Here is a 230,686-nt window from a genome sequence, read left to right as displayed (position 1 = left end):
CGTAGTAGTGCTTGCTGTATCAGCATTCATTATCTTCTTAACGGAGTTTGCTTCTAATACCGCTTCTGCAGCGCTTTTAGTGCCGGTATTCGCGGCTATTGCCGAGCAAATGGGTCTACCGCCTGCCGTATTGGTCATGATTATCGGTATTGGTGCATCGTGTGCCTTTATGCTACCGGTTGCCACTCCGCCAAATGCGATTGTCTTTGGTACAGGCCTTATTAAGCAGTCAGAAATGATACGTGTTGGGGTCATATTAAATATCATCGCTACGTTTATCGTGGGATTATGGGCATATTTTTTCTTACTTTAACTACTGATTAATTTAGTATTGTAGCCATGTATATAAAAACCCGATGTCTGAGCAGTAGCTGGACTGAACTGACCCCCATAAGTTGGACACAACTTACGGGGGTTATTTTATGAAAAAATGAGAGTCAATAAAACAGCTTAAATCAAAAACTATTCAGCATAATCAATCCAAATCCAGCCATTTTCTAACCATTCCATTACCTCGTCAGGGTCAATACCTTCCATGTCATCAAGAGTCAAATGCGCACCATTCGATAAGCGCACCAATAACGCGGTTGCAGTCTCATCGAGGCCATCCAGCCGTTGACCATTCGCGTATAAAGTTATGCCTTCATTCGTTTGGTTGTAGAGTAAGCGGTTGCTATAATCTGCTTGTAGCGTGGCGCCATCGGCCAACGCTGTTATCATCTCATCGGTATTCATCGTCTCTTCAGGCACCAGCACATCGTATTGACGCTTGCTGACCACTTCGCACACCGCTTGGCGAATGATGTCGGCACCGCGTTCTGACTGTAGTAACGCTGATAATTGCGTAGTGATCGCGTCAATACTATCTGCTTGTAATTCACCTGAGGACTGTGATGCCTGTGGTAATAACATCGGCACAAACAGCGCGCTATCATTGGTCGCCACATCAGCAAGACTGTCGATAACTTGCATTAAATTGGGGCGACGGCAGCCAAATGAAAATGTCAGACAATCATCTTGCGCCAGTCCAAAATGAGACAGTTTAGGTGGTACATAGAGCACATCACCGGGCTCCAATATCTCATCAAAAATAATCTCGCCCATATCATCAAACAGTCGAATGGGCTCATCTGCAACAAATTCAGTCTGCTCATCACAGAGCTTACCGAGCTGCCAACGGCGCTGTCCATAACCTTGCGCTAAAAATACATCATAATCATCATAATGTTTGCCAACTGAGCCGCCTTTTGGCGCGTACGAGACCATAATATCATCACGCTGCCACTGCGGTATAAAATCCAACGCTTGCCATAATTGTGCTAGCTCCGGCGACCACTGCTCAAGATTTTGTACCAATACGGTCCATTGATCTGGCAAGTTGTCAAAATCAGCTTCAGCTAATGGACTTTTTCTAAGCTGCCATTGAGGCTCGTCAGCTTGCTTGGTTGCTGATTGAGTAAGCAGTCTGGCGGTGGCATCTTCATCTAATGCTAAACCTAAAATATCATCCGGCTCAAACATACCGATAAGCTGTGGCAGACCTTGCTTGATGAGTAATGGCTTTTTTTGCCAGTAGTCGCTTAAAAACTGTTCTGGGGTGATGGAATCGGGTAAACAAAGTTTTAAAGCACTCATTGGTAAATCCATGTGATTAATTGGGTTAAAATCTTAATTTTTTAATATAAAAGCTAGGTTTGCTTTAGAAAAATAATGTAATAGTTTATGATTGCCAGTAATCTAGTGGCTTATATAAGCTATTTAATATACTTTAGGATATTCATGAAAAAATTACAAATTATCGCGATATTTGCCAGCATATTCTTACTACAAGCTTGTGTGCACAAACTGGTTACCGTACCGGTCAAAGTCGCCTACAAAACCACCAAAGGTGTGGTTAAAGGTACGGTTGCCGTGACTAAAGCCATCATACCCGGCGGCGATGAAGATGATAATGATGGAAAGAACAGAAAGAATAAAAAATAAAACCTTACCCGTCGACTATGGCAGTTAACATCATAGTAGTCAGAGTAAGGTTATAGATTGGATATAGTGAGTGAGTAACAACCACTCATTTATACCTCTTATTTATTAAGTCTATTACTTATCAAGCTTGGCAATCCATTCTTTAATCGTACGCGCTTGCTCATCTGCATTACCAATGTAAGTTGCAGGCGTCATCTCACGTAGGCGTGTTTTATCCGCATCACTAACGGCTGATAGTTCATCACTTTCAACAAACGTCAACATCGCTTCGCGGGTCATGGCATTGCCACGAGTTAGGGCTTTAAGTTTCTCGTAAGGGTTTTCAACACGGTAGCGACGCATCACGGTTTGAATGGGTTCTGCCAATACTTCTTGCGCATTATCTAAGTCGTCATTCAAGCGCTGTGCATTTAATTCAAGTTTGCTGACGCCTTTTAAACACGCATCATAAGCAATCATGCTTTGAGCCAGACCAACACCGATATTACGTAGTACCGTTGAGTCTGATAAATCACGCTGCATACGTGAAATTGGTAGCTTTTCACCCAAATGGGCAAGCATCGCATTTGCCACACCCAAGTTACCTTCTGAGTTTTCAAAGTCAATCGGATTTACTTTATGCGGCATGGTAGAAGAACCCACTTCACCCTCTTTTAGGCGCTGTTTAAAATAGCCCAAACTAATATATTGCCAAATATCACGGTTGAAATCGATTAGTATCGTATTAAAACGTTTTACCACATCAAACAGCTCAGCGATATAATCATGCGGCTCAATTTGCGTGGTATAAGGGTTAAAAGTCAGCTCGAGGCTTTCACCAATAAAACGCTCAGCATGTGCTTGCCAATCAACATCGGGATATGAGGCATAGTGAGCGTTATAGTTACCGACCGCCCCATTCATTTTACCCAACAGTTCAACTTGACCGATTTGTTTGATTTGACGGGCTAAGCGGTAAGCGACGTTGGCCATTTCTTTACCAAGGGTCGTTGGACTTGCCGTTTGACCGTGGGTGCGTGACAACATTGGCTGGTCAGCATGAGTGATTGCTAAGTCAACAATGCTATCGGTCACTTGCTGCATTTTAGCTACTACAATCTCGCGGCTGTCTTTGAGCATTAGTGCATACGATAGGTTGTTAATATCTTCACTGGTACAGGCAAAGTGAATGAACTCTAATGAATCCTCAAGTGCTGCTTGACCACGGAATTTATCTTTGATGAAGTATTCAACCGCTTTCACATCATGGTTGGTCGTCGCTTCGATATCTTTAATCGCTTGTGCATCTGCTTCACTAAAGTCATCAACAATGCTATTTAAGAAAGCATTGGTCTCATCATTAAACGCTGCTAACTCACCAATCGCATTATTATCAGCCAATGATTGTAACCAGCGGATTTCAACAGTAACGCGGGCTTTGATTAGACCAAATTCAGATAGATAAGGGCGTAAGCTATCCGCTTTAGAAGCGTAACGGCCGTCGATTGGAGAGAGTGCGGTCAAGGCAGATAAAGTGGTCATAGATATCCTTTAATGAAGTCAGTCAGGTTAGTAAAAAAATGATTATAATTAGAGTGCAAAATCAGTTAAATATTTTAATTAAGAACTGCTTGTTTTTATGCTTAAATTAATACTTAGCCTATTAATATTGTGGCTTTAAAAAGACGCAGCAGCATCAAGCGCTGCGGATATAAATAGTATGATAAAAGCCACTGAGCAAAGAATTTGAATGGTTAAAGCTATCAGTAAAATATTACGTTTCTTTGGTGAATATCTAGGGCTGTTTTTACTGGAAAGTCTGAAAATACTGATAATTAGGTATAATAAAATGACAATCCAAAGGGTGTAGAAAATGATAAACATCTTTTTTGCTCTTTATTTTTAGCCTAAAACCCACACGGCGCATCAATAGACGCAATCACGCCACCGCCTAAACAGACTTCATCGATATAAAATACGGCGGACTGACCCGGAGTAACCGCACGTTGTGGTGCATCAAATATCACGCGTACTTCACTACCGTCATCTTTTATTGCAAATACGCGGCAAGTTTGATCAGGCTGACGATAACGAGACTTTGCCATACAGCGTAAGCCTTCAGAGCTAAATATTTCCGCAGGCGGTAGACCGTCTATCCAATCAAGCTTATAAGCTTGTAGCTCATTACTTAGCATCATTGGATGTTCATGACCTTGGCCGACGATTAAACGGTTGTTATCCAAGTCTTTTGCCAGTACAAACCATGGTTCTTCGGGACGGTCTTTAACGCCACCGATACCAATACCACCGCGCTGACCTAAAGTGTAATACATCAGACCATCATGAGTGCCGATAGTGATGCCGTCATCAGTGATAATATCGCCTTTTTGGGCAGGCAAATACTGCTGTAAAAAGTCTTTAAAGCGACGCTCACCGATAAAACAAATGCCGGTTGAGTCTTTTTTATTGGCGGTAATCAAATCATGCTCTTCAGCGATTTGACGAACCACTGGCTTTTCAAGTTCACCTACTGGGAATAGGGTTTTGGCAAGTTTGTCACCGCCAACGGCATGCAAGAAATAGCTTTGGTCTTTATTGTTGTCTAAACCACGCAATAGCTGTGCCACAGTTTCGCCATTAGCGTTTATATAATTAACACTGCGGCGGGTGTAGTGTCCAGTAGCGATATAGTCAGCACCAAGCGTTAACGCATAATCTAAAAAGGCTTTAAACTTAATTTCTTTATTACATAAGATATCAGGATTGGGTGTACGTCCTGCTTTATATTCGGCTAAAAAATGCTCAAAAACGCGATCCCAATATTCCATTGCAAAGTTAGCGGTATGGAGTTTAATACCAATTTTGTCACAGACTGACTGCGCATCGGCTAAATCATCCATCGCCGTACAATATTCTGTCCCGTCATCTTCTTCCCAATTCTTCATAAACAGACCTTCGACAATAAAGCCTGCCTGCTGAAGTAAAACAGCAGAAACAGAAGAGTCGACGCCACCTGACATACCGACAATCACCCGCGTGGTTGCAGGATTCTCAATATCGGTAAGGGTCAAGGCGCAATGGGCGCTAAAAGAGTTTGGGGCTTGGGTGGCTGACGTATCGGGCATGGTTGACATAGCTAACATAACAAAGCACTCAACAACTTATGGTAAAATAAGCGTCATATTATACCAGCTAATTGAAACAGGTGGCGTCTTGCCAGCCTATTCGGCTATAAAATTTCAAATAATAAGTATTGATAGCATTTAGAATAACCGTTTTATAAATTTTAAATAACCTCTACACTTTTCTCCTTACTTTCTTTTTAATAGACTTTGGGATAATCATGATAAAAATTGGTCAAGGTATAGACGTTCATGCGTTTCATAATACTGGCGAACAGCAACAATATGTGGTACTAGCGGGCGTGGCTATTGAACATACACACAGCTTGCTGGCGCATTCTGATGGTGATGTGGTATTGCATGCACTTGCTGATGCTTTACTCGGTGCATTAGCTCTTGGTGATATCGGGCAGCATTTTCCTGATACCGATGCGGCTCATGCAGGACTTGATTCGCGGATTTTGCTGCGTTATGTCTATGGTAAGGTTCAAGCCGCAGGTTATAAATTGGGCAATGCTGATATTACTATTATGTGTGAACGCCCGAAAATTGCCCCTTATAACCAAGCCATGCGTGACAGTATCGCCAGCGACTTACAAACTGCAGTCAGTAATATCAGCATTAAAGCCACCACCACTGAAAAATTAGGCTTTACAGGTCGCCAAGAGGGCATTATGGCCAATGCCGTGGTATTATTGGTGCCGATGCTTTAATCTATCACTAATGATATCCGTCAGCGATATCAGCCATGCTTGTAATGTCGTCACGCTTGCCCCATCTATGAGCAACACGACACCTTTATATTCAAAATATTCAAAAAGACCTCATAGTTAACAATAACTGGTTTTAACCTTCTTTACTCAATAGGAGTTTTTATGACTGAGCAAACCCCCAATACTGCTGCAAACGATGTTGAACAGCTGATTCGTGATCAAATTAAAGACAATAAAGTTATTTTATATATGAAAGGTACACCGCAGTTTCCGCAGTGTGGTTTTTCTGCAAAATCGATTGAAGTTCTTACCCAAATTGGTCGTCCATTTGCCTTTGTAAATATCTTAGAAAATCCAGAAATTCGTGCTACTTTACCAAAAATTGCCAACTGGCCAACCTTTCCACAACTGTGGATTGATGGTGAATTGATGGGCGGCTCAGACATTATTTTGCAAATGTATCAATCAGGCGAGCTTAAGCCGCTGGTTGAAGCTAATAGCCCAGCTGCATAATTGATAAAGATATTTAATTAAGCTTTTTTATTATTAAGCTCATAAGTTTCATCCCTAAAAGCTCGAGTAAACCCTTAATTGGTTGCTCGGGCTTTTATTGTTTTTATCAGTTTTAACCCCATATATGCTTCAAGATTAAGTATTATTAAAATATTAATGAGAAGAGGTTATGATGACTAATCAACCAGTAGAATCGAAAGTGCCTGAACCACAAATAATTGAGGCAGAAGCAGCCGAGCAAGCTGCTATCGAAAAACGCCGTGAGTATCTAAAAAACGAATCAACACGTTTAATAGATATTGCAGGCAGTGAGCCATATTCAGCGCTAAAATGTATCCATCAGCTCAGTGTAGCAGGCGGTGCGACTGAAGGGACATATGTGGCTATTGAGCAGCGTATTGTCGCTGATCAAGATGCGGCTGGTGCTTATCATTTAGCGCTGTTGGCACAAAACACGCCAGACTTACCGATTGATGTGCGTCAGCTTATCGAGATGGTCGTCAATAAAGGCGATAACGATCAGCGTTTAGCTTTGTTAAAAAACCTGCTACTGCCGCCAGTTGCATTGATTAAAGAGCAAATTTTGGCGAGTAATGACGGTGATGCGATTGGACAAATGAATGCTTATTTGCAAATCAATCCCGAAGGCTATGGCAGCCATCATATGCTGAGCAGCGGCCATTCAGATCATATTGTGCCTCTTAGTTAAGTCAAAGTGGCTAAGTATTTAAGTCACAGAAACTAAGTCAAAGTAGTTTAATTCAATTATAACAATAAAGTAATAGCAGTGCAGTTAAGCCCAGTGAAAGACTCATTATCAAACACAGGTTTCATTATTTCTAATGCAATTATTTTAAAAGCATCTGAAAAAAGCGCTCAAAAATTGCTATAATTACCGGCTATTAATTTTCTAAACACGACCGATGCTGATTTATCCTATTGCAAGTTATTGCTAATAAATCAATTACTTGTAGTGGCACAGTCACAATCCGTCAAGCGAGGCATACATGCAATACCCAAAAATTTACGACGTGGTGGTCATCGGTGGCGGTCATGCCGGTACAGAAGCGGCGCTGGCTGCTGCACGTATGGGCGCACAAACCTTGTTATTGACGCATAATATTGAGACACTTGGGCAGATGAGTTGTAATCCGGCGATTGGCGGTATCGGTAAGTCGCATCTGGTACGTGAGATTGATGCGCTTGGCGGTGCAATGGCATTGGCTACGGACAAATCAGGTATTCAGTTTCGGGTATTGAATAGTCGTAAAGGTGCTGCCGTTCGTGCGACGCGTGCACAAGCAGATCGTATTCTTTATAAAGCAGCCATTCGCCATACCTTAGAGAATCAGCCTAACCTTGATATATTCCAACAAGCGGCTGATGATATTTTGGTTGGAAATGGTCGTGCGACTGGTGTTGTCACTGCGACAGGTATTGTCTTTAAAACTGAAACGGTTATTTTAACCTCAGGTACGTTTTTAGGCGGCGTTATCCATATTGGGTTAGAGAATTCAAAAGGCGGACGCGCAGGGGATCCACCTTCTATTAAACTTGCGGATCGCTTACGTGAATTAAAACTTCCCGTCGGTCGCTTGAAAACAGGCACGCCAGCGCGTATCGATGCACGCAGTGTGGACTTTAGTGTGATGACGGTACAGCCGGGTGATACTCCATTACCAGTGATGAGTTATATGGGTAATGTTGAGATGCACCCTGAACAGGTCAACTGTTATATTACCCATACTAATGCACGTACCCATGACATTATCCGTGAAAATTTAGACCGTTCACCGATGTTCTCTGGCAAAATCGAAGGCGTTGGTCCACGTTATTGTCCGTCTATTGAAGATAAGATTCACCGCTTTGCTGATAAAGACAGCCATCAAATTTTTATCGAGCCGGAAGGTCTGACCACCCATGAGCTATATCCCAATGGTATTTCAACCAGTCTACCGTTCGATGTGCAATTAGAATTCATTCATAGTATGAAAGGCTTAGAGAATGCTCATATCACCCGCCCCGGTTATGCGATTGAATATGATTATTTTGATCCGCAAAGCTTGAAACCAACCCTTGAAACTAAGTCGATTGAGCGTCTGTATTTTGCTGGTCAAATTAATGGTACGACGGGCTATGAAGAAGCGGGCGTTCAAGGCTTACTTGCCGGTACCAATGCCGCATTGGTCACCACTAATAATAGTGACTTTGATATTTGGACACCACGCCGCGATCAGGCATATTTGGGTGTACTCGTTGATGACTTGATAACTCATGGAACGACTGAGCCATATCGGATGTTTACCAGCCGTGCTGAATACCGCCTGCTACTACGTGAAGATAATGCCGATCAAAGATTGACAGAAATCGGGCGTAAATTAGGTTTGGTGGACGATGTGCGCTGGCAGGCTTATGAAGAAAAAATGAACGCTATCAGTACAGAAACGGCGCGTCTAAAAGATATGTGGGCAACCCCTATTAATGCCTTAGGTGCTCAAGTAACCGCGCAGACAGGTGAGGCGTTATCAAAAGAATCTAATGCTTATGATTTGCTGAAACGTCCACAGATACATTTTGCTGATATTGCTGCGATTACCGATTCACAAGTTGATACTTTGGTCGGTGAGCAGATTGAGATATCAGTCAAATATGCGGGTTATATTGATCGTCAACAAGAAGATATTGATCAGATGAAGCGTTTAGAGAATACGACCTTGCCGACAGATTTTGATTACAGTATGGTGTCAGGCTTGTCTAATGAGGTGGTACAAAAACTGGCGCAAGTACGTCCTGCAACGCTTGCACAAGCGGGTCGGGTGAGCGGCGTGACGCCTGCAGCGATTCAAATACTAGCGATGACGGTTAAAAAGCAGAAAAAAATAAAAGCAGCTTTAGGGTCATAAATCATCTTAAATTAGCGTGATGCTGCTTTCATTTTATTCGGAATTATGCTGACCTGAGTCTATACATGATTGAAGCCATTGTTTTTGCGATTACCATTGTTATGCCCAACCTTATGTTAATGGGGTTGGGTTTTTTTATGCAAAAAAACGGACAGGCAAGCAAAGCCTTTGTCGATCAAGCTTCCAGTTTTGTCTTTAATTACTGTCTGCCTGCCTTGTTGTTCTTCAGCGTAGTTGATAGTGATGTTAATTATGCTAAGCAAATAATACTCATAGCTGCTGGTATTGTTGTCACCTTTATCTTGTTTATTGGTTCTGAGCTGTATGCTAATCGCTTCATTAGTAAGCCTGCCGATCAGGGCGTATTCGTTCAAGGCATATTCCGCAGTAATATGGCGATTATTGGCTTGGCAACCGTCGCCAATGCTTATGGTGAAGAAGGCTTAAGTATTGGCGCGGTATACATGGGGGTGGTGACGATATTGTTTAATATCCTTGCGGTCATTACCCTAAGCCGAGTATCCAAAAGTGTGGATGATACGTGGATGAGTCGCAGTATAATGGTTATTAAAAAGCTGGCGACCAATCCGCTTATGATTGCGCTAGTGGCGGCTTTTGCCTACAAAGCGCTGTCGCTACCACCTATTACCGGGGTTATTCATACGACAGGAGATCTATTAGCGTCAGTAGCATTGCCCCTAGCATTGATTTGCGCGGGGGCTAGCATTGATTTGAAGTCGATGCTGAGCCTTTCAGGCATATCCATGCAGGCAAGTATAGGTCGTATCGTGATTGCCCCGCTGATAGCAGTTGCAGTCGGTCTTAGTTTTGGATTAACAGGTATGCACATGGGTGTACTGTTTTTAATGGCTGCTGCACCGACCGCTGCCGCCAGTTACGTGATGGCAAAGGCGATGGGTGGTAATGATGTTCTCGCTGCCAATATTTTAGCTTTTACCACAGTGGTGGGTCTTTTCGGTATGGCAATTGGGGCGGGGATATTGCGGGGATTAGGATTGATGTAAGGAGTATGGTCTTTTGTCATTGTCATCGTCAATATCACTTCTATTACCACTGCCATTAACACTTTTAAAACAGCCAGACACTCAGCTGTTCTAGTTTGAAAGTTGGCACTATGTAAAAATATAACTCCTAATAAACATTCTTCTATTCATCTAACCTAGTCATTTATAACCATCTATTACCTAATCTGTAGCAATCATATCTACATTATTGTGGGTATCCTGCTGACTTGAGCCATTTATGACCGAATCTATCATCTTTGCCCTTACGATTGTTGTGCCCAATTTAGCTTTGATTGCGTTGGGTTATTTTATGCAAAGAAAAGGCCAAGCCAGCCAAACCTTTATTGACCAAGCATCAAAATTTGTTTTTACCTATTGCCTGCCAGCTTTGCTATTTTTTAGTGTGGTCGATAGTGATGTAGATTATGCCAAGCAAGCTACGTTGATTGCCGCTGGCGTGCTGATCACCTTTATTTTATTTATTGGGGCAGAAGTTTATGCCAAGTTTTTTATTACTGACTCTGAAAACAAAGGGGTATTTGTACAAGGCGTCTTTCGTAGCAATCTAGCGATTATTGGTTTATCGACTGTATCGAATGCTTATGGGTCGGCAGGTTTAAGTATAGGAGCTGTGTACATTGGAGTCGTATCAATATTATATAACACCTTGTCAGTGCTCACTTTAAGCCGTACCTCACAAGATGCAGAGGAGTCTTGGGCTAGCCGTGGCATAGGTATCATCAAAAACCTAGCAACTAATCCGCTTATTTTGGCATTGTTGGCCGCTTTTATTTACAAGGCCCTACCACTACCGCCGCTCACTGGCGTCATTCACGATACAGGTGATTTACTCTCATCCGTGGCGCTACCATTAGCATTAATTTGCGCAGGTGCCAGTCTCGATCTGAAATCTATGCTGCGCCCTTCGGGATTGTGTATGCAGGCCAGTGCTGCGCGTATTATTATTGCGCCCATGCTGGCAGTCGTTATTGGCTTGAGCTTTAACTTAACCGGTATACACATGGGTGTGCTATTTTTGATGGTATCAGCGCCTGCAGCGGCCGCCGGTTATGTCATGGCAAAATCCATGGGTGGTAATGAAGTGTTGGCCGCCAATATTTTGGCCTTTACTACAGTGATAGGCATGTTTGGTATGGCGCTTGGAGCAGGGTTGTTACATGGTTTTGGGTTGATATAAAATCTGTATGCTAGTAGAAATCATTTGTTAATTAAAAATAATATATTACTTTATTAAAATAGCCTAAGTAATAAACACCAAAAACTAATTCTTAAACACTAAAATTTAAGTATCAGATTCTAGACAGTAAAAATCCCACTTGATATCCTAAGTGGGATTTTTTATATTAATAATACTTAATTGATAATGCTCGTCGAAAAAGTCTTCGGCTTGAATAGCGAATCTATTCCTTTAATGTTAACTCTTTAAAGTAATACCAACTGTTTTGTACCTGATACAAAGGCACGATAGATAATCTATAATAATAATTAACCCAATAAAAATTTATCGAACTAACAGACAAGGAGCGCTTTAAATGCAATTTTTAAACCGAGCTGAAGTGACTGAACATCTTAGTATGCAAGCTGCTATCGATACGATTGAGCAGCTACTACACCAACAAGCTAATCATCCCAGCTGGATTAAATCACCTGAGCGTTTAGTGATAGAAACCTTTAGCGAAGACCTCTATGGTGATCAAATTGATAGCGACCAGTCTTCTACTAATAAAACCAAACACAGCTCAGGCTCGCATTTATCTATGCCTGCCACCATCTATGACGGTGAGCAGGAATATACGGCGGTCAAACTAGTCACTATCTGTCCTGATAATCCCAGTCGTGACCTACCAACGACGACTGCTATTATTACCGTATCCAATAATGCCACTGGTGAAATATTAGCGGTGATGGATGGTGTTTATATTACTCAAGTGCGAACCGCAGCACTATCGGGTATCGCGACTAAATATATGGCAGCCGATAACTGTCAAAGGATAGCAGTCATAGGTTGCGGCGGTATGGCATATGAGCAACTACACGCTGTACTAACGGTACGCCCTGGAATTAAAATAGTTTATCTCTGGAATAGAAGCATGCAGGGGGCAGAGGAGTTTAAGACGCAATTTGCTCGTGACTATCCGCAATGGAAAATTGAATTAAGGGTTTGCGAACAGCTTGAAGAGGCTCTTAAAGATGCAGATATTATTAATCTTGCAACGCGTTCCGATACTGGTTTGTTTAGTACCCAGCAAATCAAGCCTAACGTCCACATCAATGCCGTAGGAGCATATCTACCATCGATGAAAGAAGTCAGCAATGATGTCATAGAAAATAGCAGTATGGTGGTCGTTGATGATTTAGCTGGATGTCGCCATGAAGCCGGTGACTTAATTCAAGCGCACAAGGCCGCTAATTGTGCGTGGACATGGGATGATCTTAGCGGGGACTTACAAGCACTCGTGACTGGGAAATTAACAAACAAGTTCAATAAGTCCGAGCCGAGCATTACATTATTTAAATCGGTAGGCGCAGCCAGTTTTGATGCCGCAGTAGCATTATATGTCGCACAACTTGCTGAGCAACAAAACCTTGGGACTTCACTCTCTTAAAGGTTTAGATTTCCTAAATATTTAACACGTGCTAATAATAAGTAGTCATTGTAACCATTATAATGGTCAGAAATTAAAAAACCTCCTACTTTTAAAAAAGTAGGAGGTTTTTTCTGATACAGGGATAATGTACTAACTATTTGTGACGATTATTACGTCTCTCTTCACGGCGCTTTTTACCTTTAGGGCTAATACTATATGTTAAATAGGCAAATATCGCCATAACAGCAATAAAAGCTAAGATGTATAAAAATATCGAAGAACCTATTAAAGGAGAAGCATCCATGTCAAGTATCCTGTTAGAGTTTTTCTTTTATTATGCAAGCGCTGCTGTCGATTGTAAAGTAAACAAATTCAACTGAGGTACAAGTGACAAAGAATGTAGACGAGCGGTTTGATCATGGACATTAGCGGTGACGATTAATTCATCCGGTTGATATTTTGTAATAAACTCAGCAATTTTTGGCTGTATGGTTTCTACTGAACCAATAAAGGAAACTGCCAGCGCCTTATCGACTGCCATTTTTTCTGCAGGACTCCATATTGCATTCATATTTTCTATAGGTTTTGGCATTTGCCCCCGCTCATTACGCAGCAGATGCACAAAGCTTTGCTGCGCTGAAGTGAAATGATAGTTAGCAGTTGCGTCATCATCAGCTAAAAATAGATTTGCAGCAAGCATTACATAAGGTTTATCGAGATAAGCGGAAGGTTGGAACTGCTCGCGATAAGTAGTGATCGCATGTTCTAACATTTGCGGCGCAAAGTGGGATGCAAACACATAGGGTAGTCCTAAGTGTGCTGCCAAAGTAGCGCCAAATAGCGAGGAACCCAAGATCCAAATTGGCACGTTTGATTTTGCTCCAGGAAATGCTTGCACTGGACTGTTATCAGTACCATCACCTAACAGATACAACAATTCTTGCACGTCTTGTGGAAAACGCTCGGCATCTTGCATCTGTCGACGTAGAGCCTGGAAAGTCGCGCCATCAGTACCCGGCGCACGGCCTAAGCCTAAGTCGATACGATCACCATATAAAGCTTGAAGCGTGCCAAATTGCTCAGCAACCACTAATGGTGCGTGATTGGGCAGCATAATACCACCAGAGCCAATACGAATATGCTCGGTTTGGCTGCCAATATGTGATAGCAGTACTGACGTTGCGGCACTGGCGATACCCGCCATATTATGATGCTCTGCCATCCAGTAACGATTGAGGCCAACTTCTTCCGCTTTTTGAGCGATCTCAACGGTTTGGGTGATTCCATCAGCAATAGTTTTGCCGGTTGGAACGGGTGCCAAGTCTAGGAAGGATAAAGGAATTTTATTAGTATTAATATCAGTCATAAATCACCTATTATTATAAATTTAAAAGTATTCACAGGCTTATTTTGGCAGCCTTTTATATGCTGCTCACAGTAGGCCTTGAATGCTTAACACTTAATATAATGGGGCAGTTATTTTGAATATAAAGGCAAGTGTTAATAATGATAACAAATCTCAACGCTTAGGATGTAGGTCTTATAAACAGAAGGGAGAAGTCAATTTATAAGCCAATGGCATGGATTTTTGATATAGCGTGCTGACTGAGCGTATAGTTAAGACGTTTGAATAAATTTATGTAGCTCATATTAAATAAATTTAATCACTCAATATTCAAATATCATGGTTTTAAACTTTAAAAATATAATGGTTAAAAATAATAAGGGATATATATGAATATTTCAGCTAGAAATCAGCTTAAAGGCAAAGTCAAAGAACTCAAAAAAGGCCCAGTTTCTACAGAGGTAGTGATCGACGTTAATGGTTCAGAAGTTGTTTCTAGTATTACGACAGCGTCTGCAGAAAGCCTAAATCTCAGCGTTGGAGATGACGTTGTGGCCATTGTAAAAGCCAGTAATGTAATGGTTGGAAAAGAATAGGTTATTAGTAAGATAGATACTTAAGCATAAAAAACGCCATTAAGATTATTCTTAATGGCGTTTTTTATGCTTAGCCTTATTAATTAAGTTACTAACCAAACTGCTTTTGGCAAAGCTCCATAAAGGCACGCCCATACTGACGGATTTCAGCATCATCACGCACCGCCATCCAACTGGTAAAGCGGCCAAAATGATCCACTGGAATGGCGGTTAGATTATGATAATGGCTTGGCTCAAATGCCATTTCAGCGATAATACCAATCCCTAATCCCAGTCCCACATAAGTGCTAATCACGTCAGCATCTAACGCAGATAATACAATATCAGGCTCAAGCCCCGCATCACTAAATGCTTTGTCAATCGCTCCGCGTCCAGTAAAGCCTCCGTGATAAGTCACAATCGGATAGCTGGCAAGAGTAGGTAAATCTATACTTTTCTCACCTGCAAGTTCATGGTCACTTGGTACGATAACGCGGTGCGTCCAATCATAGTAGCGATAGCAGCGCAGATAATTATTATGGAGTAAGGACTCAGTGGCAATACCAATATCAGCTTGTCCGCGAATCACCATTTGAGCAATAGTTTCAGGATCGGACTGCTGAAGAATCAAGTTTACTTTAGGAAAGAGCGCTTTAAACTCTTTCACCACTTGTGGCAATACATAACGGGCCTGCGTATGCGTCGTTGCAATCGTTAATGTGCCGATATTAGGATTATTAAAATCTAAGCTTAAATTTTCAATAGTGCGAATTTCAGCAAAGATCGACTCAATATGCGGCATCAATGCGGTGCCCATCGTGGTCAATCCTGTTAGACGTTTCCCTTGACGAACAAACACTTCTGTTTTTAGTTGGTTCTCAAGCGCAGCGATATGTTTCGACAAGCTTGATTGGCTGGTATGCAGCACTATGGCTGCTTGGCTTAAATTATAGCCGTTAACTACGGTATGCCATACGGTTTCTAACTGCTTAAGCTGAATCTGTAGATGCCGCTGATTGACGACCACATCGATTGCCATAAACTAATCCTATCTAATAAAAACACGGTCTGCGTGTCAGAAAATCAAAACGCTCAAATATGCAGCAAGCCGCTAGTGTAGAACAAAGCTATTATTCTTGTATATAATAAATAGGTATCTATTAATATTATTTTGGAATATAGAATTAAATTGGCCCTTAGCAGAATGAAGTAAAAAAAGAGCCACCTTATATAAATAAATTGGCTCTTTGCTTAAGGCTGATTATAGTTTTAGTGCTAATAATAACTAAGGTTGAATAGGCGTTATAAATGAATGCTAAAAACGATCCGCATTCATCACTTTGTTCCAAGCCTTAATAAAGTCATGAACGAACTTCTCTAGGTTATCATCCTGCGCATATAGCTCAGAATAAGCACGTAAGATAGAGTTTGAGCCAAATACTAAGTCAACACGAGTGGCTTGCCATTTCACAGCACCGGTCGCACGCTCCCGTACTTCATAAAGGTTCGAGGTGTGCTTTGCATCATCATTGTCATTGATTGGATGCCAAGTCAGATTCATATCGGTTAGATTGACAAAGAAGTCATTACTAAGCACGCCAGCGCGGTCGGTAAAGACACCGTGTTGCTGATGACCATAGTTGGTATCCAGCACGCGCATACCACCGATTAGTACGACCATCTCAGGCGCAGTTAGTCCCATCAATTGAGTGCGGTCGAGTAGCATCTCTTCAGGGGATACCGCATAATTTTCTTTTACCCAGTTGCGATAGCCGTCATGGCGAGGCTCAAGGTCAGAGAAGGATTCCGCATCAGTCATCGCGTCCGTTGCATCGCCGCGCCCTGCATTAAAGGGTACAGTTATCTCAACGCCTGCATCAGCAGCCGCTTGTTCAATAGCCGTATTACCAGCAAGGACGATTAAGTCAGCAATGCTTACAGGCTTAGCAAACTCAGTTTGAATGCGGGTTAATGTCTCAAGCACTTTTTGTAACTGCTCAGGCTCATTTCCCATCCAATCCTTTTGCGGCGCTAGACGAATACGGGCGCCATTGGCACCGCCGCGATAGTCGGAGGCACGGAAAGTGCGAGCACTGTCCCATGCGGTAATAATGAGCTCACGGCGGCTGAGACCACTGTCCTTAATTTGAGCTTTTAGCGTAGTAATATCATCCGCAGTTAAGTCAGCGTTGCCTGCTGGAATAGGATCTTGCCAGACAAAATCTTCTGCTGGCACATCAGCACCTAAATAACGTGATTTTGGCCCTAAGTCACGATGCGTCAATTTAAACCATACTTTGGCAAATACGTCATCGAAGTATTCTGGATTTTTATGGAAATTCTCTGAAATCACGCGATACGCTGGATCTTTAATCATTGCCATATCGGCATCAGTCATCATAGGGTTGCGGCGTATGCTTGGATCATGTGCATCTACAGGCTTGTCTTCCTCAGCAATATCGGTAGGCTCCCACTGCCATGCACCCGCTGGGCTTTTGGTGAGTTCCCAGTTTTGACCTAACAGCAGCTCAAAATACTCATAATCCCATTGGGTTGGGTGGGTAGTCCATGCGCCTTCAATGCCACTAGATACCGTATCGCCAGCATTACCGCTACCATTAGGGTTGCGCCAGCCTAAACCTTGCTCTTCAATGCCAGCACCTTCTGGCTCGTCTTCTAATACCGTTGCATCGCCATTACCGTGGCACTTACCTACGGTATGTCCACCGGCGGTTAAGGCAACGGTTTCTTCATCATTCATCGACATGCGGCCAAAGGTAGTTCGTATATCTTGTGCGGTTTTTATCGGGTCAGGATTGCCATCAACGCCTTCAGGATTGACATAAATCAAGCCCATCTGTACCGCGCCTAATGGATTTTCTAACGATTCACGATCATCATCATCGTTATAGCGGTTTTTAGTAGCGGCAAGCCATTCGCGCTCAGAACCCCAATAGATGTCTTTTTCTGGATGCCAGATATCGGCGCGACCACCAGCGAAACCCAAGGTTTTAAAGCCCATAGACTCATAAGCCATGTTACCGGCTAAAATCATCAAATCTGCCCAAGACAGCTTATTGCCGTATTTTTTCTTGATTGGCCATAATAGACGACGGGCTTTATCTAAGTTGACGTTGTCCGGCCAGCTGTTCAATGGTGCAAAACGCTGATTACCTGTATTCGAGCCACCGCGTCCATCAGAGCGACGATAAGTACCCGCTGAATGCCAAGCCATACGAATCATCAGACCGCCATAATGACCCCAATCTGCTGGCCACCAGTCTTGCGAGTCCGTCATCAAATCTTTTAAATCTTGTTTAACGGCTTCTAAGTCTAATTGCTTAAAGGCTTCAGCGTAATCAAAGTCCGCACCCATCGGATTGGTTTTGTTATCTTGCTGATGCAAAATGTCTAGATTTAAAGCATTTGGCCACCAATCGGCTACCGCTGAGCTAGTAGTCGTATGCGCTTGATGCATCACCGGACAGCCACCCATGCTCGGACGCTGCGGGGCGTGCGACGCATCGACGTTTTCGCTATGAATGGTTGGGCCTTGACCATCCCCTTTGTCATAAGTAGTATTACTTGCGGCAATATTTCCATCTTGGCTGTTTTGATTGTCATGGTCGACAGGGCAGCCATTAGACTCTTGTTTTGAATTGAGCAGTTTTGAATCGTTGGGGGTCGAGTTGCTCATCGGATAACTCCTTGGCTATGATAAAAAAGGGGGATAGTAGCGAATGCTATCGTCCATAACTGTTTATATGTCTAGCATATAGAGTTATTATTGTTTTAGAAAACTAATTTATAATAATAAGGTGTTTTAGAATACTTATCGTTAGACGACTGATACCCCATTATTTATTTCAACTCAATATAGTTTTACTGATTATAAAATATTGAAAATTTTGACCGTAGAATAAAAGAATCCAGCAATTATTGTACGATCACCTTTGTAAGTACTCTACAAAGAATAATAAAAATGGATGTTATATCGAGATAAGTGCATTAATAACAACCTTTTATAATAATGAACCATAAAGTCTCAAGAGTTGAAAGCGGCCATCAAAAGAGACGCGGTTAACCTTCTTGGTTGGCTCTCATACTACATAGTCATATTACTGGCATGATCTAAATGCAGTTATTAATAAGTAACGTAGGCGGAGGAAAGCGAAAATATCGTTATAATGTCTAGTCAATTTAGACGTTCTCAAGTACCATAATTCAATTTTGCAGCAACTCTTGTTGTCTTTATATAGTATCAGGCAATTTTTCAGCTAAATTATATTAATACCTCTGTGATATGAGATATCAATAACGGATGAAAAATAGTTTGTTCTGATGTTTTTTGTCATTCGTTTCTGGTAAATCTTATGTCTGCTGTCAAATCTACTTCACCTAGTACCCCAGTTGCTAAAAAGCCATGGGGCGAGGCGGCCAAAGCTTACCTTGACCGCCGGGCAATTATCATCTTGTTTTTAGGGTTTTTCGCCGGCATTCCCATTATGCTGATTTTCTCCAGTCTGTCGTTGTGGCTGCGTGAAGCAGGGATTGACCGCGGCGTTGTGACCATGTTTAGTTGGGCCGCACTTGGCTACTCGTTTAAATTTATTTGGGCGCCTTTAGTCGATGCTGTGCCCTTGCCAATATTGACCAAACTACTGGGTCGTCGGCGTGCTTGGATATTGGTCGCCCAACTATTGATTATTTTGGCGATTTGTATCATGGCGAGTGTCAACCCGATTACTGAGGATAGCCTAACGCTGATGGCCATCGGTGCAGTATTGCTGGGGTTCTCATCTGCTACCCAAGATATCGTGGTTGATGCGTACCGTATTGAGCTGGCACCGCCCAGCCTACAGGCAGTGCTGTCTGCTATGTATGTCGCAGGCTACCGTATCGGCATGATTGTCGCGGGTGCGGGCGCGTTATATTTGGCGGATTATTTTGGCTCCACTGAAGCCTTATATAGCTATGAGGCTTGGCGTAACACCTATTGGGTCATGGCAGGGATCATGGGTGCGGGTGTTATAACTACCTTGATTATTCGCGAGCCTGTCATCAGTCAGGTGCTTACAACCAACACAGACGGCGGTCAGCCTCACGAAACGTCAGACTACGCGCGTTTATTTTTAGTATTTCTGTTATCTGTTTCTGGTTTTATATGGGCATTCATTACTGTAGGGTCGCTACTGCCAGAAACTGACAGTGCGCTGTTGGGATTCTTGTTAGAGATAGTGCATCTCGCTTTGAGTTTAGCGGCGGCTTTGATTATTGGTTATGGCTTAGTAAAAGCAAATGTAGTAAAAAAACAAATGGCTGTGCAGATGTGGGTTGAGCCCATTGCTGATTTCTTCCGGCGTTATGGTAAAAAGGCACTGCTATTATTGGCGTTAGTCGGACTTTACCGTATCTCTGACATTGTCGCTGGGGTCATCTCCAACGTTTTCTACTTAGATATGGGCTTTACTAAGATTGAAATTGCCAATGCGGTGAAGTTGTTTGGGGTCATTATGGCCATTGCCGGTGGTTTTTTGGGCGGGTTATTAGCACAAAGAATGCGTATTATGCGCGCCATGATGATTGGCGCAATCCTCGCCTGCGTGACTAACCTACTATTTGTCCTATTGACCTATAATCCGGGTAGTCTGCCTTATATGTATTTGGCAGTCAGTCTCGATAATTTGGCCGCAGGGCTTGCCAGTGCTGTATTTATTGCCTTTTTATCTGCACTGACTTCCATTCGTTTTACTGCCGTACAGTATGCGATATTTTCTTCCTTGATGACTTTATTGCCCAAAGTGCTCGGTGGCTATTCTGGTACTATCGTTGACAATACCAACTATCAATTTTTCTTTATCTTTACTTTTGCGATAGGCATTCCTATTTTAGTGCTGATTTATTATGTTGATAAGCATATTGTTATTGGTGATAACGATGATATTTATGATGATGGCAGTGATGATGATAATAATGGTAACAGTGTCAGTAATAAATTAACCAAAGCCAATCCTAATTTGACTGATACTAATGAGCCGCCACGCGCTTCAGAGTAGCACGGTTATTTTTATGATTAATAAACGCGCAATAAGTAAGAGTTATCTATGACAACGGCAACCGTTCAGCAAATAAAAAAGCAAGTCGCAAGCATTGCTACTGATGCTGGCATTCCACATTTTTGGCTGACGGATTGGTTGCTTTATGTGTTAGATAAGCCCTCCGCGTTTCTTATTACGGAAGAAAGTTATCAGCTAACGGATAGTGAGTTTGACCAATTTAATGCTGGCGTGACTAAGATGCAGCAGGGCACACCTTTGGCTTACTTAACCGGTCAGCAGGCGTTTTGGTCGCTTGATTTTAAGGTCAATGAGCATACTTTAATACCCAGACCAGATACGGAAGTATTGGTTGAACAAGTGCTTGAATGGATAAAGGCTCAGGACGGTTTCGGCACTAAAAACGAGTATCCTAAACGTTTGCTTGATTTAGGCACTGGCTCAGGTTGTATTGCGATTAGTTTAGCGCATGAATTGGCTAATAATAGTCATAATAAAAAAGACAACTGGCAAGTGGTCGCTGTTGATTTTTCAGTAGCAGCTCTTGAAGTTGCAAGACATAATGGTACTGCCAATAAAATTGCTAATATTGAATTTGTGCAAAGCAGTTGGTATAGCGAATTATCCACTGATACGGCGCAATTATTTGACATTATTGTCTCCAATCCGCCTTATATTGACGAAGCTGATGCGCATTTAGCAGGTCTACTAGCCGAACCTATCAGTGCTTTAAGTGCACCCAATCATGGCTTGGCTGATATTGAACATATTATTGAGCAGGCGCCACAATATTTACGTACGGGTGGGCTGTTGGCGATTGAACATGGTTTTGACCAAGGCACTGCCGTCCGCCAGTTATTCATTGATAATGGTTTTGAGGCTGTGCAAACCGTGCAAGATTTTGGTGGTAATGAGCGTGTAACGCTTGGGCAGCTGCTTAATAAATAAGCTTGGGATAATAAATATGACGCATGCAACAGATAGAACGGTGCTGACAGACGATGAACTCTTACGTTATGCTCGGCAAGTCTTGTTAGAAGGCTGGGATATTGACGCTCAACTTCGGCTAAAGTCAGCGCGGGTAGTGATGATAGGGGCAGGTGGTCTTGGCTGTCCTGCTTCTGAAACTTTAGTGCGCGCCGGTCTTGGACAAGTGCACCTGATAGACGATGATGTCATTGAGATGAGTAATTTACAGCGGCAAACGCTATTCCTACCCGCTGATATTGGTAAGCCCAAAGCGTTGACTGCCGCCCAGATGTTGCAACAGATTAATCCGCTCATTAAGGCGCAGGGTACTGTTGCGCGTCTGAGTCTAGACAATGCGTATGAGCTGCTAGATATGGCAGCAGGTAAGCCTGATTTGCTATTAGATTGTACTGATAATTTTGCCACCCGCGATATTATTAATCGTATCAGTGTTCGCTATCAAATTCCACTATTAAGCGCTTCAGCGATTGCGATGGAAGGGCAGTTGGCGTTGTTTGAGCCGCATCTACATTCGGGCTGCTATCATTGCGTATTCGGCGCGCCTAGTATCGATACGGAATTGAATACTGTGCTTGATGAGCGCACTTGCGCCAATTCTGGCGTACTTGCCAGTACTACCGCCATTATGGGCAGTTTGCAAGCCAATGCTGCCTTGCAATATCTGGGATTAACCAAAAATCCACTGACAGGTAAGCTGTTATTGTGGGACGGTAGCCGTATGCAACAGCGCTTGATGGGCTATCGGCAAGATAAAGATTGCCCTATTTGTACCGTTTAGTTACTCATATATTTTCCAATTATTATTTACTTATTACTCATTTTGTTTACTACTACTATAGTTGTCCTTTATGAAAATTCATCGTCCGCATTTATTAAAGCATTCGTTTAATGTAGTGAACCGTGTACGCCAAACCGCCAGCATTGCAGGTCTCTCTGCATTAAGAGTTGCTAAAGGCGAAAAGCCCGATGCTTATCTGCTAAAAGATACTTTTGAGCAGCTTGGTACCACTTATATTAAAATCGGTCAGTTTATTGCCAGTACGCCCTCGTTATTCCCACGTGAATATGTAGAAGCCTTCCAAAGTTGTTTAGACCAAACTACGCCGTTATCGTATGATTATATCGAGCAAGTATTGACCGCTGAGCTGACGGTTAATGGACAAACGCTGGCTGATAAATTTGCTCACATCGACAAGAAGCCACTCGCTTCCGCCTCCATCGCCCAAGTCCACGCCGCACGTTTGCACAATGGCGATGAAGTAGTATTAAAAGTGCAAAAGCCTGGGGTCGAAACCATCATGCAGACTGATTTAGGCGTACTGCACGCAGTTACTAAGATAGTTGAGCTGTTGATGCCGTCTATGAAGTTTGCCAGTATTGCGCCTATTATCGATGAGATACGCTTGCGCATGCTTGATGAGACTGATTTTATCTCTGAGGCGCAAAATATCCGCGATTTTCAGCAATTTTTATCAGTATCGGGAAATACGCGAGTGATAGCGCCACAAGTTTATGATGAGCTGACCACCAAGCGTGTATTAACTATGAGCCGTTTACGCGGGGTGTCGATGGTTGATGAGGCAGCAATGCGTCAATATTGTGATGATCCGGCACAAGTCATGGCGGATACGTTGAATACTTGGTTTGCCAGTCTGATGCTATGTAATAGCTTCCATGCTGATTTGCATGCGGGTAATTTGATGTTGCTAACCGATGGTCGCATTGGCTTTATAGATTTTGGTATTGTCGGAAAGCTGAAAGCTGAAAGCTGGCGCGCGTGTATGGGTATGATGCAAGCCTTGCAAGAAAATGACTATCAGGCTATGGCGCAACATATGGTTGATATGGAGATGACCCATGGGCATGAGGTAGATATAGCAGCTTTAGGGGAGGACTTGCAACGCATGATGACATCGATTATGGCAGAAGATAGAGCGTTTACCAGTGGTATTCCTTTTAATACCAAAGAGCAGGCTGATGAGCTGAATCAAATGATGTTGGAGATTGTGGCAGTTGGCAAACGCCATGGCATTCACTTTCCGCGTGATTTTGCACTGTTAACCAAACAGCTGTTATATTTTGATCGGTTTATGCGCACGCTAGCCCCTGATATGGATATGTTTAGTGATAAGCGTGTGCAAATTTTGGGACAGGCGGATAACAGTGGTAGTAATAAAAACCACAATAATAATGACGCTACGCCAAAACTGGTATCCTAACTTGAAAATGACCATCACTAATGAGACCGCTATTGCCTTGATAGGGTTGTATTGTATGGCGGTAGTGATGGGTTTTGGGCGCTTCTTATTTACTGCCACCTTACCTGATATTATGAATCAGCTGACTCTGTCAACTGCCACTGCTGGCTGGTTAGCGTCGATTAATTATATTGGTTATTTCTTTGGGGCACTAATTGCGATATTCGTGCCGCAGCGTCTGACTTGGCAAAATCTCATGCTGTGGGCCAGCATTAGTATTGTCACCACGATGCTGTTATTCGTGCCAAATATGTCGCTAAATTTATGGTATGTTATTCGGCTGTTGGCAGGTATTGCTAGCGGGGTGGCGATGATTTTGAGCTCATCTTTGGTGATTCAATATTTTAGTGATGCTCGGCGCTCAGTGCTATCAACCATCCATTATGCAGGTATCGGCGCGGGTATTAGTACTTCTGCCATTCTTACTTGGGTGTTGTTGACATTGGGTTATCATTTTAATGTGATTTGGCTGATGGCGGGTATCAGTAGTTTGCCACTTTTGGGATTGCTGTATGCTATCCGACCAGCTCAAACAGCAGCTCGCGCTCAGCCACGTTCTATACACCAAACCTATATTAATTTTAAACGCTCATTGTATGAGGCTATTGCAGGTAATACCAAAGCTGTCATTTTATTGTCAGCAAGTTACGCTTTAGCCGGTTTTGGGTATATTACCTCGGCTACCTTTTTACCGGTTATTGCAACTCAGCGTTTGACTGAGCAGAGCAACTCAGGACTATTGATTTGGCTGGTTGTCGGACTGTTTGCCATGTTATCCAATCCATTATGGGGAGCACTTGCTAAACGTACGGGTGAAATTAAAACTCTACTTGGTCTAACATTACTACAAGCAGTCGGGATGTGTATGCCCATGTGGTTTAATGGAGCGCTGGGCTTGTATGGCAATGCGGTTATTGTAGGGTTAACCTTTGCCGGTATTGTCTCTATGACATTGATTATTATCAAAAATATCAATCCAGCCTATTCTAATTTATTGATGGGACTTGCGACCTTAGCTTATAGTGTCGGGCAGTTTATTGGCCCTTTAGTGACGGTTGCATTAGCAGGGGCGGGTGATAACTTTAATGCTGGCTTGTTGGTTGCGGGTATTGGATTATTAGTAAGTTTTATTTTGCTATTGTGGTTTCGTCGGCAATCCCCTACAAATCCATTAAGTTAGCCTTTATCAAACAATACTGCGGCTAAACACTTCGCGCAGCTCAAAACTGGTATGCACCTGTGCCACGCCCTCAATACGGTTTAATCGGTGTAATAAAAACTCTTCATAGTGTGCCATGTCGCGTACGCGTACTTTAATTAAATAATCTTCACTACGGCCAGTTACGATGCTACAGCTAATCACTTCATCGAAGCTTTGAATTTTACGTTCAAACTGAAGAAAGCGTTCTGCAGTATGACGATCCATACTAATAGCGATAAATATAGCCAGTGGATAGCCTAATTTTTGTGCATCGATTTGGGTATGATAACCACTGATGATACCGCTATCTTCTAGGCGCTTGATACGCCGTGCGCAGGGAGTAGCAGACAGATTGACACGCTCAGCAAGCTCAGTAATACTCATCCGTGCCTCTAGTTGTAACAAGCGCAATAAACGCTTATCGGTCTCGTCGATATCAATTGATAAAGAGTTTTTAGAATGGCTATTTGACATAACTTATTAGTTTGTTAGTGATTTAAGCTGATTATATCAATAATAGTGGTTTTTATCACTAATATAGTTCTAAAAAATACAGGATAAAGCTGTTTTTCACCTAATAAATTTTGTTATTATAATGGCATAAACTTTAGTTATCTCATATCATAAGACCGATTGTCTAAATTGAACGCTCTATCTTATCCAAGGATTGATTATGTCTGACCAAGCCACACACACTGCGAAAGTTACCCCAAAACATGCTGCTTTTGATTATAAAAAGTATCGTCCTTTTGCATTTGCACCCATGCTACCAGACCGTACATGGCCGAGCAAAACGCTTGAAAAATCGCCAATGTGGGCCAGTGTAGATTTGCGTGATGGTAACCAAGCCCTAATTGATCCGATGACTATCGAGCAAAAAATGCGCTTTTTTAAGACCTTAGTAGGAGTCGGTTTTAAAGAGATTGAAATTGGTTTTCCATCAGCGGCGCAAGTTGAGTTTGATTTTGCGCGGAAGCTTATCGAAGAAAACCATGTGCCTGAAGATGTCACCTTGCAAGTGTTGGTACAAGCCCGTGAGCATTTAATTGCGCGTACTTTTGAATCATTAAAAGGTGCTAAGCGTGCCATTGTTCACGTCTATAACTCAACTTGCCGTATCCAACGTGAAAAAGTATATGGCAAAGATAAGACCGAGATTAAAGAAATTGCTATCACCGGTGCGAAGTTATTGGTTGAGTACGCTGCCAAATATCCAGAGACTGAATGGGTATTCCAGTATTCACCAGAGAGTTTTAGCCAAACTGAGACTGAATATGCCGTAGAAGTCTGTGATGCGGTTTGTGATATTTGGCAGCCTGAAACGGGACAAGAGGTTATTTTAAACTTGCCTGCGACTGTTGAAGCGTCTACGCCTAACGTGTTTGCCGATCAGGTTGAATATTTCTGCCGTCATTTAGCAAAGCGTGAGCATGTAACGGTCAGTTTACATACGCATAATGACCGTGGCTGTGCAGTTGCAGCAGCTGAGCTTGGCGTACTTGCTGGGGCGGATCGGATCGAGGGAACTTTACTTGGTAACGGCGAGCGTACCGGTAATATGGACATCATGGTGATGGCGATGAACTTGTTTAGCCAAGGTATCGACCCTGAGCTTGATTTTAGTAATATGAGCGAGATTGTACAGGTAGTGAGCGAGTGCAATAACTTACCAGTGCATCCACGGCATCCTTATGTCGGTGAATTGGTCTTTACCGCATTTAGCGGCTCGCACCAAGACGCTATCAAAAAGTGTCTCGATTATAATGAAAAACATGTTGAGCAGACCGAAAACGTTTGGGACGTGGCTTATTTACCTATCGACCCGGCACACATTGGTCGCAGTTACCAAGACGTGGTACGTATCAATAGTCAGTCTGGTAAAGGCGGCGTTGCTTATATCTTACAGCGTAACTATGGCTTTAACTTACCACGTTGGATGCAAATTGACTTTAGCCGCGTGGTTCAGCAGCAAGCTGAAACTGCTGCACGTGAACTACAGAATGATGAAATCTTAAAAACGTTTGAAAGTACTTATTTGCAGCAAGGTAACTTTGAGCTATTAGATTACAGTGTGAACAATAAAGGCGGTGAGGTTTACTTCAAAGGTCAAGTACAGATGAACGGCGATACTATCGATATTGATGGTACTGGTAATGGTCCTTTATCTTCGTTCATTGATGGCTTAGCCCAGCATACTGGAAAATCTTTACATGTGATTAACTATGCTGAACATGCTATTAATCCACAGCATAACACTAATAATGGCATTGACGATGATACCAATAGTGACAATAAGACCAATGCCCATGCAGCGGCTTATATCCAGCTGAATGTCGATGGTAGCGTTTACTCTGGTATCGGCACGTGCAGCAGCACGGTATCAGCGATGTTAAAAGGGGCATTGTCTGCCTTTGCTCAAGCACCTAGTAACATAGCAGCTTAAGTTAAGACAATACTTTTTTAATAGCTATAAATCGAATAACTGTAACGCCCCCTATCATTATGCTAAGCATGTTGATAGGGGGCGTTATTTTCTTGCGTCTTTTATTGGCTCTGAAGAATAAGTATTGAAGTCTCTGCATTGTTACGAAGGCTAACTTTAATAGGAAGTAGAATAGAGGTTTAGGGGTAATGAGTGGCAAATCGTACTAGCGTCTAACTGCCAATAGCATAATGTTACTTGTGTTTTTAGTGCCCAAGACTTACGCTAATGTACACATAACGTATTGATATAAATAAAAGGTTAATCATGGCATTGCTCTCAGTGGCTTCTTTTACATTAGCATCTATTCTATCATCGCTACCTACTAGTGGCGAGCAGGTGAGTCAGTCGCAAATTACGACTCATATTAGTCCAGCAATCGCTGGGCAATGGGAGATTGACTTAGATAGCGTAGACACCATGAGTAAGCCAGCATCACGCGCTACCAGCGCGTCGACAGTAACTGCTGAGCCTAGAGTATCTATGGATTTATCAGGTGGCGTGCTGGATCAAAGTCAGCAGCGCATTATAAGTATCGTTCCAAAAAATACACCAAATTCTAGTTCCAATACCATCCAATTATCCGCGACTCCAAAAAAACCTGCTCAGTGTCGCGAGCTATACAACTTTGCGGCTGATAATGAGATGTGGGCGGTTAGTGGTAAAGAATGGACGTATGGACGTTATCTTGTGACCCATCGTGAAGAAGGCTTGCCAATTATCGCTATAAAAACTGTCTATGATAACAACGAAGTCGATTGCTCCGGTAACCAGATTGACCAAACCGATGAAGCACTAATTGCTTTTTTACATCACGATGGCAATAAGATGCAGTGGTGTGCTGATTCTGAGGGTAAAGAATGTTTTATGAGTTTCCATCGTATTTTGCCATAATGGATATTCTTATAACAGAGAAGTAATTATCTAGTTAGTTAATTACTTAACAAGTTAATAAATTGAGCAGCTAATAAGTCTAAACATGAGATCTAAACATAAAAAAACCGCTACCTAATAAGATAGCGGTTTTTTTATAGGGATATTTAAACGAACACACTATTTTTAGCAAAAAAGATAGAATCTATAACGCTGCTTCTTTATTAGCCACCAATAACTCTCTTTCAAGGTAATGGATATTTTGTGCTTCATTGACAAAATTCTCGTCCGCCAAAATAACATCACGATGCAAGGGGATATTGGTATTAATCCCTTCAATAATGAGTTCATCTAGTGCATGTAATGTTTTAGCAATGGCTTGCTGGCGAGTCTGTCCATGACAGATAAGTTTACCAACCAACGAGTCATAGTAGCTCGGCACTTCATAGCCCGGATACAGATGCGAGTCAAAGCGAACGCCAGTACCACTTGGAGCAAATAGTTGCGTGACTTTGCCTGGTGAAGGGACAAAAGTGACTGCATCTTCAGCGTTGATGCGACATTCAATAGCATGGCCTTGAATTTCAATCTCGTCTTGACGATAGGACAGACCGTAACCCGCAGCGATTTTTAATTGCTCAACCACCACGTCAATACCAGTAATCATCTCAGTAACCGGATGCTCAACCTGAACTCGAGTATTCATCTCGATAAAGAAGAATTCATTATTTTCAAATAAGAACTCAAAAGTCCCAGCACCGCGATATTTAACCAGCTGACAAGCTTTAACGCAAGCGTCCAAGATAGGTTGACGCACATCATCAGGGATATCAGGAGCAGGGGCTTCTTCTAACACTTTTTGATGGCGGCGTTGCAATGAGCAGTCACGGTCATACAGATGAATAGCATTACCATTACCGTCACCTAGTACCTGAATCTCAACATGGCGCGGGTTTTGCAAGTAGCGTTCCATATAGACGGTGTCATCACCGAACCAAAGCTCAGCTTCTTGTTTTGCTGATTGTACTTGACCGATAATCTCTTCGAAGCGCTCAACCACGCGCATACCGCGTCCACCGCCACCAGAGGCTGCTTTTATCAATAGTGGAAAGCCGATATTGCGCGCTTGTTCTTCAGCATTGTGCAAGTTAACCGCACCAACAGAGCCGGGTACGGTAGGAACACCTGCCTTTTTCATAGCGTTAATGGCGGAGACTTTATTACCCATTAAGCGAATATGATCAGCATTAGGACCAACGAAAGTTAATCCTGCTTCTTCGACACGCTCAGCAAATTCAGCATTTTCAGCCAAAAAACCATAACCGGGGTGAATGGCATCAGCACCAGAGATTTCGGCAGCGGTTAAGATAGTATTAATATCTAAATAACTCTGATTAGCGTTAGGCTTGCCAATACAGATGGCTTCATCAACAAAGCGCAAGTGCATCAGGTTTGCATCAGCGGTTGAATAGACGCCAACGGTCTCGATACCAAGAGCTTTACAGGCACGTACGATACGTAAGGCAATCTCACCCCGATTGGCGATGAGCAGTTTCTTTATCATGGAATCATCCTTGTCAAAGCGGCAGTGATCAATCTTCTCGCTATGAGCTGTTCAACGTGCAGTCGCATTTGATACGATAGCAATTGATAACGTAACCCTTATAGCGATATATCAATCATAACTAAGTAATAAAGTGGGGCGTAGACCATTAGGCTTTATAGCGTATAACAGGTTGACCGAACTGTACTACTTCAGAGTTATCCACTAGGATCTCATCAATGACACCACTTTGAGTAGCTTCAAGCGGATTCATGATTTTCATAGCTTCAATAATACCAAGCGTGTCGCCGGCTTGTACTTTCTGACCAACTTTGACAAACGGTGGATCATTAGGAGTAGGGGCAGAATAAAACACACCAACCATCGGTGAGGTTTCAACACTACCGGCTTTTACTTGGGCTTTCGCTTCCGTAGCTGCAGGGGCAATGCCAGCAGTAGGCGCGGCCATCATCGTTGGGGCAGGAGCGTCGTAATGGCGTGTCAGGCTGATGTGCTCATCGTCTGAACTGATTTCTAGATTGACCAGCTCGTTTTCTTCCATGAGGGCGACTAGGGTGCGTATTTTTTCAATATCCATAGTTTTTATGAGGCCTTTTACTAAAATTTAAGAAGAAATAGTGTAACAAAACATTGTTTTGTCGATTGCTAATGATACCTATATTAGACGCAATGAGCAATCGATGTACAGTTGTTAACTGAGAATTTTTACATATTTTTAATATTAGTATGTTCTTGGGTAAGAAAGATTCAGCTATTTATCATAGTCTATGTAAGCAGGCAGCGCTAGTATTGATTACTAGATACTACGATAGAGACTCACTTTAGAAGAGGAAAGCATACTATTTTCAGCAGACTGCGCGCTATCTAGCCATTATGAAAAGAAAAAAGTCGTTGCATATATATATATAGGCAACGACTTAAATCGTTTATTATTATCTTAATCTCTAATTAGAATAAAACGGCGAGCTAACCGTCTACGCCCATTGCGCTCCCAAACGTTTTTGTTGATAAATCAGACGTAACGTGAGGAGGATGGAAGATAAGACTAGTCCAGCGATTAACGCCATCCAAAACCCTTGAGCGCCTATATCAGTATAGCGTACCATATAGATACCAAGCGGCAAGGCAACTATCCAATAACAGAATAGCGTGACCCACATCGGCACCGTGGTGTCCTGCATACCGCGTAAAATGCCTGCGATATTGACCTGCCAGCCGTCAAATAATTGATAGGCAAGGGCGAAGATTAACAGATGCATCGCCTGCGCTCTGACCTCTAGATTGTCAGTAAAAGCGGCGGCCAGTTGTGGTCTGAATATCCAAATCCCCAGCATACAAACGAGTGCAATAACTACCGTCCAGATGAGACCTGTTGCTTGCACTTGGCGCACAGCAAGAAGGTTCTTCTCACCAAAACGATTAGATACCATAATAGTCAATGCCATTGCCACCGAGATTGGTATCATGAATAGTTGTGAGGTCACTGACAATGCTACCTGATGTGACGCGGTCGCCAACTCCCCAAGTGGACTGATGACCAAGGCGCCTAAGCTAAAAAGACTGGCCTCAAAAAATATAGAGATACCAATCGGTATACCAAGCTTTAACAACTTAGTAATTTGCTCACGATTAGGCGCGGTAAAGCTATAAAAGAAGCGCGTACTGGCAAATTGCTGGCGCTTGGTAAAGGTAGTATACGCGGCCAGTAGGAGCACGTTGATCCATAATACGATCGCAGTGGCTACCCCGCAGCCCGCACCGCCCATCTCAGGCATCCCGAATAAACCATGAATAAAAATATAATTCAGTGGAATATCTGCTAATAAACCAATAATACTAATAATGGTCACTGGCTCAGGTCGTCCGAGTGCTTCACAGTAACTGCGTAGCACTGCATAGGCAGCAAGCGCAGGGAAACCAAAAGACACGCCATGTAAGTATTCCGCTGCTATCGGTTGAATATTTGCCGGAACGCCCATTATGCCAAGGACATTTGGCATCAGATTGACAATAATAAAACCCAGAATACCTAACACTCCAGCGGTCCATAGCGACTGTTGAGTAATATGGGGAACTTGGTCGTGTTTGTTTTGCCCGACTGCCTCACCAATCAATGGCGTAGTGGCAATCAAAATACCAGTGACTAACAAAAATAGCGGCAGCCAAATACCAGAACCAACCGCCACAGCCGCCAAATCAAGTGCGGAGACTTGGCCTGCCATAATGGCATCAACCACACCTAACGCGGCTTGGCAAAATTGAGTAATCAAAATAGGTAATGCGAGTATGCCTAAACGCATGCTATAGCTTTTAAAGTCTTTAAAGGATAATACGGAAACCATGGTTAGCAACTTGTTAATTATTCACGGTGGTTACTGTCAATGTCAGATATAGCCATCAACAAATTAATAGCAGAACAGTGAAGGAGGGATAAATATTTGAAATGAGGCACTAAAAACAAAAATAACCCGCCAACTCAAGGAATGAATTGACAGGTCAAAAGTAGATAGGATGGTAAACAAGCCTTATGGTGATGTCAATGTTTTCAAAGTATTTAGGACGCATGAGTCACGAACTAATGATGGTTGTTTATCTAATACAGTGAGATTTAAATGGTTGTATGTCGACTATGTTTGTTGGTTAACTCTAAAGATTCTTACATCCTAAAATACCGATATAAAGTGCCTTCTATTCATGCTAGAAAGAATGTAAGTTGATATAATTACAAATTTTAGGAAATGATGAGTGCGATATATAAATTATAGTTTGTTAGTTATGGGCCTGCTTTGTATTTTTTTGCTTATCAAAAGTAGTGGTGAAGTAGTCGAGATTAGTGGGATTAGATACATATTCCAAGGCTTTAATTTCGGTAATACTATGATATTTACCTTGTCATCAGGGATGCTAGTAAGTATATGGTTCTATTTTTTAGTTGTCTACTTACCTCAAAACCAAAAGAAAAAGAGAGTAAAAGCAAATTTTCTGTCTCAATATATAGAGTTCAGGAGACAGCTAATTCTGCATATCTTAAATACTTACAATAAAGGTAATATTTCTGAGTCATATGTTGACACAGACTTACTTATAGATTCTGATAAATTTAAAGCATACTTTAAAGAGTATGTAACAGAAAGCCAAAATAGATGGCATGTTTTTTTAAATAATCTTGACGAGGAGGCACTTGCAGAAATATTGATAGAATTTGAGGCATTTAAAGAAGCTGTTTCTTACTTGCTAAATAATGTTGAAATTGAAAATAATAATATTTTTTCCTTTTTGCATAACTTTAATGCAATATCTATCAGCCTAAAAAATACAAAGCTATATGATGATAGAGACAAACAATTTGCCCGCTTGCTTTGGGAAATATTAGCAAGTTTTAGCTTTATGGGTGGCTACCAAGAGAATAATCATTTCGAAAAGATGTTTAAAAAAATATGAAGTGTTTATAAGCCGGTTTTATAGCTAGTAATAAAAAATATTAGCTGTATGTATTCAGATATTACTTTCAGCATCAGGCAACAACCCAAGGGTCTCTGCCATATCCATAATCGCTAGCCAGTGCTTGGGCTCAAGTGGAATAACCGTTAATTGCTGGCAGCCTTTTCTTAGTAACAATGAATCCTCAAGCGCTGGGATGAATTTAAGCTGAGATAAGGGCAAGGTCTCAGTAAAAGCCTGCTCAAAGGCGACATCGACCATATACCAGCGTGGTTCCTCGATGGTCGCGATAGGATCAAAGTGCCGATGCTCAGGATGAAACTGAGTAGGGTCAGCATAACCGGCTTTGCTAATGGTCATGATGCCAGCGACGCCAGAAGGCTTGGCACTTGAGTGATAAAAAAATACTTGATCACCGACCTTCATATCATCACGCATAAAATTACGGGCGCGGTAGTTACGTACCCCATCCCACATCTCCGTTTCCAAACGCTGCAAATCATTAATGCCAAAGTATTTTGGATTAGATTTCATCAACCAATAGGCCATGTTTTTTATCCTTTTAATTATTCTTAGTAACTATTTTCAGGCATTGTTAGTTTTTAGTTGTGAGCTATTTTGCCTGTAATAGCGTGCTGTTAACATGAGCATTTGTTATTGGTTTTGTTATTGAAGATATTTTATTTAAGTTAGCCTTTTTTTTAAGAGACTTAGCCGTTATCCTAGCATTACTTTTTGCTGTTAATGACAGCGTCTCATTGTTGAATAAGTCCGTTTATGCCCAAATCTAAATCTCAAGCTAACAGCTTGTCGAGTGCTTCTAATTTGAATACTTTCAATATTAATAATATAGACGTATCAAATATCCCGCTGGCGCTCTATATTCACATTCCGTGGTGTGTAAAAAAATGTCCCTACTGTGATTTTAATTCACATGAGCTAGAGTCTGATATACCGCTGTCGATGTATGATGGTTATGTGGACGTGCTGTTATTAGATGCGCGGATGCAGCAGCCACTGACCCAAGAGCGAGAGATTAGCTCGATATTTATTGGAGGTGGCACACCGTCATTACTACCAATTGTCCAATATCGGCGCTTATTTGCAGAGTTACGCACGATTTTCAGTTTCGCTGACGATATTGAAATCACTATGGAGGCCAATCCTGGCACTTTAGAGCATGCGCCTTTTGCTGAGTATTTAGAGGTGGGCATCAATCGTTTATCGATTGGCGTACAGAGCTTCGCGGCCGAAAAGTTACAAACGCTGGGTCGTATTCACGACCCTGATCAAGCAGTGTCTGCGATTAAGGCGGCGCGTGAAGCTGGATTTACACGAGTAAACGTAGATTTGATGCACGGTCTACCGCAACAAACGCTCGTCGAGGCGCTGCATGACATTCAAACCGCTCATGATGCGGGCGCGACCCATATCTCATGGTATCAGCTAACCATTGAGCCTAATACGGTGTTTTATCGTAGCCAGCCAATTCTGCCTGATGAAGACCGCTTAGCGGATATTGAGCAAGCAGGGCAGGCATTATTACAGAGTTTGCGTTATAACAATTATGAAGTGTCAGCTTGGGCTGGCAGGTTGGATGCCCCCTGTCGCCATAATGTGAACTACTGGCAGTTTGGTGATTATCTGGCCATTGGAGCGGGCGCGCATGGCAAAGTAAGCATAGCTAATAGTGAAAGAAATCTATTAATAAATAATGAATTACTAGTAGAAACAGGCATTCATCGTTTTAGTAAATCACGGCTGCCAAAAGACTATGTTGCTTGTTCTACTACTGCCACTCATTCTACTGTTAGTAACACAGTGTCTACAAATAAAGCGATAGAGAGCTCCACTATTTTAAATGCGCCAAAAATGATTGGCTGGCAAAAAATTGCTAGTGATGACTTGGTGAGCGAATTTATGCTCAATGCACTGCGTCTGCACGACGGAGTAACTTGGGAATTGTTTGAAACGCGAACGGGGCTTAGTTATGATTGTATAGCGGCGCAAGTGAATAAGCTGATCAGTAAAGGCCTATTGCTAGACAGCTCAGAGAGACTACAGGCTACGGTACTAGGCCAGCGTTATTTAAATCAGATATTACGAGAGTTTTTATAAAGTATGAAAAACGATAATAAATACTAATAAAAAAGGCCTGCCGTTGGGTCAGCCTTTTCAAGAAAATATCTAATAAGAACTCAAATATTTCCTTGAACTTCTTGAGCAGTACTACTTATAGCATTACCTGCGATTGATAAGTCTTGGCCTAGACCTGCGAACGTGTTGCAGCCAGTTAGTACAAACATAGCGGTCAAAGCTGCGATAATTACTTTTTTCATAGTAGTGTCCTCAAAAGAGATAAAATTACGATAATTTATACAAAGTATAAAAAAAGGCTTACCGTTGGGTAAGCCTCTTAAATATGAAATATAATTAAAACTTAGATTTTTCTTTGAACTTCTTGAGCAGTACCAGTTACAGCACTACCGGCACTTGATACGTCTTGGCCAAGACCTTTAAAAGTGTTACAGCCAGTTAGTACAAACATAGCAGCCAAAGATGCGATAATTACTTTTTTCATAATAGTGTCCTCAAAAATGAATGTATTTTTACAAAATTTGTTTTTACGATTAGAGACAGCAATAATAAGCGATTTTCTAAACATCACTGTCGGTATACAGGATAAAATTGCAAGAACACGATACTAAAAAAACAGCTACAAAATTGCTGTTCCAGTAGGTATATTATTGCCTATTCATCCTTTGAAGCTATCATAATGAAAGTTAAAATCTATGCCCAGTACTAAAATGTAATTATTGACAGTAAACTGTAACTTTTGATTACGGTTGACTACAAGTGGTTTTACATTTCTGTTGTTTAGCCATTATCCTTAAAACTTAGATTTAAGTCAATAATAGTATTAAATAGTCCTAAAAAACCCAAATTCTAATATGCATCACTTTTTACGGATATTATATGACCATTCATATCGTGCTAGTAGCGCCAAAAATGCCTAGCAATACCGGCAATATCATTCGCCTATGTGCCAATAGTGGGGCAGAGCTACATTTAGTAAAACCATTAGGTTTTGAGCTTGATGATAAAAAGCTGCGCCGGGCAGGGCTAGATTATCACGAATACGCACATCTACAAGTGCATGACGACTGGGCTGCGGCTAAACAGGCGTTAATAAACGCAGGTTGTGAAACTATTACTGCGCTGACCACTAAGCTCAGCAAACCTTTCTATGATTATGATTTTGGGGCTCAAGTAAATGCTAATAGTGACAACCATAACGTCGCTTTAGTTTTTGGCTCTGAGACTGCAGGATTGGCGGATGTTATCCGTGAGGATATCGGAGTCGATAACTGGCTCAGACTGCCGATGCTAACAAATTCACGTAGTTTAAATTTATCTAATAGCGTGGCGATATGTCTCTATGAAGTATGGCGGCAGCAGGGCTTTGGCGGTGATACAGGTCGTAGTATTGGTTACGAGACGCTGACGGTATATGATGCGAAATAGTTTTATCATTTATAGATGTTTAACTCAGCCAAAGGTCTTATAAACAATTAGGTGGTTTTGGTAGTCCAGCCAAGCGATTGACATGACGCGCAACCAAGCCAGTATTAAATAACTGTTGCAGTTTTTGATTACTAATATCCTGCTGCGGTAAAGTTTGTTGCAGCCATTTAATAAGCGGACGGGTAGCTGGCGCGTGATTGAACTTATCAAAAAAAGACCGAACTTGTTGTAGGATCTCTAAATGTTCAGCACTTAGCTTAACCTCAAGGGTATCCGCAAGTTGCTGGGCAATATTTGGTGTCCAAAGGCTATGGTCACAGAGATGACCGTCTTGATCTAATACAAGGCTGGTATCTGTAGTAGCAGGCTTAGTGGAAGTTGTAGGGGAAACAATCATAAGGCAATAGTGACCACTTTATCAAAGCGAGTATCTTGCGTGAGGGTAACCCATTCACTATCTGTTAAAACAGCCGTTACTTTATTATTGATTTTTAGTTGTGCCGTTGTCTCGTGACTTAACTTGGCAACGTCTTCGGCAAGTACATAAATCCCAGCGATATCTTTGATAACAGTGCCATTCTCCATATCAACATCGTTTATATAAGCATTTAGCCAATCAATAAAAGCGGCGGTCGATCCTAATAGTAGAATACTGTCGCCTGCGCGCCAAGTTAGTGCCATCTCATGGGTGCTACGTCTGAGCGTATCCATAGTGCTATGTATTTGATATAAGGTTGCCATAAAGGAATCCTGTATTTAGTTGTTATTGTGCTGTAAATATGAAAGTAACTGCTAAAAAGTTAAAATTTGCTCAAAGTCTTGTGAATTAACCACCTCTGGAATAAAGGTTAATTGCTTTGCCAAATCATTTGGCACCATCCCTGTTAGCCAACCACTAAATACATCATCGGGTAACCAAGCAGCCGGCATATCGTATAGTTCAAGCGACTGAATCATGCCATGCAAACGTGACTTCGGTTGCATTAATAGCCCAAACACGGGCGCATCTAAATACAGCTGCACATCATGACCAAAAGTCGCTAGGGTTAAGGCTAGCGCACAGCCTTCATAACTAACCATTTCGCTATCAGTACGTAGCTGAATCAGTAATTTCATTGTGAATCCTTTGCTTATTCTCAAGGTGATGCATTATTAATATATTTTTTATTAGCACTTTTTATTAACATTACAACTGCGCTTAGCTTATTAAAACTGTATCAAACGGCAATGACCTTGCATCATTATTGCCAGCTCACTCAAACCGACCAACTGAAATCCTATGGCAACATTATTGCCATCTAGCTGATGACGCGTACTGTTGTCGGTATCGCTAATACCGCGGCTGAGTGCGGTGCTGACGCAAACGGGTAACGGCAGCTGGTATTGCTCAGCAAGTGCTTGCCATTCTTGGGTCAAATTAGTTTGATCCGCAGACTGCCAGCGCAATCGATTGGCAGTATGGGCCGCATCGGCATAGAAGAACAGGTTTAAAGGCGCTTTAACACTTTCGCAAATGTTCTCGCAAAAACTCTCGGAGCTTTTGGCCATATTGTTTTCAACATTGGCACTTTTAGAAACGCCATTGTCAGTAACTTCATTATCAACCGCACTGGTTTGCGCAAGTAAAGCACGGGTATAACGCAGCGCTAAATCAGCAAGGGGATGGCTAGGGTCTTTGGTAATCAATAGTAGCGGAGTCGTGGTCATAATTGTGGTATCGCAGGTTATAGGGGATATGAAGTTATTATCCTATTATGGCAAAGATTAACGCTAACGCAAAGGCCAGTTTATTTCTTGTTACTTTCTACCTCGCCAACTTTAACTATTTGCTTACCGATATTATCTCCTTCGAATAAGCCTATAAAAGCAGAAGGAATATTTTCAAACCCTTCAATAAGATTTTCTTTATAAATCATTTCACCGTCGTTATACCAAGCACTAATCTGCTTTTTGGCCGCATCAAACTCATCTTTAAAGTCATAAACGACGAAGCCTTCCATACGCGCACTTTTTTTAATTAGAGTATGCATAGGCCGAGTGCCTTGTGGTGCATCCCCTGTATTGTAATCCGCAATTTGACCACAAATAGCGATGCGGGCGTGTTCATTAATATTAGCAAAAACCGCGTCAAACAGCTCACCGCCGACATTATCAAAGAATACATCAACGCCGTCTGGACAAGCCTCTTTTATAGCGGCTTGCATATCATCGGTTTCTTTATAATTAATACCTTTATCGAGACCTAAGTCATTTTCTAAATAGTCAATTTTCTCAGCAGAGCCTGCAATACCAACGACCTTGCAACCCATGATGCGGGCAACTTGCGAGGCAATACTACCGACTGAACCTGCGGCACCTGATACCACAACGGTTTCCCCTTTTTTAGCTTGACCAATCTTTAACATACCAAAATAAGCCGCTAAGCCTGGTATACCAAGCATGCTGACAGCGGTAGAAATTGGCGCAAGGTCAGGGTCTACTTTTTCTAGCTCGTCAGCGCTTACGCTTTGATACTTCTGCCATGCAAAACGTCCATGCACAATATCGCCTGTTTTAAAGTCAGCATTATTACTATCCATGACCTGAGCAACCGTTCTACTGGTAATAGGTTCGTTAAGCTTAAACTTCGTACCAGCGTTATCACTATCACCTTTATCCATAAAGCCGCGCATGCCGGGGTCGACTGAGACATAAATGCTTTTGATTAATATTTCGCCATCTTTACACTTAGGCATATCAATATCGTTGAACTTAAAAGTATCTTCTTTGACCGCGCCTTCAGGGTGTTTCGCGAGTACGATTTCTTGATTTTGTGGTTTTGAATGATTCATTTGAACTTTCCTTTTTTATATTTAATAGCTATTCTGAGACAGTTAGTTTTTTTTGAGCAACTGACTTTATTGGACAGTTTTTTCTAGAAACATTCTTTATCAGTAAATTGAGTTGCCTTTATAGTAGACTGCCTCACGTTTTGGTAAGCGTGCCACAGCCTCAGCCGAACAAGATGCTTTGACCAGTATAAAATCAGCGTCATCGCCGACCAATGGCCATACTTGTTTGCCTTGATCATCCAAAGGTAGCGGTTGATCCGTTATCATTTTTAAGGCGCGGTTTAAGCGATATTCATCAGTCCAGCCGTACAGTTGCGCGCATACATTGGCTTTTTGTAGCATGTCACCGCTACCAAAGGGTGAGAAGTTATCCATAATATTATCCGTACCCGCTCTGACGTTGACCTGATGCTTTGTTAAGGTTGGAATAGGTAAGGCGTTTGATCCGATTGGAATGCTGGAAATAATGCCAATGCCATATTCTGCAAACTGCACTGCAATATCTTCCAACTCAATCTCTGGTAGCATGGCGAGCGCATAGGCGTGAGTGATAAAGGTTTTTCCTTGCAAGCTTGGGCTTTCTTTGACCCGCTGTATCATGTGTTTCATCACCGCTTTGCCAGAAGGCAGGCCTTCGTGCAGGTGAATGTCGACGCCTTTATCATAATCTAAAGCAATATCAAACATAACATCTAAAGACTTTTTCATATCGTCATCTACAATAGTGGGGTCAAGACCACCGATAAAGCCGATATCCATTTGCGCAGCTTCCCTTAACAAGCCCTCGGACTGTGAATAAAGAATACCGTGTTGCGGAAAAGCGGCAATCTCCCACGTAAAGCTGTCTTTGTATTTATCCAATGCCAATTGCAAATGCTCTAAGCTTCTTAGGCCGCTTACGGGGTCGATATTACAATGACAACGTGCAAAGGTAGAGCCGTAGCTTTGCAGCAGCTGGATACACGCTTCAGCTCGCCTTTGAGAGTCAGGAAGGAGTTTTGGAATCAAATCCTCCTCCAGGCGAATCATATGCTTGATATCGCCTGTCCAAGGAGCGGCCTGCCAATCACCACCATAATAGGTCTTATCGATATGGACATGCATATCCTGAAAGGTCGGCAACATTAATAAACCATTTGCATCAATTGTTTTTACTTTTTGAGTGTCATTCTCATTATTGTGTTGAGTGGTATTTTTGAGCTGTCCTTTGGCGTTGATAGTTTTAATTTTGCCATTAGTAATATGCATATCAAAGAGTGCGGTTTTAGTGGCAATGACCTGATTGTTTTTATCACGTACAAAACCGGTCTCTAATCTAACGTTACGGAGTAACAATTCTTGTTTGCTCATTGAGTGGCTCAGTATATTGGTTTGGGTTATATTTATAGCATGTTTTTAATTTGTTGGTAAATGCTAAGATAAGCTGTTGGATTAAAGGTTCTGAATTAAAAATTTTGAATTAAAGACTCTGAGCTAAATTGTATCGGTAATATAAGCGGTTAGGATTGGCAATATGTGTAGATTGAGTAGGGTTATGTTTACGGCTATGCTGAATTGCGTTTCATACTCTGCCTTGTAATCCCCTCATCAAAAAATATAACAATAGATACCAATAATATCGCAAGGTTCAGCTGGATTATTTGTTCCCTGCTGCAAGGAGTTTTATCATTATGTCGCCAGTTATGCCATCATCTGCTACGCCTAACATTACAAGCCATCAGCCAAGCTATCAACCTACACCCGCCCAGCTGCAAGTGCTACAGACTGCCAGTGAGTTTGCCTATCAGATTTGGGAGAGTCGAACCATTTCTTGCCAGACATTTTTGCGCAGTTATCCGCTAAACCAGACCTTAACTCGCCAGCAAATTGATGACCTTATTCAGGACTATACTTTGGATGAGAACTACCAACTTGCTGATGAGTCAAAGGTAATGAGCGGCTTGCGACATTTGCGCATGCTATTGATGATGCGCTGGATTTGGCAGGACGCATTAGCACTGATTACGCTTGAGCAGCTAACGGATGAGCTGTCTGAGTTTGCCGATGGCTGTATTATCTTTGCCAAAAATTATAGCTATCAACATCTGGTTAGCCAATATGGGCAACCGACTTTTATTGATGATAAAGGGTTGCAGCATATTGATGATATGGCGATTATGGCGATGGGTAAATTGGGTGCTCATGAGCTGAATTTATCCAGTGATATTGATTTGATATTTGTTCATCAAGCGCGTGGACAGACGGATGGTGACAAAGCCAAAGGTACGCGCAGTATTGATAACAAGCGCTTTATGACCCGTCTTGGTCAAGGGATTATTAAGCTGCTCGATAACTGTACTGCCGATGGCTTCGTGTTTCGGGTGGATATGCGTCTGCGCCCGTGGGGCGATGGTAGCGATTTAGCGATTCATTTATCAGCATTACAAAAATACTTTAGCAATCATGGACGCGCTTGGGAGCGCTTTGCCTGGTTAAAAGCGCGGGTGGTTGGGCAAATTAACCAGCCGTTTTATGATGAATTGCAGGGACTGATTAAGCCGTTTGTCTTTCGCTATTATGTCGATTATAGTGCGTTTTCCGCCCTGCGTGAGATGAAATCCTTGATTCAGAACCAAGTAGCGCAGCGTGAAGACTTGGATAATATTAAGCTTGGCGCGGGCGGTATTCGCGACATTGAGTTTATCGTGCAAGCTTTTCAGCTGATTTATGGTGGACGGCATCCGCAGCTCCAAGTCAAACCTTGCCTGCAGGCGATGCAAGCCTTGTATACGCTTGAGTATTTAGACCGCACGACTTATGAGCACTTACAAGCAGCCTATCGGTTTCTGCGTCGACTTGAGCACGGCATTCAAGCGATTAACGATCAACAGACCCAACGTTTGCCCAATGACGCGCATTGGCAGCGAAATTTAGCCATGACGCTTGGATTTGAAAATTGGGAAGCGCTGCTAGCGACCCTTAACGGTCATCGGGAAAATGTGAATGTGCCTTTTGAGCGCATGGTGACTGAACGCCAGATGCCGGCACAAGACAAAGTTATGCTGGAGCCGACTAATATTGAGGAGCAAATTGCTCAGCTTGATACGGTTCTAAGTGAAGAAAGCCGTGCTCAGCTCCAGACTTTTTGGCAATCAAAAATGGTTGCGAACCTTAGTGCTGAAGCGAGAGAGCGCTTAGATAATGTTTATCCGGTCATTATACATGCGCTACTTGCGCATCAGGAGCAGCAACAGTTAGCCAATACCGCGTTGCCGCGTCTGATTGCACTACTTGAGGCCATTTGTCGTCGTTCCATTTATTTGGTCATGATTGCAGAAAATCCCAATGCCACTGTTGAGCTGATTCCTATGTTGTCAGCCAGTCCTTGGATTGCCCATGAGCTGGCGCGTTATCCAGTATTGCTCGATACTTTTTTACAGCAGCGTTATCGTCATTTACCGGACAAGCCAGAGCTGCGCGATATTCTGCGTCAACAGTTGTTACGTGTTGAGCCTGAAGACGAAGAGGAGCTCCTCAGCGTTTTACGTTTATTTAAAAAAAACCAGGTATTGGCGGTTGCTGCAAGTGATGTACTGGCGGAGCGGCCGATTATGAAGGTGTCTGATTCATTGACTTATATCGCTGCTGTCGTATTAGAGGCCGCACTTGAACGTGCCTTTGCAGAGATGGTGAAGCGTTACGGCTATCCTATCGCCCAAGATGGTGATCCCGTCACTGAGGCGGATTGCGGATTTGCGATTATCGGTTATGGCAAGTTGGGCGGGCTTGAATTGTCGTATTCGTCTGATTTAGACTTAGTTTTCCTACATAAAATAAAAGAGCAGGGCATGACCACGGGTGAAACATCAGTCAGTGGCATGAAGTTTGCCGCGCGCCTTGCCCAAAAGCTGATGACTTATCTGAATACCCAAACGCGCGATGGTCGTGCTTATGAGGTTGATATGCGTCTGCGCCCCTCCGGTAACGCTGGCATGATGGTAGTCTCTTGCCATGCGTTTGAGACCTATCAGCTTGAAAAGGCGTGGTCGTGGGAACATCAAGCACTGGTGCGCGCACGGGCAATCTGTGGTGACAAACGAGTGACGGCGCGTTTTTGTGATATCCGCCGTGCGGTATTGGCATTGCCGCGCACGATTGAGCAAGTGCGAATTGAAGTGACCAGCATGCGCCTAAAAATGCAAAAGCATTTAGGTAGCAGCCAACGCAAGCAGCAAGCGGGTAAGTTTCATCTGAAACAAGATGCTGGCGGGATTGTAGATATCGAATTTTTAGCACAATTCGCCGTGCTCGCTTATTCGCATGACTATCTAAGCCTTACCAAATGGAGCGATAACGTCCGTATTTTTGAAGAGATGGCAACGCTTGGGATTTGGGAAGCGCAAGTTTGTGAAGATTTGACCGATGCTTATTTACGAGTACGGGCGGCCACGCATCAGTTGGCATTAGCAGAGCAGTCATTACTGGTCGATGAGTCATTATGGGTTGAGACCCGTACACTCGTACAAGCGCAATGGCAGCATCTGATGGGTGTGGAATAATGCAGAATTGACCAATTAATATTAATTACACTGCAAAACGCCATGCTTAATAATAAAAAAACTGATATAAATAAAAGCCATTGAGCATAAAACTAAAAGAGTTCATTTACCCTCACTGCCAGTGATATAATCATGCGCACGCCATAATAAGCTAATAAAGAGTTAACCGTTCCATGTGATGATTATCGATAGAAAGTTTTATTAATAATAACGAACGGTCTACATGTGACAATATGGTACAACAACACGATTTTAATTCATTAACTCAACAAAAAAAGTTAGACGCTAGCGCTAGCATAAGGAATATCGAATGAACATGGCAACACAAGACGGCAAGCTTTGGATGAATGGCACGATGATTGACCAGCCAGATGCCAAAATTCATGTATTGACCCATAGCTTACATTACGGTATCGCCGTATTTGAAGGCGTACGTGCCTATCAGACTGCTGATAAGCGTACGGCAATTTTTCGCTTAAAAGATCACACTGAACGTCTGCTAGGTTCCGCTTTCATCTTTCAAATGGAAGTGCCTTTTGATGCGGCTACTCTTGAACAAGCACATAAAGATGTGGTTAAGCAGAACAACCTAGCAGAAGCTTACATTCGCCCGCTAATATGGATTGGCGCTGAAAAGCTGGGTTTAGCTGCTCATGACAATAGCATTAATGCGATGGTTGCGGCATGGCATTGGGGCGCATATCTTGGTGAAGAAGGCATTCAAAACGGTATTCGCGTAAAAACATCTTCTTATTCTCACCATTTGCCCAACGTCACGATGTGTAAGGCCAAAGCGTCAAGTAACTATCCGGTATCTATTATGGCCAATCGTGAAGTCACTCGTAATGGCTATGACGAAGCAATCATGATGGACTCCCAAGGCTATGTTTGTCAGGGTTCAGGCGAGAATTTATTCTTAGTGAAGAACGGCGAGCTCCATACGCCAGATTTAGCAGGCGGCGCATTGGACGGTATTACTCGTCGCACAATTATCCAGTTTGCTGAAGATTTGGGTATTAAGGTGACTGAGCGCCGTATTACGCGTGATGAGTTTTATTTGGCCGATGAGATCTTCATGACTGGTACAGCAGCTGAAGTCACGCCTATTCGAGAGTATGACGATCGTAAAATTGGTAACGGTGGCCGTGGTCCATTGACTGAAAAGCTGCAAACCTTATATTTTGATGTAGTACATGGCCGCAATGAGAAGTATATGGATTGGTTAAGCTTTATTGATTAATTGTTCATGACAAAGCAAATCATATACAGTTCTATCTGCAATAAAAAAGCTAAGACTGATTTAGTGTCTTGGCTTTTTTAATGGCTATAATTTAGAAAATTTATTTAATAAGCAGTTATTTGTTGTTGGTTATATCTGACCATCTTACCAATCTGACTTCGTATTCCTGTAGTAGTTGCTCGAATTGACGGCTCATTAACCACTCAAACTCGCGCTCACGAGCCGCTTTAATATCGTCTTGCCAATTCGCAGCAGGGACAGCAGGATGACACATAATTAGGGTGGGGCTCAAATTACTAGGCAAAGCATTGGGTACCGAATGTATGGCTGGGGTGGTGCTGCCATATTGCGCATAAGTGCCCAGTGATTCGATATCAATAGGCAGGGAATGCATGGCAGGGAGCAGATGGTTGGTGCGCGGGGCATTAGTAAGCCAGCTCTCCCATAACGCCGCAAGCTTTTGAAAATTCGCATCAAATCCATAGACACCGCCAAAATAATGATTGGTAGCAATACTATTCTCGACACATAGTTTGCGCCATGCACGGCCACCAAGACTATAGATAATCCAAGATTTCAAATCATTCACCAAAGGTAGGGTAACTCTGGCACAGATAGGGTTTTTTGAGCCATCGGCATAACGAGCATTCAGCGCTTTGACTAAGCTTTGGCGAATAATAGGAAACTGATGAATATGTTGATGGCCATCAATAAAAACGGGTGCATGGCCGAAAATATCTTCAAAACCATCAAGTTGACGATTAATAATATCCGTTACTTGGGACGAATCAAGACGGCGTAGGTAACTGGTTATGACCAAAGACCTTAATGACCCTTGTAGATCTGATGGAAAGATGCCAGTCAAGTCAAAATGCAGACCAATATCGACGTTTAAGTCAGCCAGCGTGCGTATCTCTGCAGCGGTGATTTGACCGCCGGTCATATAACTACTCGCGCCAATACGTCCGTGTTCAGCAAGCTTAATTACTGCCTCATTCACTGCGCTCGATAGGCCTAAGTCATCCACATTAATAATGATTGCGCGTGCACCGTTCGATGATTGCGCCTTCTCATTGTTAAAAGTATTTTTCATGGACGCTATGTTTTTCAAAACTGAACTTTTTATTTTACTCATGATTTAAATGCCCAAAGTTTACCCAATGCAAAAGTCATTACCGTAATAACGCCGGTTACTATCAGCCATATCAGCATATAGTAACGCTCACCAAACCAGTTAAGTCCCAATACAAATAAGCCTTGATTGGCAATAAATCCAGCAGCTGAGCTGGCAAACCATTTTATCAAAGTATTGATAGTGCTTTTCTTGGTGGAATGATAAGGATCTATAGTGGTGTTCGTTGGCTTATTATTGGTAATGTTGCTGATTGGTTGACGAAAAGTCAGATAAAAATGGCCGACAAAGCTCACGACAAACGCGACTAAAAAAGCAAAAACGTTTGCCCAAGCCGGTGAAATAGAGGTATTACCTACTATACTAATTAATACTAAAAAATGCACTAAGGCCGCACTTGCGCCTACTACTAAAAACAATAGTGCTTGCTTTGATGCTGATGCGGTTTTCAATGTGTGGTTATTCATGTCGTGTAGGTTCGGAGTGTTTATATGTGATGTCACTGACCCATTGCTCAGTATAACGGTTATTAGTGAAATTGCTATTTATGTGGTTTTTATTATCAAGGTTCTTATTAGTATGATCTTTATTAATAAAGTTTGGATTATTGACACGTCTATCAGTAAGCTTGCTATTAATAAGTCCATTATCAGCATAACGATCACTGCCACTATGGCTACTACCGCTATGAATGGTCTCATCAATTAAATATAACGGTCGCTGTTTTACCTCTTCATAAAGTCTGCCGACATACTCGCCAATCACCCCAATACATACTAACTGAATACCAGTTGAGAACATGATACCAGCAGCGACTGTTGCCCAACCAGCGACATCACTCCCAAATAATAGCGTTTCAATAACAATGTATAAGCCGTATAAAAAAGCCAAAGCAGAAACTATAAAGCCCATTCGTGATATCAAGCGCAGCGGCTTTTGTGAGAAAGAAGTAATACCCACTAAGGCCAACTCAAACAGGCTGCCAAAGTTAAATTTACTCTCACCAGTGCCGCGATTGTCCGCAGTAAAAGGTAGGTAGACCGTATTAAATCCTACCCAAGCATATAAACCTTTCATAAAACGCTGACGTTCAGGTAGCGAGCGTAGCGCCTGCACAACCTTACGGTTCATCACGCGGAAATCACCAGCATTTGGACGAATCTCATAGCGTTGACGGTCTTGGATAAAGTGATAAAAACTGCGTTTTAAAGTTTTAGCAAGCTTGCTTTCATGAGGACGATTGGCTTGAATGCCAGCGACCATATCAATATCAGACTGCTCAATCATACTAAGCATTTGCCCCAATACTGATAAAGGGTGCTGACCATCGGCATCAATCATTGCAACTACATCACCTTCTGCTTTGGCAAGACCCGCACTAAGCGCCGGCTCCTTACCAAAGTTACGCGACAACCGTACCAATACCAGTTCGGTATTGTGTGGACGGCTAGGTATTAAAGTACTGACTACCTCCAGCAAATTATCATGGCTGCCATCATCAACAATGATAATTTCACAACTTGCCAGTGTTGTTTTAGTACTGGCACTGAGAGAAGCGTTACTGTTTATAAGTGCAGGTATTATGGGTGCACGTAAAGTAGCGGTAAACTCAAACACCTGTGGTAAAAAATCCTGCAAAGCCTCGGCATCATTATAAGCTGGCATGATAATGGACAAGTAAGGCGAATTAGGCAGATAAGAAAGATTTTGAGGCATGAATACACTCATCAGCGTTGGTTGAAATAAATGGCTATTTAGTTACCATTCATTTTTTCATCAGTTGTTATTTATGGAGTCAAGCCAGTATAGCCAGCTGCAACCCGTATTAAGTATTTATTTAAAAAGTACTTAATATAGTTACTTGTCCGAAACTAATTAATACAGCTGCTTGGTATATAAGCGATCCAGTTGACGGTTAATGGCTCTTTAGCTTTAGGGTCTGGCCAAGCCAATTGCCACTGTCCTTTTTGTACTACCAGTGCGTCAGCGGTACTCTTATTTTTATTGGTAATGTCTACTTTATTAGTGTTTGAGCTGGAGTTTACCACCGTCAATTCGTCAAGCAAGGGTAACACGATATCGTCACCCTCGTCTTGCGACATAACTAAAGTACCTTGTTGTTGTAGGCGTTCAGTACTCATCCACGGTGAATGACTGGCAGGGCCTGAAATCATTTGTGATGGAAAATCTTTATTCATGGCGACCAATGCCCCAAGCCAGCGATCACCTGACACGCTGTCAAGTGGGCAGCTGCTTAACTCATTCCAGGTGTCAGTTGCTTGCGTGGTTAAGGCTTGTTCCGGCCAGTGCATGCGCGATGGTTTATGACGTATCTTATCACCAAAACCTACGTAAACAATCATTAATGCCGTCGCTAAGGTTAGCCAAATAGCCAGTGCACGACGCAGTTTAATAACGGTCAAAGCTTGCAGAGCTGGCACAATAAATGATGCCGCTAACAACCCTGACAATGCCCACATCGGCATGCCCCACATATCCCGTAGACCAATACCAAATACTAAACTTAACACCACAAGCACAGCTATGGGTGCCGCCCAAAGATACCAAAGTATAGAAGCGCCTGCTGGCAGGCTATGCTTATAGGCGCTAACACCAAATAAGCGTTTGCGATTAAGCGCTAGCATTAATATCAGAGGAATATGGGCAATAACTTGGGCGGCAAGAAAGCTGACCCAACTGAAATGGCGACTAATACTACTGGCAGCTTCACCGACATCATGTGAGCGCCCATTAGCATAACCGAGCGGCAACCAATCATGTATTACTAGCCAGTATAAATGTGGGGCAAATACAGCTAGCATTACAAAAGCCGCTATCCAAGGCTGCGGCTGCTTTAACAGCGGCCATTGTTTGGGCAGTAATAAAAATATCGCCATCGGCAGTAATAAAAATATGACACTGTATTTGGTGAGCATACCCAGCCCGCCAATTACTCCAAGTAGCAGCCAGTCTGTCAGTTTATTTCGGGTTAATGCTTGATAAAATACGAAGTACAAGCCTGCCCAAATAGGAAACTGGGCGACGTTATGGTTAAACTCAAGACTTGGATAGCTATAATAGATAACGGCTAGAGTTAAGGTGCTGCCTAAGAGTGCCGTTGCTGGTGACCAGATTTTTTTGCCTAGCTGATAGACTAAAAATAAGGTGAGTAGTACATACAACTGACTTAGTAAATAAGGGCCAATGTGACCAAACAACTTATAAAAGCTGTAAAGTACCCAAGAGGATAAGGGAGGGTGCTTATAATAGCCCCATTGCCATTCACTACCCCAATTGATGCCTTCACTAACATCTAGCGGTACGCTACTGGCAAGAAAGGCCGGTGCAATAGACCAAATAACAAAATAGGCCAGCAAAAACAGCCCAAACCATCGCCACTGTCTCTGCTCTGACTCATTATTACCTAAGTTGTTGTTGCCATTATTAGCACTTTTGGTAAAACTATCTACTTGCAGCTTGGTTTGTGAGGCGGGCTTATTGTTGAATGATGGGGTCATGACTAGGCTCTTTTTACAATTTATCTGGTCTTATGCTGCAGTTGACACAAGTAGATTTAAAATATAATAGTTATTTATAAAGCAGCACCATATTTATAATAAAGCCGAGCACTTATAACTCAGTAAAACTTTATTTTGACAAGTCAGCTACCATAATCTAGCGCCATTATAGAGTCTAATGTCAGTTAGTCATAGTAAGGTTAACTTTTTATCTTAATCTCTGACGATATTTAAAGTTATTACTTATAATCAATGTTTATGTTTAATGCTTAGAGGCTTTATTTAGTTGTGGTACTCAAAGGCTACATTTATAAGCAACGGCTTGACGGTATTACTTGGTGGCATGACTTGAGGATATAATAAGTCACTCTATATGATATTATCGTCATATGATTAAGCGATATTTAATATTTATTTTCCATAGCAGTCATAAATTTAAGAGAATAGGTTATGAGTAATGAGGTTATCAAAGTATTTGTGGGATGTGACCCTAATAACTGTGATTTAGAACAAATGATGGTATTAGATTATAGTCTGCACAAACATACCAGTGCGCCTATTGAAATCGTCTGGATGCAATTATCACGCGATCCCAACAGCTATTGGTACTCAAACCCCGAAACCGGTGAAGGCTGGAATACGACTAAGTGGGCAACGCCTTTTTCAGGGTTCCGTTGGGCCATCCCAGAATATTGTGATTTCACTGGTAGAGCCATTTATATGGACGCTGATGTGGTCATTCTAAGCGACTTGGCCACATTATGGAATCATCCTATTGAAGGCCAATCTATAGTCGCTGCAAAAACAAATGCAGACATGACTCGCTTGTGTACTTGTGTCTGGGATTGTAAGGATGCTCAAGGAACTGTATTACCTGTTGAGCAACTTAGAAAAGAGCCAAGCAGCCATCAAGAAATGATGGATGTTATTAAAAAAAACCCACAACTGGTTGAGCCTTATCAAGACAGCTACAACTGTGTGGATGGTGAAGATTTGGCGATAGACGACATTAAAATACTACATTACTCAGATATGAGTATGCAATTCAGCCACAAATATGCGTTATCTAGAGTAGAGAAAGAAGGCTTTGCGCATTGGTTTGATGGCAAGATAATACCGCATCCAAGACAAGAGTTGGTCGAGTTATTTGATAATTATTATAACGAAGCGTTGGCTGCGGGCTATAAGCTAGACAATTACCGAGTGGAGGCTTTTGGTAGCTTTCCAAAAAAGACCCATAAGCGCTATAAAGGTAATAAAATAACGCGTCCGAACGTTACAAAAACGTTTTTATCACGATTATTTAAGCGTTAAGTGCTAAATAAAACTGTTAGTTATTATTAAAATAGAGCTCTATTTCTAATTACGAATTTTCGAGAACTTAATGAAAAAGCTTATTATCAGTTTGGAAAATTCTCACGATAGAAGGCAGCATATAAAAGAACAGTTTGAAAGTAATAATATTTCTTATGAGTTTTTTAATGCGGTTAATGCCACTCAGATTGACACTGTTGCGAAAAAACTGAGTATTCCAATCACTGATACGCGATTAGGGAAAAATGAAATTGCCTGTTTTTTGAGTCATGCTAGCATTTGGCAGTTAGCTGTAGAAAATAACTATCCATATGTTTGCATTTTTGAGGATGATGTTTATCTTGGTGAAGATTCAGAATTTTATTTGAACAATATCTTAGAATGGAAGCCTGATGACGCTCATATCTTGAAACTTGAAGTTTATAATAACCTTATCAAAGTTAATGAACACTTTAAAAGCTTAAAAGTTGGGGACAGAAAACTTATAAAATTGGCAGCAAAGCATACTGGCTGTGCGGGGTATGTAATTACACTTGAAACCGCTCATATTTTACTCGACATAGTAAGGAATTATGAGGGGTTAATTCCTATTGACCATATTGTTTTTGGTGATTTTTTACACAATTACGAGGCTAATATATATCAGATTGTTCCTGCAATTTGCATTCAAAGTCAGCATTATAAGCATGCTAAACCACTGATTAGTTCTCTTGAGTCTGAAAGAATAGATAGGCATGGAATGCCTATAAATAATAAGAAATTTAAAGACAAGGTGGTTAGGGAAGGAAAACGATTGATTAAACAACCTATCATTGCCATTGAAAAGATTAACCTTAGATTAAAAGGTATTAGAGAGCTAAAGCTAACCTTTAGATAAAGAATATGCTATTGGATTTCAGTAGTCTTAACGTATTAACTAAATATACTGTAGGCTATAATAGCAATAACAACTAAAACTCCCCCACCAATAATACGGTTGCGCGTTCTAATGTTTTGTCGTTTAAGCTTGGTTTGACCACGGCTAGCTTGTAACTGTTCAATATAAACCTCGCCTTCATAGTCCTTGTCAAATATTTTGATATAACCTGGATTAAGGGGCTCAACGGTGAGCGTGTTTTTAAGCTTATCCATAGCCGTATCTAAGCTGTCTTGATCGACTTGCGTACGCTTACCGTCTACCTGTTCGGCTATCCATTGTTTAACCAAGTTGATAGTATTATCGGTATTATTAAAAAACATCGTACTAGCCAGATAATCATGAGACATGCCCGGTAGACCTTTGGTCTTATAAAAAGCAACATCAGCAGTAATATTATTAAAATAGTCCAGTGGTTTTTTGACCAAGGCATCAGCATCTAAGTACAAAATATTTTTATCAGGGAACTGTTGTAAACACTCTAAAATGAAGTGCGGTTTAATACGAGTATTTGCTTCCCAATATCCTGCATCAGAAACTTGTTTAAAATAATAATTCAAACTAAACTCATCTAGTGACTGTTTTAAAGATAGAGCATGGTCATAGTAGCTATCGGTATAAAAACAACACACAATAAAGCTATCTATAGCGCTCATGCTGGTGAATGACGAAGGTTGCGATAAAGTTGACATTAGATACTCTATAAGTTTAAATAAGGTAAGTCTTTAAAAAGCTAGGTTAATATACCAAGTACAAGACTAAATGATATCACAGAGTGTCTGATTAGACGTTTTAAACCGTAACCGTTTTCCTAATTTGTTCTTCAATCTGTCTTCAATAACTTACACTTCATCGTCAAATATGTGTCTGTCGATAAGTCTCATTAGTAAGCCTTTGACGATAAAGTTTGTTTCTACCTATTAGATGCTACTAAATAGGCAATTACTTAAAGTCTATAACCTTCATCCTTAATGATCTTAGCATTCTAAAAAATTCTCTTTTGATCTTTTCATTAAAATAGATACTGTTATTTTTTTTCTTACTACGTACTATGCTACTAGAGAATTTTACATCTCCCTGACTGAAAAGTTTATCTTGTATTACAATAGCAGGCTGTAATTGGTATACTTTGATAAACTTAGGATACGTAATCTGATTAAACAAGACAACGTCAATACATTCAATTTCTTCCATTTCTTTTATGTAATTAAGCATATAGGTACATCCTGATTTTGACAGTATATAACCTGCAGCTCCAAGATTCTTACCTAGAAGTTCATGTACTTTTCTACCAGTGGCGTTAATACTTTCCCCTCTTAATGATAGTTCAACTTTTTTATGGAATTTTTCAAGCTTAACAATATCTTTACCAGCAAACCATGATGTGTCATTCAATAATAATTCTGCATCACTACCTAAATCTATGTCATCCTCAAATACACCAATAAAATTCAAATCACTATCAATACATTTTTGCCAAACACATAAGTGACTTAACAAGCATGCTAATTCGCTAACACTTAAATCTTTAACTTGCTTACTACTGATACCAAACTTTTCTAAAAAACATTGATTCATAGACGGCTCTACAGCGTCAAAAAAATCAAAAGAAACAGCATGTTTATTGAACTCTAAATTAATATGTTTACGTCTTAACTCAGCTTTTCTTAAACTAATAACGTAGTGATGAATCATGATCGTCCTGAAGTTAAGTATGGTTTTAATGAAGTTGCAACTATAACAGTAAAACACTAAAATACCCGATTTCACCAAGCTAGATTAACGTAATTAAAAGCTAATAAAAAACAACTAGCCATTGAATTCAATCAAGCCACCACTTAGACTTCTCGTCTTGATGTAGTGCGCGTAAAGTAGCAAAAGCACTGTTATTACTTTGCAGTCTATCAAAAACGAATAGCAGTACGGTTGTGGCCAGTTTATCGACAGTATAGAGTTTTTGGTAACGGCTCCGCATGTGTTTCAGCGTATCATCGGTGCCAATACGAAAATAGGTGAGGCCGTCGTACAAAGGAAGGTGACAACTGTAAAGCGCTGCTACTTTGTCGGTCAATAATGGCGTTTGATCAGGAACGCTACTTAGCTGCAAAAACTGCTTAGTCTCATAAACCTTTAAAGTATTTATTAAAGTAATAACATTTAAAAATACAGCGGCTCTCGTTGTGTCGGCTGAATAATCAATAAAACTATCACAAGCAGAGACAATCCAACGTAACGACAGATTATTTAATAAATAATCCGTTTCTACTGCCCATAGCCTTTCAAATTCAGCAAATACTTCTTGAGGTTTGTAATTGCGGCGCAGCAGTACAATAAGGGTCGCATGATAAAAACACAGTTCTGATTGGTGAATGAATTGATGTTTTAAGCCATCTAAATGGCTCTCTAAGTTTTTAATACGAGGTTTATCAGATATTGCTTTAGAGTTGCACATTGACTCAGTGATGACCGTTGTTTTCATATCATCGATACTCTTGTTACTAAAGCTACCAATAATTGCTTTTGCATTGAGTGTTTTCTCACTCTTAAACAATAAGTTAAGTTTGCGTTGCCATTTTGATGATGCACTCATATTATCTAAGACCTGTTAATTGAAGTAGAAAAATCATATGACCCAACCCATTATTGTGTTGATACTAAAAGCCCTAGAAGGCCGCGGTGCTGAACGTATGGTAACGACATTGGCGCGTGCTTACGCAGATATGAATTACGAAGTTCATGTCCTTTGTTTAGAAAATACGCAAGAGATGCCACTAGATTCTCGCGTTCAGCATCACGTTGTAGCATACAATCAAGTCCATAATCAGGCTGAATTTGAGGAAGATTCTAAGCAAGCTGCAGATTATAAGACAGTGGCAAAGCGTATAGATGATTATGTGCTTGCTAATATAGGTACACCGGATTTGATACTGGTTAATATTTATAAACTTAATTGGATTATGGCTTATAGTAAGCTGCCAAATATCGTGAATGTACTACACACAGCGTTATCGAGACAATTCCAAGATAAACTATTAACCCTGCCAGCGCAGATCATTACACATTTAAAAATGGTTTATGGCGCCCATCCTTGTAGTTGTGTTAGCGAAGGGGCGCGGCAAGACTTACTCGCGCTAATAGGCAGCAATCTAAATAGAACGGCAACAATTTATAATCCTTGTGATGTTAATGACATTAAGAGAGCGGCAGAACAGCAAGTAAACATTGAACAGTTTGGTTTAATTGCTAAGGGTTATATCATTCACGTGGCCTCATTTGATACCATGAAAAATCATCAGGATTTGTTACAAGCGTACGCTAAAACTGAGCATAAGCTACCGTTAGTGTTGGTAGGAAAAGGTAGGTTGGAAGCTGACATTAAGCAGTTGGCTATCGACTTAGATATTGAGGAATGGGTTAGGTTTTTGGGCTTTCAGACCAATCCTTATCCTTTGATTAAATCTGCTGCCTTGCTGGTGCTGACCTCTAAATTTGAAGGCTTTGGTTATGTCATTGTCGAGGCGCAAGCGTTGGATGTAGCGGTGATTAGTACTGATTGTCCGTTTGGTCCAAGGGAGTTATTACCGACGCAGAATTTAGTGCCTGTAGATGATATAGAAGCTTTGGTAAAATTGATGAATCGTGCAATAGATAAACTAGAGAACTATAAAGTACCTTTTAATCCGCAGCTATTGCCTAGTAATGTCGCTCGTCAATATCTGAAGTTCGGTCAGGTATTAGGATATGAGAGCATTAATAAAGCCCATCAAACAAGTCTTTAGAGATTGGCGAATGATTGATAATGGGTACGCCATGGTCTTTATAAACGTGACCTAATAGATTAAATGAGGGAACAATACGGTCAGTCACTGCTTTATCAAGCTTAGATGGTGCGCTATTGTCTTCATTTTCATAAAACCGGGGTTGGTTGCTGTTTAGCAGGTCAACGCCATACAGATTAATCTCACTGGCTTGTCGCGAAAAAGCCAACTGCGCGGCGACATAGGCCACAGTACCGGCCTCTACAAATCCATAAGTAATATTAAGAGAAACACCAATAGGGTCAGGCTTATAATCGGTGTCGATAACGAAATTTGGATGATTAACAAAGTGTAATAAAGGCTTTTTTTTATTAAGTAGTTTTTTTCTAAAAGATAGTTTACTAAACCAGAGCTTATTTGATTTGACCCCCCATGGTCTATCCACTGGGTATAATATGCGCATAGAATCATGATAGGTGCGCATAAGGTCAGGCTGGGTTACTGCCATTGCTTCTAACACAGCTAATGTTGCATACAAAGGCTGACCAGTATAATAACTTTTTAGAATCTCAGGTTGATGGTGGATAAAGCGGGCGTCGCTAATCACGTAACCAACGATATTGGTAAATTCATGTTGCTCAGTAAGACTGATACTACCGTTGACAAAAATAGTGGCTGTATCTTGCATCTCAGCGAAAGCTAAATCAACAATAGAGGGGCCAGAGGCAATAATATTTACCGCTTGCTGATACAGATTTTGCTTGGCCTCATCGGCATTAAAACCTTTGATAGTAATAATGTGGTTGTCAATATTAAACTCAACAGTAGGAGGTAGTCCTAAATTTTGCGCCATATTATCTTCCGATAGCTGTTTTTAATTGTCTTTATTGCCAATATGGGGTCAGCCAGGGGCTGGGTTTTATATGGCGATACCATTTACCGCCAGTACCGGCAATGGCATCGGGCGGATTAATTTCGCCGTGAAAAATGACAATTTTGGCATTATTAGGTAGTTTTGGCGCTTTTATAATATTAAAGGGAATGGGCGCAATACATTGGTATTTAAAGCTGACACACCATCTCTTATCCCAATACTCTAAATGATGATGCTCACGTAAATAGTTAGATAAGTAGGCTTGTTCATGGCGTACTTGCTGACGAATAGTATCGAAGTTGCGCTCAAAGTTAGCCAGTAAGTCAGGGTAGATATGCATGCCAACATTAAAGCGGTACACCGAACTATTACCAATCATCCGCCATGGTTTTTTCCAATCCCGAATGATGACTACGCTATCCTCATGCTCAGCCTGATAGGTAAAAAATTCATCAATGTTATCAACGATGACAATATCAATATCCAAAAATAATGCTACGCCTTTAAGGTTGTACAGTTCAGGGGCAAAGGTAGTGAGTTTTTTCCAACCGCGCTCGGGTAGACCGGGCGGTAGATTCAGTTCAGGTATTGGGTAGCACTGTATCGCAGGGTCAATTCCGACGTTATCATCTGTCAAGCAGACCATCTGAAAGTCTAAGGTTAGGTGACGACTGACCATATTGTATAGACGGTTAACGTATTCAGCACTGTATTTGTCGCCCCATTTCATACAGATAATATAGCGCTGTTCAGCTGCAGGTTCATCTGTCTGCGCCTGGACGGTTAATGGGCGTTCGATTACGTCAGTTGCCATAGTGTACTCGTATTGACATGAATAGAAAGCTGAATAATACCTACCAATTTTAGCATAATTTTTATGTTTGAATATTTGAACGCTGGCATCCCTGTAAGGATGTCCTATTATTATTTGAGCTATTTCTCTTTTTCGCTATTGCTTGCGTCGCTATCTATGTGGGAGTGCTTATTAGTGCGCAAGGTATCGGTGCGCAAAGAATGGTTGGCACGGACAAAATCTATTAAAGTAGTTTCATCAGCGCGGTAGGGATCACCTAAAATAGGAAGGTGCTTAAAACGTCGATAACCCCACATATAGTGACTACAATTATCTTTTATCATTTGCTCCATATTTTGATTTAAAGCTTGTGCAGCAATAGAAGCATCACGATCATATAACGCAGGGTTGTCTAGTTTATAGCAGTAAATATCAAAGCCTCGACCATCAGTACGGCGTATACAAGACAGGCCAACCAGCGCGCACTTAGTTTTGCTGGCGAGTTTGGATGCAAGCGTACTGGTCAAGGTTTCAACCCCAAAAAAGGGTACGACTACGCCACCTGAAGGATCAGGAACGTGATCGGGTAATACAATACTGAAGCCACCTTGTTTAAGAGTTTTAAAGATGGCCTTAACGCCACTGCCATCAGTCGGGACTAAAGTTGCGTTGAGACGGGCGCGTCCTTGCAACACAAAGTTATTGGTAATATCGCCCTTAACAGGTTTGTACATGATGGTAGGCGCACCAAATTGATTGAGCCACGCGTTCATCATCTCCCACGTTCCTAAGTGGGGTACGATAGCGAGCATACCATTAGTGCTTGCAAGCGCCTCTAAAAAAATGTCTTTATTATGAACATCACGAATTTGCGCGACACTCCATTCAGGAGACATTGCCCAACTTTTGATGGACTCGACACTACTTAGGCACTGATTTCGAACAATATCTTTAACTAAGGTTTGCTTTTGTTTATCGGGTAAATCAGGTGCTACTAGCATCATATTAATTTTGATGGTGCGCACGATACTTAAATTGGGCAGCCACATCATAATCCAAGCAACAAAACGTGCCAGCATCTGCAGTACAGATAGTGGCACGTATTTAAACACTTGATACGGATTCATGACCACTCACATTGTAATAAGTTATATGGTGGCAGATGACAGTACAGGCTTTTAACGGGTAAAAGGCTGTACTGTAAAATTACGCATTGTCGCTGCAGATTAGACTGTAAAAAGTAGTTGCGCATAATCCAACTGATTCATTACTGAGCAGGTTTGTTAGCATCAGGCTGAGCTTTTTCACGCAGACGGATACCTAGTTCACGCAGCTGCTTATTATCAACTTCAGCTGGCGCTTGAGTCAGTGGATCTTCAGCAGTTTTAGTTTTTGGGAAAGCAATCACGTCACGGATAGAGCTTGCGCCTACCATTAACATAATCAGACGATCCAAACCAAACGCCAAACCACCATGCGGCGGCGCGCCAAATTTCAGGGCATCAAGTAAAAATTTGAATTTACTTTCTGCTTCTTGCTCATCGATACCCAGCGCTTCAAATACTGCTTTTTGCATCTCAAGCGTATTGATACGTAAGCTACCACCACCAATTTCAGTACCGTTCAGTACCATATCATAAGCGATAGATAAGGCCGTTGCTGGGTTGGTTTTTAACTCTTCAACTGAGCCTTTTGGCTTAGTAAAGGGATGATGCATTGACGTCCACTTGCCATCGTCCGTTTCTTCAAACATTGGAAAGTCAGTGACCCACAGTGGTGCCCATTGGCAAGTAGTCATCTCAAGATCTAAACCAATTTTCTGACGTAGAGCGCCCATTGCATCGTTAACGATACTGGCTTTATCTGCACCAAAGAAGATGATATCGCCGTCTTCGGCACCCGTGCGCTCAATTAAGCTCGCAAGTACCTCATCAGTCATGTTTTTGATAATTGGTGATTGTAGACCAGAGTCTTTATCAACACCGTTATTGATATTGCTGGCATCGTTGACTTTAATATAAGCCAAACCGCGCGCGCCATAAATACTAACAAACTTAGTATATTCATCAATTTGTTTACGGCTGATGCTACTGCCATTAGGAATACGTAGCGCGGCAACGCGGCCTTTAGGATCATTAGCAGGCCCTGCGAATACTTTAAAATCAACGCTTTGCATAAGGTCTGCAACATCGACTAATTTTAATGGAATACGTAGGTCAGGTTTATCAGAGGCATAGTCACGCATGGCTTCGGCATAAGTCATACGTGGAAATTTATCGAACTCAACGTCTAGCATAGTCTTAAAGACATGCTTAATAAGACCTTCGTTGATATTCATGATTTCTTCTTCATTTAGAAAAGAAGTCTCAATATCCACTTGGGTAAATTCAGGCTGACGATCGGCACGTAAGTCTTCATCACGGAAGCATTTGGCGATTTGATAATAACGGTCAAAGCCTGAAATCATCAATAATTGTTTAAATAACTGTGGTGATTGTGGTAGCGCAAAAAAGTTACCGGGACGGGTACGTGAAGGTACTAGATAGTCACGTGCGCCCTCAGGAGTAGCACGAGTCAAAATAGGCGTTTCAACATCTAAGAAGCCATGATCATCCAAATAACGACGAATTGCTGAGGTGGCTTTGGCACGGAATACCATGCGCTCTTGCATCTGTGGACGGCGCATATCTAAGTAGCGATATTTCAAACGTAGCTCTTCTGATACTGTCGTGTTCTCGTCATTAAGTGGGAACGGCGGGGTTTCAGACTTGGCCAATACTTCAATTTCTTTGCCTAGTAGCTCAATCTGACCACTGGTCATATTAGCGTTTTCAGTCCCTTCATAACGACGACGAACACGACCGGTAATCTTAAGCACGTATTCAGGACGTACCGCATCTGCAATCGCAAATGCTTCTGGGGTATCTGGATCGACAACCACTTGCAGAATACCCGCACGGTCACGCATATCTAGGAAAATCACCCCACCATGGTCACGGCGACGATGTACCCAACCGACGATACTAATGGTTTGCTCTAGTAGCTTTTCAGTCACAGCGCCGCAATATTCGTCTCGGTATTGGCTGTGTGTTATCATTTCATTTTGCGTCATAGTACTGTTCGTCATAATAATTGCTATCCAGTTGTCAGCCCAATTCAAAATTCGCGATTCAAAATTCAGATTATAATAATTTAAAGCATAATAATACAGCCACTGCTATTTGAGTCTAACCAACGCCCGCTGGCCACCTACCATAAAATTGATGGTAATCAAACCTATAGCTGTCATTAAGAAATAGCACACACAGCGCGATTAGTACCGAAGGTCATCACGTTAGCTGCAGAAAATTTAGTGTAAACGCATATTATGCCTAAACTGCCTTTGTTATACAACTATAGCGACACAATCAAGAGACAGGAATACGCTATAAGTAGGCTATTTATCCGGTATTATTAGTAATTATTTAAATGTTATTTTCATGCTTGAAAACTTGCTACTTCGCGCACATATCATGCTGACAGAGATAACAACATCATAGCCATTAACAAAAATATGGCTCATTTACGGCTATTATCTTAGTTATTAATACATCTTGTTTATCAATTTATTTACTTATGCTTTATGTTGGTCATTACCTTGTATTGACTGATGTCAGTCACTATTTTTAATTATTAAAGGAACTGTTTTTATGTTATTTCATCCTCAAAAGAACCCTGTCGAACTTAAAGTCATGCACCTTAATGAAGCTCAAGCACAACGTCGCCAAGATTTAATGGAAGCCACTCAAGGTAAAGCGGCTCTAAAAAAATTCAAAAAAAGCATGGCAAAAAAAGCCAAACAAGTCGCAAAAAATAAAAGTAAAAGTGCTAAAGGCAAGAACGCTAAAGGTAGCAGCGCCAGCCAGCAAGTTTTTGTACTCGACTTTGATGGTGACATGAAAGCCACTGCTGTTAAGCATTTGCGTGAAGAGATTAGTACTTTAATCAGTACGGCTAATAAAGGCGATGAAGTAGTAGTCCGTCTTGAATCAGGCGGTGGTCTAGTGCATAGCTACGGACTAGCAGCGGCGCAGTTAGTACGTTTAAAAGATGCTGGACTAAAATTGACAGTATGTGTGGACAAAGTTGCCGCCAGTGGTGGCTATATGATGGCTTGCGTTGCTGACAACATTGTTGCTGCGCCTTTTGCTATTATTGGCTCAATCGGGGTGGTATCACAATTGCCAAACTTCCATAAATGGCTTAAGAATCACGATGTCGATTATGAGCAGTTCACAGCTGGTGATTATAAGCGCACAGTGACTGTATTTGGTGAAAATGATGATGAAGACCGTGCTAAGTATCAAGAAGAGCTAGAGCAAACCCATCTGCTATTTAAGCACTTCGTCAACCGTTATCGCTCGATGCTTGATTTGGATAAAGTGGCAACGGGTGAGCATTGGTATGGAGAAGATGCCATACACCTAAACTTGATAGACAGCTTGCAAACGTCTGATAGCTATATTTTAGACTTGATGGATAATAATGAGGTTTATGCGTTACATTCACGCCAAAAACCAACTTTAGCAGAAAAATTAGGATTTGCGCAAGCGGCGGAGGCGGCATTAAGTATCGCTGCTAATAAACTACCAGAAGCTTTGATGCGCTTTGATTTTAACAGCCGTTTAAACATCTTAAAATAGTAGCTTACTATAAAAGATATATATTTTAATTAACAATGATTCATATGTTTTTAAATTTTATTAAAGGCGTGCCCTTATTGGTCGCGCCTTTTTGCTGTTTGTTAGTTAGGGTTATGTTATACATAGTAGCTACTAGCTAAGATAGTGTTCATTATAAAAATAACAGTGAGGATAAATAAATATAATGCCAAAGTTATTTATGATTAAGATTGGTGGCAGACCGAAGGGACGCCTGATTGAGCAGCACGACATGTTCTTTGGAGTAGGCGACCATATTGGAGATTTTATTGATGCCATTAATACTCATTGGCCTGAAGTAAAAAACACTTGGCACCTTGACGCTTATAAGCAAGTGACTTTAGTTGATGGTTATCGTATCCAGTGGCAACCTACTGTTACGGAAAAAGATGCTAAGCATGCCAGCAATGGCAACGCTACGGTATTAGAAACGATACCACTCAAATTATTCTTTATTAATCTAGGCGGTTATCTTGCTGGCGAGTTTGAAGAATTTCATCATAAGCTATTGATTGTCGCGCCAACCCAAGCGGACGCTATCAAGCAGGCAAAGCAGTCAGCTTTTTATAAACAGTATAGCTTTAATGATAAGGACACGCCGTTTAATGCCGCTTCTCATATCGACGACAAGCAGCAAGTAGATGTTGATGAGATTTATAACGTTAATGACTTATTAACGGGAGGCCATTTGTCAATCACGCCAGTTGCAGAGACAGAAACTGCGTTAGAGCAAAAGCCGCTAGAAGACACTGCTTATATTGGTTACTTAAGCTTAAAGAAACTCCGTAAATTAGACGTATCTACTTAAAGCTAAAAGCAAAACCATTATTATAACGAGTCACTAAAAATAGCTTATTAAAAGCAGTCAACAAGGAAGAGGATAAATACGATGTCTACAGCGACCAAAGCATCTACGTTGATGTTTACCACCACCGAACATGGTCAGTCTATGCATGAGCAAGTCAAAGACTTTATTGCTACCCATATTGAGCCGATAGAAGCCCAGTTTTGGCAAGACTGCCATGAGCAAAACCCTGACGGTAACTGGAAAAATTGGCAGTGGCCAGAAAAGTATGAAACCTTGCGCGCACAAGCCCGTGACGCTGGCCTATGGAATATGTTCTTGCCTGATGATGAGCTAGGCGCTGGGCTGTCAGTCACCGATTATGCCCCCATTGCTGAGTTAACTGGCCGTAGTTTACTGGCACCGTATGTTTTTAACTGTAATGCCCCTGATAGCGGCAATATGGAGCTGTTATGGCGCTATGGCAGCCCTGAGCAACAAGATAAATGGTTAAAACCGTTACTAGCAGGAAAAACGCGCTCGGTATTCTGTATGACTGAGCCTGACGTGGCTTCAAGTGATGCGACCAATATGCAAGCCACTGCGGTGGTCGAAGGTGATGAGATTGTTCTTAATGGCAGCAAGTGGTGGTCGTCTGGTCTTGGCGATCCGGCGGTTAATTTATTGATTGTGATGGCTTATACCCCTGATGACAGTAAAGACCGCCATCACCAGCACTCTATGGTATTGGTTCCGGCAACAACAGCAGGGGTCAATATTGAGCGGATGCTAAAAGTATTTGGCGATTATGACGCACCACACGGTCATGGCGAAGTTAGCTTTACCGATGTGCGCGTGCCCGATAACAGTTTTATTGGCGGTCCAGGCATGGGTTTTGAGATAGCCCAAGGTCGTTTAGGGCCAGGACGTATTCATCACTGTATGCGCTGTGTTGGCGCGGCGGAGAAGTCATTGGAGCTTGCTATTCACCGTGGTATGAACCGTACTGCTTTTGGCAAACCCTTACTAGAGCTAGGCGGTAATCTAGAGCGTATCGCTGAAGCCCGTATTAAAATTGACCAAGCACGATTGCTGACGTTATACGCGGCACAAAAAATGGATAGCCAAGGAACTAAAGCGGCGTTAACTGAAATCTCAGCTATTAAAGTAGTTGCGCCTACGGTACTGCAGGAAGTGGTCGATATGGCGATTCAGATTTATGGCGGCATGGGCGTCTGTCAAGATACGCTATTGCCCAGCTTCTTTGCGCAAGCAAGAGCGCTGCGTTTGGCCGATGGTCCTGATGAAGTACATAAGACGATGATTGCCAAACTAGAGCTAAAACGTCAGGGTTTTGGTCGTAAGCCTAAGTCGTAAGTGTTATTTTAGGCTAAAGCTAAAGACATATAAAGTAGCCTAAGTAATTAATAATACAAAACTAAAAACCTGATTTTAAAGACTAAGAAGAAAAGTCAGGTTTCTTTTTTGTATGATAGCTTCTTAATTAGAGCCTATAAGATAAGGAACATCAAATGACGGCCAATAATGTCAACATTAATAATGATAAACACAGCGACGATAAGAAAACTACAATAAATACTAAGGTTTTAGACAAAGGTGGCACTGTCCGTGACGGTGAAGAGCTCGATATACCAGCAGTAAGTGTATGGCTCCGTGCGCAAAATGTTGATGTCAATGGCGAGCCCATTGTTACTCAATTTTCAGGTGGTGCCTCCAATTGGACCTATCGTCTGCAATACGACAACCAAGATTTAATTTTACGCCGTCCACCAAAAGGAACTAAGGCTAAATCTGCTCATGATATGGTACGCGAATATACCGTACAACAGGCATTGGCTAATGATTATCCCTATGTACCAAAAATGGTGGCGCTATGTACCGACGAGTCCGTTATTGGAGCTGACTTCTATGTTATGGCGCGCGTGGCAGGTATTATTCCGCGGGCCAATTTACCGAAAGAGGTTGAGCTCACTCCGATGCAAACGCGTGAGTTATGTACCAATGTCATTGATGCTTTGATTGAGCTCCACCAAGTTGATTATAGTGATAATCCGGAATTGGTCGCGCTAGGCCGTGGCGAAGGCTATTGTGAGCGGCAAGTGACTGGCTGGGATAGGCGTTACGTTAAAGCCAAAACCCCGAATGTACCCAGTTTTGCGCTAGTACGCCAATGGCTTGGCAAGCATACGCCAGCGGACAGTAGCACCTGTATCATTCATAATGACTGGCGTTTTGATAATATTATCTTAGATGCTGAGAACCCTACTAAGGTTATAGGCGTGCTCGACTGGGAGATGGCAACGCTTGGCGATCCTTTAATGGATTTAGGCAGCGCCTTGGCTTATTGGATTGAGGCCGATGATAATATCATTATGCAACAATCGCGCCGGCAGCCAACCCATTTAGAAGGTATGATGACCCGTGATGAAGTGGTTGCCTATTACCTTGAAAAGACAGGTTTAGAGATTAATAACTGGACCTTTTATGAAGTGTTTGGTCTATTTCGCTTAGCGGGTATTGTGCAGCAGATTTATTATCGCTACTATCATAAGCAGACGACCAATCCTGCCTTTAAAAACTTTTGGATTATTGTGCACGTTTTACATGCCAAGTGTCTTAAACTGATTGCTAAGTATGAAGGCGAAGCCTTGTTTATGACTCACGTACAGCCGCACTTGCAAGATGTGGGTGTCGATGCGGCTATGATTGATAAGTTACCAAGTCCTGTACAAGCCGTTATTAAAGGGATATTGCCGACCGGCTATTTTGAGGACGGTGCTAAGCAAGCCAAAGAGTAAGACGCTAAACCGTCTAAAGATTAAGTTATCTAGATCAAACTATTTAAAAATGATATTACGTAAGGCTATGAGCTGAGCTTAAATGATGTTTTTACATTGATTTTTAACAAAAACCTTTAAAAATTACTCCTTAATAAAATAAAAATAGGTAACTCCCATATGACCACTATCCTTCTGGCGCGCCATGGCCAAGCCTCGTTTGGACAAGAAAACTATGACCAGTTATCAGAGCTTGGCAGTATGCAGGCACGCTTGCTCGGTCAACATTACGCTACTGGCCAACGCCGTATTGATGCCATCTTTAGCGGTAGTCTAGTACGTCAACGTGACTCAGCACAACATTTTTGGGACGCTTATCAGCCATCAGTATTGGCGAATAGTAATGTACCTATACTCAATATTGAAACCCCTGAAAGTTATGTGTTGCCATTATTTGACGAGTTTAATCACGAAGACGTGTTTATGAAGTCTAGCCCCAACTTTGCCACTCAAGCAATGATAGCGGCGGAGCTGAACAAAGAAAATAGGCCGTTAACTCGGTTAGGCGAGTTATTTCATCTTGCGATGGAGCGCTGGCACGCCGGTGACCATGATGATGATTATATTGAGAGCTGGTCACAGTTCAGTACCCGCGCTCAACAAGCCTTAGAGCAAGTAGGTAAGCAAGTCGCGCAGCACAGCCATTTAGATGACGATAGTACCGTGCTAGTATTCACATCAGGTGGAGTGATTGCGGCGATTACCGCTCATTTGTTACAACAAGGCAGTCAGACCGCTTACCAGCTGACCAAAAGCTCGGTTAATACTGGCGTCACCGCTATTGGTTTACAAAACCCAACCCCGCAGCTATTATCGTATAATGAATACAGCCATTTATTTGCGCAAGGTAAACGCTTTGTGACTAAGCATTAAGTTGGCGGCTACTTATAAACAAGCGATATTCATAAACTATATAAATAACTGTCGCTCAGCTACCAAAACATACCTATTATAATAAATCGCTTTCAAACTTATATTTAGCCGGTATATATCTGGCATTTTTAGACTTTTTATAGCGACATAGATACCTACAAGGGACTGCCCATGCAACATAAGTTAATAAGCCTAGTAACCAAGACCGCCAAGCAAAGTAAAGATCAAGCTTTTAGTGCCATTCAGCCATCACGTTATCTTAAAGGTTTAAATAAGCAGCAAGTAGGCCGCGGAAAAACGGTGTTAATTACTGGTGCGAGCTCGGGTTTGGGTGAAGGTATGGCGCGGCTGTTCGCTAAACTAGGTTACAATTTAGCAATTTGTGCCCGGCGCAGCGAGCGCTTAGAACAACTAAAAGCTGAGCTACTAAAAAGCTATCCTGATATTCGTGTTGAATATCGCGTGCTAGATGTGAGCGATTATAAAGCTATATTTACAGTATTCGATGCTTTTGCGACTGATTTTGGCCATATCAATCGGGTAGTGGTTAATGCTGGGGTGGGTGAGAGTCGCCGTATCGGTAAGGGTCGCTTTGAGACCAACCGCCGTACGGCAGAGATTAACTTTGTCTCAGCACTGGCACAATGCGAAGCGGCTATGACTATATTTCGTGCCCAAAATAGTGGGCACTTAGTAGTGATATCGAGCATGTCTGCAATGCGCGGTCTACCAGCGCATATGACCACTTATGGAGCCAGTAAGGCGGGTTTGGCTTATTTAGCGGAAGGTATTCGTGCTGATATGTTGCTGACCAATTTACCTATTAAAGTATCGACTATTTTCCCCGGTTATATTCGTACTGAAATCAATACCAATGCCAAGCCGCTACCGTTCCAAGTCGATGCAGAAACGGGTACAAAAGCGATGGTAGCAGCAATTGAGTCTGGTGCCGAACAAGCCTGTGTGCCCAGCCTGCCTTGGTCAATAGTAGGACAAGCAATGAAGCATTTACCTCTGGCCATGGTCAATAAAATTAGCTAATCATATTTTCTATACTTAAATAGTTTATTGACTAAATAAAAAAGCCCTCTATATTTTAGTATTGAGGGCTTTTTAAATGGAGCTTTATGCCTCAATAATAGTCAGTTAGGTAGGATAAGCTGCTGCCGATCATTAAAAAAGCGTCGATAAATAAGTAGGGCACTTAAAGTGCAGCCAAGGATGCTACTGACGCATATCAAAAACATGGTAACAATCTGATAGCGTACTGCTTGCGTCGGGTCAGCGCCAGCAAGTATTTGTCCGGTCATCATGCCCGGTAAGCTGACTATACCGACCACCAGCATAGAGTTTAGCGTTGGTGTCATCCCATTAATAATAGCCGCACGAATGGGCGCATGTACTGCTTCAAATGGTGTTGCTGACAAGGACAACATCATCTCAATACGGCCCTGCTGCTCATGAAAAGCATTAACAAGCTGGTTACTGGTTAATGAGATGGCAGTCAATGAGTTGCCTAATATCAGCCCTAATATCGGGATAATAAACTGCGGGGTATACCAAGGTTGTACCCGTAAAATCAAGGCAATAGCGATGATAGTGACCAGTACGGCTGAAATACTTACGGCAATAAAAGTATCTGTTAATAAGCCTTTATAAGCTCGTTTGACTCGATTTTTAGCAGCACCTGACGCAATTAAAGTCATCATGGTTAAGATGATGAGCACTTCGTACCATTGTTCGCGTGCAAATATCCATGCCAATATGAGTCCAATAAAACTTAGCTGTATTACGGTACGAGCTGCTGCCATTAATAGCGTAGAGGTCAGCCGTAATCGCAATCGCCATGATATAAATATCACTAATAATATCAAACTGCTGGCAAGTGCCACATCGCCGTAAGTCAGCAGAATTTGCAGATTTTCAGTGCTGGTAGCATTAGGCATAGCTGTATAAACATCGACAGCAGTCTTATTCATAGTCTGCATATAAACAACAGGCTCACCCATTTAATGTTCCCGCCTGCATATTCCAGTGCTCATTAGCGAACGGCAGGATAGTTTGAGTGTCATGCGTAACCCATAGCATAGCGCGATGCGGTTCAGCTTGTAGCCAGTGCATCAGCAATTGTATAAGGTTGTTAGCAGTCTCGGCATCAAGCGCGGCAGTGGGTTCGTCTAACAGCAACACTTGTGGTTGTAGCTGTAATAGCCGTAAGGTATTAACCAATTGTCGTTCGCCTCCAGATAGATGAGCGGCAGACTGCTGCAAAAATGCTTGGCTACGCTGTAAAAAACCTAACTGCTTAATATGCCAATCGATATTAAATGAGCTGTGCTGATTTGCGTGCAAACTATAAGGCAGTTGTAAGTTATCGAGGACACTACCTTCTATGAGCTGTGGATGCTGCGCCAGTAATGCCACTTGCGTACGCCATTCAATAGCAGATGTCTCATGGATATTCTGCTGCTGATTCTTATCCACGTTAAGCCAAATATTGCCTGTCGCTAACGGTGATAACCCTGCTAGCACTCGTAATAATACTGACTTGCCGCTACCTGAAGCTCCTGTGAGCACGGTCAGTTGTCCTTGTGCGAGCTGCCCACTCGCAGCTTTAATTAAGACTTGCTCATCTGTCACTTGCTGATTATGGGTACGATCAGCTGTTTTACGAGTAAGCTTATTAAAAATGCTGTGAGAGGCATTGCTAAACAAGTTTTTAGACGCACTATTAACAGTTGTTTTAGACGCATCTTTAAAAATATTATCGTCAGTATGATTAACATGTATGGTTGTTGGGCGATTGCTATGCACCCACACATCATCAAATACTAATAGCGCGTTATCATTGCTAGAGTCAGAAGTTAGCAAGGTTTATTGTCCAGTAGTCTGCTGTGAGATAGCTTGTTGGATGCTATCATGGAGCTGCTTTGGTACTCGAATCGGACGAATAGGTGCGGCGCTCGGCACAGTAGCCGCTTTATTGCCTGTGTTACTATCCCTAAGATCTGCTTCTGTAGTAGGTTTGGTTTGGTTTTGGACACAGGCTATGACAATTTTGGCATTGCTTAACAAGGTGCCGGCTGGCTTGTTATTAGCGTTACTTACATTGTTATCTAGGTTGTCATTACTATCAAGCCTTTCAGGCAAATGGCGATGAATACTTTGGTAGAATATAATGCTGGCGGGTTTCAGTTCTACCTTATCAATACGTACGCTGATTTCTTCATCTAAAAAAATGGCTTTTTGATATTTTAGTTCTGCCTGACTGACCACAAAATGTTGAATTTGACCATTGTCAGCCTGTAAAAAGTAAGTATTCAATCCCAAGGTGGTAAACCAATCACGGCGGCAGTTTTCAAAAAATACCAAATGATTGGCATGGTAGACTATACCGCCGGCGTCTGTATGGTTAATATAGACGTGATAATCGACTGCGAATAAGGGCTTAGTAGCTGTCTTTGCAATAGCCGCTTTTTTTGTGCTGGTAGTGGTGCTTATAATAATAGACATAAAATAACTCGATAAAATGCTTAAGTTTATAATAATAAGGGTTATATAGTTTTGACCATAAAATAGTGGTTACCGCATTAGTATAGCTTGCTGATAAGCTATAGCAAAATAAACCCTCGCTTTAATTAAATGACATTAACCAGTCAACGAATTAGTTTATTAAAAAATCAATCATAAATTCATAAGAATAGGATAACGCATGACCCGCTTTGTTTGTTTTAATATCAATGGTATCCGTGCTCGTCAGCATCAGTTAGAGGCAGTACGTGACATAATCGATCCTGATGTGATGGGTCTGCAAGAAACTAAAGTGCATGACGAGCAGTTTCCGCTCGAAAATGTTGAGAGTCTAGGCTATCACGTCGAATATTTTGGCCAAAAGGCGCATTATGGTGTCGCACTATTATCGAAAGTTGCGCCTATTTTTGTGCAAAAAGGTTTTCCGGGTGAAGACGATGAGGCACAAAAGCGCTTTATCCATGCCCGTTATGAGTTGCAAGGGCGTGAGATTGATGTCCTTAATGGTTATTTTCCACAAGGTGAGAGCCAAGACCATCCGACTAAGTATCCGATGAAACGTGCTTATTATGCTGATTTAATGGTTTATATTGATACCCTAAAAGCGGAAGGGCGCTCGTTGATTATAATGGGTGATATGAATATTGCGCCAGAAGATATCGATGTTGGTATCGGTGAGGTCAATGCCAAGCGCTGGCTTAAAAATAGAAAGACCTCATTCTTACCTGAAGAGCGCGAATGGTATGAGGCGTTGATGTCACGTGAGTTGACCGACACTTATCGACTGCATTACCCTACCAGCACTGAGCTATATAGTTGGTTTGATTATCGCAGTCGCGGCTTCAATGATGAGCCCAAACGCGGTATGCGTATTGACCACATTTTATGTACTCCGGATTTGAAAGATAAATGTACAGATGCTGGTATCAGTTATGAGTTACGAGCGATGGAAAAGCCATCTGACCACGCCCCAATATGGTCAGCATTTGATTTCAGTTAGCCTTAACTATCATATTTACATACTTAAAAACTCTCACGCTTAAATTTTAATGACTTTACTTATAATGTATCTTATAAAAAACTAATAAATAAGGATTCTAAGATGGCTGTCGGCAATGTTGCTGTACCTGAAATTATTTATGCTATTGATGGCATCAAACTTAGCGCCACTGCTGCAGGCGTGCGCTATAAAGACCGTGATGATTTAGTCGTTATAGAGATTGCTGATTCGGCAGCAACGGCAGTGGTTACCACCAAGAGTGCTTTTTGTGCCGCGCCCGTACGTGTCTTGCGTGAGCATTTTGCAAAAACCAGCCCGCGTTATTTAATTACTAATACTGGCAACGCCAATGCGGGTACCGGTGCGGATGGAAAACGTCGCGCCGAAGATATTTGTGCAGCATTAGCATCGAGAGCAGAGGTAGATAGCAATTCGGTATTGCCGTTTTCCACTGGCGTTATCGGTGAGCCGTTAAATAGCGATGCGATAATAGCAGGATTGGATACCGCATTAGCCAATCTAGATGCTGATAATTGGTTGGCAGCCGCTAATGGTATTCTGACTACGGACACTATCCCAAAGGTTGCTAGCCAAAAAGTTACGCTTGATGGTACAAGTTACCACATTACTGGTATCTCAAAAGGTTCAGGAATGATTCGTCCTAATATGGCGACTATGCTGGGTTATGTCGCAACTGATGCCAATATTGCGGCTGACTTATTACAAGAAATGCTTGCCGCCGTCAATGAGCAGTCATTTAACCGCATTACCGTCGACGGTGATACCTCAACCAATGATTGCTGCGTGTTGATTGCCACTGGTAAAGTCAGCTCGCAAGTGATTGATAGTCCTGAACACCCACATTATCAGCCACTGTTTATCGCTTTGACTGAGGTTTTTGTACGTTTGGCACAGTTAATTGTGCGCGACGGAGAGGGCGCGACCAAATTTATGACCGTAAAAGTCACTGGCGGTAAGACCAGTCAAGAGTGTTGCGATGTGGCTTACGCGGTTGCGCATTCGCCGTTGGTCAAAACGGCGTTTTTTGCTAGTGATGCCAATTGGGGTCGAATTTTAGCAGCGGTTGGTTACGCTGGCATTGAAGATTTGGATACTGAACAGGTGAGCGTGTCGTTAAATGAAGTGATGATTTGCCAAAACGGTACTGTGGCTAGCGACTATACCGAAGCTGCTGGCAATGAAGTTATGAGCCGTCCTGAGATTACTATTCATATTGATTTAGCACGCGGTACGGCAAGTGACACCGTCTATACCTGTGACTTATCCTATGAGTATGTCAAAATTAATGCCGACTATCGTAGTTGATTTTTATGTCTGAAAAATATGACTCCTCACCCCTAATAGCTACTATTAATAATGACTACTGTATAACATCGGTTGCAAAAACTGACGTTAACTTACAAAGCGGTTATAGAGCATAAGGTTTTATGCAGCTTATAATCAATGCAGCAAAACAATAAGAGACTTTATAATTATAAAGCATCTGTATTAATAAGTTTTGATATTCATAATTATTAGTGATATTGAGCTTTCATCTTAGAAAACCCATCTAACACACTGATAGTTTAATAGTAATTAACTGAGGGTTAAACAATGAAAAAGTTAGCAATTGCAGCATTAATGACAACTTTTGCAGTATCAGGTTGTTCTACTATGAAGTTGGCTGATGAACGCGCTATGGTCGTTGAAGGTGAAGCGGTCAGTGTTAAAGTCGTTAATATCCCAAGCTTTAAAGTAGAAATTGCGCCGCGTAAAGCTATTTGTGAGCTTCCGAATACTAGTGGTACTGTGGTTGAAACTGAGTGCTTGCAATATCGTCAGACGTATCAGAAAAACTATAATACGCTAAATGGTGATATTCAAGGGTTCACTTATGAGCCAAATTATCGCTATGTATTAGACGTACGCCAAGAAGCGGTTGCTAATACAGAAACAGGTATGGTTAATCCTGCTTGGTCTTTAAACAAAATAATATCAAAAACAGCTGAATAGTTCTTAATTTAAGTAATGACATTAATAAAAAAAGCCTCTAATTTATTAGGGGCTTTTTTTGCAAGCTGATTTATCTGAATTAACTATCAGACAGGTTGATTAGCACTGACTGTATTTCACACTGACGCCTTGGCTGGCAGTCGGTATGCGGTTATCAGCATAAATGGCAAGTCCGCCACGTGATGTTTCTTTATAAATATCCATCATATCAGCCCCTGTTTGTTTCATTGTCTCAACGACTTTATCAAAAGATACAAAGTGTTGACCATTACCACGGCAGGCAAGGCGTGCGGCATTAACGGCTTTCACAGCGCCCATTGCATTGCGTTCGATACAAGGCACTTGTACCAAGCCGCCAACCGGGTCACAAGTCAGGCCCAAATTGTGCTCAATACCTATCTCAGCCGCATTCAAACATTTAGCAGGGTCACCGCCTAAAATTTCAGCTAAAGCAGAAGCTGCCATTGCGCAAGCGGAGCCAACTTCGCCTTGACAACCTACTTCAGCGCCAGATATAGAAGCATTTTGCTTAATTAAACTGCCAATAGCGGTCGCATTTAGCAGGTATTTGCGCGCACCATCGATACTATAATCCGCTAAAAAATCACGGTAATAATGCATAACTGCTGGAATAATACCAGCTGCGCCATTGGTTGGGGCTGTCACCACGTTACCGCCATTGGCATTTTCCTCATTGACAGCTAGCGCATATAAGTTGATCCAATCCATTGCCACGAGCTTATCTTCTTTGCTACTAGGCTGGTCTTTTTCAGCGCACAACTGTAAATGTAAAGCTTGAGCACGGCGTTTAACATCCAAACCGCCTGGTAATATGCCACTGTTTTGACAACCACGGATCACGCAGTCTTGCATCGAGGTCCAGATAGAATCTAAATAGCCAAACACGTCTTCTTGGCTACGATAATGCAGCTCGTTAGCCAAGACCAATTCACTGATACTCAAGTTGTTTTTTCGGCATTGCTCAAGAAGCTCGGCTGCGGTATTAAATGGGTAAGGGATGACATCAATAGTCGGGGTGCCATGGTCTTCATCTGGATTGTTGGCGTCTTCATCATTGATGACAAAACCGCCCCCTACTGAATAATAAGTTTGCTGATAACGGCTACCGTCTGTTAATAGTACACTGATAGTCATGGCGTTTGGGTGGTAGGGAAGGACGGTTTCACCATACCAGTGGATATCGCGCTCGGTATCAAAAGCAATGTTATGCTCGCCTGCAATATTCAGTTGTTTGTCAGAAAAAATTTGAGACATATATTGACTGGTCAGCCGTGTATCGATTGTGCTTGGCTGATGCCCCAGCAAACCTAGTAAGATAGCAGTATCAGTCGCATGCCCTTTGCCAGTTGCGGCTAATGAGCCATATAGCTCAATCTCCAGCCCACTGATATCCGCTAACTTGGCTTGCTTAAGTAAGGACGCTAAGAATAAGTTAGCGGCTACCATCGGGCCTACGGTATGAGAACTTGATGGGCCAATGCCGATTTTAAATAAATCAAATACACTAATCATACTAATACACCGAAAAAAAGTGAAACAGAGTGAATACGACTGTTAGGTTATATACATAGCTATAAGTATAGCTTACTGTGACCGCATAAAAAATACGGCACTCACATAGGGAAACGGTAGACAACAATAAGTAGTAAGTATAGTTAGACGTTAAGTCTATGAAAGTAGCTATGACATTTTTTAAACGTGGCAGTCCAGATGACGAGTAAATAATAGCTGTTGTTTATTATGAATTTCCGTTATGATGCTATGCGTCAACGCTTGTGTAACATCCTGTAATTTTTCTGTCGCTGTAGAATATAATTAGAGCAGCCGAAGCGGTGCATTTAGTAGAACATATCCAGCCGCATACATCTAGCAAAATGTAGAAACTCTATAAAAACAGGCGTACTTTGGTCATTTTTTTGATCATAAGCTCTCATGAAGACGAAATATCGTCATAATATAGCTTAAAGGAATATAGGTTTAGAGCAGCGGTTGGTCATGATGTATTAGGCAAAATAGGACGATACGAGCGTTGTAGTGCTTTTATTTGTTTACCCGATCACTATTTTTAACTACATGTTCTAGCTATTATAATCTTATTATTTAAGACCTCATTATTATTAGTTTAGATGAATCAGGAACAGCGCGCATGACCTCTCCCTCGGAGCATTCCTCCCAAGCAGAACCAGACTCCTCAGAACTGAATACCACTGATAATAATACAGCGGTAATGAGCTTACCATATAACCCCGATTTTGAAAATGGTCGTTGGTTCCCAACATGGCGACCTTTTCAGGGTGATCTAGACCGTAATCCTGTCGGCATTAATGAGTATTTACCGCCTACAAAAAGCGTATTGCTCGGCGTGCAGCATACTTTTGCGATGTTTGGTTCAACAGTGCTTGCGCCGCTATTAATGGGTTTTGATCCCAATCTAGCGATTTTGATGTCCGGTATTTGTACCATCATGTTTTTTATGATTACTGGTGGGCGTATGCCCAGCTATTTGGGCTCAAGCTTCGCTTTTATTGGCCCTGTTATCGCCGTCACCGCTTATGCTGGTGTAGGCTTTAATAGTAATCTAAATGTCGCCTTAGGCGGCATCATGGTATGCGGGATTATTTATGCTTTAGTGGGATTATTGGTTATCAAGACGGGAACTGGCTGGATTGAGCGTTTAATGCCACCTATCGTGACTGGTGCAATCGTGATGATCATTGGTCTTAATTTAGCGCCGGTGACCATTCAGGGGGTATCTGCCAATCAGTTCGATGCGTGGATGGCAGCGCTAACCGTACTCCTTATTAGTGGCGTGGCAGTATTTACTCGCGGTATGCTTAGGCGTCTGCTGTTATTGGTCGGTTTGATACTGTCTTATTTAGCCTATTTTATTATGACCAATGTGCTGGGCTTTGGGGTAGCGATTGACTTTAGCGGCATCTCTGCTGCCTCTTGGTTTGGGTTACCTGGTATTCATGCACCGCGTTTTGAGATGAGCGCTATTATTCTAATTGCACCCGTTGCTTTTATTCTGATTGCCGAAAACCTTGGACATTTTAAAGCGGTAGAAGGCATGACTAAGTCTCGCGTCACACCATATATGGGTCGCGCTTTCTTTGCTGACGGTTTGGCAACTACTTTTTCAGCGGGTTTCGGCGGTACAGGGGTGACCACTTATGCTGAGAATATCGGTGTCATGGCAGTAACAAAGGTTTATAGCACCACGATTTTTGTAATGGCAGGGGTTGTCGCCGTTTTGCTAGGTCTATCGCCAAAGTTTGGCGCGATTATCCAAACGATTCCACCCGCATTATTAGGGGGTGCTTCTATTGTGGTGTTTGGTCTCATTGCCATCGCTGGCGCGAAAATTTGGATAGACAGTCATATCGACTTTAGTAAAAACAGCAATTTAATCATTGCAGCGGTCACGGTGATTATGGGAACGGGTAACTTTAGCTTACACTTGGGCGGCTTTGATTTGGGTGGTATTGGTACGGCTACTTTAACAGCAATTGTGCTTAATGCATTGTTCAATAGGCAGAAGAATTAATAACTAAAAAAACTGCTCATAATAGTAAATTATAAAATGGCAGATTATATCTATATATAACTTGCCATTTTTGTTGCCTACTTTTACTATCCGTTTTATAGTTTGCTTTTATAAACCTTTATTTATATTTCTGCTTATAAAACCGTGCAAAGAAGCGCTATCGGCGTAGGGCATGGGGTTTAGGTTTCAGCGATCCCAAGTAAATAGCAAACATAGTCAGCAGTGCGCCACTCCCTTGTAAGGTGTTGATAGGCTTGTCCAGCCAGCTATAATCAATTACTAAGGCGGCAATTGGCTCAGTTAACAGTAATAGACCAGTTAATGTCAAAGACAGCTTAGGAATAGAATAAGCAATTAACCCCCAAGCGATACATTGCATCACAGCGCCATATATCAATATCCAACCAACCTCAGCCCATGTATTGGGTAATATATGACCCCTATCAAAAAACAACATCGGTACTATCATTGCTAATACCCCGCCAATACTGATTAGCTGCATGAGCACAAATATCGGTGTCGGTTCGGTATCGTGAGTCTTACGAATAAAGGTCATTGATGCGGCCAGCATTGCTCCTGAAACGATACCCGTGATGAAGCCCCATGTTGCATTGGTATTCTGTGCAAACTCAGGGCTGCCTATCATCGCCACCCCTAACATTGCTAAACACAAACTTCCCAGCTGCAAAATCGACTGACGCTCATTAAAATATAAAAACCCAATAGCAGCCAGAAAGAAAATCTGTAAGCTATTGAGTAGGGTAGAGATACCAGGACCAACCGCATGGATACTCTCATGCCAAAGCGCTAAGTCTAAGCCTAAAAATACTCCAGATAATAGACCAAAGACAATTGCCCGTCTTGAGCGTGGCAGACGTTGTCCTGTGAATTTCGCCAGTAGCGCAAATATAATTCCTGAAATTGCGAGCCGCCAAAACGCCATCGCCCAACCACCGATAGCGACATGAGCAACAATCAGGCTGCCTAATCCAAAAATGATACAACCAATAATTAGACCGATAGATGCCGAACGTGTGGAAGCAACTGTCATATTTTGTCCTTGTTAGTGCACAATGCCACAGTACAACCAGCAATTTAAAAAAAGCTTAAGTGTAAACGTTTTAAGCTCAAACAGAAATGCTATTATCTAACAATTGCTATAACAAATTGCTGACAAGGTTTATAGAGTGTAGTGACATTCTTACAGGACTGAGGTTGGTGTTCACTTTACTATTTGTTAGCCTAGTAGTTTACGATGGCACCTAATTTTGTCGTTATTTTATTTTTTAATGCATGATATAAACTTTTAACTTAGGTTTCATTATGGATCAACGCTCTATATTTCAATACTCTGTGTCTCAAAGCTCTTTGGGTTCAGCGTTAAAAAAATCAGAACCACTAAGTACGACGCTGGTAAACAAGTCTTTACTAAACAAAACACCGCGTCTAATGCTTGGTATTAGTGTTTTATTAAGCGCAATATTTGCGATGCCAACTGCACAGGCAGCTAGCTGCAAGTTGCCCAAAAGTTACTATAAGAATGTTTCTTGTACGCCAGCTAGTGGCTATTTCTTAGCAATAAAAGATTTCGGTGCGCCTGTGGCATTAATTGATAGTAGGGGCAAAGTAGCAGTTGATTTATCACGCTATCAAAAGGTTGATGTCAATAAGATGGCTGGCGGTTTATTTCCTGTGCTGCGCAATGGCCGTGTTGGTTATATCAACATGCAAGGTCAGGAAGTCATTCCTCCTAATTATGATATATTAAGTGGCGGACAAGGTTGGGCGCGACCAGTATCTGATGGGCGAATTGTGGTCAAAAAATCAAGTCAGTATGGTGTCATCAGTACCGGTAATGACACGATTGTGCCTTTCTCATCAGCGATTAGTGATATTGATAATTACCGCGGCGGCGTGGCGCGGGTACGTAAGAATAAGGCGGTCAGCTGGGTAGATAAAAATGGTAAGGCTACTACTGATCCTAATGCTAAAGTCAGCAGCCGTAATGACACTCGTAGCGATAATCGCAACGAGCGTGATATCAGTGCTCGTTCAGTCCCCACTAATAAGACCACGAATGAGGTTGACGTTAGAAACAATGTTTCGGAAATAGCACCAGAAGCACCAAGACGTTTAGCAGAGTTTAGTACTCTGCAGCCGCATCAACAAGATGGTAGATGGGGATTTATTGATGAGGATAATGTGATTATGATTACTTATTCATTTGACGAGGTTCGTCCGTTTTCTGAAGGGGTGGCTGGCGTGCGCGTTGATGATAAGTGGGGATTTTTGAATTTAGGTGGCGAGTTGGTCATACCTTTCACTTTCGAGGATAGCAGTATAATCACCACTGACAACGACAAAGAGATGCCAGCGTTTGTCTTCAAAAATGGGAAAGCTTGGGTTAGTAATCTTGATAATGGGGCCAAAATTTGTATTGATATAAAAGGTGACTATGCCAGCTGCATATAAAGTAACTGTTAGGATAAAGTAGTAATTTAAGGCAGAGTAGCCATTTCGATTAGAATGGCAAATGAAAAAAGAGGTTGCAGCATAAACTATTTATGCTACAACCTCTTTTTTCATTCGCATTGTTTAAATTATAACGTTTGAACCAGTAAACTATCTAAAACTGGTTATTCTAATAAATGATTGCGAATTAAATCGACCAAATACGGTTGATAATAGGCTGGAATATCATGCGCCATGCCTTCGATTAAATAAAATGACGCGTTGGGAATGGTCTTGGCCACCACTCGCCCTTGGGATGCCGGTAGTAGACCATCGGCACTACCATGAATGACAATGGTCGGTGCTTTCACTTGCTTACTAAAGCGACTAATAGAGCCTGACGATAAAATAGCATTCAATTGTTGTACTGAGCCTAAGGGATGAAAATTGCGTTGGTAGCGTAACTTAGCAATCTCACGTACAGTGCGCACATTCACATGCCCCGGTGTACCGACGGTTTTCATAAACCAAACACTATGGCGTACAATATCACGTTCCGAATGACTTTCAGGCCGATTGATTAAGGTGTATAGCTGTTTGGCTTTTGGCGGGCGCAAAAATGCGCGATTGGTAGTGGTAAACATCAATGCCATACGCTTGACTAAGCTTGGATAGCGGGCCGCAACGATTTGGGCGATCATACCCCCCATAGAAGCGCCTAGTAAATGAGTGCTACTCAGATGTAACGCCTTAATAAGGCGCACTGTATCTTCAGCCATATCAGTTAGATTATAGGCAACTTGCTGACCTTTATTAGACAACCCTGTTTGCAGCCGGAGCATCATCTTGAGCTGACTGACACGCGGCAGACCTTCAATCTGTACTTTAGACGACAGACCAATATCCCGGTTATCAAAGCGAATCACAAAAAATCCAGCATCAATCAGGCGCTTGATAAAGCCATCTGGCCAAAATACCATTTGTGAACCTAGCCCCATGACCATCAGCAAGGGCGGGTTATCAGGATTGCCGCCAGCCTCAACGCACAGCTTAATACCATCACCGATGTCCAGCATATCCTGATACAGATGGTCACTAAGATCAGAGACGCGCCAATCATGTGCGCCAAATTTCTGCCATGCGGGCGTTGGATAGTTTACGGCCTTTTCAGGCGCGTCGATCTCGTTAGGATAATTTGAGTTCGTCATGAGCGCTCCTACTTAGATTTCTACCATTTCAAAATCTAACTTACCCACACCGCACTCAGGGCATGTCCAGTCGTCAGGGATGTCATCCCACTTAGTACCAGGGGCAATACCCTCTTCAGGACAGCCAAGCGCTTCATCATATATCCAGCCACAGACAATACATTCATAACGGTTCATATATATAATCCTATCAATAATTATCAATTCCACAGTCTGCCAATTTGTAATCGGGACACACCACAAAAGTGCACGTAGTGTAGCATATATCACTATTTTACGTGTTTAAGTTTACACTTGTATATTGAGATAAATAAGCACTTATCAAGTCGATATTTATTATTTATTCTATTAATATAGCGGTCTTTTCGCTCGTTCAGTGATAACCCCAGAATCAATTATGTTATGATAGCGTGCGGTATTAATGCTATTGATACGGTATTTATCGCAGTTAAATTATCATTCAAGTTACCTATACTAAGGGTTGTTATGAGCGCTACCGCTGCCAATACGCCAGCTGATATGTCATCAGAATCTTCTGATATACTCAATACTGACCATCCATTTTGGCAAGTCATTCGTACGGTTCCTGATTTCCCCAAAGTTGGTATTGATTTTTATGACATCACGCCGTTACTGCGCAGTCATATTAATGAAGTCGTTGATGCCCTGCTGGCAGTATTGCCTGCTGGATTGCTAGATGAGGTAGACTGCTTAGGAGCGGTTGAAGCACGGGGCTTTGTGTTTGCAAGTTTGATAGCAGGGCGTTTGGGTAAAGGCATAATTTTGCTGCGTAAACCGGGAAAATTACCACCGCCTGTTGCTAACAAGACTTATGCGCTAGAATATGGTAAAGACACTCTTGAGATGCAAAATAACTTACCACCTGAGCGCGTACTCTTGGTAGATGATATATTGGCAACGGGTGGCACGCTGACCACTGCTTATGAGCTGTGCAAGTCAGCTTCGCATACTGTAGTGGGAGCGTTGGTATTGCTTGATTTAGTTGATTTGCATGGCAAGTTTCCAGTGCCCATTTATACGGTGCTGAAGGCTTAAAAAAACCCTGTTATTTAAGTTGCTTTGTTACAATTAATGTGTAAAATTCAGAAACGTCTGCCTTAGGAGTGAGTAATTATTATGAATATTTTATTTAAAACGACCATTTTAACCCTAGCAATAGGAGTAGTCACAGCTTGTACTTCATACGTTCCAGAAGCGTCTTGGTATAAAGAAGGGGCAAGCAAACAATCCATGACCGACCAGCTGGGTTATTGCAGAAAAGATGTGGACGCTGAGAATCTTCCGGATGAGCAAGCAGAGAGAGTGATTGCTTATTGTATGAAGTCTGAAGGTTATTCCTTCAAAACAGACTCTGAAAGAAAACAATATGAAAAAACAAAATCTGAATTAAATCCAAATGGTATTTACCTTGACAATTAATCTGCTAAAAATCTTTCGTTGAACGGTATATTATTGCTTGTCATCAAAAGATAGAGTAAAAAAAGGCATACTCAGTTCAGGAGTATGCCTTTTTTTACTCTATTAAACCTTAATTCCGCATAGCAGCTAATGTCAGAGCCAGCTCATCACGCGCTCCAATAAAGCCATCAATACCCTTTGGTAATAAATCCTGTGTCACTTTATCTTGCTGATAGGCTTGGCTGAACTCGTCATGAGTTAGGCTCACGCGTTTCATACTGTCCATCTCCATTGACATCTCAGGAGACATCTGGCGAGTAACGGTGCAATCCATCGCTGCTAATTCGTCAATCAGATTGGGAGCGATAGTTAATAAATCACAGCCAGCCAGCGCCAATATCTGCTCAGTCGAGCGAAAGCTTGCACCCATTACCTGAGTTTTATAACCATGCTGTTTATAATATTGATAAATAAGTTTGACCGATTGAACACCCATATCATCAGACGCAGGCACGTTTTGGCGGTTCTGTTGGCGTTTTTGCCAGTCTAAAATGCGACCAACGAAAGGTGATATTAAAGTCACACCAGCATCGGCACAAGCAACTGCTTGATGCTGGCCAAATAATAGGGTCAAATTACAATGAATACCTTGGGTTTCAAGATAGCGCGCCGCTTCAATACCTTGCCATGTCGCCGCCATTTTAATCAGTACCCGTTCGGAATCAACGCCCGCTCTTGCATAAGCGGCCATAAATTCTAACGCTTTATCAATCGTCGCTTGGGTATCATAAGACAAGCGCGCATCGACCTCAGTAGATACCCGTCCTTCAATTAAGCCTAGAATATTGCAACCTATCTGAATCGTTAAGGCATCAATCACCGCATCGACATCACCTTGATGGTGATTCATAGTGTCTGAGAGCATGGCTTGATTGTCAGGATGAATAAGCGCTTTGGTAATCAGGCTGGGATTAGTGGTCGCATCAATAGGTTTTAGGCGCGCAATGGCGGCAAGGTCACCGGTATCGGCGACAATAGTAGTCATAGTGCGAAGCTGCTGTAATGCGCTCATCTTATATCCTTTTTAGTCAATTAACGGTAGTGCTTATAAATAGTTCAAATTTAACATGAAACTTTAACATAGTTTCGCCTATGGATTTACTTCTAGTTTTATTCCCTTTGCGTCATTATAATAATTTTTCTTAAATACGCTATTTAGCCGATTTACGCATGGGCACTTTGCGTAGTTTTTGCTATAGTAGAGCGGTTGTGTGATTGGTTGCCATACTATCCCGTAAGCTTTACTAATAGATATAAGACAGTAGTGGCATATAACTAACAATACACCATACTGCAATGGGATAGTCTATTAGAATAATAATCGGCTTAATAATCATTATAATAATACAACACTATATTAATAAATAATAAGTTCTAAAAAAAGGATAGGCGGTATGAGTGAGCAATCATCAGAACAAAACAGTGACAACTTAAGCCAAACGACTGACGCAATAGGCGATACCACTACCGATCAAGAGTTACTGAATAAACTGCGCCAAAATATAGATACGGTAGATTGTGAAATTCAAACGCTGATTAATAATCGTGCAAAATTAGCGCAGGAAGTAGCGATAGTCAAAAAGAACCATGTTGCTGATAGCGATAATAGAGTACATTCTAATCCTATTTTTTATCGTCCTGAACGTGAAGCGCAAGTATTAAAAGCAGTAATGGCCCGTAATACGGGGCCAATCGCTGATGAAAAAATGGCGCGTCTGTTCCGTGAAATTATGTCAGTGTGCCTAGATTTAGAAGCGCCACAACGGATAGCCTTTTTAGGGCCTTTGGGTACTTTCACTCATGCGGCTGCACTTAAGCATTTTGGTAAAGCTGCCGATACCTTGCCGCTAACGACCATCACTGATGTGTTCCGTGAAGTAGAGGCAGGTACTGCAATGTATGGTGTGGTGCCAGTAGAAAACTCCTCTGAAGGTGTGGTTAATCACACTCTTGACGGATTCTTATCTTCAACCTTGAAAATTATTGGCGAAGTTGAGCTGCCTATTCATCAAAACTTTTTAGTGGCAGAGCATACTAAGCTTGATGGCCTCAGCCGTATTTATTCACATCAACAGTCATTAGCACAGTGCCGTCATTGGCTCGATGTTAATTTCCCTAATATTGAACGCGTTGCGGTATCAAGTAATGGGGAAGCCGCCCGTCGTCTGAAAAACGAATGGCATTCAGCAGCTATCGCTGGGGATGTGGCAGCTGCTGAATATGATTTGCACAAGCTCTATTCCAACATCGAAGACAATCCTAGTAATACCACACGCTTCCTTATTATCGGTCACGAAGCAATCGCGCCATCAGGTCAAGATAAGACCTCTATCGTGGTGTCAGCGCATGATAAAGCGGGTGCGCTTATCGAAATTCTAAAGCCGTTATCATATCATGGCGTGTCTATGACCAGTATTGAGACCCGTCCTGAGCGTCCTAATAAATGGGCGTATGTGTTCTTTATTGATATGGACGGTCACATTCAAGATCCAAACGTCAGCGCGGCAATTGCTGATATCCGCCCTTTGGTTAAAGATGTGCGGGTACTAGGCTCATACCCTAAAGCGGTACTATAGTTAGAGAAAATTAACCACAATAATGATAAATACCAATAATAGATGAGTAGTTACATCTAAGGATAAACCATGCATTCCTCTGAATCGACAGACTTAAGCTCAGCACAGCCAACGGTTGCTTATGACAGTATCTTAGATTTAGCACCATATCAAACGGGTAAGCCAGTTGAAGAGCTGACCCGTGAATATGGCGTCTCTGATGTGGTTAAGCTGGCGAGTAATGAGAATCCAATCGGCTGCTCACCTGCTGTGACCTTAGCGATTACTGAGCAGTTAGGACAGTTATCCCGTTATCCGGATGGCAATGGTTATTATCTCAAGCAAGGTATTGCTGAATTTACGGGTATAAAGTTGGATGGTATTACTCTTGGTAATGGCTCTAACGATTTGCTTGATATCTTGGCGCGTACCTTTGTGGGTACGGATGACGCGATAGTCTATAGCCAATATGCATTTGTAGTTTATTCAATGCTAGCGAAGATGCAAGGGGCGACGGGTATCGAAGTACCGGCGCAGCGTTTTGGTCATGACCTCGATGCCATGCGTCAGGCAGTCGAAGATAATGCTAATACCAAGATTGTCTTTATCGCCAACCCTAATAATCCAACGGGTACTCAGCTTGAACGCGCAGAATTGCGTCAGTTTGTGGCCAGTTTGCCAAGCTCAGTATTAGTGGTATTAGATGAAGCTTATACCGAATATAGCCCAGAGAGTAATAATCGGGCGTTATTAGATGAGTTCGATAACGTGGTGATTGTGCGCACCTTTTCTAAAGCTTATGGTCTGGCGGGATTGCGTATTGGTTATGCACTCAGCTCAGCACCAATAGCTGGTCTGTTAAACCGCGTTCGTCAACCGTTTAATGTCAGTCGTATTGGACTGGCTGCCGCCGCCGCTGCCCTTGCTGACCAAGACTTTATTGAAACGGTGTGCCAAACCAATCGAGAACAAATGCAGTGGTTAGAAAAGCAATTTGATACTCTTGGGCTTGGATTTATTAAGTCACATGCCAACTTTATCATGGTTGAAATCGATGATGAAGATACAGCGGCCATTAATCAGGCACTGCTTGAACAAGGTGTTATTGTACGTCCTCTCGTAGGCTATGGTTTGCCCGATTGGTTGCGGATTACGGTTGGTGTGGCTGAAGAAAATATGCGCCTGATTGATACCCTGCGCTCTATATTGACTGATGACTGAACCTATTCTTATGCTAGATAAGTTACACAAGCGTCAGCAGCAAAATCTGTTCAGCTAAATGATAAATCAGAATGCCACTTAATCAGAATAATATGCAAAAAATAAATAAAACGTCCAATAGCCAAGCGCAGGTATACCAAGCTCAACCCTTAATCAAGGCACAACCATTGTTTCAGCAGGTCTGTATTATTGGTTTAGGATTAATTGGTGCCAGCTTAGCGCAAGCAATTAAAGACAATGGCCTGAGTAAACGTTTGGTCGCGGTAGATAGGTATGCCCCAAGTTTAGAAGCGGGCATTGAGCAAGGCTTATTAGATGCTGGCGGTCTAACGCTGAGCGAAGTAATCACTGGCAGCGATTTAATCGTCATTGCCGTTCCGGTGCAAGCAGTAGAGGCAGTATTTGTTGATATCAAAGGGGTTATGAACAGCGGTCAGCTTGCTAGTGATTGCATTATTACCGATGTTTGTAGTACCAAAGGTAATATCATTGCTGCAGCCAAAGCTGTGTTTACTACTTTGCCTATTGGTTTAGTGCCTGCGCATCCGATTGCTGGTGCTGAAAACTCCGGTTATCATGCTCGGCGCGCAGAGCTATTCGTCAATCACAGCGTCATCATTTGTAAGCTGCCCACCACTAACTATATGTCGATTATCAAGCTGCGTCAGTTATGGGAAGCAGTAGGCGCGACAGTGATGGCAATGGATGCCGAGCATCACGATTCGATATTAGCGCATACCAGTCATCTACCGCATCTGCTTGCTTTTAATCTGGTGGAGCAACTGGCCAGTCATGATGATAATTTAGATATGTTTCGTTACGCTGCTGGCGGGTTTCGGGACTTTAGCCGTATCGCTGCCAGTGATCCAAAAATGTGGCATGATATATTTTTTGCCAACCAAAGCGCGATTGTAAGTGCTCTTGATGAGTACAGTGTTTGTCTACAAACGATGCGCCAGCTCATTATTGATAAAGATTCGACCGCCCTGATGGGACTTTTGGGCCGTGCGCAAGCTGCACGGCGACATTTTGGCCATATGTTAGCCAGCACCCCTTATACGGATATTTCTGCCATGTCAGCTTCTTATGTTATCTCACCAAGCACTACCGTTACTGGCACCATCGCCATTCCTGGTGACAAATCTATCTCGCACCGCAGCATTATGCTCGGCAGCCTTGCAGAGGGTGTCACTCACGTCACTGGGTTTTTGGAAGGGGAAGATGCTTTAGCAACCCTACAAGCCTTTCGTGATATGGGCGTGACTATTGAGGGACCTAATAAAGGTCGTCTTACTATTCATGGCGTTGGTATGAATGGTCTAAAACCAAGCAAAACGCCGCTATATATGGGTAACTCAGGCACTAGTATGCGTCTGTTGTCTGGTATTTTAGCGGCACAAGCATTTGATAGCGTGTTAACGGGTGATACCAGTCTTAATAAACGCCCTATGGAACGCGTTGCTGCGCCTTTGCGTCAAATGGGTGCCGTCATTCAAAGTACGGGTACTAGCGGCACATCACCCTTAAGTATTACGGGTCGTGATAATGTTGGCAAACTGCTACAGGGTATCAATTATGATATGCCAGTAGCGTCAGCACAGATTAAGTCTTGTCTGTTATTAGCAGGGTTATGGGCTGACGGCACAACGACCGTCACACAACCAGAAGTCAGCCGTGATCATACTGAGCGTATGTTATCAGCCTTTGGTTATGAGGTGACCGTTGATGGTAATCGTATCAGTGTTGAAGGTGGCGGCAAGCTAACAGGCGGTGATATTGCGGTGCCTGCCGATATCTCCTCTGCAGCATTCTTTATGGTCGCGGCGGCTATTAGTAAAGGCAGCGAGCTGACTTTAACGCAAGTGGGTGTTAACCCGACGCGTACGGGTATTATTGATATTCTTAAGCTTATGAATGCAGATATTAGCTTAAGTAATGAGACGCATGTTGGCGGTGAGCCTGTTGCTGATATCACTATTCGCAGCTCTAACTTGATGGGTATTGAGATACCAGAATCCTTAGTGCCGCTAGCGATTGACGAATTCCCAGTATTATTTATCGCAGCCAGCTGTGCGCAAGGCCGTACGGTCTTGACTGGCGCCAAAGAGCTACGCGTTAAAGAGTCGGACCGTATTGTGGTAATGGCGGAAGGGTTACAAACGCTTGGCATTGATTGTACCGTCACTGAAGATGGTCTTATCATTGAAGGCAAGGGTATTGAAGGCAACGGTACTGAAATAAATAATAGCCAGCCCATATTTGGTGGCGGTCACATTGTCTCGCACCATGACCACCGTATCGCCATGAGCTTTACCGTTGCTAGTCTACGTGCATCGCAGCAAATTACTATCGAAGGGGTTGAAACCGTCAACACCAGTTTCCCAGGTTTCGCGGAGCTTGCCAATCAAATTGGTATGGCGGTCCAAGTTGATAGTGGTATTGATAATAGTATCGATAATGCTTAGTTTTTACTAAAGAGGGGTTATAATAAGCCCTTACTTTAAATTTGTTTTTGAAATCGTTTTTAGCAATGTATGAGTGTCGCTGTTGGCATTGATACATTGCTTTTCTATTTTAATTTCACTTAATCTTTTCACCTAGTGAACTTAACACCCTTGCTATTTTTTATTGTTGAGTAAAAATGGTAAGGGTGTATTTTGCTCCAAAAAGTTGTTTTATCTTATGGCCACTCAAAACGTCGTCAAAAAGTCAGTGACACCCATCAAAACCACTAGACGTGGTATCGTTACCTCGCTAATCGCTTTTTCTATCTGGGGCACGTTCCCGCTGTATTTCAAACAACTTGCTGCTTATAATGCGACCGAAATCATTGGCCACCGTATCATTTGGACATTTTTGTGTCTATTGGTGGTGGTGGTCGTCACGAAGCGTTGGCAGTGGATTGAAATCCTTAAACAAAACCCAAGATGGATAGCATTAACCTTTATATCAGGGATAATCATTGCAACCAACTGGCTCACTTATGTGTGGGCGGTGAATCACGATCAAATCTTAGAGGCAAGCTTAGGATATTTTATCGGGCCGCTAGTAGGCGTTGCACTTTCGATGATTTTATTCAAAGAGCGCTTACGTACTTTGCAATGGGTGGCTATCGGCTTTGCATTATTATCAGTCGTTATCCAAGTAGTGATGCTCGGTAGCTTGCCGTGGATATCCTTGATACTGGCGTTTAGTTTTAGTACTTATGGTACTATTCAACGGCAAACGCCATTGACTGCCGTCGATGCAATGTTTGTTGAAACTGCGATGTTGGTGCCTATTTTTGTATGGTGGTTCTGGCAATCCGATGTTGTGAGCAGTCAGATTAGCTTTTGGTTCACTCCAAATATTTGGCTGTTAATGCTCGCGGGTCCTATTACTTTAATACCGCTATTGATGTTTAATAAGTCTACTAAGTTGGTTGCTTATAGTATTTTGAGCTTTATGAATTATCTGACGCCGACCTTTATTTTCTTCTTAGCCGTATTTTATTATAACGAGCCATTTGACTTACATCGCTTGGCGGTATTTGGCCTGATTTGGTTTGGTCTGCTATTATTTAGCATTGACTTATGGCGTCACCGTCCTAGCAAACAGCTAAAAGCGGCGCGCCTGCGTGATGAAGCATTATAAAAAATACAGTCATAAAATTTAATGAAAAAAATAATTACCAAGGATGAGATGATGTTACATACTGAGTCTGATGTAGTGTTTGTAAAAGGTTTGAAAGTAGAGGCAGTGATTGGTGTTTATGAGTGGGAGCGCGCGATTACCCAACCGTTACTGATTGATATCGCGCTTGAAACTGATATTAGTAAAGCTGCTGCATCAGATGCTGTGAATGATGCGCTGAACTATAAAGCTGTTTGCGATGATGTTAGTGCTTGGTGTAAAGAAATTAAAGCTGAGCTGCTTGAGCATTTAGCGGGGCAAATTGCGGATGGATTGTTAGCTAATTATGCTTGTCAAAAAGTAACGTTAAGTGTCGCAAAACCAACTGCTATTCAACAGGCTGATGTGGTTGGGGTACAAATTACCCGTCATGCTAAAGCTGCTGAGAAAAAGATAACGGATAATGAGCCAGTTGATAGTAAGTCGACTGATGCATAAAGGTTCACTCAATATGAATCTCGAAACGTTAAGAAAAATTGCTCCTGAAAGATTGCAACAGCAACCAGTGTTGGCGGTATTATTAGCTTTGGGTAGTAACTATCAAGCTGAATATTATTTATCACGTGTGCGTGAAGACCTACAAGAGCTTGGTAAAGTACAGCTGTCTACTGCTTTTAAAAATCCAGATTTTACGGCGACAGTAGAAACCTCAAAGCCTGATTATACCAATCAATGTGTTTATCTAAACTTAAACTCAGTAATGACTTTACAGCAGTTGCAACAGTCTTTTGAATCGTTTGAAAGTGACTGTCATAGATGTCGTCAAACGCCGCCAACAGCAATACGACAAGTGACAATGGATATTGATATTTTATTGATAAAGTTAGCTTATATTGATGAATGGATAGTAATGGCAAATCGCTATCCTTTTAAAGCGCATGAGAGCGCTGGGATAATGGAGTTAGCGGCGGGAAGTGGAGTTGATTTTTAAAGGATACGCTAAGCAAGATATCTTGCTTATATATAATTACCCATAGCTTTCTCAAAGGCGCCTTTCATGTACGAAAAAATATTGGAGTTTTGTTTCAAAGAAGCGGGCAGCTAACAATGGTTTAAGAAATATTTGGGCTTGGACAAACTGCTTAGAGAGCGTTTTACTGATGTTATTACGCAGGTCGCGCCGCAGAGTTTTATATTTGGCGCTTCAGCATTCAGGGGCGCTTAGCTGAAATTATTATATTATATCAACTCTCACATAATATTTACCGCGTTAAGTCAGACGTTTTTTCACAAAACGCCATGGTATTAGCCTTAGCGTAAGAGGCGGTGGTAGTGGGTATGTTAGCAGAATTAAAAATTTTAGAGGAACGCAAGTTTTTTCTAATATCTTATATGTATAGCAAACCAAAATTAATTCATCAATAAGCTGGACAGTTATTTAGACAATATACTAGTACCGAAATACATCGGTCTGAGATTAAGCATAAAGTCAACGTAGATCATTTTAGCCGTTATCCACACCGTAATGATGTTTTGGGCCAGGTTTCGACTATCGAAGAAATAGAGTATTTGAAGAAATCCAGTTCATCGTTTTAATAAACGTATTATGACAATATTAAAAAAGAAGCTGACAGCAGCTTCTTTTTTAAGCTTACTCTAAAGACAGTAAGCTGGTTCTTTTTTCTATAGCATATTGTTATTTCAGCTCAGCGCCTGCCTTACTCATATCACTCTGACCAATCACATCTAAATCTTCTAGACACAGCTTGTCGTATTCCTTTTTGCAAAAATTTGGGTCTATTTTGCACATAGCTTCTTGTAACTGATCGAGGCGATTCTCAGACTGTTGGATATGTTCCAGCATTTTAGCAAAAGCTTCAGCAACCGGATCTTGTGAGGATTGATCAATGCCATAGGCCTGAAATGCAGTTTCACGGGCGGAGCCTTTAGCAGTTACTTTGCTATCGTTTTTAAAGGTGTCTTGTTGATTACCTTGATCTTCAGGGCTTTTAATCGCGGCTTGCACCAGTTCTTCTTGCTGCTTAGCATCCTTTACTTCAGTAGTAATAGGATTGCCTTTTTCATCATGGTGGTCGGATATCATGCGTGCAGCACTACCAATCATGGTTGCGCCTGCTGGTACCGGCTTTACCACCACGGCATTGGAGCCAATTTTAGCGCCTTTACCGACGGTAAATGGCCCTAAGACTTTTGCGCCAGCACCGACAATAACGCCATCCTCTAGGGTTGGATGACGTTTGCCATTATTCCATGACACACCGCCAAGAGTCACGCCATGATATAAAGTGACGTCATTGCCAATCTCAGCTGTCTCGCCGATGACCACCCCGACACCGTGGTCAATAAAAAAGCGTCTACCGATTTTGGCAGCAGGGTGAATCTCAATGCTGGTAATGATGCGTGAGCCATAAGATATGACTCGAGCCGCCAACTTATGGTCATGTTGCCATAAAAAATGGGCACTACGGTGTAAGATAAGCGCATGAATACCAGGGTAGGTGAGTAGGACCTCCATACTATTGCGCGCAGCAGGATCACGGGTAAATACCGCATCAATGTCTTCTTTTAAGTCTGTTTTGATGCGGCTAAGCGATTTGAACAAGGCGGTTGGCAATGACATAAAGCGTCCTATCGTATTTTTTATTACAGTCTTTTCAGTTATAGCAGCTTTGCCTCATAAAATATAGCTATAAGTTATAAATAAAAATAGCTTGGAGATTAAGAGTAGCTTTTTATTTAAAATTGGTCATGTCTGCCCGCCATATTGCTAGATATATTCTACTATCACTGCAACGTCTAGCTGCCGCTGGTAGTATATTTCAGCAGCTCGACCACTTGCTCAGGCGTTTGCGCCCAAGCCATGGCCGCCGCGTCAACTTCTTTTAAGGGATGAATGATGTCATCGGCATGTAAGGTGATATATGGCTTACCGAGGGCTGCGCAATAGCCGGCGTCGAATGCCGCATTCCACTGCTTGTATTTATCACCAAAACGAATGATGGCGATGTCACATTTCTGTATTAGATTTTTGGTACGAATCGAATTGACCTTTGATGACTTATGGTCGCGCCAGAATGCATTCTCATCTTTACCCAGCACATCACCGGCCGCGTCACTGGCGTCATGTTCAGTCACTGCTGAGGTGAATTCAATAGGAAGATTATGCTCTTTAGCACCTTGCATAATTTTCTGGCGCCAGTCGCTGTGAATTTCTCCAGATAAATAGACCGTCCAATTCATAGTTAACTCCGTTTTAGTATTAAATGGTATGCAATTATTAGCTGCCCATTGCTTATGATAATTAAGTTATAAAAAATAATAGCGATCAAATAAGTAAGTGTAGCGTGCTGTAGTATATCAGCCCGCTGTCAATGATACAAAAAGGCCTGCGCGCTGTACGTTGTAGGTAGGCTTTAGCCTTTTAAAAGTTTAGCCAGTCCTTTAATATTTTATCTAGTCCTTTAAGATTTTAGCTATTAGGGCACTTAGCAGTTGATACTCTTTTTGGTCAAGCTGAAGTCGTGAGCCTAAACGAGACAACCGCGATGGCAGTGATTTTAGCTGTGTACTATCGGCTAAGCTGCGCTGAATCATTAAATCAGTGGTACGCTGGATGAGCTGCTGTAACTGCTGCTGGGTAATTGCAGGCTCGTCCCACTGTTGGCGCAAGTAGGTATCTAATAGATGTGGTGCTGCTGAGGTTGTTAATGCCGAGGCTATACCAGTCGATTCATCAGTATCATTCAACTTATCAATAGCTTTTTTATCCTCATCATTTTTGTTGTTGACTGCATTATGATGATTTTGTGCATAAGCAAAAATAAAGCTGCCAATCACCTGTACCGCTGAAGCAACATTAAGCACGGGATAAGCCGGATTGGCGTCAATCTGAATATGATAATCGGCATAGGCCAATTCTTCATTGGTCAGACCACGATCTTCGCGGCCAAATAAAATAGCAATATTAGTAGGGGGTCTATTGTCATCAAGCGTTTGTGTATTAGATGCTGCCTCTTGACTGATTGCTAACTGACCATCAATAAAATCAAGCATGATTTTAGCCGCTTGTGTGGGTGTCACCACCGGACGCGGCAAATGACGGCTGCGACTACTGGCGGCAAATACCAGCTGGCAGTCTGCAATCGCTGCCTCTAACGTAGGTGCAATGAGCGCTGCTGACAATAGCTCACTACCACCTGCGGCATGGGCAATACTGGTCTCATCAATCGGATGCTTTGGATTCACCACGGTTAAACGCGATAAGCCCATAGTATGCATCGCCCGCGCTGCTGAGCCAATATTGGCCGGCAAGGTGGTATTGACCATGACCACTTGTAGGCAGGATAAGTAATCAGTGACAGTGGCGGTAGAGCAGCTCATATCTTCGGTTTGTATTGCAGGCGTAGTTGATAAAAAGTCGCGGCTCATTATGGTTCCAAGCGTAAAGTAATTTCTTGTTTGACGCGCTGTAAAGCGGTAGCTGTTTGTTCAATAATATCGGCTTGTTGGCTGATTTGATGCTCGCGGCAGGCCTCTTGTAATTGATCGCCAAGGCGGACCAATTGCGTTGCGCCTAAATTAGCACTGGCACCTTTTAAGGCATGTGCGGCCTCAAAACCGTTAGCATTGTCATTATCAGCTAAAGCCATGCGTAGCGTATCGATTCGCTGTTGACTGTCGATAATATAAGTCTGTATCAAGTCGGAAAAATCCTCTTCTAGCAAGTCGCGCATGTCTTCAAACTGTTCGTTATCGATGATTTCGTCATCAATATTATTTTTGGTGAAATAAGCGTCGGTCATGATTGAGTATTCCGTCGAGTAAAAGATGTGGTAGGGGCACAGTCTATTTTGAAGTATCTTTTTCAATTAGAGCGTTATTAAACAAATCAAAGGGGTTCCAGCTAGCAAACGTTAAATATTGCACAACTAACAGAATCGCACACCAAACGCCGGCAATGTTTGCTAATCTTTGATAGATTTCCACTTTCTCATAAAAAATATTGTTTTGGTAGACTTCGCCAATATGAAAAACTGAGACCAAAACAATAACAATACTTAAAACCCAAACAACTTGTAGCAACTTAACATACACAGTCCTCAAAATAATGCTCCTAAACTATACCCTATAAAGAAAACGTTGGCGCTAATGAAAATGTTAGCTGTAATGAAAGTGTAAGTTATCTTCGCTAATTAAATTCTTCATCTGTTGTAGGTTATCGTCATTAGGATAGACGCGCCAGTGCTCGGATAAGGCAACGTTAGCGATGCCATACTCTTCATAAATGCTCAGACCTAGCGGTGTACAATTGTCATTAATTGAGGCATCGGTATTGCTAAGGGCTTGATCAGCATAGTCTGTATCCATATTCTGCTCTAACGCTAGTAAGTCATTACCCTCTTCATCATATAAGCTACCGCCGCCATTATTTATAGCATTGTTATTATAATTATCATGAGCGCTGCCACTATTCTGCTCGTTCTGATCATTGTCATACGAGAGACGCGGTGCAGGAATAATACTGGCTTGTGCTGATTTTAGCAGGGGTTGCAGCCGTGTTAATAGGTTGATGTCACTACCATGAACTTTAATGCTAATTTTCTTTAACCAACGCAGACGTGCATCGACCATACTCAAAGCATTATCAAGGCGCGCAAATAGTCGACCGTCGCGCTCACGAATACTGCCCTTGATAATCACTACTTCATCGACTTTTAATTGCTCTTTAACCCGATTAAAGCGCTCCGCATAACAGCTGACTTCTAACCTTGACGTGCCATCATCTAAGGTAATCACGTTACGATTGCCAAAATTTGCCATATCGATGATTAAGCCTGCAAAGTAGCAGCTGCCATTATAACCAGTATCGACCAATTTGTTGAGTCGCGCGCCTGAAGTATAATGCTTTAGCTCATCTAAGTATTCATTGATAGGATGTCCGGTTAAGTATAAGCCTAAGGTGTTTTTCTCAGCTTTTAAGCGATGTTTGTCACCCCAAATCAGCTCGGGAGTCATAACAAGTGGCGGCGCGGCAACCGCACCATCCATCTCGCCGAACAAATCCATCATACCAATCTCTTTATTCTGGCGGTCTTGCTCGGCCGCTTGCACTGCGCTTGGCAACTGACTCATTAGCGCGCCACGAATCTCGTATGCTTCGTCGCTTGGCAAGTCAGGCCGCAAGGTCGCGGCGAAGTCATCAAAACAGCCCGCACTTACTAATGCTTCAAGCGCCCGTTTATTGACTTTTTTAATATCGACACGGCGACAAAAGTCATATAAGTCCAAGAAATAGCCATCGCGTCGACGCGCCTCAACAATAGATTCGACCGCACTCTCACCAACGCCTTTAATCGCGCCTAAGCCATAGATGATGTTAGTTGGGGTATCTGCGACGAAGTGCCACTCACTACGGTTAACGGAAGGATTGACTACGGTTAAGTCAAAGTTTTCACGGCAGTCATTGATAAAGAACACCACGTTATCGGTGTTGTTCATATCAGACGTTAATACGGCTGCCATAAATTCAGCAGGATAATATTGTTTCAAATAAGCCGTTTGATAAGCCAGTACCCCATAAGCAGCAGAATGCGAGCGGTTAAAACCATAACCGGCAAACTTTTCCATCAAGTCAAACACGCCGCCTGAAGTGACCTCATCAATACCTTGCGTCGTAGCACCAGTAACGAAAATATCACGCTGTTTGGCCATTTCCTCCGGTTTCTTTTTACCCATCGCACGGCGGAGCATGTCAGCGCCGCCCAAGCTATAGCCGGCCATGACCTGTGATATCTGCATCACCTGTTCTTGATAGACGATAACGCCGTTAGTATTTTCTAAAATCGGCTCAAGATTAGGGTGGTCATAGATAACTTCCTCGCGCCCATGCTTACGGTCAATGTACATCTCAACCATGCCAGCATCAAGCGGACCGGGTCGATACAGCGCGCACATGGCGATGACGTCTTCAATGTTAGTGGGCTGCAACTTAGCCAAGTATTTTTTCATGCCCGAACTTTCCAGCTGAAAAACGGCAGTGGTTTTGGCATCTTGTAATAGTTTATAAGCTTTAGCATCATCAAGCGGCAAATCTTCTAATATCAGTTCCGCTACGCCTTCTTTAGCTCGGCGCTTATTAATATTTTCGACAGCTGCATTAATCACCGTTAAGTTACGTAGACCCAAAAAGTCAAACTTCACCAGCCCAACTGCTTCGACGTCATCCTTATCAAACTGGCTCACCCGATGGCCATCATCATCACAATAAATAGCACTAAAATCCGTGATTTTATGCGGAGCAATCAGTACGCCGCCGGCATGTTTACCGACGTTACGGCAAATACCTTCAAGCTTAATCGCCATCTCCCAAATCTCAATGGCATCCTCATAATCCATATTATCAGGATTAGAGATTAAGTCTTTAAGCTGCGGTTCTTGCTCAAGTGCTTGATTGAGTGTCATTCCTGGAGTCTTGGGTATCAGCTTCGACATTTTGCTGGCAAGAAAATATGATTTACTTTGTGCTCGCGCCACATCACGCACAACGGCTTTTGCTGCCATCGTACCAAAGGTAATAATTTGTGATACCGCTTCACGACCATATGTTTGGGCGACATAGTCAATAACGCGGTCACGACCGTCAATACAGAAGTCAATATCAAAATCGGGCATGGATACCCGCTCAGGATTCAAAAAGCGCTCAAATAATAAATCATAATGAATAGGATCAAGATCCGTAATATTCAGCGCATAAGCGACGAGGGAGCCAGCACCGGAACCACGACCGGGACCGACTGGTACGCCATTGGCTTTTGCCCAGCGAATAAAGTCCATCACAATTAAAAAGTAACCAGGGAAACCCATTGATAAAATAACTTTTAGTTCATACTCCAAACGCTCATCGTATCTTCGACGGATATCGTTCCAATTATTACTGCGTGCCTCAACTGGGAAGAGTTTTTCTAGACGATGTTCAAGCCCGCGCTGCGATTCTAAGCGAAAGAATGATTCGGTTGTCTCGCCTTCAGGCACTGGAAACTCAGGCAACACATTAATACCCAGAGTCAAGGTCACATTACAGCGGGTAGCCAGCCGTATGGTGTTGTCAATGACTTGAGGGATATCCGCAAATAACTGCTGCATCTGCGTCTGGGTTTTTAGATACTGCTCATCAGAGTAATTTTGCGGGCGATTGAGGTCAGCAAGAACATACGAGCCAGCAATACAGACGCGTGCTTCATGGGCATCGAAGTCGTCTTGCTCTAAAAATCGCACATCATTATGAGCAATAATAGGAATATTGTATTTAGCACCCGCATGAATAGCCGTTTTGATAAAGGCATCTTCACCGGCACGATTGGTACGTTTAATCGCAAAATATAAGCGGTCATCAAACTGTCCCTGCCATTCGAGAAGTAGCTCATCCGCCTTTTCTGGCATCGAGCTAACCAGAGCTTGACCCACATCTGACTTTTCGGTAAACAGCACAATAACGCCAGCGGCATGCTCAAGAATGTGGCTACGCTTAACGATAGGGACGCCATGATTGGCAACCTCTGCGCGCCCTTCGGTAAACCCCAGTGACACGATACGGGTGATGTTTTGATAGCCCTCATTATTCATGGCCAGTAGCACTAAGCGCGAGTCTTCATTATCCATGATGACTTCACTGCCAATAATCGGCTTAATGCCCGCACCTAGGCAGGCACGATAAAACTTAACCGTGGCGTATAGATTAGATAAATCGGTCAAAGCTAAAGCGCGCTGATTGTCAGCCGCTGCCGCTTTGACTAACGGCTTGATACGTACGATAGAATCGGTAATCGAATATTCGCTGTGAATGCCAAGGTGTACAAATGCCATAAAAGACTCTTACTGATGCAAGCAAAAAGGAGAATACGCTGATAGTTTTTTTAAATAAAAGGAAAGATTTATAGTTATTAAAATTTAAATAAAATATTATAAATCAATAACCTATAATAGTATGTAAACAAAAATAAGGCATTAACAGCCCTAGATCGCACTCTTTATCTCAGCCAGTAATAATAGCATTATTTCATCTTAACAGCCACTGATTCAGCGGCGTATACTTACAACCAGTATAAATAATAGAGTCAAAAATCGTATAAAACTGCAGTTATTATCAGCCTTATTATGAGCGCATCGCCACAATGACAAGAATCATCCACACCATACTAATAGCGCGGCTAGCCGTTGAGTAGCCTTGTCTAAGGGTGAACCATGCAAAAATAAGAGGTACTAAAAAAATGCCAATACCTAGCAGAATGCTGACTTGCCTTTGTTCAGTAGCAGAATTAGAATTAGTATCGATATTGTATGTTGAGGGAGGAGGCGGTCGAGTCGGATGCTTGTTTTGGGAAAGCGCTTGTGGTGGTTGGCGCTTTGACTCACTATGTGATTTATAAGAAGAATAAGACAGTCCACTACCAGGAATGCCAACGGTTCCGCGCGTACCTTTTTTGCCGACGTTGACAGTGGCGCCGCGTTTGCCTACTGAGAGGCTGGAAACCCCTTTTTTGGTCAGATTAATACGTACACCGGGTGCAAGCTTGATACTTTTTCTAAATCGAAAGCTCATGTCTGTTTTTCACCTATTCAAGGTTGGATATTTTTATTCTTCGTATTGTTACTTAATCATATGCAGTATAGCCTTGGGCTATTGCTTTGCAACCCTCGAATATTGTTTTTGATATTCTTTGGATACATGGGTTGTTAGATAGGCATATGGATAGATAATAAAAATTATTTAATAGCCGAGACGGTTTTTTGATTGATTTTGATTAAATGCTATGGTTTTTTATATTTACTAAAATCTAAAGAGTTTTGAAGTTTAATGTTTGGAGCAAGGTATGTTTCTTATTCGTGAAGCAAGGCAAGAAGATTATATAGATATTGCTAACATTCACTTCATTAGTTGGAATGCTGCTTATTTGGCGCTTTTACCTAAGTCATATATCAATAAAGAAAATAGTTTGGCTAAGAGAAAGGAGGTGTGGCAGGAGGTGATAGCTCATCCTAATGTCAGTGTGTGGATGGCCTGCGATAGTAGTGATAATGATGATGACAATAATAAGCAAAATTACGTAGGGTTTATTGGGTATTTTAGTAAGGGTAATGATTATGAAATTACTACCTTATATGTGCTTCCTGAGTGTCATAACTTAGGTATCGGTACTCAGTTGATGAGGCAAGCTTTGACTACTATATTGAAAAGTACTCATAATCCTAGCCTATGCTTATGGGTACTAAAAGATAATATCTCCGCTATTAACTTTTATAAAAAGCACGGTTTTATAGCTAGCGGAGAGAGTAGTGAAGAGTTATATGAGGAGATTAAAATAGTAGATATTAAGATGACAAGAAGTATTGATACTATAAAAAAGTACTGTTCATAAAAACTCTCCATAACTAAGCCCTCGTTCTATTAAGGTAACGAGGGCTTAGTTAGCTAGACGCTATAATTGCAGTAACACATTATTTACCGAGTATGGCTTAGCAGTGCACCTACCATTATGTATCTGTAATTATGCACTCACAACTCACATTACTGTGGATCTAACAATTCAATCCAATGCTTCACTGGTACTGGTGATTTGCTGCCTAAGTGCATCTGGCAACCAACATTAGCGGTTACTATTTGTTCTGGATTACCAACGGTTAAGTCCGCTAACTTATTAGTGAGTAATTGCTGGCTCATCTCTGGCTGGAGTATTGAGTAGGTTCCAGCAGAGCCACAACATAAGTGTCCATTCTGCGTGCGGGTCAGCTCAACACCAGCTTGCTGCAGAAGTTGTTCAACTAGACCACCCAATTGCTGAGCATGTTGCAAGGAACACGGGCAGTGTACCGCTGTTTTGCGACCCAATCCTTGCAGCTGTAGCTGGCTTAAGTCTTCTTTAAATAATACCTCACCAATATCCTTTGCAAGCTCACTAACCCGTTTTGCTTTGGCGGCATAAGCAGTATCTTTACTGAGTTTTTCACCATAATCTTTGACCATTGAGCCACAACCAGAGGCACTAATAACAATAGCTTCTACTCCTGCTTCAATATGAGGCCACCACGCATCGATATTACGGCGCATAAATTCTAGCCCTTCCTCATGTGCAGAAAGATGATAACTTACAGCGCCGCAGCATCCTGCTTCAGGCGCTGTGAACAAGCTAATGCCTAATTTATCAAGCACGCGCGCTGCTACAATATTGGTGTTCGGAGTGGCGGCAGGTTGGGCACAGCCTGCTAGTACCAACATCCGACGCGTATGCTGTTGAGCTGGCATAGCGAGTTTGACCTGTTTAATGGGCACCACAGCTTTTAGACTGCCAGGCAATACTGGTCGCACTGACTGCCCTAAACGTAACAACGCTCCGAAGCGGCGTGAGTAAGGTAAGACTTTACGTATCAACCATCGTAGTAGCTTTTGCTGAAAAGGGCGTTCTAGCTGAACTTCCATAATGCCGCGGCCGATTTCAGCCAAGCGGCCATACTGTACTCCAGATGGACAAGTGGTCTCGCAGCTACGACAGGTCAGACAACGGTCTAAATGAGTCTGAGTTTTTTCACTGACATCCCCAGTTTCTAACATTTGCTTAATTAAATAAATACGTCCGCGTGGACCATCGCGTTCATCACCCAGCTCTTGATAAGTGGGACAAGTCGCATTACAAAATCCACAGTGTACACAGCTACGCAAAATAGAATCGGCTTCTTCAATTTCTGGATGCTCTAGATATTTCACATTAATTTGGGTACGCATGATGTCTTCCTATTCCATTCGGCTATTAAATCTAGCGATTACATCCAGCTATAAAGACGACCGGGGTTAAAAACTCCGCTTGGATCGAATGCCTGCTTGAGCCGCTGATGAAGTTTACGCAGCGCATCAGGCTGTGTGTGAAAAACGTCTTGTAGTCGATCGCCACCACGATAAAGGCTTACTTGTCCACCTGCGCTCTCAGCCAAGGCTTCTAATTCATCAGTTGCAAAGTCACCGCGTAGCCAACGTTGGCTACCACCCCAGTCAATGAGCCAACTCTCTTCTGGTAATAAATGTCCAGCATTACTATTGACTGAAAACCGCCATAAAGGGGCGTTCTTGTCAGCAAAGTAATCCAATTGTTGCTCACGTAACTGTGCCCATAAATCATCGCCATCTTTTAATACCGTGCCTTGCCACTGGGTAACTGTACTGTCTACCGCACTACGCGCACCTTCTAATCGCAAATAAAGATGATTATCAAACCAACAAGCAGCGGTTAAGGGCTTAGCTTGTCCAGCCAAACGATTCATCTCTGCAATGGCTTGTGCCGCATTCATTTCTTGCTTAAGCGTTATGGTTGCAGCAGGTTTGGGCATTATTTTTAGACTGACCTCGCTAATGATACCCAGGGTACCCATCGCGCCAGCCTGCATGCGTGATACATCATATCCTGCCACGTTTTTCATCACTTGACCGCCAAAGCGTAGCTCTTCTGCGCGGCCATTAATCAAGCGAATACCTAGGACGTGATCTCTTATCGAACCATTCCACGGTCGACCTGGTCCCGATAAATGGCTTGCTAAAGTACCACCCAAAGTTGCGCGTCCATCAAATAGTGGCGGCTCAAACGCCAATCTTTGATGGTGTTCAGCTAAAGCGGCGTTGATCTCAATTAACGGTGTACCTGCTCGAGCAGTAAGCACCAGTTCAATCGGCTCATAGCTGACAATACCGCTATGCTTGGCAATACTAATGGGTTCACCTTCAGACTGCCGACCCATAAAATCCTTACTACCACCACCAACTATTTTTAATTTTTTGCCATAAGCGCTGGCCTGTTTAACTTGTTCGATCAGCTCATGACTTATATCGGTATCACTCATGCTAGCTCTCCCTGTGATTGATGCTGATGCGCTGACTCGACTTTACTCCTATCGAGTGCACGATATTCTTGACAGTTTTTAAGCACAGGAATGCCTTTACCCGGATTCAGTGTGCCAATAGGGTCGAATGCATGTTTAATAGCGTGAAACTGGATTAATTCTTGCTCGTTAAACTGCACCCTCATTTGCCGAATCTTTTCTATGCCGACGCCATGTTCACCGGTGATACAACCGCCTACTTCCACACATAGCTCTAAGATACGACCGCCAAACTCTTCGGTTTTTTCAAAATCACCAGCCACATTGGCATCAAATAAGATTAACGGATGCAAATTACCATCACCGGCATGAAACACATTGGCAACTCGTAAACCGTAGTGTTCTGACATTTTTTCCATTTCAGTCAGTACATGAGCAAGTTGGCTACGAGGAATGGTGCCATCCATACAATAGTAGTCCGCTGATATCCTACCTACGGCTGGAAACGCTGACTTACGGCCTTTCCATAATAAAGCACGTTCCGCCTCGCTCTGAGATACTCGAGTTGAGGTGGCACCCAGCTGAATGAAAAGTTGCTCGACTTCCGCAATCTGTTCTTGAACCTCAGCTGCGCTACCATCCAGTTCGCATAACAGCAGTGCCTTAGCATCGGTAGGATAGCCGGCATGAACAAAAGCCTCGGCAGCTATAATAGCTAGGCTGTCCATCATCTCAAGCCCAGCAGGAATAATCCCTTTGGCAATCACGTCACCTACTGCGTCACCTGCCGTTTGTACGTTATCAAAAGCAGCCATAATTACCTGTGCTTTTTCAGGGCTAGGTAAAAGTTTGACTGTCACCTCAGTAACTATGCCTAGCAACCCTTCAGAACCAGTAATCAAGGCCATTAGATCAAAGCCGTTACTATCCAATCCTTCGCTGCCTATGCTAATCAAATCGCCTTCAACGGTCACCATTTCTACTTTCAATAAGTTATGTACCGTTAATCCATATTTAAGGCAGTGCACGCCCCCAGAGTTTTCTGCGACATTGCCGCCTATGGTACACGCAATCTGCGAGGAGGGATCTGGACCGTAATACAAGCCATAAATACTCGCCGCTTCACTAATGGCTAAGTTACGGACGCCTGGTTGTAAACGTGCGCTACGGGCTAAAGGGTCAATATCAAGAATATACTTAAAACGCGATAATACTAACAATACACCATCAGGATTGGGCATAGCCCCTGCACAAAGACCAGTGCCGGCACCACGGGCTACCACAGGAATCTGATAGCGATAGCAAATCCGCATTACTTCTTGAACTTGCTCAACGGTATCTGGTAGCACCACTATCAGCGGCATATCGCAATACACAGACAAGCCATCACACTCAAAAGGCCGCTGAGTTTCTTCATCACTGATCACATACTCAGGCTCAATAAAGGCACGAAACATCTGCACTAATGCGGCTTTATCGGGGCTTTTAATCTGATTCATAACGCTGCTCTCCCTAGCTCGTATTTATTGTCAATACGAAAATAATGACATCTTTGATGTGTAGAGTCCAACAATAATGATTCAGAATCTATCATTAATAAAAAAAGGCGTATAAAGAAAACGGATAAAAATGTACTGACCGATCTCAATTCAAAATTAAATTGAAAAGTAATGTCTTTCTATCCGTTATTTCAAACCGTTTATAAGAATGCTATACACGCAATTTAGTGGCTCTCATTTATAAGGAGCAAGCTAAATTAATACCCAACCACTGCCGCATCTACAATACGCGGGTCTGATGCACCGTATATACCCGTTGGCGTAATCATAATAGATTGTGTTGAGCCCATTGCTTCTTGTGGACTAACTTTATGTCCCATTGATTCTAGCTTTTTAATGGTGTCAATATTGAGTGCTTTTTCGACGCGTATCTCATCCGGCAGCCATTGGTCATGAATACGCGGTGCATGAGTCGCCTCAGCGATGTTCATATCATGGTCGATGACGTTAGAGATAATTTGAGTAACCGTCGTGATAATACGGCTACCACCTGGACTACCTGTAACAATAAAAGGCTTGTTGTCTTTAAATACCAAGGTTGGACTCATAGAAGATAAAGGGCGTTTATCCGCTTCAACGGCGTTGGCTTCACCACCAAGTAATCCATAACCATTTGGCACACCCGGCTTAGCTGAAAAATCATCCATCTCATTATTCAATAAAATCCCAGTACCTTCAGCGACCATTCCAGTGCCATAAGAGAAGTTTAAGGTATAAGTATTCGCCACCGCGTTACCGTCTTTATCAACAATAGAGAAATGCGTGGTTTGGTCGCTCTCATACGGTAGAGGGTTATTAGCTTTAACAGTCGCAGCAGGTGTGGCTTTATTAGGATTAATTAAATTACGCAGCTTGTCCGCATAAGGGCGCGCAGTCAGACCGCTGACAGGAACGTCAATAAAGTCTGAATCTCCCAAATATTCCGCACGATCAGCATAGGCGAGCTGCATTGCCTCACTCATTAAGTGAATCGTTTGGGCGCTATTTTGGCCATAATCTTTTAGCGGGTAGCCCTCTAGAATATTTAAAATCTGCACGATATGGATACCGCCAGAGGAGGGCGGTGGCATAGAGACAATCTCATAACCGCGATAATTACCTTTGACTGGTTTACGCGCGATGGCTTGATAATTGGCTAGATCTTGCAAGCTCATACTACCGCCAGCCTCATTCACTGCCTTGACTATTTTACGGGCAGTCTCGCCTTTATAAAATCCGTCTTTTCCTTGTGCCGCAATCAGCTTAAGGGATTGGGCAAGCTCCGGTTGTTTTAAGCGTTCACCGGGTTGATAGGCACTGCCATCGGGTTTAAAGAATATTTTTTTGGTACTTGGCCATTTTTGCATACGCTCGCTTAATGCTTCTAGCGACTCCGTCAAACCTGGCGTTACTACAAACCCTTTCTCAGCTAATGCAATCGCTGGTGCCATCACTTGCCCGCGGCTCATCGTGCCATGGTCTTCTAGTGCTTTTAGTAGCCCTGCCACTGTGCCCGGAACGCTGATAGCCAAACCATGATAGCGGGATAAGTCACTAACTGCATTGCCATCCGCATCAAGATACATATCACGCGAGGCGCTGCTCGGTGCTTTTTCACGGTAATCGAGCGCGACCGTTTTGCCTTGTTTGGCATCATAAATCATCATAAAGCCGCCACCGCCAATATTACCTGCGCGCGGTAAGGTCACTGCCAGTGCAAAACCAACCGCAACACTAGCATCAACGGCATTACCGCCTTGTTTCAGAATTTGTAGTCCAATATCCGAAGCAATCGCTTCTTGGCTGGCAACCATACCGTTCTTAGCCCATAGCGGATGCTGGATAGCATCATTTGAGAAGATAGCTTGGTCAGTTTTAGCGGTAGGTGTGGCTATCGTCGTGCTAGGGGCTTTTTTTAGACTATTAGGCGCCGCAACTGTAATACGCTGAGTTTCGGACAACACCGTTGGTGCTTGAGACATGATAGCGAGGTTAATGGCGCTAGTATTAATGTCAGTCGTATTGGTTGTATTACTGTTGATCGGCTCAAGCGCATGGGCGGATATGGATACTAAAAAGGTACTACTAACAAGTAAAATAGCAGCTTTAATGGCTGTTTTATTTTGAAAATTCAGACACTGAGACTCTTGCTCAGTCTTTGATATTAAGTTTTGCATCGCAAAATCCTTTTTACGAGTAAAAGATAAGCCAAGCTTTTGGCGGTATAAAAAAATAGGTCACAAGTCAATAGTAACGAAATTAGTAGCTAGCAGGAAGGTGTTTATCAACTTTCGTTGTAAGTGATGGGAATGTTCTAATAGTTGCGGTAAGTTTTTTTATAAAAAAATATCAATCAACACAACAAAAAAAGCGCACCAATTAAGATGCGCTTTTTTTATACCCTATTTATAATAATCGTAACACTACTTATTACTTAGCATTTGTTTTACGACTTTCCCAATGCTGACGACCTTTAGCCTGTCTTTCAGTCTTTAGTTGTGCCATTTTTGCACGTTGTTCAGTGGTCAGTACTTGCGAGATGGCATGTTGGGTTTGTACACGGTCGATAAAGCGCTGCTTGGTTTTAGCCGCTTGCTGATCTGCCAAACGGTTAACGGTAGCCGTATTCAAGGTCTTACTATCGGTTAACGTTTGCATCTGCTGCTGCATTTGCGCGCGCTCTGCTTTATAGTCTCCGCGCTTGCCTTGTTGGGCGCCATATTTTTCTTGCATAATGGCTTTGATTTTTGCTTCTTGGTCAGCGGTCAAATTCAGCTGTGAGAAGTGACTTTTCATACCGCTTTTATGTTGCATGCTACTGGACGCTGCGCTATGAGTCATTGGACTGGCGTTCGCACCAGTGGTAACAACAAACAGAGTAGAGGCGGCCAATACGGTAGTCATCAATAGTTTTTTCATCATGTTTCCTTGTTGTATTTTATTAAGGGTTAATGGTTATCTTATCAGCGCTATATTTTGACCATAATAAGAGCCGTTATGGTGAGTTGCTAATGTGAATAGCCGCTGTCGATAGAACCCATAATAGGACAGACCGAGGTTACAAACATTTATGAAACATTAAGAAAGGTAACGTTTGTGGCGCATCGTCCGCTAGTTGCCTGATAATATGGCTTATAAGCTGTTGAACAATAAAGCACTTAATAATAAAGCACTTAATAATAAGGAGTCTAAGATGCCCAATATTTTGCTAGGTGATGATGACGAGGAACTAACCCAGTTATTACAAGAGTATCTGCACAATCATGGTATCAGGTGCGACTGCGTACACGATGGCGAGGCCGTGATGCAACGGCTTAAAGAGCATGCCTCTGCTTATGATTTACTGGTACTTGATATCATGATGCCAAAGATGGATGGTTTAAGTGTCTTGCGCCAGTTGCCCGCCATTAGTGATATTCCAGTGATTATGTTGACGGCAAAAGGCGATGAGATTGACCGTATTATTGGCCTAGAGCTGGGCGCTGATGACTATATTACCAAACCTTGTAATCCACGCGAGCTACTGGCGCGTATCAATGCCGTGATTAAACGCACCACTGCCGCATCCTCAGAGCATACCCCGTTACCAGAGAGCCGCTTGCATCTTGACCAAACTCAGCGCATTTGCCAGATAGATAATGTCGCGCTACAAGTCACTGGCACCGAGTTTGACCTATTGGTGGCTTTATTAAGGCAAAAAGGGGAAGTAGTCAGTAAAGCGTGGCTATCACAACATGTTTTGCAACGTGAGCTGCAACCGTTCGACCGCAGCCTTGATGTACATGTGTCGCGCCTGCGTAAAAAACTGCAACCTTTCCATGATGAGCCCATCAAGGCGATTCGTGGTAAGGGCTATCAGCTGGTACTGTAATGACAGACATGACTGATATGACTGATATGGCTGGCAAAACTAAGATGACTGGTTCATCCATAAAAAAACCACGCTTTAAAATACACTTGACCTTATTTTGGCGATTGTTTTTAAGTTTGCTGTTTATGATTCTGATTACCTCTACCTTATCGATTGTGGTGGAGCGCTGGCTTAATGAGCAAGAACTGGCAACGCGTATGGACAGCCAAATCGAGAAGTTATTGGCCAAGCGCGAACAGTTGGTTGCAGCTTTGCAATTGGGTGATATGGATGCGGTTAAGAAGATGTATGGCGATGACCGACGCCTGATGAATCAGATAAGAGTGTATGATGAGCAAGGCTCAATCATCTATCCTCGGTATCGCTATCGGCAAGGACGCGGTGAGGAAGGCCAGTCCCCGGCTGGTCAAGAGTCGGCGTTATCCGGTAGCCGTGACTCTAATATCAAAAGCTCTGATGATAAAAGCTCTGATAGCAAGCGTTCTAACAGGAACTCTTATGATAGTTATGGTTTAAGTGGCTATGGTTTAAGTGACTATGCCTCAAAAGAGCAAGACTTAAGTAATAAATCTATTCTTGATGAAATTCTACAGCCAATGCCGCCGCATAAGGCCATCGCTGATGTTGACAGCCGTCCCGAATTGGCGGAAGTGGTGGTTGCGCGACCGAATGGACAAACCGCCATTATCCAGCTGCGCCCGCATCTACTGTTCAAGGACGTTTTAGAGTTACAACGGGGTAATTTCACCGTACGTTTGGGGCTTATTATTCTATTTAGTCTCTTAGTCTGTTTTTGGCTCAGTCGTACCATGACCAAGCGCATTCTGCGGGTGCAGCACACCATCCACCGGATGCTCGTGGGTGATTACCAAGCCCGTCCCGATTTATCGAAGTTAGGTCGTGATGAGCTGGGCTTACTGGCAAAAGACGTGGCGCAATTATCGACACGGTTGGCTGATAGTGAGCTGGCACGTAAGCAAATGCTGAGTGATATCTCGCACGAGTTGCGTTCACCGCTGGCGCGTCTTGACGTGGCCACTGAGCTGACTCGAGACTTTGCGCCCAATACCAGTCGTTATCTTGACCGTATTGATAAAGAGTCGGCACGCATGAATGAGCTGATTGAACAAATCATTCGTATTCAGTCATTACAAATGCAGCAATACACTATCAATGACTTGGAAAGTGAGACGGTCAATATTGCTGAGATTATCAGTGAGATTGGGCAAGACGTTTGTTTTGAGTTCCAACATAAGAACGTGCGCTGGTTGTGGCAGACGCCAAGCTCAACACATACGGTACTAGGCAACCAAGAGCAGCTGCATAGTGCGCTTGAAAATGTCATTCGTAATGCTTTTATGCACACGCCGCCAGAGTCAACGGTTATCGCTGAAGTCATCAAAGTACAGATAGATAAAGTAACTGCAGGTATTCAAATTAATATCACCGATGAGGGCGGAGGGGTGGCAGATAAGGATTTAGAACGGATATTCCAACCCTTTGTTCGGCTTGATTCAGCGCGTCATCGACAAACGGGCGGTTATGGTCTAGGGCTAGCAATTGTTCACGCCGTGGTGATGGCGCACAAAGGTCAGCTGCATGTGCACAATAGACAAGACGGTATTCAAGGTTTAGTGGTACAAATTATATTGCCCAGTAAGTAGTTTAATTATAAGTTCATCTTTTTGTCATTTGCTATTTAAAGTTATATTGCTTTGAGCATGTAGTGAAATAAAGGGTTATAGGAGCTGATGTAGTTTCCTTAAATCGTAAGGGTTTCCAAAATCTGAAATCTACTAAAAAATACTTACGCATCAACCGTACATCCGTATATAAACTTATTAGAACTTTTTAAGCTATTAATCTGCATATTGAAAAATAAACAGTAGTAAACTATGTTTCTATTAACTATTGTTGACAAAATCGGATAAGCGGTATTAAATACCTCTTATATGACATTGTTACTTTGTGTATATACGGTACTATGAATGTATAGAGAGTAACATTAAACTTACGAGTGAGAATATCCTTATTTATAAAAGTATCAAAATCTCTACCTGTCCAACCATAAGTCAGGTTTTATTTTGTTATTTCTACTCTCTAGGAAATAGCCTGTCATTTTTTAATAGCTAATAAGCTTATAGGGGAGTATATATTATGAATCACAATTATAAAGTTATCGGTAACGAAGCCTCAAGGAATTTCACAACAGACTCTAAAATTTCATCTACAGGGTTCTTACGCCTAAGTGCCATAGGGCTAGGTCTGGTTCTTTCTGGATTAAGTATGCAGGCGACAGCAGTCTGTACAGGCGGTGAGAACTCAGTAAAATGTGGAACAGATGCCATAGCGAACTCTAGTGATGGTATTGCTATAGGTGCAAATTCGAAGGCTCTAGGTAGTCAAAGCGTAGCTATTGGTAGTGGTCTTAAAGGTAAAGATGGTAAGGATGGCCTCAATACAAGGGCTATTGGTGAGCAATCAATCGCTATTGGTTCTAATACGCGAGCTAAGGGAAATTCTTCTATTGCTATAGGCGGTGATGATCTAGATTATGCTTCTAGAGCTAATATTGATGGCAGTACTTCTGAGTCTGAGATTAATGGCGGTACGGTCAGTACAGTGTTCAGATCCTATGCTAAGCGCGATCTTGTCGATACAAGTGGGTCTGACGTAACCGATAGATACCTTGAACACACTCAAGCAGTTGGAGAAGCCTCTGTTGCTATTGGGGTAAAATCAAGCTCTGAAGGCGCTCTTTCTACTGCAATTGGTACTCACGCTAGCTCATCGGGAACAGCCTCTTCAGCTTTTGGTGTCGCATCATCAGCAACTAAAGATGGCTCAGTCGCTCTAGGCGCTGGATCCGTAACAGACAGCGATGCTACTTCTGAAAAGACCATGACAGTAGGTGGTAATAACTATACTGTTGCTGGTAATGTTTTAGATGATAAGGGAAATGTAAGCACAGGTGCTCAAGTTTCAGTTGGCTCAATCGGATCTGAGCGTCAGATCAAAAATGTTGCCGGTGGTCAAATAAGCGCTACCAGTACAGATGCTGTGAATGGCAGTCAGCTCTTTGCGACTAATTCAGCTGTAAATAGAAATACAGATAGAATTAACTCTTTAGGATATAGAATGGATGATGTTGAAGATGATGCCAATGCTGGTATTTCAGCAGCAATGGCGATGTCTTCACTACCACAATCTTATATTCCAGGTAAATCAATGGTTGCTGGTGGTATTGCAACATATAACGGTGAAAGCGCGTTAGCTATCGGTGTCTCAAAAGTCACTGATAATGGTCGCTGGGTAATCAAAGGCAACGCTTCAGCAGATACTCAAGGTAACTTTGGTGCAGCTGTTGGCGGCGGTTTCCACTTCTAGAGTTAGTATTAAATAGGGTCTGCTGTATTTTTTGCACCTTGTATAAAAACAAGGTGCAATCTTCTTTCAATACTTTGATTAACTTTTAAAAGGAAGTCATATGAATAACCATTATATGAAAAAAGCCACTGGTTTAGGTGCTTTAAGCCTAGCAGTATTAGCTATGACAGGATGTATGGGTACTCAACATCTCAGTAAAGGCATTACTCAAGAAGGTCAGGTTCAGAAAGCAGACATCGTTTTTCCAGAGCTTAATAAGGCTTGGCAACCGGATGGACTGTTCCCTAACAGCGAGAACCTTGCAAAAATAAAACCAGGTATTGATAAAGATGAGCTTTATAAGCTTATCGGTACGCCGCACTTTCAAGAAGGGTTTAATGCTCGCGAATGGGATTATATGATGAAATTCCACACGCCTAATAATCCGGATATGCCAGTAACGGTCTGCCAGTACAAAATAATTTTTGATAAAGAGTATAAGGGTCAAGAGTTTTATTGGAAACCTGATAACTCTACTGTTTGCCCACCTCAAACTATTAATTCAAGTTCAAGCAAGTTGACCAAAATTATAGATCGCGAAAAAACTATAGAGCAGGCAAAAGGTGAAGTAGAGGTTACTCTAGATGCCGATGCATTATTTAAGTTTGCTAGTGCAAAACTTAATGATATGTCTCCACAAGGTAGAGCTCAGCTTGATAGGCTATCTCAAGAACTAAGAGAGTATCAACAGCGTGGTGACATTAAAGTTATTATCACTGGCCATGCTGACCGTATAGGAAATGATGGCGATAATATGCGTTTGTCAGAATCACGCGCTTATACTGTTGCTAATTATCTAATCAGTCAAGGTATTGAAGCTAGTAATATATCAGCTGGAGGAATGGGAGAGTCACAACCGCTTGTACAGTGTTCAACTGCTTTGCCACGTCAGCAACAGATTGACTGTTTGCAGCCCAATCGCCGTGTTACGGTTAATGTGAATGGTGTTGTAGCAAGTGAGGGTTCCGATAAGGTGACTGAAACTAGACGGGAGGTTCTCGTCGAAGGTGACTCCTACGTAGAATTAGACGCAGACTTAGACTCATATTTTAATAATTAGTCAAGTATTGAGCTGAAAACTAAAGTTTCTACATAAGGAAGCTGCTAATTATTGATTAGCAGCTTTTTTTAACTTTGACAAATTTATTTAGTTTACTAAGTATTGTGCTTACACTTGCTATTCTCATTACTGTAGTTTGGGAGAATTGTATTACAAGTATTAGATAGGAATAACATTCACCTTCATTATCATAATTTATTTAATAGTACGCTCTAGCGTTATGCTGAATGTTATCAGAAGGGTTGTTGATATAGACAATTGGTTCCAATGATTTGATATTCTGTAATTGAAATAAAGTGTGGCACAAAGAGAGTAAAATAGTTAAATAAAATGATGCTATTTGGATTACTGTCTGTGCGATTTAATCAAATATTTATAGACTGATTAACACACTACATTTTTAAAAAAGGCCTTTGTGCGTGTGAGTGGGGTTCTATCCTCCAATTTTGTAATGAAAGCTATAAGATAAAAACCTACAGCCATAAAGTTATCATTTGATGATGATTACGCAGAAAAACTATTCAGTTATGAATCACAAGTAACAGAGCTTTATTAGCAGCCAATGTCATGGGCTTAATACGTGAAGTTTGTACGCTGAGTTTGACTACTAAAATATCTATAAAAATGTAAAAAGGCAAGACATTCAATGTTTTGCCTTTTTTATGGATGAAATTAAGTAGTTGAAATCATTGTTGATAAAGGTTTATAAGTTTTTCAAATTGATGGTTGATGCTCATATAGTCTTAACTATATCTGAATTTTTCTATACGGTATCAGTAGTCGTAACATATAAAAGACAAACATATCGATATGACTGGGAATATCATAAGCTGCTGATGTAGAAGGCTTTAGGTGTTTTTTAATATAAACAAGTTTAAATTGATGTTAATAGGATTTTATCTGAGTAAAGTTTTTTAAACTTATATAGTCTGTTAGATGGCTTACTATTAAAAGGGTCTTAATAACACTAGTATTGTTTTCGTACGTTACTTTTAGGCTGTAGATAGCTGAAATAAAATGTCAGCTTGATACGGCGCGTCGTCGACAAACGGGTAGATATGGTTTGGGTTTGGCGATTGACCATGCTGTAGTTATAGCAAGTAAAAGTTAGATTTATGGGCAGGATAGACAAGACGGTATACAAGGTCTGGTAGTAGAAATTGTATTACCTATTCATTAATATCTAATAATTTCATTTTAGTTTTCATTTACAAGACAATATTGTCGGGTATGATAGGATGGATTAATAGCCGCTATCATTTCAGTATTTCTATAGCAGTACTATAAGGCTGAATAAGCGCTTATAGGGCATCATCACGGTCAAATCCATATTCATGGGACTTTCGGTTATCGTAATAATTATTAAATAATAGGGTTTAAAGCAGATGGATACCTTAAATATCCTATATTTAGTAGGGGCATTATTAATATTCGCTAGTATCATGGCAAGTACTCTATCCGCGCGTTTAGGCGTACCCTTATTGCTGCTGTTTTTAGTGGTTGGGATGTTAGCGGGTGAAGATGGTATTTTGGGCATTCACTTTTCACAGTACAATATTGCAAATTTTATTGGGCAAGCCGCGTTAGCCTGTATTTTGTTAGACGGTGGTTTGCGCACATCTTTCCAGTCTTTTCGAGTTGGTCTCAAGCCTGCGGTCGTACTAGCGACTTGGGGTGTACTATGTACCGTCTTGGTATTAGGTATCTTTGTCACTTGGCTGTTGAATGTAGACTGGCGAGTAGGCTTGTTGATGGCAGCTATTGTCGGTTCTACCGATGCGGCGGCGGTTTTTTCTCTGTTACGTAACGGTGGCGTCAAGCTTAACGACCGCGTCCAAGCCACGCTTGAGTTAGAATCTGGCGCCAACGACCCTTTAGCGATCCTGTTAGTGACTGGCTTAATTGCACTTAATGTCAATCCTGCCGGGCAGACCGTACTTGGTTTCTTAATTTTATTGTTACAGCAACTAAGCTTTGGCCTAGGAATGGGTCTACTTGCCGGCTACTTCTTATCTAGATTATTACCTAAGATACATTTGGCAGAAGGCATGTATGCCATTTTAATATTGTCAGCGGGACTGTCAGTATTTGCTGCTACTAACTTAATCGGCGGTAGTGGTTTTTTAGCGGTATATATAGCAGGCATTATCATTGGCAACCGTAAGGGGCGATCCACTGAGCATGTATTGCGTGTAATGGACAGCTTTGCGTGGTTATCACAAGCGGTACTCTTCGTCGTTTTGGGCTTGCTTGTCACACCGTCTAACGTCATTAATGTTTGGTACTATTCAGTAGCGATTGCCGCCTTCATGATTTTGGTTGCTCGTCCTATCGCCGTTTATACCAGCGTCAAACCATTTAAGTTTAAAGATCGCGAAATTGGTTTTATTTCGTGGGTAGGGCTGCGCGGGGCCGTACCGATTACCCTTGCAATTTTGCCTGTGATAGCCTTGGTAGATGATGCCTTTATGCTATTTGATATTGCATTTGGAGTGGTGGTGTTGTCCTTGGTGTTACAAGGAAGCACCATTCCTATCATGGCTACTTTATTTAAAGTGCGTATTCCTGCTAACGATGAACCAAAAGAAGAGAATGAAGTTTGGGTATCAGATAACGCAAGTATTACCCTCTACGAGTTTGAAGTAAAGGCTGGAGCGTTTGCGACTGGTCGACACCCAAAAGCCATCTCTACTCGTATCAGTCCTGATGAGATTAGCCTATTTGCGTTAGTGCGTCGGCAGAAATTAATTCTTGTTGATAAAGACACTCAGCTAAAATTTGGAGATAATGTCTGGTATGCCATGCGCGGTAATCATGCCAGTAAAATCGCTCAAATTTTTAATGATACAAAATTAGATCGTCGAGCAATCGATGATTTTTATGGTGATTGGTTGTTATCTCCAAGCGTTAAGTTGGGTGATTTGCCATTTTTTACCGGCGTTATGGAATCTGAAACTCTGGTCACCAAGCTTAAGTCTAAAACTAAGGATCCGTCAGCCAGTATGTGGCAACAGACCGTCGCTGAATATGTGATTTCAAGTCTAGAAACGGCGCCTGTTTCAGGAGATACCGTGGCGATTAATGATGAGTGGTCATTGGTTATTAAAGAAGTTGATGGCAAAGGAGTACTCAGAACGATTGGACTAAAACATCAAGAGTAATATATGTACCCCTATATAAGGACGGAAATACGTCTAATCTTTTATAGATAATTATTAAATTTTATTATAACTGTAAAAGAGATTTCTTGCTGCTCTACTATGGGGCAAGCGAGACAATATAGTTGTTATTTCGATACCTCAGAGACTTAAAGCAGTAGTGACAGAGTATTCTTTATCATATCGACTTCAATACCATGGCGCAGGAATAAATCCACAATTTTCTATAGCTACGGTTTATTCACCTGACCCAAAAACAATATTGCATCGGTTTTATTGTCTTTAATCATAAAAATAAACGGATGATCGGCTGTAAATGTGCTGGTATTCACATAGTAGCCCCGTGACATAGGCACAATTGTAATACCTGTACTTGCTGCCGCTTTAGTACCTTTTTCATCGACTTCCACCACCGCTTTATGAGCGATAGCGTCCACAGACAATGCTAGGTCTTGACTGAATAAACCAAAGTTCGCTTGGCTACCAAAAGCTTTGGGCATACCCATGTTCGCTAACAGGCTATCCATTGCGTAGTTTTCTTCTAGCCTAAATTTCGGTAGATTGAGTATGACCTCCTGATTGACTAAATTACTATTCCACTGGCTAATCTGCTTGGCGTTTAGCGTACCTACTAACCTATGCATAGCAATCTTATCTTTTACTTTTGGTAATACCACTAACATAGACAGCTCATCACCTTTGTAAGGCAACTGCACAACTTGAACCTGCGCATCTTCTGTATAGGCATAAGGTGCTTGCTCATGCATCATATCGACATCGATGATAGAACCATCAAATTTATTAAAGGGCGTTTTTCACTAGGTGCAAAAGGATTTTTCCAATCCCCTTTAAAGTAAACTGCATTGGTCAATACAGTGACTGTATCTGCATTGATACTACTTGCTGGCAGCACTTCAGGAATCATCTGCTGAGTATGTTTGGCAATGGTTTTATTAATGGTCTGACGTGAAGGTTCAGGGCTGTTTTTAAAATCAAGGTTGGTGACTTTACCTCCGTAATAACGTTGTACGGTATCCAAGTAGTTTTGATTGGGGCGCAATCCTTGTTGTATCCATAGATCGTTGGCTGTAGCCAGTTGGTAGTTAGGATTTGGTTTGTTGAACTGTTCATGTAATGCAGCACTGTTCGGATTTAGAACGTTCAGTGCTGGATAGTAAAAAGTCCTCTGTATTTGTGCTTTAGTTTCCCCTTCCGCGGCGGCATACAGCATTGCCATAGCAGTAGATAAGCTATACGGTGAGAAGAATACGTTTTTTTCTGCTTGCTTACTCTGCCCATTTATCTGCTGATACATATCAATGGCAAATTGGTTATTGGCAGTGACGACTTGAGCAATACCCTCTGGTGTCGATACAAACGCATCTGCAGGGCTGTGGTTATCATTGTTATTAGGTTTTAACTCTGAGCTGTTTTGAACTTCGCTTTTAGCGAGCGCGTCGTCTGCAGTTGACGGAGTAATAGAGGCTGTTTGAGATGGTTTAGTGTCGATAAGACTGCTATTACAACCACTAAGGATTGATAGTAGAGCACCGAGGGCAATAGCAACAGCGATATGCTTGGTCGCTATGTTCCTGTTAGAGTACGAATGATTGATGCTCATAGGGCTAGAGTACGAATGATTGATGCTCATAGGGCTTTATACTTTCTACGTTTTAATGGTGCTTTGATTATATATATAAAAGGAGACTTAATCTTGATTATCTTAACCATTAACATTCCAAGCGTTATCTAAATGAGGAACTTCTCCCAAACTATTTCTGTTGGTATCAACGGTGTTGCTAGGAAATGCTGAACAGAGCTGGTCATAGATGGGGTGCTTGGCTTATAGCCTTTGTTCATAGTACGCCCGATTCCTATTTATAAATCTGTCTAAGATTTCCATTACATTATAACTCTCATTGCAACCCCTTTCATTTTCTCGACTCCATGCCAAAAAGGACACTGCTGGTTTGCCAATCGTTAATAAATCGTCACTACAGAGAAGTGTTGTTAATGAGGCTATGGTATAACAAGCTCATCTTATTATTTTTTACGGCCCAAGGTTCTTACACTTGCACTAAACCCTAGATGGAATCAGATGCGCCATTTATGACGGTAGCACGCTTAACTATTCCTTGCCAAAATATCCTCGATGATGGCAACTTTTAAATCATGGAAAAACTTTCTTTTACCCCATTTCGCTGCTTAGAAGCAAATAGACCGATTGGTAATTTACAACAGTCGCGTTTAAAGGCTTATCAAGTTGCTTCCGCGACTCGTCATAAGCTAAATAACGTTAAACGCCAAGAACCAAAAAGTTTAAAAGAGACTTTTGCTAAAGCTGTCTTTTAAAACATTTACTTTTAAAACTTAAGTTCTGATTGCTGGCTGCTAGTCTCTAGACAACATAACGTAAAATGAATTGTTTAAAATGAGATTTTATATGACGGCGCATATCACTGTAAGGACATAACGAGATGGCAGTATACGTAGATTTTATGTGTATAGAATTCAAAGGCTACAAATGGTGCCATATGTTAGCGGATAGCTTGCAGGAGTTGCACGATTTTGCGCAGTTTATTGAAGTAGACAAGCGCTTATTCCATCGTAATGCCAGCTATCCGCATTACGATGTCACTGTACAGATGCGCCTAATCGCTATTGAAAATGGGGCTATTGCTGCTGATAGAAGGAAGATTATTGAGTGTGCGAAAAAGTTAAAAGTAGAGCTAAATAATCAAACGGCTTAATTATAATAGGCTTAGTGTTTAAACTTTCGATACAGCATTATTTACAATACTTTATCTGTGCTAGTAGTTCAGAATCTGTGCTAGTAGTTCAGAGAGAACTTGCTGCTACAAGCCAGTTCTCTTTTCTATTTTTAATAATAAAATTCTCGATGATAAGGTCTCTAAAACGGTAAAAATGTGACCATCAATATTAATGTGGTCATTAACTTGAGCGGCACCTTCTAATTGCGAGTTTATATAGCCTCCGATAGTCAGCTGCTCAACTTCACACAAAAGATCAGACTCCTGTAATTCAAGACGTAATTGATTTAAGCTAACGGTACCTTCAGCGATCCAATGATCTTCGTGTTTGATAATCTCCAAGGTTTCATCCTCATCGGGGAACTCACCCGCAATGGCCTCAAATAGGTCTAACGGCGTGACCAAACCTGTTAATTGACCGTACTCATCTATCACTACCGCTAAGTTACCTTTAGCATTCTTTAGTAAGTTAATGAGACGCAAATTGTCGATAGTGTCTGATACAAAAACTGGCTGTTGCTTGGTTAATAAAGGCTTTAAAGCCGCATGAATATCACTTGGATTACTATCTACTGCCGCTAAAATATCTTTAGCACGCACCACACCCAATACCTTATCTAGTTTCCCTTCACAAACCGGCAGTAAGCTATGTGGCGTTGCCAATACTTGATGACGAATCGACTCTAAACTGCCAGTAATATCTACCCAAGATACCTCCGAGCGCGGAGTCATAATGGTTTGTACCTCTCGCTCACTTAACGCCAGTACCCCGCTAATCATATAGCGTTCTTCTTGCGCAAAAGGTAGCGTTGATGCAAGCATATTGTCTTCTACCAGCATTTCTTCGTGATTGCTTTCTTGGTTTTTTCCACCCATTAATCTTAAGATATTATCAGCAGCTCGATCTCGTAGTGGAATTTGATCTTCATACTTAGTACGGTTTCGTTGTAAAAACTGATTGAATGCTTCGATAAGAATAGAGAAGCCAATTGCTGCGTATAAATATCCTTTAGGAATATGAAAACCTAAGCCTTCAACGATTAAACTAAAGCCAATCATCAACAAAAAGCTTAAGCATAAAATCACTACCGTAGGATGCCTACCGACAAAGTCCGTTAAAGCTTTAGAGGCAAGAATCATCACTGCCATTGCTACAATGACTGCAGCCATCATAACGCCAAGCTGTTCTACCATCCCAACTGCTGTGATTACTGCATCAAAGGAGAATACCGCATCCAAGACCACAATTTGGACAACAACGGCCGTAAAGCCAGCATAAACTCTGCTTTGATTGCTAGATTCAGGTTTGCCCTCCAACCTTTCATGCAGCTCAAGCGTGGCTTTAAATAGTAAAAATACGCCACCAACCACTAAAATTAAATCTCTAACAGATAAGGCAAAACCAGCATAAGTTACTACAGGATCGGTCAGTGTTACTAACCATGACATCACAAATAGCAATCCTAAGCGCATCACTAGTGCGAGAGACAGACCGATATTCCGAGCTTTATTACGCTGATGTGGCGGCAGCTTATTAGCAAGAATGGCAATAAATACTAGATTATCAATACCTAAAATAATCTCAAGACTAACCAAGGTAAAAAAGCCAAGCCAAATCGCTGGATCGCTTAAAAACGCTATCATTTAATGTCATACTCGCTGTTAGATAAGTTTATAAAATATCAAGTTTAATGCAGAAATCTTAAATACGATAGAAAAATTAACATCTAGTTTGTCTGTCGTCACTTACAATAGTTTTTAAAATATTTTAGATTCAATCTGAGAGATAATACTACTTAATTCTATAATTTTTAGTGATCAATTCCTGTTATGCAGTTTATAAGACTTTGAGAAGCCTACAAAAAAGCTCTAGTTATTAAACTAGAGCATTTCAAAACGGTGAGACATAATAAGGCTATCTATACTAATTTTATCATATTATTTACGATGTTCAGCCATTGATTATTTTCATGCTTATTATAAGCCATAATTTGAAGTATTTCATATTCCAATCAGGCTTACTCAAAGCAAATATGCGCCGCATGATTGCAGAATGTTTGTCTGCCATTTTTGAAGCCTGCTAAAGCTTGTGCAGTGGTTCTAATCGCTGTTACAGCATCCTTTGCTTCTAGCACAACCAAAGTAGCCTGTGCACCTACTGCTATCTCAGCTTGATGTGAAAATAACTTCGCTGCATTTTTACCGACCATATCGAACACATCTGCTATTTCAGTATCTTTCGATAGTTGTACAATATTAGCATACATATTCGCCATTCTCATGAGTGAGGCATCACCGTAAGGCGTAAATGCATTCAAAATATTATTGCTAGCAATGGTGGTATTAATGCCCAGTTCCGCTAATTCATTGGCGTTGACCATGCCTCTAGGTATTAAAGCGTCATAGTCACGGCCATTTAAGTAGATGTCAGTTGCTGGCAATACGGTTAATGTGATATCTGCAAACTTTAGTAATCCTGCCATTGCTCCTCGCTGCATTTTGTCCATAGCAGATAGTTTGGTGACATGACCGATAGAGACACGACCTCGATAGTTACGTTTGATGGTCTCTTCTACCAATCTTGGAATGGTTGAGCCAGTAGGGTCTAAATCAAAATCCAGATGAAAATCAACATTGACGTTAAACTGTTCGGCTAAGTCAAATATCATTTCAATATGTTGATTTGGATGGTCGTCTTTGTACGGGCAACCGCCTACCAGATCCGCGCCTTGTGATAATGCTTGTTGCAGCAGCTCATACGTTCTTGGCTCAGTAGTCAGACCGTCTTGAGCAAAGGCACAAATCTCTATATCAATCGCAAATGCATACTTTTTTCGCGCTCTTTTTATAGCCTCAAAGCTACGCAGTTCAGTTTTAGAGTCAGTTTCTACAAACGTACGTAATCCTACGGTGCCTTTCTTAATAGCCATTTCTATGACTTTTGATGCGCGCTCAAACACATCTTCTTCAGTAAACTCTTCTTTGGCCTTGCCCGTTTCTTCAACTGCTTCCTCTAAGTCGCCTTCCTCTAAGCTACAGCGGTCTAGTATGCAGGCTTTATCAAGATGGATATGACTCTCGTAAAAACCAGCACAGACAAAGTTGCCTTGTGCATCATAAACAGTGCCGCCATAAAGCCCGTCATTACTACTATCATCAACATCAGCAGCTTTATCAATGCCTGTAATACAAGTATCCTTTATACTAATATTAACCAAGTCTTCATGGTTGGTTAAGCGTGCATTTCTGATCATCAAGTCAATCATTATTATTTATCCCATGTCTACAAATACTCAATTAAATATCGTTTTAGTCTTTCTATCTATTGAATGATTGTATCTAAAACAGTTAGGGTCTGATGTTGTGTAGTCAATGTATTAGAGTTTCTGATTGATACCCATGAGCTATTATTCATTCACTTTAGAAGTTTCAGCCTGAAAAGTAATAATTTTTGTATTAACTTCTATTCTCTCTGCTATAGTGAGCGGTATTTTTCTTACCTAGAAAGTCAGTGCTAAGCCTAAATCTAAGCTCAACCGCGACAAACCTATTCAGACTAGAGTTTTCTTACGGAAACAATAAGTAGAATTATTAGTCCGCTTATTATTATTTTATTTGCAGTAGAGAAAGGAAGATGAGTCATGATGAATACTAAAATATATAAAGCCGTTTATATCTTAGCTGAAGAGCTGTTAGAGGCTAATAACAGAGGTAATCAAGAGGCTTTCGATGCGCTTTATGCAGAGCTGCAAGCGATATGTACCGATAATGAAAATACCGATAATGATCATCCCGTACAATGGGAGACACTTGCGGATTTCACAGAGGAATTAGACGAGGCAATAGTGGGCTACGAAAAAGCGCTAGAAAAAGCAATTGCGATAAACTCGAAAGACTTTATGTCCTCGATTGCCTTTTCGATGGCGGTATTACAAGTTGAACTCGGACAAAATGACGCTGCTATAAGCAACCTGCAAAATGCAAAAATAAGTTCTAATAAAATCGAAGATAAAGAGCTTAAAAATGAAATACATGAACTGCTTGCTCAGCTATTAGAAGACTAAGTGTAAGTAAGTGCTAATCTTAGGTAACCTGCTTAAATAATATGTTAGACCACTCATTTATTCTGAAATGGCATGATTAATAAGCGCCATAATGAAGCATTTTGTTTGGCAGTAGGGTATTCAATCAAACCGATATCAAGTTGATCATCGGTTTTTTTTGCGACACTTTTATAGCTACCGAACAACTTATCCCACCAAATAACGCTAAAGCCATAGTTTGAATTGGTCTCAGAAACCACTTGGCTATGGTGAATACGGTGCAAGATTTGGGTCATTAATATAAGACGTGCTGGTTTTTCAATGGCTGGTGGCAGGCGAATATTGGCATGATTAAACAATGCTAAACCATTTAGCACGATCTCAAATATGAGTACTGCTATCGCAGGCACGCCCAAGACAATGACGGCAATCAGCTTGATCAGAATACTGAGTACGATTTCAAGCGGGTGAAACCTAAGACCAGTACTGGTATCGATATGTGCGTCAGCATGGTGGACACGGTGCAATCGCCATAAGATAGGAACACGATGAAACAGTCGATGTTGCCAATAGATTAAAATATCAAGCAAAATCAAACTCAGCACAATGACGACAATACTTGGCAGCTCTATTAGATTAAATAAGCCAATACCGTTTTCCTGAGTATAAAGTGCCACAGCAGTCAGACCAATCGGTACTGCTAAGCGCGCAATAAGCGATGAGGCGAATACCAAGCCAAAATTTGCGAACCAACGTGTGCCACTTTTAATGGGTGACTTGCGTGCGGGTTTTCGCCATTCAATGAGCATCATTATCACTAAAATGCTCATAAAGAAGCCAAGTCGCCACCATACTTCATGTGTCATCGGTTTGCTCCTTTTATTTTAGCTTCTTGCTGTTTGAGGGTATGGTAGCCACCATATATGCGGGTAAAAATAGTAATCGTACAGGCAATGGCAAAGAGGGTCGCGAATATGGCAAAATGCTGTGGCCAAATACAAAAAGCGATAAATAGCGCAATAGTTTCCGTACCTTCGGTGAGACCATTTAAATAATAAAAGCTTTTATATTTAAACTGTGGTCTATCAATTTTAAACTTTTCAGCTGCAATAGCAAAGGCTAAAAAGCTTGAGCCAGTCCCAATAAATGTTGCTAATAATAATGCGCCAGCGATAGCGTTTTGCTCAGGATTGGCCAGAATAAATCCAAACGGAATAGCAGCATAAAATAAGAAGTCGAGAGTAATGTCTAAGTAACCCCCAGCGCTTGAGCTTTGCTTGGCATATCTTGCCAGCGCGCCGTCAAGCCCATCTAAAACTCGGTTCAAAATGATAGCAACCAATGCCGTATACCAATACTCAAAGGCGATTAGCGGTACGGCTAACAGCCCAATTAAAAACCCTACCACCGTCAGCTGATCAGCCGTTATAGAACGCTTATGCAGCAGTATCACTACTGGCGTTAACATGGGTTTTATCACGGGAGTTAGGTACTTATCTAGCATGCTGGTTGCCTTTTAGGTTTAACTACTGACTCTAAAACTAGGGTGCTAAATGAATCACTTTGCCACTAGTCGCCTCAGCATCGCTATGGTCGTGGGTGACCATAATAGCAGGCAAGTTACGGTTACGAATTTGATCAAATACCAATTGACGTGTATCTACTCGCAGCTGGGTGTCCAGTTTACTAAACGGCTCATCGAGTAAAATGGCTTTCGGCTCGCTAAGAAGTAGTCGTAGTAACGCCACTCTGGCTTGCTGTCCACCAGATAGACTATCAGGATGGCGGTTACCCATACCCGCTAAGCCCACTTGCGCAAGTGCATCCTCTATTTTTTCCAGCCTTTGTTTTTTACTGCCTTTTTTACTGCTTTCTTTATTAGCTTTAGGCATTGCAAAGGCAATATTGCCGGCAACTGATAAGTGCGAGAACAATAATGCATCTTGATACAGCACTCCGATATGTCGTAAATGTGTCGGTAGGTTACTGATGTTTTGACCGTTAAGCCAGACTTCACCAGTAGCGCTAAAACTGCTGGCAAGTGTGCCCGTTAGCCAGTTCAGTAGACTTGATTTACCACTGCCCGAAGGTCCCATGATAGTGAGTATGTCGCCGCCATTAACTTGCTCATTTAAGCTAAGCAGTAGTTGGTCTTGACGATAAAGCTGTAAGTTTTTTATCTGTAAAGAGGATTGCATCAAGAGTCCTGTAATGTGACTTATGTTTAAAATATGAGCTTTGAGAATAGTATATCTTCGAGTCGTCATTTGTACTTTTAACGCTTCGCACTCTTAAAGAAATACTTAGGTAGTATCCACGCTAGCGTAAAACCAATTAACGGTAGCGCCATTTGTATGATGGCATAAACGGCACTGGTACGCCTACTTGCGCCATTGGCAAGGGTAACTGCTTCAGTGGTTATCGTCGCTATGCGCCCGCCACCTGTTATCAAGGTCGGCAGATATTGCCCAAAACTGATGGCCAAGCCTAATGCGACCGCAATTAAAATAGGAGCAAATAACTGCGGTAACTTAACCTGAAAAAATACTTTACTAGGAGTCGCCCCAAGGCTTGCTGCTACATTGGCAAAGCGAGAATCTAAACGCCGATAACTGCTCGCCAGCGATAAAAATACATAAGGTAATACAAACAATAAATGGGTAAAGGCCACGTTAAGAAATGCAGTTTGGTTATTGACCAACTGCTGTAACCATACTAAGCCAAATAAAAAGGCAATGCTGGGTACTAGTAATGGTAAATAAATGATTAAACTGGTAAAAGAGGAGAGGGCTTTGGCAGTCAGCTGCTCAGACTCTAAACAGAGTAGAGTAAGTACCACCGCAAAAAAGGTGGTTATCAAACCGATCGTAAGGGTATTAAATAGCGGGCTGCCTATTTGCATCAAGGCGCTTTGGAAATGTGTTAGCACAAACTGCTCTGGCAGCGCTGCTGGAAAGCGCCAAAATCCGGCAACTGACCACATCACCAGCCCAATCAGCGCGAGTAATAAAAACCCTATGACCAGAATGGTAAGCACAAAGGTGGTTTTTTGCCACATAGGGTCATTATATTTACGCCGACCATTGGTAAGTGAGCCACTAAATAAGGCTTTGATAACTTTTTCGCCTGTGAACCACAAAGCCAATAAGCCACCCGTTAGAGCCAGTTGCAACACTGCACCGGCAGAGGCTTTGATACGTAGATTTAAATCAACATCATTGAACCACTGCATGATGGTGACCGCTAGTGTTGGCGGGGTGTTCGGCCCTAATATCAATGGCATCTCGACACTGGCACTAGCATAGGCAAGGACCGCAAATATAGGCAAGCGTAATAACGGATAGAGATTAGGCAGTACCACTTTGAAGAAAGCAGTCATCGGGTAATAGCCTAAAGTAAGCGCTACTTTATAGTGCTGGCGTAACTTTTTGCCAAATTCAGGTTGCGCCAATGCGCCGAGCGCCATGAGCAATAAGAAGGGCAGCTCTTTTAGCGTTAAGCCCAAAATAATACTGATACCATAGGCATCGTGCGGGAATATACCGTGCGGTGCCAGCTCCCAGCCAGTTAACCACGGTGAGATTAGCCGAGAGAACATACCAGATGGCGCAATTAAAAAGCCAACGGCAATCGCAGCTGCTGCATGTGGAATGACTAAAATAGGACTAAGTAGACGCTCAATACGATTGAGCCAAAAACTATTGAAAAAAGTAGCCAGCATCATGAGTGTGATAACAAAGGCGAGCAGGGTACTTAGTAAGCCAGCTGCTATGCTTAAATCAATCATCTGCGCAAGCCCCGGCGTTTGCCAAAGCGCCCTAAAACCTTGCAGACCAAATGTTGTTTGTTCAAGTGCTGGCGCCCAACCAAAGGCCGGTAATAGCACACTGATTAAACCGCCGAGTACCGGCAATATAAGTAGCAGCAGTAAAAATCGCGGGCTCAATTTTACAAGCCTTGTAAAGTTATCGACCTTGTAATGCGCTATTGGTACGCTATCGGTTTCTTCACTCGCAGTTCTCTTAGATTCTTTGTCGTCTGCTTTTCTATTAGGCTCGGCATTCATAGACTGACCCCATAACGCATCTGCCAGCCTTGCATAATTGCCTCGACCCAGCTTGGATGTGGCTCACTCACTGCGCGTTTGATACTGTTAACAGGCAAGGCGCTAGGATGTGGCGTGCTTACTTTAAATAGTGCTTGTTGCTCGGGGCTGAGCATGGATTGAACCAGCACAGTGCTATCGCCCCAAATATGAGGTTTTTGTTTGTGCGCCTGTGCGATGGGGCTGAGTAAGAAGTTAGCAACCAATTGCGCGCTTGTTTGATGGCTGGCGTTATAAGGAATGGCGACAAAATGGGTGTTACTCAAACTACCGTCAGCCATTGCATAGCTACGAATACTTGCTGGCAAGTCGTAGCGTTGTACTGCTGCAGGTATTGCAGGCGCTGAAAAGGTAAAGGCTAAACTTAGCTCAGTATCATCCACTAAGCGCTGCATTTGTGCGCCACTCTGCATAAAATACTCACCGCTGCGCCATAAACTCGGGTGCAGCTGATCCAAAAACTTCCATAACGGTTCTAATACTAGCGCTGTATTTTGCTCAGTCGCTGGTTGGTTTAGTTGTGCTTTTACATTATCAGGGCTTAGCTCATGTAACATTACCAAAGCATACTTTAAAAAACTCATACCCAAAAAATCAGGCGGCTTGGGATAGCTAAAGCGTCCAGGATGCTGAGCGCTCCAGCTCGCTAGCTCGTTTAAAGTAGTGGGTGGTGTATTATTTACAGAGCCATCTATGGCTAAGCTGTCATAATAAAAGGTAAGTGACACTTGTCCCCACGGCGCTTCCATGCCCTCAGTAGGGATACCAAAGTCAAGGCTAACGGTAGGATTGTTGGCCGGATCGGTGAACGCAAAGTTAGGCAGTTTATTTGCCCATTGCTTTAGGAGCAGTGAGTGCTCGCTCATGGTGGCAAAATTGGCCCCATTTATCCAAACCAAATCAACGCTGCCTTGGCTATTGTTGTTGGCTGATTTCTCAGCTAACACGCGGCTGACGGCTTCGCTAGTATCGCTGAGTTTTACATGCACTAAGTTGATGTTGTAATCAGTCTTAACTTGGGCGGCGACCCATTGGAGGTAGGCATTTATTTGTGGATCACCGCCCCATGCGTAGAAGTAAACGTCTTGATTTTTACCTAGTGTTTCTATTTGCTGCCAGTAGGATTGCTTTTCAGTACTGGCGTTATTATTAGTCACTGCCGTGCTGGAAGAGATGCCCACATAAATACTCAGAACAACGCCAAGCGCCACCCAATAAAGGCGGTGGCGCGTCAATGTGGACCAAGACTTAATAGAGGGCATTTAATGTCTACTTATTGTCTAAGATTAGCGTGGTCTAAAGTTAATCGCTTCATTTACTAAGGAAGTTAGTCAAAGTCAACTTATCAAAATTAAGTCATAAAAGTTAAGTGATTTTAAAACCTGCTAAAAAACTAGCCTCGACGCCACGTATGATATTTTTCTACCCATTTTAATACGGTTTGTGGCGCATGAGCGCGTTTCCATTCACCGGCTACCGACTTGTTGCCTTCAGCCCAAGTAGGGTAGCTATGAATGGTGCCCAATATTTTGTTAAGCCCTAAATTATGCTTCATGGCCAGTACAAATTCCGCCATTAAGTCGCCAGCATGTTCAGATACTATCGTGACGCCAAGTATTTTATCTTTGCCTTTGGGTGTTATAACTTTGATAAAACCTTTAGTTGCGCCTTCAGTAATAGCGCGGTCTAATTCTTTAAACTCAAAACGAGTGACTTCATAATCGATATCTTTTTCGATGGCTTCTTGCTCATTGATGCCCACACGCGCGACCTCTGGATCGATAAAGGTCGTCCACGGTATCACTCGATAATCTACTTTGAAATTTTTAAGATGACCAAAGAGACCGTTTACGGCAGCGTACCATGCTTGATGGGAGGCCACATGAGTAAATTGATACGGACCAACGATATCACCTGCGGCATAGATATTTGGATATAAAGTCTCTAAGTATCCGTTGGTCACAATCGTGCGATCGGTTTCAACACCCAAAGCTTCAAGACCATAACCTTCAAGGCGAGCGCTACGGCCAACCGCACAAAGCAGCTCGTCATATTCAATCTCGAACGCTTGTTCTTGATGTTCCACTATAATGAATTTCTTGCCATCGCGAGCTTCGCAGCGGATGGCTTGATGCTCGGTTAAAACATTCACGCCGCTGGCTGTCAATGCCTCATAAGCAAAGCTTGATACCTCAATATCTTCTTTTTTCATCAGGCGAGCGCCCCTTTCGATTTGGGTAACGCTTGAGCCTAAACGTGCAAAACTTTGTGCCAGCTCACACCCAACCGGACCGCCGCCAAGTACCACCAGCTTTTTAGGGGCTGCATCCAACTTAGCAAACTTGCGCCATATGGTATCGCTGGTAACATAACCGGTTTCTTCTATACCGGGCAATGGTGGGGTAAAGGGACGTGCGCCAGTGGCAATAACGATGGTACGGGTAGTAAGTGTTTGCGTACCGCCCTCGTTAAGTTTGACCTCTACTGTCCACGGGTCGATTAATTTAGCGTAGCCTTTTAAAACTTCCACCCCTAAATTAGTATAACGCTCGACGCTATCATGTGGGGCAATGTCGTCAATCACTTGTTGTACGCGTGCCATCACTTTCTTAAATGAAAATTGCGGGGTCATATTATCTAAGCCATAAAGCTCGCCGTTACGAATCTGCTCAGCAACTTTGGCACTTTTAATCACCGTTTTGCTAGGTACGCAACCATAGTTTAAACAGTCGCCGCCCATCTCTCCAGCTTCAACCAGGGTCACTTTTGCTTTTACAGCAGCGGCAATATAACTGGTGACTAAGCCGCCAGCACCAGCACCGATAACAATCATGTTACGGTCGAATTTTTTTGGTTTATTATATTTTTCATAAACACGGCGTTTTTTAAAACTATTTAAAATAGCTTTGGCAATCAGTGGGAATAAGCCTAATAGAGCAAAGGATAGAATTAGATTAAACGATAAAATGTCTGATAAATTCTCAATTTGAACCAGCTGCGTGCCAGCATTAACAAATACAAAAGTACCGGCCAACATTCCGATTTGGCTAACCCAGTAGAATGTCCACGCCTTGATAGCGGTGACGCCCATTAACAGATTGATTAAAAAGAACGGAAATAGCGGCACTAAGCGCAGGGTGAATAAGTAAAAACTGCCTTCTTTTTTAACACCAGCATCAATAGCTGCAAGGCGTTCTGGAAAACGCTGCTGAATCGTATCACGTAGAAGATAGCGTGAAACTAAAAAGGCTAACGTAGCACCAATACTGGAGGCAAAAGAGGCGACCAATAAGCCCTCGACCAAACCAAACAATGCGCCAGCGGCCAAAGTCAAAATAGCAGCACCTGGTAAGGACAGTGCAGTAACCAATACGTACAGTAAAAAGAAACCACTAATAACTAGCAAGGGCGACTGCGCTTGATATTGTCTAAATTGCTCCATTGAGCCTTTCAAACCCTCAAGGGTAAGCAATTGGTTCAAATCAAAGTAAAAGAATAGAGCTATAGCCACTGCTGCAATTAACAATAAAGCTAGCTTTTTAATCATAAAATATCCGTCTAAACAGCACTATAAAGGTCGAGTTCACAATAAAATTAACTTAGAAGGCTAACTATCATGAAGCATTGAGAATATTGGGTACAGTTTTTTAAACCAATACCACTGTTTCCGGCTCAATTTATTAGCTTTGTCGCACTATGAAGAGTTCTATTATTATTGCACAAAAATTTGCCTAGGCTTATTCTATTGAAGAGAATGAGCCTAGGCATTATTTATAAAAATGGTTTAGAGAAGCTATTTATTACGACAATTTAGAAAGTACGATAACTTAATAAGAAGTCTAGTCGGACATATTAGCCAGCTGCTGTAGAATATTAGTATAATTTTCTACCCCTTGAGCGCCACTAACCATGTGCTGGTCATTAAAAATAACCGTTGGTACACTTTGAATACCTTGTTTCCGTGCACGTTGTTCGGACTCGCGCACCTCTTGAGCAAAGCGCTGGTCTTCAAGAACGGTTAATGCTTCAGTACGATCTAGGCCAACTTCGGCAGCGATATCTGCTAGTACGGATTTGTCTGATAAGTTGCGGTTATCAGTGAAATAAGCGGCGAATAGAGCCTGTTCCAAATTATTCGCAAGACTATATTGATCTGCCCAATAAATAAGTTGATGCATGTTAAAGGTATTGTGCACGCGAGTATCCTCATTAAAATTGAACTTGAATCCGATCTCGCTTCCTGCAGCGGTCATTCTATCTCGGCTTGCCTGAATTTCCTGATTATTGCGACCGTGCTTTTTAGCGCTATGCTCACGTAAATTTTTGCCTTCGGCTGGCATGTCAGGATTAAGCTCAAATGGATGCCAATGAATCTCATACGCGGTGTTGCTCTTCTCCAGTGCCTCAGCCAGCTGTCGATAGCCGACGACACACCACGGGCAAGAGATATCTGAGATAATATCTATTTTTAAGGGTTGTTGTTGCGATTCTGAATTTTTCATAGAATTTCTCATTATTAATGGTTATTATTAATTACCATTTATGGTTGGTTGTTATCTATTGTAAGCCAGTAACGATATTGGCTGTGTTTACTGTTAGTTGTGTTTTTAAGAGTAAGCTGCTTCAATCATATGCGGTTCGATGAGTTTTGTCTTTCGCGTGTTGCACATGGTAATTAAAATAAGCCCTTATTACGATGCAAAAGAGACAAAAATCTCCTATTGGCTGTAACGGTTTATATATAGTTTATGCTATGCTGATTTTATGCTAATAAAAAGAGTTATTGTGGTTTCCCGTTAGTCTCACTAAGGATGTCAAGATGAAAAAAACGATATTAAATAGCTCATTACGAACCGTTATATTTACAGCCTTCGCCGTGACCGTTATAGGGGTTAGTGCTTGTAGTAGTGAGAAAGAAGAACCTAGTGCCGAAGCAGGCGAAGTCATAGGCGTAGATCAAAGCACTGAAGCTACAGCGCTCGACGGCGAAACGGGATCTGAAATTGAAGGTGTGGGCTCTGACGGAATGGCTCCGACAGCGGCAAGTGAGGCTAATTTGGCTGCCGAAGCCGATTACAGGGCGACCACTGGAGAGGTAACAGAAGCTGATGATATGTCAGAGACTACAGATAGTGGAGCAATGAATGAGCCAGACTCTGATACTACTGAGAATCCAAACGCAGGCAAGACAGCTGCAAATGGGCTGCAGTAGAGGCCCGACTACCATAATCAGTTTAGCAAAGCGGGTTGCTTTGTTCTCGAAGGGCTTCAGTTGAGTAATTGCGTTTTCAGGAATAAGGCGATAGCGATACGAATAGCTATTTAGTATATCGTTATTGCTTTTTTGAATTTGATATAAAAGTTAAGTTTTTTTAGACTAAGCGTTACAGATGTCTCTTTACATTAAGCTACTGAATAAGAAACAGTACTGATTAAGTGTTAATAAATTTTACCTAAACCCATGAATAATAAGGATTATAAATTATGTCAGATAAAACTCTTAACCATGACAACAAAGAAAACGAGTCAGCAGAAACCATTGAGAATAATGCGATAACTTCTGTAGAGGTTTTAAAAGGTGATGAGGTAATCTTTGAAGAAGATGAGTCTGATAAAGAAGATGAGTCTGATAAAGAAGATGAGTCTGATAAAGAAGATGAGTCTGATAAAGAAGATAAGTCTGATAAAGAAGATAAGTCTGATAAAGAAGATAAGTCTGATAAAGAAGATAAGTCTGATAAAGAAGATAAGTCTGATAAAGAAGATAAGTCTGATAAAGAAGATAAGTCTGATAAAGAAGATAAGTCTGATAAAGAAGATAAGTCTGATAAAGAAGATAAGTCTGATAAAGAAGATAAGTCTGATAAAGAAGATGAGTCTGATAAAGAAGATGAGTCTGATAAAGAAGATGAGTCTGGCAAGAAAGATAAGTATGGCGCAACCATAGCTAATATTTATCAATGGGCTTCTAAGCTCAAAGAAGACTTTACATCTGAAGCTTCTGATATGACACATGAAGTCACTGAAAAAGCGGCTGCTATGATGCTCAATAGGCTTTTGGCCGGTGTAGATACTGAATTAGCGGCTTTCGATAAGAAAGTAGAAGACTCTAAAGAGTTAGTTGCTAATGCAGAAGAGGAACGCAATAAAATTGCTGCTAAGAAAGACAAGTATCAAGGCATGATTGACCAATTAGAAAGCTAATGAGTAATTTAAGTAATTAATATCTTTACTCCAATGGTAGGTGTCTGAGTTAGGCATCTATCATTGGATTTTTATTGTCTTCAGTTTAGGTGTGATGCTATAAACCTTTAATCAGGTCAAGATTATGTTCTCTTTGCTATTTGCTGGCGCTTCCTGAGGACGACAGTATTTAGCCCTTTAATATCTTCGCCGTTAAACAATTAGAAGCGCTGGGAGCGTTCAGAGAAAGCTTAATTAAACAGCTAGTGAACTGCCCCAAGTTTGTCAGAAACTTATTAATCTCAGAGAATAGAGTGCACATATAAAGTAATCTATTTTCCGATTAATCTTAAGCGTCATTCATAATCCAAGGTTCAGCGGTATAGTCATCAATTAATTTACAAGATACCTTTAGGAAGCAAAATTAAGTAACTATTGAAATCAACAAATCTGTACCCACTGACCTCTATCAAATTGTGAAAAACACCCATGACTTCCTCATATCATTGCTTGTACTCTTTTCGTCGCTGTCCTTATGCCATGCGTGCCCGTCTTGGCCTGTTATTTGCCAAGTTAAAGGTGGAGCTGCGGGAAATAAGTCTAAAAAACAAACCTAGCCAGATGTTAGCGATTAGTCCGAAAGGTACCGTGCCTGTTTTACAGCTTGTTGATGGAGCTGTCATTGAAGAGAGTAGGGAGATAATGGTGTGGGCGCTTGGGCAGCAAGATCCGCAAAGACTGTTGGATGCAAAGGTTTTGCATCTGGCCAATGCGCTGATTGAGAAAAATGATAACGAGTTTAAATATTGGCTGGATCGTTATAAATACGCCGACCGTCATCTTGAGATGACCCAAATGGAATATCGGCAGCAGGGTGAAGCCTTTTTACAGGTTTTAGAGGGATTACTGTCTAAAAACGCTTTTTTGCTGGGGAACAACGCAACCATTGCCGATATTGGCATCATGCCTTTTGTCCGCCAATTCGCTCATGTGGATCGTAAGGTTTTTTACAGCCTACCTTATCCCAAGCTGCAGCAGTGGCTAGAATACTGGTTGGAGCATTCATTTTTTTTGCAAGCTATGACCAAGTTTCAGCCATGGAAAGAGGGGGATGAGATGGTGGTTTTTCCTTCTTAACACTGACACTTTTTACGGGCTATAAAATATGTTCCTTGATTTTAATCGAATTACTTTAATCAACGGTAACTAGTAGTAAGGCAATAGCTCTCATGTCAAAACTAAGGGGTTAGTAGCGCCACACTGACCTGAAAATAGTACTTATCTTTGACAGTGATGTTCAGTCTGCCATTATGGGCGTTAACAATACCTTGTACGATTGATAGCCCTAAACCTGTGCCTGAATGTAGAGAGTTATGTCTGTTATGACGATAAAAACGCTCAAATAATTTATTCACTTCTGCCTGTGTTAGCGGCTCAGCTAAGCGATTAGTGAGCAGTATTTTTAGGAATGTTGGCTTTATTGAAGCCTGCTTGGTTCTCTGTGCCTCACTCATAACGTTATCAGTGCCAGTAGATGCTTGAATAGAGATAATGCTATTACTTGCTGCATAGTAAGTAGCATTGGATATTAAATTGGCAAACAGCCTTTGCAATAAACTGTCATCTCCCAATACGGCTGTAAAGTTGCCGCTTTTCTCAAATAAAATACCGCGATCCTCTGCCATAAATTCGTAATAATCAATCATCTTAGTAATGAGCGACTCGGTATCGACAGGTTTGAGTTGCGAGTCATAGAGTCCTTTTTGTGTCTTTGCCAGTAACAGCATATTGTTAATCAAACCTGATAACTGCTCAAGCGTGTCATGCTGATGATGCAGCTGTTCAACGTATTCGGTCTTGTGTCTAGGCTTACTTAACATCACTTGGGTTTGGGTACTTAAGGTTGCAAGCGGGGTGCGCAGCTCATGGGCAATATCATCTGAGAAGCGCGATAACGCATCAAAATTATGCTCAAGTTTATCCATCATGGCGTTATAAGCATCAGCAAGAGGGCGTAGTTCACTGGGCATCTCACTAACAACAATACGATCATCAAGCTTTTCGGCATTGATGCGAGTCATTTTCTGTCTGATGGTTGATAGCGGGGCAAATCCTAAGTGCACACTAAAGGCTGCAATAAATACCAAAATAAAGGTAATTGCCATGAGTATAAGAATGAGCTGACGGTTAAATTGGACAAGATATTGATGATGGACATCTATAGGTAAGGCGATGAGCGCTAAGTGTTCAGAATGCCGAATGACAATAGCACGATAATGCCGATGATCAAGTTTTAAATCAAAAGGCTGATCCTGATGCTGCTGCCATAAATATTTTATTGAACGTTTATTTCCTGCCTGATTCACAAAACCTTTGAGACTACTGGTAATGATTTGTCCTTGGTTATCAGTAATAACTGTTTTTACATCGTAGTCCAGTCCAGCGTTTTGTAGTGGCCGTTGATTTATAGGTTGATTATAAAGTTGAGCTGTCTCCTGATTTTCGAGTAAGTTATCAGTTATATTCTGACGTAAATTAAATGCAGCATGGGTTAAAATCTCTGAGTCCATTTGCTCAAAATGGCCGTTGACAGAGTGCTGAATCCAAAGGTACAGGCAGATTTGAGTGACCACTACGCAGAGCGTCAATAGAAATATAGTGCGCCATAACAGTGACAAGCGTCCGTCTGTGACAATAGGCGTCATGTTATTGACTGTCTATTGAATACGTTAAATCTTGGCTACTATCCATAACTTCTAATCGATAGCCCATACCGCGTACGGTTTGGATTAACTTTATAGGATAGTCATCATCGATCTTAATTCTTAAGCGTCGTATCGCCACATCAATAACATTGGTGTCACTATCAAAATTTATATCCCACACTTGTGAGGCGATAACCGAGCGCGGTAACACCTCTCCTTCACGCTCAAGCATAAACTGGAGTAACGCAAACTCTTTTGCTGTTAATTTGATGGCTTCCTCGCCTCTATGGACAGTGCGTTTAGCAATATCCATCTTTAAATCTGCAATTTGTATCACAGTGCTTTTATAAGCAGCCTGATTGGCTCGGCGCAGTAAACTTTTTATTCTCACTAACAGTTCAGCGAACGCAAAGGGTTTAGTAAGATAGTCATCACCGCCAATCTCAATCCCCTTAATCCGATCCCTCAAGTCATCCTTAGCGGTCAAGAACAAGACAGGGGTATGCTTGCCGGCTGCGCGGTAATTGCGCACCAGCTCAAAACCGCTGACATCAGGTAGCATCACATCCATGACCACGACATTAAAATCTTCAGTCATTAAAGCATGGTAGCCATCCAATCCCGTAGTTTGATGCTCAACAATGAAGCCGGCCTCGGTTAGACCTTTTTTAATATATTCACCAAGCGACAACTCATCTTCGACTAACAATACTTTCATAGCAGACTTGCGCCGATTATTTAGATTAAGGCCATGAATGATAGAGGATTATCGGTAATATTCCTATGCGAAGACTGCAACATGACAAAATTGTCATCTTAGCGTCATCTTGGCGTCAGAGTCATTAAGCTAAACTGTTGTTGAATATTCACTTATACGGAATATAACCAGCGCTTTTTTATCATAAATGATGCATTCGCACATCACTATTAAGACTAGTGCTGATTCTGGTGGTAATACTTAAGAGGAGATATTATATTGAACATTATAATGCATGGAATGATGAATGGATCAATGATGCATGGAAATAGGATGGATGGAGGCATGATGAATGGCATGGGCTGGGGTATGATGATTATCTGGCTGCTGTTTGTCATACTGATTTTTGCCATACTTATATTAACTGTCATGGCACTGCTTAAGTATCTGCGTCAACCATAGTAAAACTAATAAACATCAGCATTTAACAGTAGAAAAACAGTATTCGAGTACTAGTTGCCAACTGCGCGGCGTCTAAACGTCTATTTACCATCTTCAAGGAGTGATTTTATGAAACACGATAAGCATGAAGAACAAGAAATGGACGATAACCACGCAAATGGTAGCGGGACAGTGAGTACGGATGTAAAGTCCATCAAAGGCGGTAAGTACGATAAAGTGCCAGCCGACTACAATGGAACCGTCTATACCTGCCCAATGCATCCCGAAGTCAGGGGTGTCGAAGATAGTGGTTGTCCAATAAGCAAAATGTCTCTAAAACCTGAAAATACGGTTGCCGAGATGGTGCATATGGAAGGTGACCATGCAAACGCTAACAGTGAAGCGAGTACAGAAGCATCTATTAAAGGTAGCAAATACGATAAAGTACCAACCAACTACAATGGCACCGTCTATACCTGCCCGATGCATCCCGAAGTCAGGGATGTCGAAGATAATGATTGTCCGATATGTAAAATGTCTCTCAAGCCCGAAAAGTCTGTTACTGAGATGACTGATAAAGAAGGTGATCATGCAAACTGCCATAGCACAGCGGATACAGATGCAAAACTTAATAAAGGTGGCAAATATGACAAAGTCCCAGCTGGCTACAGCGGAACCGTCTATACCTGCCCAATGCACCCTGAAGTCAGGGATGTCGAAGATAGTCGCTGTCCAATATGCAATATGTTTCTCAAACCTGAAAACACTGTTGCCGAGATGGCAGAAAAGACTGATAAAAATACAGAAGGTGATCACGCAAGCTGTCACAGCACAGAAAATACCGATGTAAAATCTATCAAAGGCGGTAAATACGATAAGGTGCCAGCTGGCTACAGCGGTATGGTCTATATCTGCCCCATGCATCCTGAGGTTAGAGATGTGGAGAATAGTGGCTGTCCAATATGTGGTATGGCACTTGAGCCGGAAACAGCTACTATCGGTGAGGAGGACACCTCAGAGCTCGATGATATGACACGCCGTTTTTGGATTTGTACGGCACTGACCATACCTTTGTTTCTATATGCAATGAGTGACATGGTCGGGATAAACTTAGACAATATTGGTCAGATTGATATCTCTGGGCAGATCGCTCAGTGGATTCAGCTGGCGCTTGCGACACCAGTAGTACTCTGGGGAGCGGCACCATTCTTTGTGCGTGGCTGGCAATCCGTTAAAAGCCGAAATCTAAACATGTTTACCTTGATTGCAGTGGGCGTAGGCGCGGCTTTTGGTTTCAGTCTGGTAGCCACTTTTCTTCCGGGTATTTTCCCAGACAGCTTCAGGGACGCCACCGGTCGGGTCGGTGTTTACTATGAAGCTGCAGCAGTTATCACGACATTGGTACTATTGGGTCAGGTTTTAGAGCTCAAAGCGAGAAGTCAGACCTCTGGCGCGATTCGTGCTCTACTTGAGCTGGCACCACCAACAGCAAGGCGTGTCGATGAAAACGATGTCGAAACAGAAGTATCACTTGACGAAGTTGTTAGTGGCGACAGACTGCGGGTCAAGCCAGGAGAGAAGCTCCCTGTAGACGGTACTGTGCTCGATGGTAATAGCAACGTCGATGAGTCAATGGTAACTGGTGAACCACTACCTGTTGCAAAAATAGCAGGAGATACGGTCACTGGCGGTACGGTGAACGGTACGGGAACCCTATTGGTTGAAGCGGTCGATGTTGGTGACGATACCGTATTGTCCAAGATCGTCAAGATGGTTGCCGAAGCCCAGCGTAGCCGTGCACCTATACAGAAACTAGTTGATAAAGTAGCAGGTTGGTTTGTGCCAATTGTCCTTATTTGCTCTATCATAACCTTTATTGTTTGGGCCATGTTTGGACCTGCGCCAGCGATGGCTTTTGCATTGGTTAATGCTATCGCTGTACTAATTATAGCTTGTCCTTGCGCATTAGGACTCGCCACGCCGATGTCAATCATGGTTGGTACTGGCAAAGGCGCTCAAAATGGGGTGCTTATCAAAAACGCTGAAGCGTTAGAGAGTATGGAAAAAGTCGATACTATTGTTGTCGACAAAACTGGAACACTAACTGCAGGTAAGCCGGAACTCACCGCCATCGAAGCGCTTGGCGGCTTGAATGAAGATGAACTGCTTGTCCTTGTAGCAGCCGTAGAAAGTGCTAGCGAACATCCTTTAGCGGAAGCTATTGTTAATGCTGCAAAGGCAAAATCTCTCGATACTGCCAAAGCTAGCGATTTTAGCTCCACCACTGGTGAAGGTGTACAAGCGCTGGTTAATGGTAAGCAGGTAGGCGTCGGCAACGCAAAATTCATGCAACGGCTCGATAGTTTCGATAGTGCGCTTTCAGAACGCGCTGATAACCGTAGAGAGGATGGTGAAACAGTAATGTTTGTCGCCGTAGACGGGCAAGCTGCTGGTTTAATTTCAGTCGCTGATCCAATCAAGCCAAGTACCAGTGAAGCAATATCATTACTACATCAGGCTGGACTCAAAGTGGTCATGCTGACAGGTGACAACGAAATAACCGCTAAAGCAGTTGCTAGTAAGCTGAATATTGATGAAGTGCATGCTGATGTCTCGCCAGAGGACAAGAACCGTATCATCAAAGAGCTACAAAATAGTGGCAAAATCGTGGCTATGGCGGGTGATGGTATTAACGATGCGCCAGCTCTAGCACAGGCTAATGTCGGTATCGCCATGGGAACAGGCACAGATGTGGCTATGGAGAGTGCAACTATCACCCTAGTGAAAGGTGATTTGATGGGAATTGTCAGAGCTCATAAACTAAGCCGCTCTACAATGCGCAATATCAAACAAAACTTGTTCTTTGCTTTTGTCTATAACGCGCTCGGCATACCGCTTGCTGCCGGCGTGCTGTATCCATTTTTCGGGCTGTTGCTAAGTCCAATGATAGCGGCCGCTGCCATGAGTCTCTCTTCGGTATCGGTTATAGGTAATGCGCTGCGCTTGCGCCGCCTAAAGCTGTGAACATGACAAAATTGTCATCTACGCGTCATCTGTTAGTCAGAAACAATATTATATAATGTAATCTTCTTGGATAGCCTTTAGGCTTATAGACTTAATGGTTTCTAACCCTAATAAATTATAATTAATAGTATCAATTCATTAACAGTATCGAGCTTCAATAGCTTCTAATAAAGCCAAGAGGAATTAATTATGTGGTTAACTAAATCACTTGTAGCGACTGCACTCGCTTTAACCGTTTCAGCATGTGCTGTGGCGCATGATTCTAATGCAAATAATACAAAAATGCCGATGCAGCAAGGTCAAATGGACTGTGCAAAGATGGGCGAGCATATGAAGATGATGCAAAACATGGATCATGATCAAATGATGAAAGGCATGGGTCATAGTAAAATGGGCCAGATGGATATGAATGATCCTGCCATGAAGAAGGCTATGATGGCTAACATGAGTAAAATGCAGCAAATGTATCAACAACAATGTGTCACTAATAAAAATAAGTCCTAAAAAACTTAGCTCTACTAAATTACAGCCTTTTTGGATTATAGTCGATGTTAAGAAATGGTTGATTAAGACATCTATGTGAGGCTATTACAGTACCTATTATTAAATATCAAAGCTGTTGTAAATATCAAGCATGGTCTAAATACACTAATAGACGTTTAAGGATAATTTTATGAAAAGCTATAAAAATATATTTTCTTCTAGATACAGTAAGTTATCTGGTTCTGTACTTTTAGTGATGCTGACTTCATCACTGTTTGCCTGTGGTCAAGCGGATAGTATTGAAGCGGCTGCTGTCTCTGACACAAGTGCCATGCAGAATGAACCTACTGCTGTTATGACGGTTGCAAACCTTAACCCAGAGTTACTAAAAAATGTCTCAGCGACGGTTTATAAAGATGCAAACTGCGGCTGCTGTAAAGAGTGGATAAGCCATGCAGAAGATAATGGCATGAGCACAACCGCACAGGATGTTAAAGACTTAGCTGTATTTAAACAGCGCTATGGCGTCCCTAATGATATGCGCTCTTGCCATACTGCTGTCACCACCGACGGCTACGTGTTTGAAGGTCATGTCCCTGCTAAATATGTCGCACAGTTTTTAGCCAATCCGCCTGCTCAAGCGCTCGGTCTTGCCGTCCCTGGTATGCCTATAGGTAGCCCAGGCATGGAATATCAGAATAAGTTTGATCCGTATCAAGTTATGCAGATGAATAAAGATGGAAGCAGTGAAGTTTATGCCGATATCGATTCTCCGCAACAGCAACTATAATCAGTGTTGAATAGAATCATTAGTTGTAGAATTTTCTATGGCTGGTAAAACTTTCTCAGTTTACTGACTGTTTTTTAATAAGACTACGTTATATAGCTGTTTATATATTCGATTAAAATATTAAACAAGTTTTATGTCCTAAGAGCTAGGCTATCTTATGAATAAACAAAATAAATTAAATCGTCGGCGTTTTTTGGCAGGGTCATCCGCGTTGATGGGTGCCTCCATTCTACCGACTCTTGCTAATAGCGCAAATCAACAGCGTGCTGTTATTAATAGCGATAAGAATATCCATAAGGTTCCTGTACTAACGGGGCCAGAATTTGATTTATATATCACTAAGCAGTCGGTTATTGTCAATGGTAAACAGACGATGGCGATGCTGATTAACGACTCACTGCCTGGACCAACTTTGCATATGGTCGAAGGCGATAATATCGTCATACGCGTCCATAATCAGATGGATGAGTCGACCTCAATACATTGGCATGGGTTCTTGTTACCGTTTGAGATGGACGGCGTACCTGGTATTAGTTTTGATGGTATTCCTGCAAATAGTACCTTTACTTATCGCTTTCCGCTCAAACAATCGGGTACTTATTGGTATCACTCGCACACTGGGTTTCAAGAGCAACTTGGTCTACGTGGAGCTATTGTTATTGAGCCCAAAGGTCGCGAGCGTCATCCTATTGCTGAGGATCATGTGATTTTCCTCGGCGATTGGACTCATCGTAATCCCAATACCTTACTCAAAATGCTTAAGCAGCGCTCAGATTTTGATAATTATCATCAACCGGACTTTAAAAGATTGTTAGCAGATATCGCCAAAACCGATATCAAGACCGCCTTTGATGAGCGCAAGATGTGGAATCAGATGCGCATGATGCCGACGGATTTTAGTGACTTGTCTGGTGAAAAAACTTTTACTTACCTTATCAATGGCAAAACCACAGCGGCCAATTGGACTCAACTGGTAAAAGCGGGTCAACCGGTTAAGTTACGTATTATTAATGGTTCCGCGCAAACTATTTTTGATATAAGAATTCCAGGTCTCAAAATGACGGTAGTAGCTGCTGATGGTAACGATATAGAACCCGTTACAATTGACGACTTCCGTATTGGCGTTGCCGAAATTTATGATGTTATTGTCACCCCGACTAAAGAGGCTTATACCTTTTTTGCACAGAATATAGACCGGACAGGATACGTTACTGCTACTCTTGCGACCAAAGAGGCTGCCCGCGCCGCAACCCCTGCCATGGATGAGATCGAATGGATGACGATGGGGGATATGATGGGCGCTATGGATGGCGAGGGCTATAAAGCTACTCATGCCAAGACTGAATACGATTATAAAACCGCTATGCGTGTCGATAATCCGCGCATAAACCTTGATGATCCGGGTATTAACCTACGCAAGGTCAGCAAGACTAGAGACGTGCTGAATTATAGTCAACTGCACACGATTGAGGACGGCGTTATTGCCGAGCAGCGAGCGCCGAGCCGCGAGCTTGAGATCCATTTAACCGGTAATATGGATCGCTATATTTGGGGCTTTGATGGCATGCCGTTTAGAGAGGCTAAACCAGTTAATATTAAACCTAACGAGCGCGTACGTATTACCTTAGTCAATGACACGATGATGAATCATCCGATGCATTTACATGGGATGTGGAGTGATTTGCGCGCGCCTAACGGTGATTTTCAGGCTCGAAAACATACTATTATGGTGCAGTCGGCACAAAAAATTAGCTTCGATGTCACCGGCGAGCAGGGCAGATGGGCTTGGCATTGTCATCTTCTTTATCATATGAATGCAGGTATGTTCCGAGAAGTGGCCGTCGTGTAACAGTCTTTGCTAGTGAGAGATAAGATGAAAATATATAAATCAGCTTTTAATACCACGCTACTGTCAGCATCTGTACTGCTAGCAATGGTTATACCACAAGCAAATGCTGCTAATTCTGATGGCATGAATAAAAGCGAAATGGCAGCAATGTCGGGCATGAATGATGACAGCATGAACGACAGTGATAATAACGGCGATATGAAAATGTCAGGCATGGATATGTCGGATATGGACATGTCCGGCATGCAAGGTGGCTATGCACCAAGTGATGCCCGTAGTTCTGATTATTCAAACGGGGTCGGTTATGGTCAATATGGCAAGCCGACGATGGAAGGTAGTCTACCAACATGGGGCGTATCTGTATCTAAACTGGGTTATCTATTCGATAATGATGCGATAAATTATGAAACCGAAGCTTGGGTTGGTACCGATAGCCAGCGTCTTATGCTACGTAGTGAAGGTGAGATTCAGACTAAAGATGATAAAAATATCGACAGTTTGACCTCCTTGTCTTACTGGCAGCCATTAGGTATTTATTGGAATGGTCAAGCTGGTGTTGCTTACGATACTAAAAATGATAAAGCGGCGATTATGACGGGTATCGAAGGGACTACTCCTTATTTTATTGATACCGAAGCTCGGGCTTATCTATATACTGATGGGCAAGTTCGTCTCGACCTTGAGGCCGAGTACGAATGGCGCTTAAACCAGCATTGGGTAGTGATACCAGAGGCAGAGCTTACCGTATTTGGTAAGGATGATACCGACAATAACATCACCCGTGGCTTTAATGGGCTTGAGACCGAAGTTCGCCTCACTTATCAGACTTTAGGCCGTCAGCTCGCGCCTTATGTCGGCTACCGCTATGAGACCGCTTTAGGTAGCGCCCGTGGTCAGCAGCGTAAGCTTGGTGAAGAGGTCGATTCTAGTAGTGTAACGGCAGGTGTTAAGTTTTGGTTTTAACGCTATCTAGTTTATATAAACAACATTTCTGTAGAAGTAACTTCTTCTATAAGTAAACCGCTAGGCAATAATATGAATGATATGAACCATACTGACCACAACCAAATGAATAAACAGCAGATGAATCCTTATCTCAAGTTTTCATTAATGATTCTAACGTCAACCATCGTTATGTTTATCATGATGTATTTTAATACCTATAAACTCGACCACGTTTACTTTAGTGAAACTCGAGCTTATATGGCATTATATATGGGCGCAGTGATGGCTATTATTATGCTAGCCTTTATGGGCAATATGTATAAAAAGACCAAAGTAAATTTAATGATTTATGGTCTGAGTGTGGTGTTATTTGCCGTTGGCCTATGGGGCGTTAGATCGCAAGCGACCGTTGATCAAGTAGACTGGATGCAAGCGATGATACCGCATCATTCGATTGCTATTTTGACCAGCTCAAGAGCAGATATGGAAGATCCACGGGTACGAAAACTGGCGGATGATATCATTGAAGCGCAAAAGCGTGAAATTGGTGAGATGCAGGCACTCATTGAAGAATTGAAGTAAAGAATTCAAACTCAAAATATTTATAAATTTATAAAAAAACTATTTTAAACGGGTAAAATTATTTAACCCATTCAAGCCAAGGATAAAGGATATACCATGAAAACTCACTACAAATTACGCTTCTCAGTTATTGCTGCTAGTGTTAGTGCAGCACTGTTACTAAGTGCTTGTCAGCCGACAACTGAGAAAGTTGACCCTGCTACAACAGAAGACGTCGCACCAGTCGAAACAGCTGAGACTACTGCCGCAGTAGACCCACATGCTGGTCATGATATGAGTGCAGATGCTATGGTAGCAGACGGAACTCCGATGACTCCTATGCTCAAAGAGTACAGCGAATCAATGACTGAGATGCATAAAGAGATGATGGTTGGTATGGATTATAACGATCCCGATGCGGCATTTGCTCAAGGGATGCTCGGTCATCATATCGGTGCGGTGGATATGGCAGAGATTGAGCTCAAGTACGGTACTGATGCAGAGATGCGTAAGCTGGCTCAAGAAATTATCGACGCCCAGCAGTCTGAAATTAAGCAGATGAAAGCCTGGCTGGCAAGTAACCCTGACGCAGCAGAACCAACGCCTGATACCAAAGCCATGCAGCAAGCTTATGCCAACGGTATGGATGCGATGCATGATGATATGATGCTCGGTATTGCTGATCCAGTGCCAGATATGGCATTTGCTCGTGGTATGTTGCCGCATCACGTGGGCGCAGTAGATATGGCAGAAACTCAGCTTAAATATGGTAAAAACCCTGAGATGCTGAAACTGGCACAAGAAATTATTGATGCCCAAAAACCAGAGATCGAGCAAATGCAAAGCTGGATTGCGGCGAATAAGGCATAAGAGAGGTGCTCAAAAATCTACCGCTTAATTAAGAAAGTTATTGTTAAGCCCTTTATTAGTTAAAGGGCTTAACAGCTATCTGTAACGCTCAAACCTAAAAAAGCAGCACCCTAGAATAGATTCATAAGGTGCTGCTTTTTTTATAATCATTAGTATTGGCTTAAGTAGCTATATTAGTAGTTTAAATAGCTATGCTAAGAATGATCACTTTTCACCACATTTACAGCATTTCGAGCAACTATCACATTTGTCACAAGTTGAAGCACACGTGCATCCACATTTTGGACAAGTACAGCTAGAATTATAATGTATAGACGGTACCAAAGAGTTTAATTTATCTTTAGGTTTGATATTCATAATAAATCCTTAATCATGATAGATAATATATTGTGGCAGGTATTAATAAAATGTTAAGTAATCTTATTGTTAGTTTAGTATATGAGTTAGTTAACTCATAATAACTATTTAGCCATTTTTATAGCTATCACCTTACAGATTAACACATCAATGCGGCAGTTCTCACTTGCTTAAAAAGACTTAAGTTAGAAGATTCTGATTTAAAAGAGAAATATTGAAAAAAAGCTTAAATCTGATATCTTGTAATATGCTATGAATAAAAAAGAGAATAAAAATGAAACTCGCTGAAGCCCTACTTATCCGTAGCGATATGCAAAAGAAACTTGCCCAGCTTAAGGGCCGTATTCGTAACAATGCCAAAGTTCAAGAAGGGGATACCCCAAGCGAAGATCCTAATGAGTTGATAATCACCGCCAGTCAAATAATTACTGAATTGACTGCTTTGATTGAGCGTATACATCGTACCAATGCGATTGCTAACACTGATAAAGGTCAATCAATGCTGACGTTATTGGTCGAGCGTGATACCTTGGAGATGCGTCATAAGCTATTGATAGACGCCATTGAAGCGGCGAATAGCGAGGCTGATCGTTATAGTCAACGAGAGATTAAATGGCATGTGATGCTATCAGTCGCAAGCTTACAAAAACAAGCCGATGATATTGCTATGAAACTTCGTCAAATTAACATTATTATTCAATCCAATAATTGGCAAATTGAACTTATTGAATAATTTGATTAAACCATCAAATAACTAAATTATAAGTATTTTTCCAGCAACTTGAAGGTAAGTTGCTGGAATACCAGTTTGGAACCGACTGGGCGAGTGTCAGACCCCAAACCTCCACAGCAGGGGGTTGAAAATATACTGTAGTGGACGACATACGTTGCGGGCAGACGTCTTTTTTACAATTAATGCCCAGCACTTGTCACTTGTTATAAGGTACCTATTAGACCTTACTACCCGGCACTGACAGTTGGTTTCAATTTTATTTTTGCTTATGAAAGATTTAAACGCTACTCATAAATATTGTTAAAATAAAAGCATCAAAAGCCTATTCACATATTATAAAACGGTAGTATCGGTAACATCGCTTGAGAAAAATAGAAAGTGTAACTTAAGTCCTTCACGCTATGTTGAAAATAGCGTGAAGGACTTTTTAATTTTAAGAAGTTTATTACTGATATTTTAAATCTAATAATAATGAGGTGTTTGCTAACCAATATATTAAAGCACAGAGTGATACTCACTAGCTTGAATATGAAAAAATGATTTGATTTACAGTTTATATAAATTTTACTTATTTTCTCTATGTTAAATTTGTAGTTGTCGCTTATATCTACGGACGTGTAATAAATAATACGCTAGAGTTCATTTAACGCCAACTTATAGCCATGTATAATTTATCTTTTATTACTTAATGAATAAGTTAAGGTTACTAACTACACTTTCATTTCTCCTTTATATTTCTAAGAGAATATTATGTTTAACGTTGCTGAAAATAACTTCTACATTGGTCAAAAATCATCTATTTTTAATGTAGAATTTGCTAAGCAAGTCCGTAAATTTCACTATCAACTTGAAGATTATCAACCGACACCTTTGATCTCGTTACCACTGCTGGCAGAAAAACTCAGTGTAAGATCAATTTTGGTCAAAGATGAATCCAAGCGCTTTGGACTTAACGCTTATAAGGCACTGGGCGGCTCCTATGCGTTAGGGCGGTTACTGGCGCAATACTTAAACATTGATATAGCAGAAATAGATTTAAAAACAGTCGCTACTAAATTAGATAAACCATTGGTGTTTACCACGGCAACTGCTGGTAATCATGGCACTGGAATTGCATGGGCTGCGCAGAAAATGGGGCAAAAAGCCGTTGTCTATATGCCTCAGGGATCACCATTAGCGAGTGCTGAGCGCATTCGTAGACTAGATGCAGAATGTATTATAACAGATGTCAATTACGATGATACCGTGCGCCTAGCGAATAAGACTGCAGAAGAAAACGGTTGGATACTAGTGCAGGATACCGCTTGGGAGGGCTATGAAGAAATACCGACTTGGATTTCTCAAGGCTACATGACCATGCCCGATGAAGCGATTGAACAAGCTGCTGCTATGGGTGCAGACATGCCAACTCATGTGATGTTGCAAGCAGGCGTCGGATCGATGGCTGGCGGTGTATTGGGATATTTGGTAGACAAGCTTGGTGCTGGCAGCTTTCAAACCATCATTGCCGAGCCTGCCACCGCTGACTGTATTTTCCGCTCAGGTACAAGTGCGCAAGGTGATATGGTCAATGTCAGTGGCAAGCTAAATACCATTATGGCAGGACTTGCTTGCGGCGAACCAAACCCAGTCACTTGGCCCGTATTAAAAGACTGCAGCAATTACTTTGCTCGAGTTGATGACAATGTATCGGCACTCGGTATGCGAGTATTAGGCAATCCTCTATTAGGAGATACCCGGGTTATCAGCGGTGAGTCGGGCGCAGTTACTCTAGGTTTGCTCTACCAACTTTGTAGCGATGTATCTAGTAAAGACAGTCATAAAGAATTAGGGTTGAATAAAGAGTCAGTCGTCATGATATTTAACACCGAAGGAGATACTCACCCAAGTAGGTATAGAGATATTGTCTGGAATGTTAAATACTAGATTCTATACATTAACAGACTTAATCCGTCGTATACGATGTGACATCAGGTGTAGGCATTGGGTAAGCAGTTTGTGTTGTGCATGGTTGTCCATACTAGCTGTCTGTGAGTCGCATTATCTAAATGCAATATGCCACAAAGTAAGAAAAATAATTTTTAGGTCATCAATAAAATTTTGTTTATCCACATATTCGCAAGAAATTTTTGCTTTTATAGGCATAATAATTTCTATATACGCTTGTTTTGGATCTGCGTACCCACTAAGAAGAGTGTTTTCATCAACCATTTCAATAGATGCTCTATCGGTTATTCCAGGTTTTACTGATAAAATATTACTTCGCACGTCTTCACGATATAGTTCCATAAACTCAGATACCTCAGGCCTAGGGCCAACTAAGCTCATATCTCCTAATAAAACATCGATAAGCTGTGGTAACTCATCTAGCTTTGTTCTTCGTAAGAAATGCCCGGAATGAGTTATACGTGAATCAGAACCAATCGTCAGGCGGCCCTCAGACTCTGCATTGGTATGCATTGTTCTAAATTTATGGATAATAAAAGGAACGCCATTTCGTCCTATTCGTACTTGCCTAAAGAAAATAGGCCCCTTTGAGTCCAGCTTAACCCAAAATGCTATAATCAAAAAAACAGGCAAAAGACATGATAAACCTATAGCAGAAGCAATAAAATCGAAACTACGTTTAAGCATGATCTAAAGTCTTGTTAACAGCACTGATAACACGAAGCTGATCGTCTATTGTCATCTTCGTGTACAAAGGAATTGAGACGATACGTTGGTATGCCGCTTCTGCATGTGGGAACTGCTCGGGAGTTAAGGCATAACCGTCCCGCCACACAGGCTGCAGATGTAGAGGAATAAAATGCACAGAGCAACCGATATTATAATCGGACATTTTCATAATAAAATCGTCTCTAGAGAGAGTCACCTCATCATTCAAGCGAATCGCATACAAATGCCAAGCGTGCTCAACAATACCTAAGGATCTAGCTGGTAACGTTAACGGTAATGACTTAAATGCCTCATCATAGACCTGAGCCATTTCTGTACGTTTTTTATGAAAAATATTTATCTTTTTTAATTGATGAATACCTATTGATGCACAAATATCTGGCATATTATACTTAAAACCAGGCTCTACTATTTCGTAATACCAAGAGGGCCTCTTAGATGAGTACCGATCAAAAGCATCCCGACTAATACCATGCAAACGCATAATTTTGCAGCGTTCAATAATATTTGGATCTCTAGAAACCAGCATCCCACCTTCAGCGGTAGCCATGGTTTTATTAGCATAAAAGCTATATATGGTAACGTCTGTATCGAGTGTGCCTACTAAATTTCCTTTATAACGTGTTGGAAAAGCGTGCGCAGCATCTTCGACTACTTTCAACTTATATTTTCTAGCCATAGCAATAATGGCATCCATATCACACGCCAAACCAGCAAAATGTACCGGAATAATTGCTTTGGTTTTAATTGTTATGGCAGCTTCAATCGCCTTGGGATCTATATTTAAGGTAACTGGATCACTATCTACGAAAACAGGGGTAGCACCTAAGTAGCGTACTACCTCAGCAGTAGCTGTAAAGGTATAGCTAGGAATAATCACTTCGTCACCTGCCTTAACCCCTACAGCCTCTAATCCTAAGTGCAAGCCCGAAGTTGCTGAGTTCATAGCTAGCGCTTGAACGTCAGACTCAATGTACTCAGCAAATTCCTCCTCAAAGCGCTTTACTTTAGGACCGGTTGTAATCCAACCAGAGCGAAGAGAATCAACGACCTCGGCAATTTCCTCTGCACCAATGTAAGGTATTATTGATATCGAGCAAAGTTAAGATTAAGAAAGCCGGCAAGTTTTGCCTTTATAGCCTATTGTTTACTTCCTTCTGTGCCGTTCACAGTCAAACTGTTACGCTCTACCTTATGATTAGAATTCAAAGCCATGGGTAGTGACAGATCAAAATCTCTTAATAATATTATTAAGAGATTACAACAAGTAGTTCTCCTGAACATAGGCAACACATAGCTCATAAAAAGCTTGAGCCGGTGGAGATATGGACTTATTAGCCAGCTTAAAGATGCCGATTTGTCTGTTTAAGGAAGGATCGAGTAAGTTTATCCAGACCAGTTCAGGCTCATTAGAAGGAAATGCAAGTTTCGGCAGTGTGGTAATGCCAAGATCGTTTCTTAATAAGGAGAACAGTGAGGTAATATTTTCTACCGTATAGCGAGCCTTGCGATTGAGCGCTTCTGCAGGTGTATTCTCAAGTAACCTACAGGTACCGTTATAGATAAATGGTTCCGCCATAAGTTGCTGCCATGTTAGCCCGTGCGACTGAGTTAGTTCATCACTTTCTTGCAAATGGTTCAGCTCATTACTTTTAAGACAAACCACACCGATGGGATCTGATATAAGCAGGGTAAAATCAATTTCTTTTTCATCAATACTCGTACAGTTTCCTAATGCCAAATCTACTTCACCCGTAAGTAATCGATTGGCTACGCCAACCGCATTATCATCTATCAATACGATTTCAATATCTGGATATTTTTTTGAATAAGCGACTAATACGCTAGGCAATAGCTTAGTCACTAGCGATGGCACACTGGCAATCCTTATTTTCCCCTTTTCTCCTGATGCTATAGCCTGTAAATCGTCTTCTAATCCTTGATAGACACTGAGAAACTGCTGTATTTTGGGCACACAGCCTTCTCCAAACGGGGTCAATGTTGCCTTATTGCCAACTTCAAATAAACGCTGATTTAGTGTCTTCTCAAGCTCCTTTATCGATGCGGACAATGCTGCCTGTGACCTGTTAGCGCGGTTGGCTGCTGCACGAAACCCACCTTCTTCTACCACAAATAAAAAATGTCGTAACTGCTGTAGTTTCATAGTGGTTAGCGCCCTTGTGCTTGTTGTTATTGATTAAATATATATTAACTATTGATGATAGATTAAATCTATCATTTTTGATATTTAATTAGTTAGATTTATCATTGTTTATTGCGTAGGATAATCACTAACGAAGAAATAAATTGTGAAACCATTCAATCAAGGGATATGACGATATGACCACTCACTCAACCAAACAAGCGGTTAAAACCTCACTTTATGCCTCTAAGTCGCCACTTGAATGGGCAGTCACAAACAATGGAACTTTATATACTGCGCAAATTCCTATTGATGAAAATGGTGAAGTAGTTGCGGGTGGTATCGAAGCCCAAACTCGGCAAACGCTTGATAACCTGAAGCACACCCTAGAATGTGCCAATGTAGGTATGGATTCAGTATTACAAGTACTCATCTATGTTACAGATCGCGAGTATCTAAAAACGGTTAATCAAGTTTATGCTGAATACTTTACTACACCTTACCCAAACCGTGCTGCGCTAGTCATATCAGGATTGGCAAGAGAAGAAATGCTGGTTGAGCTAGTCGTATATGCGGCTGTACCATAGACCTTTTCGACTCTATTTACCTAAGTATTCAAAACCTTTCATCATTCAAATTTTTAATAAACTAAGGACAATATAATGTCAAATCAAGCCCTCAAACAAGACCCAAAAAAATCACTTTATATCAATGGTGAATGGCAAGCGGGTAGTAATACCATTGCCAATATTAATCCATCAGATATCAGCGAAACGATTGGCGAGTTTGCTCAAGCCAGTAGCGAACAAGTACAAGATGCCATTGCCGCTGCACGCCTTGCACAGCCAAAATGGGAAAAGACGCCCATGGAAAAAAAGCAATCAATTCTGCAAGCGATTGGCGATGAGATGATTGCCCGTTGTGATGAATTAGGTACCTTGCTATCACGTGAAGAAGGCAAGCCTTTTGCTGAAGGTCGCGGTGAGATTTATCGTGCTGGTCAATTCTTTCATTATTATGCCGCAGAAGTGTTACGTCAGATGGGTGACCTTGCCGACTCCGTACGCCCTGGGGTAAAAGTTGAGGTCACTCGTGAAGCGGTCGGTGTCGTCGCTATCATTTCACCTTGGAACTTTCCAACCGCAACCGCCGTGTGGAAAATTGCACCAGCGTTAGCCTATGGCAACAGTGTCATCTGGAAGCCTGCGAATCTAACACCTGCTAGTGCGGTTGCTTTAGCTGAAATCATTCACCGTCAAGGGTTGCCAGAAGGTACGTTTAACTTAGTATTGGGTGGTGGCTCATCAGTCGGTGATGCTTTAATCAATTCAAAAGATATCGATGCTGTCAGCTTTACTGGTTCAGTCGCAACAGGTCGCAAAGTTGCTGCGGCAACCGCACCAAACTTTGTCCGTTGCCAGTTAGAGATGGGTAGTAAAAATGCGTTGGTCATCGCCGATGATGCTGATTTACAAGTTGCTATTGACGCTGCCGTTGCTGGTGCATTTGGTGGTTCAGGACAAAAATGTACTGCCTCTTCACGCCTGATCGTCATGGACGGTATTCATGACGCTTTCGTCGACGGTGTAGTGGCAAAAATGAAAACTCTAAAAGTCGGTCACGCGCTTGATGACGGTATTTTTATGGGTCCGATTGTTGACGACAAACAGCTTACGTCTAACATGGATTGGATCGAAAAAGCCAAGCAATTAGGTGCCAATTTAGCCTTTGGTGGCGAACGATTAGACATGCCGCATGAGGGTTACTATATGTCGCCAACTTTGTTCACCGAGACTGATAATAGCTGGGACGTTAACCAAGAAGAAGTATTCGCGCCAATGGCTTGTGTGATGCGTGTGAAGAATTTAGAAGAAGCGATTGCCATGACCAATGACACGCGTTTTGGTTTGACTGGTGGCATCATTACGCAAAGCTTGCGTAATAGCGCCATGTTTAAAGAACAAGTACAAGCAGGCTGCGTCATGGTCAATCTAGCAACGGCGGGTACGGATTATCATGTGCCATTCGGTGGTCGTAAAGAGTCAAGCTTTGGTCCACGCGAACAAGGAACGTATGCCAAAGAGTTTTACACCATCGTTAAAACAGCTTATCAGAAAGCGTACTAGAAGCTGATTAAAAAGGATGCTAGCCGCAATCAATATTGGCGCAGCAGTTTAAAAGTGCACCTAGCGGCTACTTACACAAAGTATAAAAGGAATTTGAAATGTACCAAGACCATATCGTCATTGACGGATTACAGTATAGCCATTGGGATCGTAATTATTTCAAGATGCTGCAAGCCAGTGGTATCAATGCGGTACATGCCACTTTGGTATACCACGAGGATGCACGGCAGACGATGACTCGCTTTGCCGAGTGGAATAGCCGCTTTGAACAAAACTCAGACCTGATCTTACCGGTGTATTCAGTGACTGATATTGAGACAGCGAAACAACAGGGCAAAGTGGGTATCTTTTTTGGCGCACAAAACTGTTCACCGATAGATGATGAGATTGGTTTGATTAGTGTCATGCGTCGCTTGGGATTGCTGATTATGCAGCTGACTTATAACAACCAAAGTTTACTGGCAACCGGTTGTTATGAACAGAATGATAGTGGCATTACGCGTTTCGGTCAGCAAGCCATAGTCGAGATGAATCGAGTCGGGATGATTATTGATATGTCACACAGCGCTGAGCAATCAACGCTTGAGGCTATTGAGATATCCAAGCGTCCGATATGTATCAGTCATGCGAATCCGACTACCGCGCATGAAGCGTTGCGTAATAAATCTGACACCGTTATTAGTGCTTTAACCAAGGCAGGTGGCTTATTAGGCTTCAGCTTATATCCGTTTCATTTACCGAATGGCAGTGATTGTACGTTAAATGATTTTTGTACCATGATTGCTGATTGTGCTGATAAATATGGCGTTGAGCATTTAGCGATTGGTAGTGATTTGTGCCTTAACCAACCACAAGCAGTACTCGAGTGGATGCGTAACGGTCGTTGGTCAAAGGAAATGGACTATGGTGAAGGCAATGCTAATAACTCAGGTTGGCCAGATACTTTGCCGTGGTTTGCGGGCAAGGATGGTATGGAAAATATTTATAACGGTTTATTAAAACATGGCTTCAATGATAAAGATGCTGGAAAAATCATTGGACAGAATTGGTTTGATTTTCTTGAGAGTGGCATAAAACCTATCGCTTAAAAGTCTCATACAGAATTCACTATTTTGTAAGGAAAAATATTATTTGAATAATCGAAAATAAAGTATGGAAAGGCGAAGTAAGACAAGATAAAGCTGTTTAGAGGTCACTCTAATTTAAATGACGCAACATTATCATATGGAGCCACACCATGGCTGATTTAAAGGGATTTGACAGTAAAGATAGTGGGCAAGGACGCTCAGTTAGCACTGATAAAACAGCGGATACGGATACTTTGGGACTTAAAAATCCAGCTTTTTGGTACAGTGGCGGTTTTATTATTGTCTTTGTTTTAATGGCGATCTTTGCAGAAGAGCGCTTATCAACAATAATTGATTTAGGCTTTACTTGGTCGGCCAATGTTTTTGGTCCTTTTTGGCAACTTCTGCTGCTGGCGACGTTTGTGATTGCCTTAGCCGTTGGCGCTGGCCGCACTGGACGGGTCATCTTAGGCAACCTACCAAAGCCTGAAATGGATAATTTTAAATGGATGGCCATTTTATTTTGTACATTGCTTGCGGGTGGCGGGGTCTTTTGGGCAGCCGCTGAACCTATCGCTCATTTCGTTAGTGCACCGCCTGTATATGCTGAAACAGCTGATATCCAACAACGCGCTTTTAATGCGCTATCCCAATCGTTTATGCATTGGGGTTTCTTAGCATGGTCAATTGTTGGTAGCTTAACCGCTATTGTGGTTATGCATTTGCATTATGATAAAGGGTTGCCGCTTAAGCCGCGTACGCTCTTATATCCTGTCTTTGGTGACCGCGTACTTACCGGTCATACTGGAGCGATTATCGATGCCTGCTGTATTGTCGCCGTTGCTGCCGGTACGATTGGTCCCATTGGCTTTTTAGGTTTACAAACCAGTTACGCACTAAATACTTTATTCGGTGTCCCTGATACTTTTACCACCCAGCTGATTATTATTGTATTTGCTATTGCCCTTTATACCCTCTCGGCAATCAGTGGACTTGCCCGAGGTATGCAAATACTTAGTCGTTTTAACGTCATACTGGCTGTCGCACTAATGGCCTTTATTATCATGTTTGGGCCAACTAAGTTTATCGTGAATGGCTATATTCAAGGCGTTGGCACGATGGTCCATAACTTTATTCCGATGGCAACTTTTCGCGGTGATGAAGGCTGGCTTGGTGGCTGGACGGTGTTCTTTTGGGGTTGGTTCTTGGGTTATGGCCCGATGATGGCGATCTTTATTGCGCGTATCTCGCGCGGTCGTACCATTCGCCAATTAATTACGACGGTTTGTATTATTGCTCCATTGGTTACCTGCTTTTGGTTCACGGTCGTTGGTGGTACAGGTCTGGCTTTTGAGATTGCAAATCCAGGAAGTGTCAGCACTGCTTTTGAAGGGTTTAATCTTCCTGGTGCGTTGTTAGCAATCACTCAACAGTTACCGTTTCCTTTAATTACCTCGTTACTATTTATCATTTTAACCATGGTCTTTATTGTCACTACTGGTGACTCGATGACCTATACCATCAGTGTCGTTATCAGTGGCGAGCGCGAGCCCAACGCTATCATCCGTACCTTTTGGGGCATCATGATGGGGGTAACGGCTATTGTTTTAATCTCGCTTGGTGAAGGTGGCGTGACTGCCTTGCAATCCTTTATCGTGATTACCGCTGTGCCTGTGTCCTTTATTCTTCTACCATCGTTATGGAATGGACCAAAAATTGCGCAGCAAATGGCGCACGATCAAGATCTTTATCGTCCTAACCGAGTAGAAACTGATCATAGAATCGCTGAAGAAAAGCTTGCTAAAGAAAACATTACCAAAGAAATAGATTAAGGTCGTCATTGATATAGCGGGTAATTTATTTGCTAATGGACACCAGTCATTAGAATTATCAAGTAAATTATTGGCTTAACCCATTATTTAAGGTGATAGCTATATGGAACATACTTTGCCAAACAATGAAAAGCTAGCTAATGGAAATTTAGACGCCGTCAGCTTCCGTACACCTGATGTAGTGATGCACTCTGAAAGGCTGGGCGCGATGCACCAAACCCGTATCAGCTTTGTGCGCTCATTGCTACGTAAAATTGATAAAGAAAATTGGACGTTAAGCAAGCATCTATGGGATTTAGATACGGATGGCTACGGGCAAGTGATTTACCGCTTGCAAACGCCTGAGCACGTTTATCACTTAGTCGTATTCTGCAACCAAATTGCCGATGAAGAACGTAACGATCGCGTGATTGCGCAAAAGTGGGATGTGACGTTTGCTTTGGTTTATGGCGAAATAGGCGATGAGTTATTGGCAAACCTAAAAGCAAATGTGCCGCTACAAGAAGCAGGGCGCAATTCTAATATGGTTATGGTGTTGGCACGGGCAAATAAAAGCGTGCGGGTCTTCGATCATATCGTTAGCTCGCTTGCTGAGGGGCAGCAGCCTGACCTTGATGTACTGGCACAAGTCGGTTATATCCTGCGTACTACTGCCGTCTATGGCAATGGCAAGTTTGGTATTTTTGACTTTAAACCGTTAGATCATAGCGAAGATTTTAATCAGTCTTTTCGCGCGCAGATGTGTGCGGTCTATCTACTGCGTGAATTCAGCCTTGATTTGGTGGACTATTTGGCTAAGCAAAAAGGTGGCGATAAAGCAGTTAGCTTACATACAGAGATCAAGCGTTATTTAGGTATTGGTAATGCCACCGGTCTTGGAATGGCCCCTTATTTAATTAACCATCCTTGTGTCGTCGATCAATGGTTAAGTACCCGTGAAGGCGCATTACAAGCCGTGTTGGTCTGTGATATCGAGCCTGAAGCTAACCATAACAAAATACAAAAATTCTCAAGTTTAATGAATCGCGCCATCCAGCATTTCTCTGAAGTGGTTACTATTAATGAGCCACAAATCCTACTTAATAGTATCGTCGTTGATGAGCTGACAAAGTTGCAGAATAATCTCACAACTGAACTTGCAGTCTGTAGCACTTGGGCTGAATTTTTACAGCGCAATGACCATCTTAGTTTTGAGAGCCAAGAGGTCATTATCTCTTGCATGATGGAGCTTTATCCTGAGCGCGTTGATGGGTTCGCCGAGCAAGTCAATGCAGATGAGAGTATGTCGCTACCCAGTGGTAAAATCGTGCAAGAGCTTATAGACGTCTTAGAGGATCGTTATCAATGGGCAATCAACATTGATTTTGGAGCAGAAGATAATGTTTACTGGTTTTGGTATCGCTCTGAAGATAAAGAAGAGCCAAGAATGGGTATACGCGGTCAAGAACATGGCGACGATAAAGAGTTTCTGTTAGATATTGGCCGGCAAGCGAATGCTTTATATTTAGCCTTGCAGCAAGCCGATTCGCAGCAGCTTATTTCAGAGTTCATTTTAGGGCAGCCAAAGTACCGCTCAATTGCTCGACGAGTTTGGACCATGGGCCATAAAAAGATGGGTGATATTCAAATTAATGTGCTGCAAAAAACCGCCTTACCTATGCATCTGTTACGCTGTAAGTTATCGATGTTTGGCGCCACCAAATTTGATCCAAGATCTGACCGCTGGGTGCGTGTGACCTTGTTCCAAGGTGCGCCGTTATTTGATGAAGTACATAGCGATGAGTGGTTATTTCCCTTATTGCCAGTCTTAGACTAGTAATCGAAAACGAGCCAGTTACTGACATATTTATTCGTACAACAAGGAGCGTTGAGACATGATCGTATCGCATAATGAAATCGTCACGACGGTAAACAAAGCCTTTTTAGGCATGCAGCGTGAAGTAGGTGAAGCAGATTTGATTGCCTCTATGGTGGCAGAGCTACAGATGGCTGGCCTCAACGGTATCCTACACTTTAACAATGCCAGTCCTTTTATTCTGTCTGAGCGTGATATGCCTATTGATATTGTCTCTCAAGGCGAGGGTGAAATCAGCTTAGATTTACATGGAAGTAGCTTAGTCTGTCACCTACCAGTAGTGATGGATTATGCGCTTGAAAAAATGGGCAATCGTGAGCATTTTAAAATCTATTTACACAACTGTCATAACCGCTGGTTAGCCTATAGTGAGCTGGTAAATCTGGCTGCAAAAGGTATCGCTTGTCTGGCTAAATGGGATAATGGTACAGCACCGAAGCATACTTTATTTACCTTGAATCAAGGTTTTGTCTATCCTGATATCTATTATTTTAATGAAGCACAGGACAATTACAATACCAATGATATGGTTATTGAGCTTGCGACATCGAATTTTGATATTGAACAAGAAATCGAACACTTTGACCGTAAAGTGTCAACGGACGAGCTGTTTGCAACGCATAAACGCGCTTGGAAAGAAGGTATTTATATTGATGATGGGCAGTGGGCAACACTTAAGAAAAGTGCTGCAGCGATACTGGTCGAAAATAGCGAAGCGTCAAGTAAAGGGGCAGGTGGCGTGTAGACTATGATAAGACTTTCAAGAATAGGTTTAAAACCATGTTTTTTCATCTATTTCTTGAAATAAATTGATTGTTAGTTAAAGCTATTAATGTTGATGCCAACCTTGATCAACGATAGCGATAAGTCCAGTATGAAAATTTAGTTTGGTAGTCTGCTGTTATTGTGATGCTCAAAGAGTGCTAAAAGGAGTAAGGCATGAGTGATTCATCAGATAATGTCGAAGATTATCTAGAAGGGAACCCTGCTAGAAGAGAACTTTTAAAATAAAAGAAAAACCTAAATATAGCTGATGTGTTGCTGCTAAAAGGGCGAAATTCCACGCACTGATATCTAAAGTCTAAAAGCAATGCTCAGGTACGTTTAGCTCAGGCAAGTTCACTAGCTGATGAATAGTTGTGTTAAAATTTACTTTAAATTTTAATTAACGTGCGCTAAAAAAGCAGTCTGTCGGTTGACGCTAAAATTATTTCGCTGAGTAGGACAGTTTAAGCTTTACAACTTCCGACTCTATATTGAAATAATACTGTAGATTTAAAGGCGCACTCACAGACCTCATCGCTAGGAAGTTTACATGATAATCCGGCAGACACCAAATGCATTCAAAATCCTTTTTACCCTGCGCGGCTCTGTAATTCCACACATTTATCCCCAAGTTTTACTCATTACCCTGCTTAGTGCCTTAATATCAGCGGTTCAGCACTGGATTCCAAGCTATTTTACCTCTTATAGTACCGCGCCATTTACCTTGCTGGGCATCGCGTTGTCTCTGTTTTTAGGTTTTCGTAACAATGCCAGCTATCAGCGCTGGTGGGAGGGTCGGTGCTTGTGGGGTCAGTTGGTATTTGATTCGCGTAGCTTAACGCGTCAAGTGCTCTCATTTATAGATGAGGAAACAGAAACCGGACGGCAGACCCAGCAACGTATGATTCACCTTAACATTGCTTTTACTCATGCGCTGCGTCATCGACTTCGGGGTACGTCGCCGTGGGAAGACGTTGACCGTTTTGTAGAGCCTGAATATCACGACAGCATGCGCCAAGCGCGAAACCTACCCGAGTATCTCATGCGACTGCTGGGCAAACAGCTCGGCTATAGTCGCCGCCAGCAGCTAACCTCGGATCTTATGATACAAAATATGGATGAACGTCTGACATCTATGACAGTGGTCTTGGCTGCCTGTGAGCGCATTCATAGTACACCCCTGCCATTTGCTTACATCCTATTGGTGCATCGCACGACTTATCTGTATTGCTTTATGTTGCCTTTTGGCTTGGCAAATTCTTTAGGCTGGGTCACCCCTTTAGTCTGCGGCGTCATTGCCTACACTTTTTTCGGTCTCGATGCGCTCAGTGAAGAGATAACGGATCCTTTTGGTGTGGCTGCCAACCATTTGCCACTGACGACGATATCGCGCACTATCGAAATTAACCTACTAGAAGCCTTAGGAGAAAGTGAGATTCCACCTGATATTGTTCCTATAAAAGGTTACTTACAGTAAATGGTATGCATTGAATGATTGGCATATAGTAGGTCTTTGTTATGTTTACAACTCAAAAATAATTCTATTTAATCTCAAAATTCAACGTTATATACATTACGAAGTACACGACAACTATATCAAAAAATTGTTGTCAACATCACTACAAGTTTAAGTCCTAACCAAAGGGTAGAGCTATTTAATAAGCACTGGCTTGTAGCTACTGTAAGTAATAAGCTTGATCTTCATCTGTATTATAAGCCAAACCAATAATCAAGTCATTTGGCTCAATGCCTTTCAGCTGAAAATCACTTTGCCATTGCTTCGGTGTAGAGTACATAAACCAAGTTTTAAGGGTGCGAAAAACGAAGCGGTGATTGCTGAACTCTAAATTAAAACCTTTTTGCTGACTATCCATCAGCGAGGGTTGTGATGACTGTAGACGGCTAAAAAATACATCATTTGGTGAATGCGGCATACAAGCCCATACAGTTTGCATGGACAAAAACGTTATGAGCAAAATAGGTATGCGATATAAAAAGCGCATTTTATAATCCTTCTTTTGGGAGTTAGCTCACTAGACGTTTATTTGGTACGAATAATAATTCGATAAACATCACTACATAGTGTCCAAACAAACCAAATCAATACAGCAGCACACGAGCCAAAACTAATAATGATAATGCTTATTCTAATACCGCCATCCAGACCACCATTCCAAATATGGGGTGCAATAGGTGGTCCCATCGTGGCAGCGGAAGCTAGTAAATAGCCTAATACCACAGAAAAGCTCGTAATCATAAGGCGTATAACTATTATTATTGCAGTATCAACCCAGCTATCTTCCTTTTTATGTTTTAAAAAATTTAACATGATTATCCTTTTTGTTGGCTACTTAACTCTTTATCTATTGCCGCCAACTAAGGTTTATTCACTTGCCCCAAAAACAATATCGCATCGGTTTTATTTTCTTTTATGATAAACATAAATGGATGATCGGCTTTAAATTGCACAGGATAAGACATACCAGTATACATACCCACAGCAGCCGTCGCTGCTGCCGCTTCCGTCCCTTTTTCATCGACGGTGACTACTGCTTGATGATAAACCTCATCGAGCTTTATCGGTGGGCCATCAGAAAATAAGTTAAATTCAGCCCCATTCTGAAACGCTTTTGGCATACCCATATCAGCGAGCAATGTTTTCATCTGATAACGCGCATCTAACTTAAATTTTGGCAGATGAAGGTTCACGTCTTGCCTTACTAAGCCTACACTCCATTGTTCAATTTTAGTCGCACTTAAACGCTTGGCTAACTGCTGCATAGCAAGCTTGTCGTTGAATTTGGGTAATACCACGAGCATGGATAAGTTGTCACCCTTGTAAGGCAATTGTACGATCTGTACCTGTTTGTCCTCATAATAGTCAAAATAAGACTGTTGCTGCATTATCTGGACGGTAGAGGCTCTGCCTATAGCATTATAAAAAGGCTGGGCACTGGTTTTTGCAGCCGTAAAAGGCAGGGTCCAATCCCCCTTAAAATAGACGGCGTTGGTTAGTACCACGGCAGTATCAGATTGAATGCTACCCTTGGGTAGTAATTCAGGAATCAACTGATTGGTTTTCTCAGCAATTTTTTTATTCATAGTCTGACGCGCGGGATCAGGACTGCCTTCAAAATCAAGAGCGGTCACTTGGCCGCTGTAATAATGTTTCACTGTATCTGCGTACGACTTATTGAGGGTTAGCCCTTGTTGCATCCATAAGTCATTGACGGTGGCAAGTTTGTAGTCGGGATTGGGTTTATTAAATTGATTATAAAGCGCGGTGCTATTGGGGTTGAGTATATCCATTGACGGATAATTAAAGGTTTTCTGAATTTGTGCTTTCGTTTCCCCTTCCGCTGCGGCGTATAGCATGGCCATCGCCGTAGACAAGCTATACGGCGAGAAAAATACGTTTTTTTCTGCTTGCTGCGGCTGCCCATTTATCTGCTGATACATCTCAATGGCGAATTGATTGTTGGCAGTGACGACTTCAGCATTACCCTCGGATGTTGCGACAGTATTCACTACCTCAGTTGAAAGCGCTTGGTTATCAATAGCTGTCTGATTATGAGTAATCATGTCTGTAACAGCATCAGTTCCATTATTTCTTATGGTATTGTCGCAGCCACCGATTATCACTAATAGGCTACTGATCGCCAATGCACCTATAACACGATTATGGTGTGATGTTTTAAAATAATGATACTGGTTACTTTGCATAGCTGACTCACTAATAGTTTAGAGTTAATGTTATGGCATTCTAGTGTCATGCCTACCCATTGTTTACACTCAAATGTATACTAGTGCAATTAAAAAATATTATAAAAATTCTGCTGCTACTCATCACGTGTGTATCTGCCTATGGCGTACTAAACGTCTGAATTAGCAAGTATGGACATGGAAACTCTATTGAGTGTGTTTATGACAAGCAAAAAAAATCCTCAGAACTCAATGCAATAGTGGCGCTGGTTTAACATATGGTCCTTATGCTATGTTAGAAATTAAGGATAAAACACATGAAAGCACATCCTCTAAAAGCCTTTTGAGCTGAGCTATGCTGAAGAAATAATGGAGATAAACTTGGTAAGCTGACCACTCGACGAGGAGTTTACCATGACGAGGAAATGCAGAGCTATCGTGCAGAATTTAAAGTAGAAGCTGTCAAAAAAACTGCAGACAACAACGGTAACTTGAGTGCTACGGCTCGGCAGGTATGAATAACGATGCAAACGTTATCCAATTGGCAAGATAAAGCGAGTGAAGGTAAACTCAAAAGCACTAAAGAATACGATCCGCAATTGATGGCTATTATAAAAGAGAAAAAATGCTCAAGTTGGGGGCTGAAAGTAGCTAAAGACGAGCATGAGGTATTAAAAAAGGCCACAGCGTGCTTTGCCAAAGATAGCTCGTGGAGTATGCTTTGATTAAAGCCAACCAGAAAACCTTTAGCATTACTCTTATGTGTCGTGTATTAAACGTTAAACCATCAAGCTACTATGACTGAATAAGTCATAGCATTAGTGAGCAGAATATCCACAGAAGCCAGTGTGAACTACTGGTTAGAGTGGCGCATACTAAGACCAAACAGCGCTATGGCGTTGATCACAATTGAAAGCATAGCTCAAAACACAATTTGAGCCCAGTCTCTTCATCTACTGGATAAGCAAAGATACTATTTTCTCACCATACACCGTTCGAGCTCTCACCATAACTTTGAATTACATTCAGACCTTACTTAAAAAGGGCAGGGCTCAACATAGATAGCTTGCTAAAATAATAATTTCTAATCTGTTGTTAGTGTTGTTTTAGAAATTATACTAAGAAATTGAATGAGAGATTACAACTGTCGAAAAAATGTTATATTTGAGTTTATAATGGTAAAGATAGATATTAATTGCCCTGACTGCGACTTTTAAAATATTATTATAGAACCTGATTAAGGAAAATTTATGCATATCACTGATAATTTCGATGCCGGTAATATTGACGTTATTAATTTAGAAAATAAAAAAGACATTCAATTGGCTATTCGTCCGGACGTTGGTGGCGAGTTTTTCCAATGGTTTAACTTTCGTGTAACCGGTCAGGTTGGCGAGCAATATATTCTTAACATTCTTAATGCAGGTGAGGCGTCATACCTTGAAGGGTGGGAGAACTACCAAGCGGTTGCCTCAACCGATCGTCAGCATTGGTTTCGTCTGCCAACCTCTTATAAAAACGGAAAGTTAACCATAGTGGTAGATATGGAGTATGAAACCATTCAAATTGCTTATTTTGCCCCTTACAGTTACGAACGTCATCAAGATTTATTAGCAGCCGTACAACTGCATCCGTTAGTGACTTTAGAGCATTTGGGAGAGACCCTTGATAAGCGCGACTTAACCTTAGTTAAAATTAGTGAGGATGATAGCAATAACGAAGGCAATGATAATAAGAGCAAACACAATATTTGGATTACTGCGCGTCAGCATCCTGGTGAGACGATGGCTGAATGGCTAGTCGATGGTCTAATGCATAGCTTGTTAGATAGTGACAATGCCACTGCTAAGTTGTTATTAGATAAAGCCAATTTCTATATTGTGCCTAATATGAATCCTGATGGTAGTGCGCGCGGACATCTCCGTACGAACGCAGTCGGTACTAACCTAAACCGTGAATGGTTAAAGCCAAGTTTAGAAAAAAGCCCTGAGGTATTTCATGTGGTTAATAAAATGGAAGCGACTGGTGTTGACCTGTTTTATGATGTGCACGGTGATGAAGCATTACCTTTTGTGTTCCTTGCCGGCTCTGAAGGTACGCCAAGTTATAATGACCGCCTCGCGCGTCTACGAAATAGGTTTTCAGAAGTATTAAAAATAGCCAGTGCTGATTTTCAGTCTGAATTTGGCTATGACGTTGATGCGCCGGGTACAGCGAACATGACTGTTGCAACCAACTGGGTGGCCGAACGTTTTGACTGTCTTGCCAACACTTTAGAGATGCCTTTTAAAGATAACGATAATGTACCCGACGCGGAGACAGGTTGGTCACCAGAGCGCTCTATTAAATTAGGGGAAGCCTCGTTAGTTGCTATGTTGGCGGTCGTTGATGAGTTACGTTAGTCAATAATTAGGCGTCAGTTGAACGCGTTTATCATTAATATCTCTCACAATGCTTAATATTCTATATTTCCCATTAATCTTATAATGAAAGTCATCACCTTTGAGTTTGAGCTCTCTATTATCAAACCCCAAGTTTCTTATGCTTACCCAAGCAAAAATAGATACTCTAAATGTTCCTGTAAGACTTATGAGTCAAGGCATATAAGGATATTTAGTGTGTCTGTAATAATTAATTTACTTTAAATTGTACGTATTGTTTATAATTTATTACCTATAGGTTTAAAGCGCTTGATGCAAATGCTAGAAGCATATAGAAAGACCGCTTAATATTTAATAAACCTAACCAGCTTAGTGCTCTAATATAAGGAATAAATATTGACCTTTTGTATAAATAATAATCACATTTTTCTACACAGACGATAGTGAAAAATGAACACCAGTGAAACACTGAGCTTATAGCAGATAGGTCGACACCTGTATAGCGAACCGATTGAAATTTAACGAAAGTTAGTTCGAACGTCAGGAAATCTTAGCCGCGTAGAGCTTCTGTATCAGTCTCACTAGGGTGTGCCATATAATGTTACGTACAGTTATTTGGCTTGTTTTAGTGCCACCAATCGATAGGTCATCAGTAAAAAGACGACTGTCTGACTACCCGCATAAAATAATAATAAAGGGAGTGCTCGACTGTCAGATCCGACCATAAACACATGGATGCTAATGAACATATAAGCCGTAAACGTTAAAAAGTGCAACCAGCGCCATGCTGATTGACCAATATATTTTTTAATATAAAAGCTGAAGGCACAGATAAATAATAACCAAAAACCCAACTGTCCCAAGGCTACGCCCACACGTTCAGTTTGGAAGCCAAAAGGTAGTAAGATTTGCCATAGGTTAAGGTTTAGAAAGTTATCTGCTAATAAAATACCGGCATGAAACGCTGCAAAGCCCACTGCAAGCAAGCTTAAATACTCATGCAACGCAAATACCCGTGCCGCATTAAAATGCTTGCCTAAACGCGTACTCAGTAATAAGCCAAAAACGACTGCCAACCAGAATAAAGTATAGGCAATAACCCCACTTGCCCGTGATAAATACCAAAAGTGCTTATCAGTGCTGGTCAGTAGCTGAGAGGCGGTCTCTCCCCAAGTTAACAACGCATAGCCACCGATGCTGATAGCCATACTCAAAATTAAGCCAATCCATAAAACTTGAGTAATAAGAGTTGTGTTGGAAGTAGTATGACTGCTGGTAGGATTGTCAATGTTCATAACTATGCTCCTATGCTAGAAATAAATTTTGGTTGGACTAAATGTTCACCAATAGCAGAGGTCGTCATCATTTTGTTATTTGTATCGATTAAGAGTGCAGCAATATGATGTTTATCGAGCCATGCCAACGCTTCTTTGACACCAAGAAGCACGCAGTATTTAGCGTACACTTCTGCTGTTAGGGTATCCGTAGCCAATACGGTTGCTGTTAACACGTCGCTGGTTACTGGACGAGAATAATGCGGGTGAATTAAATGATGTTGCCAGCGACCTTGATGCCACCAGCGCCGATAGTCTTGCCCAGACGTGGCGACAGCACCCATGCTGAGTTTAAGAATCGCAACATCTTCTTCCTCTTGAAAGTGCTCACCATTAGTAAGGTAAGGTTTAGCAACTGCAACTCCCCAAGTGACTGGTTTATCTATTTGGTTTCTTGGAACACCAATCGCCATATCGCCACCCATATCTACTAAGCAGGGCAACTGCCAGTCATGAACGTGGCTAATGTGCTCAGCCAATTGCATAGCGCACCAGCCTTTGACACAACCGTTCAAATCGAGCGCCATTCCAGATGGAAGATATACTTGATGCTGCCCATTAGATAATTGGCGAAGCTGGATACGCTCTATCCGCTTATGGTTATGGTTTAATTTAAAGTCATTCGTTATAAGTGTATCTTGCAAATTTGCACTGGTATTTAAGTTAGCGTTTGAGTTTGCATTTGAGCTAACCTTTGAACCAGTGATGGGCGCGGATGGCTCAGACATTTTTGGCAAAGTCTCAAAGGAATACTGATAGCCTGCGTCACAAAGGGGTTTAAGCAAGGTGGGCGTTACCAAACCTTGAGTCTTTGAGACAAAATGAATGGCACACTGTAAAACCTCGAATAGCTCTGGGCTTACCTCAAGCCATTGGTTGGTCTGGCTATTAAGTTTCATCAGTTCACTGCTGTCATCAAAACGACTGAATGTTTTTTCCCAATGCGCTAAGCGCTGCTGAACATAATTTGTCAGCATTGCAATCTGGTGGTCTATTTCTTTCTTTGAATACCGCGTGTTTAGCTTTGTCATATTTAAACTGACTTGAATATGACACCCCATCGCCAATAGTTTAATAGTTACCAGTTCAGGTATATTTTTATCGGGCATATTGGTTTGCATTCGCTATCTCCCTTACCACAAACTTAAATTCAATCACCGTTAAATTTTTCTTCATTTATTGAGAAGAACGCGTACGGGCGACAACCCTTATTGCCTGGGCAGGCGCTACCTCATTGACCTGTCGCAACTGGCTGATATCAATAATTGACATTGGCTCAACAGTTACCTCATTATTCTGAGGAACGGTAGCGCTCAATAAAGCAGTATCCATAGCTGGCGTATCTGTCTCTTGATTGAGTAATAATAGCCATCCCGCCATAGTGCCTGCAATCGAGACCATCATAATGCTGCTTTTAAGGGTGGCAAAAGGATCTGCTTTTTTAGCCGTCTGGTTAGAAGCTCTATTAACGGCTTGGGTCGGATGCGATTTGATATTAGTCGTCGTAGCTATCCTCATCAAAGCCATCCTCATTATGCTGCTGATAGCTGGTGGTGATTAAACGACCTTTCTCTTTATAGTCTTCGTCATCGTGTTTTTTGCTGTGGTGTTTATCACTCTTATGTTTATCATCGTCGTGACGCTTATCTTTATAATCATCGTCATCATCCTCAACGTAATCGTTGTTGGTAGCGACTGGATTAAGAACCGTTCCAAGGTTGGCATCAATATAAGTGGCACCACTGTCTAATAGCACCTCATAAGCGGCTGTGCCGTTATAGTTGATAAGCTCTGGGGTAGCCTGCAATATCGCATCAGGCGCATTTTGTTTGGCAAGCTCATTTGCTTGCGCAGCGGTAAGCGCAGCAAGGGATGATGGCTGGGTAGATTGAGGCTGCGTGATAGGATTGGTAACTGACAGGACGTTATCAACGTCAGGCGATTGGGTGGATAAAGCAATAACACCGCCAAAGAATACTAAGGAGGTCGCACCGACTGTCAATAATAAGGGTTTTAATAGAGGTAGGCTCATAGTATGTACTCCGTATATGTTATTAGGGAATACAACTAGCATACGGGGTGAATATTAACTCAACCTTAAGACAGCAGCGTTTAAGTTTTTATAGCTTTTTTTAAAGGATTATTGATAGTTATTTTTTATTGCTTATGGTTACGATAAAGCCCGTTTCTGGCTCGGAGCAGTTGGTAAACTCTAATTTGAGGTCATGTAGTTCTGCTATTCGATTGGCGATTGATAGCCCGAGACCGCTACCCAATTGGCTTTGACCGGCTGGACGATAAAAGCGCTCGCTTAACCGAATGAGTTGTTCTGGTTCTACACCTAAGCCATTATCAACCACTCTAATCGCATTGCTATCAAGCTGAAGTTCAATCTTCGAGCTGTCGGGACAATAGCGAATGGCATTGTCTAATAGGTTACGGATTAACAGTTTAAATAAAATGGGATTGATAAGAATGGGCAAAATATCAGCAGGATTATCACAAATAACGGTGCGTTTTAATTGGATGTGCTTTTCACGAGCATGACGGTTGACGTCACTCAGCACGATATCTGTAAGCAGCAGCCAATCTGGACTTTCTGGTTGCTCATGGGGTAATTGTTGTTGCGGTTCTATTTTGGCTAAAATCAGCAATTGCTCAACTAAGTGAGTGGCACGCTCAATGCCGTCGCTGATTCTCTGGGCATGATAAAATAGCTGATTTTCATCTTCCCCGCCAGACTCTACGCCAGACAATTGCAATATCTGCTGCTGCAACAAATCAGCTTGTAATTTTAATGCCGCCAGTGGACTTCGTAGCTCATGCGAGGCATCGGCGGTAAAACGTTGCTCACGTGCTAGCGTATCTGCTACTTTTACAAATAAAACATTTAATGCAGTTACTAAAGGCTGAATCTCTTTGGGTACGTCTGCTGTGATGGGACTATCGTCTTGCGGTTGACGTTGTTCAAGTTCATCACTAATCTTAGCCAACGGCATAAACCCGCGTCGAATCAACAAAATCACCAAACCCATAAATGCAAATAGCTCAATGAGCATCGGCAGTACTTGTACCGACATGGCATTAATAATCATCTCTTTGCGAGATTCAAGGTTCTGACCAACGGCAATCACCCGATCTTCGTGCTTATCGTCATGGTCATCATGCACATAAAATAAACGCCAACGCTTGCTAAAGGGGTTGAGGCGCTGATAGGCAGAATCCTGTTCTTCTAAAAATCCACGTTGGTCTGGCAAAAAAGCAAAGGATTGACCATTTTCATCAGCCATTAATAGCCGTCCTTCTCTATCCCAAATGGCAAAGCCCATATAGTCGTCTTCAGCTTCGCCAATATCACCTAAACTAAGGTCACCTGATAGCTGTTTGCTGTCTAAGTTATATATTTTGGCGGTATGCTTATTTTCACTTGCCTCTTTCTGATGAGTGTTTTTATCTTCTTTAGGAGTGACCCCTATTAAGTAACGAGCAACTTGAGTGATTTGCGTGTCATTCATCTCATTAATTTCGTGCCAAAGCCGCCACGCAATAAAGCTGGAAGTGAGCACCCAAAGCAGGGGTAGACCAATCAACAGGGAGGTTAATAGCCGTTGCTGAATACTTTTCATAGGCGTACCTATTAGTAGGAGACAAATAGTAGGAGGCAAAGTTTTAGAAGGTGACGTGGACAAGGTAAACGTGGATATATGAATGGTTAGTGATGGCTAATGATGACTATAAGCGGGATTGAGATAATAGCCGATACCGCGTTTGGTCAATATAAAATCGTTGCCCAGTTTTTTACGTAAATGATGAATATGTACTTCAATGGCATTACTTTCGATATCTTGTTGCCAACCATATAGCTTGTCTTCTAAACTCGCTCGGCTGTGGATTTGCTTAGGATGGGTCAGCATTTGCTCTAATATGGCCACTTCTTTAATGGTCAACTCAATAATTTGACCTTGATAAGATACTTGCTGATTGTGGGGCTGATAAGACACCTCACCATAATGAATTTCAGGTTGACTGCGACCCTGACTGCGGCGCATCAATGCTTGTAGACGCGCAATGACTTCATCTAACGCAAAGGGCTTGACCAAGTAATCGTCAGCACCGGCGTTGAGTCCCGCGACACGATTGGCAATGGCATCACGAGCAGTGATAATCAAAACCGGCGTATCGATGTGTTTGGCGCGCCAGTGTTGTAGCACGGTCATACCGTCATCTTTTGGCAAGGTTAAATCAAGCAGTACCGCATCAAACATATCCTCTTGCAGTGCCATTTCACCTTGTCTGGCATCACTAAACCAATCGACCATCATGCCATGACTTTTTAAACCGAGGATAATGCCTTCAGCAATGGTGCTATCGTCTTCTATCAGTAATATGCGTGCCATATTGGTTCCACCGCTTTTTTTACTCAGCTACTGCGTTTATTCCAAATTAGATGGCTTATCCGCCACTATTTTCTTGCCGGTTATCATCGATTTAATCAGATTCTGCCTTTCCCAATAACTCACAAGAATAGCAGAGATAATGTGTAGAGGAACGAGCAGATACAAACTGTTGGCTAATAATTCATGCACCTCTTCAAGTAAATCTTCATTGCCAAGCAGTTCAGTATTACTAAAAATGTCTGACTCCATCAGATAACCTGTCAAGCCTAAGCCTATAATCACCGCCCATAACGATAGTATCATAAGGGCTGGGCTGCTAGTGGATTATGACCAAGGTGCTGCTCATCAACGCGGCGGGCGCTTAAATTTGATAGGTGATGTTTAAGTCGTGTCGGGGTAGGGAAGAAGTTGGTAAAGCGTGCATAGCGCGTGCCAATTAACCCCCAAAGTAAGCGTATAACCACCAGTCCTACTACGGTATAACCGACATAGGCGTGCAAATCGCTACCGTCTTCGGTAAAGAGTAGATTGGCAATAATACCAGCTGCCACTGTCCAGTGCGTCACTCTTACCAAGACATCCCAAACTTTTACTTGTCTGGTTTTAGGCGTATTTGCGACAGTTATGATAGAGTCGTCGACCACATTAATTCTGTCTTGTTGGCTCATGGTTAGCACTCCTTTAATGAATCATTTGTTTTTGACGATATCCTGTTGCTAAAAACTAAAGCTAGGCAAGATAACGCATGCAGACTAGAGGTAACATCGTCTGTCTTATCGCTATTACAACAAACAAATCTTAAGGTGAGCTTAGGAAGCTAAAAAATTAAACATTCAAACAGTGATTAATGAGTCATAACATTTATAGAGAGTCCTACTTTATTATGCTAGAAATTTTCTTGTTAGCTTTAGCCCTAGCAGCAGATGCTTTTGCCGCAGCAATTGGTCTTGGCGCTACGTATCAGAGTGAGGCTAAGATACCGTTTCTAAAAACAGCTTTACTGGTTGGTTTTTATTTTGGTGTTGCTCAGGGAGTGATGCCGCTGATTGGTTATGCGCTTGGTTCTACCATGTTGGGCTGGTTGTCTGCTGGGGCGTCTTGGATTGCTTTTGTCATACTGGTCGCGCTAGGTATTAAGATGCTCTATGAATCGCGTTCTGTTAATGATGAGGAGACGCAGATTAATCTAAGTCACCGAACCTTACTGTCTTTGGCGATAGCGACCAGTCTCGATGCGATGGCTGCAGGGTTTACCTTGAATCTGTTGGCAATCAACGCGTATCTGGCATGTTTAATCATTGCACTCACGACAGCTGTTTTAAGTGTTGTAGGCGCTTATATAGGGCGTCAGTCAGGAACGTGGCTTGGCAGTTGGGCAGAGGCTTTGGGCGGCTTGGTGTTAATAGCAATTGGCGTGAATATGGTGGTTTAAACGCAGCCTTATATTTAAGAGTTTTTAATGATGAGTCAAAAATGGGTGTGCTTAAAACACAAGTGTTATGGCCTGACTGAATCAAAAATTAACGTTAAATAATAGATTGAATAAGGACGATGAGTATAATTATTTTAGAACAAGGCGCATTTTAATTCATACTGCTGCTAGATATATGCTAATCCGCCTTCTAAGTATTTATCATTCGTAAGTTTAAAATATATTGCAGGCTTAGTTTTTCATTAAGTAAGTCGTCAAAACTTTCGTTATCCAATCTTTCTTTATGTCATAAACTTACATGCATGAATTTTACTCATCTTTAGTTTAAGTTAAGTCGTTTTCATTCATGTAATGATTCGGGTATGATTCATCACATACACCAATTCGGCTTTATCTAAAAATAATTAAGGTAGTGAATCACCATGAGTAATGAATTTAGCTATTCCATTAAGCGTATCCGTTTTGATGAAAACTATCGTCCTGCAGACAGCACGCGTCTGACGACTAATTTTGCCAATTTGGCTCGCGGTGAGCATCGTCAAGAGAACTTAAGCAAAACCTTAAGAATGATTAATAATCGTTTTAACGCCTTGGCACATTCGGACAATCCGAGCGCAGACCGCTATTCTGTTGAAGTTGATATTATTTCTGCCAATATGGATATTGAAGGCAAGGGTGATGCATTCCCTATCATCGAGATGTTGCAAACAACGATTGTGGATCATAAAGATAACGCTCGTATCAACGGTATGATCGGCAATAGTTTCTCCTCTTACGTGCGCGATTATGATTTTAGCGTCGTATTGTCAGAGCATTTTAATAAAAACCCAGGTGCCCCAACGCCTTCAAGCTTTGGTGATTTACATGGCAAATTGTTTCAATACTTATTAGAGTCAGAAGCCTATCAAGCCAATTTTAATAAAACGCCTGTGATTTGTCTAAGTGTATCAACCAGTAAGACCTATCAGCGTACGGCCAATCAGCATCCGGTATTAGGAGTGGAATACCAGCAAGATGAGTATTCATTGACTGATGATTATTTTCATAAAATGGGCTTAACGGTTCGCTACTTTATGCCTGCTGGAAGTGCCGCGCCATTAGCGTTTTATTTTGCGGGTGACTTGTTGAGCAATTACACCGACCTTGAGCTAATCAGTGCGATTGCGACTATGGAATCGTTCCAAAAGATTTATCGCCCTGAAATTTATAATGCCAACTCGACAGCCGCTCAAGTGTATCAGCCGAGTTTGAAGTACCAAGATTATTCACTTACTCAAATTGTCTATGACCGCGAAGAGCGCAGCCAAATGGCAGTAACGCAAGGTAAGTTTACAGAAGAAGAGTTTATTAAGCCGTATCAAGGCATTCTTGAACAATGGGCTGCAAACTATGAGACTCAAAAGCCTGCCGTAAAAAAACGCGCTGCTTAATGCCGTTTTACTAACTCAAATATAAAAAATTAAAAGACTAAAACAAAGAAGATAAATGACTATGACAACATTATCACCAACATCACTACTATTACCGACCTCAACCGCTGGCAGCTTACCGAAACCCTCTTGGTTAGCAGAGCCTGAAAAAATTTGGTCACCTTGGGCATTAGAAGGTGACCAGCTTATGGATGCCAAACAAGATGCGCTACGGGTGTCTTTGCAGGAACAACTGCATGCAGGGATCGATATCGTTAGTGATGGCGAGCAGACCCGTCAGCATTTTGTCACTACCTTTATTGAACACCTTGATGGCGTCGATTTTAAACAACGCGCAACGGTCAAAATCCGTGATCGCTACGATGCCAGTGTGCCAACAGTTGTGGGCGCGGTGAGCCGTCAAAAGCCTGTATTCGTTGACGATGCTAAATTTTTACGGGCACAAACCGATCAGCCAATCAAATGGGCATTACCAGGTCCGATGACGATGATTGATACGCTATACGATAGCCATTATAAAAGCCGTGAAAAATTGGCGTGGGAATTTGCCAAGATTCTCAATGACGAGGCGCGAGAGTTAGAAGCGGCAGGTGTCGATATTATCCAGTTTGATGAACCCGCCTTTAACGTGTTCTTTGATGATGTAAACGACTGGGGCGTGGCTACGCTAGAGCGCGCTATCGAAGGGTTAAAATGTGAGACCGCCGTACATATTTGCTACGGTTATGGCATCAAAGCCAATAATGATTGGAAAAAGACCTTAGGTTCTGAGTGGCGTCAATATGAGCAAGCATTTCCTAAGTTGCAGCAATCAAGCATCGATATCATCTCTCTTGAATGTCAAAACTCACATGTGCCGATGGATTTGATTGAACTGATTCGCGGTAAGAAAGTGATGATTGGTGCGATCGATGTGGCAACTAATACTATTGAGACCCCTGAAGAGGTGGCCAATACGCTACGCAAAGCCCTGCAATTTGTTGATGCGGACAAGCTCTACCCATCAACCAACTGCGGTATGGCACCCTTGTCTCGTCAAGTAGCACGTGGCAAACTTGCCGCATTAAGTGCTGGCGCGGCTATTGTCCGTAAAGAGTTGACGGCTTAGCACTCAACCACTAAACTTACGCAAAATTTAGTTTTTATAAGTTGTAGCTTTAGCTCAGCACAGCTAAACAATATTCAAATTTAGGATTTAAGCGATGATTGAAGCAAGCGACTTTAGAGATGCAATGGCGTTGTTAACGACGGCGGTTCATGTGGTCACCACCGAAGGCGAATCAGGTGTTCATGGCTTTACTGCATCCGCTGTGTGTAGCGTCACTGATACACCGCCAACTTTGCTGGTCTGCATGAAGCACACGTCACGCTCTCATGAGTACTTTGTTGATAATAAAGCCTTATGCGTCAATGTATTGGGCGCACAGCATGAAGCGCTATCTAATGCCTTTGCCTCAAGATTGGATTCAGCAGAGCGCTTTAAGCTAGGTTCTTGGACACAATTAGCTACAGGTGCGCCAGTTTTAGAAGATGCTTTGGTCAGTTTTGATTGTGAGATTGAGGACATTCAAGAAGTGGGCACGCATAGTATCTTTATGTGTCGGGTAGTCGCTATCAAACAATCCGAGCAAGAGGAAAGTCTGGTTTATTTTAACCGTAGCTATCATCATGTCGGTCAAGTGGAAATCGCTTAAACTCGTGCTTAAATCTCTTGGCTGATGTCTAATAAATTGCTATCAGATCATCATCAAATTAGAAGTAAATATTCCGTGGGATTAATCACTTTTTTAATCATAGGTGCCCTAGCAGGATTCGCTGCGGGGCTATTTGGCGTGGGCGGTGGCCCCATCATCGTGCCCCTGTTATTTATCGTCTTTACTCAAATGGGCTACAGCCCTGACAAAGTTATCCATCTGGCTTTAGGCACATCCTTTTCGACTATTGTTATAATTTATAGGTTGGTTAAATCAGTAGCCTTGTACAGATATATTCAAATATGCAAAGTAAGCTATCACTTGTCGCAAAGTAAGCTATCACTTGTCATAGTAATCCTCTAAAATAAGTACTGTTTCTGCAGACCCTTATTACACAACATGTATCACTTGATACGTATCACCCCAGCAGTCACTGACTGTTCGCTACACCAACGTAAGGCTAATCACAATGACCCCAGTAATTAGAGTCGCCATCGCCGGTTATGGCAACCTCGGCCGCGGCGCCCAAGCCGCTATCAAGCAAAGCCCAGACATGCAGTTAGTCTGTGTATTCAGCCGCCGAGATCCTGCCTCCGTTACTCTTATCGATCCAAGCGTGCCTGTGTACGCCATGGACGATGTTGCACAATACAAAGATGACATAGACGTGCTGATCCTATGTGGCGGCTCCAAGTCTGATTTACCCGAGCAAGGCCCAGCGTTCGCCGGCTTATTTAATATCGTCGACAGCTTTGATACACACGCCAAAATTCCTGAATACTTTGCAGCGCTTGATGCACCGGCTAAGAAAGCCAATAAAGTCGCTATGTTGTCTGTAGGTTGGGATCCCGGTTTATTCTCTATCAATCGTTTGTATGGCGAAGCCATTTTACCAGTCGGCGAAACCTATACCTTCTGGGGCAAAGGCTTAAGCCAAGGACACTCAGATGCGGTACGCCGCGTAGGTGGTGTTAAATCTGGCGTGCAATATACGCTTCCCTCAGAACCTGCTATGGCACGAGTACGCAATGGTGAGCAGCCAACCTTAACCACCCGTGAGAAGCATACCCGCGAATGCTATATCGTGCTGGCAGACGGAGCTGATGCCGATACCGTGCGCAACACCATCGTGACCATGCCGGATTACTTTGTCGACTACGACACCAAGGTGCACTTTATTGACCAACAGACTTTTGAGTCTGAACATGGCAAGATGCCGCATGGCGGCTTTGTCATTCGCAGTGGCGTCAGCGGTATGGACAATGAAACTAACAACCAAGTATTGGAATTTTCATTAAAGCTCGGTAGCAACCCTGAGTTTACCGCCAGCGTGCTAGTAGCCTACGCGCGCGCTACCTATAAGATGAGTCAAGCCGGTGAAACTGGTGCGAGAACCGTGCTCGACGTCGCACCTGGTTTATTGTCGCCTAAGTCCCCTGCGCAGCTGCGCAAAGAACTGCTATAAACGCTAGCGCTGAGCTAAAAACAAAAAGCACCAAGCTATTAAGGCTCGGTGCTTTTTTTGTGTCTACTCTTTGGCACCGCTACTTTAGCTTGTGCAACGTTAATTCTTAAATTTTGGTAACGTTACCTCAGAAAAGATAAAGTATAAATTAATATCTTTGCGCTATGTAGTCAATAGTACTAAGAGGATTGTTGATGATTTAAGTCTTAATTAGTTTATATCGTAAAAGTATATTGCTACTATTTTGAAGCCCATGATAACGAGAGGTTGGGTACCTAATCATTTAGAATATAGATTAATATAAAAATATATTTTTGCGCCAAATTCATATATCTATCGCAATTACCAAGTTCAAAAATGATTGCCTCAAATATTACTTTGTAGTGATTAAAGCTATCACCACGGTTTATTTCATCGCTTATAAATGCTTGTGCTGGCCCTACCAGTTGAACGCCTAACAAAGCTGTAGGTAAGCTCACCACCTACTGTATTATTTCGATTGCTTTTGCGATATTAGAGGCATAAAAATTCCTTTTCTGTATGACATCTAACGTACTTAGGGTCTGCCATGTATAGTGTATTACAAGCATTCTACAACAACGTAGCATTGATGCGGACTCACACCCGCTACGCATATCGGCGCGCTTTCTAAAAGCCGTGAGCTGGCGGGTTTTTTTACGACAACGCCAAACCAAGTTAGGTTCATTTAGAAACTAGTCGCTAGGCTCGGAGCTAAGCGAGGAGTGGACTTTAAAAATGATCAAACTAAGAGGGTGTTCTGCACGGCAAAGAATTTTTTCGGTTTCCCATCTGTTATGCCGTTCTACTTAGAACAGAGTAGAAATATAATTAAAATTAAAAACTAGAACCGAAATTCAGTTTTCTTCCAATAAAAAAAGCAAACCTACCGTGATGATAGATTTGCTTTTAGTGATTTAAATAATTGATTTAAATAACGATATTCTCTTGTGCACCCTTTTCCCATTTAACAATATTGCTAAAGGTAATTTCAGCTCTTCTGACCATGGCTTCTTCTGTTGCATAGCCGATATGCGGAACAAGAACAGTATTTGGGGCAACTAGGATAGGGTAATCTGTAGGAACAGGTGGTTCCATCTCCACTCTATCTAAACCGGCGCCAGCGATGGTTCCATTGTGCAGTGCTTCTGCTAATGCATCATGATCAACAATCGGGCCAATGGCGGTATTGATTAACAATACGCTGTCTTTCATCAATGCCAGCTTATCTTTATCGATTAAGTTTTTGGTCTCAGCGGTTAGTGGGATATGAAGGGTGACAATGTCACTCGCCTTTAAGACGTCATCTAGCGACTTATATTCTACCCCTTTATCCACCAGCTCTTGTTTTACGCTTCTGTTATAAGCAATGACCTTGCAGCCATAAGCCAAACCTAACTTTGCGACTGCACTACCTATGTCTCCAGTACCTAATATGCCTAAGGTTTTGCCATTTAGATCATTCTGTCGGTAACCGTCCTTAGTACCACCCTCGCGGGTTACCGCATCTAACGGTACAATATTACGTAACAGTGCGGTTATTAGCCCAAAGGTCAGTTCGGCTACAGAGTTGGTGCTATAACCAGCGGCATTTGAAACCTTAATGCCTTTTTCTTTACACTTTTCTAAATCGATATGGTTATAACCTGTAAAGGCGATCGAAATATACTTGAGCTTTTCTGCAGCTTCAATAACATCGCCACTCAGTGCTGTGTTAGTGAGCACTAAAACCTCAGCATCTTTTATTCTGATCTTAATAGTCTCATCATCTAATTTTCCATCGTCATATACCACTAACTCATGACCGTTATCCGTTAAAGTTTTTGAGACTAAATTTAATTCTTCATCACTAATTCCTAGAGATTCTAAGATTACAATTTTCATTTTTCCTTTTCCCTTAATTTATTATGGTTACATTTAATAATGCTGTTAAATTTTTATCTAAGCATATAGTTGTTCAGGAGTTTTTTAAAAGTTATTCATATAAGAATAACTAATAGTAATGACCTTACTAATAGTTATGGTTGGTAGAGTCTAGGTTATAGAACTAAATAAGGCAACCCGTTCTGCTAATAGGGCGCGTATTCCTTTACGCTGTTCGCATGCTTGCGCTAGTGTCACATCAGGATAAAACCCTAACGTTATAGTGGCGTGCTGTTTATTGATGGAACGAATATAATCCATGCGCCATGATTTAGCCCTAGTTTGCTAACATACAAATACAGCCGTCTGCTATCTTGTAAGACTTATTTTTGGGCTTGGCTTGCTTGATCTGAGAATCAGTCAGTGGTTTTATTGTTTTTGCTATTTTGACGGCATCCTATTTAGCGCTGTCAGTGACTACCATAATTTAGACAACAATAAGCCCTTGCGGTGCATGGCTTACAAGGGCTTATCGTTTACTATTGTTATATTTTTTGGTGCGCTAGCCACGCATCGACTATATATTTATAGCCCTTTATTTGTATAGGTTTTATTATTTAAAATAATATTTTTAATAACATATTTAACAACATCTCAATAACGCTATGTGTGTTTGGATCGCGAGACTAAACTTATAATATTTTCAAGAAATACTGTTAGTATTTTTTAAACGCTTTATCCGTGTAATCTTGAGCTTGTATTTACCGCACCTGTTCTATTGAGTAAAGATACAAAGATATGTTTCAAGCTTACTGAATCGTAAGAAACGGTACAGGAAAATGGAACTATTGATGTGATTCGTTTAGGTGGTGCCGAATAATCTGCACATAGATAATCCCAAAATATGCGCAGAGACTATTAAAAAATTTTAGCAGCACATCGAATAAAAAAACAATGGTTGTTTTATAAAACGAAAAATATCTAGTACTTATTTTTATCTATTGTTTTGGCATCGATTAAGTCTCTGAAGACACTTATTCTCTCAGTTTGAACAATTAAGTTACCAAAGGTGAAAATAATATCTACCAAAATAATGATACCTGCCGCGAGGGTAACAATTTCGATCGGTAGTCCTGCTTGCGTAAAAACGATAGGCATACTGATTAACTCATATTAAAATCAATATTGTGACCAATTAGGTACTCAACACTACTAGGCAGTCTAAACTCTGTATGAGGTGTCTCATCCGCAACATTTTCATCACATATATGGGATGTCGCCATAGATCCTAAGCTAATCTCTTTAAGAGGGTTAAAATACTTAGCTCTAGGATCCTGCAACATCTTTACTTTGCCATCGTTTATATCAACAATAGAGTAGGCCGCTTCTGTCATGTGCGGTTCGATAAGTCATGTCGTTTCTGTGTCAAGTATATAAGTAGTCATAGTAAGCCTTGATAAATATGAGGAGCTTAGTAGTCTAGTATAAGTAGTTCCATTATAGCAGCCTATTTTAAGTGGTCTATAAGTAGAGTTAAAAGATATAAATCACTGGTTCCGTTGGGTTATACTGATGAACTTATATGATGAAATCGACTAATCAAGGCTTTAACTTACTACAAGTTTTGCTGTGTTCCTTATTTCCGGCAGGCGAACTGTACTTAACTAGCTATACTTAGCGCATAAATGACGCTGATAATGATATTGTTCATTAAATAATAAATTATCAAATAGGCTGTTCAATGGCAAATTATATCTTTATTAAAGCTCGCCAAGAAGTTAAATCATCAAAAATGCTTCAAGAGCTTGAGCAAGTTTGCAGCTTACTAACGCCAGTAGCTATTAAAGGCAAAAGCCAAGATACGGTAGAAGTATGGCCAGATGACTCGGGCTCTTTTTATGCTATTCAGAATAGTGAGAGTGTCGCTAAACCAGAGCAGGGCGCATTAATTATTGGCTGGCTACATCAGTCAGACAGTAATAAATCAGGTGCATGTAATTCTGAAGCTGATGGATCTTATGCAGTTATCAAGAATACTGAAAATGGAATATCGTTTTTTTCAGACCAGTTTGGTTCGCGGACTTTATGGTATTATTTCGATGATACTAAGATCATAGTTTCTACCTCGCAACGTGCAGTAGTTACTCTAAAAGGTTCTTTTAGACTTAATGAAGAAACGCTTGCTTGGTATCTATCTTCTGGATCTCAGGGACCATTTATTTCTTGGGACCAAGATATTAAGCAGGTACTTCCCAACTTAGAATACAAACTGGACGTTACTGATTGGTACTTAGACTCAAAACAAAAACCAGGTATGGATATACCACCGTCAGGTAGTACAAAAATGAGTGACTACCTTGATCTCTATCAGAATCAAGTGACTGAATCACTTGATCAAATTATTAATGAATATCCTGAAGGTCAAGTGTTAATGCCCTTATCTGGAGGCCTAGATAGCCGCTTGCTCTTGGCCCTCAGTAACAATGCAGACCTCGATGATAAGCTTTCTCTGGTCAATTGGGGCGTATTGAATCAGAAAGGCATTTTTGATGATAAAGTAGCTGCCCAGCGCGTAGCTAATTTTTATAAGAAAAATCTGTTAGATATGTCTTTGCCTACTGAGATTAGTGCTTATGATCAAGTTCTAGATCATTTTTCAGAGGCAAGTGAAGGACGTATTGATCATTTTAACGCTTTTACAGATGGCTTTAAGATGTGGGATGAGTTTTTTCAACGTGGGTATCGAATGATTATAAGGGGTGATATTCCATTTCCTGCAGGACTTTGCCTTGATGAATTTCAAGTTAGAACTATGATGGGGTTAGAATTATTCAGTGATTATTCAAATATGAATGATTTCAACGTAAAAGAATATTCTGAGCCACAGAAAGAATACTTAACTAAACGTTTAGAGGGGGAGTCGCTAATAAGATGGAGAGATCGAACTTTAACTGATATTCGCGTGCCCATCGTAATGGCGGCATATTCACATCAAATAAGTGCATTTGCGGAAAACAGAACCCCGATGATGAGCTGGTCTTTATTTAAGCTTTATATGGGGTTACCTGATAAAGAAAAAGGAGACAAGCTGCATATTAAAATGCTGTGGCAAAAATATGACCGCAGTGGTGTTCCTTCCCATGCAGTAGGTTCTTTACGTTCGATGGACTCGTACTTTAATAATAAGGAAGGTAAAAAGTATTTGCTGGATAAGCTTGCGCTTCTTATAGAAGGTAAATACCTTTCTTCGAGTTTGGTTGACTCCGTTCATGAGATTCTTTCTAAACAGGAGTTCTCATCACTAGAACAACAACATACAGCAGTTTCCAAGAAAGCTTTAGTTTCTCAAAAAATTCAGACGTTGTTGTCCAACCATCTACCAGCTTTACCTAAAGCCTATCTTAAATCTAAGCGCTCTAAGAAGCTATCGGTAATAACTATCGCTTATCGTATCGTGCTTGCAGAAAAAATTATTACTATGTATGGAACTGATGCAAGACAGATTAAGGAAAGCGAATGATTCCTATTAAACGCATTCTTCATAATGAGTGCAGCAGCTACCTGTAGTATAAATTTCTTATTTTGCACAAATAACTCCTAAAACCCCTTACGAGTATATTCACAAGTACACTGAGCTAAGTCATTCATTAATGATATGGCTGTAAGCATTGATATTAATACGTTTTATAACTATACCATGGTACCTCACTAGGGAACTGAACCCATCTAATTAAACCTACTTTCTGTATAACCAAACATCATTTGAAGCCCTCTGACGCGTATAATCAGAGAGGCTTTTTTAAGTCTAAAATTATTGATTGTATAAACTTGAGGGGTTTCTATGGCCAAAGTAATATCACCTGAGAAGATGCAAGGGCTCTTAGATTGGACTTACGACAAAGCTGTTCAAGGTATACCAGGAATGGGCTCTGCTATTGATTTAGCAGAAGACTATATGACTGGGCCAGGCACAACAGAAGATAAGGTTAATTCCTTAATACGTTGGCAGAACACTAAAGCAGGTTCTGCGGGTTTCATTGCAGGTCTAGGAGGTTTAATAACTTTACCTGTTGCTCTACCTGTAAATATTGCATCTCTGATTTATGTTCACATACGCATGGTTGCTGCTATTGCTCATATGACGGGTCACGATTTAAAGAATGATAAAGTAAAAGCTTTAATCTATCTCTGTTTGTTAGGCAGTAGTATGGATGAGGTTGCTAAAGATTCTGGCATTACTTTTGGCACAAATTTTACCACTAGTTACATAGAAAAGAATGTCACTGGAGTGGCACTTACTAAGATTAAGAGAGCAGTTAGTTTTAGACTTGTTACGAAATTTTCTACTAGAGGTTTAATTAATTTAGGTGGGGTAGTTCCTGTATTGGGTGGTGTGATTTGTGGTGGGTTTGATATTTTCACAACAAATATTGTTGGAAACCAAGCTAGAAAAGCTTTTCTTGTATTCGAGCCAACTGATTATAAGGTTGATCTAAGTAGTTTTAAAGATGTTAGTTCTAGTACTCTAAATACTCCTTAATGGGACGTCTCTTAAACTGCGAAGCATTTTTATAGATGATTAATCATCTCAAACAATCCCAGCGTGGTTCAGCATACGCATCAAAGAAAGTCTTTTTATAGTATTCCTCTGCCCAAAAGTGATATTGATCATGTCGCAAACCTAGAGAGCATTAAAAGCATACTGCACACACCAGTATAAACCATGGCATATGCGGCGTCTTTCTAGTAAAAAAACGCTACAGCATTAAAAAGGCAGTAAACCGTAATAGTGGCATGATTAGATAATTAAAATATTAAAAGAGTATCATGTGGGGATTATTTGCATAACAGATGGTAAAAAAGGGGGAGTAATACCCACTTTTTTATGAATATTTTTTATTAGGAAAGGTCATGATTCTTCGTTTTATTGCGCGTCATAGCACGTTGATTATGCCAGTTTGCGCCATTGTGGGCTTTATTTTTCCAAACTTATCCAATGCAGTATTGGTATATTTACCCCAAATACTGTTCTTCTTGATGTTTTTTACTTTACTCGGCATTGACCAATATGCGCTGTTAAAGCGTATAGCGACAAGCTATGTGTGGGTTTTTGCCTTGTTACAAAGCGGGGGCACGTGTCTAGTTTTAGTATTAATTGCTTATGCGCTCGGGGTACGTGGCGATTGGCTATTGGCGATTGCAGGTCTTGGTGCCACTGCCCCCTTGTTTGGTAGTGGCGCGTTGGTCAATGCGGTGGGGTTCGATGCACAACTGGCGACGGCAAAAACTATCGCTGCTACGCTCGTTATGCCATTTACATTATTAGGCATATTGTGGCTATTAGGCGATGAAAATGCGCATTTAGACGTTGGTACTTATATCATGCGCTTATTAGTTTATATTGTTATGCCGATGGTGCTAGCTGTGGCGGTACGTCGGTTTGTTTCACCTGCTATTTTGTCACGTTATTATCCCAAAATCGGGCAGTTCAATATTTTACTGCTGATGTTGTTTCCACTGGGCCTGATGGCGGGGTTTCGTACCACCTTTGACCATAATCCATGGCAAGCGTTGTTATTACTAGTACTAAGTTCGGTATTAGCATTGGTGTTTTATTTTAGCGCTTATATAATATATCGGCGTTTTGGCTATGAAAATGCCATTGTCGCTGCGCTGGTGTGTGGCGGACGCAATGTATTACTTGCTTACACCATAACTATGCCCTTTATGGGTGCGATGTTTTTGCCGTTACTGGGTGCTTTTCAATTACCAGCATTTTGCTTGCCCTTACTGGGAAAATATATGGCAAAACGCCATACAACATAAAACTCGATCTATGGATTTAAAATCAGGTTTCAGTTCATCGAGTCTATTAAATTTTCACTTAAGGTAACGTTGATAGTTACTAATTCAGGAATATCGACTGGCTCACCAGTCTTAGGATTTCTACCCTTTCGAGCACCTCTTCTGGCTTTCTGAAAGGTAGCAAACGCTATCAATTTTAATCTTTCATTTTCTTCTAGTTTATTTGTATTTGCATAAAATCGCCGTGAGACTATTACCATCACCATGACGGGTTGTTTTTTGTGGTGCTAAACACGACGAGTTAATATTTTTAACAACATCGTAGTGGTGCTAGCAGGTAATGAATAAAGACATGATAGTAACTAAACAGAGGGTTTGAGGTAATGCGAGGTTATGTCTAAATACAATGATTGGTGCGCCCACCAAGACTCGAACTCGGATCGATCGCTTAGGAGGCAATTGCTCTATCCTGTTGAGCTATAGGCGCATTAAGGAGTTCCATTGTAAAAAAAAGCGCTTATAAAAGCAATCCATAATAAGTAATTAAGCATTATGTACCATTGCTGAGCGCATCAGCGACTTTAACTGACGGTTGTCCGCTGGCTTTTTTGCCGCGTGATGCTGGATTAAATAAATCATCCACACTATTTTTGTAGCCATCAATATTATCATAACCGTATTTTTTTAAGATGTCTTGTCCAGCACTCGAGAGTAAAAAATTTCGGAAACTGACAGCAATAGGATTGTCCGTTAGAATAACGCCATCAACTGACTCGGTGTTTTTTACTGCATAGCTAAAAGAAGCTAAGTGACGTGCCTCAATACTATCATTGCCAGTTGCAGGGTTTGCATTTACAGGGTTTAAATTGTTTTGTGCTGTACTACGGGTATTGATCTCACTATGGTTAAGCTTAGTTTGAGCATCATTAAGTAGAGCCTGTAGGGGTATCAGTCGAGTTTGCGCAATTTTTTCATCGGCTATAATAACGTCAATATGGATGGGTAAGGACGATGGCTTATTATTAGCGTTACTAGTACCCGGCAAAGTGAGTAATGATTTAGCAGGGACGTATAGGGCCAAAACTTGCGTATTAGGATAGCGTGACTCAAACTTCATAATCACATCATCTAACGCCGCCTGTAATTGTTCTTCGGCTTGCACATGTAGGATGCTAGTCGCAATTGTATTTATATCGTCTCCACTGGTGTTAGTGGACTGCTCACTTTCAGTAGCCATAATAGGTAATGGGTCCGCATTTTTACGATTACTGCTCCATAGCCATGTAAAGATACCAATGAAAATAAGCAGTATTAATACAAGTAGTGCAGCCAATAGCAGTTTGTAGTCTTTCATAGTTAACCGCTCGTGTCTTAATTAATGTTTTATCAGTAAATAAAATTATTCTAATGAGTCAAATATGATGATGTATAACTTCATCCGCCAGCTCTGCCAACATATTATTGAATATATCGCTTGCTGCGGTTGAAGTAACTAATCTAGCTTGCGAGTATGAAGTCGAGTGATGGGCGGCTAATAGAGAGAGTCCGGTCGCAAGCTTTTCTTTGGGTCAATCAAAGTCTTGTACCTTACACTATGCTTCAAATAAATTTAGAGAGCTGCCATATACTGCTGCGGGCAAGTTTAGAGTGTCCAGTTTTTGGGCTAATATAGGGCCATAAATAACTTGCCGATGACTGACATACAATTCATTGGTATCATCAGTATAGGGCTGCCGCCGTTGCCACGCAGTCTTATCAACCTTCATCCGTGGCAGCTCCCACAGCGCACTGCGGTAATAGTCAACGTATAATCGCCGCTTGGGATGAACAAAGATATCATCAATTGGACGCAGTGGTATTATATGCAGTCATCTCATTGTTAAAAAGAGTCAAACAGGTTGTTTCTATCAGAAATTGTAACATAGCCCTTCAATCATGATTAAACCTTCATACATGCGTCACCATCTGTCGCAAACTAATACGCTACTGCCTTGTTTGCTAGTAACTAACCGATATCAATGCCACACTATGATGCTGCTAAGTATTCGCCCTTGATAAACTGTCATTTTGCCTTATGTCATCGCGAATGTTGTTTTAAGTTGTGTTCTTATTTTCTTGTACTTCATTGCCATAATTAGATGATTCTCTATGTTTACTATTATTCAGTCCCACCGTACCGAACGTTTGGTTGAGCAGTTGCTGACCGCTTATAAATCTAAAAATCAGCCTATTTTTGAAGAGTTTGTTGTGATTGTGCCGTCAATGGTACTCGGCGATTGGCTAGATAAGTCTATTGCTAGTCAAGCGGGTATCAGCACTTTGGTCACGACGACGTTTTGGGGTCAGTACCAGTGGACGTTAATGCAAAAAGTGCTGGCTGAATATAATACGTGGCTGGAAAATACGCAGTCAACTCAAGAAATAGTGACCGTACCAGAAGTGGCAGTATTGACGGGGGCAGTGATGCAATGGCGTCTGTTTGGTTATTTTACTTATTATCAAAATGACATCATGGCGAACGATCAACATCCATTATATCCTTTATTGTCCGCATTATTAGATGTGGAGGCCGACCGTAGTCAGCAAGATGTGCGTCTATGGTCGCTGGCTACTGACTTTTCGCGCGTGTTTAGTCGTTATTTAACCCATCGGGAAGGGTGGTTAAATCTTTGGTCGGACAACAAAGCAGTGGACGTCGCTGCCATGGTGGCAGCCAAAGACGAGCTGACCATGACGTTTGATAAGTATGCGGGCGAAACACCGGAGTGGTTGGTTGCCCATTATACCGAGCTTGAGGCGGCACAGCGGCATTTATGGCACCTACTATTTGCAGCAGTATATGAGCATCGTTCCGCTATTGAGACGCGGTTTTGGGAGGTTATGTCGGATAAGACTCACAACACAGGGATAGATATACAAGCCATATTACCCACCCAGATGCATATTTTTACGATTCAACAGTTGCCTCAAAATGAGCTAAATTTTTTGCAGCGTTTATCAAAATATATGCATATTACCTTATTACATTACAATCCCTCGCAGCTGTTTTGGGCAGATATCGTGGATAAGCAGTGGCTACAGCGCCAGCAGGTGATTAACCCTGAAAGTGTGTTTTTACGGGATTATGGGCACACCCTGTTATCACGCTTGGGCAAGCAGTCGCGTGAGACTTTTGCGATGCTGGCAAGTTTGTCTGGCAACGAAGATAAAGACGATTTTAAGTTGGTTTGGGAAGATCGGTTTGATGTAGAAGAAAATCCAAGAACTGTCAACGCGATACGTACTAATAAAAATACAGAACGTCCGTTAAGTTTGCTCGCGCATTTGCAGCAAGATGTTCTCATGTTGGATGAAAGCGCTACCCAACAGGCAACCTCAGGGCGGGTCAGTGCCGCATTAGGGACGCAAATGGCGCTCGATTTAAATACAGAGCAAGATTATAAAAATAGCCTAAGTAATCATAAAGGGTATCAAATCCTTAAAGATAATGAACCATTAGAAACCGAATGGTATAGCGATGATACCCTAAAAAATAAATACTATGAGCAACCACGGCAGTGGCAATTGTCACAATATGATAATAGCCTAAGTATTCACTCATGTCACAACTTACAGCGTCAGCTTGAAGTACTGCGCGGTATGATTGGACGCTGGCTCAATGACACTAATAACGATGGAAACACTCGCCATCTGTCTGATATTGTCGTACTCCTCCCTGATGTTGACCGTCATCATGATTTGATTACCTCTGTATTCGTGACTGGTAAAGGTCAGGATGGTTTGAGTCTACCTGCAAAAGTCACAGGAGTGGTTGATAAATCAATTCGCCAACTGTGGGAGGCGATAAGTGGGTTTTATGGTTTACTAGGTAGCGATACGGCACGCTTTGAGTCGGCTGAAGTATTGGATTGGTTAATGCTACCACCATTATACGAAAGTCTAGGATTGACCCATGAACAAATGAGCCGTGGCTGTGATTTGTTAGAACAAGCAGGTTTTGTTCGTGGGTTTGATGAAGCACATTTGCAGCACAGTTTGGACGCCCAAGACTATGACTACCGTTTTAGCTTTGTTTATGCGCTAGATCAAATAGCATTGGGCTTAATCATGCCCGAAGCGAGTATCAGCGATTGTTTATATCCCGATAATTGGCAAGACAATACTTTAGCTGAAAAAACAGTACCTATTTCCGCCATTAGTTTAGACGATGCTCTTATTATTGAAGCTTTATGCCGTGTCCATGCTGGCATTAATGGCTGCCGTAACGAGTACCAAGCGCGCTATAAAGCTGAGGATTGGCTGGACCGGATTGAAACTAATATTATCCATCCTTACTTTGGTGCATTTGACCAAACCCGTCCCATGCGCGCGATTTTTAATGCAATGAATGGCTTTAAAAGTAGTCTGCGAGCCAACCGGCATTATCAGCGTTATCATACTGGCAGCAAGCATGACAGTACTGCGAATGCCGATAATAACAATAGCAATGATAACAATAATGTGAGCGCTACGTTAGCCGCTGGGCAAGTCGAAGCGCGGCTGTCACAAGTGAGTAATTTACCCCTCAAGCTTAGCTTTATGCTGGATAGCATTGAGGATGAGTTAGAGAGTCAGCAAGTCAGTGCTGAGCCTACGGGTGTGATTACCTTTGGGCGTTTTGGTGCGCTACGTAATGTACCGTTTGGGCTGGTCGTGATGTTAAATATGGACTTGTCGGAGTTTCCCAATCGTGACCGTGATAATCGTTATGACTTAATGAAGGCGGGCTTGGCTCAACGCGGCGATAGATTCAGTGAAGACGATGATAACGGCGCGTTCTTAGACGCCTTACTGTGCGCGCGTGATTCTTGCTGGATTTTTTATAATGGTCAACGCCTGACCGATACTCATGAGCATCTGCCGGCCAACCCAGTCAGTGAATTATTACAGTTCTTAAAGGGGGAGGTGCAATGGCAATGGGATCCGCTAAAACTATTAGGGACGGAATCACTAGCTACTGATAGTAATCATGGGAATGACAGCGAGATTAATGACAACAATAATGCGGCATTAACCGCACAAATTCAGCGTTACTTGCCCAAGCTTATTGAACAGTGGCTGGTTACCCAGCACCCTGCATTGCCGTTTGCAGAAGAGGTGTTTATAAGGCCAGAAATATTAGACACGCAAGCAATACTTGGCTCTGAAGTCAAACAAGACTTTATACAAATCTTAGAGCGTGCGATGCAAGGTGAAAAGCTAAATCAGAAAAGAACCAATGCGCCTGCAAAAGTCTGGCAGGACGTATTTGAGCGTCTACAAGCGCAAGATAAAGATAACGCACGCCTTCCTATTAAAGTGAATTTACCGTCTAAAGCGGACTATGCCACCATTGCTCGCCGTATTCACCCAGATAATGGAGTTTGTAATGAGGATAGTAGAGCCGATACTGGCCAAGCCTTCGACGTTACCCACGTTGATATGCAATATTTATATCTACAAGTTCGTCATCCGGCAAAGCACTTCCTAAAAAAGCAGCAAGTGCATATTGTATTACCAGCGGAAGATACTGTATATCAAGAGCCGTTATCCTTATCAAGCTTAGATGCGTATACCATCAATGCGCAGTTGCTCAGTGACATGCATGGCAATACTGCTACTGACTCTAATCATACGGGCTCTAATGATATTGAGAGCGACAATAAACAGGCGCAGCAACTGAGTCGTTTATTATACGACCCTGTCATGCCAGCTGGTGTCGCACGTCAATCGACTCTAAACTATCAACAACTTAAAATCACTGAGCAATACCGTGAGTTTGCTGAACAGTTATTAAAGATGGGCATTGACGTTAAGCCTTCTCATAATACCAATATCGATATGCAAGCCACCGAGCAGTGCTTCACGTTACTGACTCCGTGTGCCGAAAAAATGATTCGCGTTCACGCGCCTGAAATGAATGCTCAAGGTCAATTAAATATTAAAGGTATCGTTCCAATAGATATCGGTTCGCCATCAGCGCTGTCAGCAGAGACATCAGCTAAGTTATGGATCAATATTTTGCCTAATAGCGCCCGCACCCAGCATCTATTACGCTTTTGGTTGGCACACGTCTTTTGGCAAGTGGCGCGGCGTACTACTGAGGAGCAAGTCGCTAATAATGATGGCAGAAGTATCTGGCGTTTTAATAAGTCTAGTGAAGAGCACACAAAATACAAAGGTAAAACTATTTTTGAGCTTGCGCCTATTACTTATAAAGTCGCGTTAGCCGAGCTATTGAAATGGGTACGCTTTGCTCAGATTGCTGCTAGTACGGTAATCACAGTGTTACCAGTGTATGCGATTACTTACCTTGATAAAGTAAATGTTGCTCAAGGTAAAGACAGTATTTATCAGCTTAAACGTAGTGATTTTGAGAACTGGTTATGGTCAGGCTATAACAATGATAGGGTTTATGACACCTGCTCGCAGCATGAGCTATGGCAATATATATTACAAAAACAAGACGCTTTTACCGCTTTGACTAATGCGCTGCCCATATTAGCACCTTTGTTATTTGGCGCTATGAATGACGCTTTGAAGCCGTGTCCATGATGGCCTTTAAGGATAATGAACGCTATAGCTGTGTAGTTTGATAACTGATTAAGTGGCGATGCTATTACCAGACTATTACTATGAATACCAAGAACAAGTGACCTTTTATGTTTCAAACTATGCCTAACAATAATAACGAAAACAATAACACTCATCACTCTGAAGCTGTTGAGACGACATCGAGGCCCCATACCCACAATCAGCAACCGCCTCAAAAATTACCAGCCGTACGAGTGCCGCTAAATGGTAAGTATCTGATAGAAGCATCAGCAGGTACCGGTAAAACATGGACGCTGACTGGTATTGTGTTGCGCTTATTGATTGAGGCAAAACGCGCTCCTGAGCATATTATTGCCACTACTTTTACCCGCGCCGCTGCCGCTGAGATGCGCGAACGTATCCATGCGCGGCTGGTTGATTTTTATCAATTATTGCAATGGCTTAACAAGCTACAAGCTAACCCTGAAACCCATGATATTCTTTATCCGCAACTGATAGGTAACAGCGCTAAGCAACATAAGAAAACGTTGATATCTGCCAGCCATAAAATCGACGACGAGGTAAAATCTTCTATAAAAGTTAGTCCAGAGCAGCGACAGGCAAGAGAGGTATGGTTAGAGCGGCAAGCGTCGCTAGCAGGGTATGCAGATTTAATGACTGACCCTATTAATAGTCATTTGTTGACCTACCTGCTCGACAATACTGAACGCTATCCTTTCATTGAGGCCATCAGGCGCACCGCCTTAGTGCTCACAACCTTAGATAAGTTGTTTGTGGGAACGTTAGACAGCCTGTCACAAAAGTGGCTGTCTGAATACAGTGCCGAGACTGGTTATCAGCAAGGGATGCAAATCAGTGACCATGAGCAAATTGTCATTGAAAGTATCATTCACGATAAAGTACGCGCGTTCCACAGCCAGATGTATCATCAGCAACCAGAGATTTATGCGCTATTACAGCATACTAATCGCTTAACAGCGCCTGCTGATCATCTGTCTGTCGCGCAAAAATCCCTTCAATTTATCTCAACGCCTATTGAAACTGTTGAATTGGGCGACGCTATTGATTTTGAGGGATATCAGCAGGCGTTGGCACGTTTTAAAAATTGCGACTTAAAGGATGTTGAGCCGTATTTTGATAAGGACTATCGTAAGGCTCAAGGCTTTACAGGTAATGCTAGCCTTGGTACGAAAGCTGATAGGATAATCAGTATCCAAAGTGCTATTCAGCAGTATGATATGACTTTTTTTGAGCATTTAGATACCGAAGCCCAAAAGTTTTATGATGCTTTGCCCCATGCTTTTTTGAGTAAAGAGGAGGGCGGTAAAGGTTTTAATAAAGGTAAAGAAGCCGAGCGCTTAGCTTTTATCAATCTTGAAAGCATACAGGCGTTAAAAGCGCTGCATGATTATGCCGAACATATTGAACGTTATCTTGATTCACTGATTGAGATTCTTAACCGCAATATTGCGCTTACCGTACGAGATAAATTACCAGCGATACTAGAAGCCAGACGCGAGACGACTTTTGCGCTGCAAATGGTACGGTTAAACCAAGCGCTATCTGGTAAGCAAGGTGAGCGGCTGGCACGTTATATTCGCCATCATTACCCTGTTGCATTGATTGATGAGTCGCAAGATATCAATGGCGAGCAGGCACGCATGATTGAGCGTATTTATATCAATCAAGACCATAAAGATGCTAAAGAAGCCAGTCGTAGCTTTTTACTATTGGTCGGTGATCCAAAACAGGCGATTTATGGTTTCCGTGGCGGTGATGTGGCCAACTATAACGCGATGAAAGCACACTTTGATAATAAAAATATGATGAGCCTTGATGTCAATCGCCGTTCAAACGAGCGCTTGATTACCGCGTTAAATCATTGGTTTGGCCGCTCGAACCCGACTATTAATGCTGAAGATATGATTACTAACGATACCTCAGCTTCGCAAAGCGCTGATCAATTGGCGCAATTAGGTAAAAGTATTTATTATCAGCATATCACCGCTGCCAATACTAATACGCGTGTGTCATGGCAGCAGCCTGTAATTGAACAAGGTATGGCGTCATCTGATGTAGTTGCTATATTACCGGACAGTCCTGTTAGCGTGATTCATCTGCCTTACAATAAAGAAGCAAAATATAATGCTTGTGAGCTGACAGCGTTGCATATCGCCGCCTTATTAGCCAGTCAACAAACCATAGAGGGACGTCCGTTAAAACCAAGCGACATCGGGGTGTTAGGACGTAGAAAGCAAGAGTTAAAGCAAGTTGAGGACATGCTGACTAAGCTTGGTGTGCCAACGCTTGAGACCGCAGAGACCAATGTTTTCGATACCGTTATCGCTGCTGATTTGGTCGCATTATTAGAAGCCATGCTACGCCCATATCGACGTGATATTATCAATCGGGTGTTAACCAGTCATCTTTATCAGTTAAGCCTCGATGAGGTACAAGCACTGATGCTAAGTGTTGATGCTGATGTTAACAATACAGAAGTACAAAATCCTGACTCTGAACCTGTAGAACTCAAACAACGTTATCATGATTTTCAGACTTATCTAAAGACAGCGGCCAACCATTGGCAACATGGGGGCATCTTATCGGCATTACATTATGTGTTGGCATATAACCCGATGGCCACACCAAAAGAGGGGAAGCAAGGTCAAAGCCTTTGGGTCGGTCTTGCAGGCTTAGAAGATGGCGCACGATACCTAATGGACTTACGACACTTGTTAGACATTTTAGCGCAGCATGGGATGCACATCGGTGAGCATGAGTTATTGGCATGGTACAAAAAAAACATGAACAGCAAGCACACACCAGAGTGGGCGAAACAGCAGCCATTACCGACCGAATCAGGCGTGCAACTGATGACCATCCATAAGTCAAAAGGTTTAGAGTTTCCAGTCGTTTATGTCGTGGGTATGGATGGTGCTAGTCCTAAAGCGGGTAGCCGTAACAAACATAACTTATATTTATATGACCATGATATTGATAATGAACGAACAGAACGACGTTTATCTGCCAGTGCGGGTCAGCCACATAGTAAGTCTGCAAAAGGCGAGTTATCATTGGATTACTGTGCCCAATTTGAAACCACTGAAAACTATGAAGAATTGCGACGCCTTGCTTATGTGGCCTTCACTCGTGCCAGTGAGCAGCTGTATATAGTGCTGAGCGATGTTTATAGTAGCGCAGGAGCCGAACGTAAACCGATTTTGAAATGGCTAGATGGTGATAATAAGGATAAAGCCTTTACGCTGCCGGAACGATTACAAGACCAAATTGGCTGGGTAGAATATCAAACCATTGAGACCGCAGCCGAAGCGGTTATTACTACTAATAAACAAGACGCACGCGCTACGCATTTATCAGCAAAAGCGACCCCAAACCCTATTATTCGTATTGATTACCAACAGGCTTATGATCAGCTACAACACAGTTATTTTAAAGGGTGGGCGAAAACCAGCTTTACTGCGTTATCGCGGCAGTTAAGCGAGCAAAGCCAAGCCCTCGCTATTTTTGATGATGGTATAGAGGACGAGCTAGACATAACTGACAGTATAATAGTGTCAGAAAATAACTCCTCTAGCGCTGATCAAAACGATGGTGGTAATGGCAGTATAATAACAGCAGACGACATTCGTTTTCGCTTTGTTAAAGGGGCCAATGCTGGCACTTTTTTGCACCAAGTTTTTGAGAAGATAGATTTTAATAATAAAGATAAATGGACGGCCATCATAGACCAAGGTATCCGCCAGTATCAGTTGCCACTTAGCTATACTAGTGCGGAGTATCAAGAGCGCCTGCAACCACAAAGTACGTCAGACTTAGAAAGAGAGTTAGCAATTACGGGTGAATCTATTGAGTCAATAGCAGATAATGCGTCGTTAGCCGTTGCTCATGACGATCTGATAGCTTGGGTCGCTGATGTGTTGGCTGCACCATTGCTCGCATCTGGTCAGCCATTACAAGCGTTAGTGCCCAAACAGCGTATTGCTGAGCTGGGCTTTAATATGGGGTTGGCTGCTGGTTTTACACCGGAAGGTATTAACGATGCCTTTACAGAACATCTGCCTGATGAGCCCGAAAAACATATTCAGCTTACCTCTCAGTATTCTGATTATATCTATCGCTATTTGCGCGGTGAGATTGACTTAGTTTATGAATATGCTGGCAAGTACTATGTAGTGGATTATAAAAGTAACTATTTAGGAAATAGCCTAAGTAATTATAACAATGAAAGTCTAAGTGCCGCTATGAATAAAGCAGGTTATTGGTTACAAGCTGCTATCTATCAAGTGGCTTTACATCGTTTTTTACGCTTGCGCTTGCAAAATTACGAAGGTAACGAGACTCAATATCTGGGAGCAGTGGAATATGTGTTTTTACGTGGTATTGATTCACAAGGACTGCATAATTACGGACGTATTCAATGGCAAATCCCTTTTGCATTGGTAGACGCCTTAGATAAGTTGTTTGGCAAACCAACTCCATAATTGCTAATTCGCCATCACCTAACAACCGCTATGGCAATACGTGTGAGCTGCTAAATATAAAAGATAAGTTATAAAATAATTAATGGGTACATTATGAATAGTTCTATAAATAAGAATATAAAACCAATAACCAATCCAGTTGCTGCTGAAAACGTAGGCAAAGACGTAATCACTGCTACAAAAGTTAAACCGGCACAACTGCTGGCGAGAAATGATGTAAAGAGTAACACTCAAAGTAAAGTCGATAGCACCATTAATAATAGCTGGGCTACCACCATCAGCCGCTATCTGTTAGAGCGTCGTAAGCAGACGCAGACCGCCTATCAAGCCCAGTTGCAACCGAGCCCAGTTACTACTAATGAAGGTAGCGATACCGAAAACTGGTTGTTTGAAGCTGTGTTTGAAATACTCGTACAACGTTTAGAAGAGGGGCATACCGTACTGGTTTTGGAAGTTGTTGCGGATAGTGATACTGATAATAATTTCAATAGTAATGCTGACAGCTTTGCGCTTAGTAATGGGCTGCAGGATGACAATGCCAACTTATCGACATGGCAACTACAGTTATTACAGCCATTGTTACAACCGCTAGTTATCCAAGCTGAGGGTATTTTGGCAGCGACGATGACGACTGGTATCGAAATACTAGAGAATAAAGAGTTATGGCAAGCGGCATTATTACAGTCCTCATTACCTATTTATGAAAAGCAGATATTAGAGCAGCGTTATGTCACTTGTAGACAGCTTTATAACTTCTTAATAGCTGGCAATCATCCCCAAAGTGAAACGCTTAATCTACAAAAAAATAGCCTAAGTAAATTTATCACACTATTAGAAAAAAACCCGCTATTCAGTAAGGCTAAAAACAATAGCAAAAATATTGATAGCCCCATAACTTTTCAAGAAGAGAAAAACTTACAAAGTGAGTTATCAGTAGATGACAACTTAACAGTAACTATATGGCTACACCGTACATGGCAAGCAGAATATGCTCTTGCGCGCCACATTATGCGTATTAAAAACCAAACGGTTAACAAATTGCCTATCACTCTCAACCCACTCTTAAACACTGAGCAGCAAGATGCCATTCATATGGCTAATAACTCGGCCTTTAGTATCATTACTGGAGGGCCGGGCACAGGAAAAACCTTTACCGTTGCGCAACTCGTTATAGCTTTACAGCAAGCACAAGCTGAAGACGTAATAGGGGACAGCGTTAGTAAGACGAATCTCGCACTTGCAGCGCCTACTGGTAAAGCGGCTCAGCGTATGCAAGAGTCGCTACAAGATGCACTGCAACAAGCAGGCGTTACTATGCAATTGCCTGAAGCTAAAACAATTCACCGCTTGCTGGGTATCGGGCGCGGCGGGCAACCACGTTATAACGCTGATAATCCATTGAGCGAAGACATTGTTATTGTTGATGAAGCCTCAATGCTGGGAGTAGAGCTAGCAAACTATTTGGTTAGTGCGATAAAGCCCAATGCGCGGCTCATCTTATTGGGTGATGCCAATCAGTTGGCTGCAGTGGATGCAGGTGCCGTGTTGGCTGATTTATGCCGCATTCCTGCACTACAAGATGTGCATCAACGTTTAGAGGTAAGTCGTCGCTTTAGTGCAGAGTCGGGCATAGGCAAGCTGGCTCGACTTATCAATCAAAACGATACAGATCTGCCTGCTGTTTGGGAATTGCTGCGAGATGATGAAGCTTTAAGTTTTTATCAGGCATTTAATACTGCGTCAGATATTCCTAGTACTAGTAACAAATTAACATTAAATAGCCTAAGTGATTATAATAGATATTTTGAAAGAACAAAAAAAATACTAAAAAAAACAACAAAGGAAAAATCCATACCAGCGCTTGAGCACATTAAGAACTATAAAGAACTTATGATATCGCTTAATACTTTTAAAGTACTCACAGCAGGGCATTACGGACAACATGGCGACCATTATATTAATAACTACCTCAGTGAACAGCATAAAAATCAGCTTAAGCTGCCCTTATCTAAATCACCTTGGTACCACGGGCGTCCAGTAATGATATTACAAAACAATTACGAGCTAGGTTTATTTAACGGTGATATCGGCATCTGTCTACAGACAGATAGAGGGCGCTTACAAGTATTTTTTGAGAATAAAGCTCAAGGAATCTCTGTTAATATGCTCAGCGATGAAACCACCGCAACCGCTTATGCAATGACTATTCACAAGTCACAAGGCTCAGAATTTGAACATATAGCCATTAGCTTTGATGATCAAAATACAAGATTACTCAGTAAAGAGCTTATTTATACTGCAGTTACACGCGCCAAAAAACGGGTTTCTATTTTTAGTACTGCCTCTGCATTTACTTACGCACTGTCAACGCCAACGGTGCGCCAAACTGGGCTAGCACTGCAATTCTCTAAATTTAATTAGAGATACTAAACAGAAAGTCACTTGAAATTATTTTCCATAAACAATTAAAATGCTAAAAAAGCAGAAGCATAAATGCAGAATTTCAAAACAGTTTTAAATAAAGTTAATAATATTATCTATATGGCTAATCAGATGACAATAAGTTGCGTTATAAAAGAACAGCAGAATGCTGATTATGCGGCGGGTAGATTTACACTAAATTTTAAGCTGGCTGATAGGCTGATAACACGGACTGTTCGTTTTAGAGTGTCAAAGACAACGCCAACTAAAATAGGGCAGTTCGTTACTTTTTGGGAGAAAGATACTGACACTATCAATCAACCTTATCGTATCGACAATGCGCCAGATTTATTAGTCATTGCCGTTTTTAATAAAGAGCTTAAATTTGGATAGTTTGTTTTTCCAAAGGATATTCTTATTAACAAAGATATCCTCAAGTCACATATAACCACAGGAAAAATGGGTATGAGAGTCTATCCAAGCTGGGATAAGCCAACTAATAAAACAGCAATACAAACTCAACTATGGCAATTGGACTATTTTTTTAAAATTAGTCATGTAAGTACGATACCTATAGATAAAATACTAGCGCTATATGCTCAATAAAATTATTTTCAATCAAAAAAAGCACCCATTAGGTGCTTTTTTAAATATATCTTACTAACAAAGAATGCGAATTACATTTTATCTTCTTTAATAGCATAAATACCTGGTAGATGACGCAAGTAACCATGAAAGTCCATGCCACAACCATAGACATAACGATCAGCAACATCAAGACCAACGAAGTCAACATCGAAGCCTTCTACTTTACGGTCATGTTGCTTGTTAAGTAAAACACAAGTTTCAATAGACAAAGGATTCTCTTTACCCAGCTCTTCTACAATAGTTTTTAGGGTAATACCTTCATCAAAAATATCATCAATCAGTAATATGTGCTCGCCTGCAAGATTAACGTCAGGCTTAAACTTCCAATCAAGCTCGTTGGTACCTTGATTGTCACGGTAGCGCGAAGCATGAATATAATGCATGCGATGGTAGAAGGTAAGATGGGTAAGTAGTTGACCCGCTGGAATAAGACCACCGTTCATCACGACCATAACAATCGGGTTTAGCCCAACATAATGTAGATTAAGCTGGGCAGCAAGGCGCTCATAAGCAGCGGCCACTTCAGTACTACTAATAAGGCACTCTGAGTTACGCAGGGTTTGTTCAATTTCTTGATTGCTGATTTGAGTCATGGGGTTGCGCCTTCGGTAAAAAGTGCTGATTATTCTATCAAGTTTTACTGGTTTTGCCCAATATAACGTACCTTTGGAACAAAAATAAATCTCTGCAGTGAACAGTCTTTGCTAATCGGCCATATCTATAAGAAAAGGACGATAAAAACGTGCTAAACGATTTAAGCCATCATCAGGAAGTTGTGGTAATAGCTTATTAAGCGCCATACTCATTCCCTTATCAATAGCAGCTTTAGCCACTGGCACGGATTTGCGTTTAATCATCCCAAGCTTAAGCGTTTCAGTGAATCGGCTCATAAAATGCGTTAACGCATCTTCGGTCATAGTTTCAAGCGCAGTTTTGAATTTAACTTTATCAACAGTATCAGGCGTCATTGCCGCAAAGCCTTCAGTAATTGTTTGAGCTGACTCTTTAGATAGTGCAAAACCAACGCGACGCATTCCTTCATTATCTATAAACATACTTTCGTTTTTTAAGAAATTAAAACTGGGCATAATATCTTCGTTTTTATCTTTACCAAGTAATATGTTTAAGAGCGTCTCTGTAGCGCGCTCAATGGTACCTACAATCTTACGCATGGATGCTTGCCGTTCCGCGTTCGGAATCACATCAATAAGACTGACTAGTAAGTTATCGAGCAGTTCACGAGCAATTTGTTGCGTAAGCTTGTTGCGATAGGGGTAATAGTCTACTTGCTCATTCGATTCAATAATACGTTCTGCTTCAGCGATCATATCGCTTAGTTCATCGGAGGGTAAAAAACCAAAATAATGCGTCATTATGCTACCTTTATTTCTATAATTTATTTATGAGTGTGCAGAATAATATCGGGAAGAGAAGTAGTAAGAACACACTGCTTTTCTAATTTATCGTTATTTTAATTCTAACAGTAGTTTAAAGGAACTCTGACATCAAACGTTACATTTTATGTCAAATCGTTTACAATTAGAAAGGATTGTTGAAACATTTACTGTTGGTAGTATTAGTTTGTATTTTACGGAAAACCTGCTATCCATAATTATTGTTATTCACCTCCACACAGAGAAGGTATGAGCTTTCTTAGTATTCTAATCTATCACAATGGTAAGGTTTGAATCGTAAAAGCTTGCGCGTAACGATAATAACGCTATAAATCTGTGTTTAAAAAAGAGAAACGTTAAAGATCTAAATCTAATCATCCTGCCAGTATTTATTTTGGTATAAAAGACAAAAAGCGATATATTTTTATCGCTCTTAAGATATTTAAGGAGAGGCAAGATGAACAGTGCCATTGTATTATTAGTTGGCGTCGCCGCAATGTTCTGCGGTTATATTTTTTATTCAAAGTTTATAGCAACCAAAATTTTAGCATTAGATAATAGCCGACCCACGCCTGCGCATACGATGAAAGATGGGGTGGATTATGTACCAACCAATAAATTTGTATTATGGGGTCATCACTTCACCTCAGTTGCAGGCGCTGCGCCAATTATTGGGCCTGCTATTGCGGTCATCTGGGGTTGGCTACCCGCTGTTATTTGGGTGGTTTTTGGTACTATCTTTATGGCAGGCATTCATGATATGTCCGCTATTTGGGCCAGTATGCGTAATAGAGGACAGTCTATCGGCTCTATTGCTGGTACAGTGATGGGCTCACGGGTTCGCAGCCTAATGATGGTGGTTATCTTTTTGTTACTATTAATGGTCAACGCTGTATTTGGTGTTGCCATCGCTAATATGCTTATTAAAACACCTTCAGCTGTATTACCTGTGTGGGGCGCTTTAGTCGTTGCCTTCATTATTGGTCAATGTATCTATCGCTATAAAATGAGTTTACTTTGGGTATCGATAATTGGCGTAGTGGCCTTATACGGACTTATCTACCTTGGGCCTATGTTCCCAGTGGTCTTACCTGAGACGGTGTTAGGGCTGCCAGATACTGCAATTTGGATTATTGTTCTATTTATTTACGCTGCAATTGCGTCTTTATTACCCGTATGGATGCTGCTACAGCCACGTGATTATATTAACGGCTTGCAACTATTCGTTGGACTGATTTTATTATATGCGGCTATTTTTATTGCTACACCCGATATTGTAGCTCCAGCAATTAATAGGGACTTGCCAATCGGCACACCCTCAATTATGCCATTATTATTCGTGACCATTGCTTGTGGTGCGATTTCAGGGTTTCACGGTTTAGTGGCAACGGGAACGACTTCTAAGCAAATTGATAAAGAAGAAGATGCGCGTTTTGTCGGTTATTTTGGTGCCCTTGGTGAAGGAATGCTAGCGTTAGGCGCTATCCTTGCGGCAACTGCAGGTTTTGCCTCCCTTGGTGATTGGCAAGCAGTCTATCAAAAATTCGGTGATGGCTCGATAGGCGCGTTTATTGATGGCGGCGCAACGATACTGAATGCTGGTGTTGGTATTGACATGGTATTATCACAAACCATGCTGACCGTTATGGCAGCGCTGTTCGCAGGCACAACGATGGATACTGGCGTGCGTTTACAACGTTATATTTTCCAAGAGTTTGGGGAGTTTTATAATATTCCAGTATTGACCAAAGGCACAGTAGCAACCTTCTTAGCAGTAGGAACATGTTTACTATTAGCATTTGGTGCAGGTGGTATCGATGGAGAAGGCGGCATGATTATTTGGCCGTTATTTGGTACTACTAACCAGTTAATGGCAGCATTAACTTTAATGATTGTGACGGTCATTTTATTGCGTAAAGGCAAGCCAGTATGGTATACCTTAGCGCCTTTGTCTTTCTTACTAGTTATGACGGTATTGGCGTTATTACTACAACTTAAAACCTTCTACGTTGATGGCAATTGGCTACTTATTATTATGGATATTATTATTTTGATTGCTACCATTTTGGTGACCTTCGAGAGTCTGTCTGTATTGCGCCGTGAATGGTCAGCTCATAAAGGTAAGAATCAGGCGTAAAGCTCAGCAGTAATCATACTTTAAAAATAAAACGCCGGCACTTGCTGGCGTTTTTTATATTGTGCGCTAGACGTGTTATATTTTAGACAACAATATATTTTAAAGTCCGTCATTATCAGCAAGATGAGGTAGGCTATGAGAAACAAAGATAATAATAAAATTCTAAAAGAGCATTCAGAACAAATAGATAGCTTGCCAGCTATGTCTAATAGACAAGTAGAAGACAACGTATCATGGTGGCAGCGGTTTTTAGAAGGACTCAATGAGTTCTATCATGCCCCGTATCGACAAACGATGGCACGCGCAGCTCGTGATGAAGAAGATTTTTTCATGCTACTAATGTTCGCTGAAAGCTTAGGAATCGATAATCCAGCCAGCTTCTATACGCTTGAATTGCAGCCTTTATTCTTAGAAAACTTTCACGAATGGCACACCCGTATGGGCATGGATAGATGTCCTTTTGATCATGTGGGTTGCTGCTAATATAGTAGTAGTAACTGATAGTAAAATAATAATTGAGATCAAAAATATGGCATTACAACCTTTAAGCGCGCTAGTAACACAACTATCTGTGCAGCCCATTATATTTGTTGGTGGTAAAGGCGGCGTGGGGAAGACTACGACCGCAGCGGCACTTGCCAGCTATTATGCTCGCCAGCAGAAAAAGACACTCATTATTTCCACTGATCCTGCACATAGCTTAGGTGATGTATTAAACGTACGCTTGAGTAATGAAAAAACGGCTATCACGCCTTACCTTGATGCTATTGAGTTGAATCCTGATGTCATAGTCGATGCGCACTTTGCACAAGTTGAGCGCACGATTAAAGGCTATGCTAATCCCGATATGATGCCCAAAATTCGCGAGCATCTGCGCCTGTCAAAGTCAGCACCAGGGGCACAAGAAGCCGCCATGCTCGAGTCGATGTGTCAGCATTTGGTTGCCGCCGCTGGGGCAGGCTACGATCATATTATTTTTGATACGGCCCCAACAGGACATACTTTACGATTGTTGGTATTGCCGGAGATGATGGGGGCATGGACGGACGGACTGTTGGCTCAGCAGAGAAGACAAGCCAAGTTGCGCTCAGTTGCCACTCACTTGGATACCAGTAGTCGTGCAAATAATAAAAATGACGTACCAAATCCATTTGCCAAGCAAAAATCTGACCGCTGGGAACAGGCAGTAACGGTATTAGAGAAGCGTAAGGCATTGTTTCGTCAGGCAGGAATGCTGCTTCACGACCGCGAGCAAACCGCAATTGTGCTGGTAATGACTGCAGATGTGCTGCCACTGGCTGAAACCAAGCGCGCTATTGAGCAGTTAGAAGAAACAAACCTCACGCCAGCGGCAATCGTAGTTAATCAGCTGATTACACCTATACAAGCAGACGAGTTTTGGCAACAGCGTGCTGATAGACAACAGCAATTAGTAGATGATATCGAAGAACAATTCAAAAACTATCCGGTATATCCTATCTATCTGCAACAAACAGACGTGCGCGGCACTGAGGCATTAAGTGTATTATTGATCTAACAAATTAAAGAAATAACTTATTAACAGTCTTAGCTCACTAATTTATGCTCGTTCAAGTCTTCTCGATAATGACCATGCCGCATCGATACGCAAGCTTTGTGCTTGTTCAGACTTCCCGCTACTTAGTGATGACCATTGCGGCTTACCACGGGCTTTTTTAAGCTCACTTGGCAACTTATGGGTTAGCCATGGGGTAACAAGATTGACATCATCGTCCATATGGCCCGAATGCTCATCAATCTCACCGCTATATAGCATTTGGGTCGCATCGGTAGCGGCGTGTCCACGATGACGTAACGCCATAAGTAAGTCTATCGCCCGCGTAGCCAGTAAGGTTAAAGTAGCCGGATCAATATATAAACGCTTCACCCCAGTTAGCTTATCTGCGATGCTGCCAGTATTAGATAATAACCCACCAGCGATACCGCCGAGAGCAGCGCCCAGCCCTAAAGTCGTGCCTAACGCCGCTACATCAATACCCAGTCCTAATAACGCGCCAGCTGCCGCGCCAGAGGTCGTACGAATACCGTAACTCTTGAGCAACTCAGGATCAAAAGGGTCTTGCTGGTAAGCTTGTAGTTCCAGTGGGGTTGCGGCTACGGCGTTATCATAGAACTTATACGAATTTAATAACTTGTGTTGCATGGCCCGCTCACTTTGACGCACTGCTTCTTGCATCTGTTGCAATATAGGCATTGGGTCATCATCATCGTTAATTTCACGTACAAAAGCGGCAACATTCAATAAAAAGTCCGCAATGATAATATTGGCCTCATCATATAACTGCGCCCAATCCTCAGTTCGGCGTTGCATGAGTTGTTCAAGCATTTCTGCGTGGGTCAGCATCGTAGCAAGATTTTGCCATAGCCGCATCTCGTCTGTGAATTCAAACGCGACCGAATCAAAACGTGTCGAGATATGTAAGTTACGCCGTGCCAGCATAGTCTGCCACGCGTCAATATTGGCATCTTGGCTATCCGTAAAATTAAATACTGGCATAACTGGAATGGCCGCCCAAGACAAAATAGCCAATTCATCTTTATACTTGCCCAGAACGGGCTCACGCGCATCAATGACATAGATTGCCATATCACTTGCCAGCAGCTGTCGGATAACTTTCGCTTCTTGGCTATAGTCTTCATCTCCACTTACAGCATCAGAACCTGTTGCTCCAGATGCAATGTCAGCGGCTAAAAACTGCTGTAAACGCTCAATACCATCGCGTCGACTGGCGGTATTATCTTCCAGCCAATCCATCAATCCAGAGGCATCCTCAAGGCCAGGGGTGTCATATAGAGATACCAAGACATCACCAGTCAGACTGTCAGTCAACTGAGCGCGCTCAACATGGCGGGTAGTGGCGGCTTCGTTCTTGACCTCACCAAAATACACATCACGCAGCAAGGTACGCAGAATTGAGGTCTTACCCGTATTGGTGTGGCCAACCACCGCCAGTTTTAACGGCTCCCCACTACCAATTGTCGTTTTTTCTCGGGCAGACTTTGGCGTTATATCCAATGCTATTGGTATTTGAGCTCTGCTATTCTCTTTATTTAAGGCGACGGTATCCATATTTTTATTATTATCATGGTTCATAATAGGGTCTTATATTATTTATAGTAAAAGTTAAGATAAATTAGAATACTATACCGCGCTTGGTGGACTAAATAGCACTTTTAGCTTGTTTTTTAATCCTTTAGCACGAAAAAATCGTTGCCACATCCGGTAAAACACTGAAAATATCAAGCCAAACACATTATCGGTACTGGTCTCACCAACCGCACCATAAGTTACAGGGTTATTGACGGCATCTTCTTCCACATAAGTACCAAACCAGCGATCAAAAATGATGAGCATCCCGCCATAGTTCTGGTCGATATAGTCGTTATTAGTCCCATGATGGGCACGGTGATTCGAAGGTGTGTCAAAGACATACTCCACCCATTTGGGAAATTTACCGACGGTTTCAGTATGAATAAAAAACTGATAAATTAAATCAAGGGCGTAAAAGAAGAACACCCAAACCGGATGCACGCCAAGTAGCATAAGCGGAGCGGAACGAAGAATAACCACCAGCCAGTGAGGGAATACAGCAAACTTTGGCGCATGGCAGTCGATAGATTCATCTGATCGTCAGAGTGATGCAGTACATGTGCTGACCAAAACCAATTGACCCAATGCGAGCTGCGGTGGAACCAGTAATAGCAGAACTCGACGGCAATAAATATCGGTATTGCTGTCAGCCAAGTCACGTCAATAGTAAACAGACTATATTGATATAACCATAAGCAAATAGGGAGGACGATCAGGGCTTGAATCACCAGTTCAAAGCTTAAATAAGAGCCGCCCAAGCTAAAGTTAGTCATCGCTCGTTTCCAGCTAAAAGCAGCACCGCGTCCGCGTTTAGACTGATAAAACCACTCTGCTAAAAAAAGTAGAAAAAATGGTGCGCCCATTAACGGTAATAACCACTCCTGCCAGTGAGTGGGTAGAATACTGGTCAGTAGCGGCTGCCATGATTCAGGAGCAATGGCCAATATACTGTGATTCACAGCGTCTTTATAACCTTCTAAAGTCTGACCATACTGACCTAAATTGATTAGGCTACTATTATGACTACTATCATCTGTCGCTGCCACATCATACCGCCACTTGTTTGCCGTTGTGAGTCTTCACTGTTATTCTAATATAAGACTAAACCCTTAAAAAATCAGCCTTTGTTGTGGCCGTGGGCGTCATTTGACAGCATTTATTATGTTCTAAATAACAAATAATAGTTGAATCGATTTAAAAAGTTATTTATTAACAAGCGACTTGTTATTCACAGTATTGTCTACCAAGCCGATTTTCCGTGCAGCAAGCGCCGTTTGCCATTGCTGGTGGCGGACAGTTTGTTGTGGCGTATTAGAAATATTGGGAGTAGGGCGGTCGTTATTCTCTTGGCTTAGTAGTTGCACAATAAGACCGTGTTTGGCATAGTTAGCGATTTGATCAAGCTTACGTAGCGTGCCACGATCAGGAAGCGCTTGACTATGAATACCAAGCAATACCTGAACCGGATGTTGCATAAGATATGCCGTTAAGCGTGCCACATCGTCACGATCATCAACGATACCAAAATCTTCCACCTCATCATTATTACTGTCATCAAAACCGGCCTGCCACCACTGGTCATTATCAGTAGGGTATTCAAGTAAAGCAACTAGCTTTTTGCCAGCACTAACCGTAGCTTTTGGTGCGATTGGCGCAGCGACTTCGGTAAAGTCGTCGGCATCAATCACTTGCCGCTGCCAAAAGTTAATGATTTTCTGATAATAAGGCCATTTAATGTCAAGGCGCATCTTTTTACGGCGGAACATCAGCGCACAAAACGCCCACGCTATCGCCCGCGGCACAATGCCATACATCAGTAGGCTACCAATTAACAAGCCTGCCCACTGCCGAGCAACGGATAGGGGCAGGGCATCAGTGACTAAGCGGCTCTGTACAATCGCGGCATTATCAGGTACATCAAAACCTACTATGCTGGGCAGCCACCCTAAAACGTGGGTGAGGCTAATCAGCGCCTCATCCGATAGCAGTGTCGACTCCCAACTAAAGCTATATTGACGCACAATTAATAAGAATATAATAGCAAACAACATGCCAGTTAAAGTCGCAAGCCACAGCTGATGACTAAATCGTCCCAGGTACCAGCGCATGCCGCTATGTTGAAGTTGTTCTTCATACAGCCTAACCGCCGCTTGGGTGATATCATCTTTACCGCGAATTAAACGGTTGGGACTAACAAAACTTGCAAACCAGTTTGAAGACTGCTTACCTTGGTTAATCACTGTTAATACTAGCCAGCCTATCAACATGATAGTATGGAAACCAAGCAGGCAGACGAGCACATAAAAGAAATTAACCACATTGGCCTGTAGTAAAGTGAATAGCCCTAAAAACCCTGACACACACCATACGACACTCATCACTGTCATAATGCCTTTGATGCGACCATCAATCTTGCCCAATACGCGTGCCAGCGCGCCAGTGCTATCAATACGCGATGCTCGCCTGTGCAGCTTTTGGAGTGGCGTACCGGCTTCTGCTTGTAGCTTTTCAGTGACCAGTAGCGGATCGGTAGCAAAGATATGATGCTCGCTCTCAAGCGTACGTACCAACTCAGTCAGTTGGTCTTGTGGAGATAACATAGCGGTCGATGCATCCGTATAAAAAGTGTGAAATAAAAAAAGATAAATGAGTGAGCAATTCAATAAAAACAAGGTCATGCTTAAGGATAATGCTGAACATGTTATATAATACAGCTATATTCGGGAGTATAAATGTTGTTTTTTTAAGATTAAGTCGTTATAAATTAATAGGTTATCCTAAAAACTGACCAAATGGTCAAAAAATCGCTGGCAGTTATTATCAATACACGCTATCCTAAAAGTAAGTTAACAGCTTCGCAGCATAACTAAAACAAGCACAGTAATAAATAATTAGTCATTCGTTAAGTCAAAACTTGTTAATTAAACACTAATTATGATAGCAGTAAACGGTTTTGATGCACCTGCATCTGCTAACCCTCAATTCACGAAATTGTTCAGTTACGAAGAAATATAAGATAAGTGCGAAAGCATGATCTAATCGTGAATATAGCTAACATAATGTTTAAAAAATTTAGAAAAAAGAGGCATCTGCTTCTTTTTACATGTTTAGTAGGGACAGACCATTAGTAGATAGAGTGAAAATGGTGAATAAACCATTCTCATTCAACAACTATAGGCTCAGTCATTGTAAAACTTAAGTTACTTTAGATTACTATCGTTCTAAATCATTCAAAGTGTATCAGTTAGGATACATTAACAATACAACATGCAGGGAGCACACCTATCTATGGATATTAAATCCACCTCTAATCCAACGTTCGAGCGACCAGAAGATGAAAACTTGGGCGTTGGCGCTAATATTGCTTATGGCTTTCAACACGTACTTACGATGTATGGTGGCATTATTGCCGTTCCATTGATCGTCGGTCAGGCCGCTGGACTGGGACCTTCTGAAATCGGCTTATTGATTGCAGCGTCTTTATTTATTGGTGGCCTAGCGACCTTGCTGCAGACCATCGGTGTCCCGTTCTTTGGTTCTCAGCTGCCATTAGTACAAGGGGTGTCTTTTGCGAGTGTGGCGACCGTCGTCGCGATTGTGACTTCAGGAGGCGGACTACCTTCTGTATTTGGTGCCGTCATTGCAGCGTCTATTCTCGGATTTCTAATAACGCCCTTTTTCTCTAAGATTATTAGGTTCTTTCCACCGCTCGTCACAGGTACGGTCATCACCACTATTGGCTTAACCTTGATGCCAGTGGCCGCAGGTTGGGCAATGGGTGGCAATAGAAGTGCACCTGACTTCGGTAGCGTGACCAATATTGGTTTGGCCGGCTTTACCTTGTTAATCGTATTACTACTAAGTAAACTTGGTAATGCTGCTATTAGTCGCTTATCCATTTTGCTTGCTATTGTCATCGGCACAATTGCCGCTTGGGCATTCGGCCTTGTCAGTTTCGCTGGCGTTATGACCGGATCTATCTTCGCCTTTCCTAGCCCATTCCATTTTGGTGCGCCGACCTTTGAGCTTGCCGCCATTATTTCTATGTTCATTGTAGTGCTGGTTATTTTAGTAGAAACCTCAGCGGATATTTTAGCTGTTGGCGATATTATTGGTACCGACATCGATTCAAAACGCTTAGGTGATGGTCTACGTGCTGATATGGCGGCGAGTATCATCGCTCCTATGTTTGGCTCTTTCACTCAAAGTGCCTTTGCGCAAAACGTTGGTTTGGTTGCTGTAACCGGTGTTAAAAGCCGTTTTGTAGTCGCTTACGCCGGTATCATCTTAGTTGTTCTAGGCTTGATGCCTGTTATGGGTCGCGTTATTGCTGCCGTTCCTACTGCAGTGCTTGGCGGCGCGGGTATAGTACTGTTTGGTACCGTAGCAGCCAGTGGTATCCGCACCTTGGCGCAAGTTAGCTACACCAACAACATGAACCTTATCATTGTTGCGACCTCTATCGGCTTTGGTATGTTACCGATTGCGGCTCCTGCATTTTATGATCAGTTCCCAGATTGGTTCGCCACTATTTTCCATTCAGGTATCAGCTCTGCTGCGATTATGGCTATTCTACTGAACTTGTTATTTAACCATCTTAAAACGGGTAACTCAGAGAATCAGTCTGTGTTCGCTGCTGGTACTGAAGACCGTTCAGTACGCCCTGTAGTTATCTTAGATTTGACTGAAGGCGATTACTTTACTGAAGGTAAGTTGTTTGACGTAGACCACAATGAAGTTCCAGTGGTAGAAGTAGAAAAACCAGCTGCACATTAACGATGTTCCTTATCCTTATATAGGGTAATCTAAAGACTTGCTTTTGATGTATTAGCCGCCCAATGAGGCGGCTTTTCTCTATCGAAAATAAAGTAGAGTCAGATTAAAAAAATAGGATAAATCAGCGAATGCTGCAACAATATAAATTGGTAAGTATTCAGAAAAGTAGCCATACTAAATTAATGAAAAATACTGTATTTGATATCAATTATTGAACTTAAGAACTACGACAAGGAGTCAGTATGACGAATAACAGTGTGAACAACAAAACCTATCTGATTATCGGCGGTACTGGCGGCATCGGTCAAGCCATGGTTAGACAGTTGGTGACTGCAACCGCTAATGAGCAAAGCGATATTCGCGTTTTTGCTACCTATCATAGAAGTGTGCCTGACTTTGAGGCGGACAATTTGCATTGGTTGCAAATGGATGTCAGCGACGAGGACAGTATTGAGCAGGGTGCTGATATTATAAAGCAGCATAGCGCGCACCTTGATTGGGTCATTAACTGCGTAGGGCTATTGCATACCGAAACGGCACAACCTGAAAAAGCGCTCAGACAAGTTGGTACGGATTTCTTTCTACAAAATATGCAAATCAATGCCCTGGCTGGTCTTCTGATTGCAAAGCATATCAAGCCGTTACTGGCTAAGGCTGAACGCAGTAATGAGCAACCAGCAATTTTTGCAACGATATCAGCACGGGTAGGTAGTATTAGTGATAACCAAGTGGGTGGCTGGTACAGTTACCGTATGAGCAAGGCTGCCCTCAATATGGGTATGAAAAACTTAAGCATTGAGTGGGCACGGGCGCTTAAAGATGTTTGCGTGGTGGTGATGCAGCCAGGTACTGTGAATACACAACTGTCTGCACCCTTTCAAGCGAATGTGACTGAAGGTCATCTATTTACACCAGCCTATAGCGCAGAATGCTTGCTTGAAGTATTGGTAGGCCTAAGTGCGACAGACAGCGGCAGCTTTGTTGATTGGGCAGGGGAGTCAATACCGTGGTAAACCCACGTTATTGACAGTATCAATTTAAGTTATTTTAAAGATGTAATTAATCAGCTAATTAGTGACAAACAGCGCCATAAATTCATTGACGGGTGTTTGTTCTAATTGGTCTTGGTCATTACACAGTGCAACAATTTCATCACAGCGACTGCTAATAAACCGAGTGGCGAGACTGGCCTGAAACTTAGCTTCTAATACCGGAATGCCTTCCGCGCGTCGACGTTTATGTCCGATAGGGTATTCGACTGCCACTTTATCAGTGCTGGTGCCATCTTTAAAGAATATCTGAATGGCATTGGCAATCGAGCGCTTGTCTGGGTCATGGTAGTCTTTTGAATAGTGCGGATCTTCTTCTACTACCATTTTGCGCCGTAACCCATCAATAAAGATATGATGCTGAGCGTGATAGTCATCTTCGTAATTCTCAGCCATTAAATCACCCGTTAACAACGGTACAGCCACCATATATTGCAAACAGTGGTCGCGATCAGCAGGATTGTCCAGGGTGCCTTCTTTTGAGATAATACGAATCGCTGATTCATGAGTATTAATCACAATTTTTTCGATGTTATCAATATTGTCTTCAATACGGGGATGCAGAATAACGGCTGCTTCACATGCGGTCTGTGCATGGAACTCTGCTGGAAAACTGAGCTTAAATAAGATATTTTCCATCACATAGCTGCCAAACTCACGCTGAAAGGTAAATTGTCTTTCATTCTCAGGTTTAGTGGCTAGATCTGCATTGGTATGGCTGAAGAGCACATCATAAAACCCCCACTGCGGTGCCGTTAGCGCCCCCGGTATGCCCATCTCCCCACGGCGGGTAATATCTACCAAGCGTACTGCACGACTGGTGGCATCGCCTGCCGCCCATGATTTTCGGCTACCAGCATTGGGTGCGTGCCGATAAGTACGCAGCGCTTGTCCATCGACGATCGCTTGCGAGATGGCAGCCATAATACGTTCACGTGGTAGGTCATATAGCTTAGCAACGACGGCAGTTGATGCCAGTTTAACTAAAAACACATGATCGAGACCGACACGGTTAAAGGAGTTCTCAAGCGCGATTACCCCTTGGATTTCGTGTGCCATAATCATGGCCTCTAACACATCTTTCATAATGAGTGGCGCATAGCCTTGGCTGATGTTTTGCTGACTGATATAGTCGGCTACGGCTAAAATACCGCCCAAGTTATCAGACGGATGTCCCCATTCTGCCGCCAGCCACGTGTCATTATAGTCAAGCCAGCGTACCATAGCGCCAATATCAAAGGCCGCTTTGATGGGATCAAGACGATAGGAAGTGCCAGGAACGCGCGCACCGTTTAGAGTAATTTGATCAGCACAGGTTGGGCCTAAATGCTTGGTACATTCGGGAAAGCGTAACGCCAGTAGACCACAGCCCAGGGTGTCCATTAAACAATAACGTGCCGTATTCCAAGCATCTTCACTATTTTCAGAATCCTTATCTATAGAATAATCGAGAACATAATCAGCGATTTTTTGAATTTCTGTATCATATTCTGGACGCACGTTGCTCTCTACGGTGACTCTATCTACACTAGACATAATCGTCTCCTCATCCTTGAGTATTGATAATGCATATTAATTATCATTAATTTATAAAAAGTAACTTAATTAGGATTAGCATAATTAAAAGTAGCATACTCAATATGAAACGATAGTGACATAGTGTAAAACAAGGGTTTAAAAGAAGATTGCGTAAATACTTTACGTTTAAGGGGCTGGTAAAACCATATGCATATGCTCAATACCTTCCTCACTATAAACGTCGCCTTCGCAGACAAACCCCAATGATTGATAAAATTCTATCAAATAAGTCTGGGCTGATATATGAATGGGCTGCTTGGGAAATTGGTTATGACAATACTCAATAGCTTGTATCATCAGCTCACGTGCCAGCCCATGACCACGATAATCAGCCAATACCAATACCCGACCGATACGCGGATAGCCTTGTGCCGTACTTGGCACCAGTATCCGGCAATAGGCCAGTAGCTGAGGATTGTCATTATTATCAGTATTGGTATTAGCATCGTCGTTATAGGCTGATAAATGCATCGCTTCAAAATCAAGGCCATCGGCATCGATATAAATGCAGTGCTGGTCTTTTACAAAAACCTGTTCGCGTGCTTGAATGATGGTATAGATTTGATAGGGGCTCAGCTCAGCGAAACTCGTTAGTTGCCAGGCAACTGATACTAATGGTAGTGCTGATGCTGACAAAGAGACAGATTTTTTATTCTGTGTGGTCGTACTTGGCATTGTTTTGAAGGACATGTGTTGAATTTTCCCTATATTTTATGGGGTTGCGTCTGTTATTCCATTCTGCCTACAAAGCATCTCAGTAAAAACAATGTTTAGTAAACCCCGTTATAGCGTTAAATAAGCCAAGCCGGCGATAAACAACAGAACAAGTACTATAAGTAGATTCGTTAGAATTTTTGCTGAACCTGAGCGGGGAGAGGTTGCTTTAACTTTTTTGCGTAGATGCAAAATCATATCGACATGTTCAAGACCATCCTCCAGATAAAACTCACTATTAGGGACAAACCCGAGCGATTCGTAGAAACGGATTAAATAAGTTTGTGCTGAGATGGCAATGGGCTTTTTACCATATTGTTTACGGCAATATTTAATGGCTTGCGTCATAATTTGGCGTGCTAAGCCGCTACCGCGATACTCTGGCAATACCAACACTCTGCCAATTGCCGGCATGACCCCTGAAGCGTTCGCTGAATTGTACGGCTTAGACTTAACTGTATTAAATTTAGGCGCAATGATTCGGCAGTACCCAATAAGTTTCTCATTTTTATGAGCGACCAAATGCAGACAATCAAAATCCACTTCATCAATATCTTGATAAGCGCAGTTTTGCTCGACCACAAATACTTGCGAGCGCGCTTTTAAAATATGATAAAGATCAACGGAGGTCAGCTCATCGAACGTTTTTAAAGAAAATTCACAGGTCATAGTTAGACAGCTTTTAGCGACTTAATAGGAATTAGATAAATTGATAGTGATTAGATAGGGCATAGTAAATGGATTGCAACTATATTTACACATCTCAACCCCTTTTAAGCGCTCATTAACCCTTTAAGAGTTGATAGATAAGGTTTGGCTGATTTTATCTAAGTTTAAACTATCGGACATGGCGTTAAATATCTCAAAATACTTGCCATGTTGCGCATACAGCTCTTCATGCGTGCCCGTCTCAACCACGCGGCCGTTTTCTATCACGACTAAATCATCAGCATCAATAATTTGGGCAATATTGTGTGAGACGATAATCACCGTGCGGTCTTTTTTAATGAGATCAAGGCTTTTTTTAATCTGCTGACTGGCAATCGCATCCAGGCTTGCGGTCGGTTCGTCCAAAAACACAATCGGCGGATCTTTTAAAAACATTCGTGCCAAAGCAATACGCTGCTGCTGACCGCCTGATAACGATTTTGCCTCGCTCTCGTAGCCATTAGGTAGAGCCAAAATTTGCTCGTGAATAGAGGCTTTTTTGGCAGCAATAATAATATCATCATCACTGGCATACATATCCCCATAGCGGATATTTTCACTGATCGTCCCTGAGAAAATATGATTGCTTTGTAGCACGAGTCCAATACGCTGGCGCAATTCATGGGTATCGCAATCTTGTAGGTCGTGACCATCTAAACATATCGTACCTGAGTCTGGCTGATAGAATTTTACTAATAAACTGATAATCGTGCTCTTGCCAGCGCCAGAGAGGCCGACCAACGCAGTTATACGATTAGGCTTGATAGTAAAGCTGACGTCTTCTAAAGCTTTTGTGCCGTTCGGATAAGTAAAGTCTACATTTTTAAGCTCGATATGGCCTTGTAGATTTGCGCTACTGATACCGTCTATGTTTTCAACTTGCGCGTCATCTTCTAAAATCTCAAAAAAGCCTTCAGCATAGGTCAAAGCGTTATTAATTTGATCATAGATACGGTGTAATTGGCGAATAGGGGCGGCGACGTTTTGAAACAGTAACACATGAAACAAAACCATGCCGATTGTCATCTCACCTTTTAATACAAAGTAGGCCGTTAGTACGATGATAACCACGATGCCGATCTGCTCAATAAAGGTTTTTACCGCATCATAAATAAAGCCAATACTGCGAATGCGTAGCTGATTTTCAGTCATCTCTTTTTGAATCTTTAAATGCTTATCCGCTTCAATCGACTCACGGACGAATGATTTGACCACACTTACTGAATTAATAAGCGAGATCACGAGGCCGCTTTTGGCCTCTCTAAAGCCGCGCATCTGCCGACGAAAACCTTGCAGGCGTCGCGCTTGTCTTTGACTGATGAAAAAGTAAATCGGTATGATGATAAGGCCGACTAGACCAATCCAAAAGTTAGTCGAAAACATAATAATCAGCGATACAATAGCACTAGCAAACAGCGGCAACATATCGATAAAAAAGTTTTGCACTAAGCTGGTCAGACTGCTGACGCCATAATCAATACGGGTCTGCAACTTACCGCTATCGTTCTTACTATCCGTATAAAACGCCATACGATAAGTCAAAATACGCTCGATAATACGCTGCGATAAATCCCGAGAGAGATTGATACGAATTTTTTCACCAAAGTAGCGCTGGCCAAAAGAGATAAATATCGATAATATTTCTTTGGTCAAAAGAATAGCGCTAATAATACCGAGCATGCGCCAACCTGCCTGCCAAGGGTCGGCAAGGGCTGCAATCTCAGTTAAAGTATCGACAGTATAGCGCAGTACAAAGGCATTAACCTGTGCAGTAAAGGAGCCGAGCACCGTTAAAATCAGGGTAGCAATGATTAAGGTTTTATAAGGCGCGGCAAATACGGCTAGTTTTTTGAGGATATTCCACAGCAGCGCGCGCCGTTCGGTCTTTTCAATCGGCGCAGTATTAAGAAAAGGATTGTCTGATAACACGCGGGGCGGTTTGGATAGCTTAGATGGTTTTGGCATACTAGGGTTTTGGTCTTAATGTTAATGGCAAAAATCAGAGTCAATAAAGAGAAAATTATTAATTATAGTATTATCCTGCACTTTTATCTCAAAATACAGTGGCTGCTTGCTAATATTGAATAATACCATTCACAAAAGCTAATCTTACTTTTATAAATAAAAAATGGACTGCATATAGGCAGTCCATTTTTCTTGAGTTTGGTACTAGATTTAAAAAGCATCCGCTGGGACGAAAACTTCACCGACCATTATACGACGCGCTGAGCGACTCATCGATACCTTTTTGGCTTGCCAGCGTCCATCGACTTGTTCAGTTTTACCACCAACTAATAGTGTGCCTGAGGGATGACCAAAACGCACCTCGTTAAGCTCACCGCCACCTGCTTGCTTTTGAGAAACAGTATTAACTAACGTACCTTGCGTCGTCGCTGCAGCGGCAATCGCAACTGCTGCTGTGCCCATCATAGCATGATGCAACTGTCCCATACTCATAGCGCGCACGACTAAATCTATATCATCCACAGATACTTTGCTACCACTCGATGCGGTATAGCTTGCTGCCGGTGCTACCCATGCCAGTTTTGGCATATGCTGACTGGTTTGCGCATCAGACTCGTCTTTAAAAAGCCCCATCGCCACACCACCTTTGGCACGGATTTTTTCAAGCTTTGATAAGGTTTCGCTATCGCTGTTAATGTCACCTTGCAGTTCCGTACCGGTAAAGCCTAAGTCTTTTGCATTTAAAAAGATGGTTGGGATACCGGCACTAATAAAGGTTGCTTTGATGCTATCAGTCTGTAAGCCACAACCGGATACCTCAAAATCATCAATTAAATTGCCAGTAGGGAACATAGCACTGGAGGAGTCAACCGGATCGATAAATTCAATTTTCACCTCAGCCGCTGGGAAAGTTACGCCGTCGAGTTCAAAATCGCCCGTTTCTTGCACTTGTAGTTCGCCTTGAGCGTCTTGATAAACAGGCACATGCGCAATAATGGTTTTGCTGATATTCTGCTGCCAAATACGTACTTCACAGATACCGCTAGTGGCACTGTCAGCTACTTTTTGCGCATCAACTAAGCCCATATTAATGGCACAAGCGCCAACTGCTGCGGTTAAGTTACCGCAGTTACCCGCCCAATCGATCATAGGTTTGGCGATATTGACTTGGCCAAACAGGTAATTTACATCATGGTCTGCTTGTTTAGCTTCAGATAAGATAACCGTCTTTGACGTGCTAGAGCTACCATTACCTAAGCCGTCTATTTGCTTACCATAAGGGTCGGGGCTTCCAACGACTCGTAATAAGAAATTGTCACGTGCTTGTCCTGCAACTTGGCAACGCTCTGGTAAGTCGGATAATTTAAAGAACGTGCCTTTTGAAGTACCACCGCGCATATAGGTGGCGGGTAAGGAGATTTGCGGGGCGAAAGTTGGTTTTGGTTTAGTCATTATGAGAATTCCTTTTTATAAGATTGACATGTAGATATTGAAACTTTATAACTAAAGTAGAAAAAGAGCCGATGCCATATAGACACTCTATATACCATCGGCTCTTTTATTTATTAATTATCTTTTTTATTAATTATCTTTGTGACGTTTTAAGCAATATCTAGCGTACCATCGATAAACTCTTTGGCAAAGCGCTGCAGCATTCCGCCCGCATGATACATTTTTACTTCATCAGCAGTATCTAAGCGGCAGATGATAGGCACTTCCGTTTTGCTGCCATCCGTACGGTTAATCACTAAAGTCATCAACCCGCCAGCAGAGACTTCACCGGTGACATCAAATACTTCCGTACCGTCGATATTAAGCGTATTGCGCGTAACGCCTTTTTCAAACTGCAAAGGTAGCGCTCCCATACCGACTAAGTTTTGACGATGGATACGCTCAAAATCTTCAGCAACCACTACTTCAACACCCGCTAAACGTACACCTTTGGCAGCCCAGTCACGGCTTGAGCCTTGACCATAGCCGTCACCTGCGATAATGATAAGGGGTTGCTCGCGGTTCATATAGGTTTCAATCGCTTCCCACATACGCATGACTTGACCTTCGGGTTCAACGCGAGCCAGCGAGCCTTGGATAACTTCACCTTGCTCGTCACGTACCATCTCGTTCAATAGCTTAGGATTGGCGAATGTCGCACGCTGAGCGGTTAAGTGATCACCACGATGAGTGGCATATGAGTTATAGTCCTCAGACGGCAAGCCCATCGTATCAAGGTATTCACCAGCGGCTGAATCACCCAAAATAGCGTTCGACGGGGATAAATGGTCGGTAGTAATGTTATCGCCCAATACCGCTAATGGACGCATACCAGTCAGCTTATTCATCGCTGCCATTTTACCTTCCCAATAGGGTGGGCGACGGATATAAGTGGTTTGATCACGCCAGTTATAGAGTGGGCTTAATGCTTTACCCGTATCTTTTTTGGCTTCATCAAACATTGGGATATAGACGGCGTTGAATTGTTCAGGTTTCACCGCTTTGGCGACTATTGCATCGACTTCTTCGTCATCAAACCAAATATCTTTTAGATAGACTTCATTGCCATCTTGGTCTTGGCCTAATGAATCTTTTTCAATATCAAAACGAATGTTACCCGCGATAGCATAAGCGATAACCAATGGTGGTGATGCTAAGAATGCTTGCTTGGCATACGGATGGATACGACCATCAAAGTTACGGTTACCGGATAACACTGCAGTGGTAAATAAATCATTATCGATGATTTCTTTTTCGATATCAGGATCTAGCGCGCCACTCATACCATTACAAGTGGTACAAGCAAAGCCAACCACATCAAAGCCAATTTCTTGTAGCTCAGACAACAAACCCGCTTCTTCTAGGTACATTTTTACCGTTTTAGAACCTGGGGCTAATGATGTTTTTACCCAAGGTTTACGTAATAGCCCTTTTGCATTGGCATTACGGGCAACCAAGCCCGCTGCAACCATATTGCGTGGGTTTGAAGTGTTAGTACAGCTGGTAATCGCTGCGATAATCACTGCACCATCTGGCATCATGCCGTCTTTTGGTTCTGGTAATTTATCTTCAGGAGCGTGAGCAATACCTTTAGCAACCAAGTCAGTGGTTGATACGCGGGCATGTGGACGTGAAGGACCTGCCATGTTACGGACAACAGCTGACAAGTCAAATTCAAGTACGCGATCATAGACGGCAGTTTCCATGCCATCAGCCCATAGGCCAGTTTGCTTAGCATACTGCTCGACTAATTTAATCTGGGCTTCGCTACGACCGGTTAGGCGCAGATAATCAATGGTTTGCTCATCGATATAGAACATCGCTGCCGTAGCGCCATATTCAGGGGTCATATTAGAGATAGAGGCACGGTCGCCAACGGTTAGATTGCGCGCACCTTCACCAAAGAATTCAATATAGGTAGAAACTACGCCTGCATCACGCAAGAATTCAGTCATTGCCAATACTAAGTCAGTACCAGTAATCCCTTCTTGTAATTTGCCACTTAATTTTACACCAACAAAATCCGGTAAGCGCATATATGAAGGATTGCCCAACATCACGCTTTCAGCTTCTAAACCACCAACACCGATAGAGATAACCCCTAGGGCATCAACCATTGGCGTATGGCTGTCTGTACCGACTAAGGTATCAGCAAAAGCAACTTTATAGCCGTCTTTACCTTTTGCTACTTGTACAACCGGTGACATTTTCTCTAAGTTAATTTGATGCATGATGCCGTTACCGGGGGGTACGACGTTGACGTTATCAAAGGCGTATTGGCACCAATTGATAAAGTGAAAACGGTCATCATTTCGGCGCTCTTCAATGGCACGGTTTTTCTCAAAAGCGTTTTCTTCAAAGCCGGCATGTTCAACAGCTAAGGAATGGTCAACGATTAATTGGGTAGGGACAATGGGGTTTACTTTTGAGGGGTCGCCACCTTGTTCAGCTATGGCATCACGTAGACCAGCCAAGTCAACAAAGGCTGTTTGACCTAAGATATCATGACAAACGACACGGGCAGGGTACCAAGGAAAATCTAAATCTTGTTTGCCATAGATATGCTGCTCTAACGCCGCCGTTAAGTCTTCCGGTGGACAACGACGCACCAAGTTTTCACATAATACTTTTGAGCAAAACGGTAGTTTGTCATACGCGCCAGCTTCGATATTCTCGACTGCTTCGCGGGTATCAAAGTAATATAGGTCGGTATCGGGCAGTGGTTTTTTGAATTGTTCATTCATTGGCTGTACTAGGGCGTTGTCCATGAGTCACCTTTGGCTATTGGCTGGTTGGAATGTGGGTTACATAGAAATAGGAGTTCACTTAGCAAAACTATCAGCATTACTATTTTTTTAATCATGCGGGCAAGTTTTGCTAAATGAACTGGATAACTTTTGATGTAAATAAACAATCAGGTGTAGAACGCACCCTACAAGACTTAGTTGAGTACCTTTAAGTTTTTTAAATAGCCAAATTAAAAATATAGCTATCAGAAATATTACAGGTAACACAAGCCAAACTGACCCCCACACTATCCATATCCAAGCAATAGCGACGAAAGGTAATGTAGCAATGAGGGGAAGAAGTGCTTCATTGAGCACACTTCCTGCCAGCTCACCTGCAACATCACGCCACTTCGATGTTTTTTTGGCAAGAGCCTATGATCTTTGGTCATGATTACCTGTAACTTTATCCGTATTAAAAAAATTAACGCGCACTTATCTCTGGTACTGAACGCAATTCTTCACCCGTATATTCCGCGCTTGGGCGAATGATACGGTTGTTAGCACGTTGCTCGAATACGTGAGCCGCCCAACCTGTCAGACGTGAACATACAAAGATTGGCGTGAACAGCTTAGTCGGAATACCCATGAAGTGATAAGCTGACGCATGGAAAAAGTCTGCATTACAGAACAGTTTCTTTTCGCGCCACATGACTTCTTCACAGCGTACTGATACTGGGTAAAGTACATCATCGCCAACGTCAGCAGCCAGTTTTTCAGCCCAACCTTTGATCACGATGTTACGTGGGTCAGATTCGCTATAGATCGCATGACCAAAGCCCATGATTTTATCTTTACGAGCCAGCATCGCCATCATTTCTTTTTCAGCTTCATCAGGAGAGCTAAAGCCTTCAATCATATCCATCGCTGCTTCGTTCGCACCGCCATGCAAATGACCGCGTAATGAGCCAATCGCACCAGTGATACAAGAATGGATATCAGATAGCGTAGAGGCACAAACACGCGCAGTAAAGGTTGAGGCGTTGAACTCATGCTCGGCATAAAGAATAAGCGATACGTTCATAACTTTGGTATGCAGCTCGTTTGGTTTTTCGCCTTTTAGCAGATGCAAGAAGTGTCCACCGATAGTTTCATCATCAGTTTCGGTTTCGATACGCACGTTATCATGTGTAAAGCGATACCAATAGTTAATGATTGATGGGAATGCCGCAAGCATACGATCCGCTTGGTCATTTTCTTCATCGAAACTCATTTCGGTCTCAAGGTTGCCGAGCATAGAGCAACCAGTACGCAATACGTCCATCGGATGCGCTTCAGCAGGGATGCGCTCAAGCACTTCTTTTAGCGGCTGTGGTAAACCACGTAAACCTTTAAGTTTGGTTTGATAAGCATCAAGCTCGCTTTGGGTAGGCAAGTTGCCGTATAGCAACATATACGCCACTTCTTCAAAAATGCATTTGTCTGCCAGCTCTGATACATCATAACCACGGTAAGTCAGACCTGAGCCTGATTTGCCAACGGTAGATAAAGCCGTCTTGCCAGCGACTTGACCGCGTAGACCTGCGCCTGAAAGTTCCTTTTGTCCTGCCATGATGAATTCCTTTTGTTGGTAGCTTTGGTTAGATAAGAAGTGTTGCACGGTATTGATGGTTTTTAAATAAAGCGCTGTTTGTAGTCATCTATGACAAAGCCAACGCTTTAAGCTTTAATGCTGTACTTGAACGACTGTTGTAAATAGGGCTTTATTTGTTATCAGCAAACAGCTTATCTAGCGTCTGCTCAAACTCGTGATAGTTCAAGAAATCATAGAGCTCCATGCGGGTTTGCATGGTATCAACAACTTTTTCTTGGGTGCCATCTTGTAAAATATGTTGATAAACATTGAGCGCGGCTTTATTCATCGCACGGAATGCGGATAATGGATAAAGCACCATATCGACACCCACCCCCTGCAGCTGCTCAGTACTATAAAGGTCAGTCTGACCGAATTCAGTCATGTTCGCGAGTACGGGGATATCAAGCACATCAGTAAATTTACGATACATCTCGATATCGGTTAAGGCTTCAGCAAAAATCATATCTGCGCCAGCTTCCTGAAAAGCAACCGCACGCTCAACCGCCGCATCGAGACCTTCAACAGAGAGTGCATCGGTACGTGCCATGACCACAAAGTCGCTATCAACTTTGGCATCAAGAGCCGCTTTTAGGCGATCTACCATCTCAGAGATACTAACGATTTCTTTATTTGGGCGATGACCGCAACGCTTTTGCGCGACTTGGTCTTCAATATGTACGGCAGCAACACCGGCTTTTTCCATTTTACGGATGGTTTGAGCAATATTAAACGCGCCACCAAAGCCAGTATCGATATCAACCAATAATGGTGTATCAACGGCATCGGTAATACGGCGGGCATCTTCTAAGACATTATCAAGGCTGGTCATGCCAAGGTCTGGCAGACCAAACGAGGCATTTGCCACGCCAGCACCAGAAAGATATAAGGCTTGATGACCAGCTTGCGTTGCCATCATTGCGGTATAGGCATTGATAGCGCCAACGATTTGTAAGGGTTGCTTATTATCGTTTTTTTGTTTGATTGCACTGCGAAAGCGAGCGCCAGCTGATCCTGATGTCATGGTCATGCGATAATCCTTATGCCTAATATGTAAATTATTAATTTGATAAGTATTATCTTAAAGTACACGCAATTATCATTGATAGCAAAGCCATAATAGTTCTTATAGATTAGTAATACTAACTTTACTAATTACTTACTCTAAACTCATTCATATAATGAATAGTATTATCCATAATTCGTAGTTTTGTTCTATCTATTATTCATATTGGTAAAACCAAACAGCTCTAAGATAGCTCCTTTGACATTTTTAGTTACACTTAAGCCTATTTATAGGTACAGCTAATAAAAAACCTCCGATAGCTAAGCTAAGGGAGGTTTATAGTGATAGGTGTTATTAAAGTTTTTTATTTTGAGTAAACACTTAGCCAAATAGGCCGGCAAGATTGGCTAGGAACAATAAAGCAAAGCCGCCTAGAAATATCAAGCCAGCAATCGATAGCGCATTCATACCTGGGGAAAGCTTTTGATGGTTTTTTACGAGCGAGTAGTTCAACCAACCAAAGATAGGCGCAGAGACAAAAGCGGATATCATCGCAAACTTAAGCATAGAGCCCAATTGTCCAGCAAAGAAGCTGATAATCACGAGACCGCCACCAATGGCATAAGTCGTCCAAAAGGCGATTTGTTTTTTATTAATCTCGTCTTGACCTTTAAGTAAGCGCCAGCACTCAGCGTTGGCACGGCCATAACCGTCCGCACAAGTAATCGTGGTGCCAAACATACACATAAAGGCCACGAAGGCGACCAGCAGTCTTGACCATTCGCCAATGGTGTTGGTATACATGCTGATGAGCTGGTCAATATAAGCGCCACCCGCGATTTGAATCTCTTGGCCTGAACCATACTGTACAAACACACCTAAGGCTAGAAAGAATAAAGCCAAAATAGCAGATATTGAATAACCTACATTAAAATCGAGCAGACCTTGACGCTTGGTCGTATTGTCGGTCTTTCTTTTTGCTGACGTCCACATCGAAGTAATCGCAGCAAACTCAAGTGGTGCGGGCATCCAGCCCATTAGCGCCACAATGAAACCCAAAGTGGCTAAATTCCAAGGGGAAGCCGCAACAAAGTCCACCGTCATAACCGTAGGTTTACCGGCAGCAATCACTACTGCAGCAACGGTCGCGGTAGTCAGCGCAATCATAATCCACTTCGTCAACCCATCGAGCAGCTTGTAATGACCAGCTATCAGAAATACCCAACAGACTCCAGTGACTATCAATGCCAGCGTAATAGTTGACAGTCCGATAGAGGCGGGCAGCATAAAGCCTAAAATTACGGCAGCAATCAACGACACTGCACCGGTACTAATCACTGCCGATAAGACAGATAGAATAAAATATACCCAAAGATAGGCTTTAGAGCGTTTGGCGTAACCGGCAATTAGACTCTCGCCAGTATCGTAGACATAATCCGTACCGAAACGAAAAAACGGATATTTAAAGACGTTGGCTAAAATAATCATAATAGCCAACTGCCAGCCATATAACGCGCCAGCTTGCGTCGATGAAATTAGGTGTGAGCCACCGATAGCTGCAGTTGCCATTAAGATTCCGGGGCCAAAGATGCGCCAACTGAAGCCTTCTTGGGCCGCAGTGCTTTCAGAGTTATCGATTCGTTGTGCGGTCATGAGTACCTCAAAATAGTTAAAGCAGTCACTCACCACTTGACCTGTGGTGCGCTGCCAGTTACCAGTACAGCAACGTCTAGGGATGCTGAAAAATAGCCGATGACTGTAACATACCTTATTCAATTCGCGATAATGATTATTTTTATTGCAAATGCCAATAGAAGGTTAAGAGTCAAATTTACTTTCTAGCTTCGCTTAATAAGCAACCTCATATAAGTAATTAAGATTCACAATACAACATTAAATTTTGATAACACCAATAATAAAACACTGGTCTAAGGAGTAAGCGTCAAATTACGTCTTGGGCAGCCTAATTATTAAACAAACTGTTGCCGACGATAAGTAATACCGCGTCGTTCATACACTTGATAAATAGCATTCAGCAAATCAGGGATTTTTGGATGAATAAAGTCTTTAAGAGTATGCAGATAAATAGGGGAGGTGACATTTTCATGAATCAGACGCTGATAACTAATCTGCTCGGTACGTACCGTTTGTAGGCTGGCAGGAACAAGCGTAATGCCTTCGCCCGCGGCAACTAAGCCCAGCGCCACTTGTAAATCACTGACTTTAGTAGTCATTAATGGGGTGATGTTGTGCTGCGCAAATAAATGCAATAAAGGCTCCGTAACCGATTGCGCTAAACTGAACGTATTGTTCTGGCCAACCGTATCTGGTTGTAACGCGGGCAGATGCGTTTGATGATACAAAATCAAGCGGCTATTTGCTAAATTAATCAGCCGCTGTTCGTTAACATCAGCAAGGGGGTGCGCCTTTGGCAATGCCACAACATAGCGCTCATGACGTAAGAGTATTTGCTGTATCCAAGCATCTTGATGCGCAAAACGACTAAAGCCCACATCAATCTCCCCAGTTTTAAGGGCTTCAATCTGCTGATAAGAGCTAATATCTTTTAGATTGACCTCAATGTCAGTGCTAGAGTTAGTACTACGACCAGAATTAGAATTATTGTGCTTTAAAGTGGCAATGACTTCCGGTAACAAGCCATATAGTACCGACGGAACAAAGCCGATATTGAGGGCAGTACTCGGCATTGATAAACGTTGAGTCATACTGATAACTGTTTTAAGCTCTGTTAGCACCGCGCTAACTTTATCATAAAAAAACTGACCCGCCTCAGTCAGTTGTAGCGGACGGTGATACCTATCAACCAATACCACGCCAATCTCAGTCTCCAACTGTTTCAGCTGCCGGCTTAAACTAGGCTGTGACAAGCCTGTTGTTTTTGCCGCTGCACTAAAGCTCTGTAACTCAGCAATAGCAATAAAGGCATTGAGCTGCTTTAAATCCATAGGGCACTATCCTTGGTACGCGTTTTTTATTGTGGTCTATCATCTTACCTATACAACTGGCATGATTTTTGCTCATATATAATTGATGATTGGGTAAAAATACAAATTGTGCTTGAAGGGAGTCGGCTAGGCTATTATATTGTGCCTGCCGAACACTGTTACATTTTAGCAAAGCATGCTAACGTAATGTCAGCAGTCACTTAAATATTAATGGCGGAATTAACTTACTATACTATGAATGATTCAGATAACCATAATGACGATAATCAGACTGATACATTTGCCGCTAACGATACAAGAGCCAGTAAACCCAAACGTACCAGTGATATTTATGAGCGTTTTTTAACTCGTGTAGAGCAACTTGATGGTGGAGGGGATGATGGCTTCAGTAAGTCCTCATTATACGAGCCATTAAGTGAAGAAGAATTACGTTTTTTTTCTGACTTTAGCGAGCAAAATGACGCCAATAACAAGCAATACTTAACAGTACCTCAGGATGAAAATGCCACTATTGAAGAACAATTAAGTGCAGAAGATAGCTTAAATGTTGATTTAATTGATAATCGTAATAGTAGCGATGAGTACAAGAATCATGATGCAGCTATTGAATATAGTGACGAGACCACTGATGTCGACGTAAGTATTGATAGTCAGCTTACAAAAAATGTGTCAAAGGCTAAAGAATCTAGAGCTATAAGAGGCCGGCAAGTCAGCAGTATTAAGATGCTCACTATTGGCGTGGTATGCGGATTATTATTGAGCGTAAGTATTATTTTCTTACTTAATAAGACGGGATTACTATCTGTCTTCACAGATGGCCTAATGGCCAATAATTCTGAGACGACACTACCAAACACGCAAGTGGTGGCTACAGCACAACCAGCGACTGAAACTGCAAGCCAAAAAACGGCCACTCAATCTTTAGCAGAGGCCGCACCAATACCGTCTCAAGAACCAAAAATAGCTACCGGCTCAGATAACACGCCCATAAGTAATCAGAACACGGTAGTAGCCGAGCGCGCAGCAGAGCCCAAGGAATCGACCACATCGCCAAATAGCAAAGCAGTTACTGACTCAAATATTACCTACGAAGATTTTAGGGAAGAGGCGCAGAATACCTTGTATCGCGAGACTCAAGATTCTCTATAAGAATAAACCTCCTAAAGTTTGGTAGCTGTAGTAGGTGTAGGTGTTAAACCATTGCTGGTGCGTCGCTAGATGACTTAAAGTCTCAACGAAAGTTTAAGTCAATAATAAGGGCGAGGCTGTCAATAATTCACGCTGATAGTCACTATATCAGAGTAGCTGTCAGGTCTGACGTCTGCACTCGGTACGGTAACATAAACAGTGTGTGCTTGAGCGTCTCCGTTCCCTTTGCCCGTTACGCCATTAGTTAAAGTCGCATAAGTGGTACCGTCGTTACCCCAAACTTTCCCACTTGCATCAGATTGTAGTTGATAGGGAATTCTGTCCGGATTACTAATCTTACTGGTCATCACGCCTGCACCATATTTATTACCGTTGGAAGGTGATAATCCTATATTATAAGAAACATCTTTTTGGCAGGTGACACTGACCGCATTATTGCTACCAGCGATATTAGTTGCGCCCGCTGAATAACTGCCTAAGTTAATGTCAGAGGTAGCACTGATAAAACAGCCGGCAGTGACAGTGGCTTGTACGATAAAGGGGAATCGAGTTTTTCCTTGAGCTATTCCCAAGCAACCATCTTTAAATGGTACAGTGCTCGTATATACTGTCAATGCTGTATTTTTACCGGTGAGCTTGTTGGTGTGGATACCTTGTGTAGCCTGTCTATTTCTTTTTCCTGATATCAGAGAAATAAAGATAGTCTCTTGACCCGTAACATTTTTTTGACCGGCGAGAATATAGATTGGTTCTGAGCTGTATTCATTTCCGCCCTCATCGCGGTCTCCCCAAATTTCGCCATTCGACGACGACAACCTCATATTAAACTCCAACTCATCTTTACCAGATGGAGATATCATCTTACGTGGAGAAATACCATCGGGATCATCGGCGCCGCCATTGGCTGCGAGGCAAACAGATATGTATCCAGCAGTATCACCTGCATTATCACAGCTATAGCTCAAGGTACCAGTAATATTGGCGCTTTCAGAGTTTTCAGGAATAATAGAGCCGAGGTTAACATTACTCATGTTTGCTGTACAAGTCACATTGAGAATTGCCTGTGCGTTAGTGGGCGTTAACCATAGCGCAATGCAGAAAATAATAGGAAGCAATAATAGGCGATAGCCGTAATGAAATACTGTCATGTCAAATAGTTTTATCATTTTTTTGTCTCCTGACAGATAAACGGTCCGATAAGCGGAATCTCATCACCCTGCTTGGAATAGTCAAAGCTAACTGTGCAAACCTCATCAGAGGGCATGGTCACCTCCAGCACATTGTGCGCATCAAGCGTGTCCAGATATACCTCACCATCAAAACCAACAACGGTCGATGGCACGTCTTTATTGGTGAGCTGGCGTACCTGACTGCCAAGTGGTAGCGGTTGATTATCGTGGTCTAATAGGATAACAGATGCCGAGCGCACCGGTGTGATACCAAAAGCGACGAGGATACCCGCGCGGTCAGTAGGGGTGGCCTCAATGCTCACCTTATCAATACGCAGATCAGCGGGCAACTCCAGGGGGTCGATGCCGATTTTGTTGTCTTGATAGGCATTTAGTGGTGATACTAGTAATAAGCCACGGCTATTGGTTGTACCAATAGCTGTGTTTTGCAGTAGGACGGGCACATTAGCGATGCCACCTGTGGAGACCACGGCAAAACCACTATTGATTTGACGCGCGGCAAAAAGTCCGCCGCCCATTTTGACCAGTGCCCCTCTGGCACTGGCATAGCTTGCGTAATTACCATCATTACCTCTGATACCTGCCTGTGCTTGGCCGTAGCGACCGAGGTAATTCAGTTCGGCAAGGCCACCCGTGCTGTCCTTGTTATTCGCGCTGTTACCTAGGCTGTGCCGCGCTTGCGCCCGCCACCCAAAGCCACCGGCACTTGGTGCAGATTTTGATACATCAGTTGCAAAGACGTTGCGCTCATTGGCGTGCTGAAGACTACTGCTCAGCGAAATATTACGATCCAGCGATAAGGATGCGCTAAGAGAGGCGCTGTTATTAGCGGAGTTATTGATATCGTGATTGTAGTTGGCACTAAGGCTTAATCTGCGACCAAAGGACTTAGACCAATAGGCACTGGCAAATTGGCTGGTCTCTTGCTGTGCCTGCGCCACTTGATTATAACTTACCCCAAACCGGCCAAAAGACTGCGTACTATAACCGGTTGAGATCTGCTCACTTCGGCGAGCGGGAGCAGAGCCGTACTGCGTGCCCACGTCACGGTAATCTCTACTGCTGCCCAAGGCACTGGCACGAATATTAAAGCGGCGGTTATTCCATGAGTAGCTGGTACTGTATTGCATACCGACTTGATCTTGGCTTTTACTACCTGCTAATGATACGAACAGAATGCCGCCTGCACTGCCCAATATCCACGTACCACCGACCCCTGCATTGTTAAGACCATTAGTCACTTCGGCATGGGTCTCTGCGGTAAAGCGGTCGCTCACCCCATAACGCCAAGTGCCACTGGCAACAATATTGCTGCCATAATCAAAGGAATGGTTGCCGTAATTTTCACGCACAGCACCGAGCTCTAGTGACCAGTCAGAAAGCCCCGGCTGTAGTAAACGATGGGCGTCATATAAAGAAAAATTCAGCGTTGTGCTCTGACCTAGTGCATCAGTCACCACCAGCTGGGCATTACCTGCACCACTGAAGCTCGGCGCGGTATTAAGCTCAAATGGCCCTGCGGGTACATTGCCGCTATATTGCTTAAGACCGTTCACATACAGCTCTACCGCCGAAGGCAACGTGGCTGAGCCAAAAAATGATGGTAGTGGAGTGGTTGACCTATAGGGTTGCAAATCAAAGTTGGTGCCAATCTGTAGCCCGCCTAAACGCGTAGATCGCGTCCATGACAGCGCACCTGTGAGGATGTCACCTGCACGAACCGTAATTAGCTTATCGGGGAATGATTTGCTCCAGCTGGTATCCAGACGTACGGTACGACTATTCCAGTTACTGCTATTACTGTCGCTATCAGCAGGGCGATTGGCGGTGGTTAAAGCGGTGGAGCTTATGACGCCGAGAGCATTAAACGCGCGCAGTTCGGTATAAGCGCTTAGATTTTTAGCGCTATTCTGATTTTGGTTACCATAGAGGTTGTAATTTAATAACATACCAGGAGAGGCGGTGGGTTGCGGGCGCTTATTAGTGCGAGTATTAAGTATCGTGGAATCCAGCTTGAGTATACTTAGGGGTGCGATAAGGCTCACGGTTTGCCGCCGTGCGTCATAATCAATCTTGAGATCAGGTAGGCTAGTGAGCGGTATGGGTTCAGGGCTATCAGGCGGTATTATAAAGCCAAGCTGTTGCAGAATAGCAACACTTGCCCAGAGTTGATCGTCACGGAAGTAGAAGTGTACCAAGCCTGCACTGGCGCCATTAAGAGTGGCGTCCAGATACAAGTCAAGGCCAGCTTCATCGTCGTCAGGGTTGTAGCTGTCTAGGTTAAGCTGAGACAGTTCATTATCGACACTGTCACTGTCTGGAGTAGGAGCCTGATTTGTAAGAGCAATGTCATTCAGCTCTACGGCGTGGCTGGCGGATACCGCCACGCACTGTAGAAGAACTACTTTAGCGAGTGGCAGTGTCCATCGTGACGTTTGGCGTCGTCTGAGTTCCATTGAGCATAACCTTGAATTTACCACCGGTCGTTAATGCAGAAGGCGATATTTTCAGCGTCCAGTTCATGGTAGC

At 42.1% G+C, this 230,686-nt stretch carries 193 protein-coding genes, 1 tRNA gene and 6 pseudogenes (2 of these 200 running past the window's edge); 96 read left to right on the top strand and 104 right to left on the bottom strand.

Annotated features, from left to right (window positions below; genetic code table 11):
* Nucleotides 1-313 carry the 3' end of an SLC13 family permease gene (locus tag ES754_RS03070; protein ID WP_147221946.1) on the top strand. Its footprint begins 1,109 nt before the window's first position, so the window shows 313 of its 1,422 coding nt (coding positions 1,110-1,422); the start codon falls outside the window, past its left edge; it ends in the stop codon at nt 311-313.
* Between the two features lie 149 nt (nt 314-462).
* Here ES754_RS03070 and ES754_RS03065 read toward each other — a convergent pair whose 3' ends face one another.
* A complete protein-coding gene (locus ES754_RS03065) occupies nt 463-1,635 on the bottom strand; it encodes a cupin domain-containing protein (protein WP_147221944.1) in 1,173 nt (390 codons plus the stop codon).
* A gap of 144 nt (nt 1,636-1,779) precedes the next feature.
* Here ES754_RS03065 and ES754_RS03060 point away from each other — a divergent pair, with 144 nt between their 5' ends.
* Nucleotides 1,780-1,983: an NF038104 family lipoprotein gene (locus ES754_RS03060; protein ID WP_147221942.1), complete on the top strand. Its 204-nt coding sequence runs from the start codon at nt 1,780-1,782 to the stop codon at nt 1,981-1,983.
* 114 nt (nt 1,984-2,097) lie between these two features.
* Here ES754_RS03060 and purB read toward each other — a convergent pair whose 3' ends face one another.
* Nucleotides 2,098-3,504 (bottom strand): adenylosuccinate lyase, encoded by a 1,407-nt coding sequence (purB, locus tag ES754_RS03055; protein ID WP_147221940.1) that lies wholly within the window; start codon nt 3,502-3,504, stop codon nt 2,098-2,100.
* 365 nt (nt 3,505-3,869) lie between these two features.
* Entirely contained in the window at nt 3,870-5,087 is a 1,218-nt protein-coding gene (gene mnmA, locus ES754_RS03050) for a tRNA 2-thiouridine(34) synthase MnmA (RefSeq protein WP_420825340.1), read from the bottom strand.
* Between the two features lie 218 nt (nt 5,088-5,305).
* On the opposite strand from mnmA, the gene ispF reads away from it, so the two are divergent.
* The 7 genes from ispF to ES754_RS03015 all read left to right on the top strand — a co-directional run bounded on the left by ispF (nt 5,306) and on the right by ES754_RS03015 (nt 12,865).
* The gene (gene ispF / locus ES754_RS03045) at nt 5,306-5,797 is read left to right on the top strand and encodes a 2-C-methyl-D-erythritol 2,4-cyclodiphosphate synthase (RefSeq protein ID WP_147221936.1); all 492 of its coding nucleotides are present in this window, start codon (nt 5,306-5,308) and stop codon (nt 5,795-5,797) included.
* A gap of 162 nt (nt 5,798-5,959) precedes the next feature.
* On the top strand, nt 5,960-6,310 hold the full coding sequence (gene grxD / locus ES754_RS03040; protein ID WP_147221934.1) for a Grx4 family monothiol glutaredoxin: 351 nt from the start codon (nt 5,960-5,962) through the stop codon (nt 6,308-6,310).
* 172 nt (nt 6,311-6,482) lie between these two features.
* Nucleotides 6,483-7,019, top strand: coding sequence for a hypothetical protein (locus ES754_RS03035; RefSeq protein WP_147223240.1), 537 nt, complete (start codon nt 6,483-6,485; stop codon nt 7,017-7,019).
* A gap of 298 nt (nt 7,020-7,317) precedes the next feature.
* Nucleotides 7,318-9,213: a tRNA uridine-5-carboxymethylaminomethyl(34) synthesis enzyme MnmG gene (gene mnmG / locus ES754_RS03030; protein ID WP_147221932.1), complete on the top strand. Its 1,896-nt coding sequence runs from the start codon at nt 7,318-7,320 to the stop codon at nt 9,211-9,213.
* A 65-nt stretch (nt 9,214-9,278) separates the two neighbouring features.
* Complete coding sequence (locus ES754_RS03025; RefSeq protein WP_147221930.1) at nt 9,279-10,238, top strand: AEC family transporter; 960 nt, start codon at nt 9,279-9,281, stop codon at nt 10,236-10,238.
* A 238-nt stretch (nt 10,239-10,476) separates the two neighbouring features.
* The gene (locus ES754_RS03020) at nt 10,477-11,436 is read left to right on the top strand and encodes an AEC family transporter (RefSeq protein WP_147221928.1); all 960 of its coding nucleotides are present in this window, start codon (nt 10,477-10,479) and stop codon (nt 11,434-11,436) included.
* Between the two features lie 355 nt (nt 11,437-11,791).
* Nucleotides 11,792-12,865 carry an ornithine cyclodeaminase family protein gene (locus ES754_RS03015; protein WP_147221927.1) on the top strand — a complete coding sequence of 358 codons (1,074 nt, stop codon included), beginning with the start codon at nt 11,792-11,794 and terminating at the stop codon, nt 12,863-12,865.
* A 136-nt stretch (nt 12,866-13,001) separates the two neighbouring features.
* On the opposite strand, the gene ES754_RS12070 is transcribed toward ES754_RS03015, so the two are convergent.
* On the bottom strand, nt 13,002-13,151 hold the full coding sequence (locus tag ES754_RS12070) for a hypothetical protein (protein WP_170231069.1): 150 nt from the start codon (nt 13,149-13,151) through the stop codon (nt 13,002-13,004).
* Nucleotides 13,152-13,181: 30 nt separating this feature from the next.
* Nucleotides 13,182-14,213 (bottom strand): LLM class flavin-dependent oxidoreductase, encoded by a 1,032-nt coding sequence (locus ES754_RS03010; protein WP_147221925.1) that lies wholly within the window; start codon nt 14,211-14,213, stop codon nt 13,182-13,184.
* Nucleotides 14,214-14,581: 368 nt separating this feature from the next.
* On the opposite strand from ES754_RS03010, the gene ES754_RS03005 reads away from it, so the two are divergent.
* A complete protein-coding gene (locus ES754_RS03005) occupies nt 14,582-14,788 on the top strand; it encodes a TOBE domain-containing protein (RefSeq protein WP_147221923.1) in 207 nt (68 codons plus the stop codon).
* Between the two features lie 91 nt (nt 14,789-14,879).
* On the opposite strand, the gene ES754_RS03000 is transcribed toward ES754_RS03005, so the two are convergent.
* Together ES754_RS03000 and katG are read right to left on the bottom strand one after the other, a co-directional pair.
* On the bottom strand, nt 14,880-15,806 hold the full coding sequence (locus tag ES754_RS03000) for a LysR substrate-binding domain-containing protein (RefSeq protein ID WP_147221921.1): 927 nt from the start codon (nt 15,804-15,806) through the stop codon (nt 14,880-14,882).
* A gap of 276 nt (nt 15,807-16,082) precedes the next feature.
* Nucleotides 16,083-18,263 carry a catalase/peroxidase HPI gene (gene katG, locus ES754_RS02995; protein WP_147223238.1) on the bottom strand — a complete coding sequence of 727 codons (2,181 nt, stop codon included), beginning with the start codon at nt 18,261-18,263 and terminating at the stop codon, nt 16,083-16,085.
* 877 nt (nt 18,264-19,140) lie between these two features.
* Here katG and ES754_RS02990 point away from each other — a divergent pair.
* The 5 genes from ES754_RS02990 (at nt 19,141) to ES754_RS02970 (ending at nt 25,251) form a co-directional block, all read left to right on the top strand.
* The gene (locus ES754_RS02990; RefSeq protein ID WP_147221919.1) at nt 19,141-20,823 is read left to right on the top strand and encodes an AmpG family muropeptide MFS transporter; all 1,683 of its coding nucleotides are present in this window, start codon (nt 19,141-19,143) and stop codon (nt 20,821-20,823) included.
* Nucleotides 20,824-20,871: 48 nt separating this feature from the next.
* Complete coding sequence (gene prmC / locus ES754_RS02985; protein ID WP_147221918.1) at nt 20,872-21,771, top strand: peptide chain release factor N(5)-glutamine methyltransferase; 900 nt, start codon at nt 20,872-20,874, stop codon at nt 21,769-21,771.
* A 16-nt stretch (nt 21,772-21,787) separates the two neighbouring features.
* Entirely contained in the window at nt 21,788-22,591 is an 804-nt protein-coding gene (locus ES754_RS02980; RefSeq protein WP_147221916.1) for a HesA/MoeB/ThiF family protein, read from the top strand.
* A 70-nt stretch (nt 22,592-22,661) separates the two neighbouring features.
* Nucleotides 22,662-24,032, top strand: a complete 1,371-nt coding sequence (locus ES754_RS02975) for an ABC1 kinase family protein (protein ID WP_147221914.1) — start codon at nt 22,662-22,664, stop codon at nt 24,030-24,032.
* On the top strand, nt 24,004-25,251 hold the full coding sequence (locus tag ES754_RS02970; protein ID WP_147221912.1) for a YbfB/YjiJ family MFS transporter: 1,248 nt from the start codon (nt 24,004-24,006) through the stop codon (nt 25,249-25,251). Before ES754_RS02975 ends, ES754_RS02970 begins: the two co-directional genes overlap by 29 nt.
* 6 nt (nt 25,252-25,257) lie before the next feature.
* Here the strand turns inward: ES754_RS02970 and ES754_RS02965 are convergent, their stop codons facing one another.
* Nucleotides 25,258-25,746, bottom strand: a complete 489-nt coding sequence (locus ES754_RS02965) for an Lrp/AsnC family transcriptional regulator (RefSeq protein ID WP_147221910.1) — start codon at nt 25,744-25,746, stop codon at nt 25,258-25,260.
* A gap of 199 nt (nt 25,747-25,945) precedes the next feature.
* Here ES754_RS02965 and leuA point away from each other — a divergent pair, with 199 nt between their 5' ends.
* Together leuA and ES754_RS02955 are read left to right on the top strand one after the other, a co-directional pair.
* Nucleotides 25,946-27,715 carry a 2-isopropylmalate synthase gene (leuA, locus tag ES754_RS02960; protein ID WP_147221908.1) on the top strand — a complete coding sequence of 590 codons (1,770 nt, stop codon included), beginning with the start codon at nt 25,946-25,948 and terminating at the stop codon, nt 27,713-27,715.
* Between the two features lie 306 nt (nt 27,716-28,021).
* Nucleotides 28,022-28,648 (top strand): hypothetical protein, encoded by a 627-nt coding sequence (locus ES754_RS02955; protein ID WP_147221906.1) that lies wholly within the window; start codon nt 28,022-28,024, stop codon nt 28,646-28,648.
* Between the two features lie 184 nt (nt 28,649-28,832).
* Here the strand turns inward: ES754_RS02955 and accC are convergent, their stop codons facing one another.
* From accC to ES754_RS02940, 3 genes are all read right to left on the bottom strand, one after another.
* A complete protein-coding gene (gene accC, locus ES754_RS02950; protein WP_147221904.1) occupies nt 28,833-30,191 on the bottom strand; it encodes an acetyl-CoA carboxylase biotin carboxylase subunit in 1,359 nt (452 codons plus the stop codon).
* Nucleotides 30,192-30,339: 148 nt separating this feature from the next.
* Nucleotides 30,340-30,768 (bottom strand): acetyl-CoA carboxylase biotin carboxyl carrier protein, encoded by a 429-nt coding sequence (gene accB / locus ES754_RS02945; protein WP_147221902.1) that lies wholly within the window; start codon nt 30,766-30,768, stop codon nt 30,340-30,342.
* Nucleotides 30,769-31,165: 397 nt separating this feature from the next.
* Complete coding sequence (locus tag ES754_RS02940; RefSeq protein WP_147221900.1) at nt 31,166-32,533, bottom strand: MATE family efflux transporter; 1,368 nt, start codon at nt 32,531-32,533, stop codon at nt 31,166-31,168.
* A gap of 403 nt (nt 32,534-32,936) precedes the next feature.
* On the opposite strand from ES754_RS02940, the gene ES754_RS02935 reads away from it, so the two are divergent.
* Nucleotides 32,937-33,632: a hypothetical protein gene (locus ES754_RS02935; RefSeq protein WP_147221898.1), complete on the top strand. Its 696-nt coding sequence runs from the start codon at nt 32,937-32,939 to the stop codon at nt 33,630-33,632.
* A gap of 54 nt (nt 33,633-33,686) precedes the next feature.
* Here the strand turns inward: ES754_RS02935 and ES754_RS02930 are convergent, their stop codons facing one another.
* Nucleotides 33,687-34,181 (bottom strand): EVE domain-containing protein, encoded by a 495-nt coding sequence (locus tag ES754_RS02930; RefSeq protein ID WP_147221896.1) that lies wholly within the window; start codon nt 34,179-34,181, stop codon nt 33,687-33,689.
* A 228-nt stretch (nt 34,182-34,409) separates the two neighbouring features.
* On the opposite strand from ES754_RS02930, the gene hemW reads away from it, so the two are divergent.
* Nucleotides 34,410-35,750 (top strand): radical SAM family heme chaperone HemW, encoded by a 1,341-nt coding sequence (hemW, locus tag ES754_RS02925; protein WP_147221894.1) that lies wholly within the window; start codon nt 34,410-34,412, stop codon nt 35,748-35,750.
* 80 nt (nt 35,751-35,830) lie between these two features.
* Here hemW and ES754_RS02920 read toward each other — a convergent pair whose 3' ends face one another.
* Nucleotides 35,831-35,971, bottom strand: a complete 141-nt coding sequence (locus ES754_RS02920; RefSeq protein WP_147221892.1) for a lipoprotein — start codon at nt 35,969-35,971, stop codon at nt 35,831-35,833.
* 101 nt (nt 35,972-36,072) lie between these two features.
* On the bottom strand, nt 36,073-36,213 hold the full coding sequence (locus ES754_RS02915; RefSeq protein WP_147221890.1) for an entericidin A/B family lipoprotein: 141 nt from the start codon (nt 36,211-36,213) through the stop codon (nt 36,073-36,075).
* A 395-nt stretch (nt 36,214-36,608) separates the two neighbouring features.
* On the opposite strand from ES754_RS02915, the gene ES754_RS02910 reads away from it, so the two are divergent.
* Nucleotides 36,609-37,157, top strand: a complete 549-nt coding sequence (locus ES754_RS02910; protein ID WP_147221888.1) for a tRNA (cytidine(34)-2'-O)-methyltransferase — start codon at nt 36,609-36,611, stop codon at nt 37,155-37,157.
* A gap of 37 nt (nt 37,158-37,194) precedes the next feature.
* Here the strand turns inward: ES754_RS02910 and ES754_RS02905 are convergent, their stop codons facing one another.
* The 6 genes from ES754_RS02905 to ES754_RS02880 form a co-directional block, all read right to left on the bottom strand.
* Nucleotides 37,195-37,554, bottom strand: coding sequence for a TusE/DsrC/DsvC family sulfur relay protein (locus tag ES754_RS02905; RefSeq protein ID WP_147221886.1), 360 nt, complete (start codon nt 37,552-37,554; stop codon nt 37,195-37,197).
* Nucleotides 37,551-37,898 carry a hypothetical protein gene (locus tag ES754_RS02900; RefSeq protein ID WP_147221884.1) on the bottom strand — a complete coding sequence of 116 codons (348 nt, stop codon included), beginning with the start codon at nt 37,896-37,898 and terminating at the stop codon, nt 37,551-37,553. The genes ES754_RS02905 and ES754_RS02900 overlap by 4 nt, the downstream gene beginning before the upstream one ends.
* A 51-nt stretch (nt 37,899-37,949) precedes the next feature.
* Nucleotides 37,950-38,273, bottom strand: coding sequence for a hypothetical protein (locus tag ES754_RS02895; protein ID WP_147221882.1), 324 nt, complete (start codon nt 38,271-38,273; stop codon nt 37,950-37,952).
* Nucleotides 38,274-38,363: 90 nt separating this feature from the next.
* Nucleotides 38,364-38,867, bottom strand: a complete 504-nt coding sequence (tusD, locus tag ES754_RS02890; RefSeq protein WP_147221880.1) for a sulfurtransferase complex subunit TusD — start codon at nt 38,865-38,867, stop codon at nt 38,364-38,366.
* A 77-nt stretch (nt 38,868-38,944) separates the two neighbouring features.
* Nucleotides 38,945-39,988 (bottom strand): NADP-dependent oxidoreductase, encoded by a 1,044-nt coding sequence (locus tag ES754_RS02885; protein ID WP_147221878.1) that lies wholly within the window; start codon nt 39,986-39,988, stop codon nt 38,945-38,947.
* Nucleotides 39,989-40,087: 99 nt separating this feature from the next.
* Complete coding sequence (locus ES754_RS02880) at nt 40,088-41,338, bottom strand: amidohydrolase (RefSeq protein ID WP_147221875.1); 1,251 nt, start codon at nt 41,336-41,338, stop codon at nt 40,088-40,090.
* A gap of 320 nt (nt 41,339-41,658) precedes the next feature.
* Between ES754_RS02880 and glnE the strand changes: the two genes are divergently transcribed.
* The gene (gene glnE, locus ES754_RS02875; protein WP_147221873.1) at nt 41,659-44,526 is read left to right on the top strand and encodes a bifunctional [glutamate--ammonia ligase]-adenylyl-L-tyrosine phosphorylase/[glutamate--ammonia-ligase] adenylyltransferase; all 2,868 of its coding nucleotides are present in this window, start codon (nt 41,659-41,661) and stop codon (nt 44,524-44,526) included.
* Nucleotides 44,527-44,836: 310 nt separating this feature from the next.
* The gene (locus ES754_RS02870) at nt 44,837-45,766 is read left to right on the top strand and encodes a branched-chain amino acid transaminase (protein WP_147221871.1); all 930 of its coding nucleotides are present in this window, start codon (nt 44,837-44,839) and stop codon (nt 45,764-45,766) included.
* A 115-nt stretch (nt 45,767-45,881) separates the two neighbouring features.
* On the opposite strand, the gene ES754_RS02865 is transcribed toward ES754_RS02870, so the two are convergent.
* The 4 genes from ES754_RS02865 to ES754_RS02850 form a co-directional block, all read right to left on the bottom strand.
* Complete coding sequence (locus ES754_RS02865; RefSeq protein ID WP_170231068.1) at nt 45,882-46,859, bottom strand: ChbG/HpnK family deacetylase; 978 nt, start codon at nt 46,857-46,859, stop codon at nt 45,882-45,884.
* Between the two features lie 38 nt (nt 46,860-46,897).
* Nucleotides 46,898-47,365 carry a GtrA family protein gene (locus ES754_RS02860; RefSeq protein WP_147221867.1) on the bottom strand — a complete coding sequence of 156 codons (468 nt, stop codon included), beginning with the start codon at nt 47,363-47,365 and terminating at the stop codon, nt 46,898-46,900.
* Nucleotides 47,358-48,614: a glycosyltransferase family 2 protein gene (locus ES754_RS02855; protein WP_147221865.1), complete on the bottom strand. Its 1,257-nt coding sequence runs from the start codon at nt 48,612-48,614 to the stop codon at nt 47,358-47,360. Before ES754_RS02855 ends, ES754_RS02860 begins: the two co-directional genes overlap by 8 nt.
* Nucleotides 48,615-48,769: 155 nt before the next feature.
* Entirely contained in the window at nt 48,770-50,416 is a 1,647-nt protein-coding gene (locus tag ES754_RS02850) for a glycosyltransferase family 39 protein (protein WP_147221863.1), read from the bottom strand.
* Between the two features lie 450 nt (nt 50,417-50,866).
* On the opposite strand from ES754_RS02850, the gene ES754_RS02845 reads away from it, so the two are divergent.
* Nucleotides 50,867-51,730 carry a glycosyltransferase gene (locus ES754_RS02845; RefSeq protein WP_147221861.1) on the top strand — a complete coding sequence of 288 codons (864 nt, stop codon included), beginning with the start codon at nt 50,867-50,869 and terminating at the stop codon, nt 51,728-51,730.
* Nucleotides 51,731-51,800: 70 nt separating this feature from the next.
* On the top strand, nt 51,801-52,607 hold the full coding sequence (locus ES754_RS02840; RefSeq protein WP_147221859.1) for a glycosyltransferase family 25 protein: 807 nt from the start codon (nt 51,801-51,803) through the stop codon (nt 52,605-52,607).
* A 35-nt stretch (nt 52,608-52,642) separates the two neighbouring features.
* Here the strand turns inward: ES754_RS02840 and ES754_RS02835 are convergent, their stop codons facing one another.
* The 3 genes from ES754_RS02835 to ES754_RS02825 form a co-directional block, all read right to left on the bottom strand.
* Nucleotides 52,643-53,338, bottom strand: a complete 696-nt coding sequence (locus tag ES754_RS02835; protein WP_147221857.1) for a putative nucleotide-diphospho-sugar transferase — start codon at nt 53,336-53,338, stop codon at nt 52,643-52,645.
* A 250-nt stretch (nt 53,339-53,588) separates the two neighbouring features.
* Nucleotides 53,589-54,341 carry a glycosyltransferase family 25 protein gene (locus tag ES754_RS02830; RefSeq protein WP_147221855.1) on the bottom strand — a complete coding sequence of 251 codons (753 nt, stop codon included), beginning with the start codon at nt 54,339-54,341 and terminating at the stop codon, nt 53,589-53,591.
* Nucleotides 54,342-54,468: 127 nt separating this feature from the next.
* The gene (locus tag ES754_RS02825; protein ID WP_147221853.1) at nt 54,469-55,236 is read right to left on the bottom strand and encodes a hypothetical protein; all 768 of its coding nucleotides are present in this window, start codon (nt 55,234-55,236) and stop codon (nt 54,469-54,471) included.
* Between the two features lie 37 nt (nt 55,237-55,273).
* On the opposite strand from ES754_RS02825, the gene ES754_RS02820 reads away from it, so the two are divergent.
* The gene (locus tag ES754_RS02820; RefSeq protein WP_147221851.1) at nt 55,274-56,425 is read left to right on the top strand and encodes a glycosyltransferase; all 1,152 of its coding nucleotides are present in this window, start codon (nt 55,274-55,276) and stop codon (nt 56,423-56,425) included.
* Here ES754_RS02820 and ES754_RS02815 read toward each other — a convergent pair.
* From ES754_RS02815 to aspS, 4 genes are all read right to left on the bottom strand, one after another.
* The gene (locus ES754_RS02815; protein ID WP_147221849.1) at nt 56,397-57,257 is read right to left on the bottom strand and encodes a hypothetical protein; all 861 of its coding nucleotides are present in this window, start codon (nt 57,255-57,257) and stop codon (nt 56,397-56,399) included. The genes ES754_RS02820 and ES754_RS02815 overlap by 29 nt on opposite strands.
* Nucleotides 57,258-57,288: 31 nt before the next feature.
* Nucleotides 57,289-58,008 (bottom strand): glycosyltransferase, encoded by a 720-nt coding sequence (locus ES754_RS02810; RefSeq protein ID WP_420825341.1) that lies wholly within the window; start codon nt 58,006-58,008, stop codon nt 57,289-57,291.
* A gap of 203 nt (nt 58,009-58,211) precedes the next feature.
* Nucleotides 58,212-59,198 (bottom strand): lysophospholipid acyltransferase family protein, encoded by a 987-nt coding sequence (locus ES754_RS02805; RefSeq protein WP_147221845.1) that lies wholly within the window; start codon nt 59,196-59,198, stop codon nt 58,212-58,214.
* Between the two features lie 140 nt (nt 59,199-59,338).
* Nucleotides 59,339-61,198 carry an aspartate--tRNA ligase gene (gene aspS / locus ES754_RS02800; RefSeq protein WP_227677733.1) on the bottom strand — a complete coding sequence of 620 codons (1,860 nt, stop codon included), beginning with the start codon at nt 61,196-61,198 and terminating at the stop codon, nt 59,339-59,341.
* Nucleotides 61,199-61,760: 562 nt separating this feature from the next.
* Here aspS and sohB point away from each other — a divergent pair.
* The 6 genes from sohB to ES754_RS02770 all read left to right on the top strand — a co-directional run bounded on the left by sohB (nt 61,761) and on the right by ES754_RS02770 (nt 68,327).
* Nucleotides 61,761-62,753, top strand: coding sequence for a protease SohB (gene sohB, locus ES754_RS02795; RefSeq protein WP_147221843.1), 993 nt, complete (start codon nt 61,761-61,763; stop codon nt 62,751-62,753).
* A 184-nt stretch (nt 62,754-62,937) separates the two neighbouring features.
* Entirely contained in the window at nt 62,938-63,579 is a 642-nt protein-coding gene (locus tag ES754_RS02790) for a DUF1543 domain-containing protein (RefSeq protein WP_147221841.1), read from the top strand.
* 111 nt (nt 63,580-63,690) lie between these two features.
* Nucleotides 63,691-64,932, top strand: coding sequence for an acyl-CoA dehydrogenase family protein (locus ES754_RS02785; protein WP_147223234.1), 1,242 nt, complete (start codon nt 63,691-63,693; stop codon nt 64,930-64,932).
* Nucleotides 64,933-65,087: 155 nt separating this feature from the next.
* Complete coding sequence (locus ES754_RS02780; RefSeq protein WP_147221839.1) at nt 65,088-66,374, top strand: phosphotransferase family protein; 1,287 nt, start codon at nt 65,088-65,090, stop codon at nt 66,372-66,374.
* Between the two features lie 159 nt (nt 66,375-66,533).
* Nucleotides 66,534-67,286, top strand: coding sequence for a histidine phosphatase family protein (locus tag ES754_RS02775; RefSeq protein WP_147221837.1), 753 nt, complete (start codon nt 66,534-66,536; stop codon nt 67,284-67,286).
* A 171-nt stretch (nt 67,287-67,457) separates the two neighbouring features.
* Nucleotides 67,458-68,327: an SDR family oxidoreductase gene (locus ES754_RS02770; protein ID WP_147221836.1), complete on the top strand. Its 870-nt coding sequence runs from the start codon at nt 67,458-67,460 to the stop codon at nt 68,325-68,327.
* Nucleotides 68,328-68,428: 101 nt separating this feature from the next.
* Here the strand turns inward: ES754_RS02770 and ES754_RS02765 are convergent, their stop codons facing one another.
* The 3 genes from ES754_RS02765 to ES754_RS02755 are packed head-to-tail and all read right to left on the bottom strand — an operon-like array spanning nt 68,429 to nt 70,799.
* Nucleotides 68,429-69,295 (bottom strand): ABC transporter permease, encoded by an 867-nt coding sequence (locus ES754_RS02765; RefSeq protein ID WP_227677735.1) that lies wholly within the window; start codon nt 69,293-69,295, stop codon nt 68,429-68,431.
* Entirely contained in the window at nt 69,288-70,157 is an 870-nt protein-coding gene (locus tag ES754_RS02760) for an ABC transporter ATP-binding protein (protein ID WP_147221834.1), read from the bottom strand. Before ES754_RS02760 ends, ES754_RS02765 begins: the two co-directional genes overlap by 8 nt.
* A 3-nt stretch (nt 70,158-70,160) precedes the next feature.
* Entirely contained in the window at nt 70,161-70,799 is a 639-nt protein-coding gene (locus ES754_RS02755; protein ID WP_147221832.1) for a thioesterase family protein, read from the bottom strand.
* Between the two features lie 199 nt (nt 70,800-70,998).
* On the opposite strand from ES754_RS02755, the gene xthA reads away from it, so the two are divergent.
* The 3 genes from xthA (at nt 70,999) to ES754_RS02740 (ending at nt 73,830) form a co-directional block, all read left to right on the top strand.
* Nucleotides 70,999-71,817 (top strand): exodeoxyribonuclease III, encoded by an 819-nt coding sequence (gene xthA, locus ES754_RS02750; RefSeq protein ID WP_147221830.1) that lies wholly within the window; start codon nt 70,999-71,001, stop codon nt 71,815-71,817.
* Between the two features lie 102 nt (nt 71,818-71,919).
* Nucleotides 71,920-73,143: a bifunctional glutamate N-acetyltransferase/amino-acid acetyltransferase ArgJ gene (gene argJ / locus ES754_RS02745; protein WP_147221828.1), complete on the top strand. Its 1,224-nt coding sequence runs from the start codon at nt 71,920-71,922 to the stop codon at nt 73,141-73,143.
* 288 nt (nt 73,144-73,431) lie between these two features.
* Nucleotides 73,432-73,830 (top strand): DUF4377 domain-containing protein, encoded by a 399-nt coding sequence (locus ES754_RS02740; protein ID WP_147221827.1) that lies wholly within the window; start codon nt 73,432-73,434, stop codon nt 73,828-73,830.
* Between the two features lie 99 nt (nt 73,831-73,929).
* Here the strand turns inward: ES754_RS02740 and ES754_RS02735 are convergent, their stop codons facing one another.
* A complete protein-coding gene (locus ES754_RS02735) occupies nt 73,930-75,363 on the bottom strand; it encodes an L-serine ammonia-lyase (protein WP_147221825.1) in 1,434 nt (477 codons plus the stop codon).
* 715 nt (nt 75,364-76,078) lie between these two features.
* Between ES754_RS02735 and ES754_RS02730 the strand changes: the two genes are divergently transcribed.
* Nucleotides 76,079-77,398, top strand: coding sequence for a solute carrier family 23 protein (locus tag ES754_RS02730; protein WP_420825342.1), 1,320 nt, complete (start codon nt 76,079-76,081; stop codon nt 77,396-77,398).
* A gap of 157 nt (nt 77,399-77,555) precedes the next feature.
* Here the strand turns inward: ES754_RS02730 and ES754_RS02725 are convergent, their stop codons facing one another.
* Nucleotides 77,556-78,449: a DMT family transporter gene (locus tag ES754_RS02725; protein WP_147221821.1), complete on the bottom strand. Its 894-nt coding sequence runs from the start codon at nt 78,447-78,449 to the stop codon at nt 77,556-77,558.
* 272 nt (nt 78,450-78,721) lie between these two features.
* Between ES754_RS02725 and ES754_RS02720 the strand changes: the two genes are divergently transcribed.
* Nucleotides 78,722-79,870 carry a WG repeat-containing protein gene (locus tag ES754_RS02720; protein ID WP_147221819.1) on the top strand — a complete coding sequence of 383 codons (1,149 nt, stop codon included), beginning with the start codon at nt 78,722-78,724 and terminating at the stop codon, nt 79,868-79,870.
* Between the two features lie 164 nt (nt 79,871-80,034).
* Here ES754_RS02720 and ES754_RS02715 read toward each other — a convergent pair whose 3' ends face one another.
* Complete coding sequence (locus tag ES754_RS02715; RefSeq protein ID WP_147221817.1) at nt 80,035-81,057, bottom strand: alpha/beta fold hydrolase; 1,023 nt, start codon at nt 81,055-81,057, stop codon at nt 80,035-80,037.
* Nucleotides 81,058-81,069: 12 nt separating this feature from the next.
* Nucleotides 81,070-81,234, bottom strand: a complete 165-nt coding sequence (locus ES754_RS02710; RefSeq protein WP_147221815.1) for a rubredoxin — start codon at nt 81,232-81,234, stop codon at nt 81,070-81,072.
* A 342-nt stretch (nt 81,235-81,576) separates the two neighbouring features.
* Here ES754_RS02710 and ES754_RS02705 point away from each other — a divergent pair, with 342 nt between their 5' ends.
* Both ES754_RS02705 and ES754_RS02700 read left to right on the top strand, forming a co-directional pair.
* Complete coding sequence (locus ES754_RS02705; protein ID WP_147223230.1) at nt 81,577-82,113, top strand: adenine phosphoribosyltransferase; 537 nt, start codon at nt 81,577-81,579, stop codon at nt 82,111-82,113.
* Between the two features lie 81 nt (nt 82,114-82,194).
* The gene (locus ES754_RS02700) at nt 82,195-82,497 is read left to right on the top strand and encodes a hypothetical protein (protein ID WP_147221813.1); all 303 of its coding nucleotides are present in this window, start codon (nt 82,195-82,197) and stop codon (nt 82,495-82,497) included.
* A gap of 109 nt (nt 82,498-82,606) precedes the next feature.
* Here ES754_RS02700 and ES754_RS02695 read toward each other — a convergent pair whose 3' ends face one another.
* The gene (locus tag ES754_RS02695; RefSeq protein ID WP_147221811.1) at nt 82,607-83,548 is read right to left on the bottom strand and encodes a transaldolase; all 942 of its coding nucleotides are present in this window, start codon (nt 83,546-83,548) and stop codon (nt 82,607-82,609) included.
* A 382-nt stretch (nt 83,549-83,930) separates the two neighbouring features.
* Here ES754_RS02695 and pheA point away from each other — a divergent pair, with 382 nt between their 5' ends.
* From pheA to ES754_RS12470, 8 genes and pseudogenes are all read left to right on the top strand, one after another.
* On the top strand, nt 83,931-85,112 hold the full coding sequence (gene pheA, locus ES754_RS02690) for a prephenate dehydratase (protein WP_147221809.1): 1,182 nt from the start codon (nt 83,931-83,933) through the stop codon (nt 85,110-85,112).
* A 69-nt stretch (nt 85,113-85,181) separates the two neighbouring features.
* Nucleotides 85,182-86,312 (top strand): histidinol-phosphate transaminase, encoded by a 1,131-nt coding sequence (gene hisC, locus ES754_RS02685; RefSeq protein ID WP_147221807.1) that lies wholly within the window; start codon nt 85,182-85,184, stop codon nt 86,310-86,312.
* Nucleotides 86,313-86,404: 92 nt separating this feature from the next.
* On the top strand, nt 86,405-88,777 hold the full coding sequence (locus tag ES754_RS02680) for a bifunctional prephenate dehydrogenase/3-phosphoshikimate 1-carboxyvinyltransferase (protein WP_147221805.1): 2,373 nt from the start codon (nt 86,405-86,407) through the stop codon (nt 88,775-88,777).
* A 217-nt stretch (nt 88,778-88,994) separates the two neighbouring features.
* The gene (rarD, locus tag ES754_RS02675) at nt 88,995-89,945 is read left to right on the top strand and encodes an EamA family transporter RarD (protein ID WP_147221803.1); all 951 of its coding nucleotides are present in this window, start codon (nt 88,995-88,997) and stop codon (nt 89,943-89,945) included.
* Between the two features lie 48 nt (nt 89,946-89,993).
* Nucleotides 89,994-90,422 carry a dihydroneopterin aldolase gene (gene folB, locus ES754_RS02670; protein WP_420825329.1) on the top strand — a complete coding sequence of 143 codons (429 nt, stop codon included), beginning with the start codon at nt 89,994-89,996 and terminating at the stop codon, nt 90,420-90,422.
* Nucleotides 90,423-90,435: 13 nt separating this feature from the next.
* Entirely contained in the window at nt 90,436-90,915 is a 480-nt protein-coding gene (locus tag ES754_RS02665) for a 2-amino-4-hydroxy-6-hydroxymethyldihydropteridine diphosphokinase (RefSeq protein WP_227677737.1), read from the top strand.
* Nucleotides 90,916-91,112: 197 nt separating this feature from the next.
* Nucleotides 91,113-91,244 (top strand): annotated as a pseudogene (locus ES754_RS12475) (DUF924 family protein); the annotation flags it as partial.
* A 141-nt stretch (nt 91,245-91,385) separates the two neighbouring features.
* On the top strand, nt 91,386-91,520 hold the full coding sequence (locus ES754_RS12470) for a DUF924 family protein (protein ID WP_147223222.1): 135 nt from the start codon (nt 91,386-91,388) through the stop codon (nt 91,518-91,520).
* A 100-nt stretch (nt 91,521-91,620) separates the two neighbouring features.
* Here the strand turns inward: ES754_RS12470 and cysE are convergent, their stop codons facing one another.
* From cysE to ES754_RS12465, 7 genes are all read right to left on the bottom strand, one after another.
* On the bottom strand, nt 91,621-92,565 hold the full coding sequence (gene cysE, locus ES754_RS02650; RefSeq protein ID WP_147221801.1) for a serine O-acetyltransferase: 945 nt from the start codon (nt 92,563-92,565) through the stop codon (nt 91,621-91,623).
* A 176-nt stretch (nt 92,566-92,741) separates the two neighbouring features.
* Nucleotides 92,742-93,185 carry a YtoQ family protein gene (locus tag ES754_RS02645; RefSeq protein WP_147221799.1) on the bottom strand — a complete coding sequence of 148 codons (444 nt, stop codon included), beginning with the start codon at nt 93,183-93,185 and terminating at the stop codon, nt 92,742-92,744.
* A 213-nt stretch (nt 93,186-93,398) separates the two neighbouring features.
* Nucleotides 93,399-94,325, bottom strand: a complete 927-nt coding sequence (locus ES754_RS02640) for an RNA methyltransferase (RefSeq protein WP_147223220.1) — start codon at nt 94,323-94,325, stop codon at nt 93,399-93,401.
* Between the two features lie 47 nt (nt 94,326-94,372).
* On the bottom strand, nt 94,373-94,747 hold the full coding sequence (locus ES754_RS02635) for an Hpt domain-containing protein (protein ID WP_147221797.1): 375 nt from the start codon (nt 94,745-94,747) through the stop codon (nt 94,373-94,375).
* A gap of 43 nt (nt 94,748-94,790) precedes the next feature.
* A complete protein-coding gene (locus ES754_RS02630; protein WP_147221795.1) occupies nt 94,791-95,048 on the bottom strand; it encodes a hypothetical protein in 258 nt (85 codons plus the stop codon).
* A 54-nt stretch (nt 95,049-95,102) separates the two neighbouring features.
* Nucleotides 95,103-98,807 (bottom strand): DNA polymerase III subunit alpha, encoded by a 3,705-nt coding sequence (gene dnaE / locus ES754_RS02625; protein WP_147221793.1) that lies wholly within the window; start codon nt 98,805-98,807, stop codon nt 95,103-95,105.
* 289 nt (nt 98,808-99,096) lie between these two features.
* Nucleotides 99,097-99,543, bottom strand: a complete 447-nt coding sequence (locus tag ES754_RS12465) for a DUF4236 domain-containing protein (protein ID WP_147221791.1) — start codon at nt 99,541-99,543, stop codon at nt 99,097-99,099.
* A 271-nt stretch (nt 99,544-99,814) separates the two neighbouring features.
* On the opposite strand from ES754_RS12465, the gene ES754_RS02615 reads away from it, so the two are divergent.
* Entirely contained in the window at nt 99,815-100,360 is a 546-nt protein-coding gene (locus tag ES754_RS02615) for a GNAT family N-acetyltransferase (protein WP_147221789.1), read from the top strand.
* 149 nt (nt 100,361-100,509) lie between these two features.
* Here ES754_RS02615 and glcF read toward each other — a convergent pair whose 3' ends face one another.
* The 5 genes from glcF to ES754_RS02590 form a co-directional block, all read right to left on the bottom strand.
* Nucleotides 100,510-101,721: a glycolate oxidase subunit GlcF gene (glcF, locus tag ES754_RS02610; protein ID WP_147221787.1), complete on the bottom strand. Its 1,212-nt coding sequence runs from the start codon at nt 101,719-101,721 to the stop codon at nt 100,510-100,512.
* A 38-nt stretch (nt 101,722-101,759) separates the two neighbouring features.
* Nucleotides 101,760-102,827, bottom strand: a complete 1,068-nt coding sequence (gene glcE, locus ES754_RS02605) for a glycolate oxidase subunit GlcE (protein WP_147221785.1) — start codon at nt 102,825-102,827, stop codon at nt 101,760-101,762.
* A complete protein-coding gene (locus ES754_RS02600) occupies nt 102,824-104,305 on the bottom strand; it encodes an FAD-linked oxidase C-terminal domain-containing protein (protein ID WP_147221783.1) in 1,482 nt (493 codons plus the stop codon). Before ES754_RS02600 ends, glcE begins: the two co-directional genes overlap by 4 nt.
* A gap of 257 nt (nt 104,306-104,562) precedes the next feature.
* Nucleotides 104,563-106,521, bottom strand: coding sequence for a gamma-glutamyltransferase (ggt, locus tag ES754_RS02595; protein WP_147221780.1), 1,959 nt, complete (start codon nt 106,519-106,521; stop codon nt 104,563-104,565).
* Between the two features lie 253 nt (nt 106,522-106,774).
* The gene (locus ES754_RS02590) at nt 106,775-107,263 is read right to left on the bottom strand and encodes a Spy/CpxP family protein refolding chaperone (protein WP_147221778.1); all 489 of its coding nucleotides are present in this window, start codon (nt 107,261-107,263) and stop codon (nt 106,775-106,777) included.
* Between the two features lie 274 nt (nt 107,264-107,537).
* Between ES754_RS02590 and ES754_RS02585 the strand changes: the two genes are divergently transcribed.
* The 5 genes from ES754_RS02585 to ES754_RS02565 all read left to right on the top strand — a co-directional run bounded on the left by ES754_RS02585 (nt 107,538) and on the right by ES754_RS02565 (nt 115,862).
* A complete protein-coding gene (locus ES754_RS02585; RefSeq protein WP_147221776.1) occupies nt 107,538-108,215 on the top strand; it encodes a response regulator transcription factor in 678 nt (225 codons plus the stop codon).
* Nucleotides 108,216-108,223: 8 nt separating this feature from the next.
* Nucleotides 108,224-109,879 (top strand): sensor histidine kinase, encoded by a 1,656-nt coding sequence (locus ES754_RS02580; protein WP_227677739.1) that lies wholly within the window; start codon nt 108,224-108,226, stop codon nt 109,877-109,879.
* 493 nt (nt 109,880-110,372) lie between these two features.
* On the top strand, nt 110,373-111,602 hold the full coding sequence (locus ES754_RS02575; RefSeq protein ID WP_147221774.1) for a YadA family autotransporter adhesin: 1,230 nt from the start codon (nt 110,373-110,375) through the stop codon (nt 111,600-111,602).
* Between the two features lie 100 nt (nt 111,603-111,702).
* Nucleotides 111,703-112,701: an OmpA family protein gene (locus ES754_RS02570; protein WP_227677741.1), complete on the top strand. Its 999-nt coding sequence runs from the start codon at nt 111,703-111,705 to the stop codon at nt 112,699-112,701.
* 1,385 nt (nt 112,702-114,086) lie between these two features.
* Nucleotides 114,087-115,862, top strand: a complete 1,776-nt coding sequence (locus tag ES754_RS02565) for a potassium/proton antiporter (RefSeq protein WP_147221772.1) — start codon at nt 114,087-114,089, stop codon at nt 115,860-115,862.
* Nucleotides 115,863-116,089: 227 nt separating this feature from the next.
* Here ES754_RS02565 and ES754_RS12400 read toward each other — a convergent pair.
* Nucleotides 116,090-117,174, bottom strand: a pseudogene (locus ES754_RS12400) (serpin family protein).
* 857 nt (nt 117,175-118,031) lie between these two features.
* On the opposite strand from ES754_RS12400, the gene ES754_RS02555 reads away from it, so the two are divergent.
* The gene (locus ES754_RS02555; protein ID WP_227677744.1) at nt 118,032-118,211 is read left to right on the top strand and encodes a hypothetical protein; all 180 of its coding nucleotides are present in this window, start codon (nt 118,032-118,034) and stop codon (nt 118,209-118,211) included.
* 125 nt (nt 118,212-118,336) lie between these two features.
* Nucleotides 118,337-118,609, top strand: coding sequence for a DUF4031 domain-containing protein (locus tag ES754_RS02550; protein ID WP_147221770.1), 273 nt, complete (start codon nt 118,337-118,339; stop codon nt 118,607-118,609).
* 105 nt (nt 118,610-118,714) lie between these two features.
* On the opposite strand, the gene ES754_RS02545 is transcribed toward ES754_RS02550, so the two are convergent.
* Nucleotides 118,715-120,274: a TerC family protein gene (locus ES754_RS02545; protein WP_147221768.1), complete on the bottom strand. Its 1,560-nt coding sequence runs from the start codon at nt 120,272-120,274 to the stop codon at nt 118,715-118,717.
* A gap of 374 nt (nt 120,275-120,648) precedes the next feature.
* On the bottom strand, nt 120,649-121,896 hold the full coding sequence (locus tag ES754_RS02540) for an amidohydrolase family protein (protein ID WP_147221766.1): 1,248 nt from the start codon (nt 121,894-121,896) through the stop codon (nt 120,649-120,651).
* Nucleotides 121,897-122,271: 375 nt separating this feature from the next.
* On the opposite strand from ES754_RS02540, the gene ES754_RS02535 reads away from it, so the two are divergent.
* A complete protein-coding gene (locus tag ES754_RS02535) occupies nt 122,272-122,694 on the top strand; it encodes a tetratricopeptide repeat protein (RefSeq protein ID WP_147221764.1) in 423 nt (140 codons plus the stop codon).
* 53 nt (nt 122,695-122,747) lie between these two features.
* Here ES754_RS02535 and ES754_RS02530 read toward each other — a convergent pair whose 3' ends face one another.
* The 7 genes from ES754_RS02530 to ES754_RS02500 form a co-directional block, all read right to left on the bottom strand.
* Nucleotides 122,748-123,539: a sterol desaturase family protein gene (locus tag ES754_RS02530; RefSeq protein WP_147221762.1), complete on the bottom strand. Its 792-nt coding sequence runs from the start codon at nt 123,537-123,539 to the stop codon at nt 122,748-122,750.
* A complete protein-coding gene (locus ES754_RS02525; protein WP_147221760.1) occupies nt 123,536-124,177 on the bottom strand; it encodes a CDP-alcohol phosphatidyltransferase family protein in 642 nt (213 codons plus the stop codon). The genes ES754_RS02530 and ES754_RS02525 overlap by 4 nt, the downstream gene beginning before the upstream one ends.
* Before the next feature lie 37 nt (nt 124,178-124,214).
* On the bottom strand, nt 124,215-124,871 hold the full coding sequence (locus ES754_RS02520) for an ATP-binding cassette domain-containing protein (protein ID WP_147221758.1): 657 nt from the start codon (nt 124,869-124,871) through the stop codon (nt 124,215-124,217).
* A 77-nt stretch (nt 124,872-124,948) separates the two neighbouring features.
* Complete coding sequence (locus ES754_RS02515; protein WP_147221756.1) at nt 124,949-126,739, bottom strand: ABC transporter permease; 1,791 nt, start codon at nt 126,737-126,739, stop codon at nt 124,949-124,951.
* Nucleotides 126,736-128,040 carry an ABC transporter substrate-binding protein gene (locus tag ES754_RS02510; RefSeq protein ID WP_147221754.1) on the bottom strand — a complete coding sequence of 435 codons (1,305 nt, stop codon included), beginning with the start codon at nt 128,038-128,040 and terminating at the stop codon, nt 126,736-126,738. The genes ES754_RS02515 and ES754_RS02510 overlap by 4 nt, the downstream gene beginning before the upstream one ends.
* A gap of 131 nt (nt 128,041-128,171) precedes the next feature.
* Nucleotides 128,172-130,325 carry an FAD-dependent oxidoreductase gene (locus ES754_RS02505; RefSeq protein WP_147221752.1) on the bottom strand — a complete coding sequence of 718 codons (2,154 nt, stop codon included), beginning with the start codon at nt 130,323-130,325 and terminating at the stop codon, nt 128,172-128,174.
* Nucleotides 130,326-130,617: 292 nt separating this feature from the next.
* Nucleotides 130,618-131,280 (bottom strand): DsbA family oxidoreductase, encoded by a 663-nt coding sequence (locus ES754_RS02500; RefSeq protein WP_147221750.1) that lies wholly within the window; start codon nt 131,278-131,280, stop codon nt 130,618-130,620.
* 317 nt (nt 131,281-131,597) lie between these two features.
* On the opposite strand from ES754_RS02500, the gene ES754_RS02495 reads away from it, so the two are divergent.
* The 3 genes from ES754_RS02495 (at nt 131,598) to ES754_RS02485 (ending at nt 134,098) form a co-directional block, all read left to right on the top strand.
* Complete coding sequence (locus tag ES754_RS02495; RefSeq protein WP_147221748.1) at nt 131,598-131,990, top strand: hypothetical protein; 393 nt, start codon at nt 131,598-131,600, stop codon at nt 131,988-131,990.
* A 272-nt stretch (nt 131,991-132,262) separates the two neighbouring features.
* On the top strand, nt 132,263-132,982 hold the full coding sequence (locus ES754_RS02490; protein ID WP_147221746.1) for a hypothetical protein: 720 nt from the start codon (nt 132,263-132,265) through the stop codon (nt 132,980-132,982).
* 468 nt (nt 132,983-133,450) lie between these two features.
* Nucleotides 133,451-134,098: a glutathione S-transferase gene (locus tag ES754_RS02485; RefSeq protein WP_147221743.1), complete on the top strand. Its 648-nt coding sequence runs from the start codon at nt 133,451-133,453 to the stop codon at nt 134,096-134,098.
* A 101-nt stretch (nt 134,099-134,199) separates the two neighbouring features.
* Here the strand turns inward: ES754_RS02485 and ES754_RS02480 are convergent, their stop codons facing one another.
* Both ES754_RS02480 and ES754_RS02475 read right to left on the bottom strand, forming a co-directional pair.
* Nucleotides 134,200-135,666 carry an ATP-binding protein gene (locus tag ES754_RS02480; protein WP_147221741.1) on the bottom strand — a complete coding sequence of 489 codons (1,467 nt, stop codon included), beginning with the start codon at nt 135,664-135,666 and terminating at the stop codon, nt 134,200-134,202.
* A 1-nt stretch (nt 135,667) separates the two neighbouring features.
* Entirely contained in the window at nt 135,668-136,384 is a 717-nt protein-coding gene (locus ES754_RS02475) for a heavy metal response regulator transcription factor (RefSeq protein WP_147221739.1), read from the bottom strand.
* A 312-nt stretch (nt 136,385-136,696) separates the two neighbouring features.
* On the opposite strand from ES754_RS02475, the gene ES754_RS12310 reads away from it, so the two are divergent.
* The 10 genes from ES754_RS12310 to dpaL all read left to right on the top strand — a co-directional run bounded on the left by ES754_RS12310 (nt 136,697) and on the right by dpaL (nt 148,342).
* The gene (locus tag ES754_RS12310) at nt 136,697-136,825 is read left to right on the top strand and encodes a hypothetical protein (protein WP_265090710.1); all 129 of its coding nucleotides are present in this window, start codon (nt 136,697-136,699) and stop codon (nt 136,823-136,825) included.
* A 108-nt stretch (nt 136,826-136,933) separates the two neighbouring features.
* Complete coding sequence (locus ES754_RS02470) at nt 136,934-139,828, top strand: copper-transporting P-type ATPase (RefSeq protein WP_228267754.1); 2,895 nt, start codon at nt 136,934-136,936, stop codon at nt 139,826-139,828.
* Between the two features lie 189 nt (nt 139,829-140,017).
* Nucleotides 140,018-140,332, top strand: coding sequence for a hypothetical protein (locus ES754_RS02465; RefSeq protein ID WP_147221737.1), 315 nt, complete (start codon nt 140,018-140,020; stop codon nt 140,330-140,332).
* A 169-nt stretch (nt 140,333-140,501) separates the two neighbouring features.
* Nucleotides 140,502-141,101, top strand: coding sequence for a DUF411 domain-containing protein (locus ES754_RS02460; protein ID WP_147221735.1), 600 nt, complete (start codon nt 140,502-140,504; stop codon nt 141,099-141,101).
* Nucleotides 141,102-141,258: 157 nt separating this feature from the next.
* Nucleotides 141,259-142,950 carry a copper resistance system multicopper oxidase gene (locus ES754_RS02455; protein WP_147221733.1) on the top strand — a complete coding sequence of 564 codons (1,692 nt, stop codon included), beginning with the start codon at nt 141,259-141,261 and terminating at the stop codon, nt 142,948-142,950.
* 24 nt (nt 142,951-142,974) lie between these two features.
* Nucleotides 142,975-143,913 (top strand): copper resistance protein B, encoded by a 939-nt coding sequence (locus ES754_RS02450; RefSeq protein WP_147221731.1) that lies wholly within the window; start codon nt 142,975-142,977, stop codon nt 143,911-143,913.
* Between the two features lie 72 nt (nt 143,914-143,985).
* The gene (locus tag ES754_RS02445) at nt 143,986-144,477 is read left to right on the top strand and encodes a DUF305 domain-containing protein (protein WP_228267753.1); all 492 of its coding nucleotides are present in this window, start codon (nt 143,986-143,988) and stop codon (nt 144,475-144,477) included.
* Nucleotides 144,478-144,573: 96 nt separating this feature from the next.
* Entirely contained in the window at nt 144,574-145,326 is a 753-nt protein-coding gene (copM, locus tag ES754_RS02440) for a CopM family metallochaperone (RefSeq protein ID WP_147221729.1), read from the top strand.
* Between the two features lie 631 nt (nt 145,327-145,957).
* Complete coding sequence (locus ES754_RS02435; protein ID WP_147221727.1) at nt 145,958-146,416, top strand: DIP1984 family protein; 459 nt, start codon at nt 145,958-145,960, stop codon at nt 146,414-146,416.
* A 750-nt stretch (nt 146,417-147,166) separates the two neighbouring features.
* On the top strand, nt 147,167-148,342 hold the full coding sequence (gene dpaL, locus ES754_RS02430; RefSeq protein WP_147221725.1) for a diaminopropionate ammonia-lyase: 1,176 nt from the start codon (nt 147,167-147,169) through the stop codon (nt 148,340-148,342).
* A 114-nt stretch (nt 148,343-148,456) separates the two neighbouring features.
* On the opposite strand, the gene ES754_RS02425 is transcribed toward dpaL, so the two are convergent.
* The 3 genes from ES754_RS02425 to ES754_RS02415 form a co-directional block, all read right to left on the bottom strand.
* Nucleotides 148,457-149,050 carry a sugar transferase gene (locus tag ES754_RS02425; RefSeq protein WP_147221723.1) on the bottom strand — a complete coding sequence of 198 codons (594 nt, stop codon included), beginning with the start codon at nt 149,048-149,050 and terminating at the stop codon, nt 148,457-148,459.
* The gene (locus ES754_RS02420; RefSeq protein ID WP_276528568.1) at nt 149,043-150,167 is read right to left on the bottom strand and encodes a DegT/DnrJ/EryC1/StrS family aminotransferase; all 1,125 of its coding nucleotides are present in this window, start codon (nt 150,165-150,167) and stop codon (nt 149,043-149,045) included. The genes ES754_RS02425 and ES754_RS02420 overlap by 8 nt, the downstream gene beginning before the upstream one ends.
* 183 nt (nt 150,168-150,350) lie before the next feature.
* Complete coding sequence (locus ES754_RS02415; protein WP_147221719.1) at nt 150,351-151,256, bottom strand: LysR family transcriptional regulator; 906 nt, start codon at nt 151,254-151,256, stop codon at nt 150,351-150,353.
* Nucleotides 151,257-151,432: 176 nt separating this feature from the next.
* Between ES754_RS02415 and ES754_RS02410 the strand changes: the two genes are divergently transcribed.
* From ES754_RS02410 to ES754_RS02380, 7 genes are all read left to right on the top strand, one after another.
* Nucleotides 151,433-151,822: a RidA family protein gene (locus ES754_RS02410; RefSeq protein WP_147221717.1), complete on the top strand. Its 390-nt coding sequence runs from the start codon at nt 151,433-151,435 to the stop codon at nt 151,820-151,822.
* A gap of 75 nt (nt 151,823-151,897) precedes the next feature.
* Nucleotides 151,898-153,361, top strand: a complete 1,464-nt coding sequence (locus ES754_RS02405; RefSeq protein ID WP_147221715.1) for an aldehyde dehydrogenase family protein — start codon at nt 151,898-151,900, stop codon at nt 153,359-153,361.
* A 98-nt stretch (nt 153,362-153,459) separates the two neighbouring features.
* A complete protein-coding gene (locus ES754_RS02400) occupies nt 153,460-154,449 on the top strand; it encodes a membrane dipeptidase (protein ID WP_147221713.1) in 990 nt (329 codons plus the stop codon).
* A 149-nt stretch (nt 154,450-154,598) separates the two neighbouring features.
* On the top strand, nt 154,599-156,260 hold the full coding sequence (locus ES754_RS02395) for a BCCT family transporter (RefSeq protein ID WP_147221712.1): 1,662 nt from the start codon (nt 154,599-154,601) through the stop codon (nt 156,258-156,260).
* 103 nt (nt 156,261-156,363) lie between these two features.
* Nucleotides 156,364-158,076: a hypothetical protein gene (locus tag ES754_RS02390; RefSeq protein ID WP_147221710.1), complete on the top strand. Its 1,713-nt coding sequence runs from the start codon at nt 156,364-156,366 to the stop codon at nt 158,074-158,076.
* 58 nt (nt 158,077-158,134) lie between these two features.
* Nucleotides 158,135-158,860, top strand: a complete 726-nt coding sequence (locus tag ES754_RS02385; RefSeq protein ID WP_147221707.1) for a DUF3726 domain-containing protein — start codon at nt 158,135-158,137, stop codon at nt 158,858-158,860.
* 570 nt (nt 158,861-159,430) lie between these two features.
* Complete coding sequence (locus ES754_RS02380) at nt 159,431-160,357, top strand: bestrophin family protein (RefSeq protein WP_147221705.1); 927 nt, start codon at nt 159,431-159,433, stop codon at nt 160,355-160,357.
* Nucleotides 160,358-160,556: 199 nt separating this feature from the next.
* Here the strand turns inward: ES754_RS02380 and ES754_RS02375 are convergent, their stop codons facing one another.
* The 3 genes from ES754_RS02375 to ES754_RS02365 form a co-directional block, all read right to left on the bottom strand.
* Complete coding sequence (locus tag ES754_RS02375; RefSeq protein WP_147221703.1) at nt 160,557-160,835, bottom strand: hypothetical protein; 279 nt, start codon at nt 160,833-160,835, stop codon at nt 160,557-160,559.
* A gap of 86 nt (nt 160,836-160,921) precedes the next feature.
* Complete coding sequence (locus tag ES754_RS02370) at nt 160,922-161,137, bottom strand: hypothetical protein (protein WP_147221701.1); 216 nt, start codon at nt 161,135-161,137, stop codon at nt 160,922-160,924.
* Nucleotides 161,138-161,256: 119 nt separating this feature from the next.
* Entirely contained in the window at nt 161,257-162,603 is a 1,347-nt protein-coding gene (locus tag ES754_RS02365; protein WP_147221699.1) for a serpin family protein, read from the bottom strand.
* Nucleotides 162,604-163,007: 404 nt separating this feature from the next.
* On the opposite strand from ES754_RS02365, the pseudogene ES754_RS12185 reads away from it, so the two are divergent.
* A pseudogene (locus tag ES754_RS12185) lies at nt 163,008-163,486 on the top strand (transposase); the annotation flags it as partial.
* 346 nt (nt 163,487-163,832) lie between these two features.
* Nucleotides 163,833-164,984 (top strand): M14 family metallopeptidase, encoded by a 1,152-nt coding sequence (locus ES754_RS02355; RefSeq protein ID WP_147221695.1) that lies wholly within the window; start codon nt 163,833-163,835, stop codon nt 164,982-164,984.
* Between the two features lie 590 nt (nt 164,985-165,574).
* Here the strand turns inward: ES754_RS02355 and ES754_RS02350 are convergent.
* The 8 genes from ES754_RS02350 to ES754_RS12175 all read right to left on the bottom strand — a co-directional run bounded on the left by ES754_RS02350 (nt 165,575) and on the right by ES754_RS12175 (nt 171,362).
* The gene (locus ES754_RS02350) at nt 165,575-166,258 is read right to left on the bottom strand and encodes a ferric reductase-like transmembrane domain-containing protein (protein ID WP_147221693.1); all 684 of its coding nucleotides are present in this window, start codon (nt 166,256-166,258) and stop codon (nt 165,575-165,577) included.
* A 2-nt stretch (nt 166,259-166,260) separates the two neighbouring features.
* Nucleotides 166,261-167,418 carry an FAD:protein FMN transferase gene (locus ES754_RS02345; RefSeq protein WP_147221692.1) on the bottom strand — a complete coding sequence of 386 codons (1,158 nt, stop codon included), beginning with the start codon at nt 167,416-167,418 and terminating at the stop codon, nt 166,261-166,263.
* A gap of 55 nt (nt 167,419-167,473) precedes the next feature.
* Nucleotides 167,474-167,815, bottom strand: a complete 342-nt coding sequence (locus ES754_RS02340; RefSeq protein WP_227677746.1) for a hypothetical protein — start codon at nt 167,813-167,815, stop codon at nt 167,474-167,476.
* The gene (locus ES754_RS02335; protein ID WP_147221688.1) at nt 167,793-168,329 is read right to left on the bottom strand and encodes a PepSY domain-containing protein; all 537 of its coding nucleotides are present in this window, start codon (nt 168,327-168,329) and stop codon (nt 167,793-167,795) included. Before ES754_RS02335 ends, ES754_RS02340 begins: the two co-directional genes overlap by 23 nt.
* Before the next feature lie 118 nt (nt 168,330-168,447).
* Entirely contained in the window at nt 168,448-169,923 is a 1,476-nt protein-coding gene (locus ES754_RS02330; protein ID WP_147221686.1) for an ATP-binding protein, read from the bottom strand.
* A 96-nt stretch (nt 169,924-170,019) separates the two neighbouring features.
* Nucleotides 170,020-170,694, bottom strand: a complete 675-nt coding sequence (locus ES754_RS02325) for a response regulator (RefSeq protein ID WP_147221684.1) — start codon at nt 170,692-170,694, stop codon at nt 170,020-170,022.
* A gap of 36 nt (nt 170,695-170,730) precedes the next feature.
* On the bottom strand, nt 170,731-170,997 hold the full coding sequence (locus ES754_RS12180; RefSeq protein ID WP_228267752.1) for a cytochrome b/b6 domain-containing protein: 267 nt from the start codon (nt 170,995-170,997) through the stop codon (nt 170,731-170,733).
* Nucleotides 170,994-171,362: a cytochrome b/b6 domain-containing protein gene (locus ES754_RS12175; RefSeq protein ID WP_228267751.1), complete on the bottom strand. Its 369-nt coding sequence runs from the start codon at nt 171,360-171,362 to the stop codon at nt 170,994-170,996. The genes ES754_RS12180 and ES754_RS12175 overlap by 4 nt, the downstream gene beginning before the upstream one ends.
* 215 nt (nt 171,363-171,577) lie before the next feature.
* On the opposite strand from ES754_RS12175, the gene ES754_RS02315 reads away from it, so the two are divergent.
* The 6 genes and pseudogenes from ES754_RS02315 (at nt 171,578) to ES754_RS02290 (ending at nt 176,715) form a co-directional block, all read left to right on the top strand.
* Nucleotides 171,578-172,126, top strand: coding sequence for a manganese efflux pump MntP (locus tag ES754_RS02315; protein WP_147223211.1), 549 nt, complete (start codon nt 171,578-171,580; stop codon nt 172,124-172,126).
* Nucleotides 172,127-172,548: 422 nt separating this feature from the next.
* Nucleotides 172,549-173,556 carry a DUF1852 domain-containing protein gene (locus ES754_RS02310; protein ID WP_147221682.1) on the top strand — a complete coding sequence of 336 codons (1,008 nt, stop codon included), beginning with the start codon at nt 172,549-172,551 and terminating at the stop codon, nt 173,554-173,556.
* 61 nt (nt 173,557-173,617) lie between these two features.
* Nucleotides 173,618-174,664 (top strand): methionine synthase, encoded by a 1,047-nt coding sequence (locus ES754_RS02305; RefSeq protein WP_147223209.1) that lies wholly within the window; start codon nt 173,618-173,620, stop codon nt 174,662-174,664.
* Nucleotides 174,665-174,758: 94 nt separating this feature from the next.
* Nucleotides 174,759-175,250, top strand: coding sequence for a flavin reductase (locus ES754_RS02300; protein ID WP_147221680.1), 492 nt, complete (start codon nt 174,759-174,761; stop codon nt 175,248-175,250).
* Nucleotides 175,251-175,325: 75 nt separating this feature from the next.
* Nucleotides 175,326-175,505, top strand: a pseudogene (locus ES754_RS02295) (sulfite exporter TauE/SafE family protein); the annotation flags it as partial.
* 214 nt (nt 175,506-175,719) lie between these two features.
* Nucleotides 175,720-176,715, top strand: a complete 996-nt coding sequence (locus ES754_RS02290; RefSeq protein ID WP_147221678.1) for a diaminopimelate dehydrogenase — start codon at nt 175,720-175,722, stop codon at nt 176,713-176,715.
* Between the two features lie 948 nt (nt 176,716-177,663).
* Here ES754_RS02290 and ES754_RS02285 read toward each other — a convergent pair.
* From ES754_RS02285 to ES754_RS02270, 4 genes and pseudogenes are all read right to left on the bottom strand, one after another.
* Entirely contained in the window at nt 177,664-178,617 is a 954-nt protein-coding gene (locus ES754_RS02285; protein WP_147221676.1) for an NAD(P)-dependent oxidoreductase, read from the bottom strand.
* A 150-nt stretch (nt 178,618-178,767) separates the two neighbouring features.
* Nucleotides 178,768-178,923, bottom strand: a pseudogene (locus tag ES754_RS02280) (integrase arm-type DNA-binding domain-containing protein); the annotation flags it as partial.
* 654 nt (nt 178,924-179,577) lie between these two features.
* Nucleotides 179,578-179,754, bottom strand: coding sequence for a hypothetical protein (locus tag ES754_RS02275; RefSeq protein WP_201538787.1), 177 nt, complete (start codon nt 179,752-179,754; stop codon nt 179,578-179,580).
* A 5-nt stretch (nt 179,755-179,759) separates the two neighbouring features.
* Nucleotides 179,760-179,990 carry a hypothetical protein gene (locus ES754_RS02270; RefSeq protein WP_227677748.1) on the bottom strand — a complete coding sequence of 77 codons (231 nt, stop codon included), beginning with the start codon at nt 179,988-179,990 and terminating at the stop codon, nt 179,760-179,762.
* Nucleotides 179,991-180,337: 347 nt separating this feature from the next.
* Here ES754_RS02270 and ES754_RS02265 point away from each other — a divergent pair, with 347 nt between their 5' ends.
* From ES754_RS02265 to ES754_RS02255, 3 genes are all read left to right on the top strand, one after another.
* Nucleotides 180,338-182,116, top strand: a complete 1,779-nt coding sequence (locus ES754_RS02265) for an asparagine synthase (glutamine-hydrolyzing) (RefSeq protein WP_147221673.1) — start codon at nt 180,338-180,340, stop codon at nt 182,114-182,116.
* A gap of 321 nt (nt 182,117-182,437) precedes the next feature.
* Nucleotides 182,438-183,136 carry an EcsC family protein gene (locus tag ES754_RS02260; RefSeq protein ID WP_147221671.1) on the top strand — a complete coding sequence of 233 codons (699 nt, stop codon included), beginning with the start codon at nt 182,438-182,440 and terminating at the stop codon, nt 183,134-183,136.
* Between the two features lie 374 nt (nt 183,137-183,510).
* Nucleotides 183,511-184,422, top strand: a complete 912-nt coding sequence (locus tag ES754_RS02255) for a lantibiotic ABC transporter permease (protein WP_147223207.1) — start codon at nt 183,511-183,513, stop codon at nt 184,420-184,422.
* Between the two features lie 29 nt (nt 184,423-184,451).
* Here the strand turns inward: ES754_RS02255 and ES754_RS12460 are convergent, their stop codons facing one another.
* From ES754_RS12460 to ES754_RS12170, 4 genes are all read right to left on the bottom strand, one after another.
* Nucleotides 184,452-184,661, bottom strand: coding sequence for an HU family DNA-binding protein (locus ES754_RS12460; RefSeq protein ID WP_227677980.1), 210 nt, complete (start codon nt 184,659-184,661; stop codon nt 184,452-184,454).
* A 151-nt stretch (nt 184,662-184,812) separates the two neighbouring features.
* Nucleotides 184,813-184,888: transfer RNA gene (locus ES754_RS02245), tRNA-Arg, on the bottom strand.
* A 63-nt stretch (nt 184,889-184,951) separates the two neighbouring features.
* The gene (locus ES754_RS02240; RefSeq protein WP_147221667.1) at nt 184,952-185,755 is read right to left on the bottom strand and encodes a hypothetical protein; all 804 of its coding nucleotides are present in this window, start codon (nt 185,753-185,755) and stop codon (nt 184,952-184,954) included.
* Nucleotides 185,756-185,993: 238 nt separating this feature from the next.
* Complete coding sequence (locus tag ES754_RS12170) at nt 185,994-186,167, bottom strand: hypothetical protein (RefSeq protein ID WP_227677750.1); 174 nt, start codon at nt 186,165-186,167, stop codon at nt 185,994-185,996.
* Nucleotides 186,168-186,549: 382 nt separating this feature from the next.
* Between ES754_RS12170 and ES754_RS02230 the strand changes: the two genes are divergently transcribed.
* The 4 genes and pseudogenes from ES754_RS02230 to ES754_RS12165 all read left to right on the top strand — a co-directional run bounded on the left by ES754_RS02230 (nt 186,550) and on the right by ES754_RS12165 (nt 198,503).
* Nucleotides 186,550-190,974, top strand: a complete 4,425-nt coding sequence (locus ES754_RS02230; protein ID WP_147221665.1) for an exodeoxyribonuclease V subunit gamma — start codon at nt 186,550-186,552, stop codon at nt 190,972-190,974.
* Nucleotides 190,975-191,081: 107 nt separating this feature from the next.
* Nucleotides 191,082-195,476, top strand: a complete 4,395-nt coding sequence (locus ES754_RS02225; RefSeq protein WP_147221664.1) for a UvrD-helicase domain-containing protein — start codon at nt 191,082-191,084, stop codon at nt 195,474-195,476.
* Nucleotides 195,477-195,569: 93 nt separating this feature from the next.
* Nucleotides 195,570-197,897, top strand: coding sequence for an exodeoxyribonuclease V subunit alpha (recD, locus tag ES754_RS02220; RefSeq protein ID WP_147221662.1), 2,328 nt, complete (start codon nt 195,570-195,572; stop codon nt 197,895-197,897).
* A 72-nt stretch (nt 197,898-197,969) separates the two neighbouring features.
* Nucleotides 197,970-198,503: pseudogene (locus ES754_RS12165) on the top strand (MepB family protein).
* Nucleotides 198,504-198,574: 71 nt separating this feature from the next.
* Here ES754_RS12165 and ES754_RS02210 read toward each other — a convergent pair.
* Nucleotides 198,575-199,138, bottom strand: a complete 564-nt coding sequence (locus ES754_RS02210) for a hypoxanthine-guanine phosphoribosyltransferase (protein ID WP_147221660.1) — start codon at nt 199,136-199,138, stop codon at nt 198,575-198,577.
* A 111-nt stretch (nt 199,139-199,249) separates the two neighbouring features.
* Nucleotides 199,250-199,918: a hypothetical protein gene (locus tag ES754_RS02205; RefSeq protein WP_147221658.1), complete on the bottom strand. Its 669-nt coding sequence runs from the start codon at nt 199,916-199,918 to the stop codon at nt 199,250-199,252.
* A gap of 478 nt (nt 199,919-200,396) precedes the next feature.
* Here ES754_RS02205 and ES754_RS02200 point away from each other — a divergent pair, with 478 nt between their 5' ends.
* The 3 genes from ES754_RS02200 to ES754_RS02190 all read left to right on the top strand — a co-directional run bounded on the left by ES754_RS02200 (nt 200,397) and on the right by ES754_RS02190 (nt 203,613).
* Nucleotides 200,397-202,076, top strand: a complete 1,680-nt coding sequence (locus ES754_RS02200; protein WP_147221656.1) for a carbon starvation CstA family protein — start codon at nt 200,397-200,399, stop codon at nt 202,074-202,076.
* Nucleotides 202,077-202,277: 201 nt separating this feature from the next.
* Nucleotides 202,278-202,559, top strand: a complete 282-nt coding sequence (locus tag ES754_RS02195; protein WP_147223205.1) for a cory-CC-star protein — start codon at nt 202,278-202,280, stop codon at nt 202,557-202,559.
* Between the two features lie 46 nt (nt 202,560-202,605).
* Nucleotides 202,606-203,613, top strand: coding sequence for an ArsA family ATPase (locus ES754_RS02190; RefSeq protein ID WP_147221654.1), 1,008 nt, complete (start codon nt 202,606-202,608; stop codon nt 203,611-203,613).
* A 42-nt stretch (nt 203,614-203,655) separates the two neighbouring features.
* Here ES754_RS02190 and ES754_RS02185 read toward each other — a convergent pair whose 3' ends face one another.
* From ES754_RS02185 to ES754_RS02170, 4 genes are all read right to left on the bottom strand, one after another.
* A complete protein-coding gene (locus ES754_RS02185) occupies nt 203,656-205,209 on the bottom strand; it encodes a DUF3482 domain-containing protein (RefSeq protein ID WP_147221653.1) in 1,554 nt (517 codons plus the stop codon).
* Nucleotides 205,210-205,257: 48 nt separating this feature from the next.
* Entirely contained in the window at nt 205,258-205,659 is a 402-nt protein-coding gene (locus ES754_RS12305; protein ID WP_265090711.1) for a sterol desaturase family protein, read from the bottom strand.
* Complete coding sequence (locus ES754_RS12300; protein WP_147221649.1) at nt 205,605-206,252, bottom strand: sterol desaturase family protein; 648 nt, start codon at nt 206,250-206,252, stop codon at nt 205,605-205,607. Before ES754_RS12300 ends, ES754_RS12305 begins: the two co-directional genes overlap by 55 nt.
* A gap of 156 nt (nt 206,253-206,408) precedes the next feature.
* A complete protein-coding gene (locus tag ES754_RS02170; RefSeq protein ID WP_147221647.1) occupies nt 206,409-207,806 on the bottom strand; it encodes a DUF2868 domain-containing protein in 1,398 nt (465 codons plus the stop codon).
* A 688-nt stretch (nt 207,807-208,494) separates the two neighbouring features.
* On the opposite strand from ES754_RS02170, the gene ES754_RS02165 reads away from it, so the two are divergent.
* Nucleotides 208,495-209,982, top strand: a complete 1,488-nt coding sequence (locus ES754_RS02165) for a nucleobase:cation symporter-2 family protein (protein ID WP_147221645.1) — start codon at nt 208,495-208,497, stop codon at nt 209,980-209,982.
* A 242-nt stretch (nt 209,983-210,224) separates the two neighbouring features.
* A complete protein-coding gene (locus ES754_RS02160) occupies nt 210,225-210,995 on the top strand; it encodes an SDR family oxidoreductase (RefSeq protein ID WP_228267749.1) in 771 nt (256 codons plus the stop codon).
* A gap of 54 nt (nt 210,996-211,049) precedes the next feature.
* Here ES754_RS02160 and ES754_RS02155 read toward each other — a convergent pair whose 3' ends face one another.
* The 10 genes from ES754_RS02155 to ES754_RS02110 all read right to left on the bottom strand — a co-directional run bounded on the left by ES754_RS02155 (nt 211,050) and on the right by ES754_RS02110 (nt 225,818).
* On the bottom strand, nt 211,050-212,567 hold the full coding sequence (locus tag ES754_RS02155) for a bifunctional 2-methylcitrate dehydratase/aconitate hydratase (RefSeq protein ID WP_147221643.1): 1,518 nt from the start codon (nt 212,565-212,567) through the stop codon (nt 211,050-211,052).
* Nucleotides 212,568-212,735: 168 nt separating this feature from the next.
* Complete coding sequence (locus ES754_RS02150; protein ID WP_147221642.1) at nt 212,736-213,299, bottom strand: GNAT family N-acetyltransferase; 564 nt, start codon at nt 213,297-213,299, stop codon at nt 212,736-212,738.
* 93 nt (nt 213,300-213,392) lie between these two features.
* The gene (locus ES754_RS02145; RefSeq protein WP_147221640.1) at nt 213,393-213,992 is read right to left on the bottom strand and encodes a GNAT family N-acetyltransferase; all 600 of its coding nucleotides are present in this window, start codon (nt 213,990-213,992) and stop codon (nt 213,393-213,395) included.
* 123 nt (nt 213,993-214,115) lie between these two features.
* The gene (locus ES754_RS02140) at nt 214,116-215,996 is read right to left on the bottom strand and encodes an ABC transporter ATP-binding protein (protein WP_227677752.1); all 1,881 of its coding nucleotides are present in this window, start codon (nt 215,994-215,996) and stop codon (nt 214,116-214,118) included.
* A gap of 210 nt (nt 215,997-216,206) precedes the next feature.
* Complete coding sequence (gene prpF, locus ES754_RS02135; protein WP_147221638.1) at nt 216,207-217,448, bottom strand: 2-methylaconitate cis-trans isomerase PrpF; 1,242 nt, start codon at nt 217,446-217,448, stop codon at nt 216,207-216,209.
* Between the two features lie 149 nt (nt 217,449-217,597).
* Nucleotides 217,598-220,231, bottom strand: coding sequence for a Fe/S-dependent 2-methylisocitrate dehydratase AcnD (gene acnD / locus ES754_RS02130; RefSeq protein WP_170231082.1), 2,634 nt, complete (start codon nt 220,229-220,231; stop codon nt 217,598-217,600).
* Between the two features lie 466 nt (nt 220,232-220,697).
* Complete coding sequence (prpC, locus tag ES754_RS02125; RefSeq protein ID WP_147221634.1) at nt 220,698-221,825, bottom strand: bifunctional 2-methylcitrate synthase/citrate synthase; 1,128 nt, start codon at nt 221,823-221,825, stop codon at nt 220,698-220,700.
* 151 nt (nt 221,826-221,976) lie between these two features.
* Nucleotides 221,977-222,870 (bottom strand): methylisocitrate lyase, encoded by an 894-nt coding sequence (prpB, locus tag ES754_RS02120; protein WP_420825343.1) that lies wholly within the window; start codon nt 222,868-222,870, stop codon nt 221,977-221,979.
* A gap of 363 nt (nt 222,871-223,233) precedes the next feature.
* Nucleotides 223,234-224,505 carry an NRAMP family divalent metal transporter gene (locus tag ES754_RS02115; protein ID WP_147221630.1) on the bottom strand — a complete coding sequence of 424 codons (1,272 nt, stop codon included), beginning with the start codon at nt 224,503-224,505 and terminating at the stop codon, nt 223,234-223,236.
* A 317-nt stretch (nt 224,506-224,822) separates the two neighbouring features.
* A complete protein-coding gene (locus tag ES754_RS02110) occupies nt 224,823-225,818 on the bottom strand; it encodes a LysR family transcriptional regulator (RefSeq protein WP_147221628.1) in 996 nt (331 codons plus the stop codon).
* A 234-nt stretch (nt 225,819-226,052) separates the two neighbouring features.
* Between ES754_RS02110 and ES754_RS02105 the strand changes: the two genes are divergently transcribed.
* Entirely contained in the window at nt 226,053-226,967 is a 915-nt protein-coding gene (locus tag ES754_RS02105; protein ID WP_147221626.1) for a hypothetical protein, read from the top strand.
* Nucleotides 226,968-227,086: 119 nt separating this feature from the next.
* On the opposite strand, the gene ES754_RS02100 is transcribed toward ES754_RS02105, so the two are convergent.
* The 3 genes in view from ES754_RS02100 to ES754_RS02090 are tightly spaced (each overlapping or abutting the next) and all read right to left on the bottom strand, a layout consistent with a single transcriptional unit that may run on beyond the window.
* Nucleotides 227,087-228,133: a Csu type fimbrial protein gene (locus tag ES754_RS02100; protein WP_147221624.1), complete on the bottom strand. Its 1,047-nt coding sequence runs from the start codon at nt 228,131-228,133 to the stop codon at nt 227,087-227,089.
* Nucleotides 228,130-230,613 carry a fimbria/pilus outer membrane usher protein gene (locus ES754_RS02095; protein ID WP_147221621.1) on the bottom strand — a complete coding sequence of 828 codons (2,484 nt, stop codon included), beginning with the start codon at nt 230,611-230,613 and terminating at the stop codon, nt 228,130-228,132. The genes ES754_RS02100 and ES754_RS02095 overlap by 4 nt, the downstream gene beginning before the upstream one ends.
* Nucleotides 230,564-230,686 carry the 3' end of a fimbrial biogenesis chaperone gene (locus ES754_RS02090; protein ID WP_147221619.1) on the bottom strand. 639 nt of this gene lie beyond the right edge of the window, so 123 of the gene's 762 nt are visible here — the last part of the coding sequence; its start codon lies off the right edge, out of view — the gene reads right to left on this strand; the stop codon is at nt 230,564-230,566. The genes ES754_RS02095 and ES754_RS02090 overlap by 50 nt, the downstream gene beginning before the upstream one ends.

Source organism: Psychrobacter frigidicola, from assembly GCF_007997305.1.
Lineage (GTDB): Bacteria > Pseudomonadota > Gammaproteobacteria > Pseudomonadales > Moraxellaceae > Psychrobacter > Psychrobacter frigidicola.
Note: the sequence above shows the minus strand (reverse complement) of the source record. Positions and strands in the feature narration are given on the sequence as shown.

What these genes read in the sequence shown, in the direction of transcription:
- ES754_RS02110 (WP_147221628.1), bottom strand. Translation starts at nt 225,818, where the DNA reads ATGGATTTAAAGCAGCTCAATGCCTTTATTGCTATTGCTGAGTTACAG.
- accB (WP_147221902.1), bottom strand. Translation starts at nt 30,768, where the DNA reads ATGGATATTGAAAAAATACGCACCCTAGTCGCCCTCATGGAAGAAAAC.
- ES754_RS02390 (WP_147221710.1), top strand. Translation starts at nt 156,364, where the DNA reads ATGGAACATACTTTGCCAAACAATGAAAAGCTAGCTAATGGAAATTTA.
- ES754_RS12465 (WP_147221791.1), bottom strand. Translation starts at nt 99,543, where the DNA reads ATGAGCTTTCGATTTAGAAAAAGTATCAAGCTTGCACCCGGTGTACGT.
- ES754_RS02870 (WP_147221871.1), top strand. Translation starts at nt 44,837, where the DNA reads ATGAACATGGCAACACAAGACGGCAAGCTTTGGATGAATGGCACGATG.
- hisC (WP_147221807.1), top strand. Translation starts at nt 85,182, where the DNA reads ATGCATTCCTCTGAATCGACAGACTTAAGCTCAGCACAGCCAACGGTT.
- ES754_RS02990 (WP_147221919.1), top strand. Translation starts at nt 19,141, where the DNA reads ATGTCTGCTGTCAAATCTACTTCACCTAGTACCCCAGTTGCTAAAAAG.
- ES754_RS02540 (WP_147221766.1), bottom strand. Translation starts at nt 121,896, where the DNA reads ATGATTGACTTGATGATCAGAAATGCACGCTTAACCAACCATGAAGAC.
- argJ (WP_147221828.1), top strand. Translation starts at nt 71,920, where the DNA reads ATGGCTGTCGGCAATGTTGCTGTACCTGAAATTATTTATGCTATTGAT.
- ES754_RS02345 (WP_147221692.1), bottom strand. Translation starts at nt 167,418, where the DNA reads ATGCAAACCAATATGCCCGATAAAAATATACCTGAACTGGTAACTATT.
- ES754_RS02145 (WP_147221640.1), bottom strand. Translation starts at nt 213,992, where the DNA reads ATGACCTGTGAATTTTCTTTAAAAACGTTCGATGAGCTGACCTCCGTT.
- ES754_RS03060 (WP_147221942.1), top strand. Translation starts at nt 1,780, where the DNA reads ATGAAAAAATTACAAATTATCGCGATATTTGCCAGCATATTCTTACTA.
- ggt (WP_147221780.1), bottom strand. Translation starts at nt 106,521, where the DNA reads ATGCAAAACTTAATATCAAAGACTGAGCAAGAGTCTCAGTGTCTGAAT.
- ES754_RS02495 (WP_147221748.1), top strand. Translation starts at nt 131,598, where the DNA reads ATGAAAAAAACGATATTAAATAGCTCATTACGAACCGTTATATTTACA.
- aspS (WP_227677733.1), bottom strand. Translation starts at nt 61,198, where the DNA reads ATGACGAACAGTACTATGACGCAAAATGAAATGATAACACACAGCCAA.
- ES754_RS02140 (WP_227677752.1), bottom strand. Translation starts at nt 215,996, where the DNA reads ATGCCAAAACCATCTAAGCTATCCAAACCGCCCCGCGTGTTATCAGAC.
- ES754_RS02865 (WP_170231068.1), bottom strand. Translation starts at nt 46,859, where the DNA reads ATGAAAAATACTTTTAACAATGAGAAGGCGCAATCATCGAACGGTGCA.
- ES754_RS02525 (WP_147221760.1), bottom strand. Translation starts at nt 124,177, where the DNA reads ATGCTAGATAAGTACCTAACTCCCGTGATAAAACCCATGTTAACGCCA.
- ES754_RS02460 (WP_147221735.1), top strand. Translation starts at nt 140,502, where the DNA reads ATGAAAAGCTATAAAAATATATTTTCTTCTAGATACAGTAAGTTATCT.
- katG (WP_147223238.1), bottom strand. Translation starts at nt 18,263, where the DNA reads ATGGGTGGCTGTCCGGTGATGCATCAAGCGCATACGACTACTAGCTCA.
- ES754_RS02305 (WP_147223209.1), top strand. Translation starts at nt 173,618, where the DNA reads ATGACAACATTATCACCAACATCACTACTATTACCGACCTCAACCGCT.
- dpaL (WP_147221725.1), top strand. Translation starts at nt 147,167, where the DNA reads ATGTTTAACGTTGCTGAAAATAACTTCTACATTGGTCAAAAATCATCT.
- ES754_RS02830 (WP_147221855.1), bottom strand. Translation starts at nt 54,341, where the DNA reads ATGATTCATCACTACGTTATTAGTTTAAGAAAAGCTGAGTTAAGACGT.
- ES754_RS02240 (WP_147221667.1), bottom strand. Translation starts at nt 185,755, where the DNA reads ATGAAAGACTACAAACTGCTATTGGCTGCACTACTTGTATTAATACTG.
- ES754_RS02205 (WP_147221658.1), bottom strand. Translation starts at nt 199,918, where the DNA reads ATGACGCATTATTTTGGTTTTTTACCCTCCGATGAACTAAGCGATATG.
- ES754_RS02715 (WP_147221817.1), bottom strand. Translation starts at nt 81,057, where the DNA reads ATGACGAACTCAAATTATCCTAACGAGATCGACGCGCCTGAAAAGGCC.
- ES754_RS03015 (WP_147221927.1), top strand. Translation starts at nt 11,792, where the DNA reads ATGCAATTTTTAAACCGAGCTGAAGTGACTGAACATCTTAGTATGCAA.
- ES754_RS02405 (WP_147221715.1), top strand. Translation starts at nt 151,898, where the DNA reads ATGTCAAATCAAGCCCTCAAACAAGACCCAAAAAAATCACTTTATATC.
- ES754_RS02850 (WP_147221863.1), bottom strand. Translation starts at nt 50,416, where the DNA reads ATGACCCCATCATTCAACAATAAGCCCGCCTCACAAACCAAGCTGCAA.
- rarD (WP_147221803.1), top strand. Translation starts at nt 88,995, where the DNA reads ATGGCCACTCAAAACGTCGTCAAAAAGTCAGTGACACCCATCAAAACC.
- ES754_RS02415 (WP_147221719.1), bottom strand. Translation starts at nt 151,256, where the DNA reads ATGAAACTACAGCAGTTACGACATTTTTTATTTGTGGTAGAAGAAGGT.
- ES754_RS02355 (WP_147221695.1), top strand. Translation starts at nt 163,833, where the DNA reads ATGCATATCACTGATAATTTCGATGCCGGTAATATTGACGTTATTAAT.
- grxD (WP_147221934.1), top strand. Translation starts at nt 5,960, where the DNA reads ATGACTGAGCAAACCCCCAATACTGCTGCAAACGATGTTGAACAGCTG.
- ES754_RS02425 (WP_147221723.1), bottom strand. Translation starts at nt 149,050, where the DNA reads ATGCTTAAACGTAGTTTCGATTTTATTGCTTCTGCTATAGGTTTATCA.
- ES754_RS02640 (WP_147223220.1), bottom strand. Translation starts at nt 94,325, where the DNA reads ATGAGCTGCTCTACCGCCACTGTCACTGATTACTTATCCTGCCTACAA.
- ES754_RS03025 (WP_147221930.1), top strand. Translation starts at nt 9,279, where the DNA reads ATGATTGAAGCCATTGTTTTTGCGATTACCATTGTTATGCCCAACCTT.
- ES754_RS02755 (WP_147221832.1), bottom strand. Translation starts at nt 70,799, where the DNA reads ATGTCTATTATTATAAGCACCACTACCAGCACAAAAAAAGCGGCTATT.
- glnE (WP_147221873.1), top strand. Translation starts at nt 41,659, where the DNA reads ATGTCGCCAGTTATGCCATCATCTGCTACGCCTAACATTACAAGCCAT.
- ES754_RS02735 (WP_147221825.1), bottom strand. Translation starts at nt 75,363, where the DNA reads ATGATTAGTGTATTTGATTTATTTAAAATCGGCATTGGCCCATCAAGT.
- ES754_RS02645 (WP_147221799.1), bottom strand. Translation starts at nt 93,185, where the DNA reads ATGAATTGGACGGTCTATTTATCTGGAGAAATTCACAGCGACTGGCGC.
- ES754_RS02820 (WP_147221851.1), top strand. Translation starts at nt 55,274, where the DNA reads ATGACCCAACCCATTATTGTGTTGATACTAAAAGCCCTAGAAGGCCGC.
- ES754_RS02400 (WP_147221713.1), top strand. Translation starts at nt 153,460, where the DNA reads ATGTACCAAGACCATATCGTCATTGACGGATTACAGTATAGCCATTGG.
- ES754_RS02155 (WP_147221643.1), bottom strand. Translation starts at nt 212,567, where the DNA reads ATGTCTAGTGTAGATAGAGTCACCGTAGAGAGCAACGTGCGTCCAGAA.
- ES754_RS12180 (WP_228267752.1), bottom strand. Translation starts at nt 170,997, where the DNA reads ATGATACTATCGTTATGGGCGGTGATTATAGGCTTAGGCTTGACAGGT.
- ES754_RS02260 (WP_147221671.1), top strand. Translation starts at nt 182,438, where the DNA reads ATGGCCAAAGTAATATCACCTGAGAAGATGCAAGGGCTCTTAGATTGG.
- prmC (WP_147221918.1), top strand. Translation starts at nt 20,872, where the DNA reads ATGACAACGGCAACCGTTCAGCAAATAAAAAAGCAAGTCGCAAGCATT.
- ES754_RS02170 (WP_147221647.1), bottom strand. Translation starts at nt 207,806, where the DNA reads ATGTTATCTCCACAAGACCAACTGACTGAGTTGGTACGTACGCTTGAG.
- ES754_RS02900 (WP_147221884.1), bottom strand. Translation starts at nt 37,898, where the DNA reads ATGGCAACCTTATATCAAATACATAGCACTATGGATACGCTCAGACGT.
- prpB (WP_420825343.1), bottom strand. Translation starts at nt 222,870, where the DNA reads ATGACATCAGGATCAGCTGGCGCTCGCTTTCGCAGTGCAATCAAACAA.
- ES754_RS02700 (WP_147221813.1), top strand. Translation starts at nt 82,195, where the DNA reads ATGAATATTTTATTTAAAACGACCATTTTAACCCTAGCAATAGGAGTA.
- ES754_RS02095 (WP_147221621.1), bottom strand. Translation starts at nt 230,613, where the DNA reads ATGGAACTCAGACGACGCCAAACGTCACGATGGACACTGCCACTCGCT.
- ES754_RS02635 (WP_147221797.1), bottom strand. Translation starts at nt 94,747, where the DNA reads ATGACCGACGCTTATTTCACCAAAAATAATATTGATGACGAAATCATC.
- copM (WP_147221729.1), top strand. Translation starts at nt 144,574, where the DNA reads ATGAAAACTCACTACAAATTACGCTTCTCAGTTATTGCTGCTAGTGTT.
- ES754_RS12070 (WP_170231069.1), bottom strand. Translation starts at nt 13,151, where the DNA reads ATGGATGCTTCTCCTTTAATAGGTTCTTCGATATTTTTATACATCTTA.
- ES754_RS02105 (WP_147221626.1), top strand. Translation starts at nt 226,053, where the DNA reads ATGAATGATTCAGATAACCATAATGACGATAATCAGACTGATACATTT.
- ES754_RS02680 (WP_147221805.1), top strand. Translation starts at nt 86,405, where the DNA reads ATGCAAAAAATAAATAAAACGTCCAATAGCCAAGCGCAGGTATACCAA.
- ES754_RS03020 (WP_147221928.1), top strand. Translation starts at nt 10,477, where the DNA reads ATGACCGAATCTATCATCTTTGCCCTTACGATTGTTGTGCCCAATTTA.
- mnmG (WP_147221932.1), top strand. Translation starts at nt 7,318, where the DNA reads ATGCAATACCCAAAAATTTACGACGTGGTGGTCATCGGTGGCGGTCAT.
- ES754_RS02550 (WP_147221770.1), top strand. Translation starts at nt 118,337, where the DNA reads ATGGCAGTATACGTAGATTTTATGTGTATAGAATTCAAAGGCTACAAA.
- ES754_RS02570 (WP_227677741.1), top strand. Translation starts at nt 111,703, where the DNA reads ATGAATAACCATTATATGAAAAAAGCCACTGGTTTAGGTGCTTTAAGC.
- ES754_RS02585 (WP_147221776.1), top strand. Translation starts at nt 107,538, where the DNA reads ATGCCCAATATTTTGCTAGGTGATGATGACGAGGAACTAACCCAGTTA.
- ES754_RS02490 (WP_147221746.1), top strand. Translation starts at nt 132,263, where the DNA reads ATGTCAGATAAAACTCTTAACCATGACAACAAAGAAAACGAGTCAGCA.
- prpC (WP_147221634.1), bottom strand. Translation starts at nt 221,825, where the DNA reads ATGGCAGGACAAAAGGAACTTTCAGGCGCAGGTCTACGCGGTCAAGTC.
- ES754_RS02385 (WP_147221707.1), top strand. Translation starts at nt 158,135, where the DNA reads ATGATCGTATCGCATAATGAAATCGTCACGACGGTAAACAAAGCCTTT.
- ES754_RS02965 (WP_147221910.1), bottom strand. Translation starts at nt 25,746, where the DNA reads ATGTCAAATAGCCATTCTAAAAACTCTTTATCAATTGATATCGACGAG.
- ES754_RS02565 (WP_147221772.1), top strand. Translation starts at nt 114,087, where the DNA reads ATGGATACCTTAAATATCCTATATTTAGTAGGGGCATTATTAATATTC.
- folB (WP_420825329.1), top strand. Translation starts at nt 89,994, where the DNA reads ATGATGTTACATACTGAGTCTGATGTAGTGTTTGTAAAAGGTTTGAAA.
- ES754_RS02835 (WP_147221857.1), bottom strand. Translation starts at nt 53,338, where the DNA reads ATGTCAACTTTATCGCAACCTTCGTCATTCACCAGCATGAGCGCTATA.
- glcF (WP_147221787.1), bottom strand. Translation starts at nt 101,721, where the DNA reads ATGCGTACCCAAATTAATGTGAAATATCTAGAGCATCCAGAAATTGAA.
- ES754_RS02115 (WP_147221630.1), bottom strand. Translation starts at nt 224,505, where the DNA reads ATGACCGCACAACGAATCGATAACTCTGAAAGCACTGCGGCCCAAGAA.
- ES754_RS02790 (WP_147221841.1), top strand. Translation starts at nt 62,938, where the DNA reads ATGCCAAAGTTATTTATGATTAAGATTGGTGGCAGACCGAAGGGACGC.
- ES754_RS02505 (WP_147221752.1), bottom strand. Translation starts at nt 130,325, where the DNA reads ATGATTAAAAAGCTAGCTTTATTGTTAATTGCAGCAGTGGCTATAGCT.
- acnD (WP_170231082.1), bottom strand. Translation starts at nt 220,231, where the DNA reads ATGAATGAACAATTCAAAAAACCACTGCCCGATACCGACCTATATTAC.
- ES754_RS12175 (WP_228267751.1), bottom strand. Translation starts at nt 171,362, where the DNA reads ATGAGCCAACAAGACAGAATTAATGTGGTCGACGACTCTATCATAACT.
- pheA (WP_147221809.1), top strand. Translation starts at nt 83,931, where the DNA reads ATGAGTGAGCAATCATCAGAACAAAACAGTGACAACTTAAGCCAAACG.
- ES754_RS02860 (WP_147221867.1), bottom strand. Translation starts at nt 47,365, where the DNA reads ATGAATAACCACACATTGAAAACCGCATCAGCATCAAAGCAAGCACTA.
- ES754_RS02535 (WP_147221764.1), top strand. Translation starts at nt 122,272, where the DNA reads ATGATGAATACTAAAATATATAAAGCCGTTTATATCTTAGCTGAAGAG.
- ES754_RS02330 (WP_147221686.1), bottom strand. Translation starts at nt 169,923, where the DNA reads ATGAAAAGTATTCAGCAACGGCTATTAACCTCCCTGTTGATTGGTCTA.
- ES754_RS02740 (WP_147221827.1), top strand. Translation starts at nt 73,432, where the DNA reads ATGAAAAAGTTAGCAATTGCAGCATTAATGACAACTTTTGCAGTATCA.
- ES754_RS02555 (WP_227677744.1), top strand. Translation starts at nt 118,032, where the DNA reads ATGGAAAAACTTTCTTTTACCCCATTTCGCTGCTTAGAAGCAAATAGA.
- ES754_RS02545 (WP_147221768.1), bottom strand. Translation starts at nt 120,274, where the DNA reads ATGATAGCGTTTTTAAGCGATCCAGCGATTTGGCTTGGCTTTTTTACC.
- accC (WP_147221904.1), bottom strand. Translation starts at nt 30,191, where the DNA reads ATGATAAAGAAACTGCTCATCGCCAATCGGGGTGAGATTGCCTTACGT.
- recD (WP_147221662.1), top strand. Translation starts at nt 195,570, where the DNA reads ATGAATAGTTCTATAAATAAGAATATAAAACCAATAACCAATCCAGTT.
- ES754_RS02770 (WP_147221836.1), top strand. Translation starts at nt 67,458, where the DNA reads ATGCAACATAAGTTAATAAGCCTAGTAACCAAGACCGCCAAGCAAAGT.
- ES754_RS02955 (WP_147221906.1), top strand. Translation starts at nt 28,022, where the DNA reads ATGGCATTGCTCTCAGTGGCTTCTTTTACATTAGCATCTATTCTATCA.
- ES754_RS02290 (WP_147221678.1), top strand. Translation starts at nt 175,720, where the DNA reads ATGACCCCAGTAATTAGAGTCGCCATCGCCGGTTATGGCAACCTCGGC.
- ES754_RS02150 (WP_147221642.1), bottom strand. Translation starts at nt 213,299, where the DNA reads ATGTCCTTCAAAACAATGCCAAGTACGACCACACAGAATAAAAAATCT.
- purB (WP_147221940.1), bottom strand. Translation starts at nt 3,504, where the DNA reads ATGACCACTTTATCTGCCTTGACCGCACTCTCTCCAATCGACGGCCGT.
- hemW (WP_147221894.1), top strand. Translation starts at nt 34,410, where the DNA reads ATGCCCAAATCTAAATCTCAAGCTAACAGCTTGTCGAGTGCTTCTAAT.
- ES754_RS02485 (WP_147221743.1), top strand. Translation starts at nt 133,451, where the DNA reads ATGACTTCCTCATATCATTGCTTGTACTCTTTTCGTCGCTGTCCTTAT.
- ES754_RS02100 (WP_147221624.1), bottom strand. Translation starts at nt 228,133, where the DNA reads ATGATAAAACTATTTGACATGACAGTATTTCATTACGGCTATCGCCTA.
- ES754_RS02815 (WP_147221849.1), bottom strand. Translation starts at nt 57,257, where the DNA reads ATGGCGCAAAATTTAGGACTACCTCCTACTGTTGAGTTTAATATTGAC.
- ES754_RS02325 (WP_147221684.1), bottom strand. Translation starts at nt 170,694, where the DNA reads ATGGCACGCATATTACTGATAGAAGACGATAGCACCATTGCTGAAGGC.
- ES754_RS02765 (WP_227677735.1), bottom strand. Translation starts at nt 69,295, where the DNA reads ATGGGTGAGCCTGTTGTTTATATGCAGACTATGAATAAGACTGCTGTC.
- ispF (WP_147221936.1), top strand. Translation starts at nt 5,306, where the DNA reads ATGATAAAAATTGGTCAAGGTATAGACGTTCATGCGTTTCATAATACT.
- ES754_RS02160 (WP_228267749.1), top strand. Translation starts at nt 210,225, where the DNA reads ATGACGAATAACAGTGTGAACAACAAAACCTATCTGATTATCGGCGGT.
- ES754_RS02310 (WP_147221682.1), top strand. Translation starts at nt 172,549, where the DNA reads ATGAGTAATGAATTTAGCTATTCCATTAAGCGTATCCGTTTTGATGAA.
- ES754_RS02480 (WP_147221741.1), bottom strand. Translation starts at nt 135,666, where the DNA reads ATGACGCCTATTGTCACAGACGGACGCTTGTCACTGTTATGGCGCACT.
- ES754_RS02190 (WP_147221654.1), top strand. Translation starts at nt 202,606, where the DNA reads ATGGCATTACAACCTTTAAGCGCGCTAGTAACACAACTATCTGTGCAG.
- ES754_RS02435 (WP_147221727.1), top strand. Translation starts at nt 145,958, where the DNA reads ATGAAACTCGCTGAAGCCCTACTTATCCGTAGCGATATGCAAAAGAAA.
- ES754_RS02775 (WP_147221837.1), top strand. Translation starts at nt 66,534, where the DNA reads ATGACCACTATCCTTCTGGCGCGCCATGGCCAAGCCTCGTTTGGACAA.
- ES754_RS02785 (WP_147223234.1), top strand. Translation starts at nt 63,691, where the DNA reads ATGTTTACCACCACCGAACATGGTCAGTCTATGCATGAGCAAGTCAAA.
- sohB (WP_147221843.1), top strand. Translation starts at nt 61,761, where the DNA reads ATGTTATTTCATCCTCAAAAGAACCCTGTCGAACTTAAAGTCATGCAC.
- cysE (WP_147221801.1), bottom strand. Translation starts at nt 92,565, where the DNA reads ATGTCATTGCCAACCGCCTTGTTCAAATCGCTTAGCCGCATCAAAACA.
- ES754_RS02230 (WP_147221665.1), top strand. Translation starts at nt 186,550, where the DNA reads ATGTTTACTATTATTCAGTCCCACCGTACCGAACGTTTGGTTGAGCAG.
- ES754_RS02185 (WP_147221653.1), bottom strand. Translation starts at nt 205,209, where the DNA reads ATGAACCATGATAATAATAAAAATATGGATACCGTCGCCTTAAATAAA.
- ES754_RS02845 (WP_147221861.1), top strand. Translation starts at nt 50,867, where the DNA reads ATGAGTAATGAGGTTATCAAAGTATTTGTGGGATGTGACCCTAATAAC.
- ES754_RS02370 (WP_147221701.1), bottom strand. Translation starts at nt 161,137, where the DNA reads ATGATTACGAGCTTTTCTGTGGTATTAGGCTATTTACTAGCTTCCGCT.
- ES754_RS02510 (WP_147221754.1), bottom strand. Translation starts at nt 128,040, where the DNA reads ATGCCCTCTATTAAGTCTTGGTCCACATTGACGCGCCACCGCCTTTAT.
- mnmA (WP_420825340.1), bottom strand. Translation starts at nt 5,087, where the DNA reads ATGCCCGATACGTCAGCCACCCAAGCCCCAAACTCTTTTAGCGCCCAT.
- ES754_RS02665 (WP_227677737.1), top strand. Translation starts at nt 90,436, where the DNA reads ATGAATCTCGAAACGTTAAGAAAAATTGCTCCTGAAAGATTGCAACAG.
- ES754_RS02210 (WP_147221660.1), bottom strand. Translation starts at nt 199,138, where the DNA reads ATGACTCAAATCAGCAATCAAGAAATTGAACAAACCCTGCGTAACTCA.
- ES754_RS02520 (WP_147221758.1), bottom strand. Translation starts at nt 124,871, where the DNA reads ATGCAATCCTCTTTACAGATAAAAAACTTACAGCTTTATCGTCAAGAC.
- ES754_RS02270 (WP_227677748.1), bottom strand. Translation starts at nt 179,990, where the DNA reads ATGACAGAAGCGGCCTACTCTATTGTTGATATAAACGATGGCAAAGTA.
- ES754_RS02980 (WP_147221916.1), top strand. Translation starts at nt 21,788, where the DNA reads ATGACGCATGCAACAGATAGAACGGTGCTGACAGACGATGAACTCTTA.
- prpF (WP_147221638.1), bottom strand. Translation starts at nt 217,448, where the DNA reads ATGACTAAACCAAAACCAACTTTCGCCCCGCAAATCTCCTTACCCGCC.
- ES754_RS02810 (WP_420825341.1), bottom strand. Translation starts at nt 58,008, where the DNA reads ATGAAATGGGGCGACAAATACAGTGCTGAATACGTTAACCGTCTATAC.
- ES754_RS02445 (WP_228267753.1), top strand. Translation starts at nt 143,986, where the DNA reads ATGAATGATATGAACCATACTGACCACAACCAAATGAATAAACAGCAG.
- dnaE (WP_147221793.1), bottom strand. Translation starts at nt 98,807, where the DNA reads ATGGCATTTGTACACCTTGGCATTCACAGCGAATATTCGATTACCGAT.
- ES754_RS03000 (WP_147221921.1), bottom strand. Translation starts at nt 15,806, where the DNA reads ATGGCAATCGATGTGGTCGTCAATCAGCGGCATCTACAGATTCAGCTT.
- ES754_RS02940 (WP_147221900.1), bottom strand. Translation starts at nt 32,533, where the DNA reads ATGGTTTCCGTATTATCCTTTAAAGACTTTAAAAGCTATAGCATGCGT.
- ES754_RS02695 (WP_147221811.1), bottom strand. Translation starts at nt 83,548, where the DNA reads ATGAGCGCATTACAGCAGCTTCGCACTATGACTACTATTGTCGCCGAT.
- ES754_RS02350 (WP_147221693.1), bottom strand. Translation starts at nt 166,258, where the DNA reads ATGAACATTGACAATCCTACCAGCAGTCATACTACTTCCAACACAACT.
- ES754_RS12170 (WP_227677750.1), bottom strand. Translation starts at nt 186,167, where the DNA reads ATGAAGGTTGATAAGACTGCGTGGCAACGGCGGCAGCCCTATACTGAT.
- ES754_RS02410 (WP_147221717.1), top strand. Translation starts at nt 151,433, where the DNA reads ATGACCACTCACTCAACCAAACAAGCGGTTAAAACCTCACTTTATGCC.
- ES754_RS02725 (WP_147221821.1), bottom strand. Translation starts at nt 78,449, where the DNA reads ATGACAGTTGCTTCCACACGTTCGGCATCTATCGGTCTAATTATTGGT.
- ES754_RS02515 (WP_147221756.1), bottom strand. Translation starts at nt 126,739, where the DNA reads ATGAATGCCGAGCCTAATAGAAAAGCAGACGACAAAGAATCTAAGAGA.
- ES754_RS02380 (WP_147221705.1), top strand. Translation starts at nt 159,431, where the DNA reads ATGATAATCCGGCAGACACCAAATGCATTCAAAATCCTTTTTACCCTG.
- ES754_RS02165 (WP_147221645.1), top strand. Translation starts at nt 208,495, where the DNA reads ATGGATATTAAATCCACCTCTAATCCAACGTTCGAGCGACCAGAAGAT.
- ES754_RS02885 (WP_147221878.1), bottom strand. Translation starts at nt 39,988, where the DNA reads ATGAATCATTCAAAACCACAAAATCAAGAAATCGTACTCGCGAAACAC.
- ES754_RS02590 (WP_147221778.1), bottom strand. Translation starts at nt 107,263, where the DNA reads ATGAAAAAACTATTGATGACTACCGTATTGGCCGCCTCTACTCTGTTT.
- ES754_RS02375 (WP_147221703.1), bottom strand. Translation starts at nt 160,835, where the DNA reads ATGCAAACTGTATGGGCTTGTATGCCGCATTCACCAAATGATGTATTT.
- ES754_RS02805 (WP_147221845.1), bottom strand. Translation starts at nt 59,198, where the DNA reads ATGAATCCGTATCAAGTGTTTAAATACGTGCCACTATCTGTACTGCAG.
- ES754_RS02910 (WP_147221888.1), top strand. Translation starts at nt 36,609, where the DNA reads ATGACCATTCATATCGTGCTAGTAGCGCCAAAAATGCCTAGCAATACC.
- ES754_RS02225 (WP_147221664.1), top strand. Translation starts at nt 191,082, where the DNA reads ATGTTTCAAACTATGCCTAACAATAATAACGAAAACAATAACACTCAT.
- ES754_RS02600 (WP_147221783.1), bottom strand. Translation starts at nt 104,305, where the DNA reads ATGAATCAGATTAAAAGCCCCGATAAAGCCGCATTAGTGCAGATGTTT.
- ES754_RS02825 (WP_147221853.1), bottom strand. Translation starts at nt 55,236, where the DNA reads ATGAGTGCATCATCAAAATGGCAACGCAAACTTAACTTATTGTTTAAG.
- ES754_RS02200 (WP_147221656.1), top strand. Translation starts at nt 200,397, where the DNA reads ATGAACAGTGCCATTGTATTATTAGTTGGCGTCGCCGCAATGTTCTGC.
- ES754_RS02975 (WP_147221914.1), top strand. Translation starts at nt 22,662, where the DNA reads ATGAAAATTCATCGTCCGCATTTATTAAAGCATTCGTTTAATGTAGTG.
- ES754_RS02315 (WP_147223211.1), top strand. Translation starts at nt 171,578, where the DNA reads ATGCTAGAAATTTTCTTGTTAGCTTTAGCCCTAGCAGCAGATGCTTTT.
- ES754_RS02615 (WP_147221789.1), top strand. Translation starts at nt 99,815, where the DNA reads ATGTTTCTTATTCGTGAAGCAAGGCAAGAAGATTATATAGATATTGCT.
- ES754_RS02915 (WP_147221890.1), bottom strand. Translation starts at nt 36,213, where the DNA reads ATGAAAAAAGTAATTATCGCATCTTTGGCTGCTATGTTTGTACTAACT.
- ES754_RS02500 (WP_147221750.1), bottom strand. Translation starts at nt 131,280, where the DNA reads ATGAAAAATTCAGAATCGCAACAACAACCCTTAAAAATAGATATTATC.
- ES754_RS02285 (WP_147221676.1), bottom strand. Translation starts at nt 178,617, where the DNA reads ATGAAAATTGTAATCTTAGAATCTCTAGGAATTAGTGATGAAGAATTA.
- ES754_RS02300 (WP_147221680.1), top strand. Translation starts at nt 174,759, where the DNA reads ATGATTGAAGCAAGCGACTTTAGAGATGCAATGGCGTTGTTAACGACG.
- ES754_RS03065 (WP_147221944.1), bottom strand. Translation starts at nt 1,635, where the DNA reads ATGAGTGCTTTAAAACTTTGTTTACCCGATTCCATCACCCCAGAACAG.
- ES754_RS02395 (WP_147221712.1), top strand. Translation starts at nt 154,599, where the DNA reads ATGGCTGATTTAAAGGGATTTGACAGTAAAGATAGTGGGCAAGGACGC.
- leuA (WP_147221908.1), top strand. Translation starts at nt 25,946, where the DNA reads ATGTCTGACCAAGCCACACACACTGCGAAAGTTACCCCAAAACATGCT.
- ES754_RS03010 (WP_147221925.1), bottom strand. Translation starts at nt 14,213, where the DNA reads ATGACTGATATTAATACTAATAAAATTCCTTTATCCTTCCTAGACTTG.
- ES754_RS02720 (WP_147221819.1), top strand. Translation starts at nt 78,722, where the DNA reads ATGGATCAACGCTCTATATTTCAATACTCTGTGTCTCAAAGCTCTTTG.
- ES754_RS02475 (WP_147221739.1), bottom strand. Translation starts at nt 136,384, where the DNA reads ATGAAAGTATTGTTAGTCGAAGATGAGTTGTCGCTTGGTGAATATATT.
- ES754_RS02580 (WP_227677739.1), top strand. Translation starts at nt 108,224, where the DNA reads ATGACTGATATGACTGATATGGCTGGCAAAACTAAGATGACTGGTTCA.
- ES754_RS02970 (WP_147221912.1), top strand. Translation starts at nt 24,004, where the DNA reads ATGACGCTACGCCAAAACTGGTATCCTAACTTGAAAATGACCATCACT.
- ES754_RS02880 (WP_147221875.1), bottom strand. Translation starts at nt 41,338, where the DNA reads ATGAGCAAACAAGAATTGTTACTCCGTAACGTTAGATTAGAGACCGGT.
- ES754_RS02450 (WP_147221731.1), top strand. Translation starts at nt 142,975, where the DNA reads ATGAAAATATATAAATCAGCTTTTAATACCACGCTACTGTCAGCATCT.
- ES754_RS02930 (WP_147221896.1), bottom strand. Translation starts at nt 34,181, where the DNA reads ATGGCCTATTGGTTGATGAAATCTAATCCAAAATACTTTGGCATTAAT.
- ES754_RS02470 (WP_228267754.1), top strand. Translation starts at nt 136,934, where the DNA reads ATGAAACACGATAAGCATGAAGAACAAGAAATGGACGATAACCACGCA.
- ES754_RS02705 (WP_147223230.1), top strand. Translation starts at nt 81,577, where the DNA reads ATGTCATCAGAATCTTCTGATATACTCAATACTGACCATCCATTTTGG.
- ES754_RS02905 (WP_147221886.1), bottom strand. Translation starts at nt 37,554, where the DNA reads ATGATTGTTTCCCCTACAACTTCCACTAAGCCTGCTACTACAGATACC.
- ES754_RS02780 (WP_147221839.1), top strand. Translation starts at nt 65,088, where the DNA reads ATGACGGCCAATAATGTCAACATTAATAATGATAAACACAGCGACGAT.
- ES754_RS02265 (WP_147221673.1), top strand. Translation starts at nt 180,338, where the DNA reads ATGGCAAATTATATCTTTATTAAAGCTCGCCAAGAAGTTAAATCATCA.
- xthA (WP_147221830.1), top strand. Translation starts at nt 70,999, where the DNA reads ATGACCCGCTTTGTTTGTTTTAATATCAATGGTATCCGTGCTCGTCAG.
- ES754_RS02335 (WP_147221688.1), bottom strand. Translation starts at nt 168,329, where the DNA reads ATGAGCCTACCTCTATTAAAACCCTTATTATTGACAGTCGGTGCGACC.
- ES754_RS02730 (WP_420825342.1), top strand. Translation starts at nt 76,079, where the DNA reads ATGAGCTTACCATATAACCCCGATTTTGAAAATGGTCGTTGGTTCCCA.
- ES754_RS12460 (WP_227677980.1), bottom strand. Translation starts at nt 184,661, where the DNA reads ATGGTAATAGTCTCACGGCGATTTTATGCAAATACAAATAAACTAGAA.
- ES754_RS12310 (WP_265090710.1), top strand. Translation starts at nt 136,697, where the DNA reads ATGGATGGAGGCATGATGAATGGCATGGGCTGGGGTATGATGATTATC.
- ES754_RS02455 (WP_147221733.1), top strand. Translation starts at nt 141,259, where the DNA reads ATGAATAAACAAAATAAATTAAATCGTCGGCGTTTTTTGGCAGGGTCA.
- ES754_RS03005 (WP_147221923.1), top strand. Translation starts at nt 14,582, where the DNA reads ATGAATATTTCAGCTAGAAATCAGCTTAAAGGCAAAGTCAAAGAACTC.
- ES754_RS02365 (WP_147221699.1), bottom strand. Translation starts at nt 162,603, where the DNA reads ATGCAAAGTAACCAGTATCATTATTTTAAAACATCACACCATAATCGT.
- ES754_RS02855 (WP_147221865.1), bottom strand. Translation starts at nt 48,614, where the DNA reads ATGCCTCAAAATCTTTCTTATCTGCCTAATTCGCCTTACTTGTCCATT.
- ES754_RS02710 (WP_147221815.1), bottom strand. Translation starts at nt 81,234, where the DNA reads ATGAACCGTTATGAATGTATTGTCTGTGGCTGGATATATGATGAAGCG.
- ES754_RS02195 (WP_147223205.1), top strand. Translation starts at nt 202,278, where the DNA reads ATGTCTAATAGACAAGTAGAAGACAACGTATCATGGTGGCAGCGGTTT.
- ES754_RS12305 (WP_265090711.1), bottom strand. Translation starts at nt 205,659, where the DNA reads ATGCTACTTGGCGTGCATCCGGTTTGGGTGTTCTTCTTTTACGCCCTT.
- ES754_RS02275 (WP_201538787.1), bottom strand. Translation starts at nt 179,754, where the DNA reads ATGCCTATCGTTTTTACGCAAGCAGGACTACCGATCGAAATTGTTACC.
- ES754_RS02340 (WP_227677746.1), bottom strand. Translation starts at nt 167,815, where the DNA reads ATGAGGATAGCTACGACGACTAATATCAAATCGCATCCGACCCAAGCC.
- ES754_RS02465 (WP_147221737.1), top strand. Translation starts at nt 140,018, where the DNA reads ATGTGGTTAACTAAATCACTTGTAGCGACTGCACTCGCTTTAACCGTT.
- ES754_RS02840 (WP_147221859.1), top strand. Translation starts at nt 51,801, where the DNA reads ATGAAAAAGCTTATTATCAGTTTGGAAAATTCTCACGATAGAAGGCAG.
- ES754_RS02895 (WP_147221882.1), bottom strand. Translation starts at nt 38,273, where the DNA reads ATGAAATTACTGATTCAGCTACGTACTGATAGCGAAATGGTTAGTTAT.
- glcE (WP_147221785.1), bottom strand. Translation starts at nt 102,827, where the DNA reads ATGAGTGATACCGATATAAGTCATGAGCTGATCGAACAAGTTAAACAG.
- ES754_RS02530 (WP_147221762.1), bottom strand. Translation starts at nt 123,539, where the DNA reads ATGACACATGAAGTATGGTGGCGACTTGGCTTCTTTATGAGCATTTTA.
- ES754_RS02920 (WP_147221892.1), bottom strand. Translation starts at nt 35,971, where the DNA reads ATGAAAAAAGTAATTATCGCAGCTTTGACCGCTATGTTTGTACTAACT.
- ES754_RS03035 (WP_147223240.1), top strand. Translation starts at nt 6,483, where the DNA reads ATGACTAATCAACCAGTAGAATCGAAAGTGCCTGAACCACAAATAATT.
- ES754_RS02575 (WP_147221774.1), top strand. Translation starts at nt 110,373, where the DNA reads ATGAATCACAATTATAAAGTTATCGGTAACGAAGCCTCAAGGAATTTC.